This window comes from Candidatus Tisiphia endosymbiont of Hybos culiciformis (assembly GCF_964030975.1).
Lineage (GTDB): Bacteria > Pseudomonadota > Alphaproteobacteria > Rickettsiales > Rickettsiaceae > Tisiphia.
This window is the reverse complement of the sequence record NZ_CAXIQH010000001.1, coordinates 1,210,225-1,440,910: the sequence shown is the minus strand read 5'-3', so window position 1 is coordinate 1,440,910 and position 230,686 is coordinate 1,210,225. Positions and strand designations below refer to the sequence as shown.

The 230,686-nt window shown below is 33.9% G+C and carries 249 protein-coding genes, 6 tRNA genes and 3 pseudogenes (1 of these 258 cut by a window edge); 154 read left to right on the top strand and 104 right to left on the bottom strand.

Going from position 1 to position 230,686, the window contains the following annotated elements; translation table 11 throughout:
- A protein-coding gene (locus ACQH2P_RS07785) for an IS66 family transposase (RefSeq protein WP_425363645.1) crosses the window boundary here: on the top strand, nucleotides 1-226 show its end. 884 nt of this gene lie to the left of the window's left edge; the window shows 226 of its 1,110 coding nt (coding positions 885-1,110); the start codon falls outside the window, past its left edge; its stop codon occupies nucleotides 224-226.
- Here ACQH2P_RS07785 and tnpB (ACQH2P_RS07780) read toward each other — a convergent pair.
- Genes tnpB (ACQH2P_RS07780) through ACQH2P_RS07770 form a run of 3 tightly spaced genes read right to left on the bottom strand, consistent with a single transcriptional unit; the run spans nucleotide 223 to nucleotide 1,163 of the window.
- Nucleotides 223-576 carry an IS66 family insertion sequence element accessory protein TnpB gene (tnpB, locus tag ACQH2P_RS07780; RefSeq protein WP_425363646.1) on the bottom strand — a complete coding sequence of 118 codons (354 nt, stop codon included), beginning with the start codon at nucleotides 574-576 and terminating at the stop codon, nucleotides 223-225. The two genes, ACQH2P_RS07785 and tnpB (ACQH2P_RS07780), sit on opposite strands and share 4 nt — an antisense overlap.
- Nucleotides 564-953 (bottom strand): hypothetical protein, encoded by a 390-nt coding sequence (locus ACQH2P_RS07775; protein WP_425362660.1) that lies wholly within the window; start codon nucleotides 951-953, stop codon nucleotides 564-566. The genes tnpB (ACQH2P_RS07780) and ACQH2P_RS07775 overlap by 13 nt, the downstream gene beginning before the upstream one ends.
- Nucleotides 954-968: 15 nt before the next feature.
- A complete protein-coding gene (locus tag ACQH2P_RS07770) occupies nucleotides 969-1,163 on the bottom strand; it encodes a hypothetical protein (protein ID WP_425363699.1) in 195 nt (64 codons plus the stop codon).
- 198 nt (nucleotides 1,164-1,361) lie between these two features.
- Here ACQH2P_RS07770 and ACQH2P_RS07765 point away from each other — a divergent pair, with 198 nt between their 5' ends.
- Complete coding sequence (locus ACQH2P_RS07765; protein ID WP_425362973.1) at nucleotides 1,362-1,517, top strand: hypothetical protein; 156 nt, start codon at nucleotides 1,362-1,364, stop codon at nucleotides 1,515-1,517.
- Between the two features lie 17 nt (nucleotides 1,518-1,534).
- Here the strand turns inward: ACQH2P_RS07765 and ACQH2P_RS07760 are convergent, their stop codons facing one another.
- On the bottom strand, nucleotides 1,535-1,768 hold the full coding sequence (locus tag ACQH2P_RS07760) for a hypothetical protein (RefSeq protein ID WP_425363698.1): 234 nt from the start codon (nucleotides 1,766-1,768) through the stop codon (nucleotides 1,535-1,537).
- Nucleotides 1,769-1,988: 220 nt separating this feature from the next.
- Between ACQH2P_RS07760 and ACQH2P_RS07755 the strand changes: the two genes are divergently transcribed.
- The gene (locus ACQH2P_RS07755; protein WP_425363514.1) at nucleotides 1,989-2,141 is read left to right on the top strand and encodes a hypothetical protein; all 153 of its coding nucleotides are present in this window, start codon (nucleotides 1,989-1,991) and stop codon (nucleotides 2,139-2,141) included.
- A gap of 130 nt (nucleotides 2,142-2,271) precedes the next feature.
- On the opposite strand, the gene ACQH2P_RS07750 is transcribed toward ACQH2P_RS07755, so the two are convergent.
- Complete coding sequence (locus tag ACQH2P_RS07750) at nucleotides 2,272-4,056, bottom strand: DnaA N-terminal domain-containing protein (RefSeq protein WP_425363697.1); 1,785 nt, start codon at nucleotides 4,054-4,056, stop codon at nucleotides 2,272-2,274.
- A 136-nt stretch (nucleotides 4,057-4,192) separates the two neighbouring features.
- Between ACQH2P_RS07750 and ACQH2P_RS07745 the strand changes: the two genes are divergently transcribed.
- Nucleotides 4,193-4,384 (top strand): hypothetical protein, encoded by a 192-nt coding sequence (locus tag ACQH2P_RS07745; protein WP_425363696.1) that lies wholly within the window; start codon nucleotides 4,193-4,195, stop codon nucleotides 4,382-4,384.
- On the opposite strand, the gene ybgF is transcribed toward ACQH2P_RS07745, so the two are convergent.
- Together ybgF and ACQH2P_RS07735 are read right to left on the bottom strand one after the other, a co-directional pair.
- Nucleotides 4,362-5,117 carry a tol-pal system protein YbgF gene (gene ybgF / locus ACQH2P_RS07740; RefSeq protein WP_425363695.1) on the bottom strand — a complete coding sequence of 252 codons (756 nt, stop codon included), beginning with the start codon at nucleotides 5,115-5,117 and terminating at the stop codon, nucleotides 4,362-4,364. The genes ACQH2P_RS07745 and ybgF overlap by 23 nt on opposite strands.
- Before the next feature lie 310 nt (nucleotides 5,118-5,427).
- Nucleotides 5,428-7,761 carry a hypothetical protein gene (locus tag ACQH2P_RS07735; protein WP_425363694.1) on the bottom strand — a complete coding sequence of 778 codons (2,334 nt, stop codon included), beginning with the start codon at nucleotides 7,759-7,761 and terminating at the stop codon, nucleotides 5,428-5,430.
- A 479-nt stretch (nucleotides 7,762-8,240) separates the two neighbouring features.
- On the opposite strand from ACQH2P_RS07735, the gene tgt reads away from it, so the two are divergent.
- The 5 genes from tgt (at nucleotide 8,241) to ACQH2P_RS07710 (ending at nucleotide 14,048) form a co-directional block, all read left to right on the top strand.
- Nucleotides 8,241-9,326 (top strand): tRNA guanosine(34) transglycosylase Tgt, encoded by a 1,086-nt coding sequence (gene tgt, locus ACQH2P_RS07730; RefSeq protein ID WP_425363693.1) that lies wholly within the window; start codon nucleotides 8,241-8,243, stop codon nucleotides 9,324-9,326.
- A gap of 47 nt (nucleotides 9,327-9,373) precedes the next feature.
- On the top strand, nucleotides 9,374-11,395 hold the full coding sequence (locus ACQH2P_RS07725) for an LTA synthase family protein (RefSeq protein WP_425363692.1): 2,022 nt from the start codon (nucleotides 9,374-9,376) through the stop codon (nucleotides 11,393-11,395).
- Nucleotides 11,396-11,439: 44 nt separating this feature from the next.
- Nucleotides 11,440-12,255 (top strand): DUF4131 domain-containing protein, encoded by an 816-nt coding sequence (locus ACQH2P_RS07720; RefSeq protein ID WP_425363691.1) that lies wholly within the window; start codon nucleotides 11,440-11,442, stop codon nucleotides 12,253-12,255.
- Nucleotides 12,256-12,402: 147 nt separating this feature from the next.
- Complete coding sequence (locus ACQH2P_RS07715) at nucleotides 12,403-12,636, top strand: hypothetical protein (protein ID WP_425362589.1); 234 nt, start codon at nucleotides 12,403-12,405, stop codon at nucleotides 12,634-12,636.
- Between the two features lie 302 nt (nucleotides 12,637-12,938).
- A complete protein-coding gene (locus tag ACQH2P_RS07710; protein ID WP_425362590.1) occupies nucleotides 12,939-14,048 on the top strand; it encodes an IS66 family transposase in 1,110 nt (369 codons plus the stop codon).
- Here the strand turns inward: ACQH2P_RS07710 and tnpB (ACQH2P_RS07705) are convergent.
- Complete coding sequence (tnpB, locus tag ACQH2P_RS07705) at nucleotides 14,045-14,398, bottom strand: IS66 family insertion sequence element accessory protein TnpB (protein WP_425362591.1); 354 nt, start codon at nucleotides 14,396-14,398, stop codon at nucleotides 14,045-14,047. The two genes, ACQH2P_RS07710 and tnpB (ACQH2P_RS07705), sit on opposite strands and share 4 nt — an antisense overlap.
- Nucleotides 14,386-14,811, bottom strand: coding sequence for a hypothetical protein (locus ACQH2P_RS07700; protein WP_425362592.1), 426 nt, complete (start codon nucleotides 14,809-14,811; stop codon nucleotides 14,386-14,388). The genes tnpB (ACQH2P_RS07705) and ACQH2P_RS07700 overlap by 13 nt, the downstream gene beginning before the upstream one ends.
- 66 nt (nucleotides 14,812-14,877) lie before the next feature.
- Between ACQH2P_RS07700 and ACQH2P_RS07695 the strand changes: the two genes are divergently transcribed.
- Nucleotides 14,878-16,140 carry a ComEC/Rec2 family competence protein gene (locus tag ACQH2P_RS07695; RefSeq protein ID WP_425363690.1) on the top strand — a complete coding sequence of 421 codons (1,263 nt, stop codon included), beginning with the start codon at nucleotides 14,878-14,880 and terminating at the stop codon, nucleotides 16,138-16,140.
- 301 nt (nucleotides 16,141-16,441) lie between these two features.
- Nucleotides 16,442-17,302: a hypothetical protein gene (locus tag ACQH2P_RS07690; protein ID WP_425363689.1), complete on the top strand. Its 861-nt coding sequence runs from the start codon at nucleotides 16,442-16,444 to the stop codon at nucleotides 17,300-17,302.
- 687 nt (nucleotides 17,303-17,989) lie between these two features.
- On the opposite strand, the gene ACQH2P_RS07685 is transcribed toward ACQH2P_RS07690, so the two are convergent.
- Both ACQH2P_RS07685 and ACQH2P_RS07680 read right to left on the bottom strand, forming a co-directional pair.
- Nucleotides 17,990-19,177: an FAD-dependent oxidoreductase gene (locus ACQH2P_RS07685; protein WP_425363688.1), complete on the bottom strand. Its 1,188-nt coding sequence runs from the start codon at nucleotides 19,175-19,177 to the stop codon at nucleotides 17,990-17,992.
- A complete protein-coding gene (locus tag ACQH2P_RS07680; protein ID WP_425363687.1) occupies nucleotides 19,138-19,479 on the bottom strand; it encodes a hypothetical protein in 342 nt (113 codons plus the stop codon). The genes ACQH2P_RS07685 and ACQH2P_RS07680 overlap by 40 nt, the downstream gene beginning before the upstream one ends.
- Nucleotides 19,480-19,858: 379 nt before the next feature.
- Between ACQH2P_RS07680 and ACQH2P_RS07675 the strand changes: the two genes are divergently transcribed.
- From ACQH2P_RS07675 to ACQH2P_RS07655, 5 genes are all read left to right on the top strand, one after another.
- A tRNA-Leu gene (locus ACQH2P_RS07675) sits at nucleotides 19,859-19,943 on the top strand.
- Nucleotides 19,944-20,204: 261 nt separating this feature from the next.
- Nucleotides 20,205-21,578 (top strand): magnesium transporter, encoded by a 1,374-nt coding sequence (gene mgtE, locus ACQH2P_RS07670; protein WP_425363686.1) that lies wholly within the window; start codon nucleotides 20,205-20,207, stop codon nucleotides 21,576-21,578.
- Between the two features lie 239 nt (nucleotides 21,579-21,817).
- Nucleotides 21,818-22,051: a hypothetical protein gene (locus ACQH2P_RS07665; protein WP_425363685.1), complete on the top strand. Its 234-nt coding sequence runs from the start codon at nucleotides 21,818-21,820 to the stop codon at nucleotides 22,049-22,051.
- Between the two features lie 30 nt (nucleotides 22,052-22,081).
- Complete coding sequence (locus ACQH2P_RS07660) at nucleotides 22,082-22,315, top strand: hypothetical protein (RefSeq protein WP_425362621.1); 234 nt, start codon at nucleotides 22,082-22,084, stop codon at nucleotides 22,313-22,315.
- A 38-nt stretch (nucleotides 22,316-22,353) separates the two neighbouring features.
- Nucleotides 22,354-23,463, top strand: a complete 1,110-nt coding sequence (locus tag ACQH2P_RS07655; RefSeq protein WP_425362670.1) for an IS66 family transposase — start codon at nucleotides 22,354-22,356, stop codon at nucleotides 23,461-23,463.
- On the opposite strand, the gene tnpB (ACQH2P_RS07650) is transcribed toward ACQH2P_RS07655, so the two are convergent.
- A complete protein-coding gene (gene tnpB / locus ACQH2P_RS07650; protein ID WP_425362591.1) occupies nucleotides 23,460-23,813 on the bottom strand; it encodes an IS66 family insertion sequence element accessory protein TnpB in 354 nt (117 codons plus the stop codon). The two genes, ACQH2P_RS07655 and tnpB (ACQH2P_RS07650), sit on opposite strands and share 4 nt — an antisense overlap.
- Nucleotides 23,801-24,190 carry a hypothetical protein gene (locus ACQH2P_RS07645; RefSeq protein WP_425362660.1) on the bottom strand — a complete coding sequence of 130 codons (390 nt, stop codon included), beginning with the start codon at nucleotides 24,188-24,190 and terminating at the stop codon, nucleotides 23,801-23,803. The genes tnpB (ACQH2P_RS07650) and ACQH2P_RS07645 overlap by 13 nt, the downstream gene beginning before the upstream one ends.
- Nucleotides 24,191-24,391: 201 nt before the next feature.
- Here ACQH2P_RS07645 and ACQH2P_RS07640 point away from each other — a divergent pair, with 201 nt between their 5' ends.
- Nucleotides 24,392-25,036 (top strand): queuosine precursor transporter, encoded by a 645-nt coding sequence (locus ACQH2P_RS07640; RefSeq protein WP_425363684.1) that lies wholly within the window; start codon nucleotides 24,392-24,394, stop codon nucleotides 25,034-25,036.
- 76 nt (nucleotides 25,037-25,112) lie between these two features.
- Here the strand turns inward: ACQH2P_RS07640 and ACQH2P_RS07635 are convergent, their stop codons facing one another.
- From ACQH2P_RS07635 to ACQH2P_RS07625, 3 genes are all read right to left on the bottom strand, one after another.
- The gene (locus tag ACQH2P_RS07635; protein ID WP_425363683.1) at nucleotides 25,113-25,949 is read right to left on the bottom strand and encodes a YihY/virulence factor BrkB family protein; all 837 of its coding nucleotides are present in this window, start codon (nucleotides 25,947-25,949) and stop codon (nucleotides 25,113-25,115) included.
- Between the two features lie 251 nt (nucleotides 25,950-26,200).
- Nucleotides 26,201-28,501, bottom strand: a complete 2,301-nt coding sequence (locus ACQH2P_RS07630) for a glycosyltransferase (RefSeq protein ID WP_425363682.1) — start codon at nucleotides 28,499-28,501, stop codon at nucleotides 26,201-26,203.
- Entirely contained in the window at nucleotides 28,498-29,412 is a 915-nt protein-coding gene (locus ACQH2P_RS07625; protein WP_425363681.1) for an NAD-dependent epimerase/dehydratase family protein, read from the bottom strand. The genes ACQH2P_RS07630 and ACQH2P_RS07625 overlap by 4 nt, the downstream gene beginning before the upstream one ends.
- Nucleotides 29,413-29,595: 183 nt before the next feature.
- Between ACQH2P_RS07625 and ACQH2P_RS07620 the strand changes: the two genes are divergently transcribed.
- From ACQH2P_RS07620 to ACQH2P_RS07600, 5 genes are all read left to right on the top strand, one after another.
- The gene (locus tag ACQH2P_RS07620) at nucleotides 29,596-30,708 is read left to right on the top strand and encodes a glycosyltransferase family 4 protein (RefSeq protein WP_425363680.1); all 1,113 of its coding nucleotides are present in this window, start codon (nucleotides 29,596-29,598) and stop codon (nucleotides 30,706-30,708) included.
- Between the two features lie 250 nt (nucleotides 30,709-30,958).
- Nucleotides 30,959-32,458, top strand: a complete 1,500-nt coding sequence (locus tag ACQH2P_RS07615; protein WP_425363679.1) for an Npt1/Npt2 family nucleotide transporter — start codon at nucleotides 30,959-30,961, stop codon at nucleotides 32,456-32,458.
- Between the two features lie 173 nt (nucleotides 32,459-32,631).
- Nucleotides 32,632-32,802, top strand: a complete 171-nt coding sequence (locus tag ACQH2P_RS07610; RefSeq protein WP_425363678.1) for a hypothetical protein — start codon at nucleotides 32,632-32,634, stop codon at nucleotides 32,800-32,802.
- On the top strand, nucleotides 32,765-32,917 hold the full coding sequence (locus tag ACQH2P_RS07605) for a hypothetical protein (protein ID WP_425363677.1): 153 nt from the start codon (nucleotides 32,765-32,767) through the stop codon (nucleotides 32,915-32,917). The genes ACQH2P_RS07610 and ACQH2P_RS07605 overlap by 38 nt, the downstream gene beginning before the upstream one ends.
- Before the next feature lie 56 nt (nucleotides 32,918-32,973).
- Nucleotides 32,974-33,216, top strand: a complete 243-nt coding sequence (locus tag ACQH2P_RS07600) for a hypothetical protein (RefSeq protein WP_425363676.1) — start codon at nucleotides 32,974-32,976, stop codon at nucleotides 33,214-33,216.
- A 30-nt stretch (nucleotides 33,217-33,246) separates the two neighbouring features.
- Here the strand turns inward: ACQH2P_RS07600 and ACQH2P_RS07595 are convergent, their stop codons facing one another.
- From ACQH2P_RS07595 to ssb, 3 genes are all read right to left on the bottom strand, one after another.
- Nucleotides 33,247-34,044: an alpha/beta fold hydrolase gene (locus ACQH2P_RS07595; RefSeq protein ID WP_425363675.1), complete on the bottom strand. Its 798-nt coding sequence runs from the start codon at nucleotides 34,042-34,044 to the stop codon at nucleotides 33,247-33,249.
- A gap of 354 nt (nucleotides 34,045-34,398) precedes the next feature.
- Entirely contained in the window at nucleotides 34,399-35,121 is a 723-nt protein-coding gene (locus tag ACQH2P_RS07590) for a leucine-rich repeat domain-containing protein (protein WP_425363674.1), read from the bottom strand.
- Nucleotides 35,122-35,323: 202 nt separating this feature from the next.
- Entirely contained in the window at nucleotides 35,324-35,767 is a 444-nt protein-coding gene (gene ssb, locus ACQH2P_RS07585; RefSeq protein ID WP_425363673.1) for a single-stranded DNA-binding protein, read from the bottom strand.
- A 107-nt stretch (nucleotides 35,768-35,874) separates the two neighbouring features.
- On the opposite strand from ssb, the gene uvrA reads away from it, so the two are divergent.
- The gene (gene uvrA / locus ACQH2P_RS07580) at nucleotides 35,875-38,733 is read left to right on the top strand and encodes an excinuclease ABC subunit UvrA (RefSeq protein WP_425364135.1); all 2,859 of its coding nucleotides are present in this window, start codon (nucleotides 35,875-35,877) and stop codon (nucleotides 38,731-38,733) included.
- Between the two features lie 13 nt (nucleotides 38,734-38,746).
- On the opposite strand, the gene ACQH2P_RS07575 is transcribed toward uvrA, so the two are convergent.
- Nucleotides 38,747-38,896, bottom strand: a complete 150-nt coding sequence (locus ACQH2P_RS07575) for a hypothetical protein (protein WP_425363672.1) — start codon at nucleotides 38,894-38,896, stop codon at nucleotides 38,747-38,749.
- A gap of 259 nt (nucleotides 38,897-39,155) precedes the next feature.
- Between ACQH2P_RS07575 and radA the strand changes: the two genes are divergently transcribed.
- The 4 genes from radA to ACQH2P_RS07555 all read left to right on the top strand — a co-directional run bounded on the left by radA (nucleotide 39,156) and on the right by ACQH2P_RS07555 (nucleotide 43,462).
- Nucleotides 39,156-40,490 (top strand): DNA repair protein RadA, encoded by a 1,335-nt coding sequence (radA, locus tag ACQH2P_RS07570; RefSeq protein ID WP_425363671.1) that lies wholly within the window; start codon nucleotides 39,156-39,158, stop codon nucleotides 40,488-40,490.
- 163 nt (nucleotides 40,491-40,653) lie between these two features.
- On the top strand, nucleotides 40,654-41,406 hold the full coding sequence (locus ACQH2P_RS07565) for a class I SAM-dependent methyltransferase (RefSeq protein ID WP_425363670.1): 753 nt from the start codon (nucleotides 40,654-40,656) through the stop codon (nucleotides 41,404-41,406).
- A gap of 410 nt (nucleotides 41,407-41,816) precedes the next feature.
- A complete protein-coding gene (locus ACQH2P_RS07560; protein ID WP_425362589.1) occupies nucleotides 41,817-42,050 on the top strand; it encodes a hypothetical protein in 234 nt (77 codons plus the stop codon).
- A gap of 302 nt (nucleotides 42,051-42,352) precedes the next feature.
- Entirely contained in the window at nucleotides 42,353-43,462 is a 1,110-nt protein-coding gene (locus ACQH2P_RS07555; protein WP_425362590.1) for an IS66 family transposase, read from the top strand.
- Here the strand turns inward: ACQH2P_RS07555 and tnpB (ACQH2P_RS07550) are convergent.
- The 5 genes from tnpB (ACQH2P_RS07550) to ACQH2P_RS07530 form a co-directional block, all read right to left on the bottom strand.
- Nucleotides 43,459-43,812 (bottom strand): IS66 family insertion sequence element accessory protein TnpB, encoded by a 354-nt coding sequence (gene tnpB, locus ACQH2P_RS07550; protein ID WP_425362591.1) that lies wholly within the window; start codon nucleotides 43,810-43,812, stop codon nucleotides 43,459-43,461. The genes ACQH2P_RS07555 and tnpB (ACQH2P_RS07550) overlap by 4 nt on opposite strands.
- The gene (locus ACQH2P_RS07545; RefSeq protein ID WP_425363669.1) at nucleotides 43,800-44,333 is read right to left on the bottom strand and encodes a hypothetical protein; all 534 of its coding nucleotides are present in this window, start codon (nucleotides 44,331-44,333) and stop codon (nucleotides 43,800-43,802) included. The genes tnpB (ACQH2P_RS07550) and ACQH2P_RS07545 overlap by 13 nt, the downstream gene beginning before the upstream one ends.
- Nucleotides 44,334-44,418: 85 nt before the next feature.
- Nucleotides 44,419-44,946 (bottom strand): c-type cytochrome, encoded by a 528-nt coding sequence (locus ACQH2P_RS07540; protein WP_425363668.1) that lies wholly within the window; start codon nucleotides 44,944-44,946, stop codon nucleotides 44,419-44,421.
- A 58-nt stretch (nucleotides 44,947-45,004) separates the two neighbouring features.
- Nucleotides 45,005-45,079 (bottom strand) — tRNA-Gly (locus tag ACQH2P_RS07535).
- A 94-nt stretch (nucleotides 45,080-45,173) separates the two neighbouring features.
- Nucleotides 45,174-45,308 carry a hypothetical protein gene (locus ACQH2P_RS07530; RefSeq protein WP_425363667.1) on the bottom strand — a complete coding sequence of 45 codons (135 nt, stop codon included), beginning with the start codon at nucleotides 45,306-45,308 and terminating at the stop codon, nucleotides 45,174-45,176.
- Nucleotides 45,309-45,491: 183 nt separating this feature from the next.
- Here ACQH2P_RS07530 and ACQH2P_RS07525 point away from each other — a divergent pair, with 183 nt between their 5' ends.
- On the top strand, nucleotides 45,492-47,114 hold the full coding sequence (locus ACQH2P_RS07525; protein WP_425363666.1) for a methyltransferase regulatory domain-containing protein: 1,623 nt from the start codon (nucleotides 45,492-45,494) through the stop codon (nucleotides 47,112-47,114).
- A gap of 4 nt (nucleotides 47,115-47,118) precedes the next feature.
- Nucleotides 47,119-47,643: an inorganic diphosphatase gene (gene ppa, locus ACQH2P_RS07520; RefSeq protein ID WP_425364134.1), complete on the top strand. Its 525-nt coding sequence runs from the start codon at nucleotides 47,119-47,121 to the stop codon at nucleotides 47,641-47,643.
- Between the two features lie 259 nt (nucleotides 47,644-47,902).
- On the opposite strand, the gene ACQH2P_RS07515 is transcribed toward ppa, so the two are convergent.
- From ACQH2P_RS07515 to ACQH2P_RS07490, 6 genes are all read right to left on the bottom strand, one after another.
- A complete protein-coding gene (locus tag ACQH2P_RS07515) occupies nucleotides 47,903-48,046 on the bottom strand; it encodes a hypothetical protein (protein ID WP_425363665.1) in 144 nt (47 codons plus the stop codon).
- A gap of 428 nt (nucleotides 48,047-48,474) precedes the next feature.
- A complete protein-coding gene (locus ACQH2P_RS07510) occupies nucleotides 48,475-48,945 on the bottom strand; it encodes an RDD family protein (RefSeq protein WP_425363664.1) in 471 nt (156 codons plus the stop codon).
- Nucleotides 48,946-48,961: 16 nt separating this feature from the next.
- A complete protein-coding gene (ctaD, locus tag ACQH2P_RS07505) occupies nucleotides 48,962-50,539 on the bottom strand; it encodes a cytochrome c oxidase subunit I (RefSeq protein ID WP_425363663.1) in 1,578 nt (525 codons plus the stop codon).
- Between the two features lie 45 nt (nucleotides 50,540-50,584).
- Nucleotides 50,585-51,478: an Rpn family recombination-promoting nuclease/putative transposase gene (locus ACQH2P_RS07500; RefSeq protein ID WP_425363662.1), complete on the bottom strand. Its 894-nt coding sequence runs from the start codon at nucleotides 51,476-51,478 to the stop codon at nucleotides 50,585-50,587.
- Between the two features lie 189 nt (nucleotides 51,479-51,667).
- Nucleotides 51,668-53,437, bottom strand: a complete 1,770-nt coding sequence (locus ACQH2P_RS07495) for a glycoside hydrolase family 10-like protein (RefSeq protein ID WP_425363661.1) — start codon at nucleotides 53,435-53,437, stop codon at nucleotides 51,668-51,670.
- A gap of 234 nt (nucleotides 53,438-53,671) precedes the next feature.
- Complete coding sequence (locus tag ACQH2P_RS07490; RefSeq protein WP_425363660.1) at nucleotides 53,672-54,289, bottom strand: CatB-related O-acetyltransferase; 618 nt, start codon at nucleotides 54,287-54,289, stop codon at nucleotides 53,672-53,674.
- Between the two features lie 209 nt (nucleotides 54,290-54,498).
- On the opposite strand from ACQH2P_RS07490, the gene ACQH2P_RS07485 reads away from it, so the two are divergent.
- Entirely contained in the window at nucleotides 54,499-54,681 is a 183-nt protein-coding gene (locus tag ACQH2P_RS07485) for a hypothetical protein (protein WP_425363659.1), read from the top strand.
- Nucleotides 54,682-54,752: 71 nt separating this feature from the next.
- Here the strand turns inward: ACQH2P_RS07485 and coxB are convergent, their stop codons facing one another.
- Nucleotides 54,753-55,553, bottom strand: coding sequence for a cytochrome c oxidase subunit II (gene coxB, locus ACQH2P_RS07480; protein ID WP_425363658.1), 801 nt, complete (start codon nucleotides 55,551-55,553; stop codon nucleotides 54,753-54,755).
- A 59-nt stretch (nucleotides 55,554-55,612) separates the two neighbouring features.
- Nucleotides 55,613-55,750 carry a hypothetical protein gene (locus ACQH2P_RS07475; RefSeq protein WP_425363657.1) on the bottom strand — a complete coding sequence of 46 codons (138 nt, stop codon included), beginning with the start codon at nucleotides 55,748-55,750 and terminating at the stop codon, nucleotides 55,613-55,615.
- A gap of 207 nt (nucleotides 55,751-55,957) precedes the next feature.
- On the opposite strand from ACQH2P_RS07475, the gene ACQH2P_RS07470 reads away from it, so the two are divergent.
- From ACQH2P_RS07470 to ACQH2P_RS07460, 3 genes are all read left to right on the top strand, one after another.
- Nucleotides 55,958-56,710 (top strand): YebC/PmpR family DNA-binding transcriptional regulator, encoded by a 753-nt coding sequence (locus ACQH2P_RS07470; protein ID WP_425363656.1) that lies wholly within the window; start codon nucleotides 55,958-55,960, stop codon nucleotides 56,708-56,710.
- A 1-nt stretch (nucleotide 56,711) separates the two neighbouring features.
- Nucleotides 56,712-57,452, top strand: coding sequence for an NTP transferase domain-containing protein (locus tag ACQH2P_RS07465; RefSeq protein ID WP_425363655.1), 741 nt, complete (start codon nucleotides 56,712-56,714; stop codon nucleotides 57,450-57,452).
- A gap of 179 nt (nucleotides 57,453-57,631) precedes the next feature.
- Complete coding sequence (locus tag ACQH2P_RS07460; protein WP_425363654.1) at nucleotides 57,632-58,276, top strand: dienelactone hydrolase family protein; 645 nt, start codon at nucleotides 57,632-57,634, stop codon at nucleotides 58,274-58,276.
- Here the strand turns inward: ACQH2P_RS07460 and ACQH2P_RS07455 are convergent.
- Nucleotides 58,238-58,399, bottom strand: a complete 162-nt coding sequence (locus ACQH2P_RS07455; RefSeq protein ID WP_425363653.1) for a hypothetical protein — start codon at nucleotides 58,397-58,399, stop codon at nucleotides 58,238-58,240. The genes ACQH2P_RS07460 and ACQH2P_RS07455 overlap by 39 nt on opposite strands.
- A 25-nt stretch (nucleotides 58,400-58,424) precedes the next feature.
- Between ACQH2P_RS07455 and glyA the strand changes: the two genes are divergently transcribed.
- The 4 genes from glyA (at nucleotide 58,425) to queA (ending at nucleotide 64,380) form a co-directional block, all read left to right on the top strand.
- Entirely contained in the window at nucleotides 58,425-59,687 is a 1,263-nt protein-coding gene (gene glyA / locus ACQH2P_RS07450) for a serine hydroxymethyltransferase (RefSeq protein WP_425363652.1), read from the top strand.
- Nucleotides 59,688-59,957: 270 nt separating this feature from the next.
- Nucleotides 59,958-60,398 (top strand): hypothetical protein, encoded by a 441-nt coding sequence (locus ACQH2P_RS07445; protein WP_425363651.1) that lies wholly within the window; start codon nucleotides 59,958-59,960, stop codon nucleotides 60,396-60,398.
- Between the two features lie 209 nt (nucleotides 60,399-60,607).
- Nucleotides 60,608-63,325: a DNA topoisomerase (ATP-hydrolyzing) subunit A gene (gene gyrA / locus ACQH2P_RS07440; RefSeq protein ID WP_425363650.1), complete on the top strand. Its 2,718-nt coding sequence runs from the start codon at nucleotides 60,608-60,610 to the stop codon at nucleotides 63,323-63,325.
- On the top strand, nucleotides 63,322-64,380 hold the full coding sequence (gene queA / locus ACQH2P_RS07435) for a tRNA preQ1(34) S-adenosylmethionine ribosyltransferase-isomerase QueA (RefSeq protein ID WP_425363649.1): 1,059 nt from the start codon (nucleotides 63,322-63,324) through the stop codon (nucleotides 64,378-64,380). Before gyrA ends, queA begins: the two co-directional genes overlap by 4 nt.
- A gap of 624 nt (nucleotides 64,381-65,004) precedes the next feature.
- Here the strand turns inward: queA and ACQH2P_RS07430 are convergent.
- Nucleotides 65,005-65,079 (bottom strand) — tRNA-Gln (locus tag ACQH2P_RS07430).
- Between ACQH2P_RS07430 and ACQH2P_RS07425 the strand changes: the two genes are divergently transcribed.
- The 5 genes from ACQH2P_RS07425 to tnpB (ACQH2P_RS07405) all read left to right on the top strand — a co-directional run bounded on the left by ACQH2P_RS07425 (nucleotide 65,066) and on the right by tnpB (ACQH2P_RS07405) (nucleotide 68,085).
- Nucleotides 65,066-65,218 carry a hypothetical protein gene (locus tag ACQH2P_RS07425; protein WP_425363648.1) on the top strand — a complete coding sequence of 51 codons (153 nt, stop codon included), beginning with the start codon at nucleotides 65,066-65,068 and terminating at the stop codon, nucleotides 65,216-65,218. The genes ACQH2P_RS07430 and ACQH2P_RS07425 overlap by 14 nt on opposite strands.
- A gap of 117 nt (nucleotides 65,219-65,335) precedes the next feature.
- Nucleotides 65,336-66,658, top strand: a complete 1,323-nt coding sequence (locus tag ACQH2P_RS07420) for an IS5 family transposase (RefSeq protein WP_425362501.1) — start codon at nucleotides 65,336-65,338, stop codon at nucleotides 66,656-66,658.
- 459 nt (nucleotides 66,659-67,117) lie between these two features.
- Nucleotides 67,118-67,339: an Eco47II family restriction endonuclease gene (locus ACQH2P_RS07415; protein WP_425363647.1), complete on the top strand. Its 222-nt coding sequence runs from the start codon at nucleotides 67,118-67,120 to the stop codon at nucleotides 67,337-67,339.
- Between the two features lie 15 nt (nucleotides 67,340-67,354).
- A complete protein-coding gene (locus ACQH2P_RS07410; protein ID WP_425362660.1) occupies nucleotides 67,355-67,744 on the top strand; it encodes a hypothetical protein in 390 nt (129 codons plus the stop codon).
- The gene (tnpB, locus tag ACQH2P_RS07405) at nucleotides 67,732-68,085 is read left to right on the top strand and encodes an IS66 family insertion sequence element accessory protein TnpB (protein ID WP_425363646.1); all 354 of its coding nucleotides are present in this window, start codon (nucleotides 67,732-67,734) and stop codon (nucleotides 68,083-68,085) included. The genes ACQH2P_RS07410 and tnpB (ACQH2P_RS07405) overlap by 13 nt, the downstream gene beginning before the upstream one ends.
- Here tnpB (ACQH2P_RS07405) and ACQH2P_RS07400 read toward each other — a convergent pair.
- Genes ACQH2P_RS07400 through ACQH2P_RS07390 form a run of 3 tightly spaced genes read right to left on the bottom strand, consistent with a single transcriptional unit; the run spans nucleotide 68,082 to nucleotide 69,727 of the window.
- Nucleotides 68,082-69,191 carry an IS66 family transposase gene (locus ACQH2P_RS07400; RefSeq protein ID WP_425363645.1) on the bottom strand — a complete coding sequence of 370 codons (1,110 nt, stop codon included), beginning with the start codon at nucleotides 69,189-69,191 and terminating at the stop codon, nucleotides 68,082-68,084. The two genes, tnpB (ACQH2P_RS07405) and ACQH2P_RS07400, sit on opposite strands and share 4 nt — an antisense overlap.
- Before the next feature lie 38 nt (nucleotides 69,192-69,229).
- Nucleotides 69,230-69,463 (bottom strand): hypothetical protein, encoded by a 234-nt coding sequence (locus ACQH2P_RS07395; RefSeq protein ID WP_425362621.1) that lies wholly within the window; start codon nucleotides 69,461-69,463, stop codon nucleotides 69,230-69,232.
- A gap of 30 nt (nucleotides 69,464-69,493) precedes the next feature.
- Nucleotides 69,494-69,727 carry a hypothetical protein gene (locus tag ACQH2P_RS07390; RefSeq protein WP_425362589.1) on the bottom strand — a complete coding sequence of 78 codons (234 nt, stop codon included), beginning with the start codon at nucleotides 69,725-69,727 and terminating at the stop codon, nucleotides 69,494-69,496.
- Nucleotides 69,728-69,772: 45 nt separating this feature from the next.
- On the opposite strand from ACQH2P_RS07390, the gene ACQH2P_RS07385 reads away from it, so the two are divergent.
- Complete coding sequence (locus ACQH2P_RS07385; RefSeq protein WP_425364133.1) at nucleotides 69,773-70,471, top strand: Eco47II family restriction endonuclease; 699 nt, start codon at nucleotides 69,773-69,775, stop codon at nucleotides 70,469-70,471.
- Here ACQH2P_RS07385 and dcm read toward each other — a convergent pair.
- Nucleotides 70,446-71,699, bottom strand: coding sequence for a DNA (cytosine-5-)-methyltransferase (gene dcm / locus ACQH2P_RS07380; protein ID WP_425363644.1), 1,254 nt, complete (start codon nucleotides 71,697-71,699; stop codon nucleotides 70,446-70,448). The two genes, ACQH2P_RS07385 and dcm, sit on opposite strands and share 26 nt — an antisense overlap.
- A gap of 370 nt (nucleotides 71,700-72,069) precedes the next feature.
- Between dcm and ACQH2P_RS07375 the strand changes: the two genes are divergently transcribed.
- Nucleotides 72,070-72,765 (top strand): VirB8/TrbF family protein, encoded by a 696-nt coding sequence (locus ACQH2P_RS07375; protein WP_425363643.1) that lies wholly within the window; start codon nucleotides 72,070-72,072, stop codon nucleotides 72,763-72,765.
- A gap of 1 nt (nucleotide 72,766) precedes the next feature.
- Nucleotides 72,767-73,513: a P-type conjugative transfer protein VirB9 gene (gene virB9 / locus ACQH2P_RS07370; protein WP_425363642.1), complete on the top strand. Its 747-nt coding sequence runs from the start codon at nucleotides 72,767-72,769 to the stop codon at nucleotides 73,511-73,513.
- On the opposite strand, the gene ACQH2P_RS07365 is transcribed toward virB9, so the two are convergent.
- Nucleotides 73,510-73,656 (bottom strand): hypothetical protein, encoded by a 147-nt coding sequence (locus ACQH2P_RS07365; RefSeq protein ID WP_425363641.1) that lies wholly within the window; start codon nucleotides 73,654-73,656, stop codon nucleotides 73,510-73,512. The two genes, virB9 and ACQH2P_RS07365, sit on opposite strands and share 4 nt — an antisense overlap.
- Before the next feature lie 63 nt (nucleotides 73,657-73,719).
- Here ACQH2P_RS07365 and ACQH2P_RS07360 point away from each other — a divergent pair, with 63 nt between their 5' ends.
- The 6 genes from ACQH2P_RS07360 (at nucleotide 73,720) to ACQH2P_RS07335 (ending at nucleotide 81,021) form a co-directional block, all read left to right on the top strand.
- A complete protein-coding gene (locus tag ACQH2P_RS07360; RefSeq protein ID WP_425364132.1) occupies nucleotides 73,720-74,079 on the top strand; it encodes a Na+/H+ antiporter subunit C in 360 nt (119 codons plus the stop codon).
- Nucleotides 74,066-75,535 (top strand): proton-conducting transporter transmembrane domain-containing protein, encoded by a 1,470-nt coding sequence (locus tag ACQH2P_RS07355; RefSeq protein WP_425363640.1) that lies wholly within the window; start codon nucleotides 74,066-74,068, stop codon nucleotides 75,533-75,535. The genes ACQH2P_RS07360 and ACQH2P_RS07355 overlap by 14 nt, the downstream gene beginning before the upstream one ends.
- A 3-nt stretch (nucleotides 75,536-75,538) precedes the next feature.
- A complete protein-coding gene (locus ACQH2P_RS07350) occupies nucleotides 75,539-75,679 on the top strand; it encodes a hypothetical protein (RefSeq protein WP_425363639.1) in 141 nt (46 codons plus the stop codon).
- Nucleotides 75,670-77,148 carry a proton-conducting transporter transmembrane domain-containing protein gene (locus ACQH2P_RS07345; RefSeq protein ID WP_425363638.1) on the top strand — a complete coding sequence of 493 codons (1,479 nt, stop codon included), beginning with the start codon at nucleotides 75,670-75,672 and terminating at the stop codon, nucleotides 77,146-77,148. Before ACQH2P_RS07350 ends, ACQH2P_RS07345 begins: the two co-directional genes overlap by 10 nt.
- A 110-nt stretch (nucleotides 77,149-77,258) precedes the next feature.
- Nucleotides 77,259-78,812, top strand: coding sequence for a proton-conducting transporter transmembrane domain-containing protein (locus tag ACQH2P_RS07340; protein WP_425363637.1), 1,554 nt, complete (start codon nucleotides 77,259-77,261; stop codon nucleotides 78,810-78,812).
- A 7-nt stretch (nucleotides 78,813-78,819) separates the two neighbouring features.
- Nucleotides 78,820-81,021, top strand: a complete 2,202-nt coding sequence (locus tag ACQH2P_RS07335) for a prolyl oligopeptidase family serine peptidase (RefSeq protein ID WP_425363636.1) — start codon at nucleotides 78,820-78,822, stop codon at nucleotides 81,019-81,021.
- A 187-nt stretch (nucleotides 81,022-81,208) separates the two neighbouring features.
- On the opposite strand, the gene rsmD is transcribed toward ACQH2P_RS07335, so the two are convergent.
- The 7 genes from rsmD to ACQH2P_RS07300 all read right to left on the bottom strand — a co-directional run bounded on the left by rsmD (nucleotide 81,209) and on the right by ACQH2P_RS07300 (nucleotide 86,880).
- The gene (rsmD, locus tag ACQH2P_RS07330) at nucleotides 81,209-81,772 is read right to left on the bottom strand and encodes a 16S rRNA (guanine(966)-N(2))-methyltransferase RsmD (protein ID WP_425363635.1); all 564 of its coding nucleotides are present in this window, start codon (nucleotides 81,770-81,772) and stop codon (nucleotides 81,209-81,211) included.
- The gene (locus ACQH2P_RS07325) at nucleotides 81,769-82,482 is read right to left on the bottom strand and encodes a pseudouridine synthase (protein WP_425363634.1); all 714 of its coding nucleotides are present in this window, start codon (nucleotides 82,480-82,482) and stop codon (nucleotides 81,769-81,771) included. The genes rsmD and ACQH2P_RS07325 overlap by 4 nt, the downstream gene beginning before the upstream one ends.
- Nucleotides 82,483-82,932: 450 nt before the next feature.
- On the bottom strand, nucleotides 82,933-83,934 hold the full coding sequence (locus tag ACQH2P_RS07320; RefSeq protein ID WP_425363633.1) for a hypothetical protein: 1,002 nt from the start codon (nucleotides 83,932-83,934) through the stop codon (nucleotides 82,933-82,935).
- A gap of 136 nt (nucleotides 83,935-84,070) precedes the next feature.
- The gene (locus ACQH2P_RS07315) at nucleotides 84,071-84,289 is read right to left on the bottom strand and encodes a hypothetical protein (protein ID WP_425363632.1); all 219 of its coding nucleotides are present in this window, start codon (nucleotides 84,287-84,289) and stop codon (nucleotides 84,071-84,073) included.
- Nucleotides 84,290-84,575: 286 nt separating this feature from the next.
- Nucleotides 84,576-84,953: a BglII/BstYI family type II restriction endonuclease gene (locus tag ACQH2P_RS07310; protein ID WP_425363631.1), complete on the bottom strand. Its 378-nt coding sequence runs from the start codon at nucleotides 84,951-84,953 to the stop codon at nucleotides 84,576-84,578.
- Between the two features lie 14 nt (nucleotides 84,954-84,967).
- Nucleotides 84,968-85,909, bottom strand: a complete 942-nt coding sequence (locus tag ACQH2P_RS07305; protein WP_425363630.1) for a DNA-methyltransferase — start codon at nucleotides 85,907-85,909, stop codon at nucleotides 84,968-84,970.
- A gap of 107 nt (nucleotides 85,910-86,016) precedes the next feature.
- Nucleotides 86,017-86,880, bottom strand: a complete 864-nt coding sequence (locus tag ACQH2P_RS07300; RefSeq protein ID WP_425363629.1) for a DUF1189 family protein — start codon at nucleotides 86,878-86,880, stop codon at nucleotides 86,017-86,019.
- A gap of 73 nt (nucleotides 86,881-86,953) precedes the next feature.
- Between ACQH2P_RS07300 and ACQH2P_RS07295 the strand changes: the two genes are divergently transcribed.
- Nucleotides 86,954-89,041, top strand: a complete 2,088-nt coding sequence (locus tag ACQH2P_RS07295) for a transketolase family protein (RefSeq protein ID WP_425363628.1) — start codon at nucleotides 86,954-86,956, stop codon at nucleotides 89,039-89,041.
- Nucleotides 88,965-89,123, top strand: a complete 159-nt coding sequence (locus tag ACQH2P_RS07290; protein ID WP_425363627.1) for a hypothetical protein — start codon at nucleotides 88,965-88,967, stop codon at nucleotides 89,121-89,123. The genes ACQH2P_RS07295 and ACQH2P_RS07290 overlap by 77 nt, the downstream gene beginning before the upstream one ends.
- Nucleotides 89,124-89,222: 99 nt before the next feature.
- Here ACQH2P_RS07290 and ACQH2P_RS07285 read toward each other — a convergent pair whose 3' ends face one another.
- The 3 genes from ACQH2P_RS07285 to hslV all read right to left on the bottom strand — a co-directional run bounded on the left by ACQH2P_RS07285 (nucleotide 89,223) and on the right by hslV (nucleotide 92,671).
- Nucleotides 89,223-90,743, bottom strand: a complete 1,521-nt coding sequence (locus ACQH2P_RS07285) for a YifB family Mg chelatase-like AAA ATPase (protein ID WP_425363626.1) — start codon at nucleotides 90,741-90,743, stop codon at nucleotides 89,223-89,225.
- A complete protein-coding gene (gene hslU / locus ACQH2P_RS07280; protein WP_425364131.1) occupies nucleotides 90,744-92,054 on the bottom strand; it encodes an ATP-dependent protease ATPase subunit HslU in 1,311 nt (436 codons plus the stop codon).
- A gap of 71 nt (nucleotides 92,055-92,125) precedes the next feature.
- On the bottom strand, nucleotides 92,126-92,671 hold the full coding sequence (gene hslV / locus ACQH2P_RS07275; RefSeq protein WP_425363625.1) for an ATP-dependent protease subunit HslV: 546 nt from the start codon (nucleotides 92,669-92,671) through the stop codon (nucleotides 92,126-92,128).
- 90 nt (nucleotides 92,672-92,761) lie between these two features.
- Between hslV and ACQH2P_RS07270 the strand changes: the two genes are divergently transcribed.
- From ACQH2P_RS07270 to ACQH2P_RS07240, 7 genes are all read left to right on the top strand, one after another.
- The gene (locus ACQH2P_RS07270) at nucleotides 92,762-93,121 is read left to right on the top strand and encodes a DUF2628 domain-containing protein (protein WP_425363624.1); all 360 of its coding nucleotides are present in this window, start codon (nucleotides 92,762-92,764) and stop codon (nucleotides 93,119-93,121) included.
- Nucleotides 93,122-93,240: 119 nt separating this feature from the next.
- The gene (locus tag ACQH2P_RS07265) at nucleotides 93,241-93,363 is read left to right on the top strand and encodes a hypothetical protein (RefSeq protein ID WP_425362939.1); all 123 of its coding nucleotides are present in this window, start codon (nucleotides 93,241-93,243) and stop codon (nucleotides 93,361-93,363) included.
- Between the two features lie 89 nt (nucleotides 93,364-93,452).
- A complete protein-coding gene (locus ACQH2P_RS07260; RefSeq protein ID WP_425364130.1) occupies nucleotides 93,453-93,803 on the top strand; it encodes an HIT domain-containing protein in 351 nt (116 codons plus the stop codon).
- Between the two features lie 64 nt (nucleotides 93,804-93,867).
- Entirely contained in the window at nucleotides 93,868-94,077 is a 210-nt protein-coding gene (locus ACQH2P_RS07255; protein WP_425363623.1) for a hypothetical protein, read from the top strand.
- Between the two features lie 27 nt (nucleotides 94,078-94,104).
- Nucleotides 94,105-95,130 carry an aspartate-semialdehyde dehydrogenase gene (asd, locus tag ACQH2P_RS07250; RefSeq protein ID WP_425363622.1) on the top strand — a complete coding sequence of 342 codons (1,026 nt, stop codon included), beginning with the start codon at nucleotides 94,105-94,107 and terminating at the stop codon, nucleotides 95,128-95,130.
- Nucleotides 95,131-95,732: 602 nt separating this feature from the next.
- Entirely contained in the window at nucleotides 95,733-96,185 is a 453-nt protein-coding gene (locus tag ACQH2P_RS07245; protein ID WP_425363621.1) for a 23S rRNA (pseudouridine(1915)-N(3))-methyltransferase RlmH, read from the top strand.
- 246 nt (nucleotides 96,186-96,431) lie between these two features.
- Nucleotides 96,432-97,376, top strand: coding sequence for an LD-carboxypeptidase (locus tag ACQH2P_RS07240; protein ID WP_425364129.1), 945 nt, complete (start codon nucleotides 96,432-96,434; stop codon nucleotides 97,374-97,376).
- Nucleotides 97,377-97,382: 6 nt separating this feature from the next.
- Here ACQH2P_RS07240 and ygfZ read toward each other — a convergent pair whose 3' ends face one another.
- Nucleotides 97,383-98,186 (bottom strand): CAF17-like 4Fe-4S cluster assembly/insertion protein YgfZ, encoded by an 804-nt coding sequence (gene ygfZ, locus ACQH2P_RS07235; protein ID WP_425363620.1) that lies wholly within the window; start codon nucleotides 98,184-98,186, stop codon nucleotides 97,383-97,385.
- Nucleotides 98,187-98,319: 133 nt separating this feature from the next.
- On the opposite strand from ygfZ, the gene ACQH2P_RS07230 reads away from it, so the two are divergent.
- On the top strand, nucleotides 98,320-99,123 hold the full coding sequence (locus tag ACQH2P_RS07230) for an RMD1 family protein (protein WP_425364128.1): 804 nt from the start codon (nucleotides 98,320-98,322) through the stop codon (nucleotides 99,121-99,123).
- Between the two features lie 117 nt (nucleotides 99,124-99,240).
- Entirely contained in the window at nucleotides 99,241-99,876 is a 636-nt protein-coding gene (locus tag ACQH2P_RS07225) for an HD domain-containing protein (RefSeq protein ID WP_425363619.1), read from the top strand.
- A gap of 242 nt (nucleotides 99,877-100,118) precedes the next feature.
- Here ACQH2P_RS07225 and ACQH2P_RS07220 read toward each other — a convergent pair whose 3' ends face one another.
- Nucleotides 100,119-101,435 carry an MFS transporter gene (locus tag ACQH2P_RS07220; RefSeq protein WP_425363618.1) on the bottom strand — a complete coding sequence of 439 codons (1,317 nt, stop codon included), beginning with the start codon at nucleotides 101,433-101,435 and terminating at the stop codon, nucleotides 100,119-100,121.
- 239 nt (nucleotides 101,436-101,674) lie between these two features.
- Complete coding sequence (gene tsaB, locus ACQH2P_RS07215; RefSeq protein WP_425363617.1) at nucleotides 101,675-102,367, bottom strand: tRNA (adenosine(37)-N6)-threonylcarbamoyltransferase complex dimerization subunit type 1 TsaB; 693 nt, start codon at nucleotides 102,365-102,367, stop codon at nucleotides 101,675-101,677.
- Nucleotides 102,368-102,617: 250 nt separating this feature from the next.
- Between tsaB and ACQH2P_RS07210 the strand changes: the two genes are divergently transcribed.
- Nucleotides 102,618-104,168 carry a phosphomannomutase/phosphoglucomutase gene (locus ACQH2P_RS07210; RefSeq protein WP_425363616.1) on the top strand — a complete coding sequence of 517 codons (1,551 nt, stop codon included), beginning with the start codon at nucleotides 102,618-102,620 and terminating at the stop codon, nucleotides 104,166-104,168.
- Between the two features lie 141 nt (nucleotides 104,169-104,309).
- Here ACQH2P_RS07210 and ACQH2P_RS07205 read toward each other — a convergent pair whose 3' ends face one another.
- Nucleotides 104,310-104,561: a hypothetical protein gene (locus ACQH2P_RS07205; RefSeq protein WP_425363615.1), complete on the bottom strand. Its 252-nt coding sequence runs from the start codon at nucleotides 104,559-104,561 to the stop codon at nucleotides 104,310-104,312.
- Between the two features lie 269 nt (nucleotides 104,562-104,830).
- On the opposite strand from ACQH2P_RS07205, the gene ACQH2P_RS07200 reads away from it, so the two are divergent.
- The 3 genes from ACQH2P_RS07200 to ACQH2P_RS07190 are packed head-to-tail and all read left to right on the top strand — an operon-like array spanning nucleotide 104,831 to nucleotide 106,476.
- Complete coding sequence (locus tag ACQH2P_RS07200; RefSeq protein WP_425362589.1) at nucleotides 104,831-105,064, top strand: hypothetical protein; 234 nt, start codon at nucleotides 104,831-104,833, stop codon at nucleotides 105,062-105,064.
- Nucleotides 105,065-105,094: 30 nt separating this feature from the next.
- Nucleotides 105,095-105,328, top strand: coding sequence for a hypothetical protein (locus ACQH2P_RS07195; protein ID WP_425362621.1), 234 nt, complete (start codon nucleotides 105,095-105,097; stop codon nucleotides 105,326-105,328).
- Nucleotides 105,329-105,366: 38 nt separating this feature from the next.
- Entirely contained in the window at nucleotides 105,367-106,476 is a 1,110-nt protein-coding gene (locus ACQH2P_RS07190) for an IS66 family transposase (protein ID WP_425362755.1), read from the top strand.
- On the opposite strand, the gene tnpB (ACQH2P_RS07185) is transcribed toward ACQH2P_RS07190, so the two are convergent.
- From tnpB (ACQH2P_RS07185) to dapD, 4 genes are all read right to left on the bottom strand, one after another.
- Nucleotides 106,473-106,826, bottom strand: coding sequence for an IS66 family insertion sequence element accessory protein TnpB (gene tnpB, locus ACQH2P_RS07185; RefSeq protein WP_425362591.1), 354 nt, complete (start codon nucleotides 106,824-106,826; stop codon nucleotides 106,473-106,475). The two genes, ACQH2P_RS07190 and tnpB (ACQH2P_RS07185), sit on opposite strands and share 4 nt — an antisense overlap.
- Nucleotides 106,814-107,203, bottom strand: a complete 390-nt coding sequence (locus ACQH2P_RS07180) for a hypothetical protein (protein WP_425362660.1) — start codon at nucleotides 107,201-107,203, stop codon at nucleotides 106,814-106,816. Before ACQH2P_RS07180 ends, tnpB (ACQH2P_RS07185) begins: the two co-directional genes overlap by 13 nt.
- Before the next feature lie 188 nt (nucleotides 107,204-107,391).
- A complete protein-coding gene (gene dnaN, locus ACQH2P_RS07175) occupies nucleotides 107,392-108,555 on the bottom strand; it encodes a DNA polymerase III subunit beta (protein ID WP_425363614.1) in 1,164 nt (387 codons plus the stop codon).
- Nucleotides 108,556-108,559: 4 nt separating this feature from the next.
- Nucleotides 108,560-109,387, bottom strand: a complete 828-nt coding sequence (gene dapD, locus ACQH2P_RS07170; protein ID WP_425363613.1) for a 2,3,4,5-tetrahydropyridine-2,6-dicarboxylate N-succinyltransferase — start codon at nucleotides 109,385-109,387, stop codon at nucleotides 108,560-108,562.
- 100 nt (nucleotides 109,388-109,487) lie between these two features.
- Here dapD and ACQH2P_RS07165 point away from each other — a divergent pair, with 100 nt between their 5' ends.
- The 5 genes from ACQH2P_RS07165 to ACQH2P_RS07145 all read left to right on the top strand — a co-directional run bounded on the left by ACQH2P_RS07165 (nucleotide 109,488) and on the right by ACQH2P_RS07145 (nucleotide 113,229).
- The gene (locus ACQH2P_RS07165; protein WP_425363612.1) at nucleotides 109,488-110,138 is read left to right on the top strand and encodes an MJ0042-type zinc finger domain-containing protein; all 651 of its coding nucleotides are present in this window, start codon (nucleotides 109,488-109,490) and stop codon (nucleotides 110,136-110,138) included.
- Nucleotides 110,139-110,241: 103 nt separating this feature from the next.
- A complete protein-coding gene (locus tag ACQH2P_RS07160; RefSeq protein WP_425363611.1) occupies nucleotides 110,242-110,727 on the top strand; it encodes an RDD family protein in 486 nt (161 codons plus the stop codon).
- A gap of 315 nt (nucleotides 110,728-111,042) precedes the next feature.
- Nucleotides 111,043-111,642 carry a recombination mediator RecR gene (gene recR / locus ACQH2P_RS07155; RefSeq protein ID WP_425363610.1) on the top strand — a complete coding sequence of 200 codons (600 nt, stop codon included), beginning with the start codon at nucleotides 111,043-111,045 and terminating at the stop codon, nucleotides 111,640-111,642.
- A gap of 332 nt (nucleotides 111,643-111,974) precedes the next feature.
- Nucleotides 111,975-112,841 carry a sensor histidine kinase gene (locus tag ACQH2P_RS07150; RefSeq protein ID WP_425363609.1) on the top strand — a complete coding sequence of 289 codons (867 nt, stop codon included), beginning with the start codon at nucleotides 111,975-111,977 and terminating at the stop codon, nucleotides 112,839-112,841.
- Entirely contained in the window at nucleotides 112,807-113,229 is a 423-nt protein-coding gene (locus ACQH2P_RS07145; protein WP_425363608.1) for a response regulator, read from the top strand. The genes ACQH2P_RS07150 and ACQH2P_RS07145 overlap by 35 nt, the downstream gene beginning before the upstream one ends.
- 327 nt (nucleotides 113,230-113,556) lie before the next feature.
- Here the strand turns inward: ACQH2P_RS07145 and grxD are convergent, their stop codons facing one another.
- On the bottom strand, nucleotides 113,557-113,889 hold the full coding sequence (gene grxD / locus ACQH2P_RS07140) for a Grx4 family monothiol glutaredoxin (protein ID WP_425363607.1): 333 nt from the start codon (nucleotides 113,887-113,889) through the stop codon (nucleotides 113,557-113,559).
- Between the two features lie 51 nt (nucleotides 113,890-113,940).
- On the opposite strand from grxD, the gene nth reads away from it, so the two are divergent.
- The 3 genes from nth to ACQH2P_RS07125 all read left to right on the top strand — a co-directional run bounded on the left by nth (nucleotide 113,941) and on the right by ACQH2P_RS07125 (nucleotide 116,231).
- Nucleotides 113,941-114,579 carry an endonuclease III gene (gene nth, locus ACQH2P_RS07135; RefSeq protein ID WP_425363606.1) on the top strand — a complete coding sequence of 213 codons (639 nt, stop codon included), beginning with the start codon at nucleotides 113,941-113,943 and terminating at the stop codon, nucleotides 114,577-114,579.
- Nucleotides 114,580-114,693: 114 nt separating this feature from the next.
- A complete protein-coding gene (locus ACQH2P_RS07130; protein ID WP_425362497.1) occupies nucleotides 114,694-115,917 on the top strand; it encodes an IS256 family transposase in 1,224 nt (407 codons plus the stop codon).
- Between the two features lie 226 nt (nucleotides 115,918-116,143).
- Nucleotides 116,144-116,231: transfer RNA gene (locus ACQH2P_RS07125), tRNA-Ser, on the top strand.
- Here the strand turns inward: ACQH2P_RS07125 and ACQH2P_RS07120 are convergent.
- Nucleotides 116,202-117,728, bottom strand: coding sequence for a recombinase family protein (locus ACQH2P_RS07120; protein WP_425363605.1), 1,527 nt, complete (start codon nucleotides 117,726-117,728; stop codon nucleotides 116,202-116,204). The two genes, ACQH2P_RS07125 and ACQH2P_RS07120, sit on opposite strands and share 30 nt — an antisense overlap.
- Before the next feature lie 478 nt (nucleotides 117,729-118,206).
- Nucleotides 118,207-118,431 (bottom strand): hypothetical protein, encoded by a 225-nt coding sequence (locus ACQH2P_RS07115; RefSeq protein ID WP_425363604.1) that lies wholly within the window; start codon nucleotides 118,429-118,431, stop codon nucleotides 118,207-118,209.
- Nucleotides 118,432-118,681: 250 nt separating this feature from the next.
- On the opposite strand from ACQH2P_RS07115, the gene ACQH2P_RS07110 reads away from it, so the two are divergent.
- The 6 genes from ACQH2P_RS07110 (at nucleotide 118,682) to ACQH2P_RS07085 (ending at nucleotide 123,617) form a co-directional block, all read left to right on the top strand.
- Entirely contained in the window at nucleotides 118,682-118,951 is a 270-nt protein-coding gene (locus ACQH2P_RS07110) for a helix-turn-helix domain-containing protein (protein ID WP_425363603.1), read from the top strand.
- 313 nt (nucleotides 118,952-119,264) lie between these two features.
- Nucleotides 119,265-120,023 carry a DUF1376 domain-containing protein gene (locus ACQH2P_RS07105; protein WP_425363602.1) on the top strand — a complete coding sequence of 253 codons (759 nt, stop codon included), beginning with the start codon at nucleotides 119,265-119,267 and terminating at the stop codon, nucleotides 120,021-120,023.
- A 243-nt stretch (nucleotides 120,024-120,266) separates the two neighbouring features.
- Nucleotides 120,267-120,920: a hypothetical protein gene (locus ACQH2P_RS07100; protein ID WP_425363601.1), complete on the top strand. Its 654-nt coding sequence runs from the start codon at nucleotides 120,267-120,269 to the stop codon at nucleotides 120,918-120,920.
- A 13-nt stretch (nucleotides 120,921-120,933) separates the two neighbouring features.
- Entirely contained in the window at nucleotides 120,934-121,218 is a 285-nt protein-coding gene (locus tag ACQH2P_RS07095; RefSeq protein WP_425363600.1) for a helix-turn-helix transcriptional regulator, read from the top strand.
- A 147-nt stretch (nucleotides 121,219-121,365) separates the two neighbouring features.
- A complete protein-coding gene (locus ACQH2P_RS07090; protein WP_425363599.1) occupies nucleotides 121,366-122,232 on the top strand; it encodes a DNA adenine methylase in 867 nt (288 codons plus the stop codon).
- Between the two features lie 161 nt (nucleotides 122,233-122,393).
- A complete protein-coding gene (locus tag ACQH2P_RS07085; protein WP_425362497.1) occupies nucleotides 122,394-123,617 on the top strand; it encodes an IS256 family transposase in 1,224 nt (407 codons plus the stop codon).
- Between the two features lie 53 nt (nucleotides 123,618-123,670).
- Here the strand turns inward: ACQH2P_RS07085 and ACQH2P_RS07080 are convergent, their stop codons facing one another.
- Nucleotides 123,671-126,874 carry a sodium:solute symporter family transporter gene (locus ACQH2P_RS07080; RefSeq protein ID WP_425363598.1) on the bottom strand — a complete coding sequence of 1,068 codons (3,204 nt, stop codon included), beginning with the start codon at nucleotides 126,872-126,874 and terminating at the stop codon, nucleotides 123,671-123,673.
- A 157-nt stretch (nucleotides 126,875-127,031) separates the two neighbouring features.
- On the opposite strand from ACQH2P_RS07080, the gene ACQH2P_RS07075 reads away from it, so the two are divergent.
- The 3 genes from ACQH2P_RS07075 to ACQH2P_RS07065 are packed head-to-tail and all read left to right on the top strand — an operon-like array spanning nucleotide 127,032 to nucleotide 128,677.
- Nucleotides 127,032-127,265 (top strand): hypothetical protein, encoded by a 234-nt coding sequence (locus ACQH2P_RS07075; protein ID WP_425362589.1) that lies wholly within the window; start codon nucleotides 127,032-127,034, stop codon nucleotides 127,263-127,265.
- 30 nt (nucleotides 127,266-127,295) lie between these two features.
- Entirely contained in the window at nucleotides 127,296-127,529 is a 234-nt protein-coding gene (locus ACQH2P_RS07070) for a hypothetical protein (RefSeq protein WP_425362621.1), read from the top strand.
- A 38-nt stretch (nucleotides 127,530-127,567) separates the two neighbouring features.
- Nucleotides 127,568-128,677: an IS66 family transposase gene (locus tag ACQH2P_RS07065; RefSeq protein WP_425363597.1), complete on the top strand. Its 1,110-nt coding sequence runs from the start codon at nucleotides 127,568-127,570 to the stop codon at nucleotides 128,675-128,677.
- Here the strand turns inward: ACQH2P_RS07065 and tnpB (ACQH2P_RS07060) are convergent.
- The 4 genes from tnpB (ACQH2P_RS07060) to ACQH2P_RS07045 form a co-directional block, all read right to left on the bottom strand.
- A complete protein-coding gene (gene tnpB / locus ACQH2P_RS07060; RefSeq protein ID WP_425362591.1) occupies nucleotides 128,674-129,027 on the bottom strand; it encodes an IS66 family insertion sequence element accessory protein TnpB in 354 nt (117 codons plus the stop codon). The genes ACQH2P_RS07065 and tnpB (ACQH2P_RS07060) overlap by 4 nt on opposite strands.
- Nucleotides 129,015-129,404 carry a hypothetical protein gene (locus ACQH2P_RS07055; RefSeq protein WP_425362660.1) on the bottom strand — a complete coding sequence of 130 codons (390 nt, stop codon included), beginning with the start codon at nucleotides 129,402-129,404 and terminating at the stop codon, nucleotides 129,015-129,017. Before ACQH2P_RS07055 ends, tnpB (ACQH2P_RS07060) begins: the two co-directional genes overlap by 13 nt.
- A gap of 881 nt (nucleotides 129,405-130,285) precedes the next feature.
- Nucleotides 130,286-130,573, bottom strand: coding sequence for a GIY-YIG nuclease family protein (locus ACQH2P_RS07050; protein WP_425363596.1), 288 nt, complete (start codon nucleotides 130,571-130,573; stop codon nucleotides 130,286-130,288).
- Nucleotides 130,574-130,890: 317 nt separating this feature from the next.
- Complete coding sequence (locus ACQH2P_RS07045) at nucleotides 130,891-131,439, bottom strand: helix-turn-helix domain-containing protein (protein WP_425363595.1); 549 nt, start codon at nucleotides 131,437-131,439, stop codon at nucleotides 130,891-130,893.
- Between the two features lie 355 nt (nucleotides 131,440-131,794).
- Here ACQH2P_RS07045 and ACQH2P_RS07040 point away from each other — a divergent pair, with 355 nt between their 5' ends.
- From ACQH2P_RS07040 to ACQH2P_RS07020, 5 genes are all read left to right on the top strand, one after another.
- Nucleotides 131,795-132,124, top strand: coding sequence for a hypothetical protein (locus tag ACQH2P_RS07040; RefSeq protein WP_425363594.1), 330 nt, complete (start codon nucleotides 131,795-131,797; stop codon nucleotides 132,122-132,124).
- On the top strand, nucleotides 132,114-133,748 hold the full coding sequence (locus tag ACQH2P_RS07035; RefSeq protein ID WP_425363593.1) for a Sca4 family protein: 1,635 nt from the start codon (nucleotides 132,114-132,116) through the stop codon (nucleotides 133,746-133,748). The genes ACQH2P_RS07040 and ACQH2P_RS07035 overlap by 11 nt, the downstream gene beginning before the upstream one ends.
- 2 nt (nucleotides 133,749-133,750) lie before the next feature.
- Nucleotides 133,751-134,437: a hypothetical protein gene (locus ACQH2P_RS07030; protein ID WP_425363592.1), complete on the top strand. Its 687-nt coding sequence runs from the start codon at nucleotides 133,751-133,753 to the stop codon at nucleotides 134,435-134,437.
- Between the two features lie 157 nt (nucleotides 134,438-134,594).
- Entirely contained in the window at nucleotides 134,595-135,206 is a 612-nt protein-coding gene (locus ACQH2P_RS07025) for an HD domain-containing protein (RefSeq protein WP_425363591.1), read from the top strand.
- 158 nt (nucleotides 135,207-135,364) lie between these two features.
- Complete coding sequence (locus tag ACQH2P_RS07020; protein ID WP_425363590.1) at nucleotides 135,365-136,711, top strand: MFS transporter; 1,347 nt, start codon at nucleotides 135,365-135,367, stop codon at nucleotides 136,709-136,711.
- Here ACQH2P_RS07020 and ACQH2P_RS07015 read toward each other — a convergent pair.
- The 3 genes from ACQH2P_RS07015 to ACQH2P_RS07005 form a co-directional block, all read right to left on the bottom strand.
- Complete coding sequence (locus ACQH2P_RS07015; protein ID WP_425363589.1) at nucleotides 136,602-137,324, bottom strand: HD domain-containing protein; 723 nt, start codon at nucleotides 137,322-137,324, stop codon at nucleotides 136,602-136,604. The genes ACQH2P_RS07020 and ACQH2P_RS07015 overlap by 110 nt on opposite strands.
- A gap of 99 nt (nucleotides 137,325-137,423) precedes the next feature.
- Entirely contained in the window at nucleotides 137,424-138,251 is an 828-nt protein-coding gene (locus ACQH2P_RS07010; protein WP_425363588.1) for a leucine-rich repeat domain-containing protein, read from the bottom strand.
- Between the two features lie 386 nt (nucleotides 138,252-138,637).
- Nucleotides 138,638-138,883, bottom strand: a complete 246-nt coding sequence (locus tag ACQH2P_RS07005) for a hypothetical protein (protein ID WP_425363587.1) — start codon at nucleotides 138,881-138,883, stop codon at nucleotides 138,638-138,640.
- A gap of 544 nt (nucleotides 138,884-139,427) precedes the next feature.
- Here ACQH2P_RS07005 and ACQH2P_RS07000 point away from each other — a divergent pair.
- The 28 genes from ACQH2P_RS07000 to ACQH2P_RS06865 all read left to right on the top strand — a co-directional run bounded on the left by ACQH2P_RS07000 (nucleotide 139,428) and on the right by ACQH2P_RS06865 (nucleotide 167,400).
- Nucleotides 139,428-139,790 carry a hypothetical protein gene (locus ACQH2P_RS07000; RefSeq protein WP_425363586.1) on the top strand — a complete coding sequence of 121 codons (363 nt, stop codon included), beginning with the start codon at nucleotides 139,428-139,430 and terminating at the stop codon, nucleotides 139,788-139,790.
- A gap of 387 nt (nucleotides 139,791-140,177) precedes the next feature.
- The gene (locus ACQH2P_RS06995) at nucleotides 140,178-140,783 is read left to right on the top strand and encodes a TraE/TraK family type IV conjugative transfer system protein (RefSeq protein ID WP_425363585.1); all 606 of its coding nucleotides are present in this window, start codon (nucleotides 140,178-140,180) and stop codon (nucleotides 140,781-140,783) included.
- A gap of 38 nt (nucleotides 140,784-140,821) precedes the next feature.
- The gene (locus ACQH2P_RS06990) at nucleotides 140,822-141,556 is read left to right on the top strand and encodes a TraK domain-containing protein (RefSeq protein ID WP_425363584.1); all 735 of its coding nucleotides are present in this window, start codon (nucleotides 140,822-140,824) and stop codon (nucleotides 141,554-141,556) included.
- A 1-nt stretch (nucleotide 141,557) separates the two neighbouring features.
- Nucleotides 141,558-142,448: a TraB/TrbI/VirB10 family type IV secretion system protein gene (locus tag ACQH2P_RS06985; protein WP_425363583.1), complete on the top strand. Its 891-nt coding sequence runs from the start codon at nucleotides 141,558-141,560 to the stop codon at nucleotides 142,446-142,448.
- 64 nt (nucleotides 142,449-142,512) lie between these two features.
- A protein-coding gene (locus tag ACQH2P_RS06980) for an IS630 family transposase (protein WP_425363003.1) occupies nucleotides 142,513-143,396 on the top strand; the annotation gives its coding sequence in 2 pieces (ribosomal slippage) (nucleotides 142,513-142,833 and nucleotides 142,836-143,396; 882 coding nt in all).
- On the top strand, nucleotides 143,390-143,908 hold the full coding sequence (locus ACQH2P_RS06975; protein WP_425363582.1) for a TraB/VirB10 family protein: 519 nt from the start codon (nucleotides 143,390-143,392) through the stop codon (nucleotides 143,906-143,908). Before ACQH2P_RS06980 ends, ACQH2P_RS06975 begins: the two co-directional genes overlap by 7 nt.
- A 16-nt stretch (nucleotides 143,909-143,924) precedes the next feature.
- Complete coding sequence (locus ACQH2P_RS06970; protein ID WP_425363581.1) at nucleotides 143,925-144,299, top strand: hypothetical protein; 375 nt, start codon at nucleotides 143,925-143,927, stop codon at nucleotides 144,297-144,299.
- A gap of 48 nt (nucleotides 144,300-144,347) precedes the next feature.
- On the top strand, nucleotides 144,348-147,125 hold the full coding sequence (locus ACQH2P_RS06965) for a TraC family protein (protein WP_425363580.1): 2,778 nt from the start codon (nucleotides 144,348-144,350) through the stop codon (nucleotides 147,123-147,125).
- A 175-nt stretch (nucleotides 147,126-147,300) separates the two neighbouring features.
- A complete protein-coding gene (locus ACQH2P_RS06960) occupies nucleotides 147,301-147,798 on the top strand; it encodes a hypothetical protein (RefSeq protein ID WP_425363579.1) in 498 nt (165 codons plus the stop codon).
- Between the two features lie 5 nt (nucleotides 147,799-147,803).
- Nucleotides 147,804-147,992, top strand: a complete 189-nt coding sequence (locus ACQH2P_RS06955; protein ID WP_425363578.1) for a hypothetical protein — start codon at nucleotides 147,804-147,806, stop codon at nucleotides 147,990-147,992.
- 125 nt (nucleotides 147,993-148,117) lie between these two features.
- Nucleotides 148,118-148,369, top strand: a complete 252-nt coding sequence (locus tag ACQH2P_RS06950; RefSeq protein ID WP_425362753.1) for a conjugal transfer protein TraD — start codon at nucleotides 148,118-148,120, stop codon at nucleotides 148,367-148,369.
- Between the two features lie 315 nt (nucleotides 148,370-148,684).
- Nucleotides 148,685-149,296: a type-F conjugative transfer system protein TraW gene (gene traW, locus ACQH2P_RS06945; RefSeq protein WP_425363577.1), complete on the top strand. Its 612-nt coding sequence runs from the start codon at nucleotides 148,685-148,687 to the stop codon at nucleotides 149,294-149,296.
- Between the two features lie 109 nt (nucleotides 149,297-149,405).
- The gene (locus ACQH2P_RS06940) at nucleotides 149,406-149,672 is read left to right on the top strand and encodes a type II toxin-antitoxin system prevent-host-death family antitoxin (RefSeq protein ID WP_341758674.1); all 267 of its coding nucleotides are present in this window, start codon (nucleotides 149,406-149,408) and stop codon (nucleotides 149,670-149,672) included.
- Nucleotides 149,669-150,091 carry a type II toxin-antitoxin system VapC family toxin gene (locus ACQH2P_RS06935; protein WP_425363576.1) on the top strand — a complete coding sequence of 141 codons (423 nt, stop codon included), beginning with the start codon at nucleotides 149,669-149,671 and terminating at the stop codon, nucleotides 150,089-150,091. The genes ACQH2P_RS06940 and ACQH2P_RS06935 overlap by 4 nt, the downstream gene beginning before the upstream one ends.
- A 15-nt stretch (nucleotides 150,092-150,106) precedes the next feature.
- On the top strand, nucleotides 150,107-151,201 hold the full coding sequence (gene traU, locus ACQH2P_RS06930) for a conjugal transfer pilus assembly protein TraU (protein WP_425363575.1): 1,095 nt from the start codon (nucleotides 150,107-150,109) through the stop codon (nucleotides 151,199-151,201).
- Nucleotides 151,202-151,266: 65 nt separating this feature from the next.
- Nucleotides 151,267-151,857, top strand: coding sequence for a type-F conjugative transfer system pilin assembly protein TrbC (gene trbC / locus ACQH2P_RS06925; RefSeq protein ID WP_425363574.1), 591 nt, complete (start codon nucleotides 151,267-151,269; stop codon nucleotides 151,855-151,857).
- 7 nt (nucleotides 151,858-151,864) lie between these two features.
- Nucleotides 151,865-152,944 (top strand): hypothetical protein, encoded by a 1,080-nt coding sequence (locus ACQH2P_RS06920; protein ID WP_425363573.1) that lies wholly within the window; start codon nucleotides 151,865-151,867, stop codon nucleotides 152,942-152,944.
- Nucleotides 152,929-154,092 (top strand): conjugal transfer protein TraN, encoded by a 1,164-nt coding sequence (traN, locus tag ACQH2P_RS06915; RefSeq protein WP_425363572.1) that lies wholly within the window; start codon nucleotides 152,929-152,931, stop codon nucleotides 154,090-154,092. Before ACQH2P_RS06920 ends, traN begins: the two co-directional genes overlap by 16 nt.
- Before the next feature lie 131 nt (nucleotides 154,093-154,223).
- Nucleotides 154,224-154,358 (top strand): hypothetical protein, encoded by a 135-nt coding sequence (locus ACQH2P_RS06910; protein ID WP_425363571.1) that lies wholly within the window; start codon nucleotides 154,224-154,226, stop codon nucleotides 154,356-154,358.
- Between the two features lie 172 nt (nucleotides 154,359-154,530).
- Complete coding sequence (gene traF / locus ACQH2P_RS06905; protein WP_425363570.1) at nucleotides 154,531-155,355, top strand: conjugal transfer protein TraF; 825 nt, start codon at nucleotides 154,531-154,533, stop codon at nucleotides 155,353-155,355.
- On the top strand, nucleotides 155,348-156,772 hold the full coding sequence (locus tag ACQH2P_RS06900; RefSeq protein ID WP_425363569.1) for a conjugal transfer protein TraH: 1,425 nt from the start codon (nucleotides 155,348-155,350) through the stop codon (nucleotides 156,770-156,772). Before traF ends, ACQH2P_RS06900 begins: the two co-directional genes overlap by 8 nt.
- 284 nt (nucleotides 156,773-157,056) lie before the next feature.
- Nucleotides 157,057-159,900: a conjugal transfer protein TraG N-terminal domain-containing protein gene (locus ACQH2P_RS06895; RefSeq protein WP_425363568.1), complete on the top strand. Its 2,844-nt coding sequence runs from the start codon at nucleotides 157,057-157,059 to the stop codon at nucleotides 159,898-159,900.
- 192 nt (nucleotides 159,901-160,092) lie between these two features.
- Nucleotides 160,093-161,025, top strand: a complete 933-nt coding sequence (locus tag ACQH2P_RS06890) for a transglycosylase SLT domain-containing protein (protein ID WP_425363567.1) — start codon at nucleotides 160,093-160,095, stop codon at nucleotides 161,023-161,025.
- A 242-nt stretch (nucleotides 161,026-161,267) separates the two neighbouring features.
- Nucleotides 161,268-163,292, top strand: coding sequence for a type IV secretion system DNA-binding domain-containing protein (locus ACQH2P_RS06885; RefSeq protein WP_425363566.1), 2,025 nt, complete (start codon nucleotides 161,268-161,270; stop codon nucleotides 163,290-163,292).
- The gene (locus tag ACQH2P_RS06880; RefSeq protein WP_425363565.1) at nucleotides 163,289-163,990 is read left to right on the top strand and encodes a hypothetical protein; all 702 of its coding nucleotides are present in this window, start codon (nucleotides 163,289-163,291) and stop codon (nucleotides 163,988-163,990) included. Before ACQH2P_RS06885 ends, ACQH2P_RS06880 begins: the two co-directional genes overlap by 4 nt.
- Before the next feature lie 71 nt (nucleotides 163,991-164,061).
- The gene (locus tag ACQH2P_RS06875) at nucleotides 164,062-165,078 is read left to right on the top strand and encodes an Rpn family recombination-promoting nuclease/putative transposase (RefSeq protein ID WP_425363564.1); all 1,017 of its coding nucleotides are present in this window, start codon (nucleotides 164,062-164,064) and stop codon (nucleotides 165,076-165,078) included.
- Nucleotides 165,079-165,344: 266 nt separating this feature from the next.
- Complete coding sequence (locus tag ACQH2P_RS06870; protein ID WP_425363563.1) at nucleotides 165,345-165,719, top strand: helix-turn-helix domain-containing protein; 375 nt, start codon at nucleotides 165,345-165,347, stop codon at nucleotides 165,717-165,719.
- 358 nt (nucleotides 165,720-166,077) lie between these two features.
- Nucleotides 166,078-167,400, top strand: a complete 1,323-nt coding sequence (locus ACQH2P_RS06865; protein ID WP_425362501.1) for an IS5 family transposase — start codon at nucleotides 166,078-166,080, stop codon at nucleotides 167,398-167,400.
- A gap of 539 nt (nucleotides 167,401-167,939) precedes the next feature.
- Here the strand turns inward: ACQH2P_RS06865 and ACQH2P_RS06860 are convergent.
- From ACQH2P_RS06860 to ACQH2P_RS06845, 4 genes are all read right to left on the bottom strand, one after another.
- Nucleotides 167,940-169,109 carry a reverse transcriptase domain-containing protein gene (locus ACQH2P_RS06860; protein WP_425363562.1) on the bottom strand — a complete coding sequence of 390 codons (1,170 nt, stop codon included), beginning with the start codon at nucleotides 169,107-169,109 and terminating at the stop codon, nucleotides 167,940-167,942.
- An 898-nt stretch (nucleotides 169,110-170,007) separates the two neighbouring features.
- Nucleotides 170,008-170,535 (bottom strand): hypothetical protein, encoded by a 528-nt coding sequence (locus tag ACQH2P_RS06855; protein WP_425363561.1) that lies wholly within the window; start codon nucleotides 170,533-170,535, stop codon nucleotides 170,008-170,010.
- Nucleotides 170,536-170,734: 199 nt separating this feature from the next.
- Nucleotides 170,735-170,938, bottom strand: coding sequence for a recombinase family protein (locus ACQH2P_RS06850; RefSeq protein ID WP_425363560.1), 204 nt, complete (start codon nucleotides 170,936-170,938; stop codon nucleotides 170,735-170,737).
- Nucleotides 170,939-171,015: 77 nt separating this feature from the next.
- Complete coding sequence (locus ACQH2P_RS06845) at nucleotides 171,016-171,231, bottom strand: hypothetical protein (protein WP_425363559.1); 216 nt, start codon at nucleotides 171,229-171,231, stop codon at nucleotides 171,016-171,018.
- A 669-nt stretch (nucleotides 171,232-171,900) separates the two neighbouring features.
- Here ACQH2P_RS06845 and ACQH2P_RS06840 point away from each other — a divergent pair.
- The 3 genes from ACQH2P_RS06840 to ACQH2P_RS06830 all read left to right on the top strand — a co-directional run bounded on the left by ACQH2P_RS06840 (nucleotide 171,901) and on the right by ACQH2P_RS06830 (nucleotide 174,165).
- Nucleotides 171,901-172,470 carry a plasmid pRiA4b ORF-3 family protein gene (locus ACQH2P_RS06840; RefSeq protein ID WP_425363558.1) on the top strand — a complete coding sequence of 190 codons (570 nt, stop codon included), beginning with the start codon at nucleotides 171,901-171,903 and terminating at the stop codon, nucleotides 172,468-172,470.
- Nucleotides 172,471-172,718: 248 nt separating this feature from the next.
- Nucleotides 172,719-173,648, top strand: a complete 930-nt coding sequence (locus ACQH2P_RS06835) for an Rpn family recombination-promoting nuclease/putative transposase (RefSeq protein WP_425363557.1) — start codon at nucleotides 172,719-172,721, stop codon at nucleotides 173,646-173,648.
- 52 nt (nucleotides 173,649-173,700) lie between these two features.
- Nucleotides 173,701-174,165 carry a hypothetical protein gene (locus tag ACQH2P_RS06830; protein ID WP_425363556.1) on the top strand — a complete coding sequence of 155 codons (465 nt, stop codon included), beginning with the start codon at nucleotides 173,701-173,703 and terminating at the stop codon, nucleotides 174,163-174,165.
- Between the two features lie 218 nt (nucleotides 174,166-174,383).
- Here ACQH2P_RS06830 and ACQH2P_RS06825 read toward each other — a convergent pair whose 3' ends face one another.
- The 7 genes from ACQH2P_RS06825 to rpsB form a co-directional block, all read right to left on the bottom strand.
- Nucleotides 174,384-175,607 (bottom strand): IS256 family transposase, encoded by a 1,224-nt coding sequence (locus ACQH2P_RS06825; RefSeq protein WP_425362497.1) that lies wholly within the window; start codon nucleotides 175,605-175,607, stop codon nucleotides 174,384-174,386.
- A gap of 116 nt (nucleotides 175,608-175,723) precedes the next feature.
- Complete coding sequence (locus ACQH2P_RS06820) at nucleotides 175,724-177,052, bottom strand: DUF2748 family protein (protein WP_425363555.1); 1,329 nt, start codon at nucleotides 177,050-177,052, stop codon at nucleotides 175,724-175,726.
- 65 nt (nucleotides 177,053-177,117) lie between these two features.
- Nucleotides 177,118-177,273 (bottom strand): hypothetical protein, encoded by a 156-nt coding sequence (locus ACQH2P_RS06815; protein WP_425363554.1) that lies wholly within the window; start codon nucleotides 177,271-177,273, stop codon nucleotides 177,118-177,120.
- The gene (gene lipB / locus ACQH2P_RS06810; protein ID WP_425363553.1) at nucleotides 177,239-177,883 is read right to left on the bottom strand and encodes a lipoyl(octanoyl) transferase LipB; all 645 of its coding nucleotides are present in this window, start codon (nucleotides 177,881-177,883) and stop codon (nucleotides 177,239-177,241) included. Before lipB ends, ACQH2P_RS06815 begins: the two co-directional genes overlap by 35 nt.
- A gap of 452 nt (nucleotides 177,884-178,335) precedes the next feature.
- The gene (locus tag ACQH2P_RS06805; protein WP_425362708.1) at nucleotides 178,336-179,382 is read right to left on the bottom strand and encodes an IS110 family RNA-guided transposase; all 1,047 of its coding nucleotides are present in this window, start codon (nucleotides 179,380-179,382) and stop codon (nucleotides 178,336-178,338) included.
- A 352-nt stretch (nucleotides 179,383-179,734) separates the two neighbouring features.
- Complete coding sequence (gene tsf, locus ACQH2P_RS06800) at nucleotides 179,735-180,652, bottom strand: translation elongation factor Ts (RefSeq protein ID WP_425363552.1); 918 nt, start codon at nucleotides 180,650-180,652, stop codon at nucleotides 179,735-179,737.
- Nucleotides 180,653-181,046: 394 nt separating this feature from the next.
- On the bottom strand, nucleotides 181,047-181,949 hold the full coding sequence (gene rpsB / locus ACQH2P_RS06795; RefSeq protein WP_425363551.1) for a 30S ribosomal protein S2: 903 nt from the start codon (nucleotides 181,947-181,949) through the stop codon (nucleotides 181,047-181,049).
- Between the two features lie 373 nt (nucleotides 181,950-182,322).
- Here rpsB and ACQH2P_RS06790 point away from each other — a divergent pair, with 373 nt between their 5' ends.
- Nucleotides 182,323-182,586 (top strand): hypothetical protein, encoded by a 264-nt coding sequence (locus ACQH2P_RS06790; protein WP_425363550.1) that lies wholly within the window; start codon nucleotides 182,323-182,325, stop codon nucleotides 182,584-182,586.
- 27 nt (nucleotides 182,587-182,613) lie between these two features.
- Here ACQH2P_RS06790 and tyrS read toward each other — a convergent pair whose 3' ends face one another.
- Entirely contained in the window at nucleotides 182,614-183,855 is a 1,242-nt protein-coding gene (tyrS, locus tag ACQH2P_RS06785) for a tyrosine--tRNA ligase (protein WP_425364127.1), read from the bottom strand.
- A gap of 430 nt (nucleotides 183,856-184,285) precedes the next feature.
- Here tyrS and ACQH2P_RS06780 point away from each other — a divergent pair, with 430 nt between their 5' ends.
- Nucleotides 184,286-184,462 (top strand): hypothetical protein, encoded by a 177-nt coding sequence (locus ACQH2P_RS06780; RefSeq protein WP_425363549.1) that lies wholly within the window; start codon nucleotides 184,286-184,288, stop codon nucleotides 184,460-184,462.
- A 281-nt stretch (nucleotides 184,463-184,743) separates the two neighbouring features.
- Here ACQH2P_RS06780 and cysS read toward each other — a convergent pair whose 3' ends face one another.
- Entirely contained in the window at nucleotides 184,744-186,141 is a 1,398-nt protein-coding gene (cysS, locus tag ACQH2P_RS06775) for a cysteine--tRNA ligase (protein WP_425363548.1), read from the bottom strand.
- Between the two features lie 89 nt (nucleotides 186,142-186,230).
- On the opposite strand from cysS, the gene rodA reads away from it, so the two are divergent.
- From rodA to ACQH2P_RS06745, 6 genes are all read left to right on the top strand, one after another.
- On the top strand, nucleotides 186,231-187,331 hold the full coding sequence (rodA, locus tag ACQH2P_RS06770; RefSeq protein ID WP_425364126.1) for a rod shape-determining protein RodA: 1,101 nt from the start codon (nucleotides 186,231-186,233) through the stop codon (nucleotides 187,329-187,331).
- Nucleotides 187,332-187,576: 245 nt separating this feature from the next.
- A tRNA-Asn gene (locus ACQH2P_RS06765) sits at nucleotides 187,577-187,651 on the top strand.
- Nucleotides 187,652-187,678: 27 nt separating this feature from the next.
- Nucleotides 187,679-187,894 carry a translation initiation factor IF-1 gene (gene infA, locus ACQH2P_RS06760; protein WP_094649298.1) on the top strand — a complete coding sequence of 72 codons (216 nt, stop codon included), beginning with the start codon at nucleotides 187,679-187,681 and terminating at the stop codon, nucleotides 187,892-187,894.
- A 14-nt stretch (nucleotides 187,895-187,908) separates the two neighbouring features.
- A complete protein-coding gene (locus ACQH2P_RS06755; protein WP_425363547.1) occupies nucleotides 187,909-188,538 on the top strand; it encodes a Maf family protein in 630 nt (209 codons plus the stop codon).
- Between the two features lie 37 nt (nucleotides 188,539-188,575).
- Complete coding sequence (locus ACQH2P_RS06750) at nucleotides 188,576-188,764, top strand: hypothetical protein (RefSeq protein ID WP_425363546.1); 189 nt, start codon at nucleotides 188,576-188,578, stop codon at nucleotides 188,762-188,764.
- Nucleotides 188,765-188,836: 72 nt separating this feature from the next.
- Nucleotides 188,837-190,153 (top strand): glycoside hydrolase family 3 N-terminal domain-containing protein, encoded by a 1,317-nt coding sequence (locus tag ACQH2P_RS06745; RefSeq protein ID WP_425363545.1) that lies wholly within the window; start codon nucleotides 188,837-188,839, stop codon nucleotides 190,151-190,153.
- Between the two features lie 321 nt (nucleotides 190,154-190,474).
- Here ACQH2P_RS06745 and ACQH2P_RS06740 read toward each other — a convergent pair whose 3' ends face one another.
- The 5 genes and pseudogenes from ACQH2P_RS06740 to ACQH2P_RS06720 form a co-directional block, all read right to left on the bottom strand.
- Entirely contained in the window at nucleotides 190,475-190,627 is a 153-nt protein-coding gene (locus ACQH2P_RS06740) for a hypothetical protein (RefSeq protein ID WP_425363544.1), read from the bottom strand.
- Between the two features lie 62 nt (nucleotides 190,628-190,689).
- Nucleotides 190,690-191,718, bottom strand: coding sequence for an N-acetylmuramoyl-L-alanine amidase (locus ACQH2P_RS06735; RefSeq protein WP_425363543.1), 1,029 nt, complete (start codon nucleotides 191,716-191,718; stop codon nucleotides 190,690-190,692).
- A 378-nt stretch (nucleotides 191,719-192,096) separates the two neighbouring features.
- Nucleotides 192,097-192,297 (bottom strand): annotated as a pseudogene (locus ACQH2P_RS06730) (HlyD family secretion protein); the annotation flags it as partial.
- Between the two features lie 192 nt (nucleotides 192,298-192,489).
- The gene (gene hemF / locus ACQH2P_RS06725) at nucleotides 192,490-193,326 is read right to left on the bottom strand and encodes an oxygen-dependent coproporphyrinogen oxidase (RefSeq protein ID WP_425364125.1); all 837 of its coding nucleotides are present in this window, start codon (nucleotides 193,324-193,326) and stop codon (nucleotides 192,490-192,492) included.
- A 63-nt stretch (nucleotides 193,327-193,389) separates the two neighbouring features.
- On the bottom strand, nucleotides 193,390-194,664 hold the full coding sequence (locus ACQH2P_RS06720; RefSeq protein ID WP_425363542.1) for an MFS transporter: 1,275 nt from the start codon (nucleotides 194,662-194,664) through the stop codon (nucleotides 193,390-193,392).
- Between the two features lie 501 nt (nucleotides 194,665-195,165).
- Here ACQH2P_RS06720 and ACQH2P_RS06715 point away from each other — a divergent pair.
- Nucleotides 195,166-196,212, top strand: coding sequence for an IS110 family RNA-guided transposase (locus ACQH2P_RS06715; RefSeq protein WP_425362708.1), 1,047 nt, complete (start codon nucleotides 195,166-195,168; stop codon nucleotides 196,210-196,212).
- A gap of 371 nt (nucleotides 196,213-196,583) precedes the next feature.
- A complete protein-coding gene (locus ACQH2P_RS06710; RefSeq protein ID WP_425363541.1) occupies nucleotides 196,584-198,134 on the top strand; it encodes a patatin-like phospholipase family protein in 1,551 nt (516 codons plus the stop codon).
- A 155-nt stretch (nucleotides 198,135-198,289) separates the two neighbouring features.
- Here ACQH2P_RS06710 and ACQH2P_RS06705 read toward each other — a convergent pair.
- A pseudogene (locus ACQH2P_RS06705) lies at nucleotides 198,290-198,541 on the bottom strand (transposase); the annotation flags it as partial.
- A gap of 255 nt (nucleotides 198,542-198,796) precedes the next feature.
- On the bottom strand, nucleotides 198,797-200,044 hold the full coding sequence (locus ACQH2P_RS06700; protein ID WP_425363540.1) for an IS5 family transposase: 1,248 nt from the start codon (nucleotides 200,042-200,044) through the stop codon (nucleotides 198,797-198,799).
- Between ACQH2P_RS06700 and ACQH2P_RS06695 the strand changes: the two genes are divergently transcribed.
- A protein-coding gene (locus ACQH2P_RS06695; RefSeq protein WP_425362619.1) for an IS630 family transposase occupies nucleotides 200,038-200,921 on the top strand; the annotation gives its coding sequence in 2 pieces (ribosomal slippage) (nucleotides 200,038-200,358 and nucleotides 200,361-200,921; 882 coding nt in all). The genes ACQH2P_RS06700 and ACQH2P_RS06695 overlap by 7 nt on opposite strands.
- Here the strand turns inward: ACQH2P_RS06695 and ACQH2P_RS06690 are convergent.
- Complete coding sequence (locus ACQH2P_RS06690; protein ID WP_425363539.1) at nucleotides 200,911-201,078, bottom strand: hypothetical protein; 168 nt, start codon at nucleotides 201,076-201,078, stop codon at nucleotides 200,911-200,913. The two genes, ACQH2P_RS06695 and ACQH2P_RS06690, sit on opposite strands and share 11 nt — an antisense overlap.
- 134 nt (nucleotides 201,079-201,212) lie before the next feature.
- Here ACQH2P_RS06690 and ACQH2P_RS06685 point away from each other — a divergent pair, with 134 nt between their 5' ends.
- The 4 genes from ACQH2P_RS06685 (at nucleotide 201,213) to tnpB (ACQH2P_RS06670) (ending at nucleotide 202,541) form a co-directional block, all read left to right on the top strand.
- Nucleotides 201,213-201,347, top strand: a complete 135-nt coding sequence (locus ACQH2P_RS06685; RefSeq protein WP_425363538.1) for a hypothetical protein — start codon at nucleotides 201,213-201,215, stop codon at nucleotides 201,345-201,347.
- Nucleotides 201,344-201,472, top strand: a complete 129-nt coding sequence (locus tag ACQH2P_RS06680) for a hypothetical protein (RefSeq protein WP_425362645.1) — start codon at nucleotides 201,344-201,346, stop codon at nucleotides 201,470-201,472. The genes ACQH2P_RS06685 and ACQH2P_RS06680 overlap by 4 nt, the downstream gene beginning before the upstream one ends.
- Before the next feature lie 302 nt (nucleotides 201,473-201,774).
- Nucleotides 201,775-202,200, top strand: coding sequence for a hypothetical protein (locus ACQH2P_RS06675; RefSeq protein WP_425363537.1), 426 nt, complete (start codon nucleotides 201,775-201,777; stop codon nucleotides 202,198-202,200).
- Nucleotides 202,188-202,541, top strand: a complete 354-nt coding sequence (gene tnpB / locus ACQH2P_RS06670; RefSeq protein ID WP_425362591.1) for an IS66 family insertion sequence element accessory protein TnpB — start codon at nucleotides 202,188-202,190, stop codon at nucleotides 202,539-202,541. Before ACQH2P_RS06675 ends, tnpB (ACQH2P_RS06670) begins: the two co-directional genes overlap by 13 nt.
- Here tnpB (ACQH2P_RS06670) and ACQH2P_RS06665 read toward each other — a convergent pair.
- The 3 genes from ACQH2P_RS06665 to ACQH2P_RS06655 are packed head-to-tail and all read right to left on the bottom strand — an operon-like array spanning nucleotide 202,538 to nucleotide 204,183.
- A complete protein-coding gene (locus ACQH2P_RS06665; RefSeq protein ID WP_425363536.1) occupies nucleotides 202,538-203,647 on the bottom strand; it encodes an IS66 family transposase in 1,110 nt (369 codons plus the stop codon). The genes tnpB (ACQH2P_RS06670) and ACQH2P_RS06665 overlap by 4 nt on opposite strands.
- A gap of 38 nt (nucleotides 203,648-203,685) precedes the next feature.
- Nucleotides 203,686-203,919, bottom strand: coding sequence for a hypothetical protein (locus ACQH2P_RS06660; protein ID WP_425362621.1), 234 nt, complete (start codon nucleotides 203,917-203,919; stop codon nucleotides 203,686-203,688).
- Between the two features lie 30 nt (nucleotides 203,920-203,949).
- Entirely contained in the window at nucleotides 203,950-204,183 is a 234-nt protein-coding gene (locus ACQH2P_RS06655; protein WP_425362620.1) for a hypothetical protein, read from the bottom strand.
- 157 nt (nucleotides 204,184-204,340) lie between these two features.
- On the opposite strand from ACQH2P_RS06655, the gene ACQH2P_RS06650 reads away from it, so the two are divergent.
- From ACQH2P_RS06650 to ACQH2P_RS06610, 9 genes are all read left to right on the top strand, one after another.
- Entirely contained in the window at nucleotides 204,341-210,397 is a 6,057-nt protein-coding gene (locus ACQH2P_RS06650; protein ID WP_425363535.1) for a preprotein translocase subunit SecA, read from the top strand.
- A 20-nt stretch (nucleotides 210,398-210,417) separates the two neighbouring features.
- On the top strand, nucleotides 210,418-210,783 hold the full coding sequence (locus ACQH2P_RS06645; protein ID WP_425363534.1) for a hypothetical protein: 366 nt from the start codon (nucleotides 210,418-210,420) through the stop codon (nucleotides 210,781-210,783).
- Nucleotides 210,784-210,811: 28 nt separating this feature from the next.
- Nucleotides 210,812-211,234 carry a hypothetical protein gene (locus ACQH2P_RS06640; protein WP_425363533.1) on the top strand — a complete coding sequence of 141 codons (423 nt, stop codon included), beginning with the start codon at nucleotides 210,812-210,814 and terminating at the stop codon, nucleotides 211,232-211,234.
- Nucleotides 211,235-211,397: 163 nt separating this feature from the next.
- Nucleotides 211,398-212,774 (top strand): colicin E3/pyocin S6 family cytotoxin, encoded by a 1,377-nt coding sequence (locus ACQH2P_RS06635; RefSeq protein ID WP_425363532.1) that lies wholly within the window; start codon nucleotides 211,398-211,400, stop codon nucleotides 212,772-212,774.
- A complete protein-coding gene (locus ACQH2P_RS06630) occupies nucleotides 212,774-213,088 on the top strand; it encodes a DUF6980 family protein (protein ID WP_425363531.1) in 315 nt (104 codons plus the stop codon). The genes ACQH2P_RS06635 and ACQH2P_RS06630 overlap by 1 nt, the downstream gene beginning before the upstream one ends.
- Nucleotides 213,089-213,287: 199 nt before the next feature.
- Complete coding sequence (locus ACQH2P_RS06625; RefSeq protein ID WP_425363530.1) at nucleotides 213,288-213,410, top strand: hypothetical protein; 123 nt, start codon at nucleotides 213,288-213,290, stop codon at nucleotides 213,408-213,410.
- 16 nt (nucleotides 213,411-213,426) lie between these two features.
- Entirely contained in the window at nucleotides 213,427-213,654 is a 228-nt protein-coding gene (locus ACQH2P_RS06620; protein WP_425363529.1) for a hypothetical protein, read from the top strand.
- A gap of 159 nt (nucleotides 213,655-213,813) precedes the next feature.
- Nucleotides 213,814-213,960 carry a hypothetical protein gene (locus tag ACQH2P_RS06615; RefSeq protein WP_425362823.1) on the top strand — a complete coding sequence of 49 codons (147 nt, stop codon included), beginning with the start codon at nucleotides 213,814-213,816 and terminating at the stop codon, nucleotides 213,958-213,960.
- Entirely contained in the window at nucleotides 213,930-214,802 is an 873-nt protein-coding gene (locus ACQH2P_RS06610; protein WP_425364082.1) for an ISAs1 family transposase, read from the top strand. The genes ACQH2P_RS06615 and ACQH2P_RS06610 overlap by 31 nt, the downstream gene beginning before the upstream one ends.
- Here ACQH2P_RS06610 and ACQH2P_RS06605 read toward each other — a convergent pair.
- A complete protein-coding gene (locus ACQH2P_RS06605; RefSeq protein ID WP_425362822.1) occupies nucleotides 214,783-214,914 on the bottom strand; it encodes a hypothetical protein in 132 nt (43 codons plus the stop codon). The two genes, ACQH2P_RS06610 and ACQH2P_RS06605, sit on opposite strands and share 20 nt — an antisense overlap.
- Nucleotides 214,915-214,922: 8 nt before the next feature.
- Between ACQH2P_RS06605 and ACQH2P_RS06600 the strand changes: the two genes are divergently transcribed.
- Nucleotides 214,923-215,120: a hypothetical protein gene (locus ACQH2P_RS06600; RefSeq protein ID WP_425363528.1), complete on the top strand. Its 198-nt coding sequence runs from the start codon at nucleotides 214,923-214,925 to the stop codon at nucleotides 215,118-215,120.
- A 365-nt stretch (nucleotides 215,121-215,485) separates the two neighbouring features.
- On the top strand, nucleotides 215,486-215,746 hold the full coding sequence (locus ACQH2P_RS06595; RefSeq protein WP_425363527.1) for an RC1041 family protein: 261 nt from the start codon (nucleotides 215,486-215,488) through the stop codon (nucleotides 215,744-215,746).
- Between the two features lie 308 nt (nucleotides 215,747-216,054).
- Here the strand turns inward: ACQH2P_RS06595 and ACQH2P_RS06590 are convergent, their stop codons facing one another.
- On the bottom strand, nucleotides 216,055-216,195 hold the full coding sequence (locus tag ACQH2P_RS06590) for a hypothetical protein (protein ID WP_425363526.1): 141 nt from the start codon (nucleotides 216,193-216,195) through the stop codon (nucleotides 216,055-216,057).
- A gap of 8 nt (nucleotides 216,196-216,203) precedes the next feature.
- On the opposite strand from ACQH2P_RS06590, the gene ACQH2P_RS06585 reads away from it, so the two are divergent.
- Nucleotides 216,204-216,365, top strand: a complete 162-nt coding sequence (locus tag ACQH2P_RS06585) for a hypothetical protein (protein WP_425363525.1) — start codon at nucleotides 216,204-216,206, stop codon at nucleotides 216,363-216,365.
- Nucleotides 216,366-216,640: 275 nt separating this feature from the next.
- Nucleotides 216,641-217,585, top strand: coding sequence for an aminotransferase class IV (locus tag ACQH2P_RS06580; RefSeq protein ID WP_425363524.1), 945 nt, complete (start codon nucleotides 216,641-216,643; stop codon nucleotides 217,583-217,585).
- On the opposite strand, the gene ACQH2P_RS06575 is transcribed toward ACQH2P_RS06580, so the two are convergent.
- From ACQH2P_RS06575 to ACQH2P_RS06545, 7 genes and pseudogenes are all read right to left on the bottom strand, one after another.
- On the bottom strand, nucleotides 217,472-218,695 hold the full coding sequence (locus ACQH2P_RS06575; protein ID WP_425362497.1) for an IS256 family transposase: 1,224 nt from the start codon (nucleotides 218,693-218,695) through the stop codon (nucleotides 217,472-217,474). The two genes, ACQH2P_RS06580 and ACQH2P_RS06575, sit on opposite strands and share 114 nt — an antisense overlap.
- 108 nt (nucleotides 218,696-218,803) lie before the next feature.
- Nucleotides 218,804-220,135, bottom strand: a complete 1,332-nt coding sequence (gene tig / locus ACQH2P_RS06570; RefSeq protein WP_425363523.1) for a trigger factor — start codon at nucleotides 220,133-220,135, stop codon at nucleotides 218,804-218,806.
- Nucleotides 220,136-220,225: 90 nt separating this feature from the next.
- A tRNA-Leu gene (locus ACQH2P_RS06565) sits at nucleotides 220,226-220,310 on the bottom strand.
- Between the two features lie 201 nt (nucleotides 220,311-220,511).
- Nucleotides 220,512-221,666 (bottom strand): succinyl-diaminopimelate desuccinylase, encoded by a 1,155-nt coding sequence (dapE, locus tag ACQH2P_RS06560; protein ID WP_425363522.1) that lies wholly within the window; start codon nucleotides 221,664-221,666, stop codon nucleotides 220,512-220,514.
- A gap of 21 nt (nucleotides 221,667-221,687) precedes the next feature.
- The gene (locus tag ACQH2P_RS06555) at nucleotides 221,688-222,116 is read right to left on the bottom strand and encodes a universal stress protein (RefSeq protein ID WP_425363521.1); all 429 of its coding nucleotides are present in this window, start codon (nucleotides 222,114-222,116) and stop codon (nucleotides 221,688-221,690) included.
- A 24-nt stretch (nucleotides 222,117-222,140) separates the two neighbouring features.
- Entirely contained in the window at nucleotides 222,141-223,082 is a 942-nt protein-coding gene (locus tag ACQH2P_RS06550; protein WP_425363520.1) for a TAXI family TRAP transporter solute-binding subunit, read from the bottom strand.
- 171 nt (nucleotides 223,083-223,253) lie between these two features.
- Nucleotides 223,254-223,520: pseudogene (locus ACQH2P_RS06545) on the bottom strand (type II toxin-antitoxin system RelE/ParE family toxin); the annotation flags it as partial.
- Nucleotides 223,521-223,548: 28 nt separating this feature from the next.
- On the opposite strand from ACQH2P_RS06545, the gene ACQH2P_RS06540 reads away from it, so the two are divergent.
- Both ACQH2P_RS06540 and ACQH2P_RS06535 read left to right on the top strand, forming a co-directional pair.
- Nucleotides 223,549-223,767 (top strand): hypothetical protein, encoded by a 219-nt coding sequence (locus ACQH2P_RS06540; protein ID WP_425363519.1) that lies wholly within the window; start codon nucleotides 223,549-223,551, stop codon nucleotides 223,765-223,767.
- 281 nt (nucleotides 223,768-224,048) lie between these two features.
- A complete protein-coding gene (locus ACQH2P_RS06535) occupies nucleotides 224,049-224,177 on the top strand; it encodes a hypothetical protein (RefSeq protein WP_425363518.1) in 129 nt (42 codons plus the stop codon).
- 7 nt (nucleotides 224,178-224,184) lie between these two features.
- On the opposite strand, the gene ACQH2P_RS06530 is transcribed toward ACQH2P_RS06535, so the two are convergent.
- Nucleotides 224,185-224,820: an epoxyqueuosine reductase QueH gene (locus tag ACQH2P_RS06530; RefSeq protein WP_425363517.1), complete on the bottom strand. Its 636-nt coding sequence runs from the start codon at nucleotides 224,818-224,820 to the stop codon at nucleotides 224,185-224,187.
- 475 nt (nucleotides 224,821-225,295) lie between these two features.
- Here ACQH2P_RS06530 and ACQH2P_RS06525 point away from each other — a divergent pair, with 475 nt between their 5' ends.
- From ACQH2P_RS06525 to ACQH2P_RS06515, 3 genes are all read left to right on the top strand, one after another.
- Complete coding sequence (locus ACQH2P_RS06525) at nucleotides 225,296-225,652, top strand: hypothetical protein (RefSeq protein WP_425363516.1); 357 nt, start codon at nucleotides 225,296-225,298, stop codon at nucleotides 225,650-225,652.
- Between the two features lie 23 nt (nucleotides 225,653-225,675).
- Nucleotides 225,676-226,559, top strand: a protein-coding gene (locus ACQH2P_RS06520) for an IS630 family transposase (protein WP_425362619.1) whose coding sequence is annotated in 2 segments (ribosomal slippage) — nucleotides 225,676-225,996 and nucleotides 225,999-226,559 — 882 coding nt in all. Because the reading frame shifts where the segments join, the coding sequence is not laid out codon by codon here.
- Nucleotides 226,543-228,069: a DnaA N-terminal domain-containing protein gene (locus ACQH2P_RS06515; protein ID WP_425363515.1), complete on the top strand. Its 1,527-nt coding sequence runs from the start codon at nucleotides 226,543-226,545 to the stop codon at nucleotides 228,067-228,069. Before ACQH2P_RS06520 ends, ACQH2P_RS06515 begins: the two co-directional genes overlap by 17 nt.
- A gap of 102 nt (nucleotides 228,070-228,171) precedes the next feature.
- On the opposite strand, the gene ACQH2P_RS06510 is transcribed toward ACQH2P_RS06515, so the two are convergent.
- Nucleotides 228,172-228,324 (bottom strand): hypothetical protein, encoded by a 153-nt coding sequence (locus ACQH2P_RS06510; protein ID WP_425363514.1) that lies wholly within the window; start codon nucleotides 228,322-228,324, stop codon nucleotides 228,172-228,174.
- Between the two features lie 220 nt (nucleotides 228,325-228,544).
- Here ACQH2P_RS06510 and ACQH2P_RS06505 point away from each other — a divergent pair, with 220 nt between their 5' ends.
- A complete protein-coding gene (locus tag ACQH2P_RS06505) occupies nucleotides 228,545-229,081 on the top strand; it encodes a hypothetical protein (RefSeq protein ID WP_425363402.1) in 537 nt (178 codons plus the stop codon).
- Entirely contained in the window at nucleotides 229,047-230,630 is a 1,584-nt protein-coding gene (locus ACQH2P_RS06500; RefSeq protein ID WP_425363513.1) for a palindromic element RPE1 domain-containing protein, read from the top strand. Before ACQH2P_RS06505 ends, ACQH2P_RS06500 begins: the two co-directional genes overlap by 35 nt.
- The last annotated feature ends 56 nt before the right edge of the window (nucleotides 230,631-230,686 follow it).

Here is a 230,686-nt window from a genome sequence, read left to right as displayed (position 1 = left end):
ACAAAGGAAGAATTCATTATTCTTTAAAACAATCAATAGTGCTGAGATACATAGTGGTCTGTATAGTATAGTAAAGACTTGTAGTGAGAACGAGATCAATGCCTTTAAATATTTAAATTGGCTGCAAGAGCAGAGCAGCAAAGCAAAGAAGCATCCTACGAATTATACGCCTTTTGCCTATGCAAGATATATAAATAATACGGAATTAATAGAGACAGCAGCTTAAATGACAGGACGCCAATCATTAGAGAGTTTGGCATAACTAGGATCGCCATTATGAATAAGAATGTGTAAGGTTCTATAACAAATCTGATAAGATGAATTATCAGATGGGGAAAGTTTTGCCGTAAATTTACCTTTGGATAGGCGTTTAGAGCATAACCAAAAGCCTTGACCATCAAAGGACAAAATTTTAATGGCAGTTCTGTTTTTATTATAGAATAAAAACAAGGAACCATTAAGAGGGTTGGAAGAAAGTTTTTGTCTGCAAACAGCTATTAAACCATCGATACCCTTACGAAAGTCGATGGCAATAGTGGCAACAAAAATAACTGACTGAGGGGTTAGTTGCAGCATAGAAATGTCTGAATTATGATTTTTGGATCCAATGTTTGGATAATAAGCTTGGTACCATTTGGTTTAATAATGTGGCAAGTGTAGTAATTTTGTTTGGGAGTAGCCACAGGATCAGTATCTATAGAATTTACTAGTTGAAATGGAAGGAAATTAATATCTTGTTGCAGTTTTGCTGCAAGTATACGTTGAATTGAACTAATTATTGTTTTATTAATATTGAGATGTTTGGCTATATCTTTGCAAGAATAGTGATGGAGTAGCTGGCGAACTAATTCCTTTAGATGGTTTGGTATGGGATCAAACTTGTTAGTTTTAGTTTGACGCCAGGCTTTAAATTGCTGAGCTACTTGCTCAATAGTAATTGATGGTATTTGCATAGTAGGAACCCAAATTTATAAAATAAATTTTATACTAACAAAAAAATTAGATAGAGTTATGCAGTTTTGCTGCAAGTATACGATTGGTCTCTTGTTACCAAAGGAAATATAAGCAATCCCTTGAAACACTACATAAGAGAAATCCTTAGGACGAAAATGAAAATTTTGCCCCTCATCCTGAATAACTTTACTAGTTATAGCACTTAACATATATGTTCATATTAGAAAAAGATATTTTGTATTTGAGGCAAGTTGTAGAACATTAAAAATAATAGACCTCCTTCGAAACTCGCTTGTACGCAAGGGTATGAAGGAGACACTTCGTCTCGAACCGCAGCGTATTCTAATGTACGTGAGGATTCGAGTGCCACAGCTGTCGAAAGTTAGAAGAGGAAGCGGTTTTAGATAATGAGCTTTAAAAGTCGTATGTGGTCAACGTCATTGCGAGAAGACCGTAGGTCGACGAAGCAATCCATAAAAGTAACCAAAAATGGATTGCTTCGTCGGCTCATGCCTCCTCGCAATGACGTTGGTTATTTTTTCGCAACTTTCAAACTACCATGATGACCTCTAAAGCCGCTCTACCTTCTAACTTTCGACAGTTGTGATTCGAGTACCGGTATCACGTACAAATCACCAGCAGAAGTAGAGTTTCGAAAGAGGTCTAGTGTATTAACATATATGTTAAGTGCTATACCATGTTCACAAAGATATAATAGGAAATTAGAGATATCCTCTATTGAACCAAACTTACTGATGGTACTGGATGATATCTTTGCTAAATATTTTTCGAACAAACCATAATTTTTAATCATATAGAACTCTTTAAAAATCCCTTGTAATAACCTCTATTATACCTGATTTTCAGGTTTTTTACTACTTGAAAAATAAAAACTAAAAAAGTGAAAATTTTTAATAACAAGTGATTAATTACCTCAAAAAAAATTTCGTGAAACGCCCCCCTATACCCCATTTTGTGCCACGGACACCCCCCGGGTGATTTTGTAGGCAATTTTTGCCAAAAAATGTAAAAAAGTGACAAAAACTGCTAAAAATCTCACCAAAATAGCTACAAATGCCGAATTTAGTATAACCCCATCTTCTTCAGAGGAATGTGGTGCTGTGGCTACAAGGTGTATTACTCTCATCTTCCCTAAGTTCAAAAAACCTTCTGTAGTGGTTTTATAGTGTTTTCAATCCTCATTAAATAACTCTTGATTATTATTAACTTCTTTGTAATCATTTTTTCTTGCTGAATACAATTAGTCTTTTCTTCTATTTGCCATAGCTTACAGTCCTGCCATTCTATCGACTTCCATCACTCAAAAGTAAAATTCTGGCTACTGCAAGCATCTTCCAAAGCTTTCTTGTAATTAGTCTTAATCCAGTGTCCAATAAAGGCAGTGGTTGGTTTGAGAGTAATCTTATTGCAAGTCGTATCTTCTTCAACTGCTTCTAACTTGCTAAACCAGGATTTGTCCAAGTTCTCACCGTATAACTTTAACAAATATTGCCTTATTTTATACCACACTGACTCTGGGTTTAGTCCACTTAGCTCTAAATAATAATCCGATGGAATTCTTTTGTTAGTAATACGCAATTGCAGAACCTCTTTGCCATATACCTCTTGCACTTTATTGAGCAATGTGCATTTATCAGGTTCTGACAAAGAGATATCTGCTAAATCAATCTTGTATTCATCGTCATATACTCCAAAGAAACTGCAGCTAGTCAGCAATTTATAAGCAGTATCAGGGTTAAAAGCTCCAACGATCTTGCGTTGCAACTGATTCAGTGGGTTAACGCCCTTACTAGCTTCTACCTTCCGTAAATAAGCCTCTCTTGCCTTGGTAGTATTGTCCAGCTTGAAGTTAAAGCTTGGGTTATTTACCACAGAAGGTGGACGCATTTCATGAATCAAACTTTTTCTCATGTAATTCAATACTGCTGCCTTACAAGGAAAGAGATTATTAGGAGAATCCACGCTATGTTTAATTAACAGCTTGTTCATGAAACTCAAATTGAAATCACGACCTGTTCTCCTTCTTAGCCAAGCGGCATCTTCTTCGGTCAATGGGTAAAACTCCTCTAGCTTCTTAGGTGAATACCAGCCTTTAGCCTTTTTGGCAATATTGCTAATCCAACTTGATGAGTCCTTACTTGCCTCTTGCTCAACCCCGCTACTCCCTGAGGAAATACCTGTTGAATCGGAATCTGAATCGTGGTCTGACTTGTCATCGGTTGGAGCTACATCGCCGGAATTGCCGTCTGTGGAATTGCAGGGTAACTCTTCACTTACTGAGCTTACCGTTACCTCCATAGGTAAATTAAAATTTTTCTCCTCAGTTGACTCAGGCTCTGACACATTTTGTTCATCTGAACTTATCGTTACCTCAGGAGACAAATTACAGCTTTGCTCCGTAGTTGACTCAATTTCTGTCACACTTTGTTCACCTCTTTTTGTCGCTACCTCAAGCGGTAAATTAAGGTTTTGCCCCTCAGTTGATTCAGGCTCTGACACATTTTGTCCACAATTTTGTCCACAAGAACAATTTTTTTTGCCGCATCTAGATATTATAGATATATATATAGATGCGTTTTTTTGAAATTTTTTTCCAGTTGAGTGGAAAATTTTTTCCGGTTGAGTGGAAATTTTTTTATGGCTAAATTGACTATTTGTATAATTAAAGTGATAAGAGCTATTATTAGCTTTACGAAAATTTATAAATTTCTTAAGGAGTTTGATACATAAAGTATTGCGACATTTTATGTTATATTTAATCGTAGTAGTAATTAAAGTAAAATCAATGAACCCACTTGTTTGTAATTCTGTTAGACATTGTTTAACCCGTTTTTGACAAACTTCTAGTTCTTTCTCGAAGAAATGATAGCTTTCTTGTAGTTCTAGTGTATTGTTGTGGTTATCAGTTTTTATACAAGAAACTATCAAAGATAGAAGTTGACGAGAAGTTTTAGTTAATTGCTTACCACAATTATTAGTAAGGTTTCGCCATTCAGGCGGGACGAAATTACCGACTAAATTATAAAAGATAATATCATGATTTTCAACTATAGGGTTGGAAAAAGTTAATGATTCTGTCATATTTTTCCCCCTTGTAACAGGGTTAAAAATAGACTGTTTTGTAGGTCAAATTTGAGGGATTTTGTCAAAAAAACACTAAAAAAACAATATAGAAGTTTTTGGATGGAATTAGACAATAGTTGGAACGGTAATATACATGCTGGTTGGGCGGAAAATTTTAAACCACACCCTTTGTTCTTGCGAGGAAGACCGTAGGTCGACGAAGCAATCCATAAAAGTAACCAAAAATGGATTGCTTCGTCGGCTTACGCCTCCTCGCAATGACGCCAGAGGTCTCAAGAACCCTTTCGGGTTACCTATAGTTCCTAACGCTTACAAGCAAATTTAGTTCTTGCATCCCTAGCTCTTTTTATTGATGTTGCTGTTCTATTCGGAAACTCTGCTTCAAGCTTATCAAGAATAGAGCATGCTTCTTGTATTTTTTTTAGCTCTCCAAGAGATAATGCTAATTTTAGTAATGAGTCAGAAGCTTTGATCCCTTTTGGTGATTGTTTATAACCTTTTAAATAATTTATTGCCGCTTTATCAAACATCTTACGTCTAAAAAAAGATTCTCCATACCAAAAATAAGCATTACTTAACAAAGGGCTATTAGAGTAATTCTTTAAAAAACTTGCAAATTTTTCTTCGGCATCTGTTAATTTATTATCTTTTAAAGAGGCAAGTGCTAAGTCATAAAGTTGTTTATCTTGTGGTATCCCCGAAATAGGTTTTGCAATATCAGCAGAAACAACTTCTTTTTCTACTTTTTTAGTAGAGGTTATTTCAAATACGTCATTAACTATAGAATCATCTGCTAAATCTTTTGATGTATCACTACTATCTTGGGAGCTTATTACCTCTTGTTTTGTTGAGTTTAAAATTTTCTCTAATTTAGCAATAATATGTTCAATTATTTCAATTCTGCTGAGTAAGTGCTGATTTTCTTTTTCTAAAACATCTAATCTTTCCGTATAATCATTAGAAGAGTCAAATTTCAAACTTTTTCTAGTAATTTGATTTTCAGCAAATACTGGCATAGAAATCAAAATAATCAATAAATATATAGAAGTTATTTTCATACATTAATATTTGATTTAAGAGTTATAAAACCTTCGTAGAGCCTAAGTATACTAGAAAATTTATAGTAATCTATAACTTTTCAGTGCAACACTTGGTTATATCTATAAATATAGCAGATTTTTATGATCCACTAATAGCTGTTTTCATTATTTTTGCAGTATTGCTTATTTTTTCATCTGTATGGGAAAGTAAGAAGTTAGTATGTAAAGCATATAATACCAACTAATGACTTTTAAATTTAAATCATTAGTTGGTATTTTAAATACCCTTCTTAGAGAATGACATAGCTGTCTTTTCTATTAGAATACTCTACATCTCCCCAATAAGCGGAATAATATCGTGTTCAATTTCAGGAATAGCAATGTTGTGTTGTTTATCTAAGTTTTCGTGGTCAGTAGGTAATATAGCTTCTTCAGCTTGGTGAAGCTTTTTCCCATATGGATACGATAGGATTTGCATATCCCTTAGTTTGAGCATAATTTGTGGCAGTAGGTCTCGGAAAAAAGGGAAAGCTTTCATAAGGCTCGCGGTATCTACTCGAAGTTCATTGTTTTGCATAGCAAGTTCTTTTAATTCAGCAGCAGCTTCTTCAGGATGAACAAGGAGTTTTTTAGATAAAAATTTATATCTTGCTGGATAATTATTTGTTGCCATAGCTAAGCATTGCAAACCTTCAAGATCATTAGTCTCCTGCAATAGCTTACTGTTAAAATCCATAGCTTTCTTAGTCTCTTCCTTAACTTTCTCTATGTGGTATGAAGCTAAATGAATTTTAGCTTTAGACAGACAGAATAGAGCTTTTTGTTTCACATCTTTTGAGTGATTTTCAGCAAGTTGAAAGGCTTTTATAGCAAGAGCTGGCTTCTCTGTTATTAGACTATCTGCCAATTTGCTGAAGATTGCACAAGTTTTTTCACAAATTGTTGGGTCTAAATAAAATAATTTTGTAGAAGATTTAATAAACGGTTCATGTAGTTTTTTTCCCTTATAAACATTAGCTAATGAACGCAAAACTTCAATATTACTAGTTTGTTTATACACATTATTATTCAGATTAATAGCCTCATGGCAAGCCTTTTCCACTTCTAATAGTTGTTTAGAAAATAAGAAGCTAGAAACTAAATCGATTAACAATCTAGACCCGTTAGTGTCATTATGTATAGTAGGTATTGCTTTAATAACATTATTACAAAGTTCTGAATCTTCAGTAATATCATCACAAAGTTTTTTAACTTTATCGGTATGGTGTCCTATGAGTGCCTCATACATGCCTTTAATAGTCTCCTTTATTTCTTCTGAAACTGAAACTGCAGCTGTAACTGCAGCTGTAACTGGAGCTGAAACTGCAGCTGTAACTGGAGCTGGAATAGTACTTGTTGTAAGCATAGTTTGGGTATTTGTTGCAGCAATATCATCAAGTACAGGGTATAGGCGTGGTTTAGTAGACAAAATGTCAGTATATGCAGGTGGGGCACTGGGTTGTGTGGATAAAGATGTAAGGCGGTCTAGCGGAGGGGTACTGGGTTGAACTAGATTTGCTTTAACTATTGTAGATGAAGGTTGACCTTGCATTGCCAATTCAGCTGCTGCTTTCTCTTCTATTTGCTGTTTTAATGCTGCTTCTGCAGCATTGGATTGGGCTGTAAGTCTGGCGATTTCAGCTTTGAGCTCCTTGTTCACTTGCTCTTGCACCTTAAGTTTATCAACCTCAGATTTAGTAACAACCAACTCTGTGTGAGCTTGATTAAACTTTTGTTGAGCTACCAAAATTTTGGGGTCTACAGGGGCTGTTTCTTGGTAAAACTCTGAAGCCTTACTATTAGCCTCGAGAACATATTTTTCAGTATTTTCGGCTTTGCTAAGAGCTTCTGCTAAATTTTTATAGCATTTAGAAATCTCTTGTTTCCTTGCTACATCTTCATCTGGGCAGTTACCAAATTTTTCCTGATAATAATCAAGAATATCCTGGAACTTCTCTGCCATTATACAACTCTTAGTATATAGCAAAAATACTTGAAGATTGGTACTATGCTTCTGCAAATAATCTAGCTCTTTAATAGCATCACTATACTTTCCCTCTTTAAGTTTTGACTCCACTACTGTTGTGAGATCATTTATCAATGATGCGGTTAGTGTCTTAAGTTCACTCAGTAATTTTGCATCTTTTTGAGGTGATTTGTCTTGTGTATCGCTCTTAAGTTTTAGGTATTCACTTGTCAATATTTCCAGTTCTGTTATAGTAAAATCTGCTTTAATTACCTTTTCAATTATTGCACTTGTTGTTGTATTTGTTACTTTTACAAGTTTATCCCTACCAGGAGTGTAGTTTTTATTTGTATTTACTAAACATTGAGTACAATTATCAAAATTCTTTGCTCGGAAAGCAATAATAGCTTGACACTCGTGTAACTCAAAAGATAGTTCTTTTCTTGTCTCCTTTGGAAGGTTGGAATTTTTTATCTCTGTAACTAAACCTTTATATTGTGTCGAGAGTTCTAGATACGTTTTAGTATCGATAGGGGTAGCAATTTCTGTTATATTACCATATTTTCTGAGAATTGCTATCTTGCCTGTAATATTCTCTTTTTTTATTGGGCTATCTTCAGGTGGTTTTCTAAAAAATGTAGTTATATTTTTAGCCATATATCCTCTCATATATTCATTATAATTATTATAATAACAGATTCTTGCATAACTTTACTAATTGTAAGGTTAATTTTGTTGTCAAAATTAAACAGGAAATCGTACTAAATATTTTATTAGTTGAGTTCTTTGCTTAATTCTTTTCTTCAAATTTCTCTATTTAATAAAGCTATACAAGGAACCTATTACTTGAATTAAGACAGATTCGTAATTAATAATCAAGTAATATTGGGTGTTTTTTCTTAAAATATTCGCAATAATTAGTAACTTTTCTGTAATTTATGATATTTTTACAAGCTCTAAAATTCTTCAAGCTAAATTTCTTAATATTTCTATAGTGTACCCTACATTTTTTACTTACATCTAGACCTATTATTTTACTCATGATATAATTTCCTTCATCTTATTGTGCAAGGCTGCTGCTTCCAGCACTTATTTGGGTTAATTTAATATGTGCAAATCAGTTTAGGTAAATTAACATGCAAAAATTTTCATTTGACTTACAGTCTCAACATAAAAAAGCCAGAACTGGTATTATAACTACTAGGCATGGTCAAATACGCACCCCGGCTTTTATGCCAGTTGGTACAAAAGGTACGGTAAAAGCCATGTTACCTGAAGCAGTGGAATCTACTGGAGCTGATATAATACTTGGTAATACTTATCATTTAATGTTGCAGCCAGGTGCTGAAAGAATTGCCAAATTTGGAGGTTTACGTAAATTTATGAATTGGTCAAAGCCTGTACTTACCGACTCAGGTGGTTTTCAGGTGATGTCCCTATCAAAATTACGTAAAATTACAGAAGAAGGAGTAATTTTTAACTCGCATATTGATGGTAGTAAGCATATGTTAACTCCTGAGCGAGCAATAGAGATACAATATCTTCTTGATAGTACTATTACCATGGCGTTTGATGAATGTACTCCATATCCAGCAACATTTGAGCAAGCAAAATCATCGATGGAATTAACATCTAGATGGGGAGAGCGATCAAGAAAAGCTTTTGTTCAAAGAGAGGGTTATGGTCAATTTGGTATTGTACAGGGAGGTGTATATCAGGAGCTACGCGACGAGTCAGCACAGAATTTGGTAGAATTAGATTTTGAAGGTTATGCTATTGGGGGATTGGCAGTAGGTGAGGGACAAGATCTAATGTTTGAAGTACTAGACTATGCCCCGGATTTATTGCCTAAATATAAGCCAAGATATCTTATGGGAGTTGGTAAACCAGATGATATTATTGGAGCAGTTGCCAGAGGAATAGATATGTTTGACTGTGTTATTCCAACGCGTTCTGGTCGGAATGGTCAAGCTTTCACCAAATATGGTATAGTAAATATTCGTAATAGTAAATATAAAGATGAGCAGGAACCTCTTGAATATGATTGTCCATGCCCAACATGTAGTAATTATAATAAAGCTTACTTGCATCATTTGGTAAAGAGTAAAGAAATTTTAGGAGCAGTACTTATGACCTGGCATAATTTGGTGTATTTTCAAGAATTAATGTCAAGAATAAGACAATATATTCAACAAGGAAAAGACTTTGATTTTATCAATTAATCCTATGGGCATAACTATACCTCTGATAATTTAAAAAAACTTACTAGATGATAAAAACATTGTTCAATTTTCCTATTGTTAGAATTTATCTAATATTTCAGTTTATTACCCGTACCCTATTAAGCTCATACGCTTTATGGCAACAACAAATAACCATATCTGATTTAGCGTCAATTTTTGTTGTTGGCAGTCTCAATGATCTAATATCTCTCTGTTATTTCTTACCAGTAATATTACTGCTAATTATTGGCTTTCATAAATTATTGGCTCGGTATCAATTGTTGTATTTAAGCTGTTGTTTTGTTGGTTATTTCTGTACCATTGTTCTATTAATATTTATTACAATTGTCGAGATTACTTTTTGGGATGAGTTTGGTGTTAGATTTAATTTTATTGCAGTAGATTATTTAATTTATACCCATGAAATTATTGGTACTGTAAAGGAATCTATGCCCTATGGAGAAATATTACTAGCTATTATAGTTATTGCACTATTGATTAGTTTTTTCTTGAGAAAATATATAATTAATCAAGCAAATATAGCTAACCTGACTAACATTACCTCCAATTCACAGGCGTCATTGCGAGGAGCTGCTTTAGTAGCGACGAAGCAATCCAAGAAAGTGATTATATCTGGATTGCTTCGTTCGGGCTTCGTGCCTTCTCGCAATGACGTTAGTTTGCCATATGGCAAGAAATGTCTTCTTTCTGCACTAATACTATTTTTGTTTAGCCTACTGGCTTTTAATTTTTATAATCCAAATAAAATTGATGTAAATTCTAATAAATATGCCATCGAACTTGCTAGAAACGGTCATTATCAGTTTTTCTCTGCCTTTTTTAATAATAGCTTGGATTATAATAGTTTTTATCCAGTAATTGATAAAAATCAGGCTTTAAATATTGTTCGCAGCAATTTATCGCAAGATGAACTAGTATACTCGAATGATAGTACTATAGAACGTAATATCAGAGCTGCTTCTTCTGATAGCAAGAAATATAATATTATTTTTATTACCGTGGAAAGCCTAAGTGCTGAATTTATGGGAAAATTTGGTAATCAACAAAATATTACACCAAATTTGGATAAATTAGCTGATCAAAGCATATTTTTTACCAATTTATATGCAGTAGGAACTAGAACAGTAAGAGGTTTAGAGGCTATTACTTTATCAGTACCGCCAACTCCTGGCTCTTCTATTATCCGTCGTCCTGATAATCAGTCACTATTTAATATAGCTACTATTTTTAAGAATCAAGGATATGCTATTAACTTCCTATTCGGGGGCTATAGTTACTTTGATAATTTACAAAATTATTTTCATGGTAATGGTTATAATATAGTTGATCAAGGCAATCTAAAATCCAACGAAATAAGTTTTTCTAATATTTGGGGAGTAGCTGATGAGGATATACTAATAAAATCATTGGAGTTAGCTGATCAAAATTATAAGGAAGGCAAAGCCTTCTTCTCATTAATTATGACTACCTCTAACCATCGTCCTTACACTTTCACCGAAGGTAGAATTGATTTGCCATCTGGTAGTGGACGTAATGCAGCGGTTAAATACACTGACTATGCTATTGGTAAGTTTCTTGAATTAGCTAAAACTCACCCCTGGTTTGACAATACTATCTTTGTTATCACAGCTGACCATTGTGCGTCAAGTGCTGGTAAAACTGATTTGCCAATTAATAAATATCATATACCTCTATTAATATACGCTCCTAATATATTAAAACCACAGATAGTTGATAATTTAGCAAGTCAAATTGACATTGCTCCTACTATTTTGGGATTATTAAATTTTTCGTATAACAGTAAGTTTTTTGGTCAAGATATATTAAACATGCCAGCAAACAGAGCTTTTATCAGCACTTACCAATTGCTTGGCTTTATGAAGGATAATCACTTAATTATCTTGAGACCGCAAGAACAACCAAAAACTTATAAATTAGTTGGTGAAGATAAAATAGAGATTGAGAATATTCCTAGTTTAGTGGAAGAAGCCATTAGTTTTTATCAGATAGCTTATGATTTATATATTCACGGTGAGATGAGGGAATAGACTCCTTGATTTGCATCTAATAATAGAATATCTTAAAGATAAACATGCTATTAGATGCAATGATCCTGAGAAATTATAAATTAATTTTTAATCTTTTCACAAGCATTCTAGAACAAGAATATCACAATCTTAGCCTTTGGTATTTTGTTAGTTTCATTTGCGGTATTGGTACTTATTTTACTTTAAGTAGCGAACCTTCCTTTATATTTATTTTAGCTATTTTTACAATTTCCTTATCGCTACTAATTTTAAGAAACAACATATTTGGGCGATTTATTGCGGGGATAATTATCGCTTTTTCGTGTGGTATGGTAGTTGGCAAATATCGTGTATCAAATTTACATGTTATCTCTATTAAAAAGCCAATAACCTCAAGAATAAGCGGTATCGTAGAATCGATGAAACCGACTACTCATGGTATGCAAGTTGTATTATATCAGGTAGAAATTCAAAAAATTAAGCAGGTTTTGCAAAAAATCAGGATAAGTATGCCGGTAAAATATGCCCAAGAAGTTAATATTAACGATAATATTAGCCTAGTGGCGAGGCTTTATAAACCGCAAACTAGTATTCTGCCAGGTGGCTATGATTTTGGCTTTTATGCATATTTAGCGGATATCAATGCTACTGGCTATGCACTGTCCCCCCTTCAAATTATAGCATATAGTGATTTCTACACTAATAGTTTTGTCTATAAAATCAAAAAAATTATTTACAACCGCCTAATCCAAATACTTGGTTCTATTAAAGGTAATTTCACCGCAGCAATATTACTAGGTGAAAGCAAAGCCATCGATCGAAAATTAATGAAGGAAATGAGACAAAGCGGTATATCGTATACTTGCAGCAAAACTGCATAACTCTATTAAATTTTTTTGGTAGTATGAATTTATTTTATAAATTTGGGTTCCTACTATGCAAATATCACCGATTAGTAAAAAAACTGGTTGAAAAACTATCAGTTATACTATAACATTTCAATTATTAAACGTAATGAATGAATCAAAATGAAAAAGCCAAAAGTAGCGACCTTAAGTGCTGAGGAACGAGAAGAACTAATACAACATATTAAGGCAAGTTCATTAACAGGAGATGATCAGCAAGCGGTGATAGAACTTGTGAAATTTTGTAACGAACTAATAGACAAGCTAGCATCATCAAACATCAGTATAAATAAGCTTAAGGAGATGATGATTGGTTTTAAGGCAGATAACAAAAAAAAGATAGTTCAGATTCATTAAAAGAACCACCGAGTGAATCTGATAATAAGAATGGTGGTAATGAAGAAGAGTACGATGAGTCCAAGAAGAGAGATCGCAGTAATTGGCAAGGTAAATATGGATTTGATGATTATCAGGATGCAAATACCAGCTATTTAGCTCCTGAGAATTTTTGTAGTGGTGATAGCTGTCCTCACTGTGATAATGGTAAACTCTATAATAGTGAAGCTAGAAAATTGCTACAATTTACAGGTAATGCTCCAATTACAGTCAACAGATATGTAAAGAAAACGTTACGCTGTAATGCTTGCGATTATACAGTTATGAACAATAAGAATATCAACAAATGGACAAATAGTAGCAAAAGTGCAATAGTGTTACAAAAGACCTACGGTACTCCCTTCTATCGTTTATCTAGGTTGCAAAGTTTAAGCGGGGTTCCTGTATCATATAGCTCGTTGTGGCAACAATATTTAGATGTTTGGCAAGAAGGTGGTGGAGCTGAAATTTACAGGGTATTATTGGAAATGGCTGCCGAATGTAGCTCACTGAATCTTGATGATACTAGAGCTAGAATTTTAGAAATTACTGTAGCCAATAAAAAATTACGTACTCAAAATAAGAAAGGACGCAGCTGTTATACCACTACTATATGTGCTAAGACTGCCAATAATGAGGTGATAGTTTTATATTTTACCGGTAATAAGCATGGCGGGGAAAATATTGGTAACGTACTAAAGAATCGTAAGAATAGGACTGATTCTATTCATTTAATGACTGATGCAAGTAACAATAATAACCCAGTATTATCAGAAGCAGATAAAGAATTACTAGCAATAATAATTATGATCAACTGTTTATCACATGGACAGAGGAAATTTACAGATAATGAACCATACTATCCTGAAGAATGCGGATATTTTCTCAAACAAACTGGTGGGATTTACCATAATGAACATCAATGTAAAGAGATGAGCCTTGAGGAAAAGCTGAAGTACCATCAGGAACATAGCAGTAAATATATAGAAAACATATATAACAAAATAGACGAATTATTTAACGACAAGAAAGTTGAGCCTAATAGTAGGTTTGGGCAAGCTATGAAATATTGGTTAAATAATAAAGAAGGTTTGACGCAATTTTTGAAAATTCCAGTTAGCAGTCTTGATAATAATTGGGCTGAGAGGTCACTACGTACCATTATTTTACAAAGGAAGAATTCATTATTCTTTAAAACAATCAATAGTGCTGAGATACATAGTGGTCTGTATAGTATAGTAAAGACTTGTAGTGAGAACGGGATCAATGCATTTAAATATTTAAATTGGCTGCAAGAGCAGAGTAGCAAAGCAAAGAAGCATCCTACGAATTATACACCTTTTGCCTATGCAAGATATATAAATAATACGGAATTAATCGAGACGGCAGCTTAAATGACAGGAAGCCAATCATTGGAGAGTTTGGCAGAACTAGGATCGCCATTATGAATAAGAATGTGTAAGGTTCTATAACAAATCTGATAAGATGAATTATCAGATGGGGAAAGTTTTGCCGTAAATTTACCTTTGGATAGGCGTTTAGAGCATAACCAAAAGCCTTGACCGTCAAAGGACAAAATTTTAATGGCAGTTCTGTTTTTATTATAGAATAAAAACAAGGAACCATTAAGAGGGTTGGAAGAAAGTTTTTGTCTGCAAACAGCTATTAAACCATCGATACCCTTACGAAAGTCGATGGCAATAGTGGCAACAAAAATAACTGACTGAGGGGTTAGTTGCAGCATAGAAATGTTTGAATTATGGTTTTTAGCTCTAGTGTTTGAATAATAAGCTTGGTACCATTTGGCTTAATAATGTGGCAAGTGTAGTAATTTTGTTTGGGAGTAGCCACAGGATCAGTATCTATAGAATTTACTAGTTGAAATGGGAGAAAATTAATATCGTGTTGTAGAACTTTATTTGAAGTTGAGGTAGGAGAAGTTTTGAGGGAAGGTTGATGGGCTTGTTGAATTGAACTAATTATTGTTTTATTAATATTGAGATGTTTGGCTATATCTTTGCAAGAATAGTGATGGAGTAGCTGGCGAACTAATTCCTTTAGATGGTTTGGTATGGGATCAAACTTGTTAGTTTTAGTTTGACGCCAGGCTTTAAATTGCTGAGCTACTTGCTCAACAGTAATTGATGGTATTTGCATAGTAGGAACCCAAATGTATAAAATAAATTTTATACTAACAAAAAAATTAGATAGAGTTATGCAGTTTTGCTGCAAGTATACGGTATATCTCATATACTTTGCGTTTCCGGTCTACATTTATCATTGGTAGCGATGCTGTTTTTCATATCCACCAGATTCTTATTAAATTTATCAAATTATATTGCTTATAATTATAATATAAAATCAATTGCAGCAATTTGCTCTTTAATAGGGAGTTATGGTTATTTGCAACTAAGCGGCATGCAAATTGCTGCTACAAGAGCCTTCATTATGACAGCAATTTTTATTTATGCAATTATGATAGGACGTAAAGCCTATCCTCTAAGATCATTAGCGATTGCAGCATTTATAATATTATCAATGAACCCAGAATATATATTTCATCCAAGTTTCCAATTATCTTTTGTTGCAGTATTATCACTAACTGCTGGTTATGAATTTTATATAAGAAATCAATGGATATTAGGAGAAAGCAAGGGCATCTTTTCTGCAATAAAATTTTATATTGCCTCTAATATTTATTCAAGCTTCCTTGCCGCTATAGTCACTGCTCCTGTTGTAATAAACCAATTTTATACATTTCCTACTTACTCTATTCCGATGAACCTTATCGCTATACCAATAATGTCTTTTTTTTTGATGCCATTATCTATTATCTCCGTATTTCTAATGATCTTTGGTATAGACCAATATTGTCTAAAGTTAATAGGCTTTTTCATTAACATAATTATTGAAGCAGTGAAATTTACTAACACATTACCATTATCAGTATGGTATTTTGGTTATATAAGCAAAATTAGCTTAATTACTTTCTTATTTGGCTTTTTATGGATTTGTTTATGGAGAACGAAATGGCATTTTCTTGGTTTGATTGTAATTATTATATCAGTAATTTTAATGCTGAATTCTCCTAAACCTAATGTCATATTTGATATAAATTTAAATGCTGTTGGTATAAAAAATAACGATGATGAACTTGAAATTTATGTCAATGAGATGCCAGAGTTTAAACGTTTATATTGGGCTAACTGGTTTGGTCAAAAGGATGCTAAAATATTCCCCCTAGAAAAAAATATTTTTACTTCCAATGGTTATATTATTTTGATAAATTCTAAACAAGTTACTTTGAATGAAATATGTGAAAATGTCGATATATATATTAACATGTCCAGTGAGAACCAATGTAAAGGCAACAAAATTACTATTACTAGAGAATTTTTAAAAGAATTCGAAGTAATAATGATATTTTGTAATCAACACCAATGTACAATTAAAACTAATAATAACAAAAGGTTTGATTTTCAGTAAATCACTTTACGTATAATCCTCATGGCAATTTAAAAATTGTAGAAAAGTACAATACGTCATTGCGAGACCACGCAGTGGTCGTGGCAATCCACATTCATTAGATTGCTTCGTCGCCCCCCACCAAAGTGGCTCCTCGCAATGACACCAGGCTGCTCTCTCTACGACTTTTAAATGCCATGCGTAAGGTGAATTAATCAGATGTCAACAAAACCTAAAATATTGTTTACTATAGCTGCACTATATGGTAGCGTAACTGCACGACTTTTTATGGTTAGCTATCACATTAATTAAAGATATTTTTATGTCAGAATTAGAAAAATTTAAATCAGAAATAGCTGATGTTGTTGGTGAATCAAAGGAAGGATTTGTAAAGGAAGTAGATCGCTTAAAAAGCCTGCTCAATTTTAGCTTTGATTCGCAATATGGTTCTGAACTTGCCGAGGCTGTAGAAAAGATGGGCATAAAACAAGACACAAGAATACAGGTATCTTTGGATGATGATACTACAAATGTAGTTTCATCAATTGAAAAAGATACTGGACAAAATTTGGGTGAGTTTAAAGGTAATATTGGTACCACTCTAAATGCTCATGGTGAACTTGCTAAAGGGTATGCTGCTGAATATCCTCAAGGACAACCTCATTTAGATAAATTTGGTCAGCAAGCTAAACAAATGGATATATTGATCGAAAAGTTACCTCATCACTCCTTGCAGGAAGTAACTGAACATATTGAAACTATTGCTACTATTGGGGCCGGGACAAACAAAATATATTCAAAATTGCAATCTTCATCAGATGATATAAAGCATACTATACATCCAGAGCATGTTATAACTATTAAAAATTTAGGGGCAGGGCTTAAAAAATATATTGAATCATTTGTTAAGTCACCTGAGGAACAAAAAGAGGCTTTTATTCAAAATGGTATGGGGACGATTCAAGCTATTGATAAAGCAAAAAAAACTGATGGATTACAAAACAGTAAGACTGCATTAGAAAAAATATTGAACAAATTGCATAGTACAGAAACAGCTGGTTCTAAACTATATCACCGTCTGATAAAAGTTCTACAGAAAGACGATATATCTGTAGGCAATACCATTAAACCTGACACTACTCCTTCTAACATACAGCACTCTAATAGAGATAAGGGGCGGTAGGGTAGGTTTAGTATTTTCGCTCCAATTCTTCATACTACGTCATTGTGGGTAGGAGTGAGCTGACGAAACGATCCTGTTTTGTGTCATCCTTGCGAGGTTTAACTTGTCCTCCCTGCGAAGGCAGGGAGGGATCTTAGATTCCCGCCTACGCGGGAATGACAACTTACAATTTTATGTCATCCCTGCGAAGGCAGGGATCTAAAATAGTGGACAAAAAGACCTGAGATATTATAGAGTTCCCCCGTCAAAAGTCTAAAGATACAACATCTGCTATGTTTAAACAAAAAGGATGTTATTCCTGCGTAGGCAGGAATCTATAATATCTCAGGGCTTTTTGTCCACTATTTTAGATCCCTGCTTTCGTAGGGATGACAATCTTGGTACTGTGATTAGGTTATAAAAACTTTGTAAATCCATAAGGTTTTTGACAAAATAGGGTAAAAATCTTATGGATTTTGATGTGATTTTTAACCGCAAACATGTATTACCTCTAATACCTACAGCCTTTTTGACGGAGCGACTATAGATTCTTGCCTACGCAGGAATGACATCCTTTTTGTTTAAACATAGCAGATGTTGTATCTTTAGACTTTTGACGGGGGGCTATTTTTATTCTCACTAAAAAATAGCTTAAAATATAGATCAATTAGAAACCTTCACAGAGCCTAGGTAAATCTTTTTATCCAGTTATTTTGTTGCTCCATTAGCATCAGCACTAATACCATAAAAATCCCGTGCTCTGGTAATTAGTAGATCAAATTCTTGCTCATTAGGAGTTTGTGCTGTAGCTCCTTCAATGAATGTTCCACCAATTACCCCTACATCATCTGTAGCACTACTAGGCAAATGCTTTGGATGCATGTAAAAATAGCGGCTTGCTATTTGTCCTGATTGAGTTTTACCACTACCTAAATCAACTGAAATTAAATATTTCACATCTTCGGGATTCTGGTTTTTCAACATAATTAAATGTCCCTGACCAGGAACCATGGCATTATCATTATTAAGCTCTTTAGCTCCAAGACCAGTACAATCTACTATATATTTAGTGTTAATTTCGGCAAAGTTTTTAATTTTATTTTTAATAAATGTCACTTGCTGATTTTTTAAATAATTTGTTAGACTTGTCATCATTTTTGGCACGTTGATTAGAATTCCATCATCGTAAGCCACCATCTTTCTTGTGGTACCATTACCAAAATCAAGTATTACATCTTTGGCTGGTTGCATCACTTTGGCCGTTACATACGGTTCTAAGTCTGATCCTTGCCTATCGGGAAAATAAGCGGGCATTATAAAAGCTCCATCTATAAAATGGCTATATTGTTTTTTAGCAACAGAATAATAGAACTTATAAGAATCTATAGCTATTTTATCCATCAGTGATTTGGCATCTGATGAATCATCCATGAAAGAAGGTTTAAGCAATCCACCAGCATTATTAGAAGCCAACCCATCAAATTTCTCAGCAATAATAGTGATGTTGCTATATCCTTTTTCAATCAGATCATAAGCAGTAAATAATCCTATAACGCCTGCTCCAATAATAGTAATAGGAGTATCAGGCTTTAAATCATCTGCATATTCTGATTTTTGTAATAATCCATTAACATAAGCAATAGCTCCTGGAGCCAATGTCCAACCACTACCACTGTGACCATAATTATGGGCAATGACTTTATCGCCTGACTTAATAACACTCATATTTGGTATACCATGTCTGGTAGGGCGATAACAGGTAATTCTTTGACCAAGATTAACAGCTTCTAGTTTTAGTGGTACAATTTTCCGTATTTCAGGTTGTTGTTGAGCATATGCTGTTGATAACATAAATATTATAACAACAGCAAGATATTTAGAGAGAGTGGTAAACATATTAAACCTATTAAATTAATAGTATCATAACGCTTATTCCATACTAAAATAGATATGTTATAAAAGCAATCATAATTTTTAGTAGCCACTAACCAGGGCAGTTTAAAAGTCACAACTAATAGTAAAAAACCAGTTTTATTTAGGTGAGTAGTCGTCATTGCAAGGAGCCACAAAGCGGCTACGCGGCAATCCAAAAATTGCAGCGGTAAAAATAAAACAGCAAGCTGTTTATTTGGATCGCCACGCCACTTCGTGGCTCGCGATGACAACCACTTGTTTCTGCAATTTGGTATTTCTATCATTAGCTGCGACTTTTAAACTGCCCTGAGCCACTAAAGTTCTCCTCATAGTAATTGGACACCAATTTGCATTAATAAATACTAATCTGGTTAGCTATATAGTGAAACCTATTGAATTAGGTGATACAAACTTTGTGTCATACCTGCGAAAGCAGGTATCTAGATTCCCGCCTACGCGGGAATGACAACTTACAATAGTTATGTTCTTTATCACCTAATCCTATAGGTATAACTATATATGTTGATATTAATAGAATAATTTGCTATATATAGCAAAAATCCAAGCTATAGTAAAGGTGATTGAATTAAGTGCTATCCGTTATTCTAGCTATGGTAGAGAACTGAAAAAATCTAAGATATTATTGAAATAATTATATTAATTGCGGTCGTGGCGAAATTGGTAGACGCGCAGCCTTGAGGGGGTTGTTCTTAACAGAGTGGAAGTTCAAGTCTTCTCGACCGCACCAATTCTATATGTTTCAACTTAGTTGCCTTATAAAATCTAACATGTTAAAATAATCTGATTATATTTCTATAGCTAACCCGAATATCATTACTCTGTCATTGTGAGGAGTACGTAAGCACGACGAAGCAATTTTTGTGTCATCCAATTAGTGTTGTTGCCACTAAAGTGGCTCCTTGCTAATAGACGCCAGTTCGCTATGACTAAGTACTAATCTAGTTAGCTATATAACCTGTTATCCAGAATCTGTGCTAAACGAGGAGTTATGCAGAGTCAACCAAAAACTATGTTACCGACTATACATCAAAACCAATTTGATGCAACATTTGAACAGATTAATAATCTTCTGAATAATGATGAGGTTGGTAAAGCCGTGGAGATTATGACTAATCTCCATTATGCAGATCTTGCAGATTTCTTAGATAATGTAAATCAGAGAACATATAAAATAATTCTTCCCTTATTACAGGATACACTAAAACCTGAAACTTTAGTGCAGCTTAGTGTAAGTAGAAAACCATTGATAATCCAAAATTTAGGTATAGAGAAAACTGTACATTTAATTAATCAACTTGCTATAGAAGATGCTGTTGAAGTTATAGAAGATCTTGATGATATAACAAAGGAAATGATCTTAGATAATCTCAAAATAGAAAAAAGACAACAAATTATCGAAGGGTGTACTTACCCTGAAGATACTGTTGGTAGAGTAATTGAAAGACATTTTGTATCATTTCAGGAAGATTGGACAGTAGCCAGAGCTATAGATTTTATTAGACAGCAACATATAGCCCAAGATTTCCATGCTGCTATTGTAACAGATAGTAAATATCGACCTATAGGTAGTATACTCCTAAGCACTTTACTTAAGCATAAAGGGGATGAATTAGTAAAAGATTTGATGAATCCTGAATTTAAAATTACCGATCTCTTTACTAACTTAAGTGAGTTAAGTTTTATTTTTAAACAATATGCTTTAACAATTGTACCAGTGGTCAATAAAAGTGGTAAATTAATAGGTACCATTTCAATAGACAATATGCTTTACATCATCGAAGAACAAACAGAAAAAGATATAATGTCACTTGGTGGCGTTCATACTCAAGATACATTTTTCAATCTATTTTATACTGTAAAACATAGATTCCCTTGGTTATTTGTTAATTTAATTACCGCCTGTATGACATCGATAATTATTAATCAGTTCAGTGTGACCATTGCCAAATTTATAACATTGGCAGCTATCACGCCTATTGTTGGTTCTATGGGAGGAAATGCTGGCACTCAAGCCATGACGGTGACAGTTAGAGCCCTTGCCAACAAGGATATTCATCATAGTAATGTGTTGAAAGTAATCCTTAAGGAAGTAGTTGTCTGCGGATTTAACGGTTCTATATTGGCATTAGTTGGGGCACTGTTAATCTTAGTAATGCTTTCTGATCCACAGATTAGCTTAATTTTTTCTATCGCCGTTATTCTAACTTTCTTAATTGCCGGTCTTTTTGGCTCGGCAATACCGATTACTCTACATTATGTAAATATTGATCCTGCAACTGGTTCAGGTGTATTCCTGACTACCATAACTGACTCATTTGCATACTTTACATTCCTAACTTTAGCTTGTATCTTTTTGATATAACATCGCTTTGTTGTTTATAACTAACCCGAATAAGTTCTTGAGTCCCTAAGCATCATTGCAAAGAGCTGTATACTTGCAGCAAAACTGCATAACTCTATTAAATTTTTTTGGTAGTATGAATTTATTTTATAAATTTGGGTTCCTACTATGCAAATATCACCGATTAGTAAAAAAACTGGTTGAAAAACTATCAGTTATACTATAACATTTCAATTATTAAACGTAATGAATGAATCAAAATGAAAAAGCCAAAAGTAGCGACCTTAAGTGCTGAGGAACGAGAAGAACTAATACAACATATTAAGGCAAGTTCATTAACAGGAGATGATCAGCAAGCGGTGATAGAACTTGTGAAATTTTGTAACGAACTAATAGACAAGCTAGCATCATCAAACATCAGTATAAATAAGATTAAGGAGATGATGATTGGTTTTAAGGCAGATAACAAAAAAAAGATAGTTCAGATTCATTAAAAGAACCACCGAGTGAATCTGATAATAAGAATGGTGGTAATGAAGAAGAGTACGATGAGTCCAAGAAGAGAGATCGCAGTAATTGGCAAGGTAAATATGGATTTGATGATTATCAGGATGCGAATACCAGCTATTTATCTCCTGAGAATTTTTGTAGTGGTGATAGCTGTCCTCACTGTGATAATGGTAAACTCTATAATAGTGAAGCTAGAAAATTGCTACAATTTACAGGTAATGCTCCAATTACAGTCAACAGATATGTAAAGAAAACGTTACGCTGTAATGCTTGCGATTATACAGTTATGAACAATAAAAATATCAACAAATGGACAAATAGTAGCAAAAGTGCAATAGTGTTACAAAAGACCTACGGTACTCCCTTCTATCGTTTATCTAGGTTGCAAAGTTTAAGCGGGGTTCCTGTATCCCATAGCTCGTTGTGGCAACAATATTTAGATGTTTGGCAAGAAGGTGGTGGAGCTGAAATTTACAGGGTATTATTGGAAATGGCTGCCGAATGTAGTTCACTGAACCTTGATGATACTAGAGCCAGGATTTTAGAAATTACTGTAGCCAATAAAAAATTACGTACTCAAAATAAGAAAGGACGCAGCTGTTATACCACTACTATATGTGCTAAAACTACAAATAATGAGGTGATAGTTTTATATTTTACCGGTAATAAGCATGGCGGGGAAAATATTGGTAACGTACTAAAGAATCGTAAGAATAGGACTGATTCTATTCATTTAATGACTGATGCAAGTAACAATAATAACCCGGTATTATCAGAAGCAGATAAAGAATTACTGGCAATAATAGTGATGATCAATTGTTTGTCACATGGGCAGAGAAAATTTACAGAGAATGAACCATATTACCCTGAAGAATGCGGATATTTTCTCAAACAGACTGGTGGGATTTACCATAATGAACATCAATGTAAAGAGATGAGCCTTGAGGAAAAGCTGAAGTACCATCAGGAACATAGCAGTAAATATATAGAAAACATATATAACAAAATAGACGAATTATTTAACGACAAGAAAGTTGAGCCTAATAGTAGGTTTGGGCAAGCTATGAAATATTGGTTAAATAATAAAGAAGGTTTGACGCAATTTTTGAAAATTCCAGTTAGCAGTCTTGATAATAATTGGGCTGAGAGGTCACTACGTACCATTATTTTACAAAGGAAGAATTCATTATTCTTTAAAACAATCAATAGTGCTGAGATACATAGTGGTCTGTATAGTATAGTAAAGACTTGTAGTGAGAACGAGATCAATGCCTTTAAATATTTAAATTGGCTGCAAGAGCAGAGCAGCAAAGCAAAGAAGCATCCTACGAATTATACGCCTTTTGCCTATGCAAGATATATAAATAATACGGAATTAATCGAGACGGCAGCTTAAATGACAGGAAGCCAATCATTAGAGAGTTTGGCAGAACTAGGATCACCATTATGAATAAGAATGTGTAAGGTTCTATAACAAATCTGATAAGATGAATTATCAGATGGGGAAAGTTTTGCCGTAAATTTACCTTTGGATAGGCGTTTAGAGCATAACCAAAAGCCTTGACCATCAAAGGACAAAATTTTAATGGCAGTTCTGTTTTTATTATAGAATAAAAACAAGGAACCATTAAGAGGGTTGGAAGAAAGTTTTTGTCTGCAAACAGCTATTAAACCATCGATACCCTTACGAAAGTCGATGGCAATAGTGGCAACAAAAATAACTGACTGAGGGGTTAGTTGCAGCATAGAAATGTCTGAATTATGATTTTTGGATCCAATGTTTGGATAATAAGCTTGGTACCATTTGGTTTAATAATGTGGCAAGTGTAGTAATTTTGTTTGGGAGTAGCCACAGGATCAGTATCTATAGAATTTACTAGTTGAAATGGAAGGAAATTAATATCTTGTTGCAGTTTTGCTGCAAGTATACGTTGAATTGAACTAATTATTGTTTTATTAATATTGAGATGTTTGGCTATATCTTTGCAAGAATAGTGATGGAGTAGCTGGCGAACTAATTCCTTTAGATGGTTTGGTATGGGATCAAACTTGTTAGTTTTAGTTTGACGCCAGGCTTTAAATTGCTGAGCTACTTGCTCAATAGTAATTGATGGTATTTGCATAGTAGGAACCCAAATTTATAAAATAAATTTTATACTAACAAAAAAATTAGATAGAGTTATGCAGTTTTGCTGCAAGTATACCGAATAAGTTCTTGAGTCCCTAAGCATCATTGCAAAGAGCTGCTTTAGCTACAATTGTCGGAAATTAGCAATTTATGAAGATTTAGTAAATAAATTTATTTTAATTTAGTTTTAATATATATGCAGTTACAAGAAAAAATTTATGTTTTTTTATGCACTTTATTTGTTGTGTTAATAGTAGTTAGCAACTTAGTATATCAGAAATTTGTTTATTTACCTATTTTCTCTATTTATACCTTTGAGCTATCTGTTGGAGCAATTTTTTATCCGGTCACTTTTCTAATAACTAACTTAATATCAGAGTTTTATGGAAAAGAAAAAGCACAATTTTGTGTCAGATTGGCAACTAGTATAAATATTTTAGTATTATGTATTATCAGTTTAATGGGTTATCTACAAGCTACTACCTGGTCAAAAATTGATAATAATACCTTTGATTCTGTATTTGGAGCATATAGCGTATCACTATTTGGTTCAATAACAGCTAGTTATACAGCTCAGATGATAGATATAAGGCTTTATTTACTGATTCGCAAACTTACTAATAATAAATACCTTTTTCTAAGAAATTTAAGTAGTGCGGTATCGTTATTTGTTGATACATCGATTGTAGTTATCTTTGTTACAGTGATTGGGGTTGTGCCTTACGAACAAATGATATCTTTAATATTTAATAGTTATTTATTTAAACTATTTTTTACCATAGTAACTACCCCAATATTTTACTATGTGGTGCATTATATCAGGACTTTATTTTATAGATAACTTTCCTATATTAGTTGGAATTTGTAAATCTTTTTAGTTAGGATGCAATAAGAATTTCATAAGAGCAAAGGAAAATTTACTTTTGTTTAATAACTTGGGAATGTTTTTTTAGTAGATAATTAAATTCTGCACCATAGATAAAAATCATGCTAATAATATAAAAGAACATTAGAGTTACTATTATACTACCAAGCGAACCATATATTATGCTTAATTGGTTAGAATATATTATGTAAGTAGATACTAAATATCCACTTAGCACCCATAAAATTACTGTTAATAAAGCTCCAGGAACCACCTCTTTAAAATTTAGTGTTGCATTAGGGACTATATAATATAGCGATGATGAGGTAATAAATAATGAACAAAAAAGTATAATATATCGCAAAATGCTTAGAGTGAACGTATGTTCTTCCATTATTTGTAAGATTATCGGTAATTTTGTTAATATTATTGGCACTATAATTAGAATAAACATAACAAAAGTAACGAATATGCTGATTACTAAGAACTGTACTATGCTAAGTAATCTTCGTCTTATGTATGGAGGCGGTGATTTGATTTCATATACCCTATTCAGAATTGTTCTTAAACATTCCACACAAGATGATGCGGTCCATATACTTCCCACTATCGCTAAGGTCATTAGACTTTGAGGAGGCGTTTTACCAAGTTCATTTATCCTAGTTTTTATTGAATCAGTAGCCAGTTCTGGCATATTCTCAAGAAAAATAGCTATAAAGTTCTTCCCGAGTTCGGAGGCTCCAATAAAACTTGTTAGTGCTAATAAGAAAACTAAAAAAGGAAAGATTGCCAGAAGTATCATAAATGACATATACCCTGAATGTTCAACACCATCATGTTCAATTGTTTTTAAAATTGCCTGATATAGGCATTTTATAATTCTTTTCATCAACTGGCTTTATTTTTCTTTATATAGTTTAAATAACGACGAACAATTATCGTCTAAACGGAACAGGCACCATATTCTCATACTCCCTTGTCATTCTCACACTCTCTTGTCATTCCCGCGTAGGCGGGAATCTAGATACCTGCTGCAGGGATGACATCACAGTTTTAGTGCCATTCCCACACTCCCTATGTCATTCCCGCACTCCCTTGTCATTCCCGCGTAGGCGGGAATCTATAAAATCTCAGAGCTTTTTAGCTCCCCACATCATTATTTATGACATTTAGTAAAGAGTTTTTTAAAGCAAGAGCATTTTTATTATATTTTTTAATGAACTCTGGTAGTTTGGAGCATATTATATCAATATTTTGTTGAACCTTTTCTATTGCTTTAAATATGGTTAACGGACAATCAACACGATTAACAGTTAACATATCACGCAAAAATTGATCATCATAAACATCTGCTGTAGGCCCAACTAAGCAAGGTACTCCTAAACTTAGACTCTCTAAAACTATCATGGGTGAACATTCTGAATTAGTAATGTATAAAGTTAAATTAGTATTGGCAATAAGTTTTATTAATTCTTGATGTGGTAATTGCTCAGGAAAAACTTTAAGTTCTACATCCCTCATCATCCAAGAAACATGTCTGTTGGCATTAAAATAGAAATTAGTATAACAAGAGATCTTATCTTTAAACATACTTATTGCTGCAAATTGAGGATAGAGATTCTTGAGCCATATGCTAGAAGCACTCCATATACCAATTGTAAATTTACTATTTTCTATGGCACTCGTCTTTCTTTCCAACGGGGTTGGTATGAAGTTTTGTAATAGGTAAGACTGGATGCTATTAGTTATCAAAAATTGTTCTAAACCTTTTTTCAGGGTGATAATAGCTTTAATTTTATTGTGCTGATACAAATTCAACCATTTATAAAAATGTTGGCAATGATGAGAATCTACCCATTGGGCAGGGGAGCCATGCCATAAAAAATAAATATCTAAATAATTATCACCCTTAAGCTCCTGCAATTTTTCTACTAATTGAACATGAACATCAAGCCCACCCGATATAACTAATTTCTTAATGCCTGTCTTTATAATTAACTGTGCTATTTTTGTGGTAATATTATTAGGTGAATATGAATTAATATAATTTAGCAAAACGTTTGATTCCTCTATAGGGAAAGGAATTGTTTGATTAAATAGTTCCTTAGTAGAGTTAGCGACCCCAGGAAAAGCCCTAGAATAGATTACGTAAATATCGTCAATATCTTTTTGTTGTCCTTGATATTTGATTATAAAATTTTTAAAATTCTCATAATCATTTTCTGAAGAGCAAGAATAAAGCATTGTAATTATTCGTCTAGCAAAAAACCTAAACCAAGAATATTTTAGAAAGAATCGTGCTATCTTTTTTACAAAATGGATAGAAAGGATCCTGTTGATAATAGAGGTAGATTTCCCCTTATTAACAAGGTTGATATCTCTTAAAATTTGTTGCTTTGTTTGTAGCTTATGTTCTTCTCTATGATTTTTTACTGAATCCTCTACAAATGAATACCATAAGTTTTGTGCTTGAGTTTTATTAGCAAAGATTTTTTGATAAGCAAGAAAGTTTTGTTGTTTAATCTTGGTTAGTAATTCTCTGTCAGAATTTAATTTTTTTATTGCATCCGTAAAATACGAATATTTTCTGTTAATTATAAACTCATGCTGTATATCAGGTAACAGCTCCTGAGCAATCCCTACATCAGTAGTGATAATTGCACAACCAAATGCCATCGCCTCAATAAGTGTCAGCGGTGTTCCTTCTTGCACGGATGCTATTAGCAGAATGTCTGTTTCCTTTAGAGTATCCCAAACTTCTTGTTTCGAGTGTAGTCGCTTATTTTTATCTATTATACATCTTTTGACATGAATTTTCTCATTCTCAAGCTGTTCTAGGGCTGGTATAATTACCGTTTTTAGACCTTTGTAGTCCCGAATACTACCACACCAACTTCCCCAAGCACTATTACCAATCCATGTGACAACTAACCTATTAGTTCCTAAATCAAATTCAGGGGTACTTTTCGAATCTAAGATTAATACATTATCATAAATTACTTGACAAGGTTTTGGGTATTCTGTGGTTTTTGCATAAATATCATATAATCTTTTAGAGCTAGTGTAGTAGTTGTCAATAAATCGAAAAGTTGGTAAGTTTTTTAATATTTCGCCTTCATTTTCCATAAATAGATGATCAGGTATGCTAATGGTAATGGCAATATTTAATAATTTTTCAATATTGCTATTAGTGTTAATACCATCTTCTGCTATAATTTGCAGTAAGTGCGTTAAATACCCACGATAAAAGAAATGTATTAATTTAATAGAATTATATTGGTTTAAGCTAATTATAAAATCCTCGCATGTTTTATAATCACAGCTATAAATTATATGACAATCATATCGATCATTTAGCAAAGATTGAACATATTGAGCAACGCTATCAAAAGCCCACCCCTTAACATCAGCTACTAAAATCAAGGTTTCTTTTGAATTCATAAATTTACGCTAAATAACTCTAATAATCCACTTTCTAACTCATATGTTGCTTTATAATTTAAAATATGCCGAGCCAATTCTGGACTGCCAACGGAACTATTTACACTACCAACTTGACTTGGTAGATATTTTATTCCTTTGACAATGGCAATTTTATCAATTAGCTTAACAAGTTCATTTATAGAATAGGCACGTCCCGTGCAGACATTTATTACTGGAGCCGATGATGCCGCAATAGACAAAGCTCTAACGCACATATTTGTTACATCTGAAACATGTATAAAATCACGACTTTGATTTCCATCACCAAAAATCACCAACTCTTTACCATCTTTCACTTGTTCTCTAAATATTGATATTACACCAGAATAATCAGAATTTTTAGGTTGTCCTTTACCATAAACATTAAAGAAGCGTAAACCACAGCTTTTAAGAGATTTAATCTCACCAAAAGCCTTAGCTTGTAGCTCACAGGCATATTTATCCACTGCATAAGGAGAAAGTGGACTTACCTTACCATTTTCTTGTAGTGGTAAATCACTTACCGCACCGTAGACAGCAGCGGATGAGGCATAGATCACAGGAATATTTTGTTTACTTGCCTGAAGGAATATATTAATGGTTCCCGTTAAATTCACTTGATGGCTGTAATGCCAATTGTTAATTGATTCCTGCACATTTGCCACTGCTGCAAGATGAAAGCAACCATCAATATTTCTGAATAATTTTTGTAAAATATCTTGGTCTAAGATGCTTCCTTGAATAAATTCAACATTCTCATAAACCGAATAATTGAAATTGCTAGTTGAAAGATTGTCTAATATAACGACTTTATGTCCTTCTTTTATTAGTAAGTTAACAAGGTGTGAACCAATGAAACCAGCACCACCAGTGACTAAATATCTTGACATATATTAATAATAAGTTTAATTCATTTATACTCAAATGGTTTGAAGAATTGGCTCCTGCAAATACTTGCGAGGTATTCGTGTACTCACTCCTTGTTTATTGCCCACATTCTCCAAATCGTTTGAGTATACTATTCTGCTGTGAGTGTATGCGTTACATTATAGAGTTATTATAAAGAAAAATAAATGAAAAAAATCATTATTTTTACAAATACAGATTGGCACTTTTATAACCATCTTTTGCCAATTGCTTTGACCGCTAAAATGAAAGGATATGAAGTAAAGGTACTAACAAATATTAGTGAATTTAAAGATAAGATAGAACAACATGATTTGCCAGTAATTCCAATTTCAATAAAGCGGGGAAGTATTAATTTTCTTACTGATTTACTATTATTAATCAAGTTAATCAGAATATTAACTAAGGAAAAACCTGATATATTACATAATTTCACTATAAAACCAGTTTTTTATGGAAGTATCGGTGCCTTTTTGTGCAATATACCACAAATTATTAACACTTTTGTTGGTATGGGTTTACTGTTTATCAGTAATAATTTTTTATTAAAATGTGCTAGGAACATTATAGCTAGAATATTATCCCTAATAAGCTATTATAAAAGCATGTTATTTGTTGTACAAAATGATGATGATTTAGCTTTACTGGTGAAATTAGCTATTGCTCCTAAAAATTTAGTCATTAAACAATGCAGTGTTGGTATAGAAACCAAGAAGTTTCCTCTCCTACCAGAACCATTAGGTAATAAAATAGTAGTTGCCTTAGTGGCTAGAATGCTTATTGATAAAGGTATATATGAATTTATATATGCCGCAAAGATATTAAAACAGAAAAATATAGATGCTGAGTTTTGGTTAGTTGGTGAGCCTGAGAAAGGTAATAAACAATCAATCGCACAATCCATATTAGAATACTGTCAAAATCTAGGATATATCAAATATCTTGGGTATCAGAAAGATATAGAAAAAATCTGGGAAAAGGCTCATATTGCCGTGTTACCCTCCTACCGTGAAGGGCTAAGCCGCTCTCTTTTAGAGGCTGCGGCATATGGTAGAGCCATTATTACTACTGATGCTCCAGGTGGCAAAGAGTTAATACAAGACAAAATAAATGGGTTATTAGTTAAACCTCAAAATATAGAAGATTTAGCAATAGCTATGGAGATGCTAATCACTATGCCTTCACTGCGAAAACATCTTGGTAAGAAAATTCGACAAGATATTTTGGCAAAATATGACAACCAATTAATTTCCGAGAAGATGGTTAGTTTTTATAGCTAGATGTTTAATCCCAGAGTGTGATGGTGTATGTTAGGGTAATTACAAGGAGAAATATACAACTTCTGATTTTTTATACAAGCTAAATCTAAATAGCTTGACATGATAAGCCTAATAATATATAAGTTCTTAACCTTACCAATAGCCTTAAGCAATTAAGGAAAAGCTCTTGAATAGTTTCAACGCATTAAAAGATCATTTTTTTAAGTTGATACATAATTGAGTTTTTTTTTTGTCTTAGGGAATCCTTATTATGACTATAATAAAGTCAAATTCATTTAGCAGTAAATTCAGAACTATCTTTTGGCCTATCCATAATCATGAACTTGGGAAATTCATACCGATGTGTGGTTTGATGTTTTGTGTCTTATTTAACCAAAACATATTAAGAATTTTAAAAGATAGCATTTTAATTTCAGAGATTAGTGCTGAAGTAGTAAGCTTCACTAAAGTTTATTGTGTAACACCTGCAGCGGCTCTATTCGTTATAATCTATGCTAAGATGCTTAATCATTGTAGTTTTGAAAAGATTTACGGCTATTTAATTACTTTTTTTATTGTGTTCTTCATTCTTTTTGCTTTCATCATTTATCCAAATGTTCATATTTTCCATATTAACCCAAATTCTCTAGAACAAAGTATGGGGAATTATCCTCATTTAAAATGGTATATAGCTTTAATTGGTAACTGGAGTTATGTGGTTTTTTATACATTATCTGAGCTTTGGCCAAATATCTTTTACGTTTTACTGTTTTGGCAGTTTGCTAATGAGCTTACTACAACAGAAGAAGCAAAAAGATTTTATACTCTTTTTTCATTATTTGGTAATTCTGCTTTAATCTTCGTTGGCTTTTTGATGTTAAACTTGTCATCTGCTAACACTATTGCTAAATATTTTTTTACCGTACCGGACAACAAAACTACATTGGTAAAAGTATCAACAAGTTTCGTGGTAGTTGCGGCTATTATATCATATTTACTTGTAAGGTTTATTAGCAAAAATGTTTTTACCAATCCAACCTTTTATGCAAAGGCTAAAGCCGGTAGATCGACTAAAGATGGCATGGGTTTAGTGGAAAGTTTTAGATATATCATAAGATCAAAATATTTATGGTTAATGCTAATTTGCTCTGCTGCCTTTGGTTTATCAATAAATTTGGTAGAAGCCGTATGGAAAGCAAAAATTAAAGAATTATACCCCACTGTTAATAGTTATGCGGAATTCAACAGCCTTTATATTCTCTGGACTGGAGTGACTATTATGGTAATGACTATAATAGGCAATAATATAATGCGTAGTCATAGCTGGTTTGTTGCTGCCGTAATTTCACCAGTTATCGTTATGGTTACGGGGACATTGTTCTTTATCTTAATCGTATTTGACCATCAAATATTATCTCTATTTGACAGTGCTATTCTTATGACTCCATTGGCTCTGGCAGTATCAATTGGGGCTTTACAAAATATTCTAGCAAAAGGTACTAAATATTCACTTTGGGATACTTCTAAAGAGATGTTGTATATCCCTCTTGATAGGGAATTAAAAACCAAAGGTAAAGCCGCTGTTGACGTCATTAGCTCGAAAGTTGGTAAATCTTCAAGCGGCTTAATACAGTCAGTTATTTTTACATTAGTACCAACAGCAACTTTTAGCTCTATTTCACCATTTTTAATGGGAGTATTTATCGTTGTTTGCATTGCATGGATTTACTCGGTAAGAAAAATATACTTTGAGTATAAGAAGATTGTCTAACCTACAGCTATTCCTTGCAATAATGAAGAAGTTATCTAATCTCTCCGTCAAAAGTTTAAAAACACAACATCTACTATATTTAAACGCAAAAGGTGTCATTCCCGCGAAGGCGGGAATCTATAATAGCTAAGGGCTTTTTGAGTATTATTCTATAGTTATGCTCATAGGATTAGGTGATAAAGAACATAACGATTGTAAGTTGTCATTCCCGCGAAGGCGGGAATCTAGATACATGCTTTCGCAGGTATGACACAAAGTTTGTATCACCTAATTCAATAGGTTTCACTATATATTTAAACGCAAAAGGTGTCATTCCCGCGAAGGCGGGAATCTATAATAGCTAAGGGCTTTTTGAGTATTATTCTAGATCCCTGCCTTCGCAGGGATGACAACATTACCATGAAAAGGATGTCATTCCCACGAAGGCGGGAATCTAGAGCCTTGCCTTCGCAGGTATGACACAAAGTTTGTATCACCTAATTCAATAGGTTTCACTATATATTTAAACGCAAAAGGTGTCATTCCCGCGAAGGCGGGAATCTATAATAGCTAAGGGCTTTTTGAGTATTATTCTAGATCCCTGCCTTCGCAGGGATGACAACATTACCATGAAAAGGATGTCATTCCCGCGTAGGCGGGAATCTAGAGATACCTGCTTTCGCAGGTATGACACAAAATTTGTATCACCTAATTCAATAGGTTTCACTATAACAGAGTCTGTCCTGTGGTTAGACTACAAAAACTTTGGAAATCCATAAGATTTTGAACAGAATAAGGTAAAAATCTTATTAATCATGTTTACAGGTAAGATTAATTTTTAACACATCCTGCCACACCTTATCCCAACCTTTGGTATGAGTAATATCAGGGAAAATCTTTTGCTGTATACAATTTGAAGAACTAGCTTTTACATAGCCATGCATAATACTACTAGGTACTATTGCATCCTTGCTTCCAGAAAGATGTAATTGCGGGATATTACTGATTTTTTTAGCATAATCTATGGGATTTAATGACTTCTTTAATGCATATACTTCATGATATTTACTAAAATTTTCAATATCAAGATTACCTGCTATAGTTATTATATCCTTAATATGCTTATTTCTTGCTGCAACCAAGATAGCAATACCACCACCACCAGAGAAACCAACCAAACTAGCTGGTTTACCATTATTTATACTATTTATTACTATATTTGTTGATTCCATAACCTCTTCAGCCATTCTTTTGTCTGTCCAATATACTTGATTACAGTTTGGATTAAGCCCTACTGGTGTATATTGGCATGGACGAGCTATATAAACTATATTAGGTCTAGTATCAAGGGTGGCAAGCTTAAACAGCATAACCTTGGAAGGGGTTGGATTATCTGCAATAGCATAGCGTCCTATACTAATACTCCCATCACCTTCAATATAGAATACATAAGGACTATCTTTATCCGAGATACGTTGGTAGGTTGTAATAACAAAATCCCCAGCCTTAACAAGTTTCTTCTCAAACTTGTTTATTGAGGCTAGTTTTTCTGCTTCCTCAACCCTTGTCTCGAAAGACGAAACACAAGAAGAAAGCAACACAGACATAAAAAGCAGAGCAATTCTAGATACTGTGAAGGGAATTTGAATAAAACCTAGGCTAAACGATGCACACAATTGATGTACGTACCTTCCTAAATTGCTAAACGTCAATTGATTCCCTGCATAAGTCAATCTAGTGGGTGATTTTGTTGTCGAAACTCGCATCCGCTCCTCACGTATGTCTATGTACGCGTAAGTAGCAGGCTTCGTTTCTCCTAAAAATCCCGAGGACTTTTTTGACTTATACCAGATAAGTATACTAATAAACATCTGTGAATTAGTTGCTATGTTAGCCAGATTAGCCACAGGCAACCCCCCTACCACACAAATTTACTCTCCCTCTAAAATACCCCCTACTACTCAAATAAGAGGAGGGTGTGCATCAACAATAACATTGTGTTCTAAATCTATTATATAGTTGGAACCAAGTGTAACAACGCCAGCAGGCAATAGTTCAGCTACTTGCAATATTGCTTGACCACTATAAGCACTAGAGAATATATTAAACATAGTAAGAGTATTACTATGTGCTGTAGCTATTTCTTTTAGTTTATCACAACTTATGTTATTGCCATAAGCAATATTAAGAGAGGTGATATTAGGAAGATAGTTAACTATTGCATTTGCTCCTGTATCAGTTATGTAATTGCCTTCCACATTAATATCTACAAGATTAGCAAGGCTGTTAACTATTGTTATTATTCCGTCATCACCAATGTTACAAAAAGACAGATTGAGATTAATAATCTTAGAGAGCTGAGATATTTTCTGCGCCATTTCAGTACCTAAGCTATTGTTTTCAAAGTTAAGACCAGTAATATTACTATTATTTATTGCGTCCATTAGTAACTGAAAGTTATCTATGCTTATCTCACCAAGACCACACATAGATGCCTTAAGTGCCGTAACACCTGGGGTATTTTGTATGAATTCAGCTAACCGTTCTATATCAAATGTGTTTTCAAAATATTTTGTACGACAGATAGGGTGTCCTTCTGCGTCATAGAATTTGTTGCCCACTTTATTCAAATCTAGCAATCCATTTTCTAAATATGGAGAGAAATCTTCTATGTTCAACGGCATAATCACTACCTATATTAAAATTGTTATTGTTACTAGCCGTGTAGTTCACTTACACCATGCCAGATTAATATAATATTACTTCCCCTCATAAAGTAATATTATTTTGCCAAAACTAGTCATAGCAATTATCTTTTATCTAAAATTAACCTCAATTTGTATTAAGTTAGGTCATGAGACGACATGCCAACTTAACGGGAAACGTCTAAAAAGGTATTTCATCATCTAGATCACTATGGTCAAAATTAGTAACCATATTTTTGGGTGCAATAGAATCTGGGGCTTGAGTACCGCCACCTTTAGAATCCAACAATATAAATTGTGAGTTAAAATTCTGCAGCACTATTTCTGTTGTATATTTTTCATGTCCAAGGTTATCCACCCATTTTCTAGTTTGTAAATTACCTTCTAAGTAAACTTTAGTTCCTTTTTTGGCATAATTTTTTACAACAGATACCAATCCCTCATTAAATATTACCACTCTATGCCATTCCGTTTTTTCTTTCTTTTCTCCAGTAGCACGATCTTTCCATGTCTCAGAAGTAGCAACACTAAAACTTGCTATCTCTTTACCATCAGCCGTATGCCTAATTTCTGGATCACGCCCTAAATTACCTATTAATATTGCTTTATTTAAACTACCAGCCACAAATCATTACCTAATTTATTTAAAAATTTAATTATTGCAATAGTAATTCAAAACCACCTATAATGCTACAAGTTTTTTAAAATTTTATAGAAAATTTATAACAAATTATTATGCAAGAATATATTAAAGTTCGTGGTGCTAAGGAGCATAATTTAAAAAATGTAAATGTTGACATTCCTAGAAATAAGTTTGTGGTAATTACAGGACTTAGTGGTTCTGGTAAATCTTCATTAGCTTTTGATACTATTTATGCTGAAGGACAACGTAGATATGTTGAAAGTCTATCTTCCTATGCTAGGCAGTTCTTACATCTTCAGGATAAGCCTGATGTTGAGTCAGTCTCTGGGTTGTCGCCGGCAATAGCTATTGATCAAAAAACTACATCTAAAAATCCACGCTCTACAGTTGGTACTATAACTGAGATTTATGATTATTTGAGATTACTATATGCAAGGGTAGGGGTGCCATATTCTCCAGCAACAGGTCTACCTATAAAGAATCAGACTATATCGGAGATGATAGATGCTATTCATGATCTTCCTAAGGGAAGTAAATTATACATCTTAGCACCCATTATAAGAGGGCAGAAAGGTGAGTTCAGACGCGAAATCCTTGATCTTAGAAAACAGGGGTTTGGCAGACTAGTAATTAACAATGAAATTTATGAGATTGATAATCTTCCGAAATTTGATAAGAATAAAAAACATAATATTGAAGTAATTGTTGATAGGATTTCTCTAGAAGGTGATTTAGGAAATAGGCTGGCAGATAGTTTAGAAATAGCTCTTAAACTAGCAGATGGTATAGTATATGTTGAAATTGTTGACTTGCCAAACGGATTAGAGACCAACCTTACTAAAGGCTCAAAAATCATTTTTTCAGAAAAATATTCTTGTCCAGTTTCTGGTTTTCAGATTATTGAGATAGAACCAAGAATCTTTTCCTTTAATAGCCCATTTGGTGCTTGTCCTAAATGCGAAGGTCTTGGTAAAGAATTATTTCTTGATAAAGAATTAATTATTCCAGATGGTAAAATTAGTATTAAAGATGGAGCTATAGCCCCTTGGGGTAAAATATCCTCAAAGTTCTTTTTAGAAACATTAAAAGCCTTAGCAAGTCATTATAAGTTTTCATTAGACACTCCTTTTGTAGAATTACCAAATGCGATCCAGCAAGTATTGCTCCATGGTTCGGGTGATGAAATTATAGATTTCCAATATCATGATGGTTCTAAATCTCAGACTATCCAGCAACCTTTTGCCGGAATAATACCTAGCTTACAAGAAAAGGAGCGTAAGGCTGAGTCCTCTTTAGTAAAAGAAGAATTATTAAAATACAAAGCAGACCACAAATGTACATCTTGTACAGGTTATAGACTAAAAACGGAATCTCTTTGTATTAAAATTGCCGATCATCATATAGGACAAATATCTGCCATGAGTATTTTGCAACTACAACAATGGTTTAATCAATTAGATAAACAGCTTAATAAAAGACAAATGGCTATTGCTGAACGTATATTAAAGGAAATTAAAGAAAGACTACAATTTCTTATGAATGTTGGTCTTGAGTATCTTGCTTTGTCTAGAGAGTCAGGCACTTTATCTGGTGGAGAAAGCCAGCGTATTCGCTTAGCATCACAAATTGGTTCGGGACTCAGCGGGGTGTTATATGTACTTGATGAACCGTCAATTGGTTTACATCAGCGTGATAATGCTCGATTAATAGAAACTCTTAAGAATCTTCGAGACCTTGGTAATACAGTGCTGGTTGTTGAGCATGACGAAGAGACAATGTATGAATCGGATCACATTATCGATGTTGGACCAGGGGCTGGTATTCATGGCGGACATATAGTAGCTCAAGGAACAATTGAGGAAATTAAACAATGTGCAGATAGTATAACTGGTAGCTATTTAAGCGGTAAACAATTTATTGAAGTGCCAACAAATACTAGGGTATCCTCTTCCGGTAAGGTAATAGCTTTAACTGGAGCTGTGTCTAATAATTTACAAGATGTTAATGTTACAATCCCTCTGAGTAGTTTCACAGCAATAACTGGAGTATCCGGTAGTGGAAAATCAAGTTTAATAATTCACACTTTGTATAAAGCAGCTTTAAAGTTTTTAGAACCATCTTCAAAAATCTTTCCAGGAGAGTACAAATCAATTACCGGTCTTGAATATATTGACAAGGTTATTGATATCAATCAGTCACCAATAGGTCGTACACCAAGGTCAAACCCGGCAACTTACACAGGTGCATTTACCCATATTAGAGACTGGTTTGCTGAGCTACCAGCTGCAAAAACACGAGGTTATAAAGTTGGTAGGTTTTCATTCAATGTTAAAGGTGGGAGATGTGAATCATGTCAAGGCGATGGTCTGATTAAAATAGAAATGCATTTTTTACCTGATATTTATGTAAAATGTGATGTTTGTAATGGAGATAGATATAACAGGGAGACTCTCGAAATTAAATATAAGGATAAATCTATATCTGATGTCCTTAGGATGACAGTTGATGATGCAATGAGTTTTTTTGAGAAAGTGCCACTAATCTACGAAAAGCTTGTTACTTTAAATGAGGTAGGACTTGGTTATATAAAAATCGGTCAATCTGCTACTACTTTGTCTGGAGGTGAAGCCCAAAGGATAAAATTAGCTAAAGAATTATCAAAACGCTCAACGGGCAAAACTTTATACATACTTGATGAACCAACAACAGGTTTACATATAGATGATATTAATAAATTGTTGAAAGTGCTGCATAAATTAGTTGATATGGGTAATACTGTAGTAGTTATTGAGCATAATCTAGATGTTGTCAAAACAGCAGATTACGTTATAGATGTTGGGCCTGAGGGGGGAGATAAAGGTGGTTGCATAGTAGCTACCGGGACTCCGAAGGATATTGCTTGTTGTAACGAAAGTCATACTGGAAGATATTTAAAAGATTATCTATAATTAATTACTTTTTTCACTTAGTGGACAGAAATTTTGCTATAGTGAAACCTATTGAATTAGGTGATACAAACTTTGTGTCATACCTGCGAAAGCAGGTATCTAGATTCCCGCCTTCGCGGGAATGACAATTTACAATGGCTTCGTCGCTACTAAAGTAGCACAACTGTCGAAAGTTAGAAGAGGACGGGGGTTAGAGGTTATCATGGTAGTTTAAAAGTTGTGGAAAAATAACCGGCGTTATTGCGAGGAGGCGAAAGTACTTCCGTCATTGCGAGGAGTCGCTTTGCGGCGACGAAGCAATCCATAAAAGTAACCAAAAATGGATTGCCACGACCACTACGTGGCCTCGCAATGACGTCGGTTTGTTATGGCTAAATACTAATCGGGTTAGCTATATAGTAAAAACTTGAGAAGTTAAGAAAGTGAGTAAAATTAAAAAACAATATATTTGCACAAATTGTGGTAACAGTACATCAAAATGGGCTGGGCAATGTTTTGATTGTGGCTTATGGGGAGGGATTGAAGAAGAGATAATCAGTCAAGTACAAGTTAAGTTAGGCAATAAACAAGAAATACAAAAGCTTGATGGTGTCGTTGTGGATTCGTTACGTACTCCTACCCCTATAAATGAATTAAATAGGGTGCTGGGAGGTGGGTTGGTTTGCTCTTCTGCAATTTTAATTGGTGGTGATCCTGGAATTGGTAAATCAACTTTATTATTACACTTAGTGGCAAGCACTTCTTGTGTTACAATGAAGTGCTGCCTGTATGTAACTGGAGAGGAATCTATTGACCAAATAAAACTCAGAGCCTTAAGATTAGGACTTAATAATAAAACAGCATCCATCTTAGCCGCAACTAATATTGAAGATATTATCTCAACTATTGATGCCGATAAGAACAATATTGATTTGGTAGTTATCGATTCAATTCAAACGATGGTAACTCGCACATTATCATCACCACCTGGTACTATTTCCCAGATTCGTGCCTGTGCTAATGAATTAGTTAGCTATGCTAAGCATAATAATATTATTATTTTGCTTAGCTGTCATGTGACAAAAGATGGGCAATTAGCTGGTCCTAAGTTACTCGAACATCTTGTTGATACCGTACTATATTTTGAGGGTGATCATAATAGCCATTTCCGTATTTTACGGTCTATTAAAAATAGGTTTGGTGGAGTAGGAGAAATTGGTGTTTTTGAGATGACTGCTAGCGGTCTTATTGAAGTCTCTAGCCCTTCCGAACTATTTTTGATGAAAAGAGATAAAAATGTTAGTGGTACAACGGTATTTGCTGGGATTGAAGGATCGAGACCTTTATTAATTGAAATCCAAGCATTAATTGCTCCCTCAAATATACCAATGCCAAGACGTTCAGTTGTCGGTTGGGATTTGAATAGGTTATCAATGATCATAGCCGTACTAAATGTACGATTTGGTCTTAATTTATCTTCTTATGAAGTATATTTAAGCGTTGCTGGCGGACTTAAAATTTCAGAACCAGCTTCAGACTTAGCTGTTGCAGCTGCTTTAATTTCTGCAGCAAGTAATAAAGCTGTGCCAGAACATAGTGTTTTTTTTGGAGAAATTGGTTTATCTGGTGAAATAAGAAAGGTAAATGCAGCGGAAATGAGAATAAAAGAAGCAACAAAATTAGGATTCAATAAATTAATTTGCTCCAAACTTGAAAAGTTGAGTAGTAACCTAATTTGTCCAATTAGTAATCTAAAGGAATTAAGAGAGTTAATATAATTAAAGTTCAGAGTAGGGGGATGCCTATGGTTAATTTAGATAACTTACCTTTTACGTATGGCATTTAACAGTCATAGGGAAAACAGCACAGTGCTATTAGCGAGAAGCCACTTTAGTGGCAACGTAGTAATCTAAATAAAAGTGGAAATTATGAGTTGGTATTATGAACGATAAAAAACAGTTGGCTTTTGGTGTGGATCCTCGTAGAACCGAAAAATATAGTTTGCGTCAAAGTAGATATTACGTTATTTCAAAAGATGTTAGTCGTATTGCAAGTGAAATTAAATCTAAAAACCAAAGAATAAAATTATTAGATATTGGTGTTGCTTCTGGTGTAGTTCGGCGTTATATCGATAATCAACCAAACAATGAAGTGATAGATTATTATGGAGCAGATATTGAAATAAGGGACGAGATATATAAGAAAGAATCTTATAGTGGTTTATACCAAGCTGATTTAATGCAGGGGATGTTAAATGTTCCGAGCAACACTTTTGATATTGTAATTTGTGAACAAGTCTTAGAACATTTGTATGAATTAGAACTGGCTTTTAAATCGATAGAAAGAGTATTAAAGCCTGGCGGCACGTTGTTTTTGGGCGTTCCAATTTTTCCTCATGGGATACATTTACTACGTCAATATTTAGTGCCTTTAATTGATAAAATATGTAGGGTAAAAAAAGTTAGAGGTCATGTTCAAGCCTTTTCGTTACTTACATTCACAAAATTACTTCATAAATATACTAAATTAGAAATTTTAGAATATAGGGGATTCAGAGTTATTTCAGGAGGTATCCTTCGACCACTTGAAAATCATAAATGGTGGTTAGATTTTAACCTTAAATTAGGTAAGCTAATTCCTAGCCTATGTATCGAAATTCAGATTGTTGCTAAGAAATCAGATAAGGCAACATAGATTTATATAGCTAGCCCCCCCGTCAAAAGTCTAAAGATACAACATCTGCTATGTTTAAACAAAAAGGATGTTATTCCTGCGTAGGCAAGAATCTATAATATCTCAGGGCTTTTTGTCCACTATTTTAGATATAGTTATGCCCATAGGATTAGGTGATAAAGAACATAACTAAGTTGTCATTCCCGCGTAGGCGGGAATCTAGATACCTGCTTTCGCAAGGTTAACACAAAGTTTATATGTATACTTGCAGCAAAACTGCATAACTCTATTAAATTTTTTTGGTAGTATGAATTTATTTTATAAATTTGGGTTCCTACTATGCAAATATCACCGATTAGTAAAAAAACTGGTTGAAAAACTATCAGTTATACTATAACATTTCAATTATTAAACGTAATGAATGAATCAAAATGAAAAAGCCAAAAGTAGCGACCTTAAGTGCTGAGGAACGAGAAGAACTAATACAACATATTAAGGCAAGTTCATTAACAGGAGATGATCAGCAAGCGGTGATAGAACTTGTGAAATTTTGTAACGAACTAATAGACAAGCTAGCATCATCAAACATCAGTATAAATAAGCTTAAGGAGATGATGATTGGTTTTAAGGCAGATAACAAAAAAAAGATAGTTCAGATTCATTAAAAGAACCACCGAGTGAATCTGATAATAAGAATGGTGGTAATGAAGAAGAGTACGATGAGTCCAAGAAGAGAGATCGCAGTAATTGGCAAGGTAAATATGGATTTGATGATTATCAGGATGCAAATACCAGCTATTTAGCTCCTGAGAATTTTTGTAGTGGTGATAGCTGTCCTCACTGTGATAATGGTAAACTCTATAATAGTGAAGCTAGAAAATTGCTACAATTTACAGGTAATGCTCCAATTACAGTCAACAGATATGTAAAGAAAACGTTACGCTGTAATGCTTGCGATTATACAGTTATGAACAATAAGAATATCAACAAATGGACAAATAGTAGCAAAAGTGCAATAGTGTTACAAAAGACCTACGGTACTCCCTTCTATCGTTTATCTAGGTTGCAAAGTTTAAGCGGGGTTCCTGTATCATATAGCTCGTTGTGGCAACAATATTTAGATGTTTGGCAAGAAGGTGGTGGAGCTGAAATTTACAGGGTATTATTGGAAATGGCTGCCGAATGTAGCTCACTGAATCTTGATGATACTAGAGCTAGAATTTTAGAAATTACTGTAGCCAATAAAAAATTACGTACTCAAAATAAGAAAGGACGCAGCTGTTATACCACTACTATATGTGCTAAGACTGCCAATAATGAGGTGATAGTTTTATATTTTACCGGTAATAAGCATGGCGGGGAAAATATTGGTAACGTACTAAAGAATCGTAAGAATAGGACTGATTCTATTCATTTAATGACTGATGCAAGTAACAATAATAACCCAGTATTATCAGAAGCAGATAAAGAATTACTAGCAATAATAATTATGATCAACTGTTTATCACATGGACAGAGGAAATTTACAGATAATGAACCATACTATCCTGAAGAATGCGGATATTTTCTCAAACAAACTGGTGGGATTTACCATAATGAACATCAATGTAAAGAGATGAGCCTTGAGGAAAAGCTGAAGTACCATCAGGAACATAGCAGTAAATATATAGAAAACATATATAACAAAATAGACGAATTATTTAACGACAAGAAAGTTGAGCCTAATAGTAGGTTTGGGCAAGCTATGAAATATTGGTTAAATAATAAAGAAGGTTTGACGCAATTTTTGAAAATTCCAGTTAGCAGTCTTGATAATAATTGGGCTGAGAGGTCACTACGTACCATTATTTTACAAAGGAAGAATTCATTATTCTTTAAAACAATCAATAGTGCTGAGATACATAGTGGTCTGTATAGTATAGTAAAGACTTGTAGTGAGAACGGGATCAATGCATTTAAATATTTAAATTGGCTGCAAGAGCAGAGTAGCAAAGCAAAGAAGCATCCTACGAATTATACACCTTTTGCCTATGCAAGATATATAAATAATACGGAATTAATCGAGACGGCAGCTTAAATGACAGGAAGCCAATCATTGGAGAGTTTGGCAGAACTAGGATCGCCATTATGAATAAGAATGTGTAAGGTTCTATAACAAATCTGATAAGATGAATTATCAGATGGGGAAAGTTTTGCCGTAAATTTACCTTTGGATAGGCGTTTAGAGCATAACCAAAAGCCTTGACCGTCAAAGGACAAAATTTTAATGGCAGTTCTGTTTTTATTATAGAATAAAAACAAGGAACCATTAAGAGGGTTGGAAGAAAGTTTTTGTCTGCAAACAGCTATTAAACCATCGATACCCTTACGAAAGTCGATGGCAATAGTGGCAACAAAAATAACTGACTGAGGGGTTAGTTGCAGCATAGAAATGTTTGAATTATGGTTTTTAGCTCTAGTGTTTGAATAATAAGCTTGGTACCATTTGGCTTAATAATGTGGCAAGTGTAGTAATTTTGTTTGGGAGTAGCCACAGGATCAGTATCTATAGAATTTACTAGTTGAAATGGGAGAAAATTAATATCGTGTTGTAGAACTTTATTTGAAGTTGAGGTAGGAGAAGTTTTGAGGGAAGGTTGATGGGCTTGTTGAATTGAACTAATTATTGTTTTATTAATATTGAGATGTTTGGCTATATCTTTGCAAGAATAGTGATGGAGTAGCTGGCGAACTAATTCCTTTAGATGGTTTGGTATGGGATCAAACTTGTTAGTTTTAGTTTGACGCCAGGCTTTAAATTGCTGAGCTACTTGCTCAACAGTAATTGATGGTATTTGCATAGTAGGAACCCAAATGTATAAAATAAATTTTATACTAACAAAAAAATTAGATAGAGTTATGCAGTTTTGCTGCAAGTATACGTTTATATCACCTAATCCTATGGGCATAACTATACCTGCTTTCGTAGGGATGACACTTTTTACGTTTAAACATAGTAGAGGTTAACTTTTGACGGGGAGACTATATAAGAACCTAGTCATGCACAAATGTCTTTAAAAACATTATAACATTAGCTATATCTTGAGGTTTATTTAAACCAGCAAAGGACATTTTTGTACCGGGTATATATTGGCTAGGTTTATGTAAGAAATGAAATAAACTTTCTTCATCCCATATCCCTCCTTTGCTAGATAGAGCAGTTGAATATTTATAATTCTCTGCTTTTGCTTTTTCTGCCCCAACGATATTCCATAGATGTGGTCCAACCTTATTGGCTTTACTTTTGTCAAGCGAATGGCACATCAAGCATTTTTTCGCTATTTCCTTTCCCGCTTCAGCATTAGCAGTTTTCATCAATTCTTCTATATTCACTGGTGCTTCTGCAACCGCTTTGGCATCAGAACCATTAGGAGAATTTTCTGTTACTTCTACTATGTAGCCTCGAAGCTCAGGATGTAAAACTGGCTTGTACAGAATATCTGTTATAAACCCCACCATCATTGCAATTAAACTGGCTAATAAAATAGAAGCAGCAATTTTATTTAACTCTATTCCAGACATATTGTTTAGTGTCGTCTCCGTAGAGAGAGTATGTATTACTATAGGATAATTTTTGTACTGGAGCGGGTGAAGGGATTCGAACCCTCGACTTCGACCTTGGCAAGGTAGCACTCTACCCCTGAGCTACACCCGCTTTTAAAAACTTACTTGTACAAAAAACAAGTCCTAAATATAGGAGATACTGTAAAAAGATCAAGAAGAAATTTAATTTAAAATTTTGTAAGTTGTCATTCCCGCAAAGGTGGGAATTTAGATACCTGCTTTCGCAGGTATGACATCACAGTTTTAGTACCATTCCCGTACTCCCTTGTCATTCTTAGCAACGGCGGGAATCTAGATACCTGCTTTCGCAGATATGACATCACACTATGCTTTGGCACTCACTGGTTCGGGATGACGCCACCAATTTTACCCGTTTTAAGATGATATCAAAATCGTAGATATTTGTAATTATCTATCCTAAAATAATATAAAAACATCTTGCTTAAAATCACTAAATCAACTAAGAATCATTACTTATAATATGAATTTAGTTGGAACAAATTATGGATCAAAACCACAATCCTAATAATAGTTTAGCAGAGAAGCAAACAAATAACATTAACTATGATGATTTTCCTTATGAAAGTTTTCCTTATACTTATACAAGACCAGAGCATTTAAGAACTATAGGTCTAGTATTTGGTATGCAACCTCCTATGGTAGAAAATGCTAGGATACTCGATATTGGTTGTGGTGAAGGTGGTAATATGATCGATTTTGCCGAAAGTTACCCAGAATCTTATTCTTTAGGAATTGATTTATCACAAGTACAAATTAATAATGGAATAGAAGTAGTAAAGAGCCTAGGTCTAAAGAATATTGAGCTAAAACACTTATCAATATTGGATTTTGATGAGTCGTTTGGTAAATTTGATTATATAATTTGTCACGGGATATTTTCTTGGGTACTGGATGAGGTTCGTGAAAAGATTCTTGAAATATCTAGTAAATTATTAAGTCCTAACGGCATTGTTTTTATCAGCTATAATACTCTGCCAGGCTGGAATATGCAGAAAACTATTAGAGATATGATGATGTTTCACAGTGCTATCTTTACTGATAAACATGATAAATTACAACAAGCTAAATTATTATTAGATTTTGTTAGTGATTCTCTAGAAGGATCAGAGTCTCCTTATTCTAAGTTCTTACAACATGAAACTGATTTTTTTAAGAATTTAAGTAATTCATATTTGTTACACGAATATCTCGGAGAAGATAATACAGCTTTTTACTTCCAGGAATTTATAACTAACGCTAGAAAACATAATCTAAATTATCTTGGAGATTCCTTACTTTCTGCCATGTTTGTTGGTAATTTGCCGGAAAAGACTGCAGAAAAATTACAATCGATAAATGATATTGTAAGAACAGAACAATATATGGACTTTATTACTAATCGTAAATTTAGAACTACCTTGTTATGTCACGATAACGTCATGATCAATAGGACAATTAAATCAAATGAATTAGCTGGCTTCTATACTACTTTTAATATCAGACCAGCTACGCCCGAAAATGAGGTGGATATTAGTAATGCGGTGGAAAGCTTAGGGTTTTACCATGGAAATTCTGAATCTCCCGATATTTCAACGTCTTCCCCTATAATGAAAGCATTTTTCTATGTCTATGCTGATAATATTGGTAACCCTTTAACTTTGGATCAAATTACTCAATTGGCTATGAAAAAGTTAGAAAATTTGCAGCTTAAAGATTTTAGAGAAGAAGTAGATTCTGTAATTGCTAACCTAGTGTTACAAGGATACGTGCAAATATTTGCAACAAAACCTAGCTCAATATATACAATCTCGTCAAAACCAAAAGTAAGTGAGTTAGCAAGATATCAGGCTAAAAAGTTAGAAAAAACTAATTTGTTTGTGACAAATCGAATTAATGCTGTGATTCCATTGCAGTTGCACGAAAAATATATTATTGAACTGTTAGATGGTACAAATTCTATTGAACAGATTGAAGAAAAAATATTTGAAAAATTTGCTGCTGGACTATTAGTGGCGTCTAATAAAAATGGTATAGTAAGTGATGAACAACTTTTAAAGCCATATATTACTCATTGTGTAAATGTTTGCTTACAAGAATGCAAAATGAATTATTTATTAATTGGATAAAATAATGTTAGTTGAAAAAATTAAGACCAAAGCTGAGCATGAGGAGATAAATGTAATTATCGAAATTCCGATGGAAAGTAATCCAGTAAAATATGAAATGGATAAGGAGTCAGGAGCGATATTTGTTGATAGGTTCATGCAGACTGCTATGTTTTACCCTGGTAATTATGGATTTATTCCCCATACCTTGTCAGAAGATGGAGACCCAGTAGATGTATTAGTCATGGCACATTATCCTGTCGTACCTGGTTGCGTGATTAGGTCACGCCCCATTGGGGTTTTAATGATGGAAGATGAATCTGGACTGGATGAAAAAATTATTGCTGTTCCGGTTTCTAAGCTAGATATTACTTTTGATTCAATAAAAGATTTAGATGGTCTTTGTCCAATGCTAAGACAACGAATAGTACATTTCTTTGAACATTATAAAGATCTAGAAAAAGGTAAATGGGTGAAGGTAACTGGCTGGGAAAATGCTCAAAAAGCCAAAGAGTTAATTAATGAAGGTATATCAAGGGCAAAGAGTTGATTTTAAAGATATAGTTTATACGTTATTGCGAGGGAGGGCGACTAAGCAATCCGGAAAGTGATTAGAAATGGGTTGCCACGACCACTATGTGGTCTCGCAATGACGGGCTATAGGCACAGACGTCATTGCGAGGAGCCACTTTAGTGGTGACGAAGCAAGCCTGTTTTGTGTCATACCTGTGTACTCCCTTGTCATTCCAGCGTAGGCTGGAATCTAAGATATAGTGAAACCTATTGAATTAGGTGATACAAACTTTGTGTCATACCTGCGAAAGCAGGTATCTAGATTCCCGCTTACGCGGGAATGACAACTTACAATAGTTATGTTCTTTATCACCTAATCCTATAGGTATAACTATACCTGCTTTTGCAGGGATGACATTAATATTAAGCAAGGGTGACACAAAACATGATTGCTTCGTCGTGCTTACACCCTTCTAGCAATGACGCTGTTTGATGCATCAATTTACCCGGACACTAGTGACGCATTCTCGCAATGACAGGGAGTATCTAGAACATTAACAGGTAGCTAGTCCCCCCGTCAAAAGTCTAAAGATACAACATCTGCTATGTTTAAACAAAAAGGATGTCATTCCTGCGTAGGCAGGAATCTACAATATCTCAGGGCTTTTTGTCCACTATTTTAGTTCCCTGCTTTCGCAGGGATGACAAGCTTGGTACTGTGATTAGGTTATAAAAACTTTGTAAATCCATAAGGTTTTTGACAAAATAGGGTGAAAATCTTATGGATTTTGATGTGATTTTTAACCGCAAACATGTATTACCTCTTATACCTACAGCCTTTTTGACGGAGCGACTAGCTATACTAACTTTATTGCCGTATCATTCTAGTTCTAAACACCCAATCATGTATAAACATTTTCTCATCAGTGAGCATTATACACAAAATATTTCCAATTCCAAATAAGATGAACGTAAAGATAGATATACACGTTAAATTTATTAATAATGCTCTAGTAAAAGATTTAAAATAGCCTATTCGCTTACCATTTTTGTTTATGATTTTCATGCCCAAGATATAGCAGCCAGGAGTTGCTTGCATTGAAGATGACTCGAATATTGGAATATAGAAGACGATTGGTGAGAGGATAACTAACATATTGAGATCATTAAATAAATTATCAATCGAGTAATTATCACTAAATACAGATGTATCAAATAATAATATTGCTACTATTATTGCTGCTAAAGAAAGCATAATAGTAAGTAACATCAAGATAACCCCATCAACCAAACAAGCTGAAATTCTCCGCCAAAAGCCACAATATATATATTCACTCATCAAATTACTTCTTCTATTAAATTTTAGGTGATCCTTCAAAAGTATGGAATGGTGGAGGAGAAGAGACTGTCCATTCAAGAGTATCCGCCCCTTCACCCCAAGGATTATTCGGGCATTTTTTGCCATATTTCAGAGTATAAATAACAATAAATACAAAGTAAAGAGCCGCAATAAAGGAAATAACTGCTCCGATAGATGATACCATATTCCAACCGGCAAAAGCATCCGGATAATCCGGTATTCTTCTTGGCATCCCAGCTAACCCTAGAAAATGCTGTGGAAAGAATGTCAAATTAACGCCAATAAAGGTAACCCAAAAATGAATTTTGCCCATCATCTCAGGATATTGCCGTCCTGACATTTTACCAAACCAGTAATAGAACCCAGCAAATGCGGTAAATAAAGCCCCAAGCGACATGGTGTAATGGAAATGTGCTACCACGTAATATGTATCGTGTAAAATTCTATCGATTGCCGAATTTGATAATATTATGCCGGTAACTCCACCAATAGTAAATAGCAAGATAAACCCTATGGAAAATAACATAGGAGTTTCAAAAGTAATTGATCCTCCCCACATTGTGGCAATCCAGCTAAATATTTTAATACCAGTAGGTACAGCGATAATCATCGTGCCAGCAGTAAAATAGATTAAGGCATTGTATGAAAGACCAACAGTAAACATATGATGAGCCCAAACTATAAAACCAACAAATCCTATAATTACCATAGCTATCACCATACCTAAATAACCGAATATCGGCTTACGGGAGAAAGTAGAGATAACCTGACTGACTATCCCAAATCCCGGCAATATTACGATATATACCTCTGGATGACCAAAAAACCAAAATAAATGCTGAAATAATACTGGATCTCCGCCACCCTCAGGCTTGAAAAAAGTGGTGCCAAAATTTCGGTCGGTTAATAACATGGTTATTGCTCCACCTAATACCGGAATTGCTAGTATCAGCAAGAAGGCAGTGACCAGAATTGACCAAATAAATAGGGGCATTTCAAACAATCCCATACCATCAGTTCTCATATTAAAGATAGTGACAATCATATTAATTGAGCCAAGAATAGAAGAGAGACCTGTAATATGTAAGCTTAAAATAGCCATATCGACAGCCGCCCCAGGATGTCCTACTAGGCTACTTAGAGGAGGGTAAAGTGTCCAGCCAGTACCTGCACCACCATCAACAAAAGCTGAAAGCATTAATAACATAAAAGCAGGGACAAGTAGCCAAAAACTTATATTATTTAGCCTTGGAAAAGCCATGTCTGGTGCGCCTATTAAAATTGGTACAAAGTAATTACCAAATCCACCAAATAAAGCTGGCATAATCATGAAAAACACCATAATTATCGCATGAGCAGTAATTAATACATTATATAGTTGATAATTAGCTCCTAGTATATGTCCACCGGGCATTGCTAATTCTAACCTAAAAATAACAGAAAATAACCCACCAACAAGCCCAGCAAATATGGCGAATATAATATACATTATGCCAATATCTTTGTGATTGGTAGAGAAAATCCATCTTTGTATACCTTTGGGCATTTGGTGATGTTCTGTTGTTTGGTTCATAAATTATCCTTTTATATCATGTCATCCTGAACTTGTTATAGTAGGTCAGTCATTTTTTAGGCTTTCTATTTGAGATTTACTAAGTCCGATGGATTCGGCAATGATATCAATAGAAACTCCAGCTTTAAGTAGATTTTTAGCCATAGATTCTCTTGCTCTAGCTTCCCCTATAACTTCACCGCTAGCTTTACCTATTGCTTCAGCAGTTCTTAGTTCATCTCTATCAGTATAAATCTGCTTCTGATAATAGAAATAGCTTGCCCTTTCCTCAGAAGTCATTCTTAGGATATTAAGCTTTTCTGCTACTTGACTCATATAAGGCGAATGATAATTTTTTGGCACTTCATCATATTTCATGACATGCAGCCAATCATCGATCTCTCTTTCTAGCCGATCATTAAACAGTGGTACTGATATATAGAAATATTCTGGTAAAATATTGGTAGCATCAAAAATTTCATCAGTTTCTTTATTCTTAATATGAACAGTTAAACGTTCATTAGTCTCTATTTCATGAATGATAGTTTTACCATGGTAAATAGTACCATTGCCATTACCTATAGGAAAATAAAGTAGAGAGATATGAAATATTTTGATTATTTGTGTATAATCCGCTCCTTGTGCAAGATTATCCACGATAAGTCTTGAAGTATTAAAACAAGCCTTATGGATGAAGGATTCCTGAACATTACGTTCGATTTCAATAATATATTTATGGTGTTCTTCATCTTCAACAATTAAGTCAGCTAAGCTTCTTTTGCTTTTACTATCTTCTTTGTTACTTTCACTTTCAAGAAGAGATATTATCTTAACATCTTTATAGCCCTTAGTTTTAAGAAGAGCAGAGATAAAACCTTCTACTATACTATAGTCCCCTTTATCTTTTAAAAGATATTTGATAGCATAATCAAAGCTAACTAACGGCTTATTATTGTTCATATAATTACTGTTTCTATGATGAGATTATTATAGCAGGAAAGTCAAAAAAGTACCATATTTATGAAATAATTGCTTAGTCGCCGCTAAAGCGGCTCCTCGCAATGTGATGTCTATGAATTTGACATAATGTTAGTCGGGTTAGCTATAAATTACTTAAAGAGAACTCTGCTGTTGAATATATCGCTAAAATCATGGCTTTGAATGAATAGATGTACAAACATCACTTTCATCATGATTACGACTCAACGCTGTTACACCATATAGTAAGCCCTTATAATTATTTTTCATTGAATTATCAAGCCAAATTTGCTGTTTACCAATCTTACGACGAACTGTAGACAACAAACAGTCAGCACAATTAATATCTGCTGGTTTACCATCAGTAAATCTATAAATAGCGTAATAGACTGTTGTTGAGCTATCATCACCACCATCTTCCCATTGCAACCTAATCCCTTCTGGGGTGACTATTTGTGTTAGATTGCTCGGTGCTCTTGGAGAAATGTTTCCTTTCCAGGGCATGGAAGGAATTAGAGCAATAGAAGGCCATACTTCTTTTTTAATCACTTCTCTTGCGTGTAATACAACTGGTTCGTTTAAAGATGATTGGTGAAAAAGAATGCTACCCTGAATTGTTGCCATATCAATATTCCAGAGTAATTGTTTTTTAATCTCACTCGCACCATTATCAACAACCCACTCTGGCTCCGTACTGCTAGGAACACCTACTTTATATAGAGCTTCACCAATATACAAATGAACGTTTTTGCCTTGTACAACATTACTCCACCATTGGGTAATGATATCAAACTGCACTATTTTTCGGGTAAAAGGCCAATATACCTGCGGTGCTACATAGTCAATTAGTTCTTTAAGAATCCATAGTCGTGTATCGGCATAGTAAGTATCATAATGTGGGCTGCCAGCAGAAGTATCTGAACCAATTGGATCATCAATTTTATTACGCCAAACACCAGAAGGGCTAATACCAAATTTTACGTGAGGTTTAACAGAACGGATAGCTTCTGATAGTTCAGTTATTAACAGTAATGTGTTGTTACGACGCCAGTCACCTTTATTAGCAAAACCATTTCCATAAGATGCAAATGTTGCATCATCATTCAACTTTGAATCAGGAGTTTCGTAATAAAAATAATCATCGAAATGGATAGCATCAATATCGTATTTTTCAACTACTTCCATTACCCCATCAATAACCCATTTACGTACATCTGGTATTCCAGGATCAATTACAAAACGGTTATACGCGACACCTATCCAATCTGGATGAACAACATAAACACTTTTAGGTGACCCAGTGGGAACATTCTTCAAAGCCTCAATAGTACTATGCTCTGTATCCATGGATACCCGATATGGATTAAACCAGGCATGCAATTCTAGGTTACGTTGATGAGCCTGCTCAATGATAAATTGCAACGGATCATAGCCAGGGTCTTGCCCTAAGGTACCAGTTAAATAAGAAGACCATGGTAATATATTAGATCGATAGAATGCATCGGAAGTTGGTTTGACTTGAAAAAACACAGCATTTATACCCATACTAACTGCTTCATCCAACATGCTGATAAGCTCATTCTTTTGTGTTTTAATACGCTCTGTTTGATCTAGGATTGCTAATGATTGCTTTGTTGGCCAATCTAAGTTGGTCACTGTGGCAATCCATGTACCCCGTAAATGTCTCTTACGTATAGTGTTCTGCTTTGAAGAACCGTAAATCTGCTGGAGATTCTTGTCACTTAGCTTATCTACGCTTTGCTCTCTTGCCCCTTGTTTTACGCTCAAATTATCTGAGTACATTATAGGCACCTCATGAGAAGATTTTATATTAAACCAATGGTATAAAGCTATACCTATAGTAAGCATTATAATAAAAATACCGAAATAACACAAAAAAGGGTAGGTCTTCTGCGTTTTTAGGAAAACAACTTTATGCATATTTTAAACCTTCTTAAATTCAATTATAAGTACTAAAATAGTGATGCAATTTCAAAAACATAGCATCTTCTTTTTTCTGTAGCTAATCCGTTAAGATTTTAGATAGTTTCTCCGTCATTGCGAGGAGCTACTAAAGTAGCTCCTCGCAATGACGATTGGGGTACCTAGAACTTATTCGGGTTAGCTATAGATTTTTGTTTTTTGTTGTGCTTATGCATTCCTTTCTACGTTTTACTATTTACATTTTTTGAATTGTTCAATATCCGCCCCTACTATGACCTTGATATTTCTAGTAATTTTATCATAATCCCAATCCCACCATTTTATTTGTACTAACTCATTGATTACATCATCTGAGAATCTTTTTCTAATAATTCGACTAGGATTACCTGCAACGATAGAGTAGGGTGGTACATCCTTGGTGACCACTGCATATGCTCCGATAATCGCTCCATCTCCTATTGTTACTCCTGGCATAATGACTGCATTGGTACTAAACCACACATCATTACCAACTATTGTACTCCTAGCTTTACCAGGAGTTGGGGTATAATTATTCCAACCTTCAAAAATAAAAAATGGATAAGTAGAAAAACCATCCATGAGATGGTTGACATCATCCATGATAAAAGTAGTCCTTTTGGCAATAGCACAAAACTTACCGATAATTAATTTACACTGATGACAGCCTATAACGTTATTACGTTCAAAATATTCTGGGTACTGATCGTCATGATAGTAACTATAATCACCTACCATTATGTTAGGATTGTGAATAAAATGTTTTAAAAATATAGTTTCTTTAACCTGTTTTGGGTAAATATGTGGATAATTATTGCTAGGCTGTACCATAGAACCTTGTTCATTTAGTGAATATTAACTTTTATTTTGAGTATACACTAAAAATACCTAGCACTAAGCTTTTCATTTAATTTAACTTAAAAAATATTTATAGTTAACTTGACTAGCCATCTCCGACAGTCTCCTAGCATTACTCAGTTTATTAGCGATGAAGCAACTGTAACTTGTCATTCTTGCTATAGTTATGTCTATAGGATTAGGTGATAAAGAACATAACTATTGTAAGTTGTCATTCCCGCGAAGGCGGGAATCTAGATACCTGCTTTCGCAGGTATGACACAAAGTTTGTATCACCTAATTCAATAGGTTTCACTATAACTTGTCATTCCCGCGTAGGCGGGAATCTAGATCCCTGCCTACGCAGGGATGACATAAAATTGTAAGATGCCGCTCCCGCACCACTTTGTCATTTCTAGCTGCGGCGGGAATGACAACTTACAATTTCTCGTTGACCTTATGGTCTCCTAGCAATGACGTTTGTCTTTACTTGCATAGAGAATTTTGTTTTTGTTGCAATTAGCCAATTTTGGAATTCTTCCTTGCTTACCACTTCAATGGCAATCGGCATAAAGCCATGATTAACACCACAAAGCTCTGAACACTGACCATAATACACACCTTTCTTACTAATTTTAGTCCAGGTTTCGTTGATTCTTCCAGGAACCGCATCAATCTTTATACCTAATGCTGGTACTGCAAAACTATGTATGACATCTCCTGCGGTAATTAAAAATTTTACGGTAGTATTTTCTGGTATGATAATACGGTTATCAACTTCTAACAATCTTTTCTGACCAGGTTTTAAGTTTTCATCAGTAATTAAATAACTATCAAATTCAATATTATCATGATCAGGGTAGATATAGTGCCAATACCACTGATATCCTACAACTTTAACCGTCATGTCTATTTCAGGAATTTTCTCAGCAAACCGTAAGACACGGAATGAAGGTATGGCAATAATAACCAAAATTATTATAGGAATTATCGTCCAAATAACCTCAATCAATATGTTATGAGAGAATTTTGCTGGAATGGGATTGGCTTTGGCATTAAATCTAATACAAACATACATTAGTAGAACGAAAATAAAGACAACTATTCCGCCTGATATTAGTAGCAGGAAATTATGAAACCCCTGTAGCTCTTCCATAAGAGGGCTTGCCGGGGTTTGTAACAACATTTGCCACGCCTGAGGTGCTGATGCCAGGCAGTCGTGAGCAAATAAAAGATATAAAATTATAAATTTTTTCATAAATAATACTTAGTGGGCTTAACCCTATATGCTATAGTTAGACAATATAGCTAACCCTATTAAGTTCTTGATATTGTTATAAGTTCCTCAATGTCATTGCGAGGAAGTAGCATTGCTACGACGAAGCAATCCACTTCTGGTCTTTTGGATTGCTTCGTCGCTACTAAAGTAGCTCCTCGCAATGACGGAGAGGTCATCTAGAACATTAACGGATTAGCTATAATAAGATGATATGTAGTTTTATTAAAGTAAAAAAATATGGTATGGTGAAAAAACTTGACTATAGAGGTTACTTGAGGAATTTATTATTGACTTTAAACTGCCTTATGATACGATTCGGCTTACTAATGAGTATACTCAAATACTTTGAGTATAGATTCTTCAAAATGATTTAAGATTACAATATGGCCGGTCATTCAAAATTTAAAAATATTCAGCACCGAAAGGGTGCGCAAGATAAAAAAAGGGCAAAAATTTTTACTAAGTTAGTTAGAGAAATTATTACTGCTGCTAAATTAGGCTCTGATATAAACAATAATCCACGGCTGCGGAGTAGTATAGCTGCAGCTCGGAGTCATAATTTGCCAAAGGAACGAATAGATAAGGCAATAAGTGCGGCAAGTGATTCGAATAACAACGAAAATTACACAGAGATTAGATATGAGGGCTTTGCTCCCGGTGGGATTGCAATAATAATAGAGGCTTTAACTGATAATAAAAATCGTACGGCTGCGGAGATTAGGGCAGCTTTTAGCAAATTTGGTGGCAATTTAGGTGAAACTGGCAGTGTTAGTTATCTGTTTAATCATCTCGGAGTAATACAATATCCGGCAAATGTAGCAACAATAGAAGCTATGTTTGAAAGTAGCCTAGAGGCTGGAGCAAAAGATATGATTTCTGAAGAAGATACATACTTAATCTACACAGATATTGAGAACTTTGTGCAAGCTCTTGAATTTCTGACCAATAAATATGGGCATCCTGAAGAATCTTACATAGGTTGGGTGGCTAAAAATACCATAATTATAGAAGAGAATGATAAAGCAGAGAAGCTATTAAAATTAGTAGATATTTTAGAAGAAAGTGATGATGTGCAAAAAGTTTTTGGTAATTATGAATTATCTGATGCAATTTATGAAACTATGAAGGACGTTTAATATGGATTGCCAAGTTATTGTTCTAGCTGCAGGTAATGGTAGAAGAATGGAATCTACCTTACCAAAAGTAATGCATAAAGTTGGTGATATATCTATGCTTGATAGGGTGATAACCAATGCAAAGCAAGTGAGCAATGAAGTTATTTTAGTTCATTCATGGCAGTTAGAAGAATATATTGTTTGTTATAAAGATATTTGTAAATTTGTTTTACAGCCAGAACCTCTTGGTACTGCTCATGCTGTATATAGTACTCTGGATTTAATTGATGACAACAAAATTGTGGCAGTACTTTATGGAGATAATCCTTTAATTACGGCAGATATTATTAATGATTTACTAGAACATCTAGTTTCGACAAATTCTGCTGTAACAACATTGTGCTTTAAGCGAGATAATCCTGGACAATATGGACGAATAGTTACTGATAAACTAGGAAATTTTTTAAGGATTGTTGAATTTAAGCAAGCAACAAGTGAAGAACTAGCTGTAACAATTTGTAATTCTGGTGTCATGGTTTTTGCAGAAGGTATATTAAACAAATATTTACCTTCTATCTTTTTAGAGAAACCTGATAAATCAAAAGAGTTGTATTTAACGGAATTGGTAAAAATTGTTAAGGATGGTGGAGAAAAAGTATCATATTTGTTATCTTCCGACCACGACATAGTGGTTGGAGTAAATACTAAACAAGAGCTAGAAGAAGCTAATAGAACTATTGCTAAGTTAACGGGGGATAGCTAGCCTATTAGTATTTTGCCATAGTAAACTGACGTCATTGCGAGACCACGTAGTGGTCGTGGCAATCCATCTCTAATCTTGGATTGCTTCGTCGCCACTAAAGTGGCTTCTCGCAATGACATTTGTCAATTTGGCGTAATGTTAGCCCTGGTTAGTTATATAAAAATTAAGAGCTTAAAAAAATGACTAAAAATGAAATATTATCCTATCCGGAAGTAAAAAGTTTGAACAATGAATGTAAAAAGCTTGTCATATTGTTACATGGGCTTGGTTCAGATGGAGATGATTTAATAGGATTAGTTCCCTTTATGTCTAAGGAATTACCCGATTGTCACTTTATTGCACCACATGGCATTGAAAAATTTGATAACGCCTCTTATGGTAGACAATGGTTTAGTCTAAATAACCGTACCCCCGATATAGTCAGGGAACTAGTTGCTAAAAATAGTGGCTTAGTTGTTAGCATAATCCAAAAGAAACAAGAAGAACTAAATTTAACTAATAAAAATACCATCATAATTGGTTTTTCACAGGGTACCATGATGGGACTATATTTAAATTTTATACAAAAAGAACCTTTTGCTTGTGTAATAGGGTTTTCTGGCAAATTAATTGCTCCACAAGAATGTATCAATAAAACTACTCCAGTTTGCGTGATACATGGTGAATTAGACGATGTGCTTGACGTAAGTAGCATGGACGAAATAATAGAATATCTAGAGAAATATGATATTGCTTATAGTCACTACAGGGTACCAAATCTTGCACATTCTATTGATGATAGGGGACTACAATTTGCCGTTAAGTTTATAGCTAACCAGGGCTAACATTATGTCAAATTTACAAACGTCATTGCGAGTAGGCACAAGCCTACGAAGCAATCCATTTTTGGTTACTTTTATGGATTGCTTCGTCGACCTACGGTCTTCTCGCAATGACGTTGACCACATACGACTTAAATAGTAGGTTAAATTAATGAATATATTTACCAATAAATTATCTGAAACAGATAACGATATATACCAAATTATCAATGGCGAAAAAAAACGTCAGCATGATTTTATTGAATTGATTGCCTCTGAAAATTTTGTAAGCCCAGCAGTATTAGAAGCACAAGGCTCAATTCTGACCAATAAATATGCTGAAGGATATCCGGGAAAACGCTATTATAATGGGTGTGTTGAGGTTGATAAGGCTGAGACTTTAGCTATAGAGCGGGTTAAAACACTATTTAATTGTAAATATGCTAATGTTCAGCCTCATTCCGGTTCTCAGGCTAATCAGGCAGTATTTTTAACCTTATTAAAACCACATGATACCATACTTGGTATGTCGCTAGATACAGGCGGACATTTAACTCATGGTGCTCCGCCTAACTTGTCTGGCAAATGGTTTAACTCTGTGTTCTATTCGGTAAATAAGGAGACTTATCTAATTGATTATCAGCAAATAGAGCGATTGGCAGTGCAGCATAAACCTAAATTGATTATAGCTGGCTATTCTGCCCACTCACGTCAATTAGATTTTGCTAAATTTAGGGAGATTGCTGATAGAGTAGGGGCGTATTTAGTAGCAGACATTGCCCATATTGCTGGACTGGTTGCGGTAGGTGAACATCCAAGTCCTTTGCCTTATGCTCATGTTGTGACTTCTACTACTCATAAAACTCTGCGTGGTCCACGTGGCGGTCTTATTCTGTCAAATGATGAGGAGTTGGGTAAGAAGATAAATCTTGCTTTGTTCCCTGGGTTGCAAGGCGGACCATTAATGCATATTGTTGCAGCAAAAGCAGTGGCATTTTTGGAAAACTTACAACCAGGTTATCATTTATATATAAAACAGGTTATCAGTAACGCCAAAGCACTTGCTAACAGTTTAATGGCAAGAGGCTATGATATTTTAACTAATGGCACTGATAATCATATAGTATTAGTGGACTTACGGAAATATAGTATAACTGGTAAGGTGGCGGCAGATTCACTGGAAAGAGCCGGTATAACCTGTAATAAAAATGCTATCCCATTTGATGCCACTTCACCATTTATTACTTCTGGTATTAGGCTTGGTACTCCAGCATGCACCACTAGAGGATTTAAAGAAAAAGAATTTGTAGAAGTTGGTAATATGATTAGCGATGTATTAGATGGCTTGAAAACTACTGAAGATAATAGTGATTGTGAGCAAAAAACTTTTCAACAAGTTAAAAAATTAGTAGATAATTTTCCGGTTTATGTTTAAACTATAAGTCACAAGTTATAGCTAACCTGACTAACGTTACGTCAAATTCACAGATGTCATTGCGAGGAGCCACTTTGGTGGCGACGAAGCAATCCAAGAGCATGGATTGCCACTACACTCATGTGGTTTCGCAATAACGTATTGTACTTTTCTGCAATTTTTAAATTGCCATGAGCATTATGCGTAAGGTGAGTTAGAAACTTATGACGATATCAAGAACCTAAGAGACTATTGGGTTAGCTATACAACGGTTTTAAAAAGGCAAAGTTTATGAAGTGGACTATATTTAGAAATAAGGCTAAATATGATATGAAATATCCGAATGGCAACTTGCCTGCTATAGAGTTGCAAGTCATTTCGAGTATAAATGATAATGTATTTGATTCAACCAAAAAATCAGTATCTTTTAACAATCCACTTGTGACTAAAACAATTAAATATGAAAAAGAAACAGCTGAAAATATAAAATTAGAAGAAAGCACAGTAGTAGCAAAACCAATAGGACGCTGTACAAAAATTCTTGACTTATTAAAGTCTATTTTTACTTCTGCTGATCCTAATCATAGTAATTGTTGTTCTGTTAATCAGGGTTATTCTGCTAATCCTGATGAAATTGGTTCTTACCCTGGTGTAGTTGAACTTGATGGGAGTTGTTATCCTGACACTATTAATTTAACAGGAGATAAAGGAGACGAAAGTGTTCTGATATAATTTTTTTAGACTCTTCTTGCCAAGATATAGAAAGTATCCAACATATATATTATTTTAATTCCTCAACTAATCTTTGACTTATGCTTAGAGTCTGTGAACAAAATAGCTTTTCCAGCTAATCTATACTCATTCAGCAATAGATTTTCTTCTGAATATGTAATATACTTAAATCATTCGAATATTACTTCAAATAAATGTAGGTTCTAACTGTGACTATTATAGATCATCAAAACTTAATATCTGTTAACATTGAAGATGAGATGAAAGGCTCATACTTAGATTATGCGATGAGCGTAATCGTCAGTAGGGCTATTCCAGATGTACGCGATGGTTTAAAGCCAGTGCATCGCAGAATCCTTTATGCAATGTATGAAGCTTCTAATTATTTTAACAAACCTCATCGTAAATCAGCAAGAATTGTCGGTGATGTAATGGGTAAATATCATCCACATGGTAATGATGCAATTTATGACTCATTAGTGAGAATGGCACAAGATTTTTCTTTAAGATTACCGCTAGTTGGTGGGCAGGGTAATTTTGGTTCAAGAGATGGGGATGCAGCTGCTGCTATGAGATATACAGAGTCAAGATTGTCTAAAGTTGCTCATACATTGCTTGAAGATATTGACAAAGAAACCGTTGATTTTGCACCAAATTATGATGGTTCTGAGAGAGAGCCGACGGTATTGCCGTCAATGGTTCCAAATCTCTTAGTGAATGGCACTAATGGTATTGCTGTCGGTATGGCTACCAATATTCCACCTCATAATCTTGGAGAAATTATTGATGCTTGCTGCCTATATGTCGATAATAATGATATAGAAATATTAGAACTTATGTCGGTGGTTAAAGGTCCTGACTTTCCGACTGCTGGCATTATACTTGGTATAAACGGTATTAGGTCAGCTTATTTAACGGGCAGGGGGAGTATTCTAACTAGAGGGCGTACAGAAATTGAAGAAATTTCTAATAATAGGCAGGCTATTATTATTACAGAAATACCATATATGGTTAATAAAGCCAAATTGGTTGAGAAAATTGCTGAACTAGTCAAGGAAAAACGTATTGAAGGTATCAGTGATCTTAGAGATGAATCAAATAAGGATGGTATTCGAGTAGTAATTGAAATAAAGAAAGATGCGGTAACAGAAGTGGTGCTGAACCAAATATATTCTTATACTCAGTTACAAACCAGTTTTGGGGTGATTATGTTAGCTCTAAAAGATGGGATGCCAGAAGTTATGAACTTAAAAGAAGTAATAGCGGCTTTTGTTAATTTTAGAGAGATAGTAATAACTCGGAGAACGATATATTTATTAAATAAGGCTCGGGATAAATCTCATATTTTATTGGGGTTAATTATTGCGGTTAGTAACATTGATGAAGTCATTAGAATTATTAAATCTTCAAGTGATCCGGCAAGTGCTAAAGAGCAACTAATGCAAAAAACTTGGGATGCATCAAATATAATAGCTCTAGTGAAACTTGTTGATGATAGAGCTGTGATAGCAGAGGATGGTAAATGTTATTTTACTGAAACGCAGACAAAAGCCATTCTTGAAATGCGGTTACAGCGTCTAACTGCTATGGAGAAGAATAAATTGGAAAGTGATCTTGGCGAACTTGCACAGGAAATTACTGGCTATACTGCTATTTTGTCATCCCGTGAAAAACTTTTAGAAATCCTGAAAAACGAGTTAATTAGAATTAAGGATGAATTCGCTACACCCCGTCTTACTAGCATTGAATTTGGTGATTTTGATCAGGATATAGAGGATCTTATTCAAAGAGAAGAAATGGTGGTGACCGTAACATTAGGCGGTTATATTAAACGTGTACCTCTTGCTACTTACAGAGCCCAAAACCGGGGAGGGAAGGGCAGGTCGGGGCTATCAATGAGAGATGAGGATATTACTACTCAAATATTTGTTGGTAGCACTCACACGCCAATGTTGTTTTTCTCAAATACCGGTCAGGTATATAGCTTAAAATTATATAAATTGCCTCTTGGTAATCCTCAGAGTAAGGGCAGACCAATAGTCAATATTTTACCTTTAAAAGAAGGAGAGCGTATCAGTAATATTATGCCATTACCTGAGAATCAGGATGAATGGGATAATTTAAATATTATTTTTGCTACAAGCCAAGGTAACATTAGAAGAAATGATTTATCAGACTTTAAACGTATTCAATCCAATGGTAAAATTGCTATCAGGCTTGATGATAATGACCATTTAATAGATGTAAAAGTTTGTAAGGATGAAGACCATGTGTTACTGGCAACAAAAGCCGGTAAAGCTATAAGATTCCCAGCTAGTTCAGTTAGGGTATTTAAAAGCCGTACTTCTGATGGTGTAAGAGGTATGAGGCTTGCTTCAAGCGACTATGTTATCTCTATGACCATATTAAAAGGCATATCATGTACCATGGATGAAAGAGAAGCTTACCGATCAATTCCTATAGAGGAAAGATTGTTAATAGCTGATGGTAAAGAATTTACACCGGAAGAATATGGGGTAAATTTAACTAAAGAACAGATTTTAGAAATGGCACTTTCTGAAGAGTTTATCCTCACTGTTACGGAAAATGGTTTTGGCAAGAGAAGTTCGGCATATGAGTATAGGATTACTAATCGTGGTGGTAGTGGTGTCGTTAATATGGATGTGTCTAACAAAACTGGTTTGGTTGTTGGCGTAATGCCGGTTAATATGTCTGATGAGTTGATGTTAATTACTAATAACGGCAAACTAATCAGGTGTAAACTTGAATCGGTACGTATCACTGGACGTAATACTAGTGGCGTAATATTATTTAAAACTGAGCAAGAAGAAAAAGTAGTTTCTGTTGCGTTGATTGCTGAGAGTCCTGAAACAGAGGAAGAAAATATGCAAGATGGTAGTAGTGATGAGGAAGTGTCGCCTGAATGAAATTAGCTGATTTTGATTTTACCTTACCGAGTGAATTAATAGCCCAGAAACCAGAAAAAAAACGAGATGAGTCTAATTTGTTGGTAGCTGCACCAAATAATCACTTAGTGCAGACCAAGTTTCATGATATAATTGACTATCTATGCCCTGGTGATTTGATGGTATTTAATGATACTAAAGTTATCAAAGCCAAATTGCTACTGAATAAAGCCGGCAAAAAGATCGAATTATACCTAAACAAGGCAATAAGCGATAATTATTGGCATGGCTTTGCCAAGCCATCAAAAAGACTTAACATCGAAGATCAGTTTGAGTTTGCTGGTAATAAGATTATTATAAGTAAAAAACTCGGGATGGGACAAGTTGAGGTCACGTTTGTTCTAGATAATATTTCAGTTTTTGAATTTCTAGAGAAATATGGCGAGGTTCCGCTACCTCCTTATATAAAAAGGTGTGGAAGTTCAATAGAGGACGCCAATCTAGAGGATGCTAATAGATATCAAACAATTTATAGTAAGAACCCTGGAGCAGTAGCAGCTCCAACAGCAGGGCTACATTTTTCTGATCAATTATTAGCGTCAATTAAAGCAAAAAATATTGAAACTGCCTTTATTACCTTACATGTTGGGGCAGGGACATTCCTACCCGTTAAAACTGATGATATTGATCAACATCAAATGCATTCAGAATATTATCATATAGATAAAAAGACTGAAGATATGATTAATAAGGCAAAAAAAGAAAATAGGCGGATAATAGCCGTCGGAACTACCACCTTACGAGCGTTAGAAAGTAACTCCATTGCCAATTCTGTTAATGGACAAATAATAAATGGTGGATTTGAAACAGACATTTTCATTAGACCAGGATTTAAATTTCAAATTGTTGATATGTTAGTTACCAACTTCCATTTGCCAAAATCTACATTATTTATGTTAGTTTGTGCGTTTGCTGGTTATCAGGAAATAAAGGATATCTACAAATATGCTATAGATAAAAAAATGCGGTTTTTTAGTTATGGTGATGCGACTCTTCTTTGTAAAAATAGCGAGTAAGGTCAGATCTTACAATGGGCTTATGGTACATGTTTTTGGTAAAATTTCGGTAGCTCTATTCATGATGCAAACTCGTTTTTGCTCTTAATTGGCATTTAAAGACTTAGTAACTGAAAGAGTTATAAGATTATAAGGATATTATGCTACACAAGCGTCATTGCGAGGAGTGTGTAAGCACGACGAAGCAATCCACTTCTGGTCTTTTGGATTGCTTCGTCGCCTAAAGTGGCTCCTCGCAATGACAGTTAGAGATCGGTTTTTTTTTCCTTAAATTGGGACATTATGTCGAATTACACTTTCACTACAAAATAAAAAATGTAGGGTATGGTATACTTGTAGAAAACTGCAAAATTGGAGTAAATTATTGATTAATAAAAAACTGATTGAAAAACTATCAGTCATACTATAACATTTCACTTATTAAACATAATGATAATTAATCAAATGAAAAAGCCAAAAGTAGCGACCTTAAGTATGCTGATTGGTTTTAAGGCAGATAATAAAAAAAAGATAGTTCAGGTTACCTAATTGATATATTCTCGTGAATATCTAACATACTGACCCGACTATTATAATTTACAGTCTCGTGGCAATCAAGATTATTTATGCCATTCTCACATACAATGGCTGGGGCGGATGGATTCGAACCACCGAATGACGATACCAAAAACCGTTGCCTTACCACTTGGCTACGCCCCATCACTCTAAGATATCTTATAGCAACAAACACTTCTCTAGTCAAATAATTTATACAATTATAGTTATGCTCATAGGATTAGGTGATAAAGAACATAACGATTGTAAGTTGTCATTCCCGCGAAGGCGGGAATCTAGATAGTCTCCCCGTCAAAAGTCTAGAAGGATAATATATAATATGGTTAGCGGGTAAAAATATCTAGATAATCCATAAGAAAATGCTATAATATTGGCAGAAACCTTATGGATTGTATGAATTATGCCGATAGAAGATATAATAAAATCCCAAAAACAAGGACAGCTTTTTGGTTATAAATTGACCGAAGAATTAAACCCTAATAACAAGTTATATAAATTAAGATCGTTAATAAATTGGACTGTTTTAGAGGAATGGTTATTGACAAATGTTAATATCAAGAAATTTGGTAGGAATCGCAGATGTCACAGGTTATTACTTGGAGTAACTATGCTGCAAGCGATGTATAACCTGTCAGATGCTGCAGCTGAAGAAGAGCTGAGAGAGAACGTATATTGGCAATATTTTTGTGGTTGGGAATATTTGCAGAAAGATGCTGAGATATCAGAAGCTAGTATACGAAGGTTTCGTGCTATATTAGGGGAAGAAGGATATAATGAGATATTAAAAGAATTAACAAGAATTGGTTGCAAAGTCGGAGTGCTTAAAAAAAAAGACTTAGCATCGATAATCGTTGATACTACAGTACAAATTAAGAATATTAAGTATCCTCATGATGTGTATTTGATGGATAAGGCAAGAATAGAGCTAGTAAAGTTATGTCATACTTTAGGCATTAAGTTACATGAGACATATGCCAAGCAATATAAAAAAGACATAGTAAAATTATGGAAATATAAGGATAATAGTAAAGCCAAAAAACGTAAGAAGGTAATGCAACATTTAAAGATATTGCTGGGTCGTTTAATAAGAATATGTCAGCGAGAAATAGCAAAAACAAAGTTAAGTTTGTCATTAAAGCAGCAAGAAATACTAAATAAGATTAAAAAGATTCAGGCACAATCTATACTGAGTAAAGCAGAGAAAGAGCGATATAAGGAGGATAATAAAGTATTATATAGTTTTCACGCACCGGAGGTAGAGTGCATAGGTAAAGGGAAATTAAACAAACCCTATGAGTTTGGTAACAAGGTTTCGATAGCAGTAAGTGGTCGAGGTAATTTTGTATTAGCGGCCAAATCATTTCATGGCAATCCATATGATGGTCATACATTATCGCAGACTGTAGAGGTTGTAAAGAAATTAACAGGAGTGGGAATAGCCAGGACATTTGTTGATTTAGGCTATAAGGGGAATAATTTTAAAGAAAAAGACAAGGTGTATAGCCCATATTGCAAGAAGAAGCTATCCTCAGATGATAAGGCAATGATCAAGAGAAGAAGTGCTATAGAGCCGATAATAGGACACCTTAAGCATTATGGTAGAGTTGGCAGAAATTACTTAAAAGGAGTAATAGGAGATATAATAAATCCGTTAATTTCCGCTGTAGGATTGAACTTACGGTGTATTGGTAATCACCTTCTCAAAACAAATTTTTCTACATAAAAATGACTCAATAAAAGAAAATTAATCAAACGATTACAAAATCGTTAACAAATCATCGTGCAAAAAATTTCTAGAAATCATCTTTTTATATTAAAAATTTACATCAAAAGAATTAAACTCTAAAATTTTATACAAAAAATTTTTTGCTAAGCTGCTAATTTTTTAATTTTTTGCACTTTTGACGGGGAGACTAGATACCTGCTTTCGCAGGTATGACACAAAGTTTGTATCACCTAATTCAATAGGTTTCACTATAGAATAAAAAATGTAGGGTACTTATGCTCCATTCCTCACGTACGTCTGTGTACGTTGTGTACTCGGCTTCGTTTCTCCTAAAACCCCGAGGGTTTTTTTGACTATACAGGAAGTCTAATAAAAGGTAATTGCATTAAACATTTAAGTTAAATATGATTATAATTGCGAATTACATTTATATCAAATTTAACCATTTTATGAATAATGTCTTATTTAAATTTTATAGATGATGCTACACTTGAAAAGATTGTTAAATTTGTCTTAGATAAAGGCAGAACAGCAATGATCAAAGCAGAAAAACAATTTGATCGTAACGTTGTAGACCCGTTTTCTATTATCTTTGAAATGGCTAGTTTTAAAGTATACTTGCAGCAAAACTGCATAACTCTATCTAATTTTTTTGTTAGTATAAAATTTATTTTATAAATTTGGGTTCCTACTATGCAAATACCATCAATTACTATTGAGCAAGTAGCTCAGCAATTTAAAGCCTGGCGTCAAACTAAAACTAACAAGTTTGATCCCATACCAAACCATCTAAAGGAATTAGTTCGCCAGCTACTCCATCACTATTCTTGCAAAGATATAGCCAAACATCTCAATATTAATAAAACAATAATTAGTTCAATTCAACGTATACTTGCAGCAAAACTGCAACAAGATATTAATTTCCTTCCATTTCAACTAGTAAATTCTATAGATACTGATCCTGTGGCTACTCCCAAACAAAATTACTACACTTGCCACATTATTAAACCAAATGGTACCAAGCTTATTATCCAAACATTGGATCCAAAAATCATAATTCAGACATTTCTATGCTGCAACTAACCCCTCAGTCAGTTATTTTTGTTGCCACTATTGCCATCGACTTTCGTAAGGGTATCGATGGTTTAATAGCTGTTTGCAGACAAAAACTTTCTTCCAACCCTCTTAATGGTTCCTTGTTTTTATTCTATAATAAAAACAGAACTGCCATTAAAATTTTGTCCTTTGATGGTCAAGGCTTTTGGTTATGCTCTAAACGCCTATCCAAAGGTAAATTTACGGCAAAACTTTCCCCATCTGATAATTCATCTTATCAGATTTGTTATAGAACCTTACACATTCTTATTCATAATGGCGATCCTAGTTATGCCAAACTCTCTAATGATTGGCGTCCTGTCATTTAAGCTGCTGTCTCTATTAATTCCGTATTATTTATATATCTTGCATAGGCAAAAGGCGTATAATTCGTAGGATGCTTCTTTGCTTTGCTGCTCTGCTCTTGCAGCCAATTTAAATATTTAAAGGCATTGATCTCGTTCTCACTACAAGTCTTTACTATACTATACAGACCACTATGTATCTCAGCACTATTGATTGTTTTAAAGAATAATGAATTCTTCCTTTGTAAAATAATGGTACGTAGTGACCTCTCAGCCCAATTATTATCAAGACTGCTAACTGGAATTTTCAAAAATTGCGTCAAACCTTCTTTATTATTTAACCAATATTTCATAGCTTGCCCAAACCTACTATTAGGCTCAACTTTCTTGTCGTTAAATAATTCGTCTATTTTGTTATATATGTTTTCTATATATTTACTGCTATGTTCCTGATGGTACTTCAGCTTTTCCTCAAGGCTCATCTCTTTACATTGATGTTCATTATGGTAAATCCCACCAGTCTGTTTGAGAAAATATCCGCATTCTTCAGGGTAATATGGTTCATTCTCTGTAAATTTTCTCTGCCCATGTGACAAACAATTGATCATCACTATTATTGCCAGTAATTCTTTATCTGCTTCTGATAATACCGGGTTATTATTGTTACTTGCATCAGTCATTAAATGAATAGAATCAGTCCTATTCTTACGATTCTTTAGTACGTTACCAATATTTTCCCCGCCATGCTTATTACCGGTAAAATATAAAACTATCACCTCATTATTGGCAGTCTTAGCACATATAGTAGTGGTATAACAACTGCGTCCTTTCTTATTTTGAGCTCGTAATTTTTTATTGGCTACAGTAATTTCTAAAATCCTGGCTCTAGTATCATCAAGGTTCAGTGAACTACATTCGGCAGCCATTTCTAATAATACCCTGTAAATTTCAGCTCCACCATCTTCTTGCCAAACATCTAAATATTGTTGCCACAGAGTGCTATATGATACAGGAACCCCGCTTAAACTTTGCAACCTAGATAAACGATAGAAGGGAGTACCGTAGGTCTTTTGTAACACTATTGCACTTTTGCTACTATTTGTCCATTTGTTGATATTCTTATTGTTCATAACTGTATAATCGCAAGCATTACAGCGTAACGTTTTCTTTACATATCTGTTGACTGTAATTGGAGCATTACCTGTAAATTGTAGCAATTTTCTAGCTTCACTATTATAGAGTTTACCATTATCACAGTGAGGACAGCTATCACCACTACAAAAATTCTCAGGAGATAAATAGCTGGTATTCGCATCCTGATAATCATCAAATCCATATTTACCTTGCCAATTACTGCGATCTCTCTTCTTGGACTCATCGTACTCTTCTTCATTACCACCATTCTTATTATCAGATTCACTCGGTGGTTCTTTTAATGAATCTGAACTATCTTTTTTTTGTTATCTGCCTTAAAACCAATCATCATCTCCTTAAGCTTATTTATACTGATGTTTGATGATGCTAGCTTGTCTATTAGTTCGTTACAAAATTTCACAAGTTCTATCACCGCTTGCTGATCATCTCCTGTTAATGAACTTGCCTTAATATGTTGTATTAGTTCTTCTCGTTCCTCAGCACTTAAGGTCGCTACTTTTGGCTTTTTCATTTTGATTCATTCATTACGTTTAATAATTGAAATGTTATAGTATAACTGATAGTTTTTCAACCAGTTTTTTTACTAATCGGTGATATTTGCATAGTAGGAACCCAAATTTATAAAATAAATTCATACTACCAAAAAAATTTAATAGAGTTATGCAGTTTTGCTGCAAGTATACGTTTTAAAATTAACTCTAGTGAGTGGTTGAAGAATGAAAAATCCCGTCAATCACAAAAAACTTTATCAAATCATCTAGGTGATTTTCATCAACAAATATTAGGTTCACTTGATGGATGGGAAAGTTTAAGTTCTGGTCAAATGGTAGATATTGTCAATCATGATAAAAAAATCATTGGAGAAGTAAAAAACAAACATAATACTCTTAAGGGGTCAGACAAAGCCCCTATGTATAGTAAATTAGAAAATTTAGTAATGCAAAAAGGTCATATGTATAAGGGTTATACGGCGTACTATATTGAGATAATTCCTAAGAAATCAAAGCGGTATAATATTGAGTTTATTCCTTCTAATGCTGCTACTGGTGCTTCATGCTCAAAAAACCCATTAATACGGCAAATAGATGGTTATAGTTTTTATGCACTTGCAACTGGTGTAGACGATGCTCTAGAACAATTATTTGAGGTAATACCAACAGTCATATCAAACTTACAGCCAGAATTCAAAATTGATAAAGGGCAAAGCGATGAGTTTATAAAAAAATTCTTCAAATCTGCGTTTCAGGCAAAATAATCATGCTAAGAGGATCAAAATAATTTTCTAGCATTGCAACAAGGCATCTGCCAATATGATATGCGAGGTTAACGGGTACAGCATTACCAATTTGCTTGTATTGTGAAGTTCTTGAACCAACAAATTTCCATGAATCTGGAAAGCTCTGTATTCTGGCGTATTCGCGTATTGTTAAAGGACGCGTCTGCGATGGATGGCATCGTTCTGTTTGTTTTTGTGCAGGATTGCAAGTCAAAGTTAGAGATGGCTCATTCCAAGAAAGTCTTCTTGCCATTCCAGTCTTACCTCCACTTAGATGATAGCTAGCACCCATATAGTCTCTTTGTAGATCATCTGGCAAATTTCTCCAATATCCACCTTCTGGTATTAATTCCATTATTTTCTTTTTCTGAGCAGTATAAGTTTGACCATCAGATATTGGCACATCCTTCAGTACTTCAGCTATACTAATGGTATAATCTTGTTCTTTAGGAAAAATAATAGAGTATGATAAGTCGTTCCTTACTCCTATTATTACTAATCGTTCTCTTTTTTGAGCTACATCTAAATATTGTGCTCTTAGAACTTTATAAGCGGTACGATATCCTAGCTGATTTAAAATATGCATCATAGTTGATAATGTTCTACCTTCGTCATGCTTTTCTAGTCCTTTAACATTTTCAGCTATTATAATTTTAGGTTTTATTTGTTCTATTGCTCTTGCATATTCAAAGAACAGAGAACCACGTATATCTTCAAAACCAAGCCTTTTACCGGCATAACTAAAAGCTTGACAAGGAAAGCCACCAGCCAAAATATCTACATAAATATTCTTATAACATATTTTACTTACATCATCATTAATGACATGCCAGCTTGGCATATTCATTTGTAATGTATCAGCTGCATTTTTATCTATTTCTATAAAAAGAGAACCTTTAAGGCCCGAATTATGTAATCCTAAAGCCAAGCCACCAGCCCCAGCAAATAGCTCTAAAACTTGAAAATTGGTTCTTCTTTCTGATTGTAATATTTTGAATCCTATATTATTATTTCCGGATAATTTTGATTTTAGTCTCTGTAATTCTTCGGATTGAAAAAAACGATGTCTGTTTTTGTTTCTGTATGCTTTTACAAGACCTTTTTTTTCCCATTTTCTGATAGTATCCAACGATACTCCTAACAAGGCACTAGCTCTTGCAATAGTAATTAGGGAATTAGTATCATGGAGCTGAGGTTCATTAAGCATATAGTAACCCTTTCTTATGTATAGGTTATTATACTATATAAATCATGGTTAATGTCAATCACTAACCTCAATACTCGATAATCAAGTTTTTTCTGAGTAGCTAAAAAAAAATAATAACTTCTTTGCTAATATGTGCTAGAATCCGATATTAAGTTAAGATATTACCTTACGCATGGTATTAAAAGTCATAGAAAAAACAGCCAGGCATCATTGCGAGGAGCCACTTTGGTGGTGACGAAGCAATCTAATGAATGTAGATTGCCACGACCACTATGTGGTCTCGCAATGACACCATTATTTTTCTACAATTTTTAAATTGCCATGGGGGTTATGCGTAAGGTGAGTTAAGATAATCAATTATTTTAGGCTAATGGATAAGGTATTAAGTTCTGTTCAAGAATATATTAAATCTGGAGAATATTTTGTTGATGCTAGAAGATGGTATAATTTTGAATATCTATACCCGCTTGTGCAAAGATCATTTTTGTTGATATTTACTGTAGTTTTCTTTGTACTACTTCTAGGTGTGGCGGTTAGTTATAACAGTTTATTACCAGCAGTTCGTCAGGTAAGATACACAATTAGTGCGGAATCTCTTAAAAGTGCAACAATAACTAACGCTAATCATATAAAAAGTAATGCAATCAATTCTATTGCAGATATTATGATTAGAAATTATGTGATACACAGAGAATCTTATGATTATGATTTTCTTCGTCCTCAATTTATGTTTATTCAGAATAGTTCTACACGTATAATATTTAGACAATTTGCTAATTTTATGAATATTGACAATTCATTGTCGCCAGTTATGCGTTACCAAAGGTCTTTAAGGCGTTCTGTTAATATATTATCAGTGGTTTATCATAAAAATAATAAGGCTGGGGTTATATTTACATCGGTAGCAAAAAACTCCACTAATGATATTTTGGAAAATATGGTGTGGCAAGCTACAATAAATTTTGAAATAGATGCAATTAACATTCATTTACCTCATAACTCAAAATTTAATTTTGTTGTCACTGGTTACAAACTTAAGTTAATAGAAGATAAAAGTAAGAAATAAGATGAAACAACTAATAATATGGTTTATGGTAGTGTTTTTTGTAAATACTGCGTTAGCTGTTAGAGAATCCAGACCATTATCGATCGATAGCAGAATTAGGGTAATGGTGTATAGTCCTGATGATGTATTCAAGTTTACTGGATATTATGGTTATCAGGCTAGTATAGAACTAGCAAAAGAGGAAGAAATAGTTAGTATTTCCATGGGAGACACTACTTCTTGGCAAATAGTACCAGCTGGTCATCGGATTTTCATTAAGCCAATGGAACAAGATGCTACAACTAATATGACGATTATTACTAACAAGCGAACTTACTTTTTTGAACTATATGCTGCAGAAACTTCAGATATGAGGGATCCAGAAATGGTTTTTAATTTAAGGTTTATCTATCCTGATGATGAGAATTCTGGAGATCATTTGCAAACTTATGGTACATCCTCAGCTAACCTTGATTTATCTCATCCTGAGAAATATAATTTTAATTATTCGATAAGTGGCAATGAATCAATTGCTCCTATTAAAATTTTTGATGATGGAGTATATACTTACTTACAATTTAGAGATAAGAATGCTGAGTTACCAGCCATTTTTGCAGTTGATGAAGCTCTTAGAGAATCGATGGTAAATTATCGACTTGCCCAAGATAATGCTAATATGGTGATTATCGAACAGGTATTTCATAAACTGTCTATACGTCATGGTAAGAAAATAGTATGTGTGTTTAATGAAGCATTTAAGCCGTATTAGGGTTTATAGCTCATTATTTCGTCATTGCGATGAGCTACTTTAGTAGCGACGAAGCAATCCTGTTTTGCGTTGTCCCTGCTTAAGTTTAATGTCATACCTGCTTCGGTGCGGTATCTAGATTCCCGCCTACGCGGGAATGACATTAAAGGAAGTGGGGGATAACAAAAACTTCATTAGGAATAACAATGTTTTTAGAAGCTATATATATCTCAAAAATTTTATATTTTTTAACACTGCTGGTATTAACTAGTGGTTTGTTTATAATGTTAACTAGTGATAATTATGTTCGTAAGATCATTGGGCTGAGTGTTATGCAAAGTTCGGTGCTAATTTTTTACCTGATGCTTGGTAAGGTGAATGGTGGTATTGTGCCAATTGAGCGTAGTTTGCTGCAGGATTCTCAGCTTTATGTAAGCCCATTACCTCAGGTACTAATGCTCACGGCTATTGTTGTTGGTTTTGCTACATTATCATTAGGTCTTAGCTTGATTTATCGTATTTCTAAGCAATTTAATACTATATCAGAGCATGAAATTAATTTTAGCGAAGTGAATGACATTAATTAAACATTTTCCAGCTTTACAAGTATTGCTGCCATTTTTTGGAGCATTATTTTCAATACTAACTTTTCGTTATGTGCTTGCCACTCGAATTATAGCAGTTATTTCGATTGCACTAAGTTTATTTTTAAGTATTTACGGTTTATCGGCAATTAGTAAAGGTGCCGTGTCATATGATTTTGGTAATTGGCATGCTCCTATAGGTATCGAATATAAGCTAGACTATCTGAACCAACCTATAATCATCTATATTAATGGTGTATTATTATTTTTCCTAATTTTTTGTAACAAATTGCTTACAACTACCGTACTTAAATTTATTGATAACAAAAGGCAATCATTATTTTACGCAATTTTATTATTTGCCCATAGCGGGTATCTTGGTATAGTAAGCACTAATGACCTTTTTAATCTTTATGTATTTATTGAAATATCTTCATTAAGTGCTTATGCACTAATGGCACAGGGTAATAACCCCAAGGCGGTCGTCGGTGCTTTCGATTATCTGATGCTAGGTACGGTCGGGGCAACTTTGATATTAATAGCTATTGGGTTTTTATTAAGCACTACTGGCAGCCTTAATATGTCAGATGTTTCAATGTTGCTTCAGACAAATTATGACCGCAAAATAGTCAAGCTAGCTATTAGTTTTTTTCTAATTGGCGCTATATTAAAAACGGCTTTTTTCCCTATGCATTTTTGGATGATTAGAGCCTATTCCTCAGTTGCTCCGGTCATTTTGACATATCTTGCTAGTATATCCAGTATAATGGGTCTTTATATAATATTGAGGTTCATTCATTTTACCATTGACTATAGTATAATCATTAATGATCTAGCAAGTTTTATCAAACCGATCGCTTTGGCAACTATTATTTTATGTACATATTTTGCTTGCCGAAGCCAAGAAAAAGTCAGAAATATTGTTATCTATTCTTCGGCAGTACAAATTGGTTATATATTTTTGCTGTTAGTTGTTCCTGGAGGTGAATTAATCCTATTCCCATTTTTGTTGGCTGATAGTCTTAGCAAGATTGCTCTATTTCTGATTATTGCTTATTTTGAGCGAGCTTTAATGTCACCCTTGCTAGACAGGGATATAGATTCCCGCCTACGCGGGAATGACATCGTCTCATCCAGTATGTTATGGCGGGTCTTGGTAGTTTTTAGCATAATTTGCAGTTGTGGTTTGCCAATAAGTAGTATGTTTTTCATTAAGCTTAGTATTTTTGAGTTGTTGGTTGTAGAAAATATGTGGCTAGAGTTTGTGATTATTGTTATAAGTTCTGCTATGTCGTTACTTTATCATTATAAAATTGCCAAAAAACTATGTTGGCATCACTCTAATTATACACTATTACAATCTAGCACTAAGTATAAATATGGCGGGCTAATTTTTGTTAGTATAATACAAATTTTTCTACCAATATTCTTAAACCAATTACAGCCATTGAGAGGCTAGGCGATGCACATAAAATTTCGTCATTGCGAGGAGCTACCTTTAGTGGCGACGAAGCAATCCAAGACAGTGACTAGAAATAGATTGCCACGACCACTAGCATGGTCTCGCAATGACGGAAGGGCTTTTACCGGAGAATGGCAGTAATGTATCCTTCTGTTACTCCTAGTTTTTTGATTATATCAACCTTACTTCTAGCTATGCTAAATTTAGTTACACCCTTTATTAGTAATAGTGATAATAACACACGCAACTCTTTATTAATTACCATTAGTAGCTTCTTTTTTGTTAATATTTTAATTATTGATTGGTTATTTCTGAAGGGTGTAAGGGCAAATCTGTCAATAAATATATTCAGTAATTTTGCTATTGGGCTGCATTTAGAAGCACTTAGTCTCATTTTCTTAACCTTACTGAGCTTTTTGTGGATTTGTGCGTTAATTTACACCACCAAATATTTGGCAATTAATAATATTGATAATTCTAGTCGATTTCTATTCTTTATTAATCTAAGTGTGCTATCTGGTGGGATGGTAGCATTATCTTCGAACCTTTTTACTATGTTTGTTTTTTATGAAATATTAACATTATCAACTGCTCCATTAATTGGTCATAGTGGTGGAGATAAAGTTATGGCAGGGGTCTATAAATATTTAAAAATACTAATGATTTCAGGGGTATTACTATTCTTGCCAGCCCTAATAATTATTTATGCTAAAGTAGGACACGGTGACTTTACATCGCAAGGTTTTATCGAGCATTATTTTTCCAAAAATCAAACAATAATTTTGTTATTAATATTTATTTTTGGCATATCGAAGGCAGCCTTATATCCTTTACACCAATGGTTACCAGCGGCAATGGTAGCACATTACCCAGTAAGTGCCTTGCTACATGCGGTGGTAGTTGTTAAAACTGGACTTTTTTGTATTTATAAAATTCTAATATATATTTTTGGTCTTAAATATTTACAATCTATTTTTGCAGAATTTAACTGGGTTCTTTTCTTCCCTATTATCACCATATTTTATAGTTCCTTTAAAGCATTAACTAGTGATAATATTAAGAAGATTCTAGCCTATTCTACGATTAACCAATTAGGGATAGCTTTATTAAGTAGCTTCATGTTTACCTCAAAATCTATAGGAGCCGCTATCCTACATTTATCTTCACATTCATTTACTAAAATCTGTTTGTTTTATGGGATGGGAAGTATTTATAGCTTAAAGAAGACTAACCAGGTCTCTGACCTAATCAATACTGCTAAAGAAATGCCAAAAACCAGCTTTATGGTATTTATTGCCAGTTTATCCTTAATTGGCATCCCCCCTTTTGGTGGTTTTATTAGTAAGTTTTATATTATGCTGGCAGCTGCCGAACAAAATCAAATATTAGTTATGGGGGTGCTTGCTTTAAGTACGTTATTCTCTGCACTTTACTTAGCAAAGCTTATGATATTTATTTATAAGCCGATTATGCATAATAGTTCTAAAATGATTTCAGAAAATAAATTGCCTAGTGCCATGATGTTTAGCCTAATTATATGCTCATGTTGCATCATATTATTTTATTTTATACAGATTTTTATTAAGAAGTTTTTTATATTTATATGGTAAGTATGTTTTACTATCCTGTCGTACTTATTCCTTTTTTTATCCTGTTTCTATATTTTAAATTTAGAAAGGCGTTTTATATTATCTCAATAATCTATCCAATAATTGTTGGTATGTTATTAGTTAACAACCAAAATGAGGCGGTAATTAATCTATATAATAATAGCTTCATTATTAATTTTAGTCATGAAAATAAATTAATAGCACTTGCTTTTATGGTTGTGACGTTGGTGACTAACTTATATGCCATTAGCCAAAACAGAAAATTTGAGGTACTGATAGGTAGTCTATATTCAATAGCTTCTTTGATCTGTTTATTTGCTGGGGATTTTATCTCGATGTTTGTTGCTCTAGAAATGATGATGATATGTGCCGCTTTGTTAATTTTTTATGGCAATTGTAAAAATAGTATTAAGGCTGCAAGGCAGTATTTTCTTACGCATCTTATAAGTGGTAGTCTTATCTTAATAGGGATTAGTTATATAATCACTAACAACTCTAACATACAAATTATTTCTCTTACTCAATTGATAGAAAACAGGGATAGTTCTTTTATATTTTATGTTCTAATACTGGCTGGTTGTTTAATTAATGTAGCGAGCATACCTTTCTCCGGATGGATTGTTAATTGTTATCCATTTGCCTCAACTTCAGGGATGATATATTTAACCAGCTTTACTAGTAAAATATCGATAATTATACTACTTAAATTATTTAGTGGCTTAGAGATACTTAAATTCTTTGGATTATTAATGATTATATATGGTGGGGTTTATGCTTGTATAGAAGATAACATTAAAAGGTTAGTATGTTATCTTACTGTTTCTCAACTTGGATTCATGCTGATTGCCATTGGTACAAAATCTCAACAAGCAAATTTAGGAATCATAGTTTTTCTTTCTGTGCATATATTGTATAAAGCTTTATTTGGTCTATATGTTGCTATATTAATAGATAAAGGTAATATAGAAAATTGCTCTGAGATAAAAGGACTTTACTCAGGGAGAAGTCCTTTGTTGCTTGGTAGTTTAATAGTTAGTGTATTGTTCATTATAGCCTTGCCGCCTCTTGCTAGTTTTGTTAGCAAAATTGTTGTGACCAATGCTTTAGACAGGGATATTAATTATTATGCTATTTTCCTACTAAAGGTTATGACATGTGTGGCTTTATTTTCTACAGTTAAATACAAATCTTTAATTAGTGACTTTTATCCTAATTTAAATATTTTAAGCAGACTCAGCTTATTTGTCATGTTATCGTTTATATTGGTGACTAACTTTTTTTTAGAGCAAGGGTTGAAATTAGTATGGTCATCTTATCCTGTTGAAACGCTTGATATAAATTGGTTGGATATAGTAAAGCAAGTAGTAATAATAGTAATAGGTATATTGCTTAGCATAGTTTTTAGTAAAAAGATTTCTAGGCATTCAACTGCTAACATAAATTTAGATTTATTTCAGTTTATTGAAAATAATTTTCGTCGTATTTATTCTAAATATCACTTAGTGAGGCAGGGCTTTCATGATAAACTAGGGGCGGAGTACCCTGTTTTTAAAAGAGTAGAAAAAAATGCTTTACGTCAGATAAAATCTTTGCATAATCAATCAACAGCTTTATTAGTAGTAATGATATCATTAATTATTTTTATAATAATAAACACTAGATGAGGATAAAATGCAGCCACCCATAGCCAAAAAAATCGATTACAGTTTTACATTGCACGGTCAAGAAATTACAGATGAATATAACTGGCTTAGAGATGTCGAATGGCCTAATGTTAATGATAAAGAAATCATAGAATATTTGCAGGCAGAAAATAAATATGCCGAGCAATTTTTTCAGCCATTACAAAAAGAAAAAGATAAAATCTTTGAAGAATTAAAAGGCAGAATTAAACTTGCTGATCAATCAACTTATGTAAAAAAAGATAGTTATTTGTATTATACAAGAACTGAAGAAAATACCGAATATCCTATATATTGCCGAAAAATGGGTTCAGTAGATGCTCCGGAAGAAATTATATTAGATGTTAATGCTGTTGCCAAAGATAATAAATTTACTGATGTAGGTCTAGTGGCAGTCTCTCCTGATCATACGTTAATAGCTTATAGTGTTGATTTTACCGGTGATGAAAAATATACAATTAAAGTCTATAATTTAAAGACTAAAGAATATTTACCAGATGAAACACATAACGTTAGTCGCAATATAATTTGGCATGAAGAGCTAAAAGGGTTTTTCTATATGCCGATTAATGAGAATTCTCGTTGTGATAAATTAATGTTCCACTCTTTAGGTGATGTAATTGCCAATAGACTTCCTGAAAAAGTCGCTTATGCTGAGGGATTTGAAGGAGACGCGGAACGCAGAACCGCAGCGTACTCTAGTGTACGTGAGGATTCGAGTACCGCATCGACGTATAAATCACCAGCAGAAGTAGAGTTTTTCAGGAAGTCTAATGATCAGTTAGTACATCATATAACAAATCCATTATATCAGTTGAATGCTAGCAAGTCATCTAGTCGACAATATATTTTTATTGATATTTCTGGTCATAATGAAAATGAAATATATGCTATAGAAATGTGCGATCATAGCTTTCAGCCTAAACTTATTAGATCTGCAAAGGATGGAGTTTTTTATGATGTTGAGCATAATGGTGATAATTTTTATATTAATACCAATGAAGGGGCAAAGAACTTTCGTATAGTATTAGTAAATGTGCATAATTTCCAAAATGATTTGTGGGAGAATAATTACATACCAGAAGAACCGACTAGATATTTATCAAGTTTTGATATTACTAACAATTATTTGATAGTTAATTATCGTGATCAAGGATTACCGGTTATTAAAATAAAACATCTTAAAGAGCAGGATGAAAAAATTATTCACTTCCCAGATGCTGCTTTTACTGCCTCAGCCATGTCTACTAACTTTGATGAAGATGATATTCGAGTAAATTATTCTTCACTTGCTAGACCGAACACCACTTATAGTTATGATTTTAATAGTGAGCAACTGTCAATATTGAAAGTACAAGAAATACCAAGTGGCTTTAATCCTGAAGAATATATGGTAGAAAGGATATTCGCTGATAATGACGGGGTAAAAGTACCAGTTACCTTATTATATAAAAAATCGTTGTTTAACAAGGATGGGAAAAATCCTGTATATTTATATGGCTATGGTTCATATGGTATTAGCATACCAGCATCCTTCCGGAATACAGCTATTTCTCTTGTAAATCGTGGATTCGTTTACGCTCTTGCCCATATTAGAGGTGGAGACGATCTCGGACATGATTGGTATAAAGCTGCCAAATTCCTAAATAAAAAAAGAACCTTTGATGACTTTATTGCTTCTGCTAAAGAGTTAATTAAAGAAAAATATACTAGCAAGGGTAATATAGTAGTTTGTGGTGGAAGTGCAGGGGGAATGTTAATTGGTGCGGTCATTAATCAACAACCAGAATTATTTAAAGCAGCACTTGCCCATGTACCTTTTGTTGATGTATTAAATACTATGCTTGATGAAGAATTGCCATTAACCCCTAGTGAATTTAAAGAATGGGGCAATCCTAAAGAGCCAGACTATTTTAACTATATTAAGTCTTATTCTCCGTATGATAATATAAAAGCACAAAATTACCCGAGTCTATTTATTACTGCTGGAATCTCCGACCCTAGAGTTGGCTATTGGGAAGCAGCTAAATGGGCAGCAAAGATTCGGGCAACAAAAACAGATGATAATATATTATTGCTAAAAACTAATATGGATTCAGGGCATAAAGGCTCTTCTGGTCGTTTCGATTATCTAAAAGAAGCAGCCGATGATATAATGTTTATATTTAGGGTTTTTGGTATAATCAGATAGTATATAAAAGTTCGCGGCCGCGAACTTTGTAGTAGATACGTCAAAAGTCTAGAAATATAACATCTACTACATATTAAAAAGATGTCATTCCCGCGTAGACGCACTAGTGTCCGGGAAGCAGCCAGTCAAACAACGTCATTGCGAGGAGTCCATAAGATGGATACGCTTTTATTTTCCATAATATATATTATGGAACATTTTGAATAATAAGCAATTTGCTATCCCCATATATTTTTTCTTTAATTATCTCTAAACAATCATCAGCAAAATCTTCATTTTTGGCAGATTCAACTACAATAATAGTTCCCTCTTTTAACCATTGACCTTTTTTCAAAGCAGTTATTGCTTTTGGTACAAGATTATGACCGTATGGCGGATCAATAAAAATTAAATCAAAGCTATTTTTACATTTCGGCAAAGCTGTAGCATTGATATTTAGGAAAGTCATTTTATCCATTTCACCTATTTTACTAGCAAATTCTTTTGCTACCCACAAATAATCACTATTTATATCAATTAGTGTAACAGCTCCAGCCCCTCTAGAGCAGCTCTCAAAAGCTAAGCTACCAGTGCCGGCAAATAAATCGAGAACTTTAGATTCATTGGTAAATAGTCTACCATCACTAAATTCTCCTGAAGTTAGTATACTAAAAATTGCCTCTCGAACTTTGCCAGTAGAAGGACGATAATTAGCGTTCTTTAAGGTAGGTATGATCCGGTTTTTATGTTTGCCGGCGATAATTCGTATCATAAAAATTTCTTAAATTTCTCAAGTGGCAATTCTTTATACTGATTTGGTTGCAAATCACCTAATAAAAATCCCCCATAACTAATTCTAATTAACCGGTTAACACTCAGACCAAAATATTCAAATATCTTTCTAATTTCACGATTCTTGCCTTCAGTCAAGATTACTTCAAACCAACAATTAGTTTTGCCTGATTTTGTTAATTTAATTGATTTAGGATCATAACGTATTTGATCAATCTCTATATTTTTATAATTTTTGAGCAACAGGTTTGGGTTACCGTGTGCTCTAACTTTATATATACGTTCCAGCTTACTTGATGGCAGCTCAAACTTCCTTGCTAAGTCACCATTATTGGTAAGTAATAGTAACCCTTCACTATTAATATCTAGTCGCCCTATTGAAATTACCCTAGGCATATTCTGTAATGCAAGATTTTCAAAGACAGTTTCTCTACCATAATTATCTTTATGCGAGGTAATTAAGCCGATAGGTTTATAATATGCCCATAAACGTGGGGTTTGTTGTTGATTTATTACTTTTCCCGATACTTCAATAAGACTAATATTATCAACCAAGGTGGCAGGTGAATCGATAATCATGCCATTTACCTTTACTTCACCATTTTTGATAAGTACTTCTGCATCGCGCCTTGAACATATCCCGGCATTACTAATCGCTTTTGCCAGCCTTTGTGTACTATCCTGGGTCAAAAAAAATAACCATCTAAATAATTTATTATGAGTTAAAAATTATCTTTATTCACTTGATTATATTTCGGATCAAATGATCTCCGCACACTTAATGGTTGAAAGAATATAGGTTCAACAGGAACAGTTTCTTGTTGTAAATAAGGGATTCTTTCGAAAGCAAATTTAGGATTTTTCCCTTCAGATAAAGTAACTAGCCTAGTACTACAGTCGTAAACTTTGCACATACAGTGTACGGGTTCTTTCTTTATCTTTAAAGTGACAATCTTTTGCTCTGGCTTGGTGTCGTCTTCGCCATAAGGATAGCCTTAAGAATGCTTCCTTATGTCATCTCCTCCTTCAACTATACCATACATACTAATACATTTTATATTATTTGTAAACTACGACTGTAGTACTAGACTGTAATCCTTATAATATAATTCTTACAGCCTGATTTTTACATTGATCTGTTCACAGCCAATCACCACAGAATTCCATATTACTACCGATAAACTCAATAGGCAAAGTAGAATTTCCGTCTTTATCGGTGGTAAAATACACCAATCTGTCACCATCCTCATCTACTAATCTAGCACCCTCCTTTGCTAAGTTACTACCTTCAAATAAATGCAAGAAAGCATCTCTTGCATTCTTACTTGGCAAAGAAACTGCTGTTCCATCCAAATAAACACCAACATCATTAGCGGCTGATGTCTTACTACGTACTACAATATGATCACCTTCTAATTTTAGCGGATCGGTTCCAATAGCAAACTTTAATGTATCTTTATAAGTATCCATCACTTTCTTAGCTATTTTAGCAGATGAATAATTTATTAATAATTCTTTTTCCCCATTGTAGGAAACTTTGCATGCATTAACATTTTTATGTAACTCTGGTACAAAAGGCTGTAATGTTGTATTTAGTTCACTCACAAAAGTAGTTAATTCAGCTGTTAACTTTGGGTTATCATTACAGTAATGATTTATCATATCATTAAAATGCTGACCTTGTTTACCACAAAATGTAGCATGCAATATTTCATAAGGACAAGATGTATTCTGATTTAAATGATGCCAGCCACCAAAATCTACACGTGTATACCCCATTTCTTTGCTTATAGCGTCGAATGCCCTTTTTGTCATTTCTACATACTCAACATCAAGTTGTAGTAAAGATGATTTTTTATCAGCAGCGATATTCTCTAACTTGATAGCACGACTGAAATCAGCATTAAGTCTTTCATCTGCATTATCAGGAGTGATAGTAAGAGCAAGAATCTCAGATAAACTAAGATCATCATCGGGACTATCATAAGTAAGAGTAGCAGTGATATGTTTACTATTTATAATCTCATCAAGAGTTGTTAATGCTTGACCATATTTAGCAGACAAACTTTCTAGCTCGGGTTTTATTCTGGCTTGTGTAGAAGATATTTTTGATAGTGGCTCAGAACTTGTTCTTGACTTCATATATACCTCAATATTTCTTTGTTGCAAAAAGTATTCTATCTAAATAGAATGTACTAGTATTCTCTTATTATTTCAATAGATTTATAAAGTTTTTGATCAAGGTAATTTAATGGTTACCTATCAAGGTTATATTTCATCAATTACCCTTATAATTTGGCAAGATTTTTGCTTTAGCATAGATTTTTAATATACTAACTGGATAAAGTTTATCAACCTTAAAAGTAACATCAATATCAGCCTTAATTTCCCCGTGCATAATAAAATTTACCCAACCTGGTTGGTAAGGAGTGGCAAATAAGTCACATACTTCTTTAGTAGCTGTTGATGTTGTTAAATATTTCTTATCATTAACCAATCTAATGCTACAGTCGTAGTTTACAAATAATATAAAATGTATTAGTATGTATTGGTATAGTTGAAGGAGGAGATGACATAAGGAAGCATTCTTAAGCCTATCCTTATGGCGAAGACGACACCAAGCCAAAGCAAAAGATTGTCACTTTAAAGATGAAGAAAGAACCCGTACACTGTATGTGCAAAGTTTACGACTGTAGTACTAGGTTCTGTTGACAAAATTTAAATTATTCTATTTTGACTCTTTATTAGCTGCAAATTATAAGATTTTTTTGAAATAGGAATAACTATTCCTGATTTATTTCCCCTATATCAACCAGAATTATATAGACAGGAACAGAAGGAAAATGTCTCTTTAATCGTTCAATATCGTAAACAAGTTGTTCTCCATAAGAGACACCTGTTGACATTTGTTGCTGTAAACTATGACATGGTACTATTTCTATTCCTACATCAGCCTCACCTTCATTGAAAAAATACTGGAATTTTGCCATATCATAAAACATAAAAGCATATTTGCCAAATTGAACTTCAACTAAAACCCTATCCTTTACAAAATCTATTTGTTTGTATGAATTTAATATAACCTTGTCGTGATTTGGTATAACAATATTATATTTATCTATTATTTCATGAAATCCTCTTGAGTTAATGAGAATATTCATAAACTATTTTCATATTATACTGTTTCAGGTTCATAGACGGGTTTATTCATTTCTCTAACCTTAATCGTTCCGTTTAATGTTTCTTTAATTCTTTTTTTTGAAATATTTATATATTTCTTATCTATTTCTGCCCCTATACATCTTCTGGAATTTTTTAGACTCGCAACAAAAGAACTACCAGAGCCAACAAAAGGGTCTAAAACAATATCATCTTTTTTCGTCATTGATAAAACAAACCTTTCAACTAAACCGACGGGAAATTGACATGGGTGTTCCGTTTTTTCTATATGATTACTTTTTACATTTGGAATATCCCAAACATCTGATGGGTTTTTGCCTTTCGGATTGCAAGATAATTCCCCTTTTTTGTTGCCTTTAAAATATTTTTTATTAGGATATTTTTGAGGTATTCTAACAGAATCTAAGTCAAAGTAATAATTATCGGTTTTACTAAACCACATAATAGTTTCATGTCTTCCAGAGAATCTTTTTGAAGTGTGTAATCCATGTCCAAAATGCCAAATAACCCTATTTCTCATTTTCATTTTTAATTCTGAAAATATAGGATATAATAAAATATCTAAAGGTATTACTGCTCCATTTTCCACATAATTACCAACCTGCCAACAAATATGTCCATCATCTTTTAGCACTCTATAACACTCATTGATGACTTCTTTTTGCCAATTATAATATTTATTAATATCCGATTTCTTTTCGTATTCCTTACCTATGTTATATGGCGGTGATGTTATTATTAAGTTTATACTGTTATCTGGAATTTGGGTTAATAACTTCATGCAATCACCTTCAAATAGAGTTGCTTGATTATTTAAATCAAAACTATTTTTTAAGGTATTATGTTCTTGTTTTTGACAAGACAACTTATTCACAAGTTCACTAAAACTATAATTCTTTTCCTGTATTTCAGGTGTTCTAATTACTTCTTGTGCCATATTCTAGAAAATTTTGTATTGTATAAACAAGTATATATAATACCTTATATTTTACAAGAATTCTTTGTTTTCTCTACGAACTTGCGTATATTACCCCCCTTCCCTATTTACTTCTTGCTTCGTATTTGCAACATTGCTAAAAGCAGTAACAAACTAGTAAACATCTGTATACAAAATATAATACTACTAAATTCTGGTAAGAATATAACTATCATAGGTTGTAATAAAATTGCCACGCCACTTGAAAACAGGGTTATCCTAATACAGGTTTGCCAAGAGGATTTAGGACCAAAATAGTTAGTTAATAAATATACTAATATGATAATAAAGCTTTTTTCAAATAAAATTGTTACAAAACGAAAGGCTACTATTATAGGCATTAGAATGTAAATAAATATCTTCGGGGCTTGTATTAGGGTTTTGGCAAAATGCTTTTTAATAACTTCTTCAGTGAGAATCTTTTGATCAGCAGTAAATAGTTTAGAATATCCTATACTAAATATACTCTTTTTCTTATCGGTTATTTCTATTGTAGTAAGGGTTATATTATTACTACTAAATAGGATAGGAATTTTAAGTTTTTCACTATAAGATAATTGATTTTTTGAGTCTATAACTGCAAGTTTATTACCATCTTCATCGAGTAAATATATAGGATCATCCTGATCAACTAAAATTTTAGTGCCATCATAATAGATTTCCGGTAACTGTTTTAATATATAGTCAATAGTTATGGTGCTTTTTGTTAAACGATTTTCAGTAAAATAATCGGTGAGAAGTAACAAATAATTAAAGATAACAATACAATAAACCAATGAGGATATAAAAGACACAGTAAATATATACTTAATACCGTATCCTTTATATGATTTATAAACATCTTGGTAGAAATTTACTGAACTAATTGATAACCATAATTGATGCAATAAAGTAGCAAACCATGAAAAAACGGATAATAGTTTTGTTGTCATAATCTCTATTTTGAAGTAGATTTATAAAAAAATTTTATCACTATCTTTTAACACAAAATTAATATTTATTATAATGAAGTTTAATAAAATCCCGAAATATTCAAAAGAATATTGTAAATTAAGTGATTGTATTAGAGTTTTAGCAAGTGATAGCATAGAGTATGCCAAATCAGGACATCCGGGTATGGTACTTGGCATGGCAGATGTCATGACCATGTTAGTATTTAATTTTCTAAAATTCAATCCTAGTGATCCAACTTGGTTTGACCGTGATCGCCTAGTTCTATCGGCTGGGCATGGTTCGATGTTGCTTTATAGTTTTTATTATTTAACAAATTATAAAAATTTTCACCTAGAAGATTTAAAACAATTTCGGAAATTACACTCAAAAACTCCTGGACATCCAGAATATGGGGCATATGAAGCTATTGAGGCTACTACCGGTCCTTTAGGTCAAGGGTTTGGCACTTCGGTGGGTATGGCGATTGCCCAGAAAAAATATCAACAAAAATTGGGCAAAGAGCTTAGTGTACATAAAATTTACTGTATAATTGGAGATGGATGCCTAATGGAAGGTATCAGCTATGAAGCCGCTTCTTTAGCTGGGCATTTATGCCTGAATAACTTAATAGTTTTATTTGATGATAATAAAATCTCCATCGACGGTTCTACCGACCTTACCGTATCTGAAAACCATCTGCAAAAATTTGCTGCCATGGGATGGAATACCGACTCAATTGATGGACATGATTTTGAGCAAATTAATGCCAGCCTAATTAAGGCACAAAATTCTGATAAGCCCTACTTCATTGCCTGCCGTACTTTAATTGGTAAAGGCTCTATTAACAAGGTAAATTCAAATGTTGCCCATGGCTCACCACTTGGCAAAGATGAGGTTAAACTTCTTAAAGAAAATTTAGGCTTTAATGATGAGGAGTTTAGTATACCAAAAGAATTAAAAGATATCTGGAGTACGGCTTGGTTAAGAAATCAAGCGAGTTATAATAATTGGCAGGAGAATTTTGCTGATATAAGTCAAGAGCAAAAAGCTTATTTGAATAAAGCTAATATAGATTGTTCTTTTCTTGATAATAGCCCTATTCCAGAAAAAGATGAAGCAACCCGTTATTCATCTGGTAGAGTTATAGAGTATTTAAGCAAACTATCAGATAAAATTATTTTTGGCTCAGCTGATTTATCATTATCCAATAATATCAAAAATACTGTTAGTAAGGTAATTAATAAAGATGATTTTAGTGGCAATTACATCCATTATGGTGTTCGCGAGAATGTTATGGGAGCTATCATGAATGGGCTAGCACTATCAGGATTCTTACCTGTAGGAGCTACTTTTTTAGTCTTTTCTGATTATATGAAACCAACTATGCGGCTCTCTTCTATTATGCAACAACAAGTGATCTATATCATGACTCACGATTCAATTGGTGTGGGAGAAGATGGCCCTACTCACCAACCAATTGAGCATCTAGCCTCCTTTCGAAGCTTACCAAATATGATGGTATTACGCCCAGCAGACTACCTTGAAACTGCTGAGTCTTGGCGAATTGCCTTATCTAATAAAGATGGTCCTTCTGTTCTTGCTTTAACCAGACAACCAGTATCTCAAATAGTTAGCCGAATAACTTCACAAAATTCATGCTCTAAAGGTGGCTATATATTATCAGGGAATGATCAACAACCTGATATATTACAGATTCCCGCCTACGCGGGAATGACATCAACGAGGGAGAGGTCAATGGGAATGACATCAACAACAGGAGTAACACCAATAGTAGACGTTGCTATCTTTGCCACGGGTTCTGAGTTGTCAATTGCCTTAGAGGTAAAAGATATACTAAGCAAAAATGGATTTAGTGTAAATGTGATTTCAATGTTATGTTTTGAGTTATTTTTTAAACAGCCTCGTAGCTATATCCAAAATATCCTGTCCAATGCCAAATTAAAAGTTGCTATAGAAGCTGCAAGTAGCTTTGGTTGGCATCGAATCATCGGAGAAAACGGCATGTTCTTTGGCATGGAACAATTTGGTCTATCTGCTCCCTCTAGTGATTTATACTCATATTTTGGCCTTACTGCCTCAAATATCTCCGAAAAGATTATGGCAAAAATTAAGGAGATTAGCGTGGGTTGTCATTCTTAGCAACGGCGGGAATCTAGATACCTGCTTTCGCAAGGTTAACACAAAGTTTGTATCACCTAATTCAATAGGTTTCACTATATAATTATGCGGGAATGACGAGAAAGCACTGGAATGACACCTTACAATTGCTTCATCGTAGCAATTCTACTCCTCTCGCTAATAGATGGTTATATTCTCCTTCTTATAGATTATTATCCATTTTTCTATAGTTTAATGCTTCGGCAATATGTATCTTGTAGACATTGCGAGAACCTTCTAAATCCGCTATAGTTCTTGCAACTCGTAAGATTCTATTATATGCCCGCATTGATATACGAAATTTGGTAGCAGCTTCATTAAGTAAATCTTTTCCATCATCCACTGGTAGTGCATATTCGATAAGCAACTGCCCGTCCAAGCGGTTATTTGTTTTGATATTATATCCTTCATATCTAGTTTGTTGAATGTTGCGAGCCATTTCAACCCTATTGGCTATTTGTTTAGATACTTCTTCTGTATCATCTCCTATTAAACTATAATTATATGAGTCGATAGAACCGACATTTATATGTAAATCAAATCGATCCATGATCGGACCGGAAATACGCATCTGATAATCACTTCCACATTTTGGAGCTTTTGAACATGCTTTTTGTGGATCACTTAAATAACCACATTTACAAGGATTCATTGCTGCTATTAGCTGAAAGTTAGCTGGATATTTAATGTGTGAATTTGATCTAGCAATTAATATTTCTCCGGTTTCAATTGGTTGTCTTAAAGACTCGATAACATTGGGTGGAAATTCTGGTAATTCGTCTAAAAACAACACCCCATTATGGGCTAATGAAATCTCACCAGGCTTTACTCTTTTACCAACACCGCCACCGACCATTGCTGCTATCGAGCATGAATGGTGGGGAGCGCGAAAAGGTCTGACCCTTGACAGTTTGCCATTGGCTAACTTGCCCGCAACGCTTGCTATAGTACTGCACTCTAATATTTCCTCGGGTCGCATTTTGGGTAATATGCCAGGTATACATTGTGCCAACATCGATTTCCCAGTACCAGGTGGACCAAACATTAATAGATTATGGCTACCTGAAGCAGCTATTTCTAAAGCCCGCTTGGCTGTTTTCTGCCCTTTAATTTCCTTAAAGTCAGGGTAATTTATTATGCTATTGTCAATTTCTAATTCTGGTGATGATAATATTTGCAATCCTTTAAAATGGTTAACTAACTCTATTAAATTACCTGCCACCAAAATATTATTATTGCCAGACCATGCAGCTTCCTGACCATTATGTTTTGAACAAATTAGCCCTTTATTTCTAGCTGAAGCACCAATAGCAGCAGGTAATGCTCCACTGACCGGTAAAATAGAACCATCTAAAGATAATTCTCCTATTACCAGATATTCTTGCATTTCCTCAGCTGGTAAAATTTTCATACTACTAAGTATGGCACAAGCAATAGCAAGGTCAAAATGACTACCCTCCTTAACCAAATCAGCTGGAGCTAAATTTATAAGTATTTTCTTGGCAGGTAGAGCAAGCCCTATGGAAGATAAGGCTGCTCTAACCCTTTCTTTAGACTCACCAATGGTTTTATCCGCCAACCCTACTATAGTAAAATTAGGTATACCTGGCGATATCTGTACTTGCACATCGACATCAATAATGTCTATACCACTAAAGGTTAAGCTACCAAGATGAACTATCATTTACAAAATAAATTTTACTAAATCCAGATTTTTGATAATTTTTGATAATTGCTGGTCGACAAAATGCTCATCCATAACTACCTTCTTTTCTTTCATATCACTTGCATTAAAACTTATCTCCTCTAATAAATTTTCTAAAATAGTATGTAATCTTCTTGCTCCAATATCTTCAATTTCTAAATTAACTTTTGCTGCATAAGTAGCAATTTTATCTATTGCATTATCGGTAAATTTTAATTCTACCCCTTCGGTAGCAATTAAGGCTGAATATTGTTTTATCAAACTTGATTCTGGTTCAACCAAGATTTTCACCATATCTTCCTTAGTGAGTGAGCTTAGCTCTACTCTAATAGGTAGCCTTCCTTGCAATTCAGGCAATAAATCAGATGGTTTTGATAAATGAAAAGCACCTGATGCTATAAATAATATATGGGCAGTTTCCACAGGGCCATATTTGGTATTAACTGTTGTACCCTCAATAATAGGTAATAAATCTCTCTGTACTCCCTCTCTACTAATCTCTGAGCTTTTCCCCTCAGGTCTTGAGGTGATTTTATCAATTTCATCCAAAAATACTATACCATCATTTTGTACTAGCACTAATGCATCTTGAGTAATTTTTTCTTGATCGATCAATTTATCTGACTCTTCAGCCGAAATAGTTAACATAGCATCTTTAACTAGCATTTTCTTATTTTTGGTTTTACTAGTACCGATAGCTTTGCTGATCATATCAGAAACATTTAACACACCCATAGCAGCTCCTGGCATACCAGGAATTTCAAAGTTACTACCAAATAAGCTACCTGAATCTGTTATACTGATCTCAATTTCAGTATTATCAATCTCACCTTTTTCAAGTTTAAGACGGAATTTCTCTCTAGTCTCAACTGATGCCGACTTGCCAACTAAAGCATCCAATATTCTTTCTACAGCTTTTAAAGTTGCATTAGCAATAACTTCTTTTTTAGCGTTAGCCTTTTGGGTATTAACAGCTATTTCCACTAAATCTCGTATTATCGACTCAACGTCTCGTCCGACATATCCTACTTCAGTAAATTTGGTGGCTTCTATTTTAAGAAAAGGTGAGCCGCTAAGCTTAGCAAGCCGCCTAGCGATTTCAGTTTTACCTACACCAGTTGGTCCAATCATTAAAATATTTTTTGGAACGATCTCTTGACGAAGTGGTTCGGCTACATTTCTACGCCTACAGCGATTTCGCAAAGCGATCGCAACAGCTTTTTTAGCCTTATATTGCCCGACAATGAATCTATCAAGTTCAGCTACGATTTTAGAGGGAGTTAATCCCATAGATTTAGCGGAAGTTAATTCCACAGATTTAGAGGGAGTTAATCCCACAGATTTCTTTTTAATACTAGTACTCATATAACTTTTTCTAAAATAATATTATGATTAGAGAAAACACAGATGTCAGCTGCAATATGCATTGATTTTAAAGCAATTTCCTCGGCAGTTAGGTTATTATCAAAAGACATTAAACCCCTACTACTTGCCAGTGCATATAATCCACCAGAACCAATGGCAGCAGCATTACCATCAGGTTCAACTACATCACCATTACCAGTTAAAATTAATATATTTTTTTGATCTGCAACAATCATCATTGCTTCAAGCTTACGTAAATATTTATCACTACGCCACTCTTTTGCCAGTTCTACTGCACTTCTGACTAATTGGTATGAATATTTTTCTAGCTTTAACTCTAGTTTTTCAAATAAAGTTAGAGCATCTGCCGTAGATCCAGCAAAACCAGCAATAATACTATTATTGTACATGGTTCTTAGTTTTTTTGCTGTGGATTTTAAAATTGTATTACCAAGGGAGACCTGGCCATCAGCGGCAATTACAACCTCTCCGCCTTTTCTTAAGCACAGTATAGTAGTCCCGTGTAATGAGTTATCTGACATAAATAATCTTTTAAATATTGATGTTTATCTGTTTGTTTATTATTATAGTTTTTAAGTAATCATTCAGTATCATAATTACAAGATTCCATTATGAATATTTATTCAATATATGTTAATCCTCAAAAAAAAGATAATGATTTTATCATTATCAAGCAGGGCTTTTCATTATCTGCTGCATTTTTTAATATGTTTTGGGCATTATATCACAGAATGTGGATAGCACTAATCATTACTTTAATAGTAAGTATAGCTATATCAAGTTTAGGTTTTGCTTATTTTACTTTTGCCAGTCGAGTAGCTATTATGTTAATATTTGGTTTTTTTGCTGCTGATATGAGAGAATATGATTTGCAACAAAAAAAATACCAACTTGCAGAGATAATATTAGCAAAATCTGCAATAGAAGCTGAATTAAAATTTTTAAAACACTTAGTGGTCGATAGAAATTAGAGTATAGTGTTATTTATAGCTATACTTCCGTCATTGCAAGGAGCCACTTTGTGGCAGTAAAGCAATTTTGTTTTGTGTCATACCTGCGAAAGCAGGTATAGTTATGCCTATAGGATTAGGTGATAAAGAACATAACTATTGTAAGTTGTCATTCCCGCGTAGGCGGGAATCTAGATACCTGCTTTCGCAGGTATGACACAAAGTTTGTATCACCTAATTCAATAGGTTTCACTATATCTTAGATTCCCGCCTACGCGGGAATGACATCGGTGAGTTTGGCATAATTTAGTAGGATTAGCTATAAGCAATATTAATTATGAGTATAATGAATATGTATGACAAGAACAACGTTTTTGCAAAAATTATTGGCAAGAACCTGCCAGCAGAAATAATATATGAAGATGAAAATTTAATAGCATTTAATGATATAAATCCTGTAGCTCCAGTACATGTAATAGCTATACCTAAAAAGGAGTATGTTGACTATAGTGATTTTATCCTTAAAGCTTCTGGCGATGAAGTTAAAGATTATTTTACCAAGTTATCTTATATTGCGTCTCTAGTGGGTTTAGAGCAAGATGGCTACCGTTTAATTACCAATAAAGGCGAGAGATCGGGACAAAGTGTGTTTCATTTTCACTTCCATATTATTGGTGGAAAAACTATTTCTAAGTTGATATAGGTTAAAAACTATAGCTAACAATTCGTCATTGCGAGACCACATATAGTTATGCTCATAGGATTAGGTGATAAAGAACATAACGATTGTAAGTTGTCATTCCCGCGAAGGCGGGAATCTAGATACCTGCTTTCGCAGGTATGACACAAAGTTTGTATCACCTAATTCAATAGGTTTCACTATAGTGGTCGTGGCAATCCATAAAGGTAACCAAAGATGGATTGCTTCGTCGACCTACGGTCTTCTCGCAATGACGTTGACCACATACAACTTTTAAAGGATAAAACAATTAAATTAAGTAAATATGACAAAAAAATATAATATCGCAGTGATTGGTGCAACAGGTAATGTTGGACGGGAAACTTTAGAGATTTTGTTTGAAAGAAATTTTCCAATTAATAATATCCACGCTATAGCTTCGAGTGAATCTATAGGTAAAGAGGTTAGTTTTGGGGATGGTACTATAAAAACATTTGATATAGATAATGTAGATTTTAGCAAAATCGACATTGCTTTTTTCTCAGCTGGATCAGAAATATCAAAAAAATATGTACCCAAGGCTGTAGAACAAGGCTGTATAGTTATCGATAAATCATCGTTTTTTAGACTTGACCCCAATATTCCTTTGATAGTTCCAGAAGCGAATCTAGCCAACCTAAAAGATTATACTATTAAAAATATTATAGCTAATCCGAATTGTTGCACTACTCCTATAGCTACCGCGTTAAAGCCTTTGGATAATGCTGTAAAGATTAAGAGAATGGTTATATCGACCTATCAGTCAGCTTCAGGAGCAGGCAAGAAGGGAATGGAAGAGCTTTACGAGCAAACCAAGGCAAAATATGTTTTTAATGACATCGCTCCTAAAGTCTTTCCTCAACAAATAGCTTTTAATTTATTCCCACATATAGGTGATTTTAATAAAGATGGTTCTACTAGTGAAGAATCTAAGATTGCTTTGGAATTAGAAAAAATTATAGGCTCGCATGCTAAAGCTAGCGTAACTTGCGTCAGAGTGCCGGTGTTTGTTGGGCATGCTATTTCAGTTAATGTTGAATTTAGTGGGGCAATAGATGCTGAAGAAGTAAAAGAGATTCTTAAAGAATCAGATTCCATAGAGGTTAATTGTCATTTGGATGTAATACAATATGTTACTCCCAAAGATGTGGTAGGTACGGATCTTGTCTATGTCTCAAGAATTAGACAGGATCATAGTCAGAAAAATACCATTAATTTATGGATTACAGCCGATAATTTACGTAAAGGAGCAGCTTTAAATGCTGTACACATTGCTGAAGAGTTAATAAAGGGATATTTGTCGAATAAGTAGACTTTATAGCTAATCCATTATAGGTTCTAAATTCTCCGTCATTGCAAGGAAGACCGCAGGTCAACGAAGCAATTGCAAGTTATCATTCTTGCACTCTCTGTCATTCTTAGCAACGGCGGGAATCTAGATCCCGCACCGAAGCAGGGATGACACAAAACAGGATTGCTTCGTCGCTACTAAAGTAGCTCCTCGCAATGACGTATGGGTAAAAGTACTTCTGTCATTGCGAGGGAGCCACTTTAGTGGCGACGAAGCAATCCAAAAAATGATTAGAAATGGATTGCCACTACACTCACGTGGTCTCGCAATGACGTCTTGTACTTTTCTGCAATTTTTAAATTGCCATAGGGGTTAAATAAGTAAAATAAATTGTGGATAAGTTTGTGGGTAAATAAAAAATAATTATTCTGGATAACCCGTGCCAAGGTTAGTTTTATGTCTTATTAACAGCCAGATATGTTGCCATAATTGCTTAAAGTATAGATTAAATCTCGTTAACATCTTAATTAAAAATATATAAAAAGTCAATATAATTTTCTAACTTTTACTTAGTGCATAACTTTTATGATGTATAATTAAATTAATTAATCAATAATAAAATAATGAGACAAATACAAATAATTTCCGTTGGAAAACTTAATAATTATTATCAGCCAATTGCCAAAGATTATCAGAAATTGATAAAATATAATATAAAATCTACAGAGATTTGTTATTCAAAAAAATTACCAGCTGAACAAATTAAACAATTTGAAGGTAAATTAATTAACGAACTTTTAGAAGAAAAATCCTGTAAAATAGTACTAAATATCATTGGTCAGAGTTATAATAGCCATGAATTTACAAAATTAATAGCAAATAATTTGCAATCAGGCAAAAATATACAATTTATTATTGGCGGAGCATTCGGTTTAGATAAGTCTATTATTGAACAAGCAAATATCAATCTTAGCCTTTCAAAAATGACTATGCCCCATCAAATGGCAAAAATAATATTATTAGAACAAATATATCGGACTCAGACCATAATAGAAAACCATCCATATCATAAATAGGAAACTTCGATGAAATTCAACAATTATCTTTTGCGTACTAATATAGCTAACTCGAATAGTATTACTCCGTCATTGCGAGGAGGCATGAGCCGACGAAGCAATCCATTTCTAATCACTTTTATGGATTGCTTCGTCGCTACTAAAGTAGCTCCTCGCAATGACGTCAGTTTGCTATGCACGCTGCTCCGCATCGTCTCGACTATTCGGCTCCTAACAATTCGTACAATCTTCCTACCGGTTATTTTTATGTTATTATCAGCATTCTCCAGTTCAGATTTTAACAAGAATAATGCAGAATTTATTAGTTTATTGAAAGATACAAAAATTACTGTTGTTGCTCCCGCCTCGGGGGGAAGTAATGAATTATTATCTAATTTGAGAAATATTGCTTCGTTAAAACTAAATATTCCAAATGATTGTTTTACAGGAAAAAGCTTATTCCATTCTGCCGATGACCAGACAAGGTTATTATGTTTGGAAAAGACGCTAACTGATCAATCAGATAACATAATATGGACTCTGCGTGGGGGATATGGTTCAGCAAAATTGATTCCTGACTTACAACGCTTAAAGAAACCGATAAAGGAGAAGTTTTTTATAGGATTTAGTGATATGACAGCCTTACATATTTTCTTGTCGCAAGAATGGGGGTGGAAGACAATACATGGTAATGGCATCATTGAAATACTTAATCCAACTAAAGATCGTCAGAATTTTATAAAAATAGCAAAAATAATTTCTGGTAAAGAAACTCAAGCTAAAATTAAAGGATTATCAGCCCTTAACCTTGCGGCAAAATCCAGTAAAATCGTTACAGGTAACCTTACGGGTGGTAATCTAACCATTGTACAAACATCTATAGGTACATCATGGCAGATAAAAACAGCCGATAAGATACTTTTTTTAGAAGATGTTTATATAAAACCATACCAACTAGATCGTATCTTGTATCATTTAAAACAAGCAGGACTGTTAGATCGAATAAATGCTATAATATTTGGAGCTTGTGGAAATGATAATGAGACCATCATTACTACTCTTACTGATTTTGCCGCTACCTTAAAAATTCCAGTATTTAAGACTAATAGATTTGGTCACGAACGAGTTAATGATCCAATTATTTACAACACTAATACAAAAATTATTCTTACGGATGGCAAGCAATTTGAATTAATAATGCAATGCCGTTAAGTAACATCAACAACGCCAAGGTGGAACAGCCAAAGAAACGGATAAGTCTTTTACAGTAATAACTGTATTTTGTAACGAATAATAGTCGTCCACCCTAATTAAAGCTATTGCCATATTTTGATAAGTTGAACATACTGTACCAATTTTTTTATTATTGGCAATAATCTCATCATCTTTCGACATATCTAAATTGTCTGTATTAATGGATAATTTAAATATTTTCTTTCTTACAACTCCTTGGTATTTTGTTCTGGAAATAACTTCCTGTCCAATATAACAACCTTTAGTATAACTTATAGCATTTAACTCTTCAGCACCATATTCGATCGGAATAGATCTGTTGGCATTTAAATCCCCATAGCCATCAACTATGGCAAAATTATATTTATCTTGCTGATATAAGCCTTCTATTTCGGTGGGTGTTAAAAAATCATCTTTATTAACAATGGAACGGAAACCAAGCTGGTCATAGCGGGGGTCTTGGTAGCTATTAAATTGCAATTGTTGCTTTGAGTAAATAACCTGATAGGCGTTAGTTAAGTCATTCACTTCAATTTTAGCACGTAACTTGTACTGCACTAAGTGATTTTTAAATAAATCAGACTGATTAATATTTATATCAATAAAAAACCTTGTTGCCGATAGTTTCAATACAAAAAAATCAAATAAATACCTTCCTTGATTATTTAGAGCATAAGTGTAACAATAATCGTTATTTTTTATATCATTAGTTGTCAAATTATGCAAAAAATTCATCGCATCATTACCAGCAACCTCAATGATTGCTCTATTTGTTAATATTTCATACATAACTACTAACTATTACATTTTAATTGACTTTATAACTTTTATAACTACTATACTACACTGACGCAACAATTGTTTGCTATAAATTATTTATTATATGAGATGCACTTCCTATTGTACAACTTCTGAATATGAGATGAACGATTTAGTAATAAACCTCAATAATATCGGTCTTGAACCTAAATATTTCGATGATGTACTATATATTCAAAAAGAACAAAGAGAAAATTCAAATCCTATCGATGTTTTCTTCTTCCCTTTCGGCTGTGTTACTATATGGGGAGCTCAAGAAAGCCAAGAAAAAATGCTCCTTGCAGAAATAGTAGCTCTTAAAACTAATCAAAGTGACGAGCTAATTTCTGACTTTATTTATTTCGATTATGATGAAATTACCGGTAAAACATTTATAGATGAAGAAAAAAACCAAATCATCCTTGCTGATAAATCAACTTTCATAAAGTTGTCTATCTCGCATGCCTTGGCTCAGTCAGTTAAGCTTAGTGTGCTAGAAAAATCGGTCAGTAATTTAATTGTAAAAACTACCCCAATTCAACAAGAACTAGCCAGTACTGGCAGCGTATCTCTATCAAAAAAAGAAATATCTCAACAAATTGGTATATTATTTAACGAACGATATTCGATTAATTTACACAGCGATATATTAGATACTCCTGAATTCTTCTGGCGTCGCCCTAGTTACGAACCTTTATACTTAATGACCGCAGAGTTCCAAGATATTCAAATTCGTCAGAATATTCTCAACAATCGACTAAATATGATCCATGAACTCTATAACATTTTGTCAAATGACTTAAACTATAAACACTCCACTAGACTTGAATGGATCATTATAATGTTGATTACTATAGAGGTTGTCTTATCCCTTGCTCATGATAATCTCTTTTTCAAAATAATTTCTTATCTTCTAGATAAAATTTAAGATTCCAGAGGAAATAATTTATAAGGTATAAGTAAAAAATATATAATAAACACTTAGTGTTAACTTATTTTTGAGTTATAATATATAAAGTATAATTCAAATAACAGGACAAATTCCATGAAAAATCTTGTTCAGCAGTCAAAATATGAAAATTGTCAATATGTTGATAAGTTACTGAATAAACTAACTCAACTGAACCAACAAGTAAACCAACCACTAGATATTAATGAGATTAGAAGAGGTATCTATTACGCAAGAAAATATCATGGTAGCCAAATGCGACAATCTGGTGCCCCATATTATTCCCATCCAATAGAAGTAGCATACATGGTGGCTGAATATACAGCACAAGAAATGCCACAATATTTCAGGACTGATATGATCATTACCAGCTTACTGCATGATACTATTGAAGATACAATCCTTACTGAAGATATGATCGCTAGGGTTTTTGGTAAGCAAATTGCCAACCAAGTAGTAGATTTAACTAGGCTTAAATCCTATGGGAAGATCAGCTCAGCAGAAACATTAGATTTATTATATAACCAAAAGAAATATGATGTTTTATTGATTAAGTTATTTGACCGACTTCATAATATGCAAACTATTGGATATAAATCCCCAGAAAAAATTAAGAAGATAGTTGATGAAACATTACAAAGTTTTTTAGCTGTATGTACTTATTTGGGTCATGTAAAGTTGGAGAACCATTTGTATGAATTATGCTATAATTCTGTATGTGAAGAAATATAACCCGATTAGCATTTAGCCATAGTAATACTTCCGTCATTGCGAAGAGCTACTTTAGTAGCGACGAAGTAATCCATTTTTGTGTCATCCCTGCGGCAGGGTTCTAGATTCCCTCGGAGGCGGGAATGACAACTTACAATTACTTTGTTCGGGCTTTAAGTCTCCTCGTTAATAGACATTTAGGAACTTATAACAATATCAAGAACTTATTCGGGTTATAACACAAACGAGCTAGAAATTCTTTATTAAACATTGCGTAATTTCTCTAATCTTTCAAAATGACGTAAGCCAAACCAATATGCCACAAGGAATGGTACAAATAATATTACTATTCCCCAATTATCAAAATGATCTATTAAATAAATTAGTCCAAAAGATGTGGCAATAAACATTATTGCCCGTACCACAGCGAATGAGATACTGACACATCTAAAACGTTTAAACACCGGAAACTGCTTATAAAATATTGGGGTCGCTGGAAATACCCTTGGTCCAAATATCACTACAAATAACTGTAATAATAATAAATGGACAGAAGATTGAATATTATTCAATAAATATGGCAAAAATATAATAGTACTAGCAAAAATTACTAATCGTGTCTTTGAAATTTTTAGTGGACATATCTTATAACTTAAATAAGTATATGCAATACCAATAAGTAGATATGCTATTGCAATAATCAAGTTATGAGCAATAATTTGCTGAGAATTATAATTTAAGATAGTTCTAAGTATAGCACTACAATGCACATATAGAAAATAAAAACAAATTGGTCCAGTAGACTCAATTGATAAATAAGCTAATATAGTTTTTACATTAACCTTTTCATTTAACATTTGTTGATTAGTAATATCCTTTTTCTCTAAACCAAAAGTTTTAAGTTTATTTAGCAATCTTTTGGTTGCATCAGCAAATTCTGGAGTTTCTCTAAGCCTCGTTCTTGCCACAGCTCCCACCAGAGCAATCACTGCACCAAATAAAAAAGCATATTGCCATTTAAATCTATATGAAGTAACAAGCGTTGCAACACCTAAAGCAAATACTGCACCCAGATCAGCAAATATTGCAATAAAACCAACAACAGGATATTGCATCGGTGGTTTGGTTATTTCCATTAAATATAATTCAGCCCCTACTACTTCTCCTAAGGATGACATGCCTTGCACTATCCGACAAATAGTGATTAATACTGAAGCGGTAATACCAATTTGAGCATAAGTAGGCAAACTAAACATCACCAAACAAGAACATGCCATCATAAAAGTTGTGACAACTACCGTAGCTTTGCGACCTACTTTGTCACCTATCCAGCCAAATAGCACCGCACCAATTGGTCGAAAAACAAAAGTAGCACAGAAGGCAAAAGCTGACAAAAGAGTAGCAGTGTGTGGATCAGTTTGGGGAAAAAATAACTCATTCAACAATACCGCCATATGTACATAGAGCATCAGGTCAAAATACTCTAAAAATGTCCCGATTGACAGCAACCCAACAGCTTCTTTTTGCTCCCTGGTTAAATTTCTTTGTTTCCCTTGATACACTAGTCCAGTAGAAATCATAATATTTACTCCATAAGTAAGGCTAGCTATAGCTAACCCGATTAGCATTTAACTATAAAACTGGCGTCATTGCAAGTAGGCGTAAGCCGACGAAGCAATCCATTTTTGTGTCATCCCTGCGTAGGCATGGTTCTAGATTCCCGCCTACGCGGGAATGACATCTTACAATTGCTTCGTCGCTACTAAAGTAGCTCCTCGCAATGACGTTTGTAAATTTGGCGTAATGTTAGTCGAGTTAGCTAACTCTGTTTAATCTTCACATCAGCTAGTCTAATATATAACGGTTCGATAGAGTTAGAAAAATTATATTTTTTAGCTATTTTATCAACTATGTATTGACATATATGCCATGCCTTAACTCTAGTGAAACGCGGTAAAATTATTACATTTTCTAAATCCTTAATCTTGTCGTATATCATCCCTATCCCACTACCAGCACAAACCTTAATAGTATTATCTTCTATATTTAATAACTGAATGGCTTGGTCATAATCTAGCAGTAAAGGAATAGATGCCTGTCCATCTTGGTCAAAAACTTGGCTATATAATTGTCCTCTATAGGCATTGAGAAAAATAAAAAATTTAAAAGTAACATTTTTATTATAGTTACTTACTTGCCTACTAGCTCTCCACCAGGAATACTCAAAATTAGATATAGTGGTACCTATTATATTTGTACTTAGCAAAATGCCTTTTGCCACTGACAACCCTACCCTAATACCTGTAAAACTGCCTGGACCATTTGTAACGGCTAGGTAATTTAAATCATGGTAAGAAAGCTTTGCTATCCTCAGAGCTTCTTCAATCATTGGCACTATTGTTTCAGCCTGCATGGAGGGTCTTAAATCCTCAATATAGGCTAGAATAATTTTATCTTCAGAAATCGCAACAGATGCACTATTATTTACCGTATCAAATGCTAAAATTTTCATTTATAGTAATCAATTATCTACTCACTTTACGCAGGACAGTTTGAAAGTCATAAGAAAACATCAACGTCATTGCGAGGAGGTCATAAGACCGACGAAGCAATCCAAAAAGTGATTAGAATTGGATTGCTTCGTTGCCACTAAAGTGGCTCCTCGCAATAACGCCTTATACTTTCTGCAATTTTAAATTACCATGAGTTGTGCGTAAAGTAAATTATTTAAAAGATTCGAATATACCTAAATTATAATGACAATGGAAATAAATAGAACAATTTTTAGGTTATACGATATTCGTGGAAGCAGTCTGCTAGATATTAATACAACTATTGCTTATAAAATTGGATTTTGTTTTACCAAACTGAATATATCTAAACAAGGAAACAAAATATTTGTAGGACGTGATGGTAGATTAAGCTCCCCTGCCCTTTACCATGCTTTGGTTAATGGAATTATCTCAGCTGGTGGACAGGTTATCTCAATAGGAGTCACCCCCTCCCCTGTTTTATATTTTGCTGACAAAATATTTAAGCCCCAAGCTAGTATAATGATCACGGGATCACATAATCCTAAAGATGATAATGGTTTTAAAATGTTATCACAAGGAAAGTCTTTTTTCGATCAACAAATACAGCATTTACTAAATAGCATTCTAAGCACTGATTGGTCTAGCCTCGATTGTTCTATAGTTGACCCGACTAACATTACACCAAATTCACAAACGTCTATTAGCGAGGAGCCGACTTTAGTAGCGACGAAGCAATCCAGAAAAGTGATTAGAAATGGATTGCTTCGTCGGCTCACACCTCCTCGCAATGACGCCAGTTTACTATGGCTAAATGCTAATCGGGTTAGCTATAATGTACAAGAATTGAATATCACCGATCAATACATAGACAGGATTTTACAAGAAATAACTATATATCCTAAAATAAAAGTAGCCTGGGATCCTTCTAACGGTGCAGCTGGAAATATTACTGACTTATTAGCATTAAGGTTACCTAACGAAAATATCGTTATAAATTCAGAAATTGATGGTAATTTTCCTAATCATCATCCAGATCCTACTATTGCCAAGAATCTAGAACAACTAATAGGAGTAGTTAGAACCCAGAATTGTGATATTGGTATTGCATTTGATGGGGATGCAGATCGTATAGCTATTATCAGTAAGAAAGGACGAATAATTTTAGGTGATCAGATACTCTGTATATTAGCAAAAGATGTAATTGATCAAAACCCACATGCAACTATTATCATGGATATTAAATCAAGTAGTGCCATATTTAATCAGATTAAGTCATATGGAGGAAGACCGATAATGTGGAAAACAGGTCATTCCTTTATTAAAGATAAGATGCAAACAACTAGGGCATTACTTGGCGGAGAAACCAGTGGTCATATATTTTTTGCTGATAAATATTATGGATATGATGATGCAATTTATGCTGCTCTACGGTTTCTTGATTTACTATCAAGATCAGACAAGACTTTAGACGACATGATAGATGAGCTACCTAAATGTTATAGCACCCCTGAAATTAGCGTTCCGGTACCAGATGACCTCAAATTTGATATTATTCAGCAAATAAAAGAGGATTTAATCAGCAAAAATATCGCCTTCAACGATATTGATGGCATAAGGATTGACTCACCAATTGACTCTAATGCCTGGTGGTTACTCCGAGCCTCTAACACCGAAGCCAAAATTATTGCTCGATATGAATCAGATAGCTTAGAAGGACTGAATAGTATAAAGTCCGAGCTTTCATCTTTACTAGCTAAATATGGGGTGAAGTTAGGCTAATGGTATATGGCTAACCCGATTAGTATTTGTAAATTTGTGTCATTGCGAGGAGCTACTTCAGTAGCGACGAAGCAATCCAGGAAAGTGGTTAGAAATGGATTGCTTCATGACCTAAATACCACACCTCGCTAACAGACGCGTTCATTCCCCTGAGTTGTTGTCAATTGACTCTGCACCAATTATACTTACAGCTAGACCAAGCTCTGTTAACTCACTAATATTTTCAGCATTAAGAAGATTAATAGATACATCAATTATTGCTTGCGTATCATTTCTTAACGAAATTCCCCGCCCCAAAAATGTTACTGCTCCTCCTCCAGAAACTTGTATCGAGTGTATCTGTTGCAGCTCTTCTGAATAATTAGGTGTACTAATTTGTCTATTTTCTGCCATAAATAAATACCTGTTTTCATATTATAACATACCCAAGCACTATACTTGACTATTGCCATGCATATAATACATTTCATAATACAACGCAAGAAGTTTTGTATACTTGCAGCAAAACTGCATAACTCTATTAAATTTTTTTGGTAGTATGAATTTATTTTATAAATTTGGGTTCCTACTATGCAAATATCACCGATTAGTAAAAAAACTGGTTGAAAAACTATCAGTTATACTATAACATTTCAATTATTAAACGTAATGAATGAATCAAAATGAAAAAGCCAAAAGTAGCGACCTTAAGTGCTGAGGAACGAGAAGAACTAATACAACATATTAAGGCAAGTTCATTAACAGGAGATGATCAGCAAGCGGTGATAGAACTTGTGAAATTTTGTAACGAACTAATAGACAAGCTAGCATCATCAAACATCAGTATAAATAAGCTTAAGGAGATGATGATTGGTTTTAAGGCAGATAACAAAAAAAAGATAGTTCAGATTCATTAAAAGAACCACCGAGTGAATCTGATAATAAGAATGGTGGTAATGAAGAAGAGTACGATGAGTCCAAGAAGAGAGATCGCAGTAATTGGCAAGGTAAATATGGATTTGATGATTATCAGGATGCGAATACCAGCTATTTATCTCCTGAGAATTTTTGTAGTGGTGATAGCTGTCCTCACTGTGATAATGGTAAACTCTATAATAGTGAAGCTAGAAAATTGCTACAATTTACAGGTAATGCTCCAATTACAGTCAACAGATATGTAAAGAAAACGTTACGCTGTAATGCTTGCGATTATACAGTTATGAACAATAAGAATATCAACAAATGGACAAATAGTAGCAAAAGTGCAATAGTGTTACAAAAGACCTACGGTACTCCCTTCTATCGTTTATCTAGGTTGCAAAGTTTAAGCGGGGTTCCTGTATCATATAGCTCGTTGTGGCAACAATATTTAGATGTTTGGCAAGAAGGTGGTGGAGCTGAAATTTACAGGGTATTATTGGAAATGGCTGCCGAATGTAGCTCACTGAATCTTGATGATACTAGAGCTAGAATTTTAGAAATTACTGTAGCCAATAAAAAATTACGTACTCAAAATAAGAAAGGACGCAGCTGTTATACCACTACTATATGTGCTAAGACTGCCAATAATGAGGTGATAGTTTTATATTTTACCGGTAATAAGCATGGCGGGGAAAATATTGGTAACGTACTAAAGAATCGTAAGAATAGGACTGATTCTATTCATTTAATGACTGATGCAAGTAACAATAATAACCCGGTATTATCAGAAGCAGATAAAGAATTACTGGCAATAATAGTGATGATCAATTGTTTGTCACATGGGCAGAGAAAATTTACAGAGAATGAACCATATTACCCTGAAGAATGCGGATATTTTCTCAAACAGACTGCTGGGATTTACCATAATGAACATCAATGTAAAGAGATGAGCCTTGAGGAGAAGCTGAAGTACCATCAGGAACATAGCAGTAAATATATAGAAAATATATATAACAAAATAGATGAATTATTTAACGACAAGAAAGTTGAGCCTAATAGTAGGTTTGGGCAAGCTATGAAATATTGGTTAAATAATAAAGAAGGTTTGACGCAATTTTTGAAAATTCCAGTTAGCAGTCTTGATAATAATTGGGCTGAGAGGTCACTACGTACCATTATTTTACAAAGGAAGAATTCATTATTCTTTAAAACAATCAATAGTGCTGAGATACATAGTGGTCTGTATAGTATAGTAAAGACTTGTAGTGAGAATGAAATCAATGCATTTAAATATTTAAATTGGCTGCAAGAGCAGAGCAACAAAGCAAAGAAGCATCCTACGAATTATACGCCTTTTGCCTATGCAAGATATATAAATAATACGGAATTAATCGAGACGGCAGCTTAAATGACAGGAAGCCAATCATTAGAGAGTTTGGCAGAACTAGGATCACCATTATGAATAAGAATGTGTAAGGTTCTATAACAAATCTGATAAGATGAATTATCAGATGGGGAAAGTTTTGCCGTAAATTTACCTTTGGATAGGCGTTTAGAGCATAACCAAAAGCCTTGACCATCAAAGGACAAAATTTTAATGGCAGTTCTGTTTTTATTATAGAATAAAAACAAGGAACCATTAAGAGGGTTGGAAGAAAGTTTTTGTCTGCAAACAGCTATTAAACCATCGATACCCTTACGAAAGTCGATGGCAATAGTGGCAACAAAAATAACTGACTGAGGGGTTAGTTGCAGCATAGAAATGTCTGAATTATGATTTTTGGATCCAATGTTTGGATAATAAGCTTGGTACCATTTGGTTTAATAATGTGGCAAGTGTAGTAATTTTGTTTGGGAGTAGCCACAGGATCAGTATCTATAGAATTTACTAGTTGAAATGGAAGGAAATTAATATCTTGTTGCAGTTTTGCTGCAAGTATACGTTGAATTGAACTAATTATTGTTTTATTAATATTGAGATGTTTGGCTATATCTTTGCAAGAATAGTGATGGAGTAGCTGGCGAACTAATTCCTTTAGATGGTTTGGTATGGGATCAAACTTGTTAGTTTTAGTTTGACGCCAGGCTTTAAATTGCTGAGCTACTTGCTCAATAGTAATTGATGGTATTTGCATAGTAGGAACCCAAATTTATAAAATAAATTTTATACTAACAAAAAAATTAGATAGAGTTATGCAGTTTTGCTGCAAGTATACGAACAATTGGACAAAGTGGCTTTATTACGTACTGTCTCACTAAAAAAATGATTCGCCCTATAGCCTCTCCACTATTAGCGAGGCTATAAGGGATGCTTTTGTGATGATCAAACCTTAACTGGCATAATCACAAAAACATCTTTAGGGTTTTGTGGTGTTTTCAATAACATTGGCGATGATGCGTCCAGAAAATATAGCTCAACTTGGTTTGCTTTAGTAGAATTCAACACAGCATTGAGTGCATCAGTAAGATATTTAGGATTAAAACCTATAGACAAAGTGTCTTCATAATCAAAAACGCATAAATTATTTTCATCTAGTGAATATGGTATAGTCTCTTTACCGACTCCTCTCGCTTCTCCAGAAGCCGTAATTTCAAGCAAATCTTTTGATAGAGTTAATTTTATTGCTTGAAATTTATCTATAGTTATTGTTGCTACTCTATCTATAACATCAACTAATAACTTGGTATTAATAGTAAGCTTATAGTTGTTTTCTACTGGAATAAAACCCTGGTAATCTGGAAAAGTTCCATCAATCAGTTTTGAGACCATCATAATATCATTGCAAACAAATTTAATCCTATTTGCACTTAGAAAAATTTCTACCTCTAGCTGAATATTTTTAGGATCTTTTAATATTTTGACAATTTCCTCGAGAGTTTTTTTAGATAAAATAACACCAAATTCACTAACCTTATCAGCTATTTCCACTACTGACACTGATAACCTATGCCCATCGGTGCTAGCCATACAACATTCTTCATCTTGTACGTAGAAATAAACACCATTAAGATTATAGCGAGTTTCATCAAGGGACACCGAAAACAAAGTACCGTCGATCATCTTAACAAAATCACGGCAAGGTATTTTAAGAGTGGCTTCAACATTAATATCATCTAATGTAGGGAATTGTTCAGCAGGTAAAGTTAGTAGATTAAAAGCACAATTCTTTCCTAAAATTTCAAACTGATCGGTTTCATTTGATACACTAAGCATTATGTCGTTATCAGCTATCTTTTTTACTATGTCATTTAATGTTTTAGTAGATACTGTTATGCTCCCCTCACTTATTACTTGGGATGCTACTTTCTGACTCAAATATATTTCCATATTAGTAGCTATTAACTCTAGTTTACCATCCTTCGATGATAATTTAATATGACTAAGTTCGGTAACTACATTACGTTTCTCTACTACAGAATTAGCAAAAGTTAGAGCGTGAGTTAGGGTTTTGGTTTCAACTATAATCTTTAATTTGTTATTATCCATATATTTAATTTCCTCTTAGCAGATCATTTATAGATACCTTACTCCTAGTTCCAGCATCCACCTGTTTAACGATTACTGCACAATATAAACTTGGTCTCCCTGAATCAGCAGGCAAGCTGCCAGGTACTACAACTGAGTATGCTGGGACTCTACCATAAATTATCTTGCCACTTTCCCTATCTACGATCTTTGTAGAAGCCCCAATAAATACTCCCATACTAATTACGCTTCCCTCTTCTACTAAAACCCCTTCTGCTATTTCTGATCTTGCACCTATAAAACAATTATCTTCGATTATTACCGGATTGTTTTGGATTGGCTCTAATACACCACCAATACCTGTCCCACCAGAAATATGACAATTCTTACCTATTTGGGCACATGATCCTATAGTAGCCCAGGTATCAACCATTGTCCCTTCTCCTATATATGCCCCTATATTAATAAAAGAAGGCATAACAATAACGTTTTTAGCTAAATATACCCCCGTTCTGATAATTGCTCCGGGAACGATACGACAGCCATCTGCTCGAAATAATTTGTCATTATAATGGGTAGAAAATTTGGGGGCAATCTTATCATACCATCTCATGCAATCTCCAGAGTGAACTTGCGATTCAGTTAGCATCATATGTAATAAAATTGCTTTTTTTACCCAATGATTAACTTGCCAATCAGCCCCATCTTTCTTACAAACCCTAATTGCCCCTTGGTTCAAACCATCAATAATATCCTGCAATATTTGTTTGGCATAATTAGTTTTTTCTGAATCTTGGGTTAATTTATCGCGTATTTGCCAAAATTCTTCTATAGTATTAATATATTTTTGCATAACATCCTTGCTAAATTATAAAAAAAATCATAATTTACTTTATCTTTAAGTCAACCTAATATACTTAAAATGATTTGAGTATAAAAATTAGATCACGTAAATGAGTATTACTTGCCCAAGTTGTAACACTAACTTTATAGTTTCGAAAGAACAAATAGGTATGATTGGCCGGAAGGTCAAATGTTCTCAATGTCACCATATTTGGTATCAACAAGCAGAGCTTGATAAGCAACAACCACCAATTATATCAGATCATCATACAGCAAAAAATGCTAGCACTAATGAAAATAATAAAATATTTTTGACCAAAGGCACCAACTTACCGGCTTTATTGCCACCAAAAGTTTCACAACATTCATATATTGTACCTACATTATTGCTTAGCTTAATTATTCTTTTATTATTATTGTTATTTCACGAAAAATTTAATGTACCAGCTTTGTATAAAGAAAATGATAATATACTAACTATAGGAAACATAAATGTTGAACAAAATAAAGCAATAGGACAAATTAAAGTTTCCTACCAGATAGCCAATAACTCTAACCATGATGTAACAATACCACTGATTAGAGTTAGATTGTTGGATAAAAAATATGTAACAGTAAAATCCTATATAATGCATCACAAAGACATCAAACTCCTACCTAAACAACATATCGATATTTCTACGCATCTTGATGTAGCTCCTAGTTCAAGTGAGTTATTAAATATTATGCTTGGTAATAGTTTGGATCTTATATTACATTAGACTTCTTTTGAAAGAAAATTTATAGTATGGAACATTGCTACTGTAAAAAATCTAGTAAATAACGGTGCATTTTAAAATAATTATATAACTTAAAATTAAAAAAATGAATAAGCAAATTATATACCCTAAATTAATACCCAGGCTTTTTGCTTCTTGTCTAGATTCATTTTTGTTGTCAATTTTTACAACTCCGATCACTACCTTTATGCTATCTAGACTATCTTTATTGTTTTTTAAAGCTAATATAGCTGATATACTAATAATGGGTAGCAGGAAACCGGAATTACTACAAAACGTAACTGCTAGTGGTGTTTTTACATTATTTATTTTAATGTTGCTAATTAACTTTGCTTTAGTTGCCGCATATTTTATTGGGTTTTGGGTTTATTGCGGGGCTACACCAGGAAAATTTATTATGCATATGAAAATAGTAGATGCAATAACTCTTGCAAAACCTAGTAAATGCCAATTAATTAAAAGATTTTGTGGATATGTATTAGTGCTGGTTGGTATTTGGTTTATACTATTTTCTAAACAACGCCAAGCTTTGCATGATAAAATTGCTGGAACTGTGGTTATTAAGAGTTAAAAGGTACTAACTAATAGGCGAAGACAATTGTATGGCTAACCCAATTAGCATTACTTCGTCATTGCAAGGAGTGCGTAAACACGATGAAGCAATGACGTTGACCACATACAACTTTTAAAGTGTACTATCTAAAACCTCTTCCTCTTCTGGCTTTCGACAGTTGTGACTAAAGTGGTTCCTCGCTAATAGACGTCAATTTACTGTGGCTAAATGCTAATCGGGTTAGCTATATTTGGGCTATCAAGAAAAAAGACGTGTTGTTTACTTAATTTTTATAAGTTGTTTTGACAACTTATAAAGTAGCGAAGGTATAATATGAATAAACTAAATGAAATAGATCAGTTGATTTATCTTCTTTCCAAACTACCTGGGCTTGGTCAAAGATCAGCAAGACGTATAGTCCTGCATCTTTTACAAGAAAAAGATGTTAGGTTAAAAAGTCTAATTTCAGTTCTTTGTTGTGTAGATAGTAATGTTGTCAAATGTGATATTTGTGGTAACATAGATTCTTATCATATTTGTAGAGTATGTTCGTCTGATGATCGTAATGGATCTATCATAGCAATTGTTGAAACAGTGACAGAATTGTGGGCAATGGAGCGTAGTGGTATTTTTAATGGGCATTACCATGTACTAGGACATGATTTATCAACTTCTAGTGGTCACAATCCTAAAGCACTAAGACTACCAGAGTTACTAGCTAGATGCCAGGATAATAACATTAATGAAATAATTATTGCAACTAATTCTACTTTAGAAGGTCAAACTACTGGTTATTTCATTACTGAATATTTTAAAGATTCTACCATTAAAATATCAAGATTAGCTAGCGGCATTCCAATAGGTGGAGAACTGGACTATTTGGATGAAGGAACCCTATCTGCTGCAATAACATTAAGACAGCCTTTTGATTAATTTATTAAAAGTTATTTATTTTATCAAAATATTTGGTATTATGCATAAAGTATTGGTTATATAACTTGATAATTTTTATTAATAAATTATCTAAGGTTACTATATTGAATTATTTACATATATTGTTAAATAATTATTTAAATAGTTTAATCTTTTCTTAGTTATTTTATATTTCCCTTACATAATACTTCTTTGCTCTTAAGAATTGAATTCCATTTTGAATGATGAGTACATACACTATAAGGTATGTGAGTATGCAAATTCATGATAAAATGAGAAAGTAATTATTGAAAACAAAGGAAAATATCATTATTTTTAGGTAAAATAAGCATATGCTCCAACTTCTTTGGGCTATTTTAGTTATATTTTTGATACCTGTATTTTTTTATATTTACAGGTATACGACGTTTTCATGGGTTAGCTTAGGAGGTAATTCAAAGACTAAAATATTAGAATTAGAACAGAAATTATCAGAGCAAGATAATATTTTGAATCATGTTACTCATGAAATCAGGAGTTCAATACATGGGGGAAGTAGTATAGCTCAATTTTTACATGAAAATTGGGATAAAATGGATGAGCAAGAGCATATAAAATATGTTGGTATAATAGCTAAGAATAATCAGCATATTATAAAATTAATTAATGATCTACTAGACCTGTCTAAGTTTAGTACTGGGAGGATGAAGTTTAATTTTGTTGCTATGGATCTATTAGCTTCTATAACAAATATTGTGAAACAACTTACAGAACTAAACGTATTTAACGATAAAATCAATATTATTCTTATTAATCAAAATATTACGAAAGCAATGATTAGTGGGGATGCAATTAGGATTAACCAATTATTAAATAATTTATTTAATAATGCACTCAAATATACTAAAGAAGGGTTGATTGTGGCAGTAATTAATTTAAAAAGTTATGAAAATAATCTTTATTGGTCTTTTAGCTTAATCGATACAGGTATAGGAATTCCAGATTCAGAGCTTGAAAATATTTTTGAGGTATTTACTCGTAGCTCACGAACTAATGATAACTTCATTGGTACTGGCATTGGTTTATCTATCTGCCGAGAAATTATACTAGCCCATAATGGCTATATTCATGCTGAAAATAACCTCAGGAAAGGAACAAAGGTAGAATTCATGATTCCTGTATACGATGAGAAAGAGATACAAAATGTTAGCAAAGTATAATATTATAAAAGTATTCACTATACTCTTTGTTGATGATGAACCAATCTGCCATGAAGCGATAAATTTAGTGTTACGTCATGAACAGAAATATAAAATTATCAGTGCTTATACTGGGCAAGAAGCAGTTGATTTATCTAAAATACATGCTAATAAAATAGATCTAATACTTCTTGATATTTCTCTTCCTGATATGACAGGTTGTGAAGTGCATAAACAGATAAGAAATGACAAAAATGTTGCCCATATTCCTATAATTTTTCAAAGTGGTTTGTCTAGCAATCATCAGGAAATAAAAGGACTCTTACAAGGACAAGCAACATACATAATCCGTAAACCTTATAAAAACCAAGAGCTGCTTGAAACTATAAGGCAGTTCGATAAAACCTAGATATACTATTTTTGTTTTGAATAATTATTTTTTGTATTACTTAGTCCCCCGTCAAAAGTCTAAAGATACAACATCTGCTATGTTTAAACAAAAAGGATGTCATTCCTGCGTAGGCAGGAATCTATAATATCTCAGGGCTTTTTGTCCACTATTTTAGATACCTGCTTTTGCAGGGATGACAAGCTTGCTACTGTGATTAGGTTATAAAAACTTTGTAAATCCATAAGGTTTTTGACAAAATAGGGTGAAAATCTTATGGATTTTGATGTGATTTTTAACCGCAAACATGTATTACCTCTCATACCTACAGCCTTTTTGACGGAGCGACTACTTAGGTAGTATATGTTTATCTTTTAATAATATAACAAGGTCACCATTTTCATACATTTCACGTACTATATCACAGCCACCTATAAATTCTTCTTTTATATAAAGCTGTGGTATGGTAGGCCAATCGCTGAAAGATTTAATATCCTCACGTAGGCTAAGATCGGTCAAAATATTAATATCACGAAATTCTATGCCCAGTTTTTTTAAGATAGAAACAACAGTAGCAGAAAAATTACATTGGGGGAAATTGCTAGTGCCTTTCATAAACAACACAACATCATTATTAGCAATTTCATTTCTTATAAAATCAAAATTTTTATTCTCTAACATCCCCAAACCTGATACAAATTATAATTTCTTTTTACTCTTAAATGTTATATTATGCAAGCTCAAATAGTTGATAAAATCTTTGAAATTTTAAGCCAGAATAATACTAGTCCCCGAACAGAACTAGAATATGTTAATAATTTTACTCTATTAATAGCTGTGGTATTATCCGCACAAGCAACTGATGTTTCAGTTAATAAAGCAACAAGATTTTTGTTTGGAGAATATAATACACCGGAAAAAATATTAGAACTTGGGGAGGAAGGATTAAAAAATTATATAAGATCAATAGGTTTATTTATAACCAAAGCAAAAAATATTGTTGCACTTTCTCGTATTTTGATAGATAAGTATGACAGCAAAGTGCCAAATAATTTTGATGAGTTAATTAAATTACCTGGTGTTGGAAGAAAAACTGCTAATGTAGTATTAAATTGCCTATTTGGTAAGCCAACTATAGCAGTTGATACGCATGTATTCAGAGTTTCTAAAAGATTGGGGTTGGCAAGTAGTAATACTCCCGAAAAAGTGGAATTTGAATTAGTTGAAATTATTGATACAAAATGGTTGCAACATGCTCATCACTGGTTGATATTACTTGGTAGGTATATTTGCAAAGCACGAGTACCAAATTGTCCTGCTTGTCCAGTTAAAGAATATTGTGAATATTATGCTAACAATTTTCTGAAGTAGTAAATTATTAGCTTTATAGCTAAAACGATTAGTATTTAGTCATGGCTCTGTCCAGAAAAGTGTGTAAATTTCGAGATAGGTTATATATAAAAATATAACAAAAAAGGAAATTACATGAATAAAAAAACAAATGAATCAATAAAGCAAGCAGTAGATTTATTAATAGATAATGATACAGATGTAAGCACAATACTGAAAGAAGGAGGATTATTAAAAGAATTGACCAAACGCTTGATAGAGAAGGCATTGCAGTCAGAATTGAATAATCATCTAGGCTATGATAAATACAGTCGTGTAGATAATGATAATGCTCGTAATGGTATAACTAGCAAAAAACTGATCTCCGAACATGGAGCGGTTGAGATAGAAGTACCAAGAGATAGGCGTAGTACCTTTGAACCAGCAATACTACCGAAAAGACAAAAACGTTTTGATGGTTTTGATGATAAAGTCTTATCATTATATGCTAAAGGTATGAGTGTATCTGATATTAAGGTTCAATTACAAGAGTTGTATAGTGTTGAAATAAGTGAGAGTTTAATCAGTCAGATCACCGATGATGTAATGGATGATGTAAAAGCTTGGCAGAGTAGACCGTTAGAAGAGATATATCCGATAGTATTTTTTGATTGTTTAGTAGTAAAAGTTAGGCAAGACAAAAGGATAATTAACAAGGCAATATATGTTGCATTAGGGATTGATTTATCTGGTAGAAAAGATATATTGGGATTATGGATCAGTGAAAATGAAGGGGCAAAATTTTGGCTTGGTAATTTTACTGAAATGAAAAATAGAGGATTAAAGGATATACTGATTGCCTGTAGTGATAATCTTACTGGTATGTCTGAGGCGATAGAAGCAGTTTATCCAAAAACAGAACATCAATTATGTATTGTACATCAGATTAGAAATAGTTTAAAATACGTATCATATAAAGATAGGAAGCAGGTGGCTAGCGATTTAAAGCCGATATATACTGCAGCAACGGAAGAACAAGCACATTTAGCTTTAGTATATTTTGAAGAAAAATGGAATAAACAATATCCACAAATTGCCAAATCATGGTATAATCATTGGGATAATTTAATGATTTTTCTAGGATATCCAGAGGCAATTAGAAAGGTAATTTATACCACTAATTCAGTTGAATCTGTTAATAGTCAATTGCGTAAAGTAACAAATAATAAGCGTGTTTTCCCTAGTGATAGTGCTGTTTTTAAAAGCTTATATTTGACAATTGACTATATGACCAAAAAATGGACTATGCCTATTCCCAACTGGAATGAAGCTATGGCTCATTTGATGATCAAATTTGAAGATAGGCTTAACAAAATTTAATGACCTATTTTGGAAATTTACACACTTTTCTGGACAGAGCCTTAGTCATAGTAAATTGATGTCATTGCGAGCGAACGTATGTGAGCGTGGCAATTCATGAAGTTTGTTTATATATTGCTTCGTTGACCTGAGGTCTTTCTCGCAATGACTGAGTAATGCTAATCGGGTTATCTATAGCCGAACTAGGGATAATTTTTTATTCTGAATGTGTGTATATAGTCGTTATGGAGAGGTGGCCGAGTGGTTTAAGGCGCTCGCCTGGAAAGCGTGTTCACGGTAACGTGTCAGGGGTTCGAATCCCCTTCTCTCCGCCATTCGGTACAAGTCGTCGTTTTTTCAAAAATATCGAACGGGAAACGTAGAGAGGTCTCAAGTTTTTTGCCACTCAGTTTCAGGTTCTGAAATACGAAATTTATCATTTTGCGTTTTTCGGGGGTTTCAGAACCTTTGAAGGTTTCATAGGCTTCAGAAGCTAGAGTTATTAGCATTGTAGCGGTATCAGTAAATTTATCGTCTGCTTCCTCATAAACTTTAAGTAAACGAGTAATTTCATATTGACGATCTTTTAATTGCTGTTTCTTTGCTTGGAATTCTTCTTTGCTTAGTTCACTGCTTAATCTTAAATCAATTAATGAATTTAGTTTATTTTCATTTTCTGTATGCTCTTTCTTTAAAGCAGCTGTTGCTTGCCCATGCTCGTCTTTTTTTAGCTCATTTGTATTTTTTAAATACGCTAGAGTCTCTTTTAACACTTCTGGGTCTCTTATACCTATTCTTTTAAAAACCTCTTCTACCTGCTTTAAAACCTCATCTTCTCTTACATAAATCTTTTTGTTTGGATTCTTTGGATCCCATGTACTTAAATAAGTCCATTCGTCCACTTTACCATCTGAATATGTTTTGCTGTGAGTTTCAGCTGTTACAACTTTGCCTGTTACTGCACAGGTGATTAACCCTCTAAAAAGAAAATCCTTCCCTCCATATTTAAAAGGCTTCTTCTTCCATCCTAAACGTACCTCTTTACATGCCATAAAAGTCTCTTTTGTTATAATTGCCTGGTAACCATGTGACCACATCTCTCCTTTTACTCTCATTTCACCATAATAGAAAGGTTGTTGGATCATGCGATGCACTACTGTTTTATTGACATAGCAATTGTTTTTGCTTCTAAGACCAAGCTCCTTAGCTTTTTTAGTCAAATAACTAAGAGTATACATTCCTGTTGCATATTCTTCAAAGAGTTTTTTTATGATAGAACCTCTTAAAGGATCGAGTATTACTATACTGCTTCCTCTTTCATCTCGGCTATTTAGGTAACCAAGAGGGGCTGGTCCTATCCACTCCCCTTTACGTAATTTATGATCTAGGCTTCTTTTAACGTTATCACTTAAACTGTCAACGTAAGATTGAGCCATCAATACGTTCATTCCCCACATTAGCTTTGCATGAGACTGAGAATCTTTATCTATTATGTAACCTTCCGTTCTAAAATGTAATTCTATCTTACCAGCTTTTATAGGTTCTTCTAGTAATGAAATTTCTGAGACTCTTCTTTGTACTCGATCTACTTTATCAGCAACTATAGCAATTGTTTCTCTATGGCTTTTAGCAAATTTGATCATCTCTTTAAATTGTTTGCGATCACCTCTGCTTGAAGATTCGATAATTTCAAAAGTTTCGATAACTTCAAGATTTTTACGTTGGCAATATTCTACTAATCTATATTTTTGAGCTTCAATTGAATACCCCTCTTCTTGCTCCCTTGTTGAAACACGAACTAAAATTATTGATTTTGTTGCTTTGTCTGTCATATTTTCTCCTTAGATAATAAATTTTGCTTTAACTAGAAAGTATTATGTACTCAAAGAGTAGAGATATATCAAGCACCGCACAAGTCAAGTTGAATTATTATTAAATTACCCCATCCCTTTCAGTATTAGAGCCAAGTGTAACATTTTTTTCAGTATTAATAATTTTTGGGTATATCCATACATGAGTTATTGTAAATAAATTGTTCTGGCTTGTAATAGTGCTACATCAGCTGTTTTGTTATTAAACTTCTATTTTAGCTATTTTAAAGCTATTACACGGCTTTTTAGTATCATTATGGTTGGAAGACCTGGTTTTGAATTATTACGCTCTAAGTCTAAATATGGGCTTTTTTGATTTATATGGGTTTGTTTTTTTATTAGTATCGCTCTTATTTAAACATTTTTTGTCCTTTAGCTGTTACATTACCCTCTTTTGCTTAATTTAAAGCCCTATTTTTTGGTCATTATATTATCCGTCCTATGATATTATTTTCTTATTCCTTTGCTTTCTTGCCTTGTAATTTATAATTTCCTGGCAGAAACCAATTAAGTTCCTAGCTGCTGCGTGAGCTTCTTGGTTAGTGAGTTTTTTGTCTTGAGCAATAATTTTTAACCTGTTTATAATTGCTTGATAAATTTCTTCTGATGTTCGTTTATCATTATTTACTTCCTGAATCATCTGGTGCATATAGACATTTTTCATAATATGTATTTCCCATTTTTATAAGCTTTTATCTTACTGTTAACTATTTTTTCTTGATTTACAATGGTCATTTCACAGCATGAAACAACTTTAGTATTAATAAAGCCTAGATTCACTTATCTTGATATGTAAAATTTATTTATTTCATATGTAAAAAATTTCATGCAGTGAAATTTTAAAAAATATTTCTTGAGTTTAGGTACCCAAGGGCGTTTTTCTAGTAAGGATAAAAAACTTTTAGGCTATAACTATGACTATGCAATTAATCACATGGTTAGAACTGCAAAAAATGTCTATAAAAGAATTTGCCAAAAAAATAGGTAAGCATCCTAGTTTGGTACATAAATACATTTATGCAGATGTAATACCCATGCGTGATCCAATGAAAAAAATTTTCATAACCACTGATGGATTGGTTTCAGCAAATGACTTTCACCAACTTACTGAAGAAGTGCTTAAACAGGAATTAGCAAAAAGAAAAAAGATTGCATCAGAACCTGAAATGGATTTCAGCAAATAATTCTAAAGTTTGTTATCAATAGTATCAATTAATTCAAATTTTTTAAATTTTGTCAACAGAACCTAGTATAGATTTTACCCACAAAACTTGTGGATAAATATGTGTATAATATGTGGATATCACGTGGATAAGTTTTTTTAGCCTGTGGATAAGGGATGAAATTTGGATTTTTTTATAACTTTTTTGGGATTTTTTTTGCATTTTTTTAGCTTTTTTTTTGAGTTATACGCTCGTATAGTTTTTTTTTGCCATTTTTTGAAGGTTTTTTTATGAGTTTTTACAGCTAAATTATCTAAAATTATAGGAGATTATTATGTTAAAATCCAAGAACAAGCCCTTTTCCCTATCAGCTTTTCTTCATGGTACTAATTTACTTGGACATGATGAATTAGGAATTTACATTAGACTGCTTGAACATATGTGGATAAGTGGTGGAAAATTGCCAAATAATGACCAAAAATTGGCACATTTTTTAAATATTTCACTAAAAAAATGGCAAAATTATAAAAAAATTTTGCAAAATTTTTTCATTTTTTCTGATAAAACTTTTACGCATTTGAAGTTGAAAAACGAGTGCCAAAAGCTTATAAAAGTATCACAACAAAATTCCTTGAATATAGCAAAGAGATGGGAGAAACATCGCAATCAACTTATCGAAATTTCAGGGGAGAAAGGTACCCCCTCTAATGATACGACCGTATATACGACCGTATATACGAACGTAATACGATCGTATTACCTACGCGCGCACGCGTCTAAAGATAAATCTATTGATATAAGATTAGATGATATAGATGAGCATGTGGATAACTCGCTTGGGACTTCAAAATTAGCAAAATCCGAAATAGCAGAATTAACTCAAAAGCTACAAATACTGTTCAACGAGTACAGTATGGTTTTACCAAAAGATACATTGTTGGTTGTAGAATGGCTAAAAAGCGGTATTAGCAAGGACTATATTTACCAAAAAATTCAGCAAGTACTAGCACGTATTTGCAAGCAGCAACTTGTACCTCCAAGGTCATTTGCTTACTTCATACCAGAGATAAAAAATGATCGTTATGAGCCATAGTTTTAGGAATAAAGCTATTTTATGCTTTTGGTTTAAGGTTTTAAGGGATAACATCTAAGTCAAAGCTTTATTTGCCAACAACCAACTGACAAAATAATTTCATCACAGGAAATAATTTTAATTATTTTACAGTTTTTGTCTCACATTTCTATATAAAATAGCATTTCACGTAATGAAAAGCCTATTGTTTTAAGAAAAATCCCTGTCATAATCTGAACAATAACAGCAATTAGAGCAAAATTTATGAATAAAAAAGCTATCAAATATGGATTACAACTTGATTTAGTTGAGCAAGATCATGAATTTTGCCAAAGCAATGAGAGTGACTATGAAAAAAGCGATAAAAAAATAGCTGAAGGTGTGATGAGTAAGTGCCTAATCAATCAATTTGTTCTTGCACAGTTAGCAAAAAATGAATTACAAACAAAGTTAACTGACCAATTGGCGGCGATATTTAGCTTAAATATTCAAGAATTTGGTTATCGTCAATTTTTAAGTGATGGGACAACTATGGGCTTTTGTACAAGGAATATCGACAATATTAAAAACACCCAAAGTAAAAATCTAAGCTACGAATACGAGACTTTGAGGAGATTCTATAATCAGGAAGCATGTAACAGTTTTATCATCTACCAAAGAACAAAAGATAAAATTGAAGGATTTTATTTTTTGTCTTCAAGTAACAATTCAGAGATTATCAGCTATTACATTAACAACCTTGAATCTTTTGAACAGTTTATTAGCATTGTCAGTCTTTATGCTAACATAGTTCTGAGTAGCATAAGATGCAGTAATTCATATTGCAAAAATTTACAGCACAATGATTTATACGTAAAAGTTTTTAGTCAAAATAGCTTGGACGAATTATTTCCAGAAAGGCTCTCAAGCAATAACTAAAAATGGTTCCATTATGAAAATAACTAAAATTAACATAAACTATCTAGGCAAATCTTTCACTCTTACCCAAAGAACTCTAGAATGCCTTATACTTGCAGCTCTTGGGTTTCCTAAAAAGCACATAGCAAGTAGATTAGGTATATCGTACAGAACTGCAGAGAAACATATAACAAATGCTAAAAATAAAATTGGCATTTACAACCAGAGACAATTAATTGATTTTTTATTTTCTAGTCAAATATTTAAGCATCCTGCTACTGCCAGTATTGCAAGTAGCATCACTCAATATAAAAATTAATTATTTTAAATTGATCATTTTTATTCCTTAATTTTCTACTATAGCATGAAGTTTATTATTAGCAAAAATAATAGGTGAAAATGCCAACTATTCGTTTTTAGTTAATCTCTTATGCTTTTCTAGAGAATAATTAAAAAATGAACTAAGATGATGCAACAACAAACTTTTATAAATGAAAATACAAGCACAGCAATTGCTAAAATAACTACCATTAACCCTACTGCCCCAATTATTAAACCATTCTTCCAATGGCTAGGAGGTAAAAGAAAAATAGTTGATAAACTGATAGAACATATTCCGCTAGGTTTAAATAATTATTATGAGCCTTTTCTTGGTGGTGGAGCACTATTTTTTCAAATAAAAAATAGATTTAATAAATGTTTTTTATCTGATATTAATCTTGAGCTTGTCACCAGCTATAATGCTGTCAAAAAGAATCCAGCAAAAATTATTGAGCTATGTGAATCATATCGGCTAAAACATAGTAAAGAATATTATCACCAAGTTAGAGATAATAATATTAATAGCAATGACCCTACTGAAATTACTGCAAGATTTTTATATTTAAATCGATATTCTTTTAGGGGAATATACCGAGTGAATAAACATGATCAAGTTCGAATGTCTTGTTCCACCAGAAACTATGCTACTTCTGATAATTTTATTACTATACTTAACCAATGTAGCAATACTTTACAAGATACGACAATTTACGCAGGAGATTTTTCTTTTATAGAACCACAAGCTAACGATTTTGTTTACTGTGATCCACCATATCATAAATCAGGTGAAGCTTTTTATACCAAAGTACCATTTAGTGAAGATGATCAAGTAAGACTTAAGAGATTTGCTATGGAATTATCTAACAAAGGAACCAAGTTTATGATTTCTAACAGTGATACAAGTTTTATTAGAGAGTTATATAAAGATTTTAACATTAGTACTATTACAATCAAATATTCGATATCAAATTACCGCAGAACATCTAATGAAGTGTTAATAACAAATTATTGATTGTTATACAATTAAGGGGTCGTTCTCTGTTTAGAGCTTACTATTACCCACATCTTTGGTTTAAAAAAGATGTGGGTAATATTATAACCTGGCTCTGTCCAGAAAAGTGTGTAAATTTCGAGATAGGTTATATATAAAAATATAACAAAAAAGGAAATTACATGAATAAAAAAACAAATGAATCAATAAAGCAAGCAGTAGATTTATTAATAGATAATGATACAGATGTAAGCACAATACTGAAAGAAGGAGGATTATTAAAAGAATTGACCAAACGCTTGATAGAGAAGGCATTGCAGTCAGAATTGAATAATCATCTAGGCTATGATAAATACAGTCGTGTAGATAATGATAATGCTCGTAATGGTATAACTAGCAAAAAACTGATCTCCGAACATGGAGCGGTTGAGATAGAAGTACCAAGAGATAGGCGTAGTACCTTTGAACCAGCAATACTACCGAAAAGACAAAAACGTTTTGATGGTTTTGATGATAAAGTCTTATCATTATATGCTAAAGGTATGAGTGTATCTGATATTAAGGTTCAATTACAAGAGTTGTATAGTGTTGAAATAAGTGAGAGTTTAATCAGTCAGATCACCGATGATGTAATGGATGATGTAAAAGCTTGGCAGAGTAGACCGTTAGAAGAGATATATCCGATAGTATTTTTTGATTGTTTAGTAGTAAAAGTTAGGCAAGACAAAAGGATAATTAACAAGGCAATATATGTTGCATTAGGGATTGATTTATCTGGTAGAAAAGATATATTGGGATTATGGATCAGTGAAAATGAAGGGGCAAAATTTTGGCTTGGTAATTTTACTGAAATGAAAAATAGAGGATTAAAGGATATACTGATTGCCTGTAGTGATAATCTTACTGGTATGTCTGAGGCGATAGAAGCAGTTTATCCAAAAACAGAACATCAATTATGTATTGTACATCAGATTAGAAATAGTTTAAAATACGTATCATATAAAGATAGGAAGCAGGTGGCTAGCGATTTAAAGCCGATATATACTGCAGCAACGGAAGAACAAGCACATTTAGCTTTAGTATATTTTGAAGAAAAATGGAATAAACAATATCCACAAATTGCCAAATCATGGTATAATCATTGGGATAATTTAATGATTTTTCTAGGATATCCAGAGGCAATTAGAAAGGTAATTTATACCACTAATTCAGTTGAATCTGTTAATAGTCAATTGCGTAAAGTAACAAATAATAAGCGCGTTTTCCCTAGTGATAGTGCTGTTTTTAAAAGCTTATATTTGACAATTGACTATATGACCAAAAAATGGACTATGCCTATTCCCAACTGGAATGAAGCTATGGCTCATTTGATGATCAAATTTGAAGATAGGCTTAACAAAATTTAATGACCTATTTTGGAAATTTACACACTTTTCTGGACAGAGCCTATAACCTTTTTTCAAGTAACCTTAATATTGGTAATCTCTTCCTTTTTAAGTAAGGTAACTCGTTCAATAATATCAAGGTCAACCCCTGCTTGAAGTAATTTTTGTGCTATATTTAATCTATCGTCCTTTTGTTTCTGTAAAAATATTTCTGTAATCTTCTCCAAATTCTCAATCCTTATATCGGGCAAATCCATTACTTTAGGTCGAATCTCCTTAATATTAGCAGGAATAGTGATACTATAATTCATACCTTTATCTTGGTTATCATTGACCTTAAAACTCCCATAGTGGGCATCTATAATATTTAAGCACTCAAAAAAAGTTAGTTCATCATTCTGTCTGAAAGTTGGAGTGAAAATCAATTTAAGTTGTTGCTCAGTAAGTTTATCACCTTGGTCTTTTATTGTTAGTCTTATTGCTTCAATTGATTTTTTACTTTTAGTAGCTTCTGATATATTTAGTTCAAAATCTAGAATATCATCCTCTAGAAAAATACCCACCAGATTACTATCAACATTATTGTTGATAGCATGAATCACCAGGCTTTTTATTACTGCCTTCAGTTTTTCTGGGTCACATATTATATTAGGATATTTTATTTTATATCGGCTCATAAACCGTAATGGTTGAGCAAATAATTTTTCACATTCTACTACTACTTCATTTACTAAATCCATAATGTTGATTTTAGTAAGCTTAATATGCACCTGATGTCTTACTCTATGAGTAATAGTTGAAAGATATAAAGCTCCAGCCTCTATTCGTTTTATTATTTCACATGATTCTTCAGTGATCCGAGAAATCTGGTCTTTATTATCTGTTTTTTGTAGTTTTGCACATAATTCTTTAAGTTGAAGGTACAAGGTATTAAGTTGCTGTTGTTCTTGAGTTGTTATTCTATTAAAAAACTCTTCTTCATGTTGTGTTACTTTTATCAAATCATGCGTTAGTTTCCTTGATTTTGCTTCCCATGCACTCTTCATGGTTTCAGACAGTTCTTCATATTTTTGTTTTGGTTTTAGAAATGCTATTAATACACTACTAAATAGCAACAAAAGGAAATTTATTTGAAATTGTATACTACCGAAATTACTAGTTAAATAGTCTTCACCCATATAACATTTAAAAAATTGCAATGATGCAAATGTACCAAAAATCGTTATAAATAAAGCTACTTGCCACCTAAGCAATATCCCTGTAATTAACAAATTAATAATAAATATTATTAATTGTAGTTGATGAAATTCGCTAATCATGACCAACATACTTCCAACACAAATCAATAGATATAAAATACCTAGATTCCAAGCTAATGCTATAAAGCTCTCGTTTTTAAATCTAGGAGGCCATATTGGATAAGTTACAAGCCCGGTAGATATTATTAATACTGAGTGGTAAATGAAGTGATAAATATCAGCATATTTTGTGCTATAATATTCTGAAATAGTAAATAACGAGGAATAAGTGGATATTATTACAAAGAAGCCAAATAGAAAATAAGTAATTTCATTTTTTGGTAGATTGCCTTTACAAAAATTTATCAGATTAAATTGTTTGATTGAACTAATAATTTTTCTGAATTTTCTTTTACGTTCCAGTCTGAGAGCGATTATAGGGCTGGGGTCTTTCACACCAATCCAACCACCAGCTTGTTTAAAAAAGTAATGGCTAAACATCAAAGTTAACAAATTAGCTGCCATAGCTGGTACGGTAGCCCCCATTTTTACATTTAAGATTTTAAAACTAACTGCTGTAATAAATCCAGCAAACATTCCAACTAATACCGCTTTACTACTACTACGAAAGCCTAGGATTGCTAAAAGGAAAGGTGCTGAAACTACAGGCATATAAACACCTAATACTATTAGCAGTAAATCAAGTATACTACTTGCTTTGAAAGCTAGGAAAATAGCAAAAATACCAACAAAAACAGCGGAAATACGTAATATAATGAGATCACTAAGATTATTACGTTGAAGCACCCCAGGCGTCATTGTGAGACCACGTGAGTGTAGTGGCAATCCGCTTTCCTGGATTGCTTCGTCGCCACAAAGTGGCTTCTCGCAATGACGTGTATGTACCCCACTCGTCATTGCGAGGAGTAGCGAAGCACGACGAAGCAATCCATTTTTAATCACTTTCTTGGATTGCTTCGTCGCCACTAAAGTAGCTCCTCGCAATGACGAGTTAGTTGGGGTCACTAAAGTGGCTCCTTGCAATGACGGAGTAATGTTAGTTGGGTTAGGTATAAAATTTAATAATTTTAAAATATCATTAGTAAATAATATAGCTGAAGAGTTAATGTATGAGTCTGCAGTAGACATAATTATCGCGATAATACCTATAGCAGTAAGTCCTCTTAATCCTGGATAGCTGTGATTCTCTATAATATGGGCTAATAAATTATTAGGGTTAAGATTAGGATTATCTGCCAGTAATAATATTCCAACCCAGATTGTTATTACTAATATCACAAGACAAATTAAACCTGCTGTTATAAAAGACTGTCTAGCTTGCATGACATCCTTAGCCATTGCCAATCTCTGGAAAAAAACCGGTTGAAAAGCTGGAATTAGATAAACTAATAACAAGAAAAAGGAACTTATAGACTTAGAGTTATAGAAATTAAATACCTGACTATAATCAAATAAAGGGCTTTCATTAATTGTTACAAAAACTTTATGAGGATCATGGAGAGTTCCCCAAATTATCAAAGTAATTACAGGAACGATAGTGCCAAAAGTAAAAAATTGTATTATATCTGTAAAAGTAACAGCCCTGATACCACCAAAAGCCGAGTATAATATCACTATAACAGCACTTGCCAAAACGGCATAAAAACTGGAAACATTAAAGAAAAGTTGCAACATGGTAGCTGAAACCTTAAATTGCAATGCAACTATTCCTATACAAAGGAAAATACCTGCTACGGCTGTAACCAATTGAACTTTTTTACCATACAGACTCCCCATGGCTTCAGCTATGGAAAGATTACCTAGAAACTCTGCCATACGTGGAGCTAATAAGTAACCAACGATTATCAGAGCCAAAGGTTCACAAATTGCCGGAATGATAAAGTATAGACCTTGTCTATAAGATTCAGTAATTGCTCCAGAAAAAAAACCACTACCAATACAAGTGGCAATAATTGTAGCAGTTATAGTGCTGGTGGAAAAATTGCGATTGCCTATAGCATATTCGTATACTTGCAGCAAAACTGCATAACTCTATTAAATTTTTTTGGTAGTATGAATTTATTTTATAAATTTGGGTTCCTACTATGCAAATATCACCGATTAGTAAAAAAACTGGTTGAAAAACTATCAGTTATACTATAACATTTCAATTATTAAACGTAATGAATGAATCAAAATGAAAAAGCCAAAAGTAGCGACCTTAAGTGCTGAGGAACGAGAAGAACTAATACAACATATTAAGGCAAGTTCATTAACAGGAGATGATCAGCAAGCGGTGATAGAACTTGTGAAATTTTGTAACGAACTAATAGACAAGCTAGCATCATCAAACATCAGTATAAATAAGCTTAAGGAGATGATGATTGGTTTTAAGGCAGATAACAAAAAAAAGATAGTTCAGATTCATTAAAAGAACCACCGAGTGAATCTGATAATAAGAATGGTGGTAATGAAGAAGAGTACGATGAGTCCAAGAAGAGAGATCGCAGTAATTGGCAAGGTAAATATGGATTTGATGATTATCAGGATGCGAATACCAGCTATTTATCTCCTGAGAATTTTTGTAGTGGTGATAGCTGTCCTCACTGTGATAATGGTAAACTCTATAATAGTGAAGCTAGAAAATTGCTACAATTTACAGGTAATGCTCCAATTACAGTCAACAGATATGTAAAGAAAACGTTACGCTGTAATGCTTGCGATTATACAGTTATGAACAATAAAAATATCAACAAATGGACAAATAGTAGCAAAAGTGCAATAGTGTTACAAAAGACCTACGGTACTCCCTTCTATCGTTTATCTAGGTTGCAAAGTTTAAGCGGGGTTCCTGTATCCCATAGCTCGTTGTGGCAACAATATTTAGATGTTTGGCAAGAAGGTGGTGGAGCTGAAATTTACAGGGTATTATTGGAAATGGCTGCCGAATGTAGTTCACTGAACCTTGATGATACTAGAACCAGGATTTTAGAAATTACTGTAGCCAATAAAAAATTACGTACTCAAAATAAGAAAGGACGCAGCTGTTATACCACTACTATATGTGCTAAAACTACAAATAATGAGGTGATAGTTTTATATTTTACCGGTAATAAGCATGGCGGGGAAAATATTGGTAACGTACTAAAGAATCGTAAGAATAGGACTGATTCTATTCATTTAATGACTGATGCAAGTAACAATAATAACCCGGTATTATCAGAAGCAGATAAAGAATTACTGGCAATAATAGTGATGATCAATTGTTTGTCACATGGGCAGAGAAAATTTACAGAGAATGAACCATATTACCCTGAAGAATGCGGATATTTTCTCAAACAGACTGGTGGGATTTACCATAATGAACATCAATGTAAAGAGATGAGCCTTGAGGAAAAGCTGAAGTACCATCAGGAACATAGCAGTAAATATATAGAAAACATATATAACAAAATAGACGAATTATTTAACGACAAGAAAGTTGAGCCTAATAGTAGGTTTGGGCAAGCTATGAAATATTGGTTAAATAATAAAGAAGGTTTGACGCAATTTTTGAAAATTCCAGTTAGCAGTCTTGATAATAATTGGGCTGAGAGGTCACTACGTACCATTATTTTACAAAGGAAGAATTCATTATTCTTTAAAACAATCAATAGTGCTGAGATACATAGTGGTCTGTATAGTATAGTAAAGACTTGTAGTGAGAACGAGATCAATGCCTTTAAATATTTAAATTGGCTGCAAGAGCAGAGCAGCAAAGCAAAGAAGCATCCTACGAATTATACGCCTTTTGCCTATGCAAGATATATAAATAATACGGAATTAATCGAGACGGCAGCTTAAATGACAGGAAGCCAATCATTAGAGAGTTTGGCAGAACTAGGATCACCATTATGAATAAGAATGTGTAAGGTTCTATAACAAATCTGATAAGATGAATTATCAGATGGGGAAAGTTTTGCCGTAAATTTACCTTTGGATAGGCGTTTAGAGCATAACCAAAAGCCTTGACCATCAAAGGACAAAATTTTAATGGCAGTTCTGTTTTTATTATAGAATAAAAACAAGGAACCATTAAGAGGGTTGGAAGAAAGTTTTTGTCTGCAAACAGCTATTAAACCATCGATACCCTTACGAAAGTCGATGGCAATAGTGGCAACAAAAATAACTGACTGAGGGGTTAGTTGCAGCATAGAAATGTCTGAATTATGATTTTTGGATCCAATGTTTGGATAATAAGCTTGGTACCATTTGGTTTAATAATGTGGCAAGTGTAGTAATTTTGTTTGGGAGTAGCCACAGGATCAGTATCTATAGAATTTACTAGTTGAAATGGAAGGAAATTAATATCTTGTTGCAGTTTTGCTGCAAGTATACGTTGAATTGAACTAATTATTGTTTTATTAATATTGAGATGTTTGGCTATATCTTTGCAAGAATAGTGATGGAGTAGCTGGCGAACTAATTCCTTTAGATGGTTTGGTATGGGATCAAACTTGTTAGTTTTAGTTTGACGCCAGGCTTTAAATTGCTGAGCTACTTGCTCAATAGTAATTGATGGTATTTGCATAGTAGGAACCCAAATTTATAAAATAAATTTTATACTAACAAAAAAATTAGATAGAGTTATGCAGTTTTGCTGCAAGTATACGCATATTCGTTAATATTTTTTATACCACGACTAAAAAATAGACCTACTGCTAAGTTAAAAGTTAAAAAGGTAGCGAAAATGGTTGTATCCAAATCCCAACTTAAATGCATATAATCTTCCCCTGAATGTCAAAAAACTGTAAGTTTTTGACCACCAAAGACAAGATTTTTAGAAGTAAGTGAATCTAGATTGGTGATCGGGGGGTTCGAAAAACTGCTAACAGACAGCCATGGTAGCCGTAGGGTTTAAGTGCAAACACTTAAACCGAACATACGACTACCATCCCCCCGACCATAAAAGATCGAGAAGCATCATTTACGGTTAATGCATACCGCCGTTAGATAGAGGATTTCGACGCCCTCCAGAATTACTTTGCAGTAATTCCACCTTAGATTTTAAATATCTATTTGTCTAAAGTCAATATAATGTTTTTATATCTAACGCGACTAACATTACTCCGTCGTTGCGAGGAGGTACTTTGCAACACACCGTCATTGCTACATATACGTCATTGCGAAGAGCCACTTTGCAACATACCGTCATTGCGAGACCACGCAGTGGTCGTGGCAATCCAGAAAATAATTAGAAATGGATTGCTTCGTCGGCTTTGCCTCCTCGCAATGACGAGTTATAAACATACGTCATTGCGAGACCACGTAGTGGTCGCGGCAATCCACTATTCATTAGACTGGATTGCTTCGTCGCCACTAAAGTGGCTTCTCGCAATGACGTATATGCATCCCACTCGTCATTGCGAGAAGTGCGTAAGCACGACGAAGCAATCCAATCCATGACATACGTTAAACAATGTCTTCATATAAATCACGCCATTCTGGATTCATAATCGTAATTAATTTTAATTTCCTAGCTCTGGAGCCAGATTTAATTTGCTTTTCTCTAGCAATAGCACTATCCATTGTCTCTAATATTTCATAAAATACTAAGTCAGTGCATTTATATTTTGAACTAAACCCTTTAATAATACCATGCTTATGCTCATAAACTCTCTTAATAAGATTTGAAGTAACACCAGTATATAGGGTGCCATTCTTCTGGTTTGCCATGATATATACTGCAGGTTGCTTCATATTTTGCTTATACTGTTATGGATTGCTTCGTCGTGCTACGCACTCCTCGCAATGACGAATTATAAACGCATACGTCATTGCGAGGCCACATAGTGGTCGTGGCAATCCACTATTCATTAGATTGGATTGCTTCGTCGTGCTACGCACTCCTCGCAATGACGAGTTATAGACACAGGCGTCATTGCGAGACCACATAGTGGTCGTGGCAATCCAAAAAATAATTAGAAATGGATTGCTTCGTCGGCTTTGCCTTCTCGCAATGACGAGTTATAAACTCAGCCGTCATTGCGAGACCACGTAGTGGTCGTGGCAATCCACTATTCATTATGGATTGCTTCGTCGGCTTCGCCTTCTCGCAATGACGAAAGTTTATCATTATCAGAAGTAGCGGGTTTAATTCTGCCAACCATTTCATCTAGTGATATCTGAAAATAATCTGCTAGTGCTATAATGATTTGACTATTAAAAGTTTTTTGTTCTCTCGTACCTTTAATAAAACCACGCAAAGAATTATTACTAAAGCCTATATCTCTACCTAAAGTATATAAATTGATATTTTGGCTTTTAGCCTTGTCTTCTACATATTTTTTTAAGTTATCACTAATGTCGTTAGACGATATAGTTCTAAAATTTCTATGTACCGGTGAAACATACTGTGTTCTCCCAATTACTTCATCTAACGAACAATTGAAGTAACTAGCTATTTTAAATATATGATTAATCGTAGGATTTATAATGAGTCCTTTTATTATATGAGTAACAGTAGAATAAGGAATCCCACTTTGCTCAACAAAATCTTTTCTTGTTAATTTTAATTCGCTAAATTTTTTTTCTAAAAATTCTTGTATTTTATAAACAAGAGCCATTTTTTTTATATAAAAAAGTGTTATCTAAACAAAATATTAGTGGAACACAAATATTTTCTTGACACCCCAAAATAATTATATTAGACTGCAAAAATAGGATGAGACCAAAAAAGGAGAAGTCAGTAACTGCTGACTAATTTTTTAGAACCAAAATACATATTTTGGTTTAGCTACCCGTTCGTCATTGCGAGACCACGTAGTGGTCGTGGCAATCCACTTCTCTGGATTGCTTCGTCGCCACTAAAGTGACTCCTCGCAATGACGAATCGGATTAGCTATAGGTCTCAAACTAAAAAAGCCAGTGTAACAACTCAAGCGTTTAGCTTATTAATAGGCTAAAACTTGAATGTTACATTTGGAAAAAGTAGTAAGTACTCCAAAGTTTTGCAGACAAAAAGTACTTACTAGCAAAATTAATCCAATAGCTATTGCTATTAAATTACAACCATTATTGAGGTGTACCTATGATCATACACAAATCTCTTCCACTAGTCAAACTCTATTATTTTTGCAGTCTCATAACGTAAGTATTAGCATTACTCCGTCATTGCGAGGAGCTACTTTAGTAGCAACGAAGCAATCCATTTCTAATCACTTTTATGGATTGCCACGACCACTATGTGGTCTCGCAATGACGTGTATGCAACCCAAGACGTCATTAATAGAGCAGGATTATGAAAGATAAACCACCATTATTAACACCCAATAATATTCCTCAAGAGAATAGTAATGAGGTCATAGAACAAACAGAAGAATCACAAGACTTGTTTATTTTAACAGATTCAGCTAATGGCAGCTTTCTGGGTATAGAAGAATTAGACCCGATTACCGAAGCCATCAGGCAGGAAATCTTGCAAAAACAGCGTGATATTTTAAGAGAATATATATCCCAGAATCATGATGCAACCGTAGCTGGCTATGAAGATAAGGAATTTGCTGAATATCTTAAAAATGTCAATAATAGAGCAATAATTGATCAAGCCTTTGCAAATGCTGAAGTTAAAGCTGAACTAGAAAGAACAGAGATAACTGGATACAAGACAGTTCATCATAATTTTGCTAATCAATTTCATACAATGAACTGGCAAGATGGTGATAGGCAAGGTAATGTCAGAAGCCAGATAGTAAGAAATGATTCAGGTGATGAGTTAGCTACTATCAAGGAAACAACTCATAAAATTAATGCTGTAGTTTCTTTGTCAGATGGCACTGTTAAGCAAATCAATAGCTATAGAACCATAGATTTTCCAACAGAGTTGGCAAGTAAAAATGGTTCAATGCATTTGTCATTAGCCGTACAAGATGAAAATGGTCGAAATATTGCTAAAGATCGAGCAGTATATTTTACCGCTCATTATGATAGTCAAGGTAAATTGTCAGAAATCAGTAGCCCAAAACCAGTGAGGTTCAATGGTGAAGGAGATGAGGCGATAGGCTATATAGAACATTTAGGACACGTTTATAGTTTGCCAGTAACCCAAGGTAAATATCGAGAAATGATGATAGCTTTGGAGAAGAATAAAGGGCAAGAGATTGACTTCTCTCAAACTATCACTACTGCTCAGGATATGATGATTACTGCTAATACTGTCAATAATGATTTGCCAGTGCAGGAGGAAAAGAAATATCATCATGATAGGCAAACATTAGCCGAAGAAACATTGGAGAAAACAGTTGAGCATTATGAGTTAGCAAAACGACAAGCAGAATCGATATCACGGGGGATGCAGTTAACAGAAAAGAGTAATAATGTTGCTAATCGACAATTATTTGAAAAAATGTCAGAAAACTATCAGTGTATCCACGATATGTCTCCTGAGCAAGCAATTGTTAAGTATCAAACAATCTTGGATGAATTACAACCGGAAACTGACTTGCGAGACCAGCAAAGAGGATTATTACAACAACTTGCCGAGCAAGATACTACTTTAGCTGTTAAGTCAGTAGCAGAACATTATGTTGCCCATGCAGTAGCGTATCAACAAGAGAAAACAGCAGATGCAAGTAGTACAGCATTAGAAGAGTTAGAGAACATTGTGAAAGTATGTGGTGGTTATGAAAAATTAGGCTTGACTCCGGTAGAGAAACAATTAGCTTTAAAGATAGAAGAGAAAGAATCAATTAAAACCGGTAAACCGCTAGCAGAAAACAAAGCAAGAGATGAGTCTTTAGAAACGAGAACTGAGGTAGTAAAAAAAACAGATCGTATGATAGGAAAATTCATGAGTAGAGATTCTTCATCTAATACGCCACCACCATTAAATACATCAAAACTACAATTAAATAACACTCAAGTAAATAGGAGGTAACTATGCCAGGTAAGAAATTTTTATATAGCAGAGTACTTATGTCTGATACATCAAGCCAGAATCAAAAACAAATTCACGGCTATTTAAGTAAAGAGTATCAAATTAATTCTGCCAAAGTTTTAGGGAATTATAGCTCAGATATATTGACGTTGGAAAAAGTCAAAGAACCTGAATTTGCAAAATTTCAAGAATTATTTAATAATGACCGAAAAGACACCGCCTGGAATTTATATTTACATTTAGTGGCGGGGGAAGGAAAGGTTGCTTCATATTTATCAGAGTATCTAAGAAAAGGTTATGGTACTGTTCAAGATAATTTCCTTGCTGATTTAACTCTGCTAATAGGAGCCAAATTAGGAGATCAACAATCAATTGAACTAATGGCAACAAGGTCAATATCATCGCAAATATTAGATATAGCCAAAAAATGTTTGCCAGAAATTGACCAACATAAATTAGGAGTAGAAGGTAGAGAAATATTATGGGATGAGATGATGTCCAGAGGCAAGGCATTTGCTTATTTTGTCGAGAAATTATCAGGTCATTCCTATTATCAAACTATCCAAGAATCTAAAGCAGCAGGGATAAAATACTGGAGCAATTTTGTTGAGCCATTATTTCATTGTTTATCTGAAACTACAGAAGAAGTGGCAATAGCAGGTGCCGGAGCATTACAAGACCAAGAATGATATTAGGGGGATAGCAAACTGGCGTCATTGCGAGAAGGCGTAGCCGACGAAGCAATCCATTTCTAATCACTTTTCTGGATTGCTTTGTCGCTACTACAAGTAGCCCTTCGCAATGACGCAAGTTTGCTATGAGTAAACATTCAATAGGGAGTTGTTTATGACCGATGAAAAAATCATGAAGTCTTTGAGAAAGGAGTTCTTGGATAAAATTATAGCATGTAGTAAAATGCACAGTACCATAATAGATATTACTATTATAGCACTAGCATTAGAATACGTTATTCAATACCAAGCAGATCAAAAACGACACTCTGGCGAATCATATTACCATCATCCAATACAGGTCGCATTAATAGCAGCCAAAATTTCCTGTAAAACTGAAATAATAGCAGCGTCATTATTGCATGATATTGTAGAGGATACAGATATTACTATTGCTCAGATACAGCTTTCATTTGGCACAAAAATAGCAGAATTAGTTAACAAACTGACGAAGCTTGATGATATTACAACAAAAAAAGTAAAAATTGCAGGAGTAGATGCCTTACAGAAATTACACGAGTCAGAAGATTTGGATGCATGGTATATCAAGCTTGCTGACAGATTACATAACATGCAAACCCTTCATCATATTAAGTCAAAAGAAAAACAAGAAAGAATTGCCTTGGATACTTTAGATAACTTTATACCACTGGCAAAACTAGCTCGGGTAGAATGGATAGAGCAGGAACTATACGCATTAGCTAGCAAAATATTAGAGGAAAAATAATACAGTTTATTTACTTTTTGTTAATTTTATTTGAGTACCGTGATATTGTTGCAAGCAAGAAATTATTATTTCAATTTCCTACATCTATTTTTTCTTGCTATCATTAGCCAAACCATCAGTATGTTTATTAGTACTAAATAAAAATGTAAGGTAGAAAAATGATAGGGTGTCAGCAAGAACAAAAGTACCTAACCAAGGAACAAAAAGAAGCTGTTGGATTGCTTTCAGTTGGGACGTTTCTAGAGTATTTTGATCTGATGCTATATGTTCATATGGCGGTTCTTCTAAATGACCTCTTTTTCCCAAAAAGCGATCCTTTTACCTCTTCATTGCAGTCTGCTTTTGCATTTTGTTCGGTGTTTGTTTTAAGACCTGTAGGGGCACTTATTTTTGGTAGGATAGGTGATAAAATTGGTCGTAAACCAATAGTTATTATCACAACCTTTATTATGTCTATTTCATGCATTATAATGGCTACTCTTCCAACATATGAACAAATAGGTATAGCAGCCGCATGGTTAGTTACCATGTGCCGCATGTTACAGGGTATGTCATCTATGGGAGAAATAGTAGGTGCAGAGATTTATTTAACTGAATTCGTAAAACCACCTATGCAATATCCGACTGTAATGTTAATTGCAATTTTTTCTATTTTAGGAGGAACAGCAGCTTTGGGTGTTGCATCCATTACAACTAAATATCAATTTAATTGGCGTATTGCATTTTGGATCGGAGCACTAATTGCAATGGTTGGTGGTGTTGCAAGAACAGCACTAAAAGAAACAACGGACTTTGCAGATGCAACACGTCGGTTAAAAAATATCTTAGATAAATCAGGTGTGAGTATGGTTAAATTAAAAGGTGACCCTATATTGCATGAGAAAGTAAGTAAAAAAACAACTATAGCTTTATTTTTAATACAGTGTGGATGGCCACTATGTTTTTATTTTACATATATTTATTGCGGAAATATTCTTAAAAATCAGTTTGGTTATAAACCAGAAGAAGTAATTAATCAAAATTTTATCGTATCAATGGTGAATTTAGTGGGCTATACATTATTAATGTATTTAAGTTATAAAATACATCCATTAAAAATATTGAAAGCAAAACTGTTTATATTCTTCCCGGTTGCTTTGCTTTGTCCTTACTTGCTAAGCCATATAAACAGTCCATTACATCTATTTGCACTTCAATCATTTTTTATGTTATTTGTACTTAGCACTAATCCAGCCACTCCGGTTTTTTATACTCATATTCCCATTTTTCAACGTTTTACTTATGGTGGTTTTATATACGCTATATCTCGTGCTATCATGCATATCACTACATCATTTGGAATTATCTATTGTGAGAAATATTTTGGACAATGGGGAGTATCGTTGATTATAGTATCTATGGCAATAGGTTATGGTTTTGGGATATTTTACTTTGTGAGACTAGAGAAGGAAGCAGGAAATTATCAGATAAAGTTTGGTGATCATTCTGTATCTGCATATTCTTAAAACATAGCCTTGCTAATCTTTGCTCAATTTTTGGGATTCCAAGGTAGATACTAAGACTCATAAATCTGCTAAGAGTTTCTTCTATTATCTTCTTAATTTTTTCTGGAGATTTTACCCCAATAGTTTCAACATTATGAATTCTATCGAATAGCTTAATGATTAAAACATCATATTTCTTTTGTACCCATAGTAACTCTACTGTTTCTGCTGCACTAATTTTTCTGTCTACCTTCACTCTGGTTAAGTCTTCTACTTGATTAGCAATCTGACTACCAAAAATATTATTAATCATAGTTTTAGTCAGAGCTGTATCCTCAATAGTATCATGAAGTAAACTGGTAACAATTATATCAGTCCTGAAATATTGGGGCATTTCTAATGCTGTGTGCTGTGCAACCATGTATGCTACTTCTATAGGGTGAGAGTAATACGGCTCACCGGATTGCCGCATCTGCGAACCATGATATTTTTTAGCGTAATAGATACCTTTTTTAATCTCATCAATATCTACTGGCTGCTTTACTTGCTGGTTCAGCTGAGTTAGTTTATTGAGTAACCTCTCAACATATTCACAAGATTCAAATTTTGACTGCCAATTATGAAGATCTTCCATTAAATACCTAACACATTATTTTAATCATAAGTTATATTAAACTAAAACCCTGCTACTTTCAAGCATTTACTATTTTAAAAAAGATGAATATTTTTAAAATTATACACCCCCTTTTTTGTTGTGCTGCTCTAGAGTCTTAATTAACAACTCTTCTACTTCATAACTAATATTTTCATTGTCAAAATCTGTGAAATCTATTATTATTTTGCTTGTAATGTTATTATACTCTAGAATTTCCACCAGTTTTATTGCCCCATTGTCAGTAATATTGTTATAGCTAAGGTCTATTTGGCCTATGGTTTTGTTAGTTTCCAAACTTTTAACAAGCTGGACAATACCAACATCACCAATATTATTAATATTGAGATCCATTTGCTTTATAGTGCTATTATTTTCTAGAAATCTTGCTAGTATGATTGCTCCTTTATCACTAATATTATTGTCACAGAGATTCATTTGGTCTATAGTTTTATTATTTGTTAGAAGTGCTGCTAGTATATCCGTCCCCTGATCATTAATGTCATTGCCAGTAAGATTTATTTGCTTTATAGTCTTATTATCTTCTAGAAATTCCGCTAGTATGATTAGCCCCTGAACACCAATGTTGTTATACCCAATATCTATATTAATCAAACTATGATTAGTCTCTAACACTTTGATAAGTAGACTTAGTTCCTCAGAACCAATATCGTTGTCGCAAAGATTTATTTCGGTTATAAGCTCATTATGTTCTAAAGCTTTGCCAAGTATCTTAATTCCTTCTAAACCTATATGCTCTTCAGTAAGATCTATATGGGTTATATTATTGCTCTGCAAAATTTCTCTAAGTATTTGTGCAGCAATATTAGTGATATTATTTATTTTTTCATTTGTTGAATTATTTTGTTGTGAATTATTTTGTTGTTGATTTTTGACATTACTCGTCATACAATTAACCCCTATTGTTCGTTAAGAAAATAGACACTGAGGTTAGATTTAAAAATTTTCCGATCTTTGTTCTAACCTCGGTGCTTAACACCACCCCACGTAGTGTCATCTTCACAGATATCCTCATTAATCCCAGAAGTACAGCAATTTTCTCACTATTAGTGATTTTTTTGTAAAATTTATTATAGTAGTGTTGAACTGGAGACAGTGGCTAAAATTATTATTAAGTAAGTGCCTAATTTAGCTAATTAAGATTAAATGTGTGGCGACATTAATCAGAAATATCAAATTGCCACACATTCAAATTTTCTATTTTATTACCTTAAATAGCTACAGTTTTAAAAAACAAGAGTAAATAATTTTATTGAAGATTACAGGATAAAGCATCAAGTATCACTTTTATTATTAGTAATAATGGCATCTAAATACTTTATGACTTGTTGTAAATACCATATAACGATTGTAGCACTATCCTCTGAATAATCGTATACTTTTTGCATTAGATCATCATTAGCACAAAGTGTTTTTAAGACCTTTGTTAATGTTAGCCTTGCTTCAATCAATTCTGGCTGAAGCTCATGCAGATTAATAATCTCTTTAACTTGTTGTTGATTTTGGTCGTTATTAGTCATATGATTTTTCTACCGTTTTTTTGGGTTATAAAAAAATGGGGTACTAGAGGTTAGACTAGTAAAATTTGCGTTTTATTCTAACCTCTGTACTTGTTAGTTAACTAGATAGCACTTACTACTTAACAACAAACTTAAATATATTAAGTGCTATCAACACCACACCTATCCCATATTAGGAGAGGAGTAAAGCGAATTTGAAAGTAAAATCAAATATTTTTCTAAAAAAACAAAGAAGCTGTAAATAAGAGACAGCTAAAAAATAACCGCTGCAACCCGCAACTAGATCAGTTAAATTAAATTTATAATTCGTCCCAACAAATAAGCCAAAATATTCCCTATAAAACTTACTACTCTTACAAAAATCTTATAATCCTCTACAACCATTTACTTTAAAACTTTTTGCCTTAAAAACAATGGGTGATAATGACCCCTATTTATTTTCAAGAAAATCACATAATTTATCATCTTAAGCTTAGTTATGCCGCTACAAAGGAGAAGGTAGCAAGAAAAGGCAATAACAAATAATTAACAAAAGAGGAAGATTATGGTGGATTCAAGGAACATACCAAACACAACTAACAAAATAACTAGCAAACAAAAAAATCAGCATTGCCTAGATAATAACTGGGGCAATACTTTCTCATATTTCAGCTATGGAATAATTGGCATTTTACTTAGCACTATTGCCTCTGAAAGTTTAGCGGTAGATTTAGGTAGATTTGGCAAAGGTGTTGTTGACCCATTGGTAAAATTTGCAACGGATTACTGGGTTTATGGAGCTGGGCTTGGTGGTATTTTCACAGCCATTCTATCTGAAGGCGATGGTCGCGTTCGAGTAGTGCGTGGCGGCACAGTTTTTGTAGGTAGTAGTGCTATTTGTATGGGTATACTGGCTACTATAGCTTAAATCAAGGATAAATTGTAACAATATTTGATTTTTAATTTTTTTACTTACGAGATTCAATTATGGAAAGAGTACGATTTAATAATTGTTTAAACAAACCGGTGAGATTTTGGAATATATCTATTGGCTCAATAGTAGGGGGTATTAGCTTTGGGTTAATCATTTTATGTTTTAAAGGGGTGTTATGGTCTTTTTTGGCAAGTGCTATTGGTTTTGCGATAGGTGGATGGTTTATGGATAAATGGTGGTTTGGCATAATCCAGCGTTGGCTCTATTGGCATCTACCATTTGGCAGGCTGTTTATATCAACGAATTTACCAGAGTCTCATATAAGGCTGTTTATGTAGTAATACTAAATGTAAATAAAGATGAATAACTAGGGATTAAAGAATGGAAAAGATAATAGCTATAGGTAACATCCAACAAGTAGCAAGACAGCGGAATTTGTTTTTAATACTCACGATGTTACTTTGTGTTAGTTGCCTAGGGTTATCAGTTAAATTACTAACAAGCAATGAAAAAGTAATTTTGGTACCAAGTCTTAGTCAGGAAGTATGGACTAGTAATAATGGAGTTTCTAAAGGATATCTAGAGGAAACAAGCCTAATGTACCTACCACTGCTTCTTGATTTGAGTCCAGAAATAATAGATTACAAAGCAGCTATCATATTTAAATATATTTCACAAAGTGATCCTACTTATATGAAAGATATTCAAAACTATTTTGCCGATAGCAAAGAAAAATACAAAAAATTTGCTTTATCAACATACTTTTCCATCAAGAATTTAGAAGTTGATAGTAAGAATTTGCAAGTAATAGCAGCTGGCATGCTAACCTCAAGATTTGGTGATAAAGGCTTTGAGGTCAGCCCTGCTTCTTATCAATTATCTTATGAATGGCTAGGCGGGCAGCTTAGACTCAAAGAATTTGTAAGAATCAACGAAAATCAAGAGGCAGTACGGCATAAAAGAGAGAATGATAAAGACAAAAAATAAAGGATAAGAAAACTAAGAATAAAATGATGAGTAAAATAATGACCAGAATAACGCTAATGATCGCCATGATACTAACGAGTAGCGGAGTACTTGCAGCACAAGAATTTGAATATATAACAGGAAGTAAAATCAAAGCCAAGATAAGTGCAAGTAACGTTAATAGAATAGAATTTGGTAAAATAGCTATAGCACAAATTATTGGTGATGAAAGTAAATATAAGATAATAGCTGATGAGAAAGCACAAAATATTTTTTTATTGCCAAAAGTTCTAGCTCCTGAAACTTTTGAATTAGCCTTGATTAATTCTTCTGGGAACGTTGCTGATTTAATACTTAAAGTGGAAGATATAGAGGGGCAAATTGTTAAAATCTCCATGGATAATTTTTATAATAAGTCATCTAACATCTTCGCCTCATCTCTTAACAATAAATGGTTAGTACAATCCCAAGAACAAGAAATTGCAAGGATGATAAGGAGTATGATCTTGGATAAAGAAGATAAATATTATGTAATGAGGGTAAAGAGAAAAATTAATCGTTTGCAAAATATCGGGCTATCCACAGAGCAAGATAGGATTTATCGTTTTGGTAAACTTATTGGAGCAAGGTTAAATGTCACCAACAAAAAATCTAAAAAACTAATTCATCTTAAAGAAGCATACTTTAATAATCTATTTGATTTTTGTTTAGCTACCACTATTGAAAAAACCATACTTCCTCCTAAAGCTAAAGGATTTGTCTGGATAGTAGCAAAGGAGCAAGGCGATGATTAATATGACAATATTTGCTAAACTTAAAGAAAAAATACCATTTTTAACAAGGAATAATAAATCACCAGAAGGCAAGCATCCTAAATATTCAAGTGAAGAGCTATTAGACGGGAAAGTTGATCTAACCACTAATGAGCATCAACAACAGATACTAAATAGCAAACCAGATATAAACTATAGCCATACTGAAGAAATTATTGCTAATCCGGCTATTCGATACAAACAGTATAATTTATTGTTACTGATTTTTGGCAGTAGCATTATTGCTGTACTTGTTCTAATCAGCCTAATGCAAGGAAAGAATAAGCAGAAAGCAATTATTAATGATAATGATAATCCTAAACCAAAATTAGAGGTGGCAAGTGAAGCGTTAGACCCAGAGAAAATGTGGCGTAACCACTTTGAGGACTTACTAAATGACAATAAGCGTAAATTTGATGAACGTTTACAAGGGGCAGAAACAAACTTTATCGAAAAAGAACAAAAATTACAAGAAGAGATAAAATTGGAACTAGCTAAAATGCATGTTCAGTTAAATTTTGCTAAAAGTGAGCTAATAAGTGCGACAGAAGAGCTAAAAAGAATGCAGCAAATTCACCAAGAAGCAGAGCAAAATGTTAAAGATTTGACTAATGATGCAAATATTAGTGCCGTAGACTTAAACAGCCAAATAGAATTTGATAAACCAAAAGATGCTAAGATTTACATCCCAGAAACTTCTTATGTTAGTGGTTATTTATTAGGTGGTCTTGCAGTATCTACCGCATTAAATACTCCTGATGAAAATGCTAGTCCTGTGGTAATTAGACTAACGGAAAGAGGTAACTTACCAAAGAACTTTAATCTTGATATTTCCACCTGCCGCATTTTAGGAAGTAGCTATGGTGACTTATAGCACTTAACATATGGATTCAAATAAGTTATAATGATAAATAATAAAAAAATTTTATAATAGCAATATGGCATCCCCCTACAGTTACGATTTACGTTCTAGAGTTATAGAACATTATGAGAAATATAAGAAAGTAGCACTTACATGCGAAACCTTTAAAATTAGTCGGTCAATAATCTATGATTGGATTAGATTAAAGAAACAAACTGGAGATATAAAGTCAAAGGAGGGATACCAGAAAGGATATGGTCATAAAATCCCTGATTTATCGGAGTTGCGTCATTTAGTAGAAAAAGGTAACTCGTTAACGCTTACAGAAATAGCAAAAGAATTAGATAATGTTGCAAGTATAATGACTATCAGCCGAGCTTTAAAGAAACTCAACATTACTCGAAAAAAAAGACATATGCGTATAAAGAAAGAGATGAAGGAAAGCGACAAGATTTTCTCAGTGAATTAGAAAAAGTGCCGAAAGAGAAACGTGTTTATCTTGATGAAGCGGGCATAAATGATAATGAATCATATGAATATGGATGGTCAATGAAAGGAAGTCGTTGTAATGGGAGTAAATCGGGAAAACGTAGTGAAAGAACAAGTTTTATTGGTGCGTTAAATCAGAATAGTTTAATCGCATCACTAGTCTTTACTGGGAGCTGTGATAGTAAGGTATTTGAAGCTTATATAGAAAATTGCCTTGTGCCGGAGCTAAAGCCTGGACAGGTTGTCATTGCTGATAATGCAAGCTTTCATAAATCCAAAAGGGCTAAAGAATTAATTGAAAAAGCTGGCTGCAAACTAAAATTTTTACCACCTTATTCCCCTGATTTAAATCCTATTGAACATCATTGGTTTCCGATAAAAAATAACATTAGAAAATTATTAGATAAAGGTATTTCTGTATTTGAGGCAAGTTGTAGAACGTTTAAAATAATGTATGAACCTATATGTTAAGTGCTATATCAAGTGAAAGAGCAACTATTCGTTTAGAGAAGATGGTCTGCATTGACCCAACTACAGAACTAATAACCACCAGTAATATAGCAGGTCTTGTGCATGGTTCAGATGGTATGAATGGTATTAAGGGTAAAATAGTAGCTACTAGTAGTAAGCACATAAAAAATGCTTTGATCGGTGGAGTAATTAGCGGACTTAGCCAAAGTAGCAAAGGTCAGGAGAGCATGGCTATAACAAGCCTTGGAGCAGTTGCAACTCAAAAGAAAGGTTTTAAGGATATGGTAACAAATGGAGCTTTATCAGGGGCATCTAATGCTGCTGAAAAAATAGCTGATTATTACTTAAGAATGGCAGAAAGTATGTCACCTATTCTTACTATACCTGGTGGAGTAAAGGTAGATGTTATCTTCACCAAAGGCTTTTTTATTGGGGAATTAACTACCCATAAAAAAATTAAGCAAGAAAGGAAACAAGGAAATCTAGCAAGTAAGAAATATGAAGAAGAGTAATAACTGGAGAACAATAATGACAGAGAAAATAGTAATAACTGAAAGAGTAACAATGGAAAGAAAAGTAATACAACAAATTTACCCAAACATCCTACTTGTTAGCATGTTATTTAGTTTATCTGGCTGTGGTGTTTATGGTTCATCATTTACTTGCAGAGATGCAAGTGGTTTGGATTGCCTGCCTTTGAACATAGTTGATCAAAAAATCAATAGTGGAGAAATTGTTGAAGTCGAACTAAAGGAAAGGACAAAATGTAAAGGAAGGAACTGCTACGTTAAAAGCCTTACAGAGAAACCGGATATTAAACCTAATAAAGTTCATAAAATAAAGTTGCAGCCAGAAACCGAGCAGAAAATATTTAAAAATGGCAATTTGTTATATATCAAATAACTCTATGTCAACAATAAAACACTCAGATGAATTAAGAAAGATAATTATATGAAGATAGTTAATTTTTTACAAGATATAGGCAATATTTGCGGTCTTACAGTTCCTGCAGAAGTAAGTTATGACAGTAATAGGCTAATGCAAGAACATATCAACGATAATACCAAAGGAGCAAAATCTTTAGCTCCACATTTAAGCTACCGATATTTTGACCCTAAATGCAATATTTTCTTTAATGAAAATAATGTAATAGGGTTCATGTTAGAAATAGCTCCGATAGTTGGAACAGATATTAATTTAGAAAAAAACTTAAGCCTATTTTTTAACAATGAATTACCAGCAAATTGTTATTTACAATTTTTACTGATTGCCAGCCATAACATAGAGCAAAAGTTAGAATTATGGAGTAATGCTAGAAGCAATGCTAATCAGATGTTACAGCAATTAACAGAATTTCGTAGGGAATATGTTAGTAAATGTGCCAAAGATTTTGCTAATTCAAATGGTAGAATGGCTAAAGATTTCAGGATATATGTTTCTTTTAGCAAAAAAAATGACAATAGTAATAGTGTAAAATCTATTGAGGAAATAGTAGCTTTTCAAAGCAAATTAGTGAAAAAGCTGCAATCAATAAAACTATCTCCTCGTATATGTGATGCTGACAAGTTAATGTTTGTAGCAGCTGATATAGCTCAAATGCAAATGCAAGACAGATTAAGTCGTAAATATGATCCAATCAATCCGTTAGCTAGTCAAATACTTACACCACTTTCAAGAACTATGGTGCAAGAAGATTGTCTAATTCATCTGGATAGTACTTATAGCGATAATAGATCAAAGATAAACAAATTATCAACTAACAAATTAGTTTCTAAATGTTTTTACCCAGTTGCACTGCCAGAGCAGTGGTCATTACTTGAGATGATTAATTTACTTGGCTCAACAAATGATTATGGTTTACCAGCCAGGCTAATAATTAGTTACACAGTAGCAAATAATATAAGTAAAACGCAAAGCTCAAAAATTCTAGCAAGAGGACATAGAAGCATACATGCTGCTGAACAATGGTATGCAAGGCATGATACTAATTTAAGAAAAGAAGCTCTAGAGTGGCGGGAGATAATTGCTAAAGCTAAAAATGGTGAACAATTTTTAACAGAGTCTATGCAAATAATGATTACTGCTCCTGAAAGCGAAATAGAAATAGCACAGGAATGCTTAACAAGTCTATACAATGCGAATGACTTCCAATTACAAATTAACAAAAATCTACAATTACCAGCAATGTTATCCATATTACCAATGCAACAGCTGATTAGTTGGAACTTTTTGCAGCATTTCCAGTTGGTTAAAATTGCTCAAGCTAAGGAAGTAATAGCTAAACTACCAATACATGGAGAATGGAAGGGAGTTATGCAAAGCGGAGTACTATTACTAGGACGTAGAGGAGAGCTATTTAACTGGAATCCATTTGTTCGAATCAATGCTGGTAATTACAACGTATCGGTCATGGCACCATCTGGTTCTGGTAAGTCAGTATTTTTGCAGGAGTTAGCTACCTCAATGCTAGCACAAAATATTTCCGTATTTATTTTAGATATAGGAGGTAGTTATCAAAATATTTGTGAGTTAATTGGCGGGGAAACAATTAGGTTCAATCAGCATAATAATGTTTCTTTAAATCCTTTTGCCCAAATAGCAGGTAGCGGCAGCAGACATGCTAAGGCTCTTTCTATGATTGAAGGAAATTGTCATCTGGTAGAAATAGGTTCAGTGACTGGGTTATCCTTAGAACAAATTGAAATGCTGACCTCTAGTACTAAACCTCAAGATCAATCTCATAATATTACCAGAGATCAATGGCAAGCAAAACAAGACGAATATCAAGATTTAGTCTTAGATCAAAAAATAGAAATATTACAGATAGAAAATCATTTTGTTACTAAGGACAGCGTCATTTATGCCAAAAGTATTATTAGTGCTATGTGCGGCATTAGCAAGGATGCTCATAAGGAAGCTATCATTGAGCGAGCAATAAGTGAAGGCATAGGAAAATATGGGAATGAACTCGATATTAGCAAACTTGCTAAAGTACTAGAGGGACTAGAAGGAGAGGCAGCAAAGGCTCTTGCTGAAACGCTATATCCTTATACTGAGAAAGGAGTACATGGTAAATTCTTTAAGCAAGGCAAGACTGCTTCATTTAAAGAAATGCTAACCATATTTGAGTTTGAGGAAGTAAAAAATGATCCAGTGTTACTTGGTGTAATATTACAAGTAGTATTGATGCAAGTAACAATGCAATTTTTATGTGGTGATAGATCAAAACAATTTTTACTGATTGTTGATGAAGCTTGGATGATTTTAGATTACTCAGCCAAATTTTTAGAAAGCTTTGGCAGAACGGTCAGAAAATATGGCGGTTCATTAGTTATTTGTGTGCAGAATTTTACTGATTTCCAAAAAAGTGATGAGCGTAGAAGCATTTTAGAAAATAGTTCATGGTTGGTGATATTAAAGCAAGATGAAAAAGGACTAAGTTCATTGAGTGCTTCAGAAAGCTTTAAAGATATTATGCCCTTGATTGAATCTATTAGTTTAGTACCAGGTAAGTATGCGGAGATGCTGCTTATATCTACTGGCTTAAAAGTTGTTGGACGACTTGAGTTAGATCCATATTCTCAAGGATTATACTCAACAGAAGCAGCTGATTTTAAATATTTACTTGAGGCAAAACGTAAGGGCTTAAGTAAAGATGAAGCAGTAAAAGCCTTGGCAAGCAAATATGGTGAGCTACCTATAACTATAACCTGGGAAGGTTCTAGATAGTTTCCGTCTATTAGCGAGGAAGACCGTAGGTCGACGAAGCAATCTAAGAGCATGGATTGCCACGACCACTACGTGGTCTCGCTAATAGACACCTGGAATATCTAGAACTTATTCGGGTTAGCTATACTCTAGAAAATATCGATAAACAGTAATTACAAGGAGCATGAGGCTCAATATGAACATCAATATAAAGACAGATAGTAACCTAAACATAGGTAATGATAACGAATTTAACAAAAAACAAATTGTTGTTTTGCTAATGTTTACAATACTTGGAGTATCAATTGGCTGGCTTGGATTTTTGCTATTTGGTGATATTGGTAATCAATGCAAGATTATCTATGTATCACAAAAAGAAATATTGAGATTGGAAAAAGAAAGAATAAACCAACAACCAAAAGAGAAAAATCTATTTTTTGGTAAAACTAATCAGGCAATAGAGCTAATCAATTCAGAAGCTCAGAAATATAAGAATAAAAGAAGCAAAGTGATATTTATAGTCGATAATTTTATTACGGGAGAAGGCACGTTGTCAATAAGCAAGCAAGTACATCAGAATGTAATAGACAATTTAGCAAAGCTATTAGGTAACCTAAAGCAAGCTAAGTCGTCTGATAGATTAGAGGATAATAATTTAGGAGAGGTAACTATTAACAAACAACCACAACTATAGCTAACATGATTAGTATTACTCCGTCATTGCTAGGAGCCACTTCAGTGGCGACGAAGCAATCCAGGGAAATGATTAGATTTGGATTGCTTCGTCGTAGCAATGCTACTTCTCGCAATGACGGAGTAATGCTAGTCGGGTTAGCTATATTAAACAGCAACTATCAAAATAACAAACAATTAAATAATAACCAATAAATATAGAGGAATTAACAATGTACGACAAAATTAATTATCCGTTTTATAGACAAACGAACAAACAAAATACCAACTCAAATATAAACTCACAATCTCGTAATGATTGTAACAACTACAGGTACCATATGAACAGTCCAAGTAACAACCAAATTAACAGCCAAAATGCTAATTATTTAAAACGTAAACAAGATACCAGAAAAAAGATCATGCTAGGAGGTTTAGTAATAAAAGCAGGACTGGATTACTTACATCCAGAAGATATTGAAGTTCTTTACGGTATGTTGCTAACAAGCAAAACGCTACTTAATACCAATCCAGAGATTTTTGAGTATTGGAGAGAATGTGGTAAAGATTTGAAGAAAATACAAGTGAACTGAGGAACAAAGGTAAACATACAGCTAACCCGACTAACATATATGCCAAATTCACATACGTCATTGCGAGGAGCTACTTTAGTAGCGACGAAAAATCCATTTTTGGTTACTTTTATGGATTGCTTCGTCGACCTACGGTCTTCTCGCAATGACAAATAATAGATACATCGTCATTGCGAGACCACGTAGTGGTCGTGGCAATCCACGCTTCGTTCGGGCTTCGTGCCTCCTCGCAATGACGTCAGTTTATCATGGATAAATACTAATAGGACTAACTATAAAAAAGCAAACATAAAAAACTAAGTGAACTAAATAGAAATGAAACAACTAATAATAGCTTTAGTAATCTTACTACCACAAATAACCATTGCCAAGGATTTTGGTATATATGGAACAATTTTTGAGGTTAAGGAGGAAGGATTTTTAGCAATGATCCAAAGAAAACTAAAGCTAGTTGATATAGAACAGGAGCAAAGAAAAATGTTAGAAATTGCTAAAAATAGAATAGAAGAACCTGTACTCGTTACAAATATAAAACGAACTGAGAAACCACAGAGTTTTACCTATGAGCCAAGCTATATGGTAAAAGAAGATATTGTCTTACCTAATGGCAAACTACTTTATGCACTAGGTACAAGAGTTAATCCACTAGATCATATGAGTTTAGACAAGAAGCTAATATTTATTAATGGTAAAGATAGCTTGCAAATAGAGTGGTTTAAGCAACAACAAAGCAATGGGGTAATAAAGGAAGAAGACAAGTTAATATTAATCGCTGGCAGACCGCTGGATTTACAGAAAGAACTAAATAGAGAGGTATATTTTGATCAAGCAGGAATTTTAACGACAAAATTCAACATTGAGCAAGTCCCAGCGATAATAGAACAAGAAGGCAAATTGTTAAGAATAAGGGAAGTAGAAATCGATTAGTGATTGCAATAAAACAGTTATAATGCACTATGGAACTATTTTAGGTAAAGTTTGAGCTATAGCTAATAAAATGGTATTATAAGTAAATTAATAAAATTAGAGGTGAATTGTGCAAAAATGGCAGTTACAAGAAGCAAAGGAACATTTTGAGGAAATTATTGAACTCGCTGAAAACGGGCAACCTCAATTAGTAAATGATAAGAAGAGACATAAAGCAGTCTATATTATCTCAGTAGAAGATTATATGGGTGATAAAATAAAACCCCCTATGTCATTTAAAGAATTTTTATTATCCATACCAAAAGTTGATAATGATGATGAGGAGGATTTATTTGAAAGAAAACCAAGTAAAGCTAGGGAAGATATTGATATATGAGATATTTACTTGATACTAATATATTGTCAGAGTTTCGTAAGAAAAGTCCAAATAGCCAAGTAATATCTTGGTTATATCAAGTACCTATAGAATCATTACATATAAGTTACTTAACAATTGGTGAGATTCAAAAAGGGATTGCTAAAAAGAGACAAACAGATTTAATAGCCTCATTAAGTTTAGAAAGGTGGCAAGATATTTTAATTAAAAAATATACCGCTAGAACCATTGGTATAGATAATAATGTATGTAAATGTTGGGGAGAATTACTTGCTATTGATGCTACCAATCAGGTAGATAGCCTAATTGCTGCACAAGCAATAGTTCATGACATGGTTTTAGTTACTCGTAATACCAAACATTTTAATAAATTTGGAGTGAAATTACTAAATCCTTTTGAGGAATTTGAATTTGAATGATGTAAGAGGAAAAAGTTGATAAATATCAATAATGCAACCTTGAGCAGAAAGTTTGGCGACCCAGCTCAAGGTGCAAAGACACGGTTAAGCATCATACTGATAATGGCTATTTTTATGCCATTTTCAGTATCTGCAAGTATTACATGTCAGGGACATTTTGTCAACCCAATTACTGACATTTGTTGGAGCTGCATATTACCAATAAGTATAGGCAATGTCATTAATATTGGTAGCGGTGTCATGCCTAAACAAAGAGATACCAAAAATCCATCATCACCAGTTTGTTTATGTGTTAAAGCCAATATTCCTGTACCAGGAATAGCAATAGGATTTTGGGAACCAGTAAGACTTATTGATGTTACAAGAACGCCTTATTGTATGACTAATCTTGGTGGAGTACCTCTAGCATCTTTTGGATCTGATGCAAAAAGGATTAGTAGCTTTAATAGAGGATATGATGATAGGCATGTTCACGATAGTTTTTACCACGTTCATTATTATATTTACCCATTAATTTATTGGCTTGAACTCATTACTGATTTTATTTGTTTAGAACAAAATACCTTTGATGTGGCTTATATGAGTGAGTTTGATGTTACTTGGAATGATGAGAAATTGCAGAGTTTGTTAAATCCTGAAGCTTTTTTATTTGCTAACCCGATAGCTCAGGCAGCTTGTGCCTTGGATTGTGCAAGTAGTACAGTCAGGTTGCCATTAGATAGCATGTTTTGGTGTGCTGGTTGTTGGGGTAATATGTATCCATTTTCTGGGGCAAATGCTGATCATGTTGGCGGAGTTCAGAGCAGTAGTTTACTAGCTACCCGAATAATTGCCAAGATGCACCGAATAGGATTAGCGGAGGAGACGTCAACTGATGAAAACACTTCTTTAACAGGTGGCGGAAAATTGTGCCGTAAATCTAGGGCATTAAAGATCAAAAAGAGTCAATATAAGCTACAGATGGTCAACCCAGTGTCAACATCCAGCGGCATTGGTTGTTGGTCATTGGGGTTAAGTGACATGATGTATTCAACATTTAAAGAATATCCGTATGACGGACAAGATTGGGGGTATTTAGTATGGCGCAAAAAAAATTGTTGTGCCTTTTAGTTGCATTACTGTTTAGCAGTAGTCACTTAATTATAGCACAAAATATTAGCAACGCTAATAGCGAATTGCTAAATAACATAAAAAATATTGAGATAACTGATCAGCAGCAAGATTGGGCTAAAGAATTGGGGCATGCAGGACAAATATTAACAAGAGAAGCTATTTTACAAAAGTTGCGTGAGTTAGATGAGCAGCATTGTTTGAAACAAGGACAAAATTGCAGTGATAAAGAATTAGGGGACAAAGAACTTATTAACCCAGCAGTGCTTAAGATATTTGTAAGTAGCGGGATGCCAGGTAATTTATTGAAGATATATCATCAGCAAGCAGTTAAATATGGTGGAACATTGGTATTTAAGGGATTACCCAATGGTACCTTCAAAGAACTTACTAAACTCGTTATGTCAATATCAGAAAATGGTGAAGTAGGTAGTATGCAAATAGATGACGAAGCCTTTGATCAGTTTGCTATTAATGTTGTGCCAGCTATTTTGCTGGTTAAACAAGAAGGTTACTTAGATGGGTGTTTTGGTAAATCTTGCAAAGTTACTTACGATAAGATTACTGGCAGTATATCCGTCAAAAAAGCTTTAGAAAAATTTACGATTAATGGTGATTTATCACAAGAAGCTGAAAGGTTACTGAAAAATGATTAAGTTTAAAATGACAAATAATTACAAAATAACATTTAAAAAGTTTTGGTATGCGAATTGTCGGTTATTAAGGCTCAGTGTAGCCCTGCTACCCTTTTGGCATCTAACTAGCTTGGCTGTATATACTGAACCTACTGCTAAAACTAATGTCAATAAAGTAGACCCGTTATTTAATGAAAAAATAGAAAATTATAAAGCTTTTGAACAAGTTCTAGAAAGACAAAAGGCATCTGCAGTAAAAGGGGCTGAATCTGAAACAGGTTTTAACGATCTAGTTGGCAGTAGGCAGGCAAGAGCTAAGGGATCAGAATTAAGTAATATTAGGGCAGAAGAGCTTGAAGGCTCTGGAATAAGAGAATCATTTAAAGAAGCTTGGGTTAATGACTATTTAGTTGATTACTCTAAACCTGGAATGATCAGACATAAAGAGGATGCAAGTAGAATAGCTGAAGGAACTGGCAGAAAGATGGAAGGATTAATTGGTCTACTAAAAAAGCTGGATATTGATTGCAAGCAGCTCAAGGGTAATAGGGAGATAGAGCCAGAATATCATTTAGATATTCAAAAAGAGGTTGTTAAGGATACAATATATAACCAAGTTTTTTGTGAACAATTACGTAATTACTATAATTGCAGTAATAATCTTATCTTGAGCTGTAAAAAGAAAGACAGGATTCTACAAGAAAGAACAATTTATATTAATTATCATTTTCTTCCTAATCCTCCTAAGGGTATTCCTGTTCAACATTATTTTTTGAAATATTTTATTAATAATAGCAATCAGGATTTACTAAATTGGGAGTTGCAACAAAGCACTATTAGACGAATTAAAGAAAATGGTTCAGTAGTACAACAGCAAATGAAGCAATTATTAGCTGATCAGTTGGAGATTCCTGTTGAAGATATAGTTTCAATACGAATTAATAGAGATGGTCCTCCAATAGGTGAACTGGATGATCCATCGTGGATTCGTACTTATATGTCTCATGATGATTATTTTGGTAGAGACTTTACTGTGACTTATAAGGTCGGTTCTGAAGAATGTACAGAGTGGCAAGAAGATTGGAGTGAGATATGTACATTAAATTAATTAGCCACAAAGATTTATTTTATATTTATTTAAGGAAAATACTGGTGCTAGTCCTGCCTATAATTGTCGCAAGTTTAGTCATGATGGTATCGATAGAAGCAGCTGGGTTTGTTAGCAATTATCCATGTTCAGATACAGTAAAGACCTGTTTATCTAGCGGCATTAGGATAATTGACGGTTTCGCGGTAAACAAAGATTGTTGGGAATATTCTTACCAAAAAACCTGTAATTATCCGAGTAAGGATAATTGCCGGAATTATGAACATTGTTATACGGTAGCAGATTTACCTTGCTTACTGCATGACAGTTTAGGTAATTGCGTAAATTTACAAAGGGAGTTTTCTTGTAAGAGCTGGATACCAGCTGAAATAGAGAATCAAAAGGTAAGAATGGGTCTAATTGAAAAAGATGGTCAAGAAGGATTAGTTTGTAGGGGGATACCTTGTATAGACGGCAACTGTGTTGATAAAAGCTACCAGACTAATGGTGAGATGATGGATTCAGCCTCCAAGCTTTACATGGTGAGTCAAATAAAAGATGCAAAGGATTCTAATTTTAAAATATTTGCTGGTTTTAATAGCCATTGTAGTAAGAAGGCTGTCGGCTATATCAATTGCTGTGCAGTTAGTCTAGATGGTTGGGGCAATCATTTAGGGGCTCACTGCAATGAAGATGAGAAACAACTAATTGAAAACCGTAAAAAGAATCTATGTGTCTATGTTGGTAAAGAAAATAGGGGAATAATGAAAGTAGTAGTAAAGCATCATTATTGTTGTTTTGGTAATTTACTACAAAAGGTTATTCAGGTTGAAGGAAGAAAGCAATTATATGCCAAGGGACTTATCAGTAGTACGGTAAAGAATTTTGGTAGTGGAGGCAATCCTAATTGTCGGGGATTAACTTTAGCAGAATTGCAGAATTTGGATTTTGACAAAATGGATCTTACTGAATTTATTGAAGATTTTAAGCTTAAGTTTGCTGGAAAATATAAAGCCCCAAATGTCGGTGACATTACCACCAGGATAGAAGGTGCAGCAACCTCTAACATCAGAAAAGGAGATAATAATTCTTATAATAAAGAAAATAATAAATCTGGTTGGAGTACAAAGGTATCTGATGATTCATGGGAAGCTGAGAAAGAAAGATAAAAAATAAGTTAATTGAGGAAAACAAGATGATATAGCTACCTCTCTGTCATTGCGAGGAGCTACTTTAGTAGCACAGTTGTCGAAAGTTAGAAGGGGAAGCGGTTCTAGGCAGAACAGTTTAAAAGTCGTATGTGGTTAATGTCATTGCGAGGAGGCGTAAGCCGACGAAGCAATCCATAAAAGTAACCAAAAATGGATTGCTTCGTCGGCTTACGCCTCCTCGCAATGACGCCGGTTATTTTTTCACAACTTTTAAACTGCCATGATGACCTCTAAACCCGCTTCCCTTTCTAACTTTCAACAGCTGTGACTAAAGTAGCTTCTCGCAATGACAATCTAGAACCTGAACGAATTAGCTATAGTTAAAGAACAAAAAAGAATAGAAAAGCCAACAATTAAGGAAAAACCAATTGGGCATTAGAAATGGGTAAATATATTTTGAAAATATTATTAATTTGCATAGTTGTAGCTAATTACTGCATCACTAACTACTGCTACGCAAGTAACTTCTTTGATCAGCGTTACCGTGGCTGGATATGGTTTGAGGAAAAAGAAAAAGCTGAGAAGGTGGCTAACAAACAAAAAGAGTTAACCTTAAAGGAAATACAAAAGCAAAAATATGCTAAAGCAAGACAAGAAGTAGAGCAATTTAGCCAGGAACTAGAGGAGCTAAAATTTATGATGATTAGATATCCAGAAAATATCGAACATGCAAGGAGATATAAGGAAAAGGAAGCACAGATGTTAGAAAATAGCTTAAAACTTGCTCATACCTTCAGGATGGTGAATTTTCTTTATCCTGAGATTATCAATTTAATTGACAATCCAATTAACCTATATGGCAGGAGAATAAAAGAAGAGATTAATGAGCAGGAAACAACTGAGAAGCTTAAAGAACTTAGCTGCAAGATAGAACTCTTTATATTCTTTTCCTCAACTTGTCCTTATTGCACAGCACTAGAACCAGTACTTAATGATTTTGCTAAAAAATATGGATTTAAGGTAGAAGCGGTAAGCCTAGATGGCAGCCGAAGTAAATTCTTTAAAACCCAGCAAAATAAAGGATTGGCTGAGAAGCTAAACTTGCAACGTACCCCAACGATAGTAGTGGTAACTAACGACAGTAAGATCAATTTTGAACTAATTAGAGGAGCAGCATCAATATCAGAGCTTGAGGAAGCTGCAATATTTGCTGCTGAGTATCTAAATAAGATGGAAGGAATAGCTAAAGAAAAAACTAAGGTAGCGGAAAATGATGATTAGAAATTTAATACGGAAATTATCCATTCATTGCTTATTGGCAACATGGTTACTGGCAAGCAGTAATAGTTATGGCGGTATAGAGAAACTGATTAAAAGCGTTATGCCAAAGGGTACTATGAGCAATGTTAGTAAAAGTGCGATAGTACATGATCAATTAGCAGGTCATATAGTTGGTGGTTCAGTGTTGATTAAGTCTCCACCTATAGAAGATTTGCAGCTTGTTAACTTTCAAGCTCCTAGCTGTAAACTTGGTGGTCTTCCATGTGGAATACAACTTGATTTAAGGGGCGGAGCCTTATCATTTGTAAAAAGTGCTGCTATGGAACAATTTCTTAAAGAGATGGTACAAAATGTTGGTGGCTATGCAACAATCATGGCTATAAAAACAATCTGCCCTCAATGTGAGAATATTATGACCTACTTAGAACAAATGCAAAGAAATACCAATCAGTTCAATATTAATTCCTGCGATATGGCTACTCAGATAAGTAATGGTATAGCCAGCAGGATGGATAAAGGAGCAGAACTTACTCGCCAAAGTGACTTGGCAATGACCAGGGGAGGAAGTGATATGGCAGATATTAGAAATAAAGCTAGAACAGATAATGGAGACCCAACCAAAACCAATAAAGAACTTGAAAGTTTACTAGGTGATAATTTCAATTTGGTATGGAAAGCTCTTACCAAGAAAGCAAGTGGTGGTGGAGATGTAACTAGTTTCAAAGAATTATTAATGAGTATATCAGGGACTATTATTGGCAAAAAAGATGATGAAGGACGCCGCTCTATAATTCATAAAAAGTCACTAGTTAATAAAGAATTAATAGAGGAATTTATTGGAATAAGGAGTGGTAGTGTAGAGGTTGAGCAGTATAGGTGTGATGAAACAAACTTATGCTTACTTCCTCAAAAAGCAAAAACCAGATTATTAGCTAGCGATACATTATATGGAAGTATTGATGGGATGCTAGTTTCTATGGTTAAAAAAATAAAAACTAATAATGGTGATTTTACTGAAGAAGAGGAAAACTTAATAACCTTATCATCGATCCCACTAACTAACAAGATACAGAGAGAGCTTGCCACTAACGCTGACAATGCTTACCTGACAGTACGTATGGCTGAGTTTGTTGAAACCTTATGCTATGACGTGGTAACTAATTATCTTACCAAATTATTACAACAAACTTCTGAAGCAGTATCAGAACTGTCTTACTTACAGTTGGCAGATATAGGGGTATTTACCAATTTTGAGCAGGAAGTAAATAATACTATTAGTTTTTTGGTAGGTAGCAGAGAGAACGCCTTTAGGCGGTATAATATTATCGAACAAACCAAGATGAGAATGTTGCAAGAGGAAAAATACTTTGAGATGAAGTTTCAGGAGTTTATGTCAACTAATAACATAGATGGATAACTGTGAAATGGACATGGATAGAAAGGGGATATAGCTAATCTGATTAGCATTACTCCGTCATTGCGAGGAGGTCATGAGACCGACGAAGCAATCCATTTTTGGTTACTTTTGGATTGCTTCGTCGCTACTAAAGTAGCTCCTCGCAATGACGAGTTATAGACGTAGGCGTCATTGCAAGAAGGCGTAAATCGACGAAGCAATCTAATAAATAATAGATTGCCACGACCACTACGTGGTCTCGCAATGACGCCAATTTGTTGTATAGAAAGAAAATAGGTAGAAATATGGAACTTGATTTAACAATTCATACTTACGGTTATTACGATGCTTTGTACTATGTGTTAAATGGTCTGGCAATGTTCCGCAATAATGAATTTTATACAGATTTAGTAAATAGTCTATGCATAATTACTGGATGCTATTATGCAGTAAAAATGTCGTACAGTAATAGTAATATGGTGTGGCGGGCATATGTGTTTAAAGTACTTGGTATGATTGTACTAATTAACGCATTATTACTGCCTAAAACGGAAATGATTGTTAAAGATCATGTAAATAAAATAATAGGTAAGGTTGATAATATTCCCATAGCTTTTGCCCTGCCTGTTGGGATATTAGAGGAATTTGGTCATTTAATTACTATTGGTTTTGAGCAAGTATATGCACCGATAGAGTCTCTTGTAAGTTCTGGGTCACCTACATTCTCTTATTATAATTATGGTATGTTATTTGGGGCAAGACTAAAAAAGGAATTACGTCAGGTTCGCATTAAAGATCCAGAATTTGTAGAAAATATGCGAACTTTTATCAAGCAATGTATTGTACTCCCAGCAATGATCGGCTACCAATTTACTCCTAAACAATTAATAGATACTCCAGATATTTGGAAATTAGTAAGTAGCAAATCTGGAACTTTAACTCGTCTTTATCTGCGGATAGGAGATAAAATACGTAATGTTACTTGCAGAGAAGCAGTAAATTTCTTTGAAAATTATTTTGATGAAGAAATCAAAAGAGTAATGTCAAAAAATGCCAATACAGAATTTGCTTTAGCAAGAGGTGGATCAGATTATACCCCATCAACTAGCTCATCAAGTATTCTGTCAAATGTTTTAGAGAAAAATATTAGAGCCCTCTATGGCGGTGGTCAAAAAGCAGGGGACATACTACGTCAACAAATGATGATCAATAGTATATCTGACTATACCTCCAGTAACTATGCGGTGGCAAGAGCACGAACTAGCCAGGAAAGTAGCTGGCTGTTATCAAGCGACATGGCAAGCTTATATCTACCAATGTTACTAGTAGTAATAAAATGTATAGTTTATGCATCATTTATGTTCTTAGTGCCAATGTTAATTTTTAGTGGTGGCATAGCAAAATATGCTTCTTACCTAACCCTAGTCGCATCATTACAATTATGGCCAGCATTAAATGCCATTATTAATATGATCATGGGTACGTATAGCAATTTAAAAACTGGCTCAAATTTAATGCTAAGTTTCAGTAGTAGCAGCACAATCACCAATCATGTTGATACAATAGTGACAGTAGCAGCAGGTTTGCAAATGGTAATACCATTTCTGGCATTTGCTATTATGCAAGGTGGCGTTAGCAGTCTTGGTCACTTAGCGGGATCAATTATTGGTGGGCTGCAAGCAACAGGCGGTAGTATAGGAGCAGAGGTAGCAAGTGGTAATAGAAGCATTGATAATGTTTCAGAAGGGAATAATCAGCGATATACGAAGTCAGGATATAAGACTGACTATAATATGCAATATGTCGAAGGTGGCAATAGCTGGCAACAAGCCGATGGTAGTATAGCTCGTAATAATCCTGATGGTAGTGTAATTTACAGTGGCGGTCAAGGTATTAACACTTCGGTTGGTATCACCAAATTTAATCTGGAACAAACAGCTCAGAATCATGTGACTCAAGGCATACACACATCTGAAAGCTTGCTGAAGTCAGATCAAAGGTCACTATCAGATGCAAAGAGTAACACCTTGAGCAAAACAGCTGATTTTGTTTCCAATTTAGCACAGCGTGAGCATAGTGGGGAAAGCTATAATTATGATATAATGGGAGAGCAAGGCAAGTCACTCCAGAGGGCAATAAACAACGTCAGAACTCTTAAAGAACAATATGGATATAGTTGGCAACAAGCAACAGATGCAGCGTTAAAAGCATCTATGACTGCGGCTACTCCACTAAAAGGACTTACTGGTATTGGTATCTCTGGTAGTGTAGAAGGTTCAGTTACTGCCAGAAATGTAAGCGATCAGTCTTTTATGGAGGATAATGATACATCAACACAAAATAATACTCATGAAGATTACAACAATATAGTCAAAGCAGCATCAAGTGAAGTATGGGGAAAAGATAATAGTGCTGAAAAACATTATAGCGATGCAGTAAGAAACAGTTATGAAGAGCAACAAAGATTAGAGTCACAAGTATCAATGCGTCAGGAAGCAGTAGATAATTGGTACAAAACAAAAAGCAAACTTGAATTAGAATCAGCGACAGTTAACAAAGATATGTATCAAGAAGTGTTAGACCGATGCGTAGTAGAGTTCGGTATGGATGCAAACTCCGTGAGGAAGCTATTAGACAAAAGGCATCCTGACGTGATGAAAGTATGGAATAAAATAGCATCTGAAGAATTACAAAATTTAATACCTGAAATAAATAACGGTAAGCAGCAAGTATCAGGTCAGCATGCAGAAAAAGCATTAAATGATTTTAGTAGTGAACATGATAAGCGAATTAATAGAAATCCTGAATCACAAGTTAAAGAAGTAGCAACAAAAAGTGGTATTAATACTAATAGTGAGGAATTTACAGCAAATATTAAAGGCAAAGGGGGAAAACTTAAAAATAAGTTTGAAGAAGTAACCGGTAAAAATTCTGAACAATATAATAATATTCGACAAGTTAATGAACTTGAGCGAAAAGATTTACAGGCGGAGATTGCTAAGTATGAGAAAGATAGGATTGGGCAGGGAAGAATTATTGGTGATCCTTTAGGAATAGGTGGATCAACTAAAGGTTCCCCAAAAGGCTGGCAATTCAACAAAGGGGCTTATCAATCTTCAAGGCAGAGTAAACCAAAAGATTCTAAGTGAAAGATTTACTTTCTATGATAATACATATTACCAGGTAGATTACGATGTTCAATGCCCGTGTAATATATATTGTTCGAACTAAAGGTAGAAGAAGAATGAACATTAGTATTATATTCCCCTGCTTTCATACCAATAATTCCTTCTTGCCAAGCATTTTTATTAAATAAAATAGAAATAGGACAATTTTTATATATGAAGTATGAAATAGGCAAGACAAGAGCTATACCAATAATAGAAGAAAGATTTAGCTCATTAAAATTTTTAGATATGCACGCAGCAGTAAAAAATATATTAATTAAAAATATTACGTTGAACTTTTTTGGTAGCTTATTCGTTAAGTCTTCACCTTGGCTATTTAGAAATATTTTATTGTTAATATATTTAGTTTTGTTAAATCTAGTAAGTAAGTATGGTACTAAAGTCAGTGACAAAACTAAAATAATTAAGGCACCAATACTTAAAAAGTCTACTATTTGTTCACTCAAAAAGACACTAAAACATATCCCAGACCAGAACATTAAATTCCAGAAATTATCTTTGTTTAACCGTGATCTGATCCAATTCATAACAAACCTCAAGTTTAGCATACCTAAATTAATAATATCATGGTTTACTATTTTAAGTAAAGAAATAATAAAGATTTTGGTGGTTATAATATTTAGTTTTTCACAAAATGTAGTATTTGCCCAAAATTTATCTGAATTAATTAGCACAGTTGAAAAAGAACATAATCTCCCTAGTGGTTTGTTGAAAGCCATTGTTGAAGTAGAATCTGGACTAAAAACCTACGCAATAAATATAAAGGGGAAAGCTTTCATTGCTAAATCTCAAATAGAAGCATCTAAAATTATACGTTCTTACCTCAAGCAAGGATATACCAATATTGATATAGGACTGGCTCAAATAAATTGGCACTGGCACGGTTATAATTTCAGCAGTATAGATGAAATGCTTACCCCTAAAAATAATGTTAAATATGCTGCAAAATTGCTAACTGATTTATATGAGAAGCACGGTGACTGGCAGAAGGTAGTACGACTCTATCACTCAGCGAAACCCCATCATCATAGGCAATATTCAAGAAAGGTACTGTTATCATGGCTTGACGATTCTGACGGTACGTAGCTTGGTACAAACCATAAATAACTCACCTTACACATGGCATTTAAAAGTCATAGCAAAAACAGTCTGGCGTCATTGCGAGGAGCCATTTTGTGGCGACGAAGCAATCCAAGAGCATGGATTGCCACGACCGCTACGTGGTCTCGCAATGACGCCTTGTATTTTTCTGTAATTTTTAAATTGTCATGGAGGTTATGCGTAAGGTGAGTAAATAAAAGGAGAAAAACAATAACTATGAGATTTATATGCTAAACAATTTTATTGGTGGTGGACAAATCTTCTTACATAAGATTAGGATGTTTCTGCAGGTATTTGGTCGCTCTATTACTATCTCGTGTGTAATAAGTGTAATAATTACCATAGTTCTAGCTTACCCCAAACTAAAACTATATGATTTATCTGCCGCCATAACATATCAAAAAGCTTTATTAGCCAGTAACTTTGGTAATAGCATACGTCCTATTAGGGCAATAGTTAATCCTAAAAATAAAGAATATAAACATATCACTACCATAAATGCCTATAACCAAGCTGGTTTATATAGGCGTAATATCAATCCTCAATTAATTTTAACTTCCCCGCAATTCAGTAAAAATTATTATCAGTTGGCTAGTTTTATCAAAGTTGAGTTATTATTCTGCCTTGGGCTGATGTTTGGTATTTTTGTAATGATCTTTCTAGTTTGGGCAAAATTTGGCAAGTCGGTATCAATAGAAAAACAAATCAGCGGTAGTACTATCAAATCCGCAAAAGAAATCACTAATTATTTACATAAAGCTAATAAAGCAAGTAAATTCATTGTAGGTGGCATGCGACTTGTTAAAGATAGTGAAATTAGACATATCATAGCTATTGGTACTACAGGTTCTGGTAAAACTAATTTGTTTAATAACTTAATTCCGCAAATCAGAACTTTTAAACAACCAGCCTTAGTGGTAGATCAAACAGGAGAAATGATAGAAAGATACTATAATCCTGACAGGGGAGATATTATTTTTAATCCGTTAGATGCGAGATCTCACGCTTGGGACTTCTGGGTTGATACTAGCTCTGATAGTAGTAATCCTGATTCGAAACAAGCAGAATATTTTGATCCAAAGTTAGATAAATTTGCTAAAGTATTGTTTAAGTTTGGCAAAAAAATTAATAGTGGCTTTGATCCATTTTGGGATAATAGTGCTGCTACTATTTTCTGTGCCTGTGTACAGGTTTTAGTAACAGAGGGTAATAGGTCAATTGTTGAATTGAAAAAGATGTTGAGTTTATCTTCTTGGGATAAGCTGAAGAATAGACTCGCTGGTACCTTAGCTGCCAGATATTTAACAGCTAGTAATAAGGCTACTGCTAGTTCTATCTTATCAGTATTGGCAACTAGCACTCAGCCATTAAATCTGTTATTTGAGTCTGAGAAGAAATTCTCACTAACAGAATATTTTGCTGAAGTCCAGCAAGGAAGTCCCGCCTGGTTATTTTTAAGTACTAAACCAGATATGCGAAACGTTACAATGCCTATCATTGCTTGTTTATTTGAGCTAGCTATCTCATATTTAATTGGCATAGGTATTAGCGAAAAAAGACGCATGTGGTTTATTATCGATGAATTAGCATCTCTAGGTAATTTACCTGGCTTTCCTACTTTAATATCGGAATCGAGAAAATATGGTGGTTGTATATTTAGTGCTACTCAATCAATTAATCAAATATTCGATAATTTTGGCATGCTACAGGGCAGTACTATCTTTGGGCAATTTGCTACTAAGTTTCTCTTTAGAAGTGATGAACCAGCTACTGCAAAAATCATCACTGAAATATTTGGACAACTGGAATATGCCACGTCCCAAAAAAACACTTCTTATGGTGCCCACGAGTTTCGAGATGGTATTAGCTATACTGAAGGTACCAAACGTAAAGCTTTAATTACCACTAATGACCTTGCTACTTTAGCAGATTTAGAATGTTTTGTCAGCCTGCCAGAGCCAAAAGCTAGAATAGCTAGAATTAAAGTGCCAATAGCCACTAATGTTCCGATTAAACATCCTGGTTTTGTTGCTGCAAGCAGGGCTACTAATAATAATTCCATTATTAATTATCACGTTCAACAAGCCAGTGTTCCTCATATTTCAAATGAGCAAGCAAGTCAAACAGACAGTGATAAAGTAATGTCTCAAGTGCCACAAGAACATCAAAAAAATCACCCTTGGTGGCAAGAAGCTAGGCAAGAATATGCTGCTATAACTAACAATAACAAAATGTTTAAGGACAAGCAATGAGTAAAAAAATAACAGATGATGTTGATTCATCGTATCAGCAAGTACAACTAAATAATAAAAGCTTAAATAAGCCAAAAAATAAACAAGCTTTATCAAATATCACATTATCTGATTTTGTGACAATTTATGATAAACTAGATCAGCATTTTACCGAATGTATGGAGCTTGTTAAAGAATTGCCCTATATTAAACGAGAAATACAAGATATCTTAGCAGTTTTTAATGATTCTACTAAACAATGTAGTAATAATATCAATATTCAGTTAGAAGCTTTAAAAAAGAATCTTTGCAAGCTTAGTGAAGAGTGCTATATTTTAAGCAAAATACCAGAAAAATTAAGTAACAGCATAATAACTATTGCTCCAGAAGTAGCTGAGGCAATTCAAAATAATAATCAGCTAAAAATAGAGGAAATGACTACAGTAATTAATGGCTGCATTCAAACTCTAAACAACATTAAAAGTGATATTGAATCTTCCAGAATTAATCATAGCAAAAATTTCTTTTCTATGGTAGGAATTAGTCTTGTCTCATCAATTATTACTGTAACCACAGTCCTTTATTTTGTGTTACAATGGTTTCCACCACAGCAAAAATATATGGTTGAAAAAGCTCGCGATATTCATACAGAAGGAGTAGTACAGATATTTGATATGCAAGGTAAATTTTGTAATAAAGCAAAAATAATCACGGAATAAAAATGCAATTATACCTGATATTTTATTTCAAAAAAATCTTATAATTTGTAGCTCAAAAGGGTTAAATAAAAATGACTAAACGTTTAAAACATGACCAAATTTTCCGCAAAGCAATGGAGAATCCACTAGTAGCACATGAATTCTTAAACGCCCATTTGCCTAAACATATTAAAGCTCTTATAGATTTCCCTAGTTTAAAATTTGAAAATACCAGTTTTATAGAGCAAAATCTAAGAGATTCTATCTCTGATGTGTTATTTTCTGCTAAGTTTGATAGTAAGGATGGATATTTATTTCTCCTGATTGAGCACCAAAGTTCAGCTGATCACTTCATGGCATACAGGATGTTTAAATACCTAATTAATATCTGTGATAGATATTTAATTTTAAACCCCAAGACAAAGACTCTGCCGTTAGTCTACCCGCTAATATTTTATAACGGGACGGAAAAATATAATGTTCCAAGGAACTTGTGGGATTTGTTTGAAGATAGTAAGCTAGCAAGGAGTAGCTGGATCAATGACTACCAATTAGTCAATGTTCACGAGATACCAGATGAGCAGTTGAAACAAAGGGCGTGGTCAGGGATACTTGAATTTTTTTTAAAGTATATCAAGGAACGCAACCTACTTAAAAGATGGCAAGAAATATCTGATATGTTACCAGAAATAACCAAAGTAACTATTGGTTATAACTACATAGAGCTGCTACTATGTTATACGTTGACAAGAATAAACCAATCGGATAAAGTAGAATTAGAAAAATTATTAACAAATAAGTTAAATCAGGAAACAGGTACAAAGCTTATGGGTAGTTTGGCACAACATTGGAAAGAAGAAGGCGTCCTAGAAGGCTTGCAAATTGGCAAGGTTCAAGGAATCCAGATTGGTAAAGAGAAGGGAATTCAGATTGGTAAAGCTGAAGGTAAAGCTGAAGGCAAGGCTGAAGGTAAGGCTGAAGGTAAGGCTGAAGGTAAAGCTGAAGCGATAAAAGCAGTAGCAAAAACTATGCTAATTAAAAATAAACCGTTGGATGAAATTATTGAATTTACCGGATTAACTAAAATACAAATTGAAAAATTGAAATAGTATTAAGTAATTATGTCACAATTAACAATGAGTATATAGGAAATAGCAAAAGACTATAGAGTATCTGAAAAAGAAACATTAGGTGCCATTGAACAAATTTAAGAAAGCTGGATTCATGAAAAAAGTTTTAAAAAAGAATGGAACATTCTTTTTCAGGTTATCTTATCCTGATGAATCTTTAAACAATGAGTTATATAGAACCTGCAAGTCGTTTCAAATAGAGATAATTAATCTACCTAGCACATATTAAGCCAGGGGAGTTAATTATGGCAAGAAAGAATGACTACATAAGCAAAATTGATAAGTTGATAGGACAAAGAATCTATTCTCTAAGGCTAGCTAAAGGTTTGTCACGTCAGCAACTTGCAAAGGCAATAGAGGTAACACTTCAGCAATTACAAAAATATGAGGCTGGTTTCAATAGAGTATCAATAGGCAGGCTGATTCTTATTGCTAAAGCATTAGAGAAAAATATTGGTTATTTTTATGATGGGTTAGAAGATATTAAAAATATTGAACCTGTGGTAACTCAGCATCAGCGTTTATGTATAGAGGTGTCGAGGAATTTTATGAAAATCCGTAACCCAGCACACCAACAAGCTATTAATGGATTGATACATTCAATGATTAAAGAGCAGTGAAGTAAGGGGAAATGTTATTGCCTCTACAAAAGAATTTAACTATAAACAAATGACCTTATAATAAGGTTAGTAAGATAATATAGTTCGTATAATACCTTATGGGGATTTTTTGCACAGATCATGCCGATGAGCCAATAAGACTATAAATACAGATAATCCTTTGCAACTAGAACATCTGGTGGCTTAAATAAACTCTAACTTTTCTCGATTAAAAATATTAATCTTTGACAACCCTACCTCGTCTCCCCGTCAAAAGTCTAGAAGGATAATATATAATATGGTTAGCGGGTAAAAATATCTAGATAATCCATAAGAAAATGCTATAATATTGGCAGAAACCTTATGGATTGTATGAATTATGCCGATAGAAGATATAATAAAATCCCAAAAACAAGGACAGCTTTTTGGTTATAAATTGACCGAAGAATTAAACCCTAATAACAAGTTATATAAATTAAGATCGTTAATAAATTGGACTGTTTTAGAGGAATGGTTATTGACAAATGTTAATATCAAGAAATTTGGTAGGAATCGCAGATGTCACAGGTTATTACTTGGAGTAACTATGCTGCAAGCGATGTATAACCTGTCAGATGCTGCAGCTGAAGAAGAGCTGAGAGAGAACGTATATTGGCAATATTTTTGTGGTTGGGAATATTTGCAGAAAGATGCTGAGATATCAGAAGCTAGTATACGAAGGTTTCGTGCTATATTAGGGGAAGAAGGATATAATGAGATATTAAAAGAATTAACAAGAATTGGTTGCAAAGTCGGAGTGCTTAAAAAAAAAGACTTAGCATCGATAATCGTTGATACTACAGTACAAATTAAGAATATTAAGTATCCTCATGATGTGTATTTGATGGATAAGGCAAGAATAGAGCTAGTAAAGTTATGTCATACTTTAGGCATTAAGTTACATGAGACATATGCCAAGCAATATAAAAAAGACATAGTAAAATTATGGAAATATAAGGATAATAGTAAAGCCAAAAAACGTAAGAAGGTAATGCAACATTTAAAGATATTGCTGGGTCGTTTAATAAGAATATGTCAGCGAGAAATAGCAAAAACAAAGTTAAGTTTGTCATTAAAGCAGCAAGAAATACTAAATAAGATTAAAAAGATTCAGGCACAATCTATACTGAGTAAAGCAGAGAAAGAGCGATATAAGGAGGATAATAAAGTATTATATAGTTTTCACGCACCGGAGGTAGAGTGCATAGGTAAAGGGAAATTAAACAAACCCTATGAGTTTGGTAACAAGGTTTCGATAGCAGTAAGTGGTCGAGGTAATTTTGTATTAGCGGCCAAATCATTTCATGGCAATCCATATGATGGTCATACATTATCGCAGACTGTAGAGGTTGTAAAGAAATTAACAGGAGTGGGAATAGCCAGGACATTTGTTGATTTAGGCTATAAGGGGAATAATTTTAAAGAAAAAGACAAGGTGTATAGCCCATATTGCAAGAAGAAGCTATCCTCAGATGATAAGGCAATGATCAAGAGAAGAAGTGCTATAGAGCCGATAATAGGACACCTTAAGCATTATGGTAGAGTTGGCAGAAATTACTTAAAAGGAGTAATAGGAGATATAATAAATCCGTTAATTTCCGCTGTAGGATTGAACTTACGGTGTATTGGTAATCACCTTCTCAAAACAAATTTTTCTACATAAAAATGACTCAATAAAAGAAAATTAATCAAACGATTACAAAATCGTTAACAAATCATCGTGCAAAAAATTTCTAGAAATCATCTTTTTATATTAAAAATTTACATCAAAAGAATTAAACTCTAAAATTTTATACAAAAAATTTTTTGCTAAGCTGCTAATTTTTTAATTTTTTGCACTTTTGACGGGGAGACTACCTCATTATATTTTGGACTAAATGATTTCCATACACTTAATGGGTTATAAAGTATAGGTTCAGTAGGAACAGTTGCTAGTTGTAAAGAAGGAAGTCTTGTGGAGTAGACGTAATAGTCACATATTACGCCCCTCGTTAGATCCGCATCGTGTCCTATTAAGGCAATGGGCTCAAGATATCATCATTTACACAGTATGTACACTTAACATGACATGATATACTTTTACCTTTGGCAAAGGGTGGCGTATAATGAAAAGTTTAAATTGTTCCCAGTTAAGTGATTTCTTTTGACTGCGTCTGTTTAGCCATTTGAACATTATTTTAACCGCCTTCCATATGAAACTATCTACTGCATTGCAATTGTGCGACACTCCATAATATTGGATATGTCCTCTAAGCTTGCTGCAGAATGTTGCCCATATGATAGGTAGTTTGCATTTGTTTCTAATGCCTTTACCCAGTCATTAACTTTCTTTAACTTGGCTCTTATTCTTTTTCCACTACTCTTTACTTTAGGTATTATTCTACCATTCCTAGACCTTCCCAGATAAAAGGTAAATCCTAGAAAATCAAAGACCTCCTGTTTTATACCTCGAAACAGCTGACTCTTTGAAAATCTGACCACTCTGGTCTTTTCTTCATTAAGTTTAAGTTTGTACTTTTCGAGTCGTTTTGCAAGAACTGCTTTAATCTTCTTTGCATCCTCTTCATATCTACAGCATATCACCGCATCATCACAGTAGCGAAATAACTCTACCTCTCCCCTGCAATGCTGGGTAACTACTTTTTTAATCCATTCATCTAGTACATAATGAGCAAATATATTCGCAAGTACGGGGCTTACAATACTTCCTGCAATTACCCCTTCTTCCTGGATAGTTAACTCTCCATCAGATAATACTCCCGCCTTAAACATACGGATTAAATACCTAATTAGCCTCATATCCTGGACTTTCTCCTGTAATATTTCGATCAATATCTTCCTGTCCACTGTACCAAAAAAGTTTGCTAAGTCTAAGTCTATTATGCTCTCAACCTCCTTTTCATAAAGATGTTTTGAAAGCTCTCTTACTGCATCATGACATCCAATTCCTGCCCTGAAACCGTAGGAACATTTAAGGAATAATGGCTCATAGATGTTCTCAAGTACTTTCTTCATCATCTTTTGGCAGAGCTTATCTTCGAAATTGCTAATCCCTAAAATCCTATATTTACCCGGGCTTCCTTCCTTTGGTATCTTTACCTCTAGTATATTCCCTGGTTTATATACCATATTCTTTAGCTTACTAGCCAATTCTCTGATATTCTCTGTAAGGTTTAAGCTATAGTTTGATTTGTCCATACCATCTGTTCCAACTGCTTTCTTCGCATCAAGCTCTTGGTAACATTTGGTAAGTGCTTCTTCATTAAATAAATGCATGAGATTGTTAAATTTCTTGTCTTTATCCTGTGAAGATAACCATGCTATTCTTTTTAGTTTCGTTTCTGTATTTATTTGATACTCTGTTGTTATCATAACATTTCCCTAAAAAGATCGATTCTACCCAGTATCCTTCGCTCCACAGACTTTCCTCTGCTTCATCGCTACTATGATCCATCCGACTTCCTATATTCCCTCTCAGCTCCCTTGGGTTTTATTCTTGTCGGCTGATACTTCCAAAAAAAAATGGAAGAAAATATAGGACCTCCCACGTTCCTAGATAAACTTTTATTACATGCCATGCTCTTAGACCTCGGAGACCTAAACCTATACCTGCCTAATTTACGGTATAGATAATGTTGCATTCCTTCCTTTGAACAAAGTCTGCGGTCTCGTAATCTCCTTTACGTGGCTCAATCACTACGGCCTGTAATATCTCTACCTACGCTTAACATAATTGTTACCAATTTCTGCCCAAGGCTCGATACTTAGTGTGCTAGGTCAACACTTCTAAGACTGTTCTTTCAACAGCTAGTCTATCTACGCTTCGTGGCACACTCAAAGGGGAATTCAAAATCTTTTTCTGCAGATATAATAAATAACCTAGTGACTTTATTATCTAAAATTACAATAGAAATTTGATACCTAGTGTAAGCAATTACATATAAAACTAAATACCAAAATAATATACCTACTATCATTTTTCTATAAAAAATTACTTTTGGGTTAGAAAAAAACTCATAAAACTTACCAAAAATATATAAACAAACTGAGTAGCCCAAACGTTTGGTATATTAACAATTTCAAACAACAAGATGAAAATTAGATAAAAACCGTAATTATTTAAGCAGATTATATCATGATCATTCGATTAGTAAAAGTTTTTTTAAGGGCTATTTTTTTGAAATGGTACTTTTGACTAGGGGATAAATATTACAAAAGTCTGAAGAAATATTAACCGATTCGTTATTATTGCAAACTTATGCATTTCTAACTATAATTGTTTCTGTTGTTCTAAATGTTGCTGTTGCCTGTATAGCTCTGTTAATCTTTTATCTATCGCGGTATTTTTCAAATACGGGGCAAGTAGCTTATCATTCATCCTATATTTTAAGTAATCTATCTCATCGTAAGTATTATCGTTAATCTTTACCATTCCATGGACATTTAGCTCTTTTATCTCAGGACTTATCTGTTTTAATACATGTGTTTGACATGTATTATATAGTTGCTTAGCTAGCATACCTACCTGTGTTACATCTTTTATCCTTTCTACCAGCTTGTTATCTGTTTCTATACTATCTCCTGTATAAATTCCTTCTATCTTAAATCTACTGATATTATTTATATCTCTTGCTAAATTGCCTAATAGTTCAGGCTGATCCTTATGTAAGTTAGCTATTGTCAGGAAATAATGATCCTGCCCATTTTTACTATAATAATCTACCACATTTTTATATTGCTTACACATATCAAGACAAAAATCTTTTTCTTTTTTTAAGAGCTGTAAAACTTCACTCACTGATTTTGCTTCTTCTCTCTCTTTGTTAATTACAGCTCTTTTAGGTGTTACATAATCTTTGAATGCTTTGTGTAAATTGTAACGAGCTTTTGACCCTTTTGGAGCAAAAATTGTAATAAGAATTGACCCTAAGCCTAATCGTACTGTAACCCAGATAAAATATGGCTTTCGGAGTTTTAATTTTCAATTTTTAAGGGGGTCAATTTTGATTACAATAGAGGGTCAAAAGATGATTACAATTTACAAGACAAGAAAGTAAGTTAAGACGATCGTCTAACTTACCGCTAGCATAATCACTATAAATATTGTGTTCATCAATGCCTAAAGCCAATAAGGCATCCTTTTGTAAATCTAAGCTTTGGCTGCCGTCTGTTTTAGAGACCCGGGCGTATCCTATTAACATATGTAACCAATTTAGCTAATTATATAGGTTCGTTTTTGTTCTTATTGTTTTTATTGCTGTAAGGCATTTGTATAAATTTACTGTGCTTTTTCTGCTTGAACTTGCTTTATTACTTTTTCTAATAGCTCCTTATCTTCAAATATCCATTTTTCTGATAAAGGGATTTCTGCGTATGGTTCTAAAATAACTTTTTCATCTTTTCCTATTGTTACTCTATAACTACTAACTTTATTAGCAATTTCACCAAGAGCTATTCTTCCTTTTGAATCTGGACGTAAAATGATTTCTGACATACACCCCTATTCCTTATTTTTAAATATTGATTTAGGTTATTAGGAATATTAGTATAATCTAATTTATGCTTTAAATCAACTATTGCATTATACAAATAACCATTAGTATAAAAATGCACCTCATACACTAAGTCAATAGTGGGATTTTGTCCATTTGTGATAAAACGTGTTAAAAAGCTTTGAAACACCAGTATTTCAAACGACCGTTTGTGGTACTAGCTAAACCAACTAATAAATCAGCAAGGATATAATGACCTTAAATCCCTACAAATATAGCTTTCCCAGACAAAAAAATAACTTTTATTACTAAAACCTACATCGTCACTTAACCAGTCTTTTATACTAAGTAATGCAAACCATACTAAATAATGATTATATGACATAATAAAATATTTAAAAATACATTCAAAAACAAACACTGCTTTATTGTAATCCACTTCTGACATCTGGTGCAATTGACATAAGTTATAGTTTATAGCTAACCTCCTAATACAAGGATTTGAAAACCAAGCTCGTATTCATCACAGCAGGTGATACTCTTTTGTATTCCTCAATAGAATAGTGTTGAAAAGCGAATAAATTATTTTTATAATAAAACGTATTTATAAACTTAAAAAATTATTGGTAGAGTATATTTTTATCGTTTTACCTATTATGGAATAACTAAATATGATAGCAAAAATCCCAAATGTTTATCAGTTTAAAATTACATTATTATATACCAAGCCCCTAATTTGGCGGTGCATTCAAGTACCAGAAGAATACAGTTTTGAAGATTTACATATAGCCATTCAAGATGCTATGGGATGGGAAAATTGTCACTTGCACCAATTTGAAATGCTCAATCCTAAAACAGGACAAAAAGATCTGATTGGTATGTCAGATGATAAAGATTTTTGTGAGTCTATTCCTGAGGACAAAGCAAAAATAGCTAAGTATTTTCTATCCCCTAAAGATAAAGCCATTTATGAATATGATTTTGGTGATGGATGGGAGCATGAAATCATACTAGAAAAGATTTTGCCAGCAGTTGCAGGAAGCCAATATCCTCAATGCTTAGAGGGTGAACGAGCTTGTCCACCGGAGGATTGTGGTGGAGCTGGTGGTTATGAGTATCTTTTGGAAATTATTGCCAACCCCAATCATGAAGAATACGAAGAACGTATGGAATGCCTAAGGGATGGGTTTAATCCAAAAGAGTTTGATCCCCAATCAGTTGAGTTTAGTGATAATAAATAAAATTGCATATTTTTTGTCACCTAATTTAATAGGTTTCACTATATAAGGAAATAATATTTTGGCTTTACAATTTTCTTCTAACAACATTACAGGCATTAATTCATCAAAAACATCTTTCCTATCATCTCTATTAACTGGAGTAGGTCAAGAATATAGCAATAAGTTCCTAAAGATTAGTGATATTTCCTTCTATTTATATCACCTAATTCAATAGGTTTAACTATATACACCATTACAGAAGGTTTATTATGACTCCAGACAAACCAAAGCATGACAAAATATTCCGCAAATCTATGGAAAATCCAATAGTTGCCAAAGAGTTTCTGGCAACTCATTTGCCTAAAGATGTACTGGCTTTAATCGATAGTACAACACTAAAATTAGAAAAAGATAGTTTTATTGAGCCAGACCTTACTGAAAGTATCTCGGACGTATTATTTTCTGTTAAGTTTAATGATACTGATGGCTATATTTTTCTATTGTTGGAGCATCAAAGTACCGTTAAACCTATGATGTCGTTCAGACTATTTAAATATATGATTAATATCTGTGATCTATATTTAACTATCAATCCTAAATCTAAACGCCTCCCATTAATTTATCCCTTAGTGCTTTATAACGGAAAGAAAAACTATAACGCTCCACTTAACATATGGGATTTATTTACCTATCCAGACTTAGCCAAGTGTTTCTGGACAAATGATTATCAGCTTATTAACGTGCATGATATCCCCGACGAAGAACTAAAGAAAAAGATGTGGTCTGGTATTCTGCTATTTTTTCTTAAACACATCCACGAACGCCAATTACTGAAAAGATGGCAAGAAATCTCTCATCTCTTACCTGAATTGAGTAAAGTAACAATAGGCTATGACCACATAAGAAATCTATTACATTATACTTTGACCTTTATTGAGCAAAGTGATAAAATAGAGTTAGAAAAAATGTTAATCACCAGTTTAACTAAAGAAAATGGAGAGGGACTTATGCCTAGTATAGCTCAAGTATGGAAAGAAGAAGGTGTACAAGATGGCATTAAAATAGGAGAAGCTAGAGGAGAAGCTAGAGGAGAAGCTAAATTAATAAGAATGTTAATGAGTAAAGGTAATTCTGTTGCTGAAGTTGCTAAAATGACTGGATTGTCTGTTAGTAAGATCAATGAATTGCTCAAAATGTAGTAGTCTAATGAAAAACCAAAGCTGTTGCCAGACAATTAGTTAGTAAAGAAAAATGTCTAAATTAAACATCAAGACTAAAGCAAAGGCAGCAAATAAGTTAGAGACAAAGCAAAAATGCCAGCTTTGTGGCAGTACAACAAAACCGCTTACTACAACTGATTGTTGTAATAATTTGCTCTGCGATGATGCACATACATATGTTGTTTTTTCTTATGCAAAAAATAGTTGTTATAGAAATCATGACCGATATACACTTTGCTCTTCTCATTATCAAGATAATCACCAAGGAAAATGGCAAGATTGCAAAAAATGCAAAGCTGATTTTAATGAAGTAGATTACGTTGAGATGGCAACAAATAGATATAATTTCAAGACTGAAGCATTAAAAGGTTTAGCAAGAGTAACAATAATTTGTGTTAATTGTCAATTTAAGTCTGATAAGATGGATGATTTTGCTTTTCGAACATCTCAAGGTTTTTATTGCAGTAAGAAAGAATGTCAAAAAGTCGTTTTTTAAAAATATTAGCAACATTGATGGGGTGTTAGGGGAAAAAAGAGCTTTCCCATTAAGGGAACTAGCAACATTTATGTAAGAATGTGGCATAAGGCTGTATCCCTGTAAATATAAGGCATGTAGAGGTAGTTTTTCTGGTTTCTTCTAAAATCTCTCCTGTCATTTCGTGGAGTAGACGTAGGCTCTGTCCAGAAAAGTGTGTAAATTTCCAAAATAGGTCATTAAATTTTGTTAAGCCTATCTTCAAATTTGATCATCAAATGAGCCATAGCTTCATTCCAGTTGGGAATAGGCATAGTCCATTTTTTGGTCATATAGTCAATTGTCAAATATAAGCTTTTAAAAACAGCACTATCACTAGGGAAAACACGCTTATTATTTGTTACTTTACGCAATTGACTATTAACAGATTCAACTGAATTAGTGGTATAAATTACCTTTCTAATTGCCTCTGGATATCCTAGAAAAATCATTAAATTATCCCAATGATTATACCATGATTTGGCAATTTGTGGATATTGTTTATTCCATTTTTCTTCAAAATATACTAAAGCTAAATGTGCTTGTTCTTCCGTTGCTGCAGTATATATCGGCTTTAAATCGCTAGCCACCTGCTTCCTATCTTTATATGATACGTATTTTAAACTATTTCTAATCTGATGTACAATACATAATTGATGTTCTGTTTTTGGATAAACTGCTTCTATCGCCTCAGACATACCAGTAAGATTATCACTACAGGCAATCAGTATATCCTTTAATCCTCTATTTTTCATTTCAGTAAAATTACCAAGCCAAAATTTTGCCCCTTCATTTTCACTGATCCATAATCCCAATATATCTTTTCTACCAGATAAATCAATCCCTAATGCAACATATATTGCCTTGTTAATTATCCTTTTGTCTTGCCTAACTTTTACTACTAAACAATCAAAAAATACTATCGGATATATCTCTTCTAACGGTCTACTCTGCCAAGCTTTTACATCATCCATTACATCATCGGTGATCTGACTGATTAAACTCTCACTTATTTCAACACTATACAACTCTTGTAATTGAACCTTAATATCAGATACACTCATACCTTTAGCATATAATGATAAGACTTTATCATCAAAACCATCAAAACGTTTTTGTCTTTTCGGTAGTATTGCTGGTTCAAAGGTACTACGCCTATCTCTTGGTACTTCTATCTCAACCGCTCCATGTTCGGAGATCAGTTTTTTGCTAGTTATACCATTACGAGCATTATCATTATCTACACGACTGTATTTATCATAGCCTAGATGATTATTCAATTCTGACTGCAATGCCTTCTCTATCAAGCGTTTGGTCAATTCTTTTAATAATCCTCCTTCTTTCAGTATTGTGCTTACATCTGTATCATTATCTATTAATAAATCTACTGCTTGCTTTATTGATTCATTTGTTTTTTTATTCATGTAATTTCCTTTTTTGTTATATTTTTATATATAACCTATCTCGAAATTTACACACTTTTCTGGACAGAGCCTACAAGAATGATGTCTTTTAAATATCTGCAAAATAAACTATTCTATCATATTTCCCTGACTTGTTTAAATACTAACTTTTTTTCTCTAAATATGTTTATTTTATGAAAGAAATTAGCTAGAGATCGCGGCTTTGACATATCGCGTTTATAGCTTTGCTTATTCATTGATACATAATTAGAAATTAAAGATGGTATAACTTCATAGTAATATATTTTATATAATCCTTTCATTGTTTCCATAGTTGTTAAATATCCCCATTTCATTACCTGTTGAGGCACTCTGGCTAGAGCTTCTATACAGGCAATTGTTTCTTCAACCTCAGGGTTACTATTTTTATAAACATCTGCGACTGGTGCTAAATTAAACTTCATATCTTCGATCATAGCTCTAATCATCAGCCCCATATATTGTTCTCTTGCAAATCTCTTAATAAAGAGTAAGCCCTTCCTATTAACAGAAAATAAAAATTTCTGTTTATGGATTAATACAAGTAATTTTGCCCAATAAACCCTTATGCCATGTACCTTGTTCTTATTATAAAATTCTACCTTTTCTTCATAAGTAATCATTTGCCTCATCCCCATAGAAAGAAGATTAGCTAATAATTTATTACAATTAATAATATCATCTTTCCTTGCCTGTTTTACGTGAGGCGTTGCTTTCGTTCCAGAGAAATTTGCTGAATGGCGACTTATTTGACGACCACTCGCATCTCTTTTAATATCAGCAAAATGCCCGAGCTCTTGTCCAGCTATAATTTGCAACCTAGCAACCGCTGCCCATCCATCACCACAAGTTGGGTGATTTTTATCATTTTCAGCAAATGGATTGCCACCGCAGGACACAAAGACTGCAACATTCTTGCCATCAGTACTTTGCATACCACTATTGGAACCAGAACGTTGCCAATCAACTATATCCATCATATCACCAATATTATGGGAATAAGTAATAAATACTTGAACCTTATCATGCAATAACCACCTAATAACTATAGGATGTGCTGACTGAACAAAAATCCTCGTTAATCTTTCAATAACTAATTGGTTAACTGGCTGTAACTTTTGAATTTGTTTTTTCAAATCTGCATAAATCGATGCCAATTTTTTATCAGATATAGAAGATTTATACAAAGATCTAAATAACTGATTAGTTTGTTCAATTAAACTTGGGTCTGTTATTTCTTCCTTACTTACCATCAAACTAATATTGAATTTTGGATCAGAGAACCTTGCAAAATTACAACTATTATCCGTATCTATTCTAAGTTTACCTGATTTAATTAATTGCTGAGCTAATTGTTCATATTCTATCTGCATATCTTCAGGATAGATAGCAGGAACCTTATCAAGTATATGATAAATTGAACTCATAGGAATATACTAAATTATTTTCACTTTCTTAAATTTTATGTATAGCTAACCCGATTAATATTTATTCATAGCAAACTGACGTCATTGCGAGGAGCCACTTTATGGCGACGAAGCAATCCATTTTTGGTTGCTTTTATGGATTGCTTCGTCGCTACTGAAGTAGCTTCTCGCAATGACGGAATAATGCTAGCCCTGGTTAGCTCTATAACTAAAAACCTCAAAGAATTTATCCTTAATAACTTCATCAAACTGCTCTAACGTTATATCAACACCAAGTTTCTTTAACGAGGTTACAGGCATATCCCTTAATCCACAAGCAATAATTCCGGAGAACATATCAAGATTTGTTGAAATATTTACAGCAATACCATGATATGTAATCCATTTTCTAACTCTAACGCCTATTGAGGCAATCTTTGCCGGCACACCATTTTCTTTTCCCCATATTCCCACCATACCATTTATAGTAAAAGCTTTGATCCCCAAATATAATAGGCTATTTATAACCCATTCTTCCAATAGTTTAATATATAGCCTTAAATCCTTTTGCCCCCATTCTGATGCTAAATCGAGAATAGGGTATATCACTCTTTGTCCACTACCGTGGTAGGTAAATTTTCCTCCCCTATTAGTATAAATTACCGGTATATCTCCAGGATCTAGCAACTCATTTGCCTTAAAACTAGTACCTGCAGTATAGATATCCTTATATTCAACTAAATAAACAACCTCTTTCGATGATTTGTTGATTAAACTTGCAACCTTATCTTCCATTAATTTTACCGTATCTTCATATTCTGAAAGACCTGGTAAGGTAAAAAATTGCACCATAATTAGTAAGAGATTTTATATTTAAGGTATATTATAATATACAAATAGGCTACCACTAAGAACTAAAATAAGAAAAATGAAGAATTTAAAAAATGATGGCGTTCTGAGTCATTCTGAATTTATTTCAGGATATTTTGCATGCATAACCTAGGCGTCATATATGGACGAGTGAATTTGTCAATAAAGAAAATAAAAAATAGAGCCACAAAGGAAGCGGTCATATATTCGGCATCGAGTGCCATAATGGTTTCTGCATTCTTCTAAATATCCTTGAGTAACCTCTCATTCCCACGGCTTCTAGAGCCTCGACATAATTGCGGATTTTGTTCAGAATACTTATTTCATTAACTCTTTTACTTTCGTTCTCTTTATTGTTACTAACTTACTCGCAATATTTACCAATTGCCATTCTTTTGCTTAATTGACATAAATTATCCTTCTTGCCAACAGCGCTAATTTGCGACATACTCGCTGCCATTGGTAACTACTGCATAAGCTATTCTAGCTAATTTATTCGCTAAACCAACACATATAATATTATATGATTTGTTTTCAGCAAATTTCTTCACTGCCCACTGAACTAGCTTATCTTTTGATTCTTTATCGCTTTTGGCTCTTATTGCTATTGTTCTTGCAGCTTGAATCAACATAGTTCTAGCATATCTATCACCTTGTTTGCTAATTCCTCCTAAAACTATCTTATCTCCTGAGGTGTATTGTTTTGGCACCAAACCAAGCGACGCAGAAAAATCCCTCGGGGTTGCGTAATTTTCCATTGGTGCTACGCTCAAACAACTAGCATTGATTGCTCCAATCCCAAAAATTGTCTGCAACCTAATAGCTTTCTCATTCTGTTTATTATTACTGATTATCAGCTTTTCTAAAGTTTTTTCTTTGTTACACAAATTCTCAATTTCTTCACATTCTAAAAGTAAAATTGACTGTACCCCAGAAGTTATATAACCTTCTATATACGCTAATTCTACCTCCGACTTACATGCTTTGCAAAATTTATTTTTGCTTAATTTTGTATTATAACCATATTCATATAAACTTGATATTGTAGAATTAGTTTTTTGTACTCGATCTCTGATCGTATTACTTCGGATTTTATGCAAAAATTTTATATCTTGTTCCTCTTTGCTTTTGGGTAACACATCTTTTAGCTCTGGATCGCGAGCAGCTTTACATATTGCTAAGGCATCGTTATAATCATTTTTCTGCCTCGATGTTGCATAAATTTTTACATCTTTTGTTTTCATCAACTTAACTTGCAAATCAAGCTTGTTAATTTCTTGCGACCAATAATTACCTCCTCCACATGCTTCCATGACCACCAGTGAACTTTTATTGAGATTGTTTAAACATCCTATTAACTCATCTCTTTTAACTTTTTGATGACCGACTTTTTTGCCATTTTGATCAACTTGCACCAAGTGCATAATATTTTTTGCTAAATCTATTCCAATTATACTATTTTCTATGCTATTATTTATCATGGTATGGACCTATTAATTAAATTGTTATTTAATTTGGAGCAACTGAAAAACATTTTTCACCAGACTCCGTACAAGTAAAGCATATTTCGCTTCACTCGTCCATACCATCATTCCCGCGTAGGCAGGGCTCTAGCACAGCTGTCGAAAGCTAGAAGAGGAAGCGGGGTTTGTGTCATCATGGCAGTTTAAAAGTTATGGTGTCATTCCTAGCTACGGCGGGAATCTATAATATTCCAGAGTTTTTTGAGGCTATTTTAGATCCCGCACCGAAGCAGGGATGACACAAAACCCGCTTCCTCTTCTAGCTTTCGACAGTTGTGAGGAATCTATATAAGCGATAACTTTCTCTAGCTTATTTTTGTATAACAGCTGCGACTTCGTCTGCAAAATTTTTATCTTCTTGCTTGATACCTTCACCGAGTTCATATCTTATAAACTGAGTAATTTTAATCGACGTTCCTAATTCTTTTGCCGCATTATCAATAACTTGAGAAATTGTTAGTTTGTCGTCAAATAGAAAATTTTGTTCAAGCAAAACAACTTCTGCTAAAAACTTACGTATTCTACCTTCAACCATTTTTTCAACGATATTGTCAGCTTTACCAGAAGCTTTTGATTGTTCAAAGAATATATTCTTCTCACGTTCCACTAAGCTTTGATCCAGACTCGATACATCAAGGCTATAAGGATTATTTGCTGCTATATGGGTGGCGATTTTTTGTCCCAATTCTAGAAGCTTAGCTTTTTCTTTGCTAGTTGATTGTAAACCAACAAGGACAGATATCTTTCCCAGCCCCGCAATAACAGTATTATGTACATAAGATGCCACCACACCTTCTGAGACCTTTAAAACATCCACACGACGTAGATTTAAATTTTCACCAATTGTTGCAATATTGTCTAATATTTCTTCATCAACTGATTTACCTGTTGATGTTTTCGCTAATTTTAGTGATGGTAAATTACTCTGTTGCAATGCTAATGCCGCGATATTTTTAACCAATTGTTGAAATTTATCGTTTCTTGCCACAAAATCTGTTTCTGAATTTACTTCTATAACAACTCCAACATTATCTTCAACGTGTACTGCTGTTAGCCCTTCGGCAGCAATTCTATCTGATTTTTTTGCGGCAGCTGATAATCCTTTTTTTCTTAACCAATCAATAGCTGTTTCAAAATCTCCTTTTGTTTCAAGCAAAGCCTTCTTGCAGTCCATCATTCCTGCACCGGTTTTCTCTCTTAATTGTTTTACAAGTCCAGCATTTATCATGTTATTCTCCTTATTATAGGTTGTAAGTTGTTTAAATTGGATTTGGGGAAGCGATGCTGCCATCCCTGCTTAAGCAGAGTAGTTTAAAAGTAGCAGAAAGACAGTCTAAAAAACTCAAAGTGTCATTGCGAGAAAGAGCGTAGGTCGACAAAGCAATTGTAAGTTGTCATTTCTGCACTCCTTGTCATTCCCGCGTAGGCGGGAATCTAGATCCCTGCTACGCAGGGATGACATTGATATTGAACAGGTATGACACAAAATAGGATTGCTTCGTTGGTTTACGCTTCCTCGCAATGACATCAGCCGTTTCCCCTATGACTTTTAAACAGAAATGACATCTTTTCACCCCGTAAATATTCTTATGATTTAAGTATATTTTAGTTTGAGATATTAGTTATTTTGTTGTCGTAGCAGCTTCTGCAGTCCCCAAAACTGTCTCAAACTCTGACTCTACTACTTCTTGGTTAGCTGCTTCTTGGCTATTTAACTCAGAAGTTTTAGAAAATTTCTTGGTTGGTTTTAACTTAGTAATAGCTTTGATATTGGTATTTTTTTCTTCATGAGTAGCTATGCTTCCTAAATCAACACCAGACGCAGCTAAAGCTTCTTCTATACCAGCAAGCACAGCATCGGCAAACAAGCTGCAATAAAGTCTAATAGATCTTATTGCATCATCATTACCAGGAATAGGATGGTCTATATTATCTGGATTGGAATTAGTATCAACAATGGCAATTATCGGGATACCCAACTTCACTGCTTCTTGAATTGCTAAATGCTCCTTATTAGTGTCAATTACCACCAGCAAGTTTGGTTTTGTTCCAATATTTCTAATACCACCTAAGGATTTAAGTAATTTATCCTTTTTACGGGTCATTTCCAGTATTTCTTTTTTGGTATAAACGGAATATTCCTCTTCATTGCCCAAAATTTTCTCAAGATTATCTAACCTTTTTATTGAGCCAGAAATTGTTCCCCAGTTGGTTAACATACCACCAAGCCATCTGTGATTAACGTAATATTGCCCACATTTCTCTGTATACTCAGCTATTATATCACTAGCTTGGACTTTAGTGCTGACAAATAATATTTTACCATTTTTCTTAACAGTTTCATAGATTACATTGAGAGCCATTTGCATTAGGGCAGCAGTTTGTTGCAAGTCAATCACATGAATATCATCTCTGACACCATAAATGTAGGGTGCCATTTTAGGATTCCAGCGTGAGGTTTTATGACCAAAATGCACCCCAGCATCAAGTAATTCTCTGACATTAACAGTTTTTAGTTTAGACATTATTTTATCTCCTTGAAATGTTAGTTATGTACCTACACATAATGGTAGTAGTAGGCACTCCTCCGCAAGAGTTGATACCAAAGAAATTGGACTAACAACTGAGCTCTTACGTGTGAATTTTGCTTATATATTCAAAGCAAAGTTAATTATATATTCAATCAATATATTTGCAAGTGATATAGTTCTTTATCAGAAATTATAACGACAAAAACAAAACAGCAAGCTGTTTATCTTTTTGTTGAACAAATGGACAAATGCTAATCCAGGGCAGTTTAAAAGTCGCAACTAATAGTAAAAAAAACAGTTTTATTTAGGTGAGTAGTCGTCATTGCGAGGAGCCGCAAAGCTGCTATAGTTATGCCTATAGGATTAGGTGATAAAGAACATAACTATTGTAAGTTGTCATTCCCGCGTAGGCGGGAATCTAGATACCTGCTTTCGCAGGTATGACACAAAGTTTGTATCACCTAATTCAATAGGTTTCACTATACGCGGCAATCCAAAAATTGCAGCGGTAAAAATAAAACAGCAAGCTGTTTATTTGGATCGCCACGCCACTTCGTGGCTCGCGATGACAACCGCTTGTTTCTGCAATTTGGCATTTCTATCATTAGTTGCGACTTTTAAACTGCCCTGATGCTAATCGGATTAACTATAGATTAACTTATGAGGAGAATCTAACTAACATATGTTTCTTCTTACCCGCAGATATCTTAATAACTTGGTTGTCCTGCATAAAAGTCAAATCAACCATCATATTTTCATCTTGAATTAATTGATTATTGATTTTAGCCCCACCACCTCTAATGAGCCTACGCCCCTCAGATTTTGATTCAACAAGACCTAGCTCATGGAGTAATTCATACGCCGGAATACCTATAGTTAACCTGTTATGTTCAATACAGATAGTTGGTAAATTTATGTCGATTTCTCCTTGTTCAAAAACCTTTGTAGCTGTTTCTAATGCTGCTATAGCGGCTTGTTCACCATGACAAAGTTTCGTTAAATTAAATGCTAATTGCTTTTTGGCACCATTAATATCAGAGGCAGTAAGTAAGGTAAATTCTTGCATTTTATCTTCCTCTAACTCACTATATAATTTAGCAAATTTGACTACATCTTGATCTTCACAATTCCGCCAATATTGATAATAATCATATGAACTTAACATATCTTCATTTAGCCACACCGCTCCACCAATAGACTTACCCATCTTATTGCCAGAAGCAGTTGTTAATAATGGCGTAGTCATACCAAAAACTTCATTACCAGTTAGTTTCCTGGTAAAATCAACACCCATTATTATATTACCCCATTGGTCGCTACCACCTATTTGTAACGAACAACCATATACTTTGTTTAAATGATAAAAATCATAGGCTTGTAGCAACATATAGTTAAATTCTAAAAAACTCATATGCTGTTCTCGCTCTAAACGTAATTTTACCGAATCCATAGATAACATACGATTTACAGAAAAAAAACTACCAAAGCGGCCAAGAAAATCTAAGTAATTTAACGATCCTAGCCAATCTGAATTATCAACTAATATTGCATCATTTGCACCAGTACCGAATTTGATAAATTTTGATAATGATTTTTTTATGCCTTCAGCATTCTTGGCAATTTCTTCTTTTGTCAAAGATTTTCTTGCCTCATCTTTACCAGTAGGATCACCAATCTTACTAGTCGCTCCTCCCAGGAGTACTATTGGTTTATGCCCATATTGTTGCAATAGACGCAATATCATGATTTGCATCAGATTACCAACATGTAAAGACTGGGCTGTACAATCAAAACCAATATAAGCAGAGATTTTACTGTTACTCATTAGTGTTGTTAGTCTTTCTAAATCAGTACATTGATATAAAAAACCTTTATGCTCAAAATCTTTAATAAACATAATTCATTTACAAAATAATAAAATTAAACAAAAAACTATAGCTAACCGGACTCCTTGCGAAGAGGTCACAAGCACAGCTGTCGAAAGTTAGAAGAGGAAGAGGTTTTAGGCAGGATATTTTAAAAGTCGTATGTAATCAACGTCATTACGAGGAAGACCTTAGGTCGACGAAGCAATTGTAAGTTGTCATTCTTAGCAACGGCGGGAATCTAGATCCAGCACTGAAGCAGGGATGACAAAAAACAGGATTGCTTCGTCACCACCAAAGTGGCTCCTCGCAATGACGTTGCATTATATGCATAAGTCCTGTTTTTAAGTTGTTTATATTGGTATTATACCTGAACTTTAGGAGTTATACCACTTAAACCTTGGGTCAGAATTTTCAGGGCAGTTTAAAAGTCGCAACTAATGATATAAGAATCTGTTTTGAGAAATGCATAAACGTCATTGCGAGGAGCCGCTTCGCTACGACACGGCAATCCAAAAAATTGCAGCGGTAAAAATAAAACAGCAAGCTGTTTATTTGGATCGCCACGCCACTTCGTGGCTCGCGATGACGGTTATTCGTTTCTATAATCTAGTATTTTATATCATTAGTTGCGACTTTTAAACTGCCCTGCAAAATTTTACCCGGACACCAGCACACCTACGCGGGAATGACAACTTACAATTACTTCATTGGCTCTATGCCTCCTCACAATGACGCCAGTTATTTTTTCGCAACTTCTAAACCGCCATGACGCTCTCTACAACCGCTTCCTCTTCTAGCTTCTGACAGATGTGGTCGCAAGACCGACGAAGCAACCCAGAATAATGTAACACTTTTACATCGCTTATGTCAAGGCAGTAATATAAATTCAAAAGGCTCATTAGACTTCCTGCAAAAAGCCATCAAGCTTTTCTCCAAATAGTTGATCCATCCGGTTGATCTTCTAGAATAATGCCGTCTTTTAATAAATCTTGACGAATTTGATCAGCTAATAGCCAATCTTTTTGTAACTTTGCTTGTTGTCGTTTGGCAATTAGTTGGAGAATTAGTTGGTCATTCATTGTACAACGGAACCACTCGCTAGCTGGTTTGGTCATAAGACCTATAAAATTACTGCAAGAAAGTAAGTAAGATGCATATGTGTACTTATCTTCTTCTTTGCTACTGGCAAAAACCGATTTGGCGTAATCGTTGATTATTTTAATGGCAAGAGGTGTATTCAGATCATCGAATAGGCTAGATAAGAATTCTTCTGGAATATTTTGAACATCAAGCTTGTTAATGTCCAAATTTTCTATCGCTCTATACCAATAATTCATGGTTTTTTTAGCATCTTCTAAAGCCTTATCGTTGTAATCTAATGGTTTTCGGTAATGGCTGCTCATTAGTAATAATCTAACCACATCACCTGGAATTTTTTTATCTACCAAGTCTTTTACCGTAATAAAATTATTGAGTGACTTACTCATTTTTTCACCGTTACAGGTTAGAAATCCATTATGTACCCAATATTTAGCAAAGTGAGAATTCGGGAAAGCACATGTACTTTGTGCTATTTCATTAGTATGATGAGGAAAAATTAAATCTGCTCCACCACCATGAATATCAAAATTCTCTCCTAAATATTTATAGCTCATTGCTGAACATTCTATATGCCATCCTGGTCTACCTCTTCCCCAAGGACTATCGAAATTGGGGCTATCAAAATTTGCCAATATTTCTTCACCTTCATTGGCTGGTTTCCATAATACAAAATCATGAGGGTGCTTTTTTGATGGATTATTTTCAATACGTACTCCTTCTAGCATTTCCTCAAGATTACGATTTGATAATTTGGTATAATCTGGAGCAGTAGAAATATCAAAATAAACATGATTATCTGCAATGTAAGCGTGGTTTAGATCGAGTAATTTCTGAATAATCATAATCATATTATCAAGATGCATGGTAGCTTTTGGCTCGATATTGGGTGCCTGGCAACCTAGATATTGCATATTACAATGGAATTCTTCTGTAATTTTAACTGTTAATTCAGAAATAGTTATTTTGAGTTCTTTGGCTCTATTTATTATCTTATCATCGATGTCGGTAATATTACGGACATATTTTATGTGATTTTTTCCAAATATTTTACTTAGTGTACGATATAAAATATCGTATACTACCACGGACCTAGCGTTACCAATATGGGGGTGATCGTAGACAGTTGGACCACAAACATACATTTTTACTAAATTGCTATCTAGCGGTATAAAAACTTCTTTATTGTGAGTTAGTGTGTTATGTAATAATAATTTCATGTTTTTTATCGTTGTGTTGAACTTATAAGGAATCAAATATTTATTATTGTTTTATAGTTAATTTTTATGGATATCTACCTAAAATGTCAATTCAAAGAAATTATTTTGAAAAACTAAAAAAACTACCGATTACTTTGATTATTCTTATTAGCATAATTTGTAGCATTGGTTTTATTGTATTATATTCCGCTTCGGATTGTAATATTCACCCTTGGGCATATAAGCAGATGATGATTTTCTTCCTGTTTATACCAATTGTGATGATTATTACGATTATTGACATTAAATATATATTTAAGTTTTCATATATATTTTATATTGCTGTTATTATCTTATTAGTTAGTGTTGAGTTGTTTGGTTCTATTGCTATGGGAGCAAAGCGTTGGATAGATTTAGGAGTTATCCGCTTGCAGCCTTCTGAACCAACAAAATTAGCCATAGTGTTAATGTTAGCTAGGTATTTTCATCAACTAAAAACTGAGGGTTTTACCAGATTCCATAAGATTTTATTGCCTATAATAGGTGTGATATTACCAGTTCTACTGATAATAAAAGAACCGGATTTAGGTACTGGAGTGATTACTATCATTATTGCTAGTATTATGTTTTTTGCCGTTGGTTTTAGAGTAAGAAATTTTATGATAATTGGTATTATAGTTGTTACTTGTGTACCAGTTATTTGGCAAGTGATGCATGATTATCAAAAAAAAAGAGTCATGGTTTTTTTGGATCCTGAGAAAGACCCGCTTGGAGCTGGCTATAATATTATCCAATCAAAAATTGCTATTGGCTCTGGTGGATTATGGGGTAAGGGACTCACCAAGGGTAGTCAAAGCCATCTAAATTTTTTGCCAGAACATCAGACTGACTTTATCTTTGCTACTTTTGCTGAAGAATTTGGTTTTGTTGGCAGTTTGTGTCTATTAATTCTTTATTTGGCAATTATAGTAATTTCATTGATGATTGCTACCAATTGTCGAGCAATATTTAGTAAGCTGATGGTAATAGGCATAACATCAATCCTATTTAGCCATGTATTTATCAATATAGCTATGGTAATGGGATTATTACCAGTAGTGGGTGTACCCTTACCATTTATATCTTATGGTGGTACAATGATGGTATCAATGCTTATTGGTTTTGGATTAGTAATGAATGCTCAAATACACCAGCATAACAGTAGTTTTTAATTTATTTTTTTAGAAAGAATAAGAAAACACTAGACCCTAGACAAAAGATTTGTTATAAGAAGTCTAGTCTATATATAGCTAACCCAATTAGCATTTATCCATAGTAAACTTACGTCATTGCGAGAAGCCACTTTAGTGGCGACGAAGCAATCCAGGGAAGTGATTAGATTTGGATTGCTTCGTCGTAGCGATGCTACTTCCTCGCAATGACGGAGTAATGATCGGGTAGCTATAAAGGCAAATGTTCCTCGGTAGCTCAGTGGTAGAGCAAACGGCTGTTAACCGTTAGGTCGCTGGTTCGAATCCGGCCCGGGGAGCCATTTTAAATATAATTTAATTAAGTTGTAATGACCAAAGAAGAGCTAATTAATTTTGAAGGGGTTGTCCTGGAGCTTTTACCTAATGCAACTTTTAGAGTAAAGCTAGAAAATGGTCATTTTATTATCGCCCATACTTCTGGTAGGATGCGTAAGAATCGTATTAGGATACTTGTTGGGGATAAGATAACAGTGGAAATGACCCCTTACGACTTAACAAAAGGTCGTGTTATTCATCGTCATTAAAATTTTTCATATTTATGTCAAATGTATACTCAAATGATTTAGAACAACAGAGTATAGATATAATTTTAGCTTCACAATCGCCGGCAAGGCTTGAGTTGTTAAAAAGAATCAAAGTATTGCCTACACAAATTATTCCTGCTAATATTAATGAAACAGAATATCTACGAGAGTTACCAAATCAATTGGCAGCAAGATTGGCACAGGAAAAAGCAAAAGTTGTTGCCGAGAAAATAACTGGTGAAGCTATAATTATAGCCGCTGATACTGTTGTAGCTCGTGGTAGGAAAATATTACCCAAAGCTTTAACAAGTGAAGATGTTAGATATTGTCTTAATATTTTATCTGGGAGACGTCATAGGGTTTATACAGGTATTTGTATAATAAAAAAGACTTCCGAACAATTCCTAATACGACAAAAATTAGTGCAAACTATAGTCAAGTTTAAAAAACTAAGTCATCAAGAGATAGAATTCTACTGTAGCTTAGATGAGGGGATCAACAAAGCAGGTGGCTGTATGATTCACGGCTATGCTGAAGCTTTTATTCCTAGCATATACGGCTCTTACTCAAATATTATGGGACTACCACTATTGGAAACCATGCATATGCTTACTTCTTTGGGTTTTAAAAATAGTACTAGCTAATCCGATTAACTATATATAGTTATGCTCATAGGATTAGGTGATAAAGAACATAACGATTGTAAGTTGTCATTCCCGCGAAGGCGGGAATCTAGATACCTGCTTTCGCAAGGTTAGCACAAAGTTTGTATCACCTAATTCAATAGGTTTCACTATAGTATTCTCAAGATATAAGAACCTAGAACAACTATGGATAAATGCTAATCGGGTTAGCTATAAAAATTTTTAAATAATTTGCATATATTTATTAGTGCTGTTGATTTTTATGATATACTATTACTCATCTTAACTTGAATATTGCATGAAGGTAACAATTTATAAGGAAAACTATATGAGAGTAAAATGGCTAAAATACAACTTTTTGTATCTGGTATTGCTGGTATTATTGTTCCCAGGAGAAAGAGCGTTGTCTGAAATAAAATCTTCTGATACTAGTTTGACCTCAGAAGAAAGAACGTTATCTAAAATAAAACCTTTTATATTTGGTGTTTCTGGTACTAGCTTGACCCCAGAAGAAAGAACATTATTTTTAAAAAATCCAGTACATGGCTTTATTCTCTTTGGCAGAAATATTGAAAATCCAGAGCAGTTAAAACAGTTAGTAAAAGAGTTAAAAAGCTTATATAAGCATGATATATTGATTTTTGTAGACCAAGAAGGTGGACGAGTTGCAAGATTGAAGCCACCTATGGTAGCTCAAGAATACCCAGCTGCTGCTGAGTTTGGTAAAATATATGAAAAGGATGCGAAAGAAGCTAAAGAAAAAGTTTTTGAAAATTATTCAAATATAATGAAGGGATTGAACCAATATGGAATAAACTCACCATGTAGCCCCGATGCTGACTTGACTCACCCTTATACTAATGGGATTATTGGAAATCGTAGCTTTGGAAGCTCTGTTGACCAAGTAGTTGAATTATGTACAAAAGCGATAGAGGCAATAAACGCTCAGAATGGCATTGCCACTATGAAGCATATTCCAGGGCATGGCAGAGCTACTCTTGATAGCCATCGTCAGTTGCCACGTGTTACCGCTTCGCTCACTGAATTAAATGACACAGATTTTGCAGTGTTTAGACAATTAGCTAAAATTTTTGAAAATAATAAAGCGGTGTGGTCAATGGTAGCTCACATTGTATTTGAGGCTATGGATACTAAGTTACCAGTGAGTTTATCACCTACTGGAATAAAGTTCATTAGAGAGAAGATTGGTTTTAAGGGTACGTTAGTTTCGGATGATATTTGTATGGGTGCTCTGCATAATGAAATTGACCCTAAATACTTGGCAATTATCTCAATACTTCGAAAATATCCAACGACGAATACGCTGACTAAGATAAGTAATGAAGATTTACAAGAACTTATTAACTACGGAGTTGTTAAAGATATATCTGATAATACGGGACTAAAAGACTTTTTCGTACAGTCTTCAGAACTAAAGATGAAATTTATTAAAAGTTTAGTTAAAGTTGTTAAGCAAATTATTGCAATTGATAATAGTTATATGGTGTTGCATTGTAGTGGTGACATAGAAGAAATGGCAGCCATTTGTGATGTTGATATGCCTGCTGATATGGTTAGTTGTGTTGAGGAGGTGTCGAAAACTAGAGAAAAATGAAATTTAACTTTTAAGATCGTTAAATGATTTGAGTATACCAGCCCATAGTACTCTACATTTTTTATTCTATCGTAAAAATAGCAAAAAATTATGAGGATATTATGCTACACAAGAGTCATTGCGGAAGTGTGTGAGTACGACGAAGCAATTTGTAAGTTGTCATTCTTAGCAACGACGGGAATCTAGATAGTCGCTCCGTCAAAAAGGCTGTAGGTATGAGAGGTAATACATGTTTGCGGTTAAAAATCACATCAAAATCCATAAGATTTTCACCCTATTTTGTCAAAAACCTTATGGATTTACAAAGTTTTTATAACCTAATCACAGTACCAAGCTTGTTATCCCTGCGAAAGCAGGTATAGTGAAACCTATTGAATTAGGTGATACAAACTTTGTGTCATACCTGCGAAAGCAGGTATCTAGATTCCCGCCTTCGCGGGAATGACAACTTACAATCGTTATGTTCTTTATCACCTAATCCTATGAGCATAACTATACCAGCCTAATACTTGTTCATGGTAACGTTTTTTTGTTTATTAATTTTTATCCATTTTTTTATTTAGGTGCATAGAATTTAGTAGATCATTTAATACATTCTCACTATTTTCACTCCAAGTAGCTAATATTCCTCGGGCATCCTTGTTACTAGAATTACTCCATAATATATCCCATTGTTTTTTAAGAGCAATATTATTTAAAATGTCACCTGTATAATGAATATTAAAAGCCAACATAGCTGATATAGTATCATCATCTAATAAGCCTAGATTTGAGTTATCTGCTTTTATAATTGGATAACCAAATTTCTCAAGTAACTTCTGTACTTCTTCAATCTTGTTCCTATCTTGTTTTGTTTTATCATTATAAGATATTATAACTTTAGGATTATCTTTTCTTGAAACAAAAGAATAAAAACCAAAAGATGCTTTAGCAAACTTATCCCAAGGAAAATATATGCCAGGATCTATTTTTCTACTTGGTATCCAATCACTATGAGCTATTATTAGTTTGGGGTTTATTTCATATTTAGATATTAATGTTTTAACCAGCCCAATACTGGCATTTATTTGTTGATCAGTGAAAGGTTCCTTACCAGAAGCAACGTGTTCAATACCAATGGACCAACTATTCATATCATTATCAAGTATTGAAGTCACAATATGAGGATTAAGGGTACTATTTTCTTTTAAATTATTTGCGCTACCATATGATCCAAAAAATCTTGAATTTATAAGTGTTGGGTCGACTGGATTAAGATCGCTATCTGGTTCTAATTTTCCTCTACCAGCATGCCAAGCCCTATACTCATCTGGTACAAGTCTATAAATAGTACCATCAGTATTTATCACATAATGAGATGAAACATTTGATGTATTATTGGTAAATAGTGCGATAGTTTCATTAAGATCACATACTGTATAATGCATCACTATCCATTTAGCAGCACCATTATTCTTTCTCAAGTTATAATTATTACATTTTCCTGCCTCAGGTTTTTCTTGAGGGTCAGGTGGAATTTTAAAATTTGTACGTAAATAAGTATTATTAATATTGTTATCGCTCATACTGCTATTCCTCTGGTTGCACTAGTTAAGCTATTTGTTGCCTCCAAATAGTTCATATTATCTAGGTTCTGTGAAAGTTTCTAATTGATCTATATTTTGAGCTATTTTTTAGTGAGAATAAATAGGATTTTTGAAGGAATAGTGTACCTATTTCAAGAAAATCATGTTTATTCGTAGCAAAAAAGAGCCAAGATTAGGTCACTTTAGAAACCTTCACAGAGCCTAGGCTCTTATATCATAATTTAAAGATATAAGAACCTAGTATACAATACTTTATGGTTTGGCTAAGGATATCAAGAAAAAATAATGGAGAAAGTTGGAATAATAAATCTGGGGGGTGTAATAATATCACGCCTGAAAATCTAGCAAATGAACAGCCTAGATCTCATCAGTCCTAACCGAAACCATAACGGACATTCCTGGGAGCAAATTATTAGTAACATTCTTAGGAGTCTCAAAATCTATTAGCACAGAAACCCGTTGAACAATCTTAGTAAAATTACCGGTTGCATTATCAGTGGGAATTAGACTAAATTTTGAGCCGGTAGCTGGTGATATATTACGTATTCTACCATATATAGTTATGCTCATAGGATTAGGTGATACAAACTTTGTGTCATACCTGCGAAAGCAGGTATCTAGATTCCCGCATAGGTGGGAATCTATAATACCTTAAGCATTCTCAATACTGCTTTAGCTCCCCGCTTTCACAGGGATGACAAATATTGAGGCAGTTTGCTATGGATAAATACTAATCGGGTTAGCTATAGGCTACCAACGCACTTCTGGGGGCAGAGACATTAATATTGCTTCAACATTACCGTCTGTCATTAAGCCAAATAATGTACCACGATCATATAATAAGTTAAACTCAACATATCTGCCTCGACGTACTAATTGATAATCTTTTTGTTCTTTGCTCCAAGGTAGAAACATTTTTGTTCTAACAATTTCAGGATATATTGTTAAAAACGCTTGTCCTACGTCTTTAGTAAAAGAAAAATCATTATTAGAATTTCCGGTATTTAAGTAATCATAAAATATACCCCCTACTCCCCTTGGTTCATTCCGATGTTTTAAGTAAAAATATTCATCGCATTGTTTTGTAAATTTAGGATAATAATTTGGATCATGTTTATTACAAGCTTGTTTAAAAGCAGTATGAAATTTTGCCGTCTCATTTTTATCAGGATAAAATGGCGTTAGGTCGCTACCACCGCCAAACCAATGATTAGCAGTTGCAATATAGCGAGTGTTGAAATGTACTGCTGGTACTAATGGAGAAGTAAGGTGAGCCACGATAGAAATACCAGTAGCAAAAAATTGCCTACTATTTTCCGTACCTGGTATATTTTTACTAAATTCTGGAGATAATTCTCCAAAAACTGTAGAAATATTCACCCCTACTTTCTCAAATAAGTTACCACGCATTACAGACATTACTCCACCACCACCGCTTTTTCTATCCCAGGGTGTTCGTATGAATTTTGCAGGTGCTAAACCTTTCATTTCACTATATTCAAGCTCTATTTTCTCTAATTCGCTACATACTTGATCACGTAAATTACTGAACCATGTTATCGCCCTTTCCTTATTAGTTGTCATAATTCTTTAAGTTTTTATAGTATACTCCAAAATTTTCTTCCACTAAGGGTTTTTTAAAAAATAATTTTAATAGTCTCTCTTGTAGCTATTATTTTTAATTAATCGTCTTATTTCATTTCTCATAAAATAAATGATAACTAAAAATACGATAGAAGTACTCATAATATAGAAGGCAGGGGCGTAAAACAAGCCTGTTTCTCCAACAAGCCAACGTGAAATAAGGGGAGAAGTCCCCCCAAACAAAGCAATACCCAAATTATAACTAAAAGATACCCCTGAAAATTTCTGTTCAGGAGAAAATAACACTATAATGGTACTATAGGCTGTTCCAGCTATTGCTCCGCCAAGAATACCCAAGCTAGTTAGAGCAGAAATTTGTTGCCACATGGACGGTAATGACATAGATAATATAGTAGGTAAAACTAGTATTAAGACCGCTATACTTACTAAAACTAGTACTTTAAATTTCCCTATAATGTCAGTTAATCCACCAAATAATGGCATAGATATCATCATTATAAAATTGACATATAATAGATAAATAAGGGCAGTTGTATTATCAAGATGCATGACGTCCTGGTAATATACATTGGAGGTTTTTATTAAATATACTATACTACTAGCAAATGCACCAGCACAAAATGTTAAAAACATTGCTTTCCAAGCTGTTTTGACTACGTTGATAAACGGGGCTTTTAAAGTTTTTTTCTGTTCAGCTAACATTTTAAAAATAGGAGTCTCTGATACACGAAGACGTAAATAAAAGCCAACCAATCCCAGGACTCCACCTAATAAAAATGCGAAACGCCAAGCAAAATCAAGATGATGAAAATATTGCTCAATAATAATTCCTACAAGAGTAGCAATCAACGTACCAGCAATATTTGAAGCATGCACTAAGCCTGCAGTAAGACCAGATCGTAAATTTTGATGATGCTCTAAAATAAAAATAGCCGCTCCAGCACCTTCGCCACTAATACACAAACCTTGTAAGAGACGCATTATGATCAATATTACTGGTGCACAAATTCCTATGCTGTAATAAGAAGGGATTAACCCCATAGTGAATGTTGGTATAGTCATACCAAGCATAGAAATAATCAAGGAGATACGCCTGCCATATTTATCTGCAACATAACCAAAAAATATACCCCCTATTGGTCTAGTAACAAATCCTACTGCGAATACACAGAGACTTAACATTATTTGTATAAATTCTGAATTTCCAGGAAAAAACGTACGCCCAATCATTAGTGAAAATACTGAGTATACTGTGAAATCATAATATTCTAGTATATTTCCTGAGATGGCTGATAAAAAAACGGACTTAGGTTTACTCATCTATATCTTATCAAATAAATTTAATTAAACCGGATTATAGACAACTTAACCAACTTATAAAGCGTAAAATGATTTTATTTTCTTGTGATAAATATTCTTTAAAAAAATCAACACAACCAATTATATCATACACTTAATTTATCAGATTATTCTAACTTTGTCAACTTTTAGTTATATAGTAACATAATTATTACTATATAATTAATTTTCAGCTAATAATTAGCAATTTATTCACCTATTACTTGACCTTTTGAGACAAAGGGTTTACTGTAAATTAAATAAGATGTAGTGTTTTTATAATCTATATATAGTGAAACCTATTGAATTAGGTGATACAAACTTTGTGTTAACCTTGCGAAAGCAGGTATCTAGATTCCCGCATAAGCGGGAATGATGGTATGGACGAGTGAAGCGAAATATGCTTTACTTGTACGGAGTCTGGTGAAAAATGTTTTTCAGTTGCTCCAAATTAAATAACAATTTAATTAATAGGTCCATACCATGATAAATAATAGCATAGAAAATAGTATAATTGGAATAGATTTAGCAAAAAATATTATGCACTTGGTGCAAGTTGATCAAAATGGCAAAAAAGTCGGTCATCAAAAAGTTAAAAGAGATGAGTTAATAGGATGTTTAAACAATCTCAATAAAAGTTCACTGGTGGTCATGGAAGCATGTGGAGGAGGTAATTATTGGTCGCAAGAAATTAACAAGCTTGATTTGCAAGTTAAGTTGATGAAAACAAAAGATGTAAAAATTTATGCAACATCGAGGCAGAAAAATGATTATAACGATGCCTTAGCAATATGTAAAGCTGCTCGCGATCCAGAGCTAAAAGATGTGTTACCCAAAAGCAAAGAGGAACAAGATATAAAATTTTTGCATAAAATCCGAAGTAATACGATCAGAGATCGAGTACAAAAAACTAATTCTACAATATCAAGTTTATATGAATATGGTTATAATACAAAATTAAGCAAAAATAAATTTTGCAAAGCATGTAAGTCGGAGGTAGAATTAGCGTATATAGAAGGTTATATAACTTCTGGGGTACAGTCAATTTTACTTTTAGAATGTGAAGAAATTGAGAATTTGTGTAACAAAGAAAAAACTTTAGAAAAGCTGATAATCAGTAATAATAAACAGAATGAGAAAGCTATTAGGTTGCAGACAATTTTTGGGATTGGAGCAATCAATGCTAGTTGTTTGAGCGTAGCACCAATGGAAAATTACGCAACCCCGAGGGATTTTTCTGCGTCGCTTGGTTTGGTGCCAAAACAATACACCTCAGGAGATAAGATAGTTTTAGGAGGAATTAGCAAACAAGGTGATAGATATGCTAGAACTATGTTGATTCAAGCTGCAAGAACAATAGCAATAAGAGCCAAAAGCGATAAAGAATCAAAAGATAAGCTAGTTCAGTGGGCAGTGAAGAAATTTGCTGAAAACAAATCATATAATATTATATGTGTTGGTTTAGCGAATAAATTAGCTAGAATAGCTTATGCAGTAGTTACCAATGGCAGCGAGTATGTCGCAAATTAGCGCTGTTGGCAAGAAGGATAATTTATGTCAATTAAGCAAAAGAATGGCAATTGGTAAATATTGCGAGTAAGTTAGTAACAATAAAGAGAACGAAAGTAAAAGAGTTAATGAAATAAGTATTCTGAACAAAATCCGCAATTATGTCGAGGCTCTAGAAGCCGTGGGAATGAGAGGTTACTCAAGGATATTTAGAAGAATGCAGAAACCATTATGGCACTCGATGCCGAATATATGACCGCTTCCTTTGTGGCTCTATTTTTTATTTTCTTTATTGACAAATTCACTCGTCCATATATGACAACTTACAATAGTTATGTTCTTTATCACCTAATCCTATAGGCATAACTATAACATAAATATGGAGTTATCTTATGGCTAGAAAAAGTTCTGTAAACAACAATGTAGGAAGTCATCTGCCTTCCTCTGCAGCTTCTACAAATGCAATACTTGCTCTCTCAGGTGGTGGGGTCAAAGGAGGTATGCAGTTGGAAATGCTTGCAGAGATTGAAGACAAAACGGATATGCCTATATCTAAAATATTCCCGACTCTTACCGGTACTAGCGTTGGTGGATTAATTGCCGTTTTATTAGCAATTCCTAAAGAACCCGGTTCAACAGAACCGCGTTTTTCAGCGAAAGAAGCTTTAGAATTATTTGAAAATAGTGCGGCTGATATTTTTCCACAACACTGGTATCATCAGGGAAAAGTTGGGCAAGTGTTTAGTCATAAATATAGCCAGAAACCTCTTAAAGCGCTTTTGGACAAGCATCTGGGTGATATGAAATTTGAGGATTTGCTAGGTCGTGTTCTTGTAACAACTTTTGAGTTAAATAAAGAGAATTCTATTAAGATGTTTGATAGTCATAACCATTCTGACGTTAAGGCAAAAGATGTAGTCCTCGCTACTACTGCAGCTCCGAGCTATTTTAAAAGCGTGAAAATTAAGGATGAGGAAGGTGAACATATTCTTATTGATGGAGGCGTAGGTTATAATCGTCCAGCGGCAGAAGCTCTAAAATATCTTAAAGATGGGTTAAGTCGTGATCAACAAGGAGAAATGTTAGATAACATGAAGCTTGTTGCCCTTAATTTTGAATCGCCTCGTGAAAAAAAAGATGCACTGCCACCTCACCTTGATGGTATATTACCTCAGTTAGGTAATGGGCTAGTGAGTGACATAATGAAAGCTGCTCAAGATGCTGCTACGAAAGAAGTTGAACGAGATTTACCAGGGGAAGGACAATTTGTCAACTTATTACTTCCTGTGCCAAAAGGATCTACGAAATTGGATAATTCTAAACCAGAGAATATGGCTAAATTAAAAAAGTCTGCTGAGCAATATTTAGAAAATAATAAAGAGTTGATTGAACAGTTATGTTCAACATTGGTTAAGAATGTTAATGCTAGAGAGGAAAGCTCAAAACTTCATGAATCACAAATCAACGTTGATGACTCTACTATTTCCAGTGCGTTAGTGGTCGGTGATGCTATTGCTAAAAAGAATGAAGAGGATTCTAGTGCTGTTGCTAAAGGTAACCACGTAATATCAGAAAAATTTGAGGCAAAACTAGCGACAAACTTAAGTGAGCAGCAAGTTGGGGTTCTAAAAGACGGCTTGATGAAATTAATTCCCAAGGAATATGCTGTTCTACAAAAATTCTTAGAAGGATTAAATGATGCACAGCTTGTAGCTTTGTCCGATCACCTTCCTGCAATTGCTGATGGCAATTTTAAAAATGTCAACATAGCTGAATTTAGCCATTTTCAGAATAAATTTCTTAAATTTTTTAGTTCAATGTTTGAACCTGAAGATAATATTATTAACGATGCTATTCTTAGCTGTGCTCAAGAATACCATGAAGAAGTAGGTTGTGATGGAAGGGGGTCAGAGTCGGCACATTATGTTGATATGGTGTATTAGACTTCTTGTATAAGTCACTCACTCTAGTTGGTGATTTTTTGTGTCGTCAAAGCTTGCCTTTTGCTCCTCACGTACGTTTATGTACGCTGTGGGGTTCAGCTTTATTTCTTCTAAAAATCCCTCAACTATCTTTGACTTGTGCCTAGGGCGTGTCATCAATTCAACAAAATGACAGAAGCAGCAAGATGAATCGCCCCCAAAAAGTTTTGAGCCGTTTTATCATAGCGTGTGGCAATCGCCCTATATTGTTTAAGCTTAGCAAAAAAATTTTCAATTAAGTGCCGTGCCTTATAAAGCTCTGTATCCAATTCTATTGGAATTTTGCGATTCTTCCTTGATGGAATTACAGCCACACAACCTTTTTCTTTTAGCCTGTTCCTTACCCGCTCATATGCATCATAAGCCTTATAGTGAAACCTATTGAATTAGGTGATACAAACTTTGTGTCATACCTGCGAAAGCAGGTATCTAGTCTCCCCGTCAAAAGTGCAAAAAATTAAAAAATTAGCAGCTTAGCAAAAAATTTTTTGTATAAAATTTTAGAGTTTAATTCTTTTGATGTAAATTTTTAATATAAAAAGATGATTTCTAGAAATTTTTTGCACGATGATTTGTTAACGATTTTGTAATCGTTTGATTAATTTTCTTTTATTGAGTCATTTTTATGTAGAAAAATTTGTTTTGAGAAGGTGATTACCAATACACCGTAAGTTCAATCCTACAGCGGAAATTAACGGATTTATTATATCTCCTATTACTCCTTTTAAGTAATTTCTGCCAACTCTACCATAATGCTTAAGGTGTCCTATTATCGGCTCTATAGCACTTCTTCTCTTGATCATTGCCTTATCATCTGAGGATAGCTTCTTCTTGCAATATGGGCTATACACCTTGTCTTTTTCTTTAAAATTATTCCCCTTATAGCCTAAATCAACAAATGTCCTGGCTATTCCCACTCCTGTTAATTTCTTTACAACCTCTACAGTCTGCGATAATGTATGACCATCATATGGATTGCCATGAAATGATTTGGCCGCTAATACAAAATTACCTCGACCACTTACTGCTATCGAAACCTTGTTACCAAACTCATAGGGTTTGTTTAATTTCCCTTTACCTATGCACTCTACCTCCGGTGCGTGAAAACTATATAATACTTTATTATCCTCCTTATATCGCTCTTTCTCTGCTTTACTCAGTATAGATTGTGCCTGAATCTTTTTAATCTTATTTAGTATTTCTTGCTGCTTTAATGACAAACTTAACTTTGTTTTTGCTATTTCTCGCTGAGATATTCTTATTAAACGACCCAGCAATATCTTTAAATGTTGCATTACCTTCTTACGTTTTTTGGCTTTACTATTATCCTTATATTTCCATAATTTTACTATGTCTTTTTTATATTGCTTGGCATATGTCTCATGTAACTTAATGCCTAAAGTATGACATAACTTTACTAGCTCTATTCTTGCCTTATCCATCAAATACACATCATGAGGATACTTAATATTCTTAATTTGTACTGTAGTATCAACGATTATCGATGCTAAGTCTTTTTTTTTAAGCACTCCGACTTTGCAACCAATTCTTGTTAATTCTTTTAATATCTCATTATATCCTTCTTCCCCTAATATAGCACGAAACCTTCGTATACTAGCTTCTGATATCTCAGCATCTTTCTGCAAATATTCCCAACCACAAAAATATTGCCAATATACGTTCTCTCTCAGCTCTTCTTCAGCTGCAGCATCTGACAGGTTATACATCGCTTGCAGCATAGTTACTCCAAGTAATAACCTGTGACATCTGCGATTCCTACCAAATTTCTTGATATTATAGCACTTAACATATGGATTCAAATAAGTTATAATGATAAATAATAAAAAAATTATATAATAGAAATATGGCATCCCCCTACAGTTACGATTTACGTTCTAGAGTTATAGAACATTATGAGAAATATAAGAAAGTAGCACTTACATGCGAAACCTTTAAAATTAGTCGGTCAATAATCTATGATTGGATTAGATTAAAGAAACAAACTGGAGATATAAAGTCAAAGGAGGGATACCAGAAAGGATATGGTCATAAAATCCCTGATTTATCGGAGTTGCGTCATTTAGTAGAAAAGGGTAACTCGTTAACGCTTACAGAAATAGCAAAAGAATTAGATAATGTTGCAAGTATAATGACTATCAGCCGAGCTTTAAAGAAACTCAACATTACTCGAAAAAAAAGACATATGCGTATAAAGAAAGAGATGAAGGAAAGCGACAAGATTTTCTCAGTGAATTAGAAAAAGTGCCGATAGAGAGACGTGTTTATCTTGATGAAGCGGGCATAAATGATAATGAATCATATGAATATGGATGGTCAATGAAAGGAAGTCGTTGTAATGGGAGTAAATCGGGAAAACGTAGTGAAAGAACAAGTTTTATTGGTGCGTTAAATCAGAATAGTTTAATCGCATCACTAGTCTTTACTGGGAGCTGTGATAGTAAGGTATTTGAAGCTTATATAGAAAATTGCCTTGTGCCGGAGCTAAAGCCTGGACAGGTTGTCATTGCTGATAATGCAAGCTTTCATAAATCCAAAAGGGCTAAAGAATTAATTGAAAAAGCTGGCTGCAAACTAAAATTTTTACCACCTTATTCCCCTGATTTAAATCCTATTGAACATCATTGGTTTCCGATAAAAAATAACATTAGAAAATTATTAGATAAAGGTATTTCTGTATTTGAGGCAAGTTGTAGAACGTTTAAAATAATGTATGAACCTATATGTTAAGTGCTATAACATTTGTCAATAACCATTCCTCTAAAACAGTCCAATTTATTAACGATCTTAATTTATATAACTTGTTATTAGGGTTTAATTCTTCGGTCAATTTATAACCAAAAAGCTGTCCTTGTTTTTGGGATTTTATTATATCTTCTATCGGCATAATTCATACAATCCATAAGGTTTCTGCCAATATTATAGCATTTTCTTATGGATTATCTAGATATTTTTACCCGCTAACCATATTATATATTATCCTTCTAGACTTTTGACGGGGAGACTATTTAAACAAAAAGGATGTCATTCCTGCGTAGGCAGGAACCTATAATATCTCAGGGCTTTTTGTCCACTATTTTAGATACTTGCTTTCGCAGGGATGACAAGCTTGGTACTGTGATTAGGTTATATAGTTATGCTCATAGGATTAGGTGATAAAGAACATAACGATTGTAAGTTGTCATTCCCGCGAAGGCGGGAATCTAGATACCTGCTTTCGCAAGGTTAACACAAAGTTTGTATCACCTAATTCAATAGGTTTCACTATAAAAGCTTTGTAAATCCATAAGGTTTTTGACAAAATAGGGTGAAAATCTTATGGATTTTGATGTGATTTTTAACCGCAAACATGTATTACCTCTCATACCTACAGCCTTTTTGACGGAGCGACTAAATAGGATTTTTGAAGGAATAGTGTACCTATTTCAAGAAAATCATATTTATTCGTAGCAAAAAAGAGCCAAAATTAGGTCACTTTAGAAACCTTCACAGCCTAGGAGACGTATACTTGCAGCAAAACTGCATAACTCTATCTAATTTTTTTGTTAGTATAAAATTTATTTTATACATTTGGGTTCCTACTATGCAAATACCATCAATTACTGTTGAGCAAGTAGCTCAGCAATTTAAAGCCTGGCGTCAAACTAAAACTAACAAGTTTGATCCCATACCAAACCATCTAAAGGAATTAGTTCGCCAGCTACTCCATCACTATTCTTGCAAAGATATAGCCAAACATCTCAATATTAATAAAACAATAATTAGTTCAATTCAACAAGCCCATCAACCTTCCCTCAAAACTTCTCCTACCTCAACTTCAAATAAAGAACTGCAACACGATATTAATTTTCTCCCATTTCAACTAGTAAATTCTATAGATACTGATCCTGTGGCTACTCCCAAACAAAATTACTACACTTGCCACATTATTAAGCCAAATGGTACCAAGCTTATTATTCAAACACTAGAGCTAAAAACCATAATTCAAACATTTCTATGCTGCAACTAACCCCTCAGTCAGTTATTTTTGTTGCCACTATTGCCATCGACTTTCGTAAGGGTATCGATGGTTTAATAGCTGTTTGCAGACAAAAACTTTCTTCCAACCCTCTTAATGGTTCCTTGTTTTTATTCTATAATAAAAACAGAACTGCCATTAAAATTTTGTCCTTTGACGGTCAAGGCTTTTGGTTATGCTCTAAACGCCTATCCAAAGGTAAATTTACGGCAAAACTTTCCCCATCTGATAATTCATCTTATCAAATTTGCTATAGAACATTACATATTCTTATTCATAATGGTGATCCTAGTTCTGCCAAACTCTCTAATGATTGGCTTCCTGTCATTTAAGCTGCTGTCTTGATTAATTCCGTATTATTTATATATCTTGCATAGGCAAAAGGCGTATAATTCGTAGGATGCTTCTTTGCTTTGTTGCTCTGCTCTTGCAGCCAATTTAAATATTTAAATGCATTGATTTCATTCTCACTACAAGTCTTTACTATACTATACAGACCACTATGTATCTCAGCACTATTGATTGTTTTAAAGAATAATGAATTCTTCCTTTGTAAAATAATGGTACGTAGTGACCTCTCAGCCCAATTATTATCAAGACTGCTAACTGGAATTTTCAAAAATTGCGTCAAACCTTCTTTATTATTTAACCAATATTTCATAGCTTGCCCAAACCTACTATTAGGCTCAACTTTCTTGTCGTTAAATAATTCATCTATTTTGTTATATATATTTTCTATATATTTACTGCTATGTTCCTGATGGTACTTCAGCTTCTCCTCAAGGCTCATCTCTTTACATTGATGTTCATTATGGTAAATCCCAGCAGTCTGTTTGAGAAAATATCCGCATTCTTCAGGGTAATATGGTTCATTCTCTGTAAATTTTCTCTGCCCATGTGACAAACAATTGATCATCACTATTATTGCCAGTAATTCTTTATCTGCTTCTGATAATACCGGGTTATTATTGTTACTTGCATCAGTCATTAAATGAATAGAATCAGTTCTATTCTTACGATTCTTTAGTATGTTACCAATATTCTCCCCGCCATGCTTATTACCGGTAAAATATAAAACTATCACCTCATTATTGGCAGTCTTAGCACATATAGTAGTGGTATAACAGCTGCGTCCTTTCTTATTTTGAACTCGTAATTTTTTATTGGCTACAGTAATTTCTAAAATCCTGGCTCTAGTATCATCAAGGTTCAGTGAACTACATTCGGCAGCCATTTCTAATAATACCCTGTAAATTTCAGCTCCACCATCTTCTTGCCAAACATCTAAATATTGTTGCCACAGAGTGCTATATGATACAGGAACCCCGCTTAAACTTTGCAACCTAGATAAACGATAGAAGGGAGTACCGTAGGTCTTTTGTAACACTATTGCACTTTTGCTACTATTTGTCCATTTGTTGATATTCTTATTGTTCATAACTGTATAATCGCAAGCATTACAGCGTAACGTTTTCTTTACATATCTGTTGACTGTAATTGGAGCATTACCTGTAAATTGTAGCAATTTTCTAGCTTCACTATTATAGAGTTTACCATTATCACAGTGAGGACAGCTATCACCACTACAAAAATTCTCAGGAGATAAATAGCTGGTATTCGCATCCTGATAATCATCAAATCCATATTTACCTTGCCAATTACTGCGATCTCTCTTCTTGGACTCATCGTACTCTTCTTCATTACCACCATTCTTATTATCAGATTCACTCGGTGGTTCTTTTAATGAATCTGAACTATCTTTTTTATGTTATCTGCCTTAAAACCAATCATCATCTCCTTAAGCTTATTTATACTGATGTTTGATGATGCTAGCTTGTCTATTAGTTCGTTACAAAATTTCACAAGTTCTATCACCGCTTGCTGATCATCTCCTGTTAATGAATTTGCCTTAATATGCTGGATTAGTTCTTCTCGTTCCTCAGCACTTAAGGTCGCTACTTTTGGCTTTTTCATTTTGATTCATTCATTACGTTTAATAATTGAAATGTTATAGTATAACTGATAGTTTTTCAACTAGTTTTTTTATTAATCGGTGATACTTGCATAGTAGGAACCCAAATTTATAAAATAAATTCATACTACCAAAAAAATTTAATAGAGTTATGCAGTTTTGCTGCAAGTATACCTACTAAGTGAACAGCAGAGAAAGATAAAAAATATTATAGAGAATAAATTCCCTGATTGGCATTTAACTCACCTCTATCTTGAGCAGTTGGAGAAAAGCTTAGATTATCATTCCGATAGTCCAGGGTTTATGGAGGAGATTTTATTGGGAATAATATTAGAGAAAGCAAGCTCTCTAGAAGAATATAGTAATTTCCTAAAATTAATAAACAAGCATAATATTAGCCAACAAGAGATAATAAGTGATTTGGGCTATGCCAGCCTAGCCAATATAATAGATGTTATAGAGACTAAAATATTATCTGAATCGCTAAAGAATCTTGAAGGTCTGGTAGCAGACGATAGTTTGGCAAGGATTAGCCAGTTTTGTTATCAACTAAAGTCAAAAGGCTGGTCAGTAAGTAACTTAGTTGAGATTTTACAATATATTAAGGCAAATAATATATTGTTTTTTGTAAGTGGCTTTAAAACTATTTATGAATATCAAATAACCGATGAACAAAGGAACAAAGAAGGTGAGACGGTAGTTGATATTGTTAGTAAATGTTCTGGCAAGGAATTGGAGCCAGCCATTTATACTATTGCTAGTAATCAATTTGAGCATAAGTTGGAAAATAAGGGGACTGAATTACTAGCAAAGTTTGTTGAGCTTAACCCTGATTTAAAAGAGAAATCTGAGGAATATGTAGCTATTTTGCAAAGAATCCAAAATTTATATTCAGCTAGTGATAATGATAGTGGGTTAGCTATAAAAGACTGGAATGCAGAACAAGTAAAAGAGTGGGCAATAAAATTTAAGGCTAGTTGTTCACCAGGAAGTATTATTGATAAAGATAATATAGTGAAACTTATAGCAGTACTACAAAGAGCTAATAATCTACATACGCTACAAAATGGTAAAGAAGGGCATTTACTTCGCGATACGCAAATAGTATCCCTGTTATTATTACTTGATTATGAGCCAATTAACAAAGGTAAATTGCTACAAATTGCAACTGGTGAGGGCAAATCAACAATATCTGCCATGCTGGCTGCCATACTAGCCTTAAATGGAGAGAAAGTAGATTTGATCACTAGTTCTAGCGTGCTTTCTACTATTGGCTATGAAGGAGCCAGTGGTTTTTTTGAGTTATTGGGACTGAGCGTTGGTATTAATATCGGGAAATCCAGTATAGATGGACAAAAAGCTTGTTATTCCTGCGATATAGTATACGGAGATGCTTTAAGTTTTCAAACCGACTTTCTCAGTAATACTAGCTGCCAAGGTGCAAGACGTGGTGATAGAGATTTTGCCGTCACTATAGTAGATGAAGTAGATAGTATGCTAGTAGATAGCAGCAATCATGTTGCCAAGCAAACATCGCCTGTTCCGTTGATGGAATATTTACTACCTATTCTGACTATAGCATGGGATAATTTTCAGAAAGTTATTCTGCCTATGAACTTTGAAGAAAGTTTTGCTATTGAAAAGACTCGGGAGATGATAGAGAGCATTATCGATGCATCCCCAATACCAAAACATCTGGTGCAATATGCTAAATTCCAGGCAGGCAATTGGGCAGCAAGTTTAGTAGGAGCAGCAATTAGGCTGCAATTAGATAGAGATTATGTAATTAACATTAATGTGGATGGTAAGAAAGTAATCAACCCTGTAGATAGTAGTACTGGGGTGACGCAAGAAAACATGGTATGGCAAAATGGCTTGCACCAATTCCTACAAATAAAGCATAATTGTCGTATTTCTTCAGAAGGATTAACTACCTTTTTTATTAGCAATATCTGTTATTTCCTAAAATATGGCAAGGTTCTCGGTATGACCGGTACTCTTGGTTCTGATAGCTCACAAAAATTCTTAAAAACTGTATATGGTGTGGCTCTTACCTTTGTCCCAACTTATAAAGACAAACAGGTTGTAGAGCTACCAGCTAGACTTGAACCAACCTCAGATGATTTACGAGAGGCGGTATGTGATAGTAGCTACCAAGAAGCAATATTGCACAATAGAGCTGTGCTAATAATATGTAAGGACATTAAGGATTCAGAAGATATTTGTACAGCTTTAAAAAATAAATGTGGCAGTAGGGGAAAAATTATCAATTATTCAAGAAGTGAAAAGACCTTATATAACTCCGATATAGAGCAATTAGCTCAGCCTAATACTATTATAGTGGCAACTAATTTAGCTGGTAGGGGAACTGACATTAAGACTAGTTTAGAGGTGGAGGCAAATGGTGGGCTACATGTTATATCTACTTTCATTGCCAAGAATGCCAGAGATGAAGCCCAAGTAAAGGGTAGGACTGCAAGGCAAGGTAATAGTGGTAGTTATCAGATTATTGCGTTAGATAGCAATTATTATGAGTATCAATCTCTTGGTATAAGTAGCCAGGAAGTAGTTGCTGCTAAGCAACAAGAGCGTGACGCACAAGAGAGTTATAATGTTACACATAGTATAGAGCATACTATACCAGGTTTTCTGGCTCAAGATGACTTATACCAAAAATTCACTGCTGTTTACTCAGAATTTGCTAAAGCAATTGGTGATAAAAGAAGAGTTGATGGCAAAATTAAGCAGTTCATCGAGGATTTTGGCTTATGGCTAAAAACCCATAAAGAAAGTGATAATATAGATACGTTTATTGCCGCTGCTAAAGCCAAGTATCAAGCTGGTAGTTATAGTAATCCTAGTTATGCAGTTCTGCAGCATTATGGTCTTAGTGATTCTGGATCTATTCTTAGAACGCTTAGCAAAGCCACGGATATTGATGATATCTATAATTTTGCTGCTCATTATTATACAGCAGAATGCTTTATTAATAGAGGTCCCGAAAACGATGATAACTATAAAAATAATGCAATATCGTCGTTACTAGAAACTGGCAATAGATTGTCTGAAATTTTATCATATTTAACAGCCATGGCTACAACAGTAGCTAGTTCCACTAGTGCTGACAATCAATTATTAAAGCAAGTTACCACTAAGATTGGTTTTTTTAAGAGTTTATATGATCATATAAACTCGGCAATTAAGGTAATTAATGAATCTGGTGAACTAGAAGTAAGAGTTAAATCGAATATTAGCAAAGAAAAACTAGCTCCTGACTTAAGCAAAGATGATATATTGGAGATCGATTTTCTGGGCATTAATGCAATATTTGAGCTAGAGACTTATAAACCACGGCAAGAATGGCAAAATGCCGTATTAGTAGCAGTTTGTGCTATTGCCCAAATGGCGGTAGGGGCACTTATTGCTGTTGGAACGATGGGTGGCGGTATGACGCTTGCTACTGGTATTTTTATTGAAGGATTGATGGATGCCTATAAGGTAGCTGCTAGCATTTCTACAGGCAAAGCAATTAATTTGGAGGATTACTTCCTCGGTAAGGCAATTAGCTATGCGGTAATTGGTGTACAAGTTGGCTGTGCTAAACTAGCTGAAGCTAATGCTGCTAGAAAAGCAGCAACAGAAGGAACAAAGCAAGCAGTAACTAAGGCGGCCACGGAAAAAGTTTTAGAAACTACTGTGGTTCAAGGAGCTACCAATGAACTAAAATTAGGGGTAATTAAGCAACTAGCTAAAACAGCAGGAGTTCAATTTGCTAAAACTATAGCCATTGAGCAAGCCTGTAACTGGGCAAGTAACGGAATAAGAGAAAATGTCCTAGATGGTGTAGAAGAAAGAATAGCCGGCAGTGTTTCGAAGGTAGCAAGTAATGCGTTAAGTCATAATGCTATATTACTGGGCAAGGGTAATGTAGAGCGTCACCAGATGATGACAGAAATACATCAGAGCATTTCCTATGCTACCAAAACCAGGGAACATGCTAGGATTATCAATGAGCTAGTGTCCGGAGTAACTTCGGCCGCAGCTAAGCAGAGTGATTTGGCACATGCTATACATGTTGCCCATAAAATGGGCAGTATGATGGATATAGCAAGCAAATTAGAGCCGATCATAGACGATATAAAACATAATATAGAAACTAGCATTAACAGAGCCGTGGGGAGAGCCAAAGCTAAGTTTAAAGAGCAAACTATGGAAACAAGTAGTAGCGAACAGGATAGTAAAATTGCCGATTTATCCAAGGAGATTGGTAACATGGTTGGCAGAGCTATGTTAAATCTCATTCAGGGGAAGCTAGTTACCCCAATTTTAGGTAGTGGTATTGGTTTGGTTGCCGATAAGTTACTTGAGAATTACCAAAAAGATCAAATGAATCAATTAAATAATTATAAGAGAGACATTGACGCTAGAAATGCCGAACCTGCTTATCGTCCTGTTAGCATTCCTAAACTTAGTGGTAGTCCTCCTGACCCTAAACTTAGTGGTCATCCTGCCCCGGCCCCTAACCTTCCGTGGTTGACAAGCGGTGATCTAGTGCTAGATTCACTATCACGCAAATCAACTTCTATGGTTGGTAATGATCTTTCAATGGGGTTGTTGTCATCATCATTGAAACAGCCGATCTATGTCTTTGAAAATGGTAAGTTACTGCAATCTTATGGCAAAAGTCAGGGTGGTAAGCCAATTACTATAGGCTATAACTCGAATGACCAACAATATTTTAGCTTTACCAATAAAGGCTCGAGTAATACTGGTAGCATATATGACGCTATATCCGGTAGTACTCAAGGTAAGTACTCGGCTGGTCTCTTACAGAGCATAGCCTGTCCAGTAAGTGCATCTTCAGGAACACCACCTCCGCCACCATTACCAAAACTACCAAGCGGATCAGCGGCAGGGGGGCAACCTCTCTATAGCTTTAACACCGCTGGTAGCAACGAGATAGCATTGCCACCAGAATTATTAGGAAAACCCGTACCACCAATTACTGTTCCTAAAGATATACCACCTAGCAACAAGCCAGCTGTGGAATCAACCGGGTTCAAATGGACTGAAGAGGGAATGGCAAGCCTGTTTGCCACCGGAAAAACCAAGGATAATCAACCATTCGACTATTCAATGTTGTTCCTTAACAGAGATGAACAAGAGGGAAAGGGTTTAGATAGTGCAACAACGTATAGTAAACTAACAGCGGAAGAGAAAGCCCAAATAATTGCGTTAAGTGATGGTCATTTTGATCCAGATGTAATAGATCGCATAGAAACTATATATAATAAATGTTTAGCAGAAATAGAAGGTAGAAAAGATCAGCCGGTGAAATCTGTTGAGGACAGAATGGATCAGGCAGTTAAATATACTAGCAAGATACTTGAAGATGCTGGCAATGATCCGTATAAAATGCAAGTGGCAGAGTATAGAATAGGTGGAGAGGTCACCGGATTAATATTACGCTCTATAATGGATAATATTCGAAATGCTACTGATCAATTGCCAAAGACCAAAGCACTTCTTACAACACCGCTTGCCTGTGCAGGGGAGATAGTAGGGTACGTAGTTAAACCAGCAGTAGACTACATTGATCCTAAGGGTGAGATCAGACAAGCTATTCATAATATTCCAGATGAAGGAACCAAGACGTTAATTGGTCTAACGGGTGGGGTTGCTTTAGGAGCAGGGGCTGGTGCTGCGGTTAAGGGTGTGGTTGATGTTGCTAAGAAGGCAGTGCTAAAAGCAGCCGGTATTGAGGCAGTTGGTGGAGTGGGTAGTGCTTTAACAGCTACGGAGGGAGCCACTACTTTAGGTAAGGGGGCAGTTGCTGGTGAAATTGCTGGAATTGGTAAGAATGCCCTAGTTGGTGATTTGGGATTGGCTGAATTTGAGAGTAATGCTATAATACAAGAGATAGTAGGGGTTAAACCTATGGTTTCTGGTACACCTCGTGAATTAGCGGCTCTTTATGCAAAATTAGCATCCCAAGAACAAGGGGCTGTAATAGCTGGTGTAGGACATGCAAGAGCTATAAAAGACATAAATAGACTCATTGAAACTTATGGCGGGACAAAAGATGAATGGGTTAAAATTAGTACTAATGAATTAAATAAAAATCAAATGTTTCATAATGGAACCAGTCTTCAAATACATTACTATAAAAATCTTAAGACTGGCCAAAAAGTAGAATTTAAACTAAAAAACCAATAAGTTAAAGATATAGATGGTATATGAGAGAATTATTAAACATAAAAACAAGAGAAAGGATTATAGAGTTTTGTAATAAGCTTATTAACCATGATTTTACTGTTCAAGATATAATAAAGTCAATTGATATGATGGGACATATAGTATTTAGGATATTGCCAACTCCAAAATTTGGTACACTATATGTTAGTACAGAATTGGGTATATTAATTGAGGATATATTAGGAATGGGTACAATATCGAATGATGAGAAGGAGCAAGCGATATTAGAGTTGGTAGAAGATGATATGGAAAAACTAAAGGCTTTAGCAAGACAAATAATCTTACAAATAGAATCTGATCTAAAGGAAGCCGAAGAAAATGGTTATTGCCGTAAATTAATAGAATAATTAACCAAAGGAAATATAGATAGGAACAATGAAAGAGTTATGGTCAAAACAAGATAGGGAAGACGTTATAGAAGTTTGTAATAGATGGATTAAGGGTAATTTAACTGCTCAAGATATAAAAAAGACCATTGATACGTTGGCTTGGGCAGTGAATGGTATATTACCAACTGTAAAAGGCGGTTATATTAGTTCGGATGTAAGCATACTAAAGGATGATATTTTAGAAATGAACTCAATAACTGATGAAGAAAAGGATCAAGCTATATTAGAACTATTAGATAATGGATATGAAGAAGAACTACAATCTTTGGCAAAAAGAGTAATTGCACAGATAGAGATTAATACACGGGAATATCTGGAGTGGTATAAGAAAGAAGCAGAGGAGCGTGGTTTTTGCCGTAAATTAACAGAAGAGCTAATAGAAAGAAATACCGATAAAGAAGATGAGTAATTGGCTCTTTATCTTTTAGATGAAGAAGAAAAATCCGTGCTGAAGAGTAGCTTCTCGATGATTAATAATAATTTTTCCTAAAATATTATATTTTTTTCATTCTGCTACTTAGTGCTAGTGATTTTATGTTGTATATTATAGCAAGTTTAAAAAATTAGTTGCTATGTTAAATCTCATTCAGGCAAATTCACAGACGTCATTGCGAGGAGCTGCTTTAGTAGCGACGAAGCAATCCATAAAAGCAACCAAAAATGGATTGCTTCGTCGGTTTGCATCTCCTCGCAATGACGTCAGTTTAGTCTTTGAAAATGGTAAGTTACTGCAATCTTATGGCAAAAGTCAGGGTGGTAAGCCAATTACTATAGGCTATAACTCGAATGACCAACAATATTTTAGCTTTACCAATAAAGGTTCGAGTAATACTGGTAGCATATATGACGCTATATCCGGTAGTACTCAAGGTAAGTACTCGGCTGGTCTCTTACAGAGCATAGCCTGTCCAGTAAGTGCATCTTCAGGAACACCACCTCCGCCACCATTACCAAAACTACCAAGCGGATCAGCGGCAGGGGGGCAACCTCTCTATAGCTTTAACACCGCTGCTAGCAACGAGATAGCATTGCCACCAGAATTATTAGGAAAACCCGTACCACCAATTACTGTCCCTAAAGATATACCACCTAGCAACAAGCCAGCTGCTGAACCAACCGAATTCAAATGGACTGAAGAGGGCATGGCAAGCCTGCTTGCCACCGGTAAAACCAAGGATGAGTTAGATGTTAAGTTACAGGAGATTATTCAAGGTAATCCAAAAATTACCCAAAAAATAGAGGAACATGGCGGATATGATAATTTAAAACGACAATTAGTAGAAATAGCTAAAGAATTATTTGGGGTATCAGAGGCACAGGCTGCTCCTATTCCTGCTCTTGTGGTAGCTGGTGGTGGGCTGGAAGGTGCTGGTTTTGTTGCAGCTACTGAAACTATTGTTGGTGGAGCTGCAGCAGTTACTGCAATTATGAATACTCCTAAAAACGCATTGGTATCGTGGCTGTTTGAAAATATAGGTGATGATCCTTCTGGTCAAATTCTTAAAATTGCACTTACACTTGCTGCAAAGCCAGAAAGTGTAATAAATATAACAAACCCACAACAACAAAATGACTTTGAAAAAAGAAAACATGATGATAATAGTAATAAACCATCTACAAGCAAACAGCAACAGAAGGTGTCTGCATCCGCTACTTTCATGCCTGATCCGGGTGACCTAGAACCGGATGATGATCAGCAGCACAGAAAATCTAATTGTGAAAAATCTGAAAGTCCAATATGGAAGGAGTTAGAAAATTACAAGGGTGGTATTAAAACAAATGGTGAGTCAGGAGCTAAGACTAGATTTTATGAATGGGATTATTTGCATAATGAAATTGAAGTATATGGACCAAAAGGTAAAGAACATTTAGGAGCTATGTGTCCTAGGACAGGTAGAATGATTAAAGAACCAAAAATTGGAAGAACTATAAGACAAAAGGTAAATTAATGAGTATTACGACACAACAACATTGCTGTAAGTCAATGGAACATTTCCTTGAAGAAGGAAGAGTTTCGATAGGGTATTCAGCAAAATGGAGATCATATTATATTAATTTAAAGAAAAGTGTAGCCTCTCAGGATATATACCATTGTCCGTGGTGTGGTACAAAATTACCGACGAATTTAGATGATGAATATGATAATGAAGTTAGTAAAGTAATGGATATAGCTGTAGAAGATATTACATTACATACTTACGAAGATCCAAATTTACCTGAAGAATTCAAAACCGATGAATGGTGGAAGAAGCGAGGATTATAGTGCTGTAAGAAAATATTACTGCAAACTACCAAAAGCTGAGAGAGTCAGGACAAGATGGAGAAGAAAAAATCCAAGCTAAAGAGTAGCTTCTCGATGATTAAAAATAATTTTTCCTAAATTATTATATTTTTTTCATTCTGCTACTTAGTGCTAGTGGTTTTATGGTGTATATTATAGCAAGTTTAAAAAATTAGTTGCTATGTTAAATCTTATTCAGGCAAATTCACAGACGTCATTGCGAGGAGCTGCTTTAGTAGCGACGAAGCAATCCTGTTTTTGTCATCCCTGCGAAAGCAGGGATATAGATTCCCGCCGTTGCTAAGAATGACAACTTACAATTGCTTCGTAGGCTCACGCCTTCTCGCAATGACGAGATAGCATTGCCACCAGAATTATTAGGAAAACCCGTACCACCAATTACTGTGCCTAAAGATATACCACCTAGCAACAAGCCAGTTGCGGAATCAACCGAGTTCAAATGGACTGAAGAGGCAATGGCAAGCCTACTTGCTGCTAGTCATGCAAACAAGGTGATACCCCACGGCGGTCTCATGAACAGAAGGTAAAGAAATGTTAATAATAAAGTTTTTGCAAATAGTGGAGTAATATCGTAAGAATCTCTTAATAAAATAATTATTATTTGGAGATAGTGATGTTAAGAGAGAGAGAATTCGTCAAGAACTTTGCAGAACATTTTTGCGATATAGTTATGCCCATAGGATTAGGTGATAAAGAACATAACGATTGTAAGTTGTCATTCCCGCGAAGGCGGGAATCTAGATGCCTGCTTTCGCAAGGTTAACACAAAGTTTGTATCACCTAATTCAATAGGTTTCACTATATTGAAGATCATAGACAAGAAAGTAAGATAGCATATCCCTTAATAGAGTTAGTGTTTTTAGCAATAGTAGCGGTTGCCGCACGGGCGGAGAGTTGGGAGGAGATTGAAGAATTTGGCAAGGCACATATTGATACTTTGAGAGAATATTTTCCGTTTGAAAATGGTACGCCTAGTGATTGTACAATTAGACGTTTTTTTACTAGTCTTGATTCTAGTCAATTAAATAAGGTGTTAGTAAAATATTTTACTAACAATTTAAGTGAAAAACATTATGCAATAGATGGTAAAACGCTGAGAGGAACAAAACATGAGGGTATCAGAGCATTACATTTTTTAAATGTATATGCAGCTGAATCAGGTATAACTTTATTCGGCAAAGTTATTGATAGTAAAAAGAATGAGATTACATCTATTCCAGAAGCAATAGAGTGTTTGGATATCAAAGGAGCAATAGTTAGTATTGATGCAATGGGGTGTCAAAAAAATATAGCTAAGCAAATTGTAGAGAAAGAGGGTGAATATATTTTGGGTTTAAAGATGAATCACCCTGGATTGTACAACGAGGTTGAAAAAGCTTTTCAGACAGAGGTTTTTGAGTTTTTAGGAACGGATATTGCAGGAACATATGAAAAGGGACATGGCAGAATTGAGGAAAGAAAATGTCGCATAATTCGTGATATTAAGAAAATAACTAATGATGATCAATGGGCTAGTTTGAGTTCTGTTATTGAGATCAAAAGAAAAGTAGTTGAAAAAAATAAAGTGTCAGAATCAGTAAATTATTATATCAGTAGTTCCAACAATTCTGCTGAAGTAATGTTAAAGAATATAAGGTCCCATTGGGGAGTTGAATCTATGCATTGGATACTATAGTGAAACCTATTGAATTAGGTGATACAAACTTTGTGTCATACCTGCGAAAGCAGGTATCTAGATTCCCGCCTTCGCGGGAATGACAACTTACAATCGTTATGTTCTTTATCACCTAATCCTATGAGCATAACTATAGACGTGGTATTTAACGAGGATGCAAGTAGCATAAGACAAGGCAATGCTCCTGCGAATATGGCAATTATCAGAAGATTTGTATTAAATATTTTAAATAAAATAAAGACTAAAAGGGAGACTAGACCCAAAATGATGCTTACTATGTATAGTGTACCCAAATGTCAAACCAAAAAAATAAGTTAATCCGTTTTTAACTATATAAAAATTAACTATTTTTTATTATAAATAAAATACAGATAATATAAAATTTCAACAGAGTTAATCTATTTTTATTGGTCTTATTTTATGGGGTCATTATAATATCTAAGAAAGTTAGTTTTGTAGTATTTTAGCAATATACTTTTTCTATCAGTATGGTATCATAAGCCGGCTAATTTATTGATATATCAAAGTTTTACAACTAATTAGAAATCCAACAACCCTTACAACAAGTTTAATTTAAATTAATACAACTAAATATTATATATTAATTTAATTTAAATTTGTATATAATTTCTTATAGTTTAATTATTAAACCATTGTAAATAATATTTAATAGAAGGTATAAAATGCTAGAAAATAATTCAGATCAAGAAGATGTATGGCGTAATGAATTAGGGGAAACATATGAAGAACAGGAGAGTCGTTTAGATCGTGAAGAATCTGTTAGAAAACGCAATGCTATTATATTCGTTTTTATTCCTATGCTAATCGGATTCTTAACATTTACTTATTTTTTTCTTAACTCAATAGAAGAAAAGAATAAACTGAGAAATCAACAACAATCAACTATTAGTGATAGTCAAAATACCAAGAAAGAAAATAATTGAATTATATTGTAAAATTGGGAATGGTAATTTACATATCAAGTTAACCAGGTAGCACTTACTACTTAAACAAGCTTAAATATATTCAAGTGCTATCAACACCCTTAGAAACTCGCTTATGCTGAGGAATTTGCAGGAGACACTTCGCCTCGAACCTCAGCGTACCCCAATGTACACGAGGATCAAAGCACCGGTATCACGTACAAATCACCAGCAGAAGTAGCGTTTCAAAAGGGGTCTATTTCTATATGCAACAAAATTAACTTTTCTATCTCATAATACATCACTGTAAACCTTATATTCTAAGGCTTTTACATTACTTGTGTGGCGACAACTATAGTGAAACCTATTGAATTAGGTGATACAAACTTTGTGTCATACCTGCGAAAGCAGGTATCTAGATTCCCGCCTTCGCGGGAATGACAACTTACAATCGTTATGTTCTTTATCACCTAATCCTATGAGCATAACTATACTAGACACTGTTAACAAAGCTTATTTAGTTGATGAATTAATGGATTTTTTAGCGAAAATTAATAAGATTTTTGCTGGAATAGTTATTCCTATTTCAAAAAAATCTTATAATTTGCAGCTAAAAAGACTTTATTCATCAACTAAATAAGCTTTGTTAACAGTGTCTAAATACCGCTCATTAATTCTCTTTAACAAACCAGCTACTTTTACCAATTTAGTTTACTTAAATGATTAATATTTTTAGAATATATGATTGTTGGTAAATTTACTATATATCGCTACAATGTTTATAATCCTGGCATTTGCTAATACCCTAAACTAACTCTTCGCTAATAGCGGAGAGGCTATCTAGAACATTAACGGGTTAGCTATATATAGCCAAACAATATTATTAGTTTTTTTAATTTAAAATATATAGTTAGTATGAATAAATTTATCCTTTACAATAATGGGGAATATGTCCTCGAACACGAGGCTAAGGTTTCTTTTTTAGATAGAGGGTTCCAATTTTCAGATGGTGTGTATGAGGTTATATCAATACACCTAGGTCATCCAGTAAAATTATCAGAACATTTACAAAGGATTAACCGATCTTTCTCTATTATCAGGATGGTGCCACCATTTTCAAGTGATGACATGTATAAAGATATCATACGTGATTTAATGAGTAAGAATAATATACAAGAAAAGGGAATAGAAGAAGGGTATATTTATATACAAGTAACACGAGGAGTAGCACCAAGAAGTAGACCTTTCCCGAAAGAAGTCAAACCTACGATTATCATTAGCGTAAAACCATATGATTTCCCAATCCGCTATAATCCTATTAACGATAGTTTTGAAGGTTGTGTTAATGGAGTGAAAGCAATAACAGTACCTGATGAACGTTGGAAGCGTAGTGACTTAAAATCCTTAGCATTATTACCAAGTGTTTTAGCAAGTCAAAAAGCATCGGAAAATGATGCTTTTGAAGCGATAATGGTAAAGGATAATGGAGAAATAAGTGAAGGAACAGTCACAAATGTTTGGATAGTTGATTCTAATGGAGTACTAAGGACTCATTATGAAGGGTTTAGTATCTTACCTGGTGTAGTGAGGAAAACTATAAAAGAATTTGCTTATAAGCAACATTTAAATTTCGAAGAAAAACCTTTTTCAGTACAAGAAGCTTTAAATGCAAAAGAAATATTCTTAACTGGTACTAGAACTAAAAGGCTCTGTCCAGAAAAGTGTGTAAATTTCCAAAATAGGTCATTAAATTTTGTTAAGCCTATCTTCAAATTTGATCATCAAATGAGCCATAGCTTCATTCCAGTTGGGAATAGGCATAGTCCATTTTTTGGTCATATAGTCAATTGTCAAATATAAGCTTTTAAAAACAGCACTATCACTAGGGAAAACACGCTTATTATTTGTTACTTTACGCAATTGACTATTAACAGATTCAACTGAATTAGTGGTATAAATTACCTTTCTAATTGCCTCTGGATATCCTAGAAAAATCATTAAATTATCCCAATGATTATACCATGATTTGGCAATTTGTGGATATTGTTTATTCCATTTTTCTTCAAAATATACTAAAGCTAAATGTGCTTGTTCTTCCGTTGCTGCAGTATATATCGGCTTTAAATCGCTAGCCACCTGCTTCCTATCTTTATATGATACGTATTTTAAACTATTTCTAATCTGATGTACAATACATAATTGATGTTCTGTTTTTGGATAAACTGCTTCTATCGCCTCAGACATACCAGTAAGATTATCACTACAGGCAATCAGTATATCCTTTAATCCTCTATTTTTCATTTCAGTAAAATTACCAAGCCAAAATTTTGCCCCTTCATTTTCACTGATCCATAATCCCAATATATCTTTTCTACCAGATAAATCAATCCCTAATGCAACATATATTGCCTTGTTAATTATCCTTTTGTCTTGCCTAACTTTTACTACTAAACAATCAAAAAATACTATCGGATATATCTCTTCTAACGGTCTACTCTGCCAAGCTTTTACATCATCCATTACATCATCGGTGATCTGACTGATTAAACTCTCACTTATTTCAACACTATACAACTCTTGTAATTGAACCTTAATATCAGATACACTCATACCTTTAGCATATAATGATAAGACTTTATCATCAAAACCATCAAAACGTTTTTGTCTTTTCGGTAGTATTGCTGGTTCAAAGGTACTACGCCTATCTCTTGGTACTTCTATCTCAACCGCTCCATGTTCGGAGATCAGTTTTTTGCTAGTTATACCATTACGAGCATTATCATTATCTACACGACTGTATTTATCATAGCCTAGATGATTATTCAATTCTGACTGCAATGCCTTCTCTATCAAGCGTTTGGTCAATTCTTTTAATAATCCTCCTTCTTTCAGTATTGTGCTTACATCTGTATCATTATCTATTAATAAATCTACTGCTTGCTTTATTGATTCATTTGTTTTTTTATTCATGTAATTTCCTTTTTTGTTATATTTTTATATATAACCTATCTCGAAATTTACACACTTTTCTGGACAGAGCCTACAGAAGAGTATATATCCCTAATTCAATCGCCTTTACTATACCACCCGATCTTCTTCTTGTGTTAAAAATTCCTCAAGCTCTTCTTTTGTGTAATTTTTTTCCTCTAACATTATCTCATTGTCAAAAATATGTTGCACTGTTTTTTCTTCTAATAAAGGACCTTTTAAGTGTTCAATAGTCCCAGGGTTCTCTTGATAAAATTTTAATATTGCTGTTTCTTGACCTGGAAATCTCCTTGCTTGAGCCATAACAGCATTTTTAATATCATTCTGCTCGATACGTAAACTCTTAACCTTCATGTATTCGGATAACATCAGTCCTATTCTAACACGACGTAAGGCTATCTTGTTATAGTACTCACTAATTTCTGATTCTGATTTATCTTTAAATATTGAATCTGAGTCGCTACTTTTCTCCGTTTGAGATTTTAAAATACTTACTTCCTGGGCTATTAAAGATTTAGGGACATTAAACGTTAATAGCTTTTCTAATTGATCAAATAAGCTCATTTTCATTAAAGTACGTATAGGCTCACTATATTCATTTGCCATACTTTTAGAAACATTAGTACGCAACTCTTCAACTGTCTTACAATTAAATTTCTTAGCAAACTCATCATCAACTACTATCTCATCAGCAGAATGTACAGCCTTCACCTGAACAATAAATTTAGCCGGCTGACCTGCGATTTGTTCCATATGATATTCTGCCGGGAATGTAACATTAACCTCTACCTCATCTCCAGTTTTACTACCAATAAGTTGATCCTCAAACCCATCAATAAAGGCTCCACTACCAATTACTAACTTGTAATCTGTAAGCTTACCACCTTCAAAAGGCTCATTATTGACATAACCAATTGCATCAATAGTAACTTCCTGTCCCTTTTCTACTTGCCCTTTATTTTCTTTAGTATAATTTTTTGATATAGATGCAAGCTTATCTATTTGCTTATTAACCTTCTCTTCCTCAACTACTAATTTTGGGTAAGTAACTTTAATTTTTTTGAAATCTGGTAATTCAATATTAGGTAGTAGTTCAAATTTTAGAATAAATTCTAGATCCTTATTCTCTTGATCACATACATCTTCTAATCGTGGATCACCTACTGTTTTGAGTTTATGATCTTTAATAATGTGCTGTACTGCGTGATTAATTTCATGGTTTATCACATCAGATCTAACAGATGGTCTATATTTTTGATTAACAATGCTGATTGGCACTTTACCAACACGAAATCCATTAAGTTTAACTTTTTTCGATAAACTATCTAATTCTTTTTGCACTTTATTGGCAATTTTAGAAGAAGGAAGGACTACTTTCACTTCAAAATCTAGACCTTCATTTTTAAGTTCTGTGACTTGCATACTAAAAAACTCATTAGCAATATTAAAATACTATGCAAAAACTTGAAGAGCTACTAAACCAATCACTCCAATTTTTGCGTTATTTGTTTGTGGTGCGGATGGAGGGACTTGAACCCCCACGCCTTGCGGCGCTAGAACCTAAATCTAGTACGTCTGCCAATTCCGTCACACCCGCATAGTTTACTTGACTACTTATAGCTAACCCAACTAACATTAACATCACACCCAATTCGCAAACGTCATTGCGAGGAGCTACTTTAAGTAGCGACGAAGCAATCCAAGAAAGTTACTAGAAATGGATTGCTTCGTTCGGGCTTCATGCCTTCTCGCAATGACGTCAGTTTGTTATGGACAAATACTAATCGGATTAGCTATATCAACTAGTCTCAGCTAGAAATTTCGTCAGAGAGTTATAATACACATGATACAAGCTTTGTAAATCTCTAATTTTTGTATATTCGTTAATTTTATGAGCTGTATCAGACAATAAACCAAATTCTACAACAGGACAATAATTTTTAATAAACCTCGCATCAGAAGTACCGCCACTAGTAGATAATTTTGTAGATATTTGAGTTGTATCAGATACTACTCGCACAAAATCAGCAATTAATCCTGTTGGTTCTTGAATAAAACAATCAGCTGAAGTTACCCTACTTAATTGGTATTTAAACTGGTATTTAGTACAATATTTGTTAACTATCTGATCTATCAAATCTGTTATGCTAGATGGCGAATGCAGATTATTAAAACGAACATTAAATTTTGTTGTAACTCTCCCAGGGATTACATTAGTGATATCATTACCTACATCAATAGATGTAATTTCTAAATTTGACCGTTGGAAAAATTCACTCCCTTCATCCAGTCGATAATCAACCAATTCATTAAGTACTTGAATTAAAGAGGGAATTGGATTATTGGCTTGTAATGGATATGCCACATGCCCAGCTGTACCATATAGAGCTAAGTTAAAGTTAATACTACCACGGCGACCAATTTTTATGGTATCCCCTACTTGATGTTCACTTGTTGGTTCGCCTACAATGGCAAGATCGATCAAATTATTACCACCTTGATGCAAATATTTTAGCATTTCTACAGTACCATATTTACCGTTTCCTTCTTCATCACTAGTAATTAGAAAACTAATTGAACCATTAGGAGTTGGATTTAACTTAATGAAACGTAAGCTAGCAGCCAAAGAGCATGCTATCGCTCCCTTCATATCTACAGTTCCCCTACCATAAATCTTGTCACCTACGGTACTTGCTATAAAAGGGTCGTTAAGCCATAAGGCTCTATCGCCTGCTGGCACGACATCAACATGCCCAGCAAAACAAATATTAGGACGAGTAGTACCATAAACAGCATAAAGGTTGGTTACTTTATAATCATCTTCACCAAATATTTTGGTTTCAGTCTTAAAACCATTCTGTTCTAATAAATTACTAATATATTCAATACAACCGCTACTCTTAGGAGTTACTGATTGAAAACCAATTAACTTTTCAAGAATGTTTATATACATACTTCAACTCTTCTTGATATTCTATTCTCGAACAACCAAAACAGATACCCCGGAATGTCGTACAATTTTGGATGAATTGGGACCTAACATATAATCTCTAAGTTGTGGTCGTACCGCTGAAATAATAATTAAATCAGCTTTCACTTCATTGGTATATTGTATTATTTCATCATAGACTGCCCCTCGACCAATATATAATTCAACTTCGATCTCTTCCGGCACATATTGTCTAATTAGTTCTGTTACTTGTACCCGATATTTTTCTTTTTGATCTTTTGCCCAACTTTTAGGCAAATAATCCTCAACCATTTTCATACCAAAATCCGAGATGATATAAAGAAAATGCAATTTGGCACTAAAGATAGTGGCAAAACTTAAAGCCTTTGGTAATATCACCTTAACCGATTGTTTATCCGACAAATCTAATGGTATTATTATATTTTTAAACACAATTAACAACTACTCCGATATTTATTATCTATTTCTTACTGCTGAATGTTTTGGCAAAATAAAACTACTAGTATCAGCAAAATGCTTAATATCGATATTATATAACATATAATTAGAATGTTTAAAATGTTTTACATTTTTGTGAAACATGCCAATAAATTTATCTAATAATTTAGCATCCATACTGCTATTAGTAACTAAAATTGCCGTTACTGCCACTGTATTCATATCTGCAGTGACTCCAGGATATAATCTTTTATCCAGTAATCCTTTATGAAAAGCTTTATTAGTGGCTAGTAATTGTTCAATTTTATCATTTTCCATAGGTACAAAATCAATCCCACAGCTATTAGCAGTAAATCCCACTAAAGCATTAGGATGACCTATCGTCATGATCATCACATCAATTTTACCATTACAAAATTGTTTTATTGACTCTTCATAGCTAACCTCATCAGCATCTATTGGCTCTTTGGTAAAATTATATAACTTCCTGATAGCATTGTAAGTAATAGTATTACTAGATAATGACAAACCATTTGATATTCTCTTACCATCAATATCTGAAAACCCCTTTATTTTATCCTTGTCCTGCCCTTTTACCAAAACAGTAAAAAACTCGTCATATAAATTAAGCACCTGACGCATTTCTTGCATTTTCTCTGTATTGGCATAATGCCCAACAGCTTCAAACGCTTCCAATGCTATATTGGATTGCACTAAAGCTAAATCTATCTTACCTTCTCTTAGCAAAGTTAAATTTTCAACACCTCCATTGGTAGGTACTACTTCACAATTTACACTTTTATCAGCTAAAGTCATGGTTCTACACAAATCTAACCCGATAGAGTAATAACCTTTCAAAATGGAACCAGAACCAATTCTTACTGTCTTTTGTGAAGCAAAAACACAATTATTAGTAAAAAACAGACAAAAAACTACCAATAAAGTTCTAAAATTATTCATAAATATAATATACACTATAATTAATTGACCACTAATACTCTTTAAGATAAATAATTTAAAAAAATCACTTTTCCTAATCCAAAGTACCCTTACTACTGTTGATAATCAAGATAATTGTTACAGTTCACACAAATTCTGGATAACAAGTTATTCCAAATTCGGTTTAAATAATCATTTAAAGATATCACTATGTGTTCCTGTACGTTCTAGCCTTAACACTTCATCGTCTAAGTAGTAAAGTAATACCCAATCAGGTTCTATATGACAATTCCAAATATTATTCATATTTACAATCTTGTGTAAGCAATATTTGGCAGGCAATAACAAATGATGTTCTACACCTTCATTAATATTTTTTACCAACAAATCAGTTGTTCCTATTAATTTTGTAATATTTTTACCACGTTTGTGCATTATAGATAATTCTTTCTCAAATCGTCTAGTATAGTTATGCTCATAGGATTAGGTGATAAAGAACATAACGATTGTAAGTTGTCATTCCCGCGTAGGCGGGAATCTAGATACCTGCTTTCGCAGGTATGACACAAAGTTTGTATCACCTAATTCAATAGGTTTCACTATAGCACTTTGTATAATCATATCAAGTGCAGCTTTTTGTACATTTCTTCATAAGATGAATATGTATTTATATTCAAGCCGTTACTTGATTCTTTTAATGTGTTAACAGATTCTTCATTTAATTTTTTTTCTTGATGTATTCTAATGTATATAGCTTCTCTTACAAAATTCATTATCGTATCTTTTTTGTACGCAGTGTGAATTTTTAAGAATTGATGTAGTTCATTAGGAATATCGATACTTAATCTTGTCATTTTCATACTCACACTCATTTTTAATAGCTACTTAAGTAAGTATATCAGTAAATGTATAAAAACTGAAGCCAAATTTACATTAATTTCTTTGGCAAAATCTTAAATTGAGGTATAGTTATGCCTATAGGATTAGGTGATAAAGAACATAACTATTGTAAGTTGTCATTCCCGCGTAGGCGGGAATCTAGATACCTGCTTTCGCAGGTATGACACAAAGTTTGTACTACCTAATTCAATAGGTTTCACTATAGTTTGTATGTAAAAAATTATTATTCCTTATAATATTCTTCTCCAATTTCAATTTCAGTACGGTTATTTGACTTACGCCAATTATTGGTATCCCTAAGTGAGTAGATACAGCCACAATATTCTTGCTTATAAAAATTTTCACGTTTAGCTATTTCATACATTCTACTACTGCCTCCATCTTTACGCCAATTATAAGTCCAGTAAGTTATTCCATCGTAATGAGAGGCAGCTTTGATACCAGATTCATTAATTTGGTTCATATCTTTCCAGCGGGAAATACCAAGAGAGCTGGTGATAACTTTAAAATCATTCTCATAGGCATGAAGTGCTGTACGTTCAAAACGCATATCAAAACACATAGAGCAACGTTTACCTCTTTCTGGTTCCCATTCCATACCCTTTGCTCTAGCAAACCAATTTTGTACGTCGTAATCTGCGTCAATAAAATTAATACCCATTTTTTCAGCAAAACGAATATTTTCATTTTTACGAATTTCATACTCTTTTTTAGGATGAATATTGGGATTATAGAAAAAAATAGTTAAGTCAATACCGGACATTAACATTTTTTCCATAAGTTCTCCTGAACATGGGGCACAGCAGGAATGTAATAGAACTTTATTTCCACCATTTGGTACGGATAGGATTTCATTCATAATTAGCTGCTAATTTTCTTTATAAAATTTTAAAATAACATATGATATAGTTATGCTCATAGGATTAGGTGATAAAGAACATAACGATTGTAAGTTGTCATTCCCGCGAAGGCGGGAATCTAGATACCTGCTTTCGCAAGGTTAACACAAAGTTTGTATCACCTAATTCAATAGGTTTCACTATATAGCTAACCCAACAGTATACTCCGTCATTGCGAGGAGTGCGTAAGCACGACGAAGCAATCCATTTTTGGTTACTTTCCTGGATTGCTTCGTCGACCTACGGTCTTCCTCGCAAGAACAAAGGGTGTGGTTTAAAATTTTCCGCCCAACCAGCATGTATATTACCGTTCCAACTATTGTCTAATTCCATCCAAAAACTTCTATATTGTTTTTTTAGTGTTTTTTTGACAAAATCCCTCAAATTTGACCTACAAAACAGTCTATTTTTAACCGTTTCTCACGGGGAGGAAATATGACAGAATCATTAACTTTTTCCGACGGTTTAGTTGAAAATGCTGATACTATTTTCTATAACATAGTCGGTAATTTCGTCCCGCCTGAATGGCGAAACCTTACTAATAATTGTGGTAAGCAATTAACTAAAACTTCTCGTCAACTTCTATCTTTGATAGTTTCTTGTATAAAAACTGATAACCACAACAATACACTAGAACTACAAGAAAGCTATCATTTCTTCGAGAAAGAACTAGAAGTTTGTCAAAAACGGGTTAAACAATGTCTAACAGAATTACAAACAAGTGGGTTCATTGATTTTACTTTAATTATAGCACTTAACATATGGATTCAAATAAGTTATAATGATAAATAATAAAAAAATTATATAATAGAAATATGGCATCCCCCTACAGTTACGATTTACGTTCTAGAGTTATAGAACATTATGAGAAATATAAGAAAGTAGCACTTACATGCGAAACCTTTAAAATTAGTCGGTCAATAATCTATGATTGGATTAGATTAAAGAAACAAACTGGAGATATAAAGTCAAAGGAGGGATACCAGAAAGGATATGGTCATAAAATCCCTGATTTATCGGAGTTGCGTCATTTAGTAGAAAAGGGTAACTCGTTAACGCTTACAGAAATAGCAAAAGAATTAGATAATGTTGCAAGTATAATGACTATCAGCCGAGCTTTAAAGAAACTCAACATTACTCGAAAAAAAAGACATATGCGTATAAAGAAAGAGATGAAGGAAAGCGACAAGATTTTCTCAGTGAATTAGAAAAAGTGCCGATAGAGAGACGTGTTTATCTTGATGAAGCGGGCATAAATGATAATGAATCATATGAATATGGATGGTCAATGAAAGGAAGTCGTTGTAATGGGAGTAAATCGGGAAAACGTAGTGAAAGAACAAGTTTTATTGGTGCGTTAAATCAGAATAGTTTAATCGCATCACTAGTCTTTACTGGGAGCTGTGATAGTAAGGTATTTGAAGCTTATATAGAAAATTGCCTTGTGCCGGAGCTAAAGCCTGGACAGGTTGTCATTGCTGATAATGCAAGCTTTCATAAATCCAAAAGGGCTAAAGAATTAATTGAAAAAGCTGGCTGCAAACTAAAATTTTTACCACCTTATTCCCCTGATTTAAATCCTATTGAACATCATTGGTTTCCGATAAAAAATAACATTAGAAAATTATTAGATAAAGGTATTTCTGTATTTGAGGCAAGTTGTAGAACGTTTAAAATAATGTATGAACCTATATGTTAAGTGCTATACTACTACGATTAAATATAACATAAAATGTCGCAATACTTTATGTATCAAACTCCTTAAGAAATTTATAAATTTTCGTAAAGCTAATAATAGCTCTTATCACTTTAATTATACAAATAGTCAATTTAGCCATAAAAAAATTTCCACTCAACCGGAAAAAATTTTCCACTCAACTGGAAAAAAATTTCAAAAAAACGCATCTATATATATATCTATAATATCTAGATGCGGCAAAAAAAATTGTTCTTGTGGACAAAATTGTGGACAAAATGTGTCAGAGTCTGAATCAACTGAGGGGCAAAACCTTAATTTACCGCTTGAGGTACCGGAAAAAAGAGGTGAACAAAGTGTGACAGAAATTGAGTCAACTACGGAGCAAAGTTGTAATTTGTCTCCTGAGGTAACGATAAGTTCAGATGAACAAAATGTGTCAGAGCCTGAGTCAACTGAGGAGAAAAGTTTTAATTTACCTATGGAGATAACGGTAAGCTCAGTAAGTGAAGAGTTACCCTGCAATTCCACAGACGGCAATTCCGGCGATGTAGCTCCAACCGATGACAAGTCAGACCACGATTCAGATTTCGATTCAACAGGTATTTCCTCAGGGAGTAGCTGGGTTGAGCAAGAGGCAAGTAAGGACTCATCAAGTTGGATTAGCAATATTGCCAAAAAGGCTAAAGGCTGGTATTCACCTATGGAGCTAAAGGAGTTTTACCCATTGACCGAAGAAGATGCTGTCTGGCTAAGAAGGAGAACAGGTCGTGATTTCAATTTGAGCTTCATGAACAAGCTGTTAATTAAACATAGCGTGAACTCTCCTAAAAATCTCTTTCCCTGCAAGAAAGCAGTACTGAACTACATGAGAAAAAGTTTGATTCATGAAATGCGTCCACCTTCTGTAGTAAATAACCCAAGCTTTAACTTCAAGATGGACAATACTACCAAGGCAAGAGAGGCTTATTTGCGGAAGGTAGAAGCTAGTAAGGGCGTTAAACCACTGAATCAGTTGCAACGCAAGATTGTTGGAGCTTTTGAGCCTAATACTGCTTATAAATTGCTGACTAGCTGCAGTTTCTTTGGAGTATATGACGATGAATACAAGATTGATCTAGCAGATATCTCTTTGTCAGAACCTGATAAATGCACATTGCTCCGGAAAGTGCAAGAGGTATATGGCAAAGAGGTTCTGCAATTGCGTATTACTAACAAAAGAGTTCCATCGGATTATTATTTAGAGCTAAGTGGACTAAACCCAGAGTCAGTGTGGTATAAAATAAGGCAATATCTGTTAAAGTTATACGGTGAGAACTTGGACAAATCCTGGTTTAGCAAGTTAGAAGCAGTTGAAGAAGATACGACTTGCAATAAGATCACTCTCAAACCAACCACTGCCTTTATTGGACACTGGATTAGGACTAATTACAAGAAAGCTTTGGAAGATGCTTGCAGTAGCCAGAATTTTACTTTTGAGTTGATGGAAGTCGATAGAATGGCTGGGCTGTAAGCTATGGAAAATAGAAGAAAAGACTAATTGTATTCAGCAAGAAAAAAATGATTACAAAGAAGTTAATAATAATCAAGAGTTATTTAATGAGGATTGAAAACACTATAAAACCACTACAGAAGGTTTTTTGAACTTAGGGAAGATGAGAGTAATACACCTTGTAGCCACAGCACCACATTCCTCTGAAGAAGATGGGGTTATACTAAATTCGGCATTTGTAGCTATTTTGGTGAGATTTTTAGCAGTTTTTGTCACTTTTTTACATTTTTTGGCAAAAATTGCCCACAAAATCACCCGGGGGGTGTCCGTGGCACAAAATGGGGTATAGGGGGGCGTTTCACGAAATTTTTTTTGAGGTAATTAATCACTTGTTATTAAAAATTTTCACTTTTTTAGTTTTTATTTTTCAAGTAGTAAAAAACCTGAAAATCAGGTATAATAGAGGTTATTACAAGGGATTTTTAAAGAGTTCTATATGATTAAAAATTATGGTTTGTTCGAAAAATATTTAGCAAAGATATCATCCAGTACCATCAGTAAGTTTGGTTCAATAGAGGATATCTCTAATTTCCTATTATATCTTTGTGAACATGGTAACATTGTTATTGCAGCTAAGAAGGCCGGTTGTATCTCACCACTTAGGTTGCATCGAGTTATTAATAGCGATAAATATCTAGCCAAATGCGTCAATTTAGCTTTAGCCATTGCGGTAGATAGAGCAGAAGGGGTGTTATATGATAGGGCAATTAATGGTTATGAAGAAGTGACTTATAACAAGGACAATCAGGCAATTGCTACTAAGAAAAAATATTGTTCTAAGTCATTGTTGGAATATCTTAAAGCCAATTCGCAAAAATATCAAACGAGGAAGCATGATGTTAGTTACCATAGGAAAAATAGTGATGAAGGTGAACAGGTAACCAAAGCCCAAGAAATGTCAAAAATGATAGATGTAGCTAATTTTGAAATAGAATCATATGAAGCAGAATACGCAATTGCCAAAGGGCAGTAAGCCCAGAGTGATGAAAACTACTAGTAAAGCTAAAGCCAGCAAAGAGGTTCCTAGCTCTACGGGTATTAGGCTTTCTGCAAAAATCGCTTATGCTGAGAAATTTGAAGGAAACGCTTCACCTCGAACCGCAGCGTACTCCAGTGTACGTGAGGATTCGAGTACCGCATTGACGTCCAAATTACCAGCAGAAGTGGAGTTTTGCAGAAAGCCTAATAAGTTTCCGGTGGACTGGTCGCCCTACCCATTTCAACTACCTTTGTGGAGATATTTATACTCTGGTGGTAAGAAAGCTATAGCCATTTGGCATAGAAGAGCTGGTAAGGATATTATGGGTATTAACTGGATCACTGCTAGTGCCATTCGAGAAGTTGGTATTTACTGGTATGTCTATCCTACCTATAATCAAGCAAAAATGAGTATATGGGATGGTATGACATTATCGGGGCGTCCTTATATGTCATTTATCCCTAAAGGGATTATTGCTCGTAGTCAGCAATATAAGCAACGGATATTATTTAAAAATGGCTCAGTGATTCAGTTTGTTGGCAGTGATCGTTATGCTACTATCAGGGGTAGTGGTATTAAGGGAGCAGTTATCTCAGAGTATTCTTACCATGATCCACGAGCTATGAGCTGCGTTATAGAGCCGATGGTAATTCGTAATAATGGCTGGTTGCTTTATTTGTATACTCCTTCCGATAATCCAAAATTAACACATGGTGAAGAACTATACCGGAAATACCAAGATAGTCCGGAAGTATTTTGCCAAATAAAAACTATTGAAGATACTACCGATAATGAGGGACAACCACTAGTCGATAAAAACAAGTTAGTTTCTGTTGATATGACTAATGAAGAGATTCAAAGAGAGTTTTATTGTGACTTTGCTGCCTATCGTTACAAAAGAGCTGATCAGGGCGGTACTTTTGTTGAACAATTACGGCTGGCTGAAAGTCAGGGACGTATTGGCTATGTGCCATTTGATGCAAGCTATCAGGTTAATACTTACTGGGATATAGGTATTGTTGATTATACAGTGATTTGGTTTGTTCAAGAAAAAAAAGACTATATCGATATTATCGATTTTTATATGAATAGGGGTAAAGATTTAGAGTTTTATCTTAATCATTTAAGAACTAGACCGTATCAATATGGACGTAATGTATTGCCCCATGATATGAGTAGAAGGCAAATGCCGACTTTGGATACAAGATTACAACAAGCCAACGAGATAGCAGAAAAAGTAGGCTTCTCACCTTTTGCTATTGGCAGGAAATATTTACGGGAAGAGATGATAACTAAAGTAAGAAGTTTGCTAGGTACGTGCCGAATAGATGCCGAGAAATGTCAGCGTGGTATTAATGGTCTCTATGAGTTTGATGCTACTAAAAGGGGCGTGCATTCTAGCTCCTCGAGAGCTACTGATATAACCGAGAGCTTTTGTTATTTAGCGATGGATGCTAAAACTGGTAATGAGCAACAGCAATCACAATATAATATATCACAATATCGTAAAGTGGTGAATGATTATAATGCTTTGGAGAGGTAAGTAGGATGGGTGAAAGTAGTATAAATATAAACAACTATAATATGGATGAGGTAGTA

Coding starts and splice junctions, on each gene's coding strand:
- tnpB (WP_425363646.1), bottom strand. CDS start 576: ATGCTGCAACTAACCCCTCAGTCAGTTATTTTTGTTGCCACTATTGCC.
- ACQH2P_RS07775 (WP_425362660.1), bottom strand. CDS start 953: ATGCAAATACCATCAATTACTATTGAGCAAGTAGCTCAGCAATTTAAA.
- ACQH2P_RS07770 (WP_425363699.1), bottom strand. CDS start 1,163: ATGTTAAGTGCTATAACTAGTAAAGTTATTCAGGATGAGGGGCAAAAT.
- ACQH2P_RS07765 (WP_425362973.1), top strand. CDS start 1,362: ATGAGCTTTAAAAGTCGTATGTGGTCAACGTCATTGCGAGAAGACCGT.
- ACQH2P_RS07760 (WP_425363698.1), bottom strand. CDS start 1,768: ATGATTAAAAATTATGGTTTGTTCGAAAAATATTTAGCAAAGATATCA.
- ACQH2P_RS07750 (WP_425363697.1), bottom strand. CDS start 4,056: ATGACAGAATCATTAACTTTTTCCAACCCTATAGTTGAAAATCATGAT.
- ACQH2P_RS07745 (WP_425363696.1), top strand. CDS start 4,193: ATGCTGGTTGGGCGGAAAATTTTAAACCACACCCTTTGTTCTTGCGAG.
- ybgF (WP_425363695.1), bottom strand. CDS start 5,117: ATGAAAATAACTTCTATATATTTATTGATTATTTTGATTTCTATGCCA.
- ACQH2P_RS07735 (WP_425363694.1), bottom strand. CDS start 7,761: ATGGCTAAAAATATAACTACATTTTTTAGAAAACCACCTGAAGATAGC.
- tgt (WP_425363693.1), top strand. CDS start 8,241: ATGCAAAAATTTTCATTTGACTTACAGTCTCAACATAAAAAAGCCAGA.
- ACQH2P_RS07725 (WP_425363692.1), top strand. CDS start 9,374: ATGATAAAAACATTGTTCAATTTTCCTATTGTTAGAATTTATCTAATA.
- ACQH2P_RS07720 (WP_425363691.1), top strand. CDS start 11,440: ATGCTATTAGATGCAATGATCCTGAGAAATTATAAATTAATTTTTAAT.
- ACQH2P_RS07715 (WP_425362589.1), top strand. CDS start 12,403: ATGAAAAAGCCAAAAGTAGCGACCTTAAGTGCTGAGGAACGAGAAGAA.
- ACQH2P_RS07710 (WP_425362590.1), top strand. CDS start 12,939: ATGAACAATAAGAATATCAACAAATGGACAAATAGTAGCAAAAGTGCA.
- tnpB (WP_425362591.1), bottom strand. CDS start 14,398: ATGCTGCAACTAACCCCTCAGTCAGTTATTTTTGTTGCCACTATTGCC.
- ACQH2P_RS07700 (WP_425362592.1), bottom strand. CDS start 14,811: ATGCAAATACCATCAATTACTGTTGAGCAAGTAGCTCAGCAATTTAAA.
- ACQH2P_RS07690 (WP_425363689.1), top strand. CDS start 16,442: ATGTCAGAATTAGAAAAATTTAAATCAGAAATAGCTGATGTTGTTGGT.
- ACQH2P_RS07685 (WP_425363688.1), bottom strand. CDS start 19,177: ATGTTTACCACTCTCTCTAAATATCTTGCTGTTGTTATAATATTTATG.
- ACQH2P_RS07680 (WP_425363687.1), bottom strand. CDS start 19,479: ATGATAGAAATACCAAATTGCAGAAACAAGTGGTTGTCATCGCGAGCC.
- mgtE (WP_425363686.1), top strand. CDS start 20,205: ATGCAGAGTCAACCAAAAACTATGTTACCGACTATACATCAAAACCAA.
- ACQH2P_RS07665 (WP_425363685.1), top strand. CDS start 21,818: ATGAAAAAGCCAAAAGTAGCGACCTTAAGTGCTGAGGAACGAGAAGAA.
- ACQH2P_RS07660 (WP_425362621.1), top strand. CDS start 22,082: ATGGTGGTAATGAAGAAGAGTACGATGAGTCCAAGAAGAGAGATCGCA.
- ACQH2P_RS07655 (WP_425362670.1), top strand. CDS start 22,354: ATGAACAATAAAAATATCAACAAATGGACAAATAGTAGCAAAAGTGCA.
- tnpB (WP_425362591.1), bottom strand. CDS start 23,813: ATGCTGCAACTAACCCCTCAGTCAGTTATTTTTGTTGCCACTATTGCC.
- ACQH2P_RS07645 (WP_425362660.1), bottom strand. CDS start 24,190: ATGCAAATACCATCAATTACTATTGAGCAAGTAGCTCAGCAATTTAAA.
- ACQH2P_RS07640 (WP_425363684.1), top strand. CDS start 24,392: ATGCAGTTACAAGAAAAAATTTATGTTTTTTTATGCACTTTATTTGTT.
- ACQH2P_RS07635 (WP_425363683.1), bottom strand. CDS start 25,949: ATGAAAAGAATTATAAAATGCCTATATCAGGCAATTTTAAAAACAATT.
- ACQH2P_RS07630 (WP_425363682.1), bottom strand. CDS start 28,501: ATGAATTCAAAAGAAACCTTGATTTTAGTAGCTGATGTTAAGGGGTGG.
- ACQH2P_RS07625 (WP_425363681.1), bottom strand. CDS start 29,412: ATGTCAAGATATTTAGTCACTGGTGGTGCTGGTTTCATTGGTTCACAC.
- ACQH2P_RS07620 (WP_425363680.1), top strand. CDS start 29,596: ATGAAAAAAATCATTATTTTTACAAATACAGATTGGCACTTTTATAAC.
- ACQH2P_RS07615 (WP_425363679.1), top strand. CDS start 30,959: ATGACTATAATAAAGTCAAATTCATTTAGCAGTAAATTCAGAACTATC.
- ACQH2P_RS07595 (WP_425363675.1), bottom strand. CDS start 34,044: ATGTCTGTGTTGCTTTCTTCTTGTGTTTCGTCTTTCGAGACAAGGGTT.
- ACQH2P_RS07590 (WP_425363674.1), bottom strand. CDS start 35,121: ATGCCGTTGAACATAGAAGATTTCTCTCCATATTTAGAAAATGGATTG.
- ACQH2P_RS07565 (WP_425363670.1), top strand. CDS start 40,654: ATGAACGATAAAAAACAGTTGGCTTTTGGTGTGGATCCTCGTAGAACC.
- ACQH2P_RS07560 (WP_425362589.1), top strand. CDS start 41,817: ATGAAAAAGCCAAAAGTAGCGACCTTAAGTGCTGAGGAACGAGAAGAA.
- ACQH2P_RS07555 (WP_425362590.1), top strand. CDS start 42,353: ATGAACAATAAGAATATCAACAAATGGACAAATAGTAGCAAAAGTGCA.
- tnpB (WP_425362591.1), bottom strand. CDS start 43,812: ATGCTGCAACTAACCCCTCAGTCAGTTATTTTTGTTGCCACTATTGCC.
- ACQH2P_RS07545 (WP_425363669.1), bottom strand. CDS start 44,333: ATGCCCATAGGATTAGGTGATATAAACGTATACTTGCAGCAAAACTGC.
- ACQH2P_RS07540 (WP_425363668.1), bottom strand. CDS start 44,946: ATGTCTGGAATAGAGTTAAATAAAATTGCTGCTTCTATTTTATTAGCC.
- ACQH2P_RS07530 (WP_425363667.1), bottom strand. CDS start 45,308: ATGTCATATCTGCGAAAGCAGGTATCTAGATTCCCGCCGTTGCTAAGA.
- ACQH2P_RS07525 (WP_425363666.1), top strand. CDS start 45,492: ATGGATCAAAACCACAATCCTAATAATAGTTTAGCAGAGAAGCAAACA.
- ppa (WP_425364134.1), top strand. CDS start 47,119: ATGTTAGTTGAAAAAATTAAGACCAAAGCTGAGCATGAGGAGATAAAT.
- ACQH2P_RS07510 (WP_425363664.1), bottom strand. CDS start 48,945: ATGAGTGAATATATATATTGTGGCTTTTGGCGGAGAATTTCAGCTTGT.
- ctaD (WP_425363663.1), bottom strand. CDS start 50,539: ATGAACCAAACAACAGAACATCACCAAATGCCCAAAGGTATACAAAGA.
- ACQH2P_RS07500 (WP_425363662.1), bottom strand. CDS start 51,478: ATGAACAATAATAAGCCGTTAGTTAGCTTTGATTATGCTATCAAATAT.
- ACQH2P_RS07495 (WP_425363661.1), bottom strand. CDS start 53,437: ATGCATAAAGTTGTTTTCCTAAAAACGCAGAAGACCTACCCTTTTTTG.
- ACQH2P_RS07490 (WP_425363660.1), bottom strand. CDS start 54,289: ATGGTACAGCCTAGCAATAATTATCCACATATTTACCCAAAACAGGTT.
- coxB (WP_425363658.1), bottom strand. CDS start 55,553: ATGAAAAAATTTATAATTTTATATCTTTTATTTGCTCACGACTGCCTG.
- ACQH2P_RS07475 (WP_425363657.1), bottom strand. CDS start 55,750: ATGACCTCTCCGTCATTGCGAGGAGCTACTTTAGTAGCGACGAAGCAA.
- ACQH2P_RS07470 (WP_425363656.1), top strand. CDS start 55,958: ATGGCCGGTCATTCAAAATTTAAAAATATTCAGCACCGAAAGGGTGCG.
- ACQH2P_RS07465 (WP_425363655.1), top strand. CDS start 56,712: ATGGATTGCCAAGTTATTGTTCTAGCTGCAGGTAATGGTAGAAGAATG.
- ACQH2P_RS07460 (WP_425363654.1), top strand. CDS start 57,632: ATGACTAAAAATGAAATATTATCCTATCCGGAAGTAAAAAGTTTGAAC.
- ACQH2P_RS07455 (WP_425363653.1), bottom strand. CDS start 58,399: ATGTGGTCAACGTCATTGCGAGAAGACCGTAGGTCGACGAAGCAATCC.
- glyA (WP_425363652.1), top strand. CDS start 58,425: ATGAATATATTTACCAATAAATTATCTGAAACAGATAACGATATATAC.
- ACQH2P_RS07445 (WP_425363651.1), top strand. CDS start 59,958: ATGAAGTGGACTATATTTAGAAATAAGGCTAAATATGATATGAAATAT.
- queA (WP_425363649.1), top strand. CDS start 63,322: ATGAAATTAGCTGATTTTGATTTTACCTTACCGAGTGAATTAATAGCC.
- ACQH2P_RS07420 (WP_425362501.1), top strand. CDS start 65,336: ATGCCGATAGAAGATATAATAAAATCCCAAAAACAAGGACAGCTTTTT.
- ACQH2P_RS07415 (WP_425363647.1), top strand. CDS start 67,118: ATGTCTTATTTAAATTTTATAGATGATGCTACACTTGAAAAGATTGTT.
- ACQH2P_RS07410 (WP_425362660.1), top strand. CDS start 67,355: ATGCAAATACCATCAATTACTATTGAGCAAGTAGCTCAGCAATTTAAA.
- tnpB (WP_425363646.1), top strand. CDS start 67,732: ATGCTGCAACTAACCCCTCAGTCAGTTATTTTTGTTGCCACTATTGCC.
- ACQH2P_RS07400 (WP_425363645.1), bottom strand. CDS start 69,191: ATGAACAATAAGAATATCAACAAATGGACAAATAGTAGCAAAAGTGCA.
- ACQH2P_RS07395 (WP_425362621.1), bottom strand. CDS start 69,463: ATGGTGGTAATGAAGAAGAGTACGATGAGTCCAAGAAGAGAGATCGCA.
- ACQH2P_RS07390 (WP_425362589.1), bottom strand. CDS start 69,727: ATGAAAAAGCCAAAAGTAGCGACCTTAAGTGCTGAGGAACGAGAAGAA.
- dcm (WP_425363644.1), bottom strand. CDS start 71,699: ATGCTTAATGAACCTCAGCTCCATGATACTAATTCCCTAATTACTATT.
- ACQH2P_RS07375 (WP_425363643.1), top strand. CDS start 72,070: ATGGATAAGGTATTAAGTTCTGTTCAAGAATATATTAAATCTGGAGAA.
- virB9 (WP_425363642.1), top strand. CDS start 72,767: ATGAAACAACTAATAATATGGTTTATGGTAGTGTTTTTTGTAAATACT.
- ACQH2P_RS07365 (WP_425363641.1), bottom strand. CDS start 73,656: ATGTCATTCCCGCGTAGGCGGGAATCTAGATACCGCACCGAAGCAGGT.
- ACQH2P_RS07355 (WP_425363640.1), top strand. CDS start 74,066: ATGACATTAATTAAACATTTTCCAGCTTTACAAGTATTGCTGCCATTT.
- ACQH2P_RS07350 (WP_425363639.1), top strand. CDS start 75,539: ATGCACATAAAATTTCGTCATTGCGAGGAGCTACCTTTAGTGGCGACG.
- ACQH2P_RS07345 (WP_425363638.1), top strand. CDS start 75,670: ATGGCAGTAATGTATCCTTCTGTTACTCCTAGTTTTTTGATTATATCA.
- ACQH2P_RS07340 (WP_425363637.1), top strand. CDS start 77,259: ATGTTATTAGTTAACAACCAAAATGAGGCGGTAATTAATCTATATAAT.
- ACQH2P_RS07335 (WP_425363636.1), top strand. CDS start 78,820: ATGCAGCCACCCATAGCCAAAAAAATCGATTACAGTTTTACATTGCAC.
- rsmD (WP_425363635.1), bottom strand. CDS start 81,772: ATGATACGAATTATCGCCGGCAAACATAAAAACCGGATCATACCTACC.
- ACQH2P_RS07320 (WP_425363633.1), bottom strand. CDS start 83,934: ATGAAGTCAAGAACAAGTTCTGAGCCACTATCAAAAATATCTTCTACA.
- ACQH2P_RS07310 (WP_425363631.1), bottom strand. CDS start 84,953: ATGAATATTCTCATTAACTCAAGAGGATTTCATGAAATAATAGATAAA.
- ACQH2P_RS07305 (WP_425363630.1), bottom strand. CDS start 85,909: ATGGCACAAGAAGTAATTAGAACACCTGAAATACAGGAAAAGAATTAT.
- ACQH2P_RS07300 (WP_425363629.1), bottom strand. CDS start 86,880: ATGACAACAAAACTATTATCCGTTTTTTCATGGTTTGCTACTTTATTG.
- ACQH2P_RS07295 (WP_425363628.1), top strand. CDS start 86,954: ATGAAGTTTAATAAAATCCCGAAATATTCAAAAGAATATTGTAAATTA.
- ACQH2P_RS07285 (WP_425363626.1), bottom strand. CDS start 90,743: ATGATAGTTCATCTTGGTAGCTTAACCTTTAGTGGTATAGACATTATT.
- hslU (WP_425364131.1), bottom strand. CDS start 92,054: ATGGGATTAACTCCCTCTAAAATCGTAGCTGAACTTGATAGATTCATT.
- hslV (WP_425363625.1), bottom strand. CDS start 92,671: ATGTCAGATAACTCATTACACGGGACTACTATACTGTGCTTAAGAAAA.
- ACQH2P_RS07270 (WP_425363624.1), top strand. CDS start 92,762: ATGAATATTTATTCAATATATGTTAATCCTCAAAAAAAAGATAATGAT.
- ACQH2P_RS07260 (WP_425364130.1), top strand. CDS start 93,453: ATGTATGACAAGAACAACGTTTTTGCAAAAATTATTGGCAAGAACCTG.
- asd (WP_425363622.1), top strand. CDS start 94,105: ATGACAAAAAAATATAATATCGCAGTGATTGGTGCAACAGGTAATGTT.
- ACQH2P_RS07245 (WP_425363621.1), top strand. CDS start 95,733: ATGAGACAAATACAAATAATTTCCGTTGGAAAACTTAATAATTATTAT.
- ACQH2P_RS07240 (WP_425364129.1), top strand. CDS start 96,432: ATGTTATTATCAGCATTCTCCAGTTCAGATTTTAACAAGAATAATGCA.
- ygfZ (WP_425363620.1), bottom strand. CDS start 98,186: ATGTATGAAATATTAACAAATAGAGCAATCATTGAGGTTGCTGGTAAT.
- ACQH2P_RS07230 (WP_425364128.1), top strand. CDS start 98,320: ATGAACGATTTAGTAATAAACCTCAATAATATCGGTCTTGAACCTAAA.
- ACQH2P_RS07225 (WP_425363619.1), top strand. CDS start 99,241: ATGAAAAATCTTGTTCAGCAGTCAAAATATGAAAATTGTCAATATGTT.
- ACQH2P_RS07220 (WP_425363618.1), bottom strand. CDS start 101,435: ATGATTTCTACTGGACTAGTGTATCAAGGGAAACAAAGAAATTTAACC.
- tsaB (WP_425363617.1), bottom strand. CDS start 102,367: ATGAAAATTTTAGCATTTGATACGGTAAATAATAGTGCATCTGTTGCG.
- ACQH2P_RS07210 (WP_425363616.1), top strand. CDS start 102,618: ATGGAAATAAATAGAACAATTTTTAGGTTATACGATATTCGTGGAAGC.
- ACQH2P_RS07205 (WP_425363615.1), bottom strand. CDS start 104,561: ATGGCAGAAAATAGACAAATTAGTACACCTAATTATTCAGAAGAGCTG.
- ACQH2P_RS07200 (WP_425362589.1), top strand. CDS start 104,831: ATGAAAAAGCCAAAAGTAGCGACCTTAAGTGCTGAGGAACGAGAAGAA.
- ACQH2P_RS07195 (WP_425362621.1), top strand. CDS start 105,095: ATGGTGGTAATGAAGAAGAGTACGATGAGTCCAAGAAGAGAGATCGCA.
- ACQH2P_RS07190 (WP_425362755.1), top strand. CDS start 105,367: ATGAACAATAAGAATATCAACAAATGGACAAATAGTAGCAAAAGTGCA.
- tnpB (WP_425362591.1), bottom strand. CDS start 106,826: ATGCTGCAACTAACCCCTCAGTCAGTTATTTTTGTTGCCACTATTGCC.
- ACQH2P_RS07180 (WP_425362660.1), bottom strand. CDS start 107,203: ATGCAAATACCATCAATTACTATTGAGCAAGTAGCTCAGCAATTTAAA.
- dnaN (WP_425363614.1), bottom strand. CDS start 108,555: ATGGATAATAACAAATTAAAGATTATAGTTGAAACCAAAACCCTAACT.
- dapD (WP_425363613.1), bottom strand. CDS start 109,387: ATGCAAAAATATATTAATACTATAGAAGAATTTTGGCAAATACGCGAT.
- ACQH2P_RS07165 (WP_425363612.1), top strand. CDS start 109,488: ATGAGTATTACTTGCCCAAGTTGTAACACTAACTTTATAGTTTCGAAA.
- ACQH2P_RS07160 (WP_425363611.1), top strand. CDS start 110,242: ATGAATAAGCAAATTATATACCCTAAATTAATACCCAGGCTTTTTGCT.
- recR (WP_425363610.1), top strand. CDS start 111,043: ATGAATAAACTAAATGAAATAGATCAGTTGATTTATCTTCTTTCCAAA.
- ACQH2P_RS07150 (WP_425363609.1), top strand. CDS start 111,975: ATGCTCCAACTTCTTTGGGCTATTTTAGTTATATTTTTGATACCTGTA.
- ACQH2P_RS07145 (WP_425363608.1), top strand. CDS start 112,807: ATGAGAAAGAGATACAAAATGTTAGCAAAGTATAATATTATAAAAGTA.
- grxD (WP_425363607.1), bottom strand. CDS start 113,889: ATGTTAGAGAATAAAAATTTTGATTTTATAAGAAATGAAATTGCTAAT.
- nth (WP_425363606.1), top strand. CDS start 113,941: ATGCAAGCTCAAATAGTTGATAAAATCTTTGAAATTTTAAGCCAGAAT.
- ACQH2P_RS07130 (WP_425362497.1), top strand. CDS start 114,694: ATGAATAAAAAAACAAATGAATCAATAAAGCAAGCAGTAGATTTATTA.
- ACQH2P_RS07120 (WP_425363605.1), bottom strand. CDS start 117,728: ATGACAGACAAAGCAACAAAATCAATAATTTTAGTTCGTGTTTCAACA.
- ACQH2P_RS07115 (WP_425363604.1), bottom strand. CDS start 118,431: ATGAAAAATGTCTATATGCACCAGATGATTCAGGAAGTAAATAATGAT.
- ACQH2P_RS07110 (WP_425363603.1), top strand. CDS start 118,682: ATGACTATGCAATTAATCACATGGTTAGAACTGCAAAAAATGTCTATA.
- ACQH2P_RS07105 (WP_425363602.1), top strand. CDS start 119,265: ATGTTAAAATCCAAGAACAAGCCCTTTTCCCTATCAGCTTTTCTTCAT.
- ACQH2P_RS07100 (WP_425363601.1), top strand. CDS start 120,267: ATGAATAAAAAAGCTATCAAATATGGATTACAACTTGATTTAGTTGAG.
- ACQH2P_RS07095 (WP_425363600.1), top strand. CDS start 120,934: ATGAAAATAACTAAAATTAACATAAACTATCTAGGCAAATCTTTCACT.
- ACQH2P_RS07090 (WP_425363599.1), top strand. CDS start 121,366: ATGATGCAACAACAAACTTTTATAAATGAAAATACAAGCACAGCAATT.
- ACQH2P_RS07085 (WP_425362497.1), top strand. CDS start 122,394: ATGAATAAAAAAACAAATGAATCAATAAAGCAAGCAGTAGATTTATTA.
- ACQH2P_RS07075 (WP_425362589.1), top strand. CDS start 127,032: ATGAAAAAGCCAAAAGTAGCGACCTTAAGTGCTGAGGAACGAGAAGAA.
- ACQH2P_RS07070 (WP_425362621.1), top strand. CDS start 127,296: ATGGTGGTAATGAAGAAGAGTACGATGAGTCCAAGAAGAGAGATCGCA.
- ACQH2P_RS07065 (WP_425363597.1), top strand. CDS start 127,568: ATGAACAATAAAAATATCAACAAATGGACAAATAGTAGCAAAAGTGCA.
- tnpB (WP_425362591.1), bottom strand. CDS start 129,027: ATGCTGCAACTAACCCCTCAGTCAGTTATTTTTGTTGCCACTATTGCC.
- ACQH2P_RS07055 (WP_425362660.1), bottom strand. CDS start 129,404: ATGCAAATACCATCAATTACTATTGAGCAAGTAGCTCAGCAATTTAAA.
- ACQH2P_RS07050 (WP_425363596.1), bottom strand. CDS start 130,573: ATGAAGCAACCTGCAGTATATATCATGGCAAACCAGAAGAATGGCACC.
- ACQH2P_RS07045 (WP_425363595.1), bottom strand. CDS start 131,439: ATGGCTCTTGTTTATAAAATACAAGAATTTTTAGAAAAAAAATTTAGC.
- ACQH2P_RS07035 (WP_425363593.1), top strand. CDS start 132,114: ATGAAAGATAAACCACCATTATTAACACCCAATAATATTCCTCAAGAG.
- ACQH2P_RS07030 (WP_425363592.1), top strand. CDS start 133,751: ATGCCAGGTAAGAAATTTTTATATAGCAGAGTACTTATGTCTGATACA.
- ACQH2P_RS07025 (WP_425363591.1), top strand. CDS start 134,595: ATGACCGATGAAAAAATCATGAAGTCTTTGAGAAAGGAGTTCTTGGAT.
- ACQH2P_RS07020 (WP_425363590.1), top strand. CDS start 135,365: ATGATAGGGTGTCAGCAAGAACAAAAGTACCTAACCAAGGAACAAAAA.
- ACQH2P_RS07015 (WP_425363589.1), bottom strand. CDS start 137,324: ATGGAAGATCTTCATAATTGGCAGTCAAAATTTGAATCTTGTGAATAT.
- ACQH2P_RS07010 (WP_425363588.1), bottom strand. CDS start 138,251: ATGACGAGTAATGTCAAAAATCAACAACAAAATAATTCACAACAAAAT.
- ACQH2P_RS07005 (WP_425363587.1), bottom strand. CDS start 138,883: ATGACTAATAACGACCAAAATCAACAACAAGTTAAAGAGATTATTAAT.
- ACQH2P_RS07000 (WP_425363586.1), top strand. CDS start 139,428: ATGGTGGATTCAAGGAACATACCAAACACAACTAACAAAATAACTAGC.
- ACQH2P_RS06995 (WP_425363585.1), top strand. CDS start 140,178: ATGGAAAAGATAATAGCTATAGGTAACATCCAACAAGTAGCAAGACAG.
- ACQH2P_RS06990 (WP_425363584.1), top strand. CDS start 140,822: ATGACCAGAATAACGCTAATGATCGCCATGATACTAACGAGTAGCGGA.
- ACQH2P_RS06985 (WP_425363583.1), top strand. CDS start 141,558: ATGACAATATTTGCTAAACTTAAAGAAAAAATACCATTTTTAACAAGG.
- ACQH2P_RS06975 (WP_425363582.1), top strand. CDS start 143,390: ATGTTAAGTGCTATATCAAGTGAAAGAGCAACTATTCGTTTAGAGAAG.
- ACQH2P_RS06970 (WP_425363581.1), top strand. CDS start 143,925: ATGACAGAGAAAATAGTAATAACTGAAAGAGTAACAATGGAAAGAAAA.
- ACQH2P_RS06965 (WP_425363580.1), top strand. CDS start 144,348: ATGAAGATAGTTAATTTTTTACAAGATATAGGCAATATTTGCGGTCTT.
- ACQH2P_RS06960 (WP_425363579.1), top strand. CDS start 147,301: ATGAACATCAATATAAAGACAGATAGTAACCTAAACATAGGTAATGAT.
- ACQH2P_RS06955 (WP_425363578.1), top strand. CDS start 147,804: ATGATTAGTATTACTCCGTCATTGCTAGGAGCCACTTCAGTGGCGACG.
- ACQH2P_RS06950 (WP_425362753.1), top strand. CDS start 148,118: ATGAACAGTCCAAGTAACAACCAAATTAACAGCCAAAATGCTAATTAT.
- traW (WP_425363577.1), top strand. CDS start 148,685: ATGAAACAACTAATAATAGCTTTAGTAATCTTACTACCACAAATAACC.
- ACQH2P_RS06935 (WP_425363576.1), top strand. CDS start 149,669: ATGAGATATTTACTTGATACTAATATATTGTCAGAGTTTCGTAAGAAA.
- ACQH2P_RS06920 (WP_425363573.1), top strand. CDS start 151,865: ATGACAAATAATTACAAAATAACATTTAAAAAGTTTTGGTATGCGAAT.
- traN (WP_425363572.1), top strand. CDS start 152,929: ATGTACATTAAATTAATTAGCCACAAAGATTTATTTTATATTTATTTA.
- ACQH2P_RS06900 (WP_425363569.1), top strand. CDS start 155,348: ATGATTAGAAATTTAATACGGAAATTATCCATTCATTGCTTATTGGCA.
- ACQH2P_RS06895 (WP_425363568.1), top strand. CDS start 157,057: ATGGAACTTGATTTAACAATTCATACTTACGGTTATTACGATGCTTTG.
- ACQH2P_RS06890 (WP_425363567.1), top strand. CDS start 160,093: ATGAAGTATGAAATAGGCAAGACAAGAGCTATACCAATAATAGAAGAA.
- ACQH2P_RS06885 (WP_425363566.1), top strand. CDS start 161,268: ATGCTAAACAATTTTATTGGTGGTGGACAAATCTTCTTACATAAGATT.
- ACQH2P_RS06880 (WP_425363565.1), top strand. CDS start 163,289: ATGAGTAAAAAAATAACAGATGATGTTGATTCATCGTATCAGCAAGTA.
- ACQH2P_RS06875 (WP_425363564.1), top strand. CDS start 164,062: ATGACTAAACGTTTAAAACATGACCAAATTTTCCGCAAAGCAATGGAG.
- ACQH2P_RS06870 (WP_425363563.1), top strand. CDS start 165,345: ATGGCAAGAAAGAATGACTACATAAGCAAAATTGATAAGTTGATAGGA.
- ACQH2P_RS06865 (WP_425362501.1), top strand. CDS start 166,078: ATGCCGATAGAAGATATAATAAAATCCCAAAAACAAGGACAGCTTTTT.
- ACQH2P_RS06860 (WP_425363562.1), bottom strand. CDS start 169,109: ATGATAACAACAGAGTATCAAATAAATACAGAAACGAAACTAAAAAGA.
- ACQH2P_RS06850 (WP_425363560.1), bottom strand. CDS start 170,938: ATGTTAATAGGATACGCCCGGGTCTCTAAAACAGACGGCAGCCAAAGC.
- ACQH2P_RS06845 (WP_425363559.1), bottom strand. CDS start 171,231: ATGTCAGAAATCATTTTACGTCCAGATTCAAAAGGAAGAATAGCTCTT.
- ACQH2P_RS06840 (WP_425363558.1), top strand. CDS start 171,901: ATGATAGCAAAAATCCCAAATGTTTATCAGTTTAAAATTACATTATTA.
- ACQH2P_RS06835 (WP_425363557.1), top strand. CDS start 172,719: ATGACTCCAGACAAACCAAAGCATGACAAAATATTCCGCAAATCTATG.
- ACQH2P_RS06830 (WP_425363556.1), top strand. CDS start 173,701: ATGTCTAAATTAAACATCAAGACTAAAGCAAAGGCAGCAAATAAGTTA.
- ACQH2P_RS06825 (WP_425362497.1), bottom strand. CDS start 175,607: ATGAATAAAAAAACAAATGAATCAATAAAGCAAGCAGTAGATTTATTA.
- ACQH2P_RS06820 (WP_425363555.1), bottom strand. CDS start 177,052: ATGAGTTCAATTTATCATATACTTGATAAGGTTCCTGCTATCTATCCT.
- lipB (WP_425363553.1), bottom strand. CDS start 177,883: ATGGTGCAATTTTTTACCTTACCAGGTCTTTCAGAATATGAAGATACG.
- ACQH2P_RS06805 (WP_425362708.1), bottom strand. CDS start 179,382: ATGATAAATAATAGCATAGAAAATAGTATAATTGGAATAGATTTAGCA.
- tsf (WP_425363552.1), bottom strand. CDS start 180,652: ATGATAAATGCTGGACTTGTAAAACAATTAAGAGAGAAAACCGGTGCA.
- rpsB (WP_425363551.1), bottom strand. CDS start 181,949: ATGTCTAAACTAAAAACTGTTAATGTCAGAGAATTACTTGATGCTGGG.
- ACQH2P_RS06780 (WP_425363549.1), top strand. CDS start 184,286: ATGCATAAACGTCATTGCGAGGAGCCGCTTCGCTACGACACGGCAATC.
- cysS (WP_425363548.1), bottom strand. CDS start 186,141: ATGAAATTATTATTACATAACACACTAACTCACAATAAAGAAGTTTTT.
- infA (WP_094649298.1), top strand. CDS start 187,679: ATGACCAAAGAAGAGCTAATTAATTTTGAAGGGGTTGTCCTGGAGCTT.
- ACQH2P_RS06755 (WP_425363547.1), top strand. CDS start 187,909: ATGTCAAATGTATACTCAAATGATTTAGAACAACAGAGTATAGATATA.
- ACQH2P_RS06745 (WP_425363545.1), top strand. CDS start 188,837: ATGAAGGTAACAATTTATAAGGAAAACTATATGAGAGTAAAATGGCTA.
- ACQH2P_RS06735 (WP_425363543.1), bottom strand. CDS start 191,718: ATGAGCGATAACAATATTAATAATACTTATTTACGTACAAATTTTAAA.
- ACQH2P_RS06720 (WP_425363542.1), bottom strand. CDS start 194,664: ATGAGTAAACCTAAGTCCGTTTTTTTATCAGCCATCTCAGGAAATATA.
- ACQH2P_RS06715 (WP_425362708.1), top strand. CDS start 195,166: ATGATAAATAATAGCATAGAAAATAGTATAATTGGAATAGATTTAGCA.
- ACQH2P_RS06710 (WP_425363541.1), top strand. CDS start 196,584: ATGGCTAGAAAAAGTTCTGTAAACAACAATGTAGGAAGTCATCTGCCT.
- ACQH2P_RS06700 (WP_425363540.1), bottom strand. CDS start 200,044: ATGCCATATTTCTATTATATAATTTTTTTATTATTTATCATTATAACT.
- ACQH2P_RS06690 (WP_425363539.1), bottom strand. CDS start 201,078: ATGCCGATAGAAGATATAATAAAATCCCAAAAACAAGGACAGCTTTTT.
- ACQH2P_RS06685 (WP_425363538.1), top strand. CDS start 201,213: ATGTCATTCCTGCGTAGGCAGGAACCTATAATATCTCAGGGCTTTTTG.
- ACQH2P_RS06675 (WP_425363537.1), top strand. CDS start 201,775: ATGCAAATACCATCAATTACTGTTGAGCAAGTAGCTCAGCAATTTAAA.
- tnpB (WP_425362591.1), top strand. CDS start 202,188: ATGCTGCAACTAACCCCTCAGTCAGTTATTTTTGTTGCCACTATTGCC.
- ACQH2P_RS06665 (WP_425363536.1), bottom strand. CDS start 203,647: ATGAACAATAAGAATATCAACAAATGGACAAATAGTAGCAAAAGTGCA.
- ACQH2P_RS06660 (WP_425362621.1), bottom strand. CDS start 203,919: ATGGTGGTAATGAAGAAGAGTACGATGAGTCCAAGAAGAGAGATCGCA.
- ACQH2P_RS06655 (WP_425362620.1), bottom strand. CDS start 204,183: ATGAAAAAGCCAAAAGTAGCGACCTTAAGTGCTGAGGAACGAGAAGAA.
- ACQH2P_RS06645 (WP_425363534.1), top strand. CDS start 210,418: ATGAGAGAATTATTAAACATAAAAACAAGAGAAAGGATTATAGAGTTT.
- ACQH2P_RS06640 (WP_425363533.1), top strand. CDS start 210,812: ATGAAAGAGTTATGGTCAAAACAAGATAGGGAAGACGTTATAGAAGTT.
- ACQH2P_RS06635 (WP_425363532.1), top strand. CDS start 211,398: ATGTTAAATCTCATTCAGGCAAATTCACAGACGTCATTGCGAGGAGCT.
- ACQH2P_RS06630 (WP_425363531.1), top strand. CDS start 212,774: ATGAGTATTACGACACAACAACATTGCTGTAAGTCAATGGAACATTTC.
- ACQH2P_RS06625 (WP_425363530.1), top strand. CDS start 213,288: ATGTTAAATCTTATTCAGGCAAATTCACAGACGTCATTGCGAGGAGCT.
- ACQH2P_RS06600 (WP_425363528.1), top strand. CDS start 214,923: ATGAGCATAACTATAGACGTGGTATTTAACGAGGATGCAAGTAGCATA.
- ACQH2P_RS06595 (WP_425363527.1), top strand. CDS start 215,486: ATGCTAGAAAATAATTCAGATCAAGAAGATGTATGGCGTAATGAATTA.
- ACQH2P_RS06585 (WP_425363525.1), top strand. CDS start 216,204: ATGAGCATAACTATACTAGACACTGTTAACAAAGCTTATTTAGTTGAT.
- ACQH2P_RS06580 (WP_425363524.1), top strand. CDS start 216,641: ATGAATAAATTTATCCTTTACAATAATGGGGAATATGTCCTCGAACAC.
- ACQH2P_RS06575 (WP_425362497.1), bottom strand. CDS start 218,695: ATGAATAAAAAAACAAATGAATCAATAAAGCAAGCAGTAGATTTATTA.
- tig (WP_425363523.1), bottom strand. CDS start 220,135: ATGCAAGTCACAGAACTTAAAAATGAAGGTCTAGATTTTGAAGTGAAA.
- dapE (WP_425363522.1), bottom strand. CDS start 221,666: ATGTATATAAACATTCTTGAAAAGTTAATTGGTTTTCAATCAGTAACT.
- ACQH2P_RS06550 (WP_425363520.1), bottom strand. CDS start 223,082: ATGAATAATTTTAGAACTTTATTGGTAGTTTTTTGTCTGTTTTTTACT.
- ACQH2P_RS06530 (WP_425363517.1), bottom strand. CDS start 224,820: ATGAATGAAATCCTATCCGTACCAAATGGTGGAAATAAAGTTCTATTA.
- ACQH2P_RS06525 (WP_425363516.1), top strand. CDS start 225,296: ATGACAGAATCATTAACTTTTTCCGACGGTTTAGTTGAAAATGCTGAT.
- ACQH2P_RS06515 (WP_425363515.1), top strand. CDS start 226,543: ATGAACCTATATGTTAAGTGCTATACTACTACGATTAAATATAACATA.
- ACQH2P_RS06505 (WP_425363402.1), top strand. CDS start 228,545: ATGATTAAAAATTATGGTTTGTTCGAAAAATATTTAGCAAAGATATCA.
- ACQH2P_RS06500 (WP_425363513.1), top strand. CDS start 229,047: ATGAAGCAGAATACGCAATTGCCAAAGGGCAGTAAGCCCAGAGTGATG.